This is a genomic window from Aeromonas rivuli, from assembly GCF_020149575.1.
Classification (GTDB): domain Bacteria; phylum Pseudomonadota; class Gammaproteobacteria; order Enterobacterales; family Aeromonadaceae; genus Aeromonas; species Aeromonas rivuli.
The window spans coordinates 2,920,772-3,151,457 of sequence record NZ_CP079742.1; the positions used below are offsets into that span (position 1 = coordinate 2,920,772).

A 230,686-nucleotide genomic window follows, 5' to 3' on the forward strand; every position below is an offset into this window, starting at 1 on the left:
AGCTCCGGCGCACATCGACTGCCACGTCGAAGATGGCCCCCCTGACCAATTTACCCTGCGGTTTATCCGCTTGGCAGTGGAGCCCACGCAGGGTGCCCTGCTTGGAGTGACTGTGATTATCCTGCACCAGGGAATAGCGGCCACAGTGGCGCTCAAACTCATCCTGGCGCAGGGTCTCCATAAAATAGCCCCGTTCGTCCCTGTGACGAGTGGGGATCAGCAGTTTGACCTCTGGAGTGGCAAGGGATTGGTATCTCATCTGAGCGCCTTCAGATACAGCAGAAAGGGAAGCGGTCCGGCACAGATAAAAGGTCCGGGCGCAGCAGCATAGGCTCCAAGTGTGATCTATCTGTAGGTTATTCACTCGGGGCATTCCCGCAGAATTGGAGGCGCCAACAAAACCAATCATCCGAAGTGCCCGAGTGAACAACCATAAAAATGCCCGATTCATCCTCTTTGGTCGACAGCTTCTTGTCCGGCGTACCCTCGAACAGGGCCTGCGTGTTGAAGAGGCCGCTCACGCTGCCGGGGTCAGTACCTTACTGACCTTATCATTTTTGAGACCCTATTGAATCTGGTGTACAGGTGTATAATCGATGCGACTCCAGGTAATAGGTGAATTTGTTCCATCTGCAGGCTGGTGTAGGCCTCTTTCATTTTGGGGAGCAATTGAAGTGCAAGCAGTCTTATTGATAATAATGCTAGGCTGCAATTTTAAGGCTAATTGGGAAAGCTGATCAGGATACATAAAATCTGCCTCGGCCCTCCCTAGGCTGTGTTCTCAAAATGCTGGTTTTCTGTCCGCCAATAGTTCCCGCAAGTAACGAAGGCAGAACGCCCGCTTGATAAAAGCTGCAAAACTTCCCGCCAGCTTTTCATACCTCGTTGAAAATCGGCGAAACTTCTTCAGCCATCCGAAGCACCGTTCGACCACATTTCGCCTGTGATAACGAGCTTTGTCCAATACCAGTGGACGTCCCTTATGGTGCCGCTGCTGGTCGCTGCGCTGCGGGATGACCGCTTTTATCCTTCTGCGCCGGAGTTCGGCCCGCAAAGCCCTGCTGCTATAGGCCTTATCTGCGGCAAGATGCGTTGGACATGAGGCGTGCGATAACGACCTGGTTGGTATCCTTGCCATGGCCAACGCACTTGTCGCATATCTGATTTCCGCTGATTGCCCCGGCGAAAGGCAGAACCCCAGCGGCAAACCATTACCATCAGTGACCAAGTGAATTTTGCTGCCAAAACCGCCACGTGAGCGGCCAAGAGCTTGATTCACCGGAGTGTTTTTTTACGCGCTCCGGCAGCATCTTTGGATGCCCTGACATTGGAGCCGTCAAGGCACCACAGGTCGAAGTCGATAAGCCCTTCTTCATTGAGATGCAGTTACAGCGCTTCAAGGATGGCATCGATGCGGCCTGTACTCTGCCAACGTCAAAAGGTGTTGTAGACCGAACTCCATGGGCCGAAACGTTCTGGCAGATCTCGCCAAGGTGCACCGGTGTGGAGTATCCAGAGAATGCCATCGAGCACCTGGCGTGGCTCGCGAGTAGGGCGTCCGCTTATGCGGTGATGTGGAAACAGGGGCTCGATGAGCCCCCATTGTGCATCGTCAACTGATAGCGACGGGACACTGCATAGGTCTTAAGCTGTTGAGAAGATGTGAGATTATATCTTCATCACTTTAAGAACACAGCCTAGTAGCAGCGTAAAACAGTTTCCCATTAGGCGATGGAATAACAAACCAAGTTGGCCACCTTCTCCCAATAATAGAATGGGCCTCATATGAACTCTAGCATATTAAAACTGCAAGAAATTTACTTTCCCGCCCCGTAATAATTCAATGAATGGGTGGGTGTGTTTCCGTATTAAGAAATTCAATCCCTGCCTTGATGGAGGTCGCAGTATACTGCTGCATGGCTGATTTTTCCTTCCAAACCAAGTCACAAATACCATCCGTCGGTGTGAATACCAGTGGTGCAGTCAACAACAAGCTGCGAAGCAGTTCATGATCGAATTGATGACAGGCTATATCAACTTCTGCCAGCAAAGAACGCAACTCTACCCATGGCAACATACTTTCATTCGCTTTCATGATTCGTGGATGTGATGTTCCCTCGACATTGTCACCAATCAAAAGCTCTTCAAATAATTTTTCACCAGGACGTAAACCCGTGATCTTGATTTCGATATCACCATTCGGATTCTTATCATTTTTCAGTAATAATCCGCTCAACCGGATCATCCGATGAGCCAATTCCATGATTTTTACGGGCTGCCCCATATCCAATACGAATACGTCACCACCACAACCCATGGCTCCTGCCTGTATTACTAACTGAGAAGCTTCAGGAATAGTCATGAAATAGCGTGTGATGTCGGTATGAGTCACTGTGATAGGACCACCATTACGAATCTGCGTACGAAAAAGAGGCACAACAGACCCTGAGGAACCCAGTACATTACCAAATCTCACCATACAGAAACGAGTTCTTGTCTGAGCCGAGGCCAGTGCTTGTAACACAAGCTCTGCCAAACGCTTGGTCGCTCCCATTGTATTCGTCGGCCGCACGGCCTTGTCAGTCGAGATCAAGACGAACGTTTCCACTCCGGCTTCGATAGCCGCTTGAGCACAATAGAGGGTACCGAATATATTGTTCCGAACCCCCTCCACCACATTGTATTCCACCAAGGGAACATGCTTGTAGGCTGCGGCGTGATAGACCGTTTGGATCCTGAAATTGCTCATGATAGTAAACAAACGATTCTGACGCTGTACCGAGCCCAACAGTGGTACTACTTCAACATCGATGCCTTCATGTTCACAAAGGTCACTGAGCTCTTTATCGATTGCATAAAGACCATATTCTGACAGTTCAAAGAGAACCAATTTTTCAGGCTTGCATCGGATAATCTGACGGCATAATTCAGAACCGATCGACCCCCCCGCCCCTGTCACCATGACTCTCTTGCCGGTGATATTGGCACTAATAAGTTCAGTGATAGGGGCAACAGGGTCCCTCCCCAACAGATCCTCGATAGACACTTCTTTTAATTCATTGATCTGAGCCTTTCCTCCGACTAAATCAGCCATGCCAGGAATTGAAAGAACCTCACAGGGGAAGGGCTCCAGCCGACGGATGACATTCTGACGCACAGCGCGCGATACACTCGGAATGGCCAGCAGGATTTTCTTCACACCAAATCGTATGATCAATTCGCCAATCATATCCGGGGAATGCACATTTATCCCCTGTATCAGGGCTTTTCTCAAATGAGTGGCATCGTCAACAAAAGCAACCGGGAAAAACTCTTGCCCCTGATTTAAAGCTAACTGAAGCTGGCGTCCAGAAGAGCCTGCACCATAAATTAGTACAGGGACTCTACCTCCTTTTCCTCGATTTACCAGCATTCTAAAGAAAAGACGCACGCCTCCAATCAGAAGGATTGCAAAAGCAAAATAAATAACTGAAACCGTCCTTGGTAAGAACACTTCAAGAAAGAAAGCAAATGTTACCAAGCATAATGTTGACACGAATATGCCTAAAGAAACGGTCCAGAGCACCTTAAAACCGACATAACGTAATACAGCACGATAAAGCCCAAGCCTAGCGAAAATAAACACTGTAACCGGAATCAGAAGAGCCAGAAGCTCCCAGTGCCGAACGCTCTGAATAGGCATAGCGATATCAAGTCTAACCCAATACCCCCCCCAGAAAGCCAATGAAAGCAATACTGAATCAGCAAACACGCTAATTATCCGCTTGTATAAGCGAGATATGCCAAGAAAAGACGTCAACATGATATCACCAACATTATTAAATATTATCACTATGATTTAATAGCATCACCACGACCCTTTCCTGTGACCGTCATAATAATATAGCGAAAGTAATTAGCCACATTTAACGTGTCGATCATGATTCGATCAGTTTTGGCTAATATTTGTGGCGTTGACATATCAATGTTTTGAACCTGTGCCAAGCCAGTAATCCCAGGCAACACCTCATAAACACCCAATGCATCACGCTCTTTGACCAGCTCTTCCTGATTAAAGAGATTAGGTCGCGGCCCAACCAGGCTCATCTCCCCCTTAAGCACATTGATCAGCTGTGGCAGTTCATCGATTTTAGTCTTACGTAAAAAGGCCCCTAACTTGGTGATCGAACTTGTGCTCGCCAAGTGGCTCGCCACCGACTGGGTATCGACCGACATGGTGCGAAATTTAATCAACTTAAACGGGTTCTTATGTCGTCCGACACGTTCTTGTATAAAAATTGGCGAGCCGGTATCAAACAGGCCGATCAAGGTGACGACCAACAAAATAGGCCAAAGCAATAACAAGCCAAAAAATGCTGCACAAAAATCAAGCGCTCGAATCAACATCCTTCTTTATCCTCAATAAAACAGCGTTTAATCCCCTCCTCGAGCGATATCGGTGGCTGCCAACCCAATGTTGTTTTGGTGTGGCTGATATCGACCTGCAGATTACCACACAACCGCTCAATCACCGCATGCTTACCCGTCAGCTTGCCTGCTAATCGTAACCAGCTCATTGGCACCGGCAATAATCGCGGAGATTTCCCCGCAGCACAACTCATCTTCTCAAGTAACTGAGTGGTTGATACATCCTGATCATCACTAACCAAAAAGACCTGATTGGTAGCATGAGGGTGGGTGACACAGGTAATGATCAGATCAACTAAATTATCCAACGCAACAAAACTTCGCTGATTATGAACTGCCCCAAGTGGTAACCATTGACCATACCTTACAGTTTGAGTCAACTTACCAAAATTTCCCGGGGCATTGGCACCATAGACCAATGGTGGACGAATGATGACCACTTCAAGACCAGTCTCTTTAGCTATCTGACGCAATCCCAACTCTGCAGCATATTTTGATTGGGTATATTCATCCCAAGGGGCAGCAACATCATCATACTTGAATGGCCCTTTTTGATTATGGCTACCGTTGACACCGATTGAGCTAATAAACACAAACCGCTTAATATCAGCCGCTATCGCTTGACGCGCCAGTTTCAACGTGCCATCACAATTTATATGGTTCAACTCTGCCTGGCGGTCGGTCGCATTTTTATTGATATGTGCCTGCGCAGCACAATGAATGACCACATCAACATCAACCAAGGCCGGGGCATAATCCGCCGAAGCACTAATCTCACCTACCACATGGCTCATTATTTGAGGACTGGCATCAGCAGCACGGTCATCGTTCACCCCAACCGGTGCGCGGCGACCATAAGTACGGATTGCCACTTCTGGTTGTTGCATTAGCTGCGTTAACACTGCATTACCCACAAACCCGGTGGCACCGGTTAGTAGAATCATAAATATCCCTTTAAATAAACCAACTGTTTAATTTTTTATGATAACAAGTTGATTAGCCATGTCGATAACCTGTATTTTTCAAGAATTTCCTTATCAACATGCTGATATTGGGAATGTATAAATGCAGGATCTACTTGTGGATTATTTCTATCCACGATGATAATGTTATTCCTATTATAGAAATCATATTCAGCCACATTTTTATTTGTAGTAATTAGCTTCTTTTGCATCCCTAGCATTTCTATCGTTCGCATAGTAAGTCCATTTTGACTAGGATGCTCGATATCAATTACTACATTTGTGCCTGCTAAAATAGAGGTAATTTCTTTAGATGTCATTGAATTAAAGGATATATCTTTAAAAGAAACCCCGTTTAATTCATTAGTGAATAATTTTTTTAAAATAAACAATAGCTTACTAGGAGAAAAATAGAATAAGTAATTTTCATTCTTTTTCATACCTAAATCATCAATAATTTTTTTTACTAAATTGTAACGCCCACTATGTGCCGTCCCGATAAATGCAAGCTGATAAATGTCACGAGATTGGTTATATTTTTGTGCGTATGCATCTATATAAAAAAGTGGCAAAAATCCAATTTTAGAGTTGATTAATGAGTCGGTTTTATCAAATGTCAAAACCTTATCAAAGTGCCCAATCAAATCAAAAGCATTTTTTTTGTTTTTAATTGAATCCCAAAGATATAACACTGTTTTTATTTTTTTATTATTTTCCTTAATATCTTTTATGAAATCTGTAGTCATTGTTTCTGGGGCTATAACGAAGAGATAATCATAATTCACAGAAGCCGACTTTTGAATAATATTAGAGTAATGGTATTCTATAGACTTTTTTATTGCCGCTTTAAAATTAAGTCTATTCAATATTTTCGCAATAGATGACTCAAAGGGCCTTTCATTAAAATAATCAACTTTAGCACCAAGGTTTATTAACTCGAGTTCAATCTCGCGCTCGTATCCAAAAAAACGAGGGCAAATGAAAAGTATTTTTTTTCCAGATAAATCGTTCATCTTATTTACCGATGCTAAAATAAGTGCCTTTGTTACTAATACTGCAAAGGCACTGAATGATTGTTATTTATAAAGACCTTTCTTTTTCATTTCTTCAATCGACTGTTCATAACGGTCAGCTTGAACACCTTGCAAGTTCACCCAGTCAGTAAATTTTTTCATGCCTTGCGCAAAAGTGATCTTAGGTTCAAAACCGAGATCGTTTTTTGCTCTAGTTAGATCTGCATAGTTATGGCGAATATCACCAACCCGATAATTACCGCTAATCTGGATGTTTGAATCACTACAGTAAATATTTTTAAGGGTTTGCGCTACTGTTAACACGTCTGTACAAACACCGGCACCTACATTATACACCTTACCGGCTGCTGATTTATCGCTGTTAATAGCTAAGCAGATAGAGTCAACAACATCGTCTATATATACAAAATCGCGGCTCTCTTCACCATCTTCAAAAATGTTAATGTCATTACCATTCTTGATGCGCGTTGAGAAGATAGAAAGAATTCCAGTATAAGGATTGGACAACGACTGACCTGCACCATAAACATTCTGAAAGCGCAATGCGACGGTATCAATTCCTAAGCTATTGCCAGTAATCAAGAACATCTGCTCCTGCACTTGCTTTGTCACACCATAGATGGATGAAGGGTGAATCTTGCTATCTTCATCTGTGGCCATCAGCTCAACATCAAGATCACACACAGGGCATTTTACATTGAAATCACCTTGCTGCATGGTTGCATCAAGTCGCGCAGTTGGGTACACCACACCATGTTGTTGACAGTGATATTTGCCTTCGCCATAAATTGAGCGTGATGATGCTATCACCATTTTTTTAATGCTATGTTTTTGGTTAGCTAATAAATCAAGAAAAATGGCACTGCCACCGACATTAACATCGCTATAACGCTTAATTTGATACATAGATTGCCCTGTCCCCGTCTCAGCAGCCAAGTGCACAACTGTATCTATGCCCACAAGAGCTTTTAGCCAATCATCTTGTGATTCAACTGTTCCTTTAATAAAGGTAACTTTATCTTTAATCGCAATATAGAGTGGGGACAAATCAGGATTACCACCATGAATTTGAGGCGATAAATTATCTAGCACAGTAACAGAATGACCGTCTACAATTAATTTAAGTGCTAAATTAGAACCAATAAAGCCTGCACCACCTGTAATCAATACATTTTTATTCATAGAAACCCCAAATTTACTATTAGCATTAAAATTATAAAAAGTTACCTTCGGTGTCAGTACGTTTCCAGCACTTTTCTTCAATGTGATACCGCTTAATTATTTTTGCTGGAGAACCAGCAAGCATGCAATAATCACCGAAAACACCTTTAACAACTGAATTTGCACCGACCACACAACTAGCACCTAGCTGTGTCCCAGGCAATATAACTGCACCATAGCCAATGAACGAATTTGACCCAATGTATGTTTTGGCTATTTTTAATGGCTGTTGCATTACATGAATATTGATATCATCAAAAGTATGATCTACATCTGAAATGAATACATTTGCAGATATAGTAGTGCCAGTGCAAATTTTTACTTCGTTTGCACAAATTAGATGTAAGTTTTGGCCGATAGAAACATCATCCTCAATAATAAATTTACTTTTTTTGAAAGCCTCAATTCTAGCATTAGGATATATTCTTACCTTCTTACCTAAATGGAAAAATTTTAATCCAGATAGAAAAATTGGCCTACCAATATAACTAAAAACCCCAAACTCAGACATAAATGGCTTTAAGAGCAATGCTCTAAGCAACCAGATTGCTTTCATTTTCCACCACTCAGAACCCGCTTAATTAACATTAAGCACGAAATAATCCTGACCATTATTTTATGGGAAAAGGTATTTTTACTTTTTCCCCCACCAGTAGATGTATTACTTGAATGGCGGCGATATAACATAAAAGGCTCATTTAACACACATACATTAAATTTCAATTCTGCAATAAGTGATAACCAATAATCGTGTGCAATGTATTTTGTGTGGCCAGGGAATGGTAATGCTATAGAAAGAACGTCTCTATTAAAAGCCATACACGCACCTATGTACCTAGGGAAAGCGAGATTATTAAAAAAACCTTTCTTAACATTGCTCGATTTAAAATGAGAGGCTGAAAGTTCACCTAGCTTATCATCAACCACACGGCAATCGCTTACAATAAAGTCATAAGTTTTAAGCAATTCAATACATCTATTAACTTTACCCGGCAACCATACATCATCTTGATCTGCTAAAAAAATAATACCACCAGTGCAATTTCTTAGGGAGTTTTCAAAATTATTTGTATAACCACGAGGTCCATCGTTAATGATGATTTTAATTCTTGAATCATTCAGTCTGCGAACTACGGCTATTGTTTCGTCATTAGAACCATCATCAGAAATGATTACTTCATCATCACCATTTAATTGACATAAAATTGATTCTAGCTGCTCTTTTATATACTTCTCACCGTTGTAAGTGGCCATGCAAACAGAGACTTTCATAATAAACTCACTACTAAGAAACGTTGGAATTGAGAATTAAGCTGAGCGCCTCACCATTTAATCAGAGCCATTATATGCAGCAAGCAAAACATATACTTTAGTCATTAGTTAAATCTTCCTAAAGTGCCATCACGTAAGCCACGATAAAAACTGGATATATATGCCAATCGCTCACCTTTTGCAACCGCAATTAATATCATTTGATGAATAATTGCGAAAGAAATCTCTCTATAAGCTAAGCGCTTGGGTATATGAGCTTGCCTTAACAGATAAAAAGCATTTCTAATCCGGTAGTAACGTCTAAATGGGCTATGTTTTGGTACATAAAACGCCCCTAACTTTAATGTTTTATCACCAATAGAATGTGTCATTCTTGCATTTGGTATAACTAAAATATCAAAGCCTTTGTTATAAGCCCGTAGACACCACTCAGTGTCTACATAGTCAATAAACAACTCATCTACCATATAACCAATTTCAGTTAATGCTTGTACATCAACCATAGTGCCAGAGGATATAACGTTACTAACTTTAAAAGGAGCATCATCAATAGCAGGGTAGTATTTAGTTCTTTTACCATGTTTATCAATATCGACTATCGAATAAATAAAACCACGCGCCAAATCAGTAAAAACGGGAGCGGTAATACTTGCTTTTTTATCTAAAATAGGCTGATAGAGCTTCTTTATAAACAGTTCATCTGCTATTGAAGAATCTTGGTCAAAAAAAATAATTGCCTCTGCATTCTGTCTTAGTGCATATTTAATACCTGTATTTTGTGCTTTTGCGATACCATAATTAGAATCTAACTTGATAAGTTGGCAAGGCGCAGAAACATCTTCCTTACTCGCATTATCAACAATAATCGGTGTAACTCCCGAAGAGATAAGTGCATTCACCAATAAAGTTAAATTAGATTCATTAGGATTATATGTAACTATTATGCTATAGATCATTTAGATATACCGAAATATAAACGACGTTAATTGCGTAACAGGATTAAAACTGATATGAAATGGCTCATCTTCTTATTTTAAATTGATATCGGAAGCTTATAGAATAAATGAAGCAAAGTAATATAAATAATTGATTAAAATAATTTGTAAATGGGCTCATGAAAATAGAATAAAAAACAACACTGAATACTAGCGTTGCAGATAACGACCTAGAATTTATAAATTGACTATAAGTAAAATTAACAATAAACCCGTATAGAAAAGCAAACAAAGCAACGCCGACAAAACTAAAGTCAAGGTATAAATCTGCGATTATTGTACCCAGCCTCTTATAAGAATCCAACTCATCACTGAATTTAAGATCTAATGCAGAGTCAACGTTCAATATTTTTAAGTACGCCTGCAAAAAATACTTTCCAAAATGTAGCTCACCATCATTGGCATTAATTATATTATTTAATGTACTAAGATTCTGTGTGGTGTATAAATTGAATGTTACATCAAACATATTAACATCGTAATCACTTTCAACACCAGAATATGCTTTCATATACTCAAGTTCACTAACTCCCTCTCTACCAAATCCTATATACCGTATTGAACCTACCACAATAAAAAGAACAGCAATAAAAACAAAAAGCTTAGCAATTGGCTTATCAATTTTTAAATTATTAATGTTTATATACGCAAAAAAGGTTGAAAAGATGCAGAGCAACATTAACTGCCGCGACAGCGCATTAAAAATCATAAAAAAACAGATTGAAACCACTAAGAAATAGCACCACTTGCTAATCCTCTGTTTTTTATATAAAAAATAATAGCACGCCGGCAATAACGCGATTAACATGTAGAAATAATGGAGAATAGGTATGTATTTTTTTTCAATATAAGCATTTGCACCTTTTAACGTCTGTATAATAGCAAATCCGTTGTTTAAAAATGATTCAGCAAAAAAAACTATCGTGCCAATAATAAAAAACACATGCACTCTAAGTGGTGAGTCCCCCTTATCTAGGGCATAGGATTTTTTATAATGAAAAATAACACAACCGAAAATGTAAAAGAAAAAAAACAAAACAATATTACTAATTGTTTCTGTGGAAAAAGTCTCTTGCCTACTTGACAAATAAAACTGATGGTAAAACAAGCCAAGCGCAAAGGGGGCAAGCATTGTTATTGGATTGAACCCACTGCGATACAAATAAAAACTTGCCACACTTATTACGTTAAATGCAATCAACGTAATAATAACGGTGATCAGATTGCTATTTACCTTATAGCTCAAACTGATGAAATAATTAAAAACGAATATATTGGTTAAAACAAAAAAAAGTAAATTTTTTATTTTCATTTTTTAGATCTTATTTAAAGATACTTCGCTTAATTTGTCTTAAATAACAAATTAATGATCTAATCCCACAATCACGGACAACCCTGCTAAACCTTAACTTCCCTGCAAGGCTCAAACCATGTGCTGACATATATGTAAACCACTCGTTTCCATATTTATCTTTATACATCTCCGCCATTTTAAGGTAACTTTTTGAGTCACTATCAGAAACACGAGAGCGGTTAGGATCTAAGTTAACCGCATAATCCATGCGCTTTATCTTGTAACATGTACCTTTTTCTAGTACCCGTAAGATAAAATCCCAATCTTCTAGCGATTTATAACTGGTATCAAAGCCACCAAAGCTAAGGAAAATATCACGCTCCATCATAAAACCAATATCAATATCATTTTGATATTGAATATCTTTTTGTCTTATCTCACCAAAGCACTGCTTTTTTGCTGGTTGTATGGTAGTAAAGTCACCTGTTTCATAGAAGCGACCCGATGACACCATAATGTATTTCCTCTGCTGAGTAACATTTAGCATATTATTCAATCTACCGGGCAGATACATATCATCATCATCAAGAAAAGTTATGTATTTTCCTTTCGCAAGGCTCACACCATAGTTACGAGCGCTTGCCGCGCCATGCTTACCTGGATTACAGGTAAAAGTCACCGGATTTGTTATGGCAATATTAAGAATTTCATCGCTGATTGAATTATCTGTATCATTAACCACAATAACTTCTAATTTAGCGACACGTTGATTTAATGCTGAATAAATGGCCCGTGGCAATGTATCATTTCGATTGCACGTTGGAATTATGACGCTGACTTGCATACTAAGCCCTAATTTTCCTATTATAAATAGAATTTATAGTTTTATAAATTTATTTACTAAGTTTTTTTTCACGTAACTCTTGGTTAATAAAACTGTTTTAAAAATCATTATGTAAATCTTTGCCAAAAAAATATTCCAACCTAACTTTTCAACTAAACTGAAATTCCAATGTTCAAAATATTTTGAAAGTCGCCATTTTAATTTTGCAAAATCCTCATCATTTTCACCTGATGCATCATGCTGAAAGTTGCACTTTATTATATTGAAGCTATTGAACTTTTTAGCATAGTCATTACAAAACTCAGTATCCACACCATAAAAGCTCAAAGATTCATTAAATCTAATACCAGTATCCCATAATGTTCGTGAAATTGTCATACCACTACCAACGGCAAAAAATTCATTCGATGCAAGTGAACCTTCCACTTTAGATATATCGACATACCTAATAACACAACTATTAGTCAGATAATTGTACTTTTGATAACGAGGCGAAATAATTAAACCACTACTACTAGAGTAAACTGTAGGAACGACTAGTTTAGGGTTTTCTATGGCATCTATTTTATCTTTAAAATCTAACGGTACAACACTGTCTTGATCTAAGATACTGATAAATTCACAATTATCGACCAAAGCCAACTCTATAACCCTGTTATATACAGTTGACAGCTTTTCATTTACCCCATAATAAAGATATTTTATTTCACATGTTCTTATTAAATCAAATTCACTGACTTGATGCTGTGGCGTTGGGCTATTATCCCACAAATATACAGCAGCGGCATGAGGCCGCTCTTGTAACAGTGTCAGTAGCGATTTAAATGTACTAGATTCAAATACGCTTTCATTATAAATTACGATTAAATAAGCATGTATATGCATAAGTAAATCTCACCAAAGTATTATAAACCGCTTATTTTTAATAACTTTTATATTTACAGTTAACATTCAACGATATTTAATAAAATTTGTTTTAAATATAAACAAATGCATATATATCATTACTAACACACCACAGAACTCACCAATAATCATTCCGATAAAAGGGCTTAGATATGTGAAAGTACTAAACAAAAAAATTGTTGTAAGTGGACTAATGGTTGCAACAATTAGATTGGATATTGTAGTGATTTTTTCCAACCCTAAAATAACACTTGACTGTGTATCGATATATACCGCAAGTGAAGTACAAAAAACTGATGTCGCGATTAATAAAATGTATGATTGTTCGAAGTTTATCTCCTCACCTAAAAATGTGGAAATTACTGGTAATCCACTACAACAAAACAGAGAAAGCCCAACCACTAAACATATCAACATTAATGTAAAGTATTTACTATGATGATAGAATAACATTCCAGTTTTAAATGACCTAAAGGCATCCGGCATAATAAATCTATTCACCATATTAGGGATTGACATTATCGTCGATGCTAATGTTTTTATTAGATTTAGGGTGGCTAACTCTTTGCTTGTAACTAACAACCCAATAACTACTTGGTCTAAATAAGAGTAAACTGAGCCAATAGCCCCGTTTGTATAGAAATATTTAGCACCAAACATGTCACTCTTAATATTACTTAAGTTAGGTTTAAAAACATATGATTGTCTTGCAATAAGAAAAGATATTATTGCAGGAGAAATTAAACTGAAAGCCATTATTAAGATATATTGGCTAAAGTCACTTTCACTTTTAACAAATAAAAACAATAATATTAATGCAAGCGAACGCAATAATAATGTTCTAAAAAATATAGTCTTATAGTCTTGTTTGGCTTGAAAAAGCCACTCTACATTCATAAATGAAAAAAAAGTTATGGATATATAAAGTGCATAGAGTGGCGTTAACAACCCCAACACTGTTATCACAAAAAATTGAATCGCAGTAGCGATCGAAGACATAATAAATTGAAATGATACAATGCGACTAAAAATTGTTTCTTCTTCAACTTTTTTGTCTACCCCCATCACGTTGCTAAAAAGGCGTAAAGCGTAGGGATTTACTGCCAATACAAATAAAAAAGAAAATAACTGATGAAAAAGTGCGGCATGTAAATTCTTTCCGTACAATTCAGGCCCGACAGTTTGCAGCACATAGGGCAAAGTAACTAGCGGAAAAATAGCATTTTGAATAGTATTTAAAATACCATAGGAAAGATTAATTTGTTTGTTCATCAATGATCTTGGCCAACTTGTTACAAATAGACTTCCAATCAAAATTAGATATGCCAAAATCCATTTGCTTTTTTCCTAGCAAGGGCTCACTTGCCGCGGCAGATTTTAGCGCTTCGGTAAACGAGTCAACAGTTTGCTCTTTGGCGATAAAGCCAAGTGTACCCATATTTGTTACATCTGCTACACCTCCAACATCAGTGGCTGCTATAATACAACCATGAGCAACCGCCTCAGGTAAAACTAGCGCAAACCCCTCCCAACGAGAACTTAACGCAAAAACTTTAGCTCTTCGCATATGAGAAAATAACTGTTCTCTATTTAGATGACCAACAAGAGATATTGCCCCATGGTGCACCTTTCTTGTTTTTTCTTTTATGTAATTTACTAACTCTTGATCATAACTACCAGCAAGAATTAGTTGCCAACCATCTTGCCATAGCTCTGATTTTAAAAACGAATCTATCATTAATTTTGTGTTTTTTGGGTATGACTCAAGACGCCCTGCTGAAAATATTAACTTTTCTTTATCATTAAAAAAATCAATATTATTGGAATCAATCTCCCCCTCACTTAATAAAACACCATTTGGTATTAGATACGTTTTGCCACTGATATTCCTTTTCTGTTTTAGATAGCTGAACGCCTGCGCTGTCTCAGCGCTAAAGATATCAACGAATCCTAGCAAGAAATCTCTTATGTGCTTTTTATAAAACTTAGAGCTATTAAATAGCTCTTTGGCACCCTCACTTCTAATATCAAGCTTTATATATGAAGAAACATTACTAAAAAAAACTTTAATTAAAAATGAAAGAACCACATGTTTAGGATGGAAATGGTAGAAATTGACTACTACTTTATCATTCTCAGTCGAGAGATTGTGCAATATTCTTAAAACATCAAATACATTGTAACTTGATGAGGTAATGCTGTTTATATTATTCTTTATCAATTTAAATTCAACAGAATTAAATAGCTTTTCATCTATGACAATACTTGCATTGCTTAATATATAGGATTTATATCCGTGGTCACTGGCCATATACCTTGGTATCATACCCACATCTTTATAAAGATGTGTTTTTTCAAACGGAGGAAATATAGTAACAAATGCTTTTTTCAACTTGTCAACCTTGATCATATTGATAGCACGTTAAAATATACAGAATGTATTAATTCAACGATATATATTAAGATGCAAAGAGCTATTTCTGAAGATTATAAGAATCATTCAAACATGATGGCACTTGAAAGCATCATGGCAACATGATCTTTTGTGGATAAACTTACCTCACCTTCAATCGGCCACTCAATCCCTACTTGCGGCTCATCCCAACGAATGGCCCCCTCAGATTGCGGCGCATAGTAGTCCGTGGTTTTATATAAAAACTCTGCCGTCTCGCTTAGTGTGACAAAACCGTGAGCAAATCCCTCCGGAATCCAGAATTGGCGCTTATTGTCAGCTGACAGGTGCACACCAACCCATTGCCCGAAGGTCGGTGAGTTTTTGCGAATATCTACCGCTACATCAAACACTTCACCCACTACACAACGCACTAGTTTGCCTTGTGCATGGGGAGGCAACTGATAGTGCAAGCCACGTAACACTCCTTTTGAAGACTTAGAGTGGTTATCTTGTACGAAAGTCACTGGATAACCGACTGCTTCTTCAAACTGTTTATGGTTGAAACTCTCAAAGAAAAAACCACGATCGTCACCAAATACTTTTGGCTCAAAGATAAGCACGTCAGGAATTGCTGTCTTGATTACATTCATCTGTATACCCACATTTAATTCAATCTTTATTGGGGGCGTACTCCCTCCCCCAAAATCACATCAGGCTTTGGCAACCATTCTTAACAAGTATTGGCCATAAGCATTCTTTGCCAACGGCGCAGCAAGCTCACGTATCTGGTCGGCACTGATAAACTTCTGGCGATAGGCGATCTCTTCCGGGCATGCCACTTTCAACCCCTGACGTGTCTCGATGGTCTGAATAAAGTTGCTCGCTTCAATCATGCTTTCATGGGTGCCGGTATCAAGCCAGGCATAACCACGGCCCATCATGGCCACCGACAGATTGCCTTGCTCAAGGTAGATGCGGTTGACGTCGGTGATCTCCAGCTCACCACGCGGTGATGGCTTCAGGCTCTTGGCAATCTCGACCACGCTGTTGTCGTAGAAATAGAGGCCGGTGACCGCATAGTTGCTCTTGGGCTCCAGTGGCTTCTCTTCCAGAGAGATAGCGGTGCCTTCTTTATCAAACTCAACAACCCCATAACGCTCTGGGTCATGCACGTGGTAGGCAAATACAGTGGCGCCACTCTCTTTGGCCTCAGCCGCCTCCAGCTGTTTCTGCAGGTCGTGGCCGTAGAAGATGTTGTCACCCAGCACCAGCGCACAGGGGTCTGAACCGATGAACTCTTCACCCAGAATAAAGGCTTGTGCCAACCCGTCCGGGCTTGGCTGTACCTTGTATTGCAAGTTCAGACCCCACTGGCTGCCATCACCCAGCAATTGCTCAAAGCGGGGGGTATCTTGCGGTGTGCTGATGATCAAAATATCGCGAATACCGGCCAGCATCAAGGTGCTCAGTGGGTAGTAGATCATCGGCTTGTCATAGATGGGAAGCAACTGCTTGCTCACTGCCATGGTCACCGGATAGAGACGGGTGCCAGAGCCCCCGGCCAGAATAATGCCTTTACGTTTAGTCATGATGCTTGTTTCTTATTTTTAAACTGCAAAAGAAAAGGGTGGCTTGAGGCCACACCTTTTACGTTTTATCCCTGCCAGCCAGGGATGCATTCAATACATCCCTAGCCAGTGATTTACTTGCCCAGGATCTCTGTCAACATCCGCTCCACACCGGCTGTCCAGTCCGGCAGCACCAGATCGAAGGTGCGTTGGAATTTGCTGGTGTCAAGGCGGGAGTTATGGGGGCGTTTAGCCGGGGTCGGGAAGGCGCTGGTCGGCACCGCATTGAGTTGCGTAACCGCCAGTTCAACCCCGGCCTCTCTGGCTTTGGCAAACACCAGCTGGGCGTAGTCAAACCAGGTTGTGGTACCGGAGGCTATCAGATGGTACAGCCCGGCAACGTCGGGTTTGCTCTGCGCCACGCGGATCGCATGGGCGGTGCAATCGGCCAGCAACTCGGCACCTGTCGGGGCACCAAACTGGTCATTGATGACTGACATCTCGCTACGCTCTTTGCCAAAACGCAGCATGGTCTTGGCAAAGTTGGCGCCACGGGCGGCGTAGACCCAGCTGGTGCGGAAGATCAGGTGACGAGCGCAGAGAGCAGCCCCCTGTTCCCCTACCAGCTTGGTTTCACCGTAGACATTGAGCGGGGCGGTCGCATCAGTTTCCACCCAGGGGCGCTCACCGCTGCCATCGAACACATAGTCGGTGGAGTAATGCACCAACCAGGCACCCAATGCTTCGGCTTCTCTGGCGATCGCGGCCACGCTGGTCGCGTTGAGCAGCTCGGCAAACTCACGCTCGCTCTCCGCCTTGTCGACTGCGGTATGGGCCGCGGCGTTGACAATCACGTCCGGCTTAACCAGACGTACCGTTTCGGCCACGCCCGCCGGGTTGCTGAAATCACCGCAATAGTCGGTGGAGTCAAAATCAACGGCAGTGATGCGCCCCAACGGTGCCAGCGCACGTTGCAGCTCCCAACCTACCTGACCGTTTTTGCCAAACAGCAGAATATGCATCAGCCGTGCTCCCCATCGTTCTGTTCAATCGAGGAATAGTGCTGTTCAATCCAGGATTGGTAGGCACCACTTTTGACGTTGTTCACCCACTGCTGGTTATCCAGATACCACTGCACGGTTTTGCGAATACCCGACTCGAAAGTCTCCTCTGGCTGCCAAGCAAGCTCGGCGCTCATCTTGCTGGCATCGATGGCATAGCGGCGATCGTGACCGGGGCGATCCGTGACATAGGTGATTTGATCGCGGTAAGAGCCGGCTTTGGGCACCATCTCATCCAGCAGATCGCAGATGGTGTGCACCACTTCCAGGTTCTGCTTCTCGTTGTGGCCACCGATGTTGTAGGTCTCCCCCACCACACCAGTTGTCAGCACCTTGTAAAGGGCACGGGCATGGTCTTCCACATAGAGCCAGTCACGGATCTGATCTCCCTTGCCATAGACAGGCAACGGTTTGCCATCCAGGGCATTGAGGATCACCAAGGGGATCAGCTTCTCGGGGAAGTGGAACGGGCCGTAGTTGTTGGAGCAGTTGGTCACCACAGTCGGCAGGCCGTAAGTTCGGCGCCAGGCACGAACCAAGTGGTCGCTCGAAGCCTTGGAAGCAGAATAGGGGCTGCTGGGGGCATAAGGGGTGGTTTCGGTAAAGAGCGGCAAGGCCTCGCCAGGGACAGCTTCATCGGGGTGAGGCAGATCGCCATATACCTCATCGGTAGAGATATGGTGAAAGCGGAAGGCTGACTTGCGCGGCTCAGGAAGACCATTCCAGTAAGCGCGAGCAGCCTCCAGCAGCATATAGGTGCCGACGATATTGGTCTCGATGAAGTCGGCAGGCCCAGTGATGGAGCGATCGACGTGGCTCTCGGCGGCCAGGTGCATCACGGCATCGGGTTGATGCGCGGTAAACACCCGGTCCAGCTCGGCGCGGTTGCAGATATCCACCTGCTCGAAGGCGTAGCGCTCACTGCCCGATACCTCTGCCAGGGACTCGAGATTGCCCGCATAGGTGAGTTTATCCAGATTGACGACGGAGTCGTTAGTATCCTTTATGATATGACGAACGACTGCCGAGCCGATAAAGCCCGCCCCGCCGGTAACGAGTATTTTCATAGATATGCTCTTGAATAAGAATGAATTCTGAAATGGGATTAGCCAGGGGTATCTGCTTAGTACAGCGGTGTAATTTAATAGCCGGGGATTACACAATCGAACTCAAAGACCATAGCTACCGCCCCTGGGTTACAGCCCCCAGTTTGCTGCTTTTGACCAAATTGTGTGTGCGCACGGATCATGATGTTGACCTCAGGTGACACGTTGAACTGCAAGGCGGAGCATCGGGGCTCTGAGACGAGCTGACACACTATTGATTGGCCATGGGCAAAGAATGTCAAAGGTGCCCACAGATGGCGCTTAAAATCAGCTTCGGATTCTAGCATCCTCCCTCTCCCAAGAGTACAGAAAAGGAAATTATCAGGGTCCGTTTGGTTGATTTACAGACAATTAATCAGGTGTCGTTGGAATCTGCCCCTCCGACTAACAACTTTATTGCCAACATCTGGCCCATGGTTCATCAACTGGCGGTATTGCCTCAATGAAAAAGGCCGCCATCATCTGATGGCGGCCTTTAATATCAAAACAATCAATAGATTACATCTGATCGATCATGTCCTGAGCGAACTCGGAGCAAGAGCGCAGCGTGGCCCCTTCCATCAGTCGCTCGAAGTCATAGGTGACCGTCTTGTTGGCGATGGCTTGTTCCATCCCCTTCACGACCAGATCTGCCGCTTCGACCCAGCCGAGGTGGCGCAACATCATCTCGGCGGAGAGGATGAGGGAGCCCGGGTTGACCTTGTCCTGACCTGCATACTTGGGCGCGGTGCCGTGAGTTGCTTCAAACAGGGCCACACCGTCGCCGATGTTGGCGCCAGGAGCGATGCCGATGCCGCCGACCTGAGCGGCCAGGGCGTCGGAGATGTAGTCGCCGTTGAGGTTCATACAGGCGATGACATCATACTCGGCCGGGCGCAGCAGGATCTGTTGCAGGAAGGCGTCGGCGATGACGTCTTTGACGGTGATGACCTTGCCGGTCTTCGGGTTCTTGAAGGAGCACCAGGGGCCGCCGTCGATCAACTGGGCATCGTACTCTTTCTGGGCCAGGGCATAGCCCCAATCCTTGAAGGCACCTTCGGTGAACTTCATGATGTTGCCCTTGTGGACCAGGGTCACGGAGTCGCGATCGTTGTCGATTGCGTACTCGATGGCGGCACGCACCAGGCGCTCGGTACCGGCTTTGGACATGGGCTTGATGCCGATGCCGCAAGACTCGGGGAAGCGAATTTTCTTCACGCCCATCTCGTTTTGCAGGAAGGCGATGACCTTTTTGGCCTCATCGCTATCCGCTTTCCACTCGATGCCAGCGTAGATGTCTTCGGCGTTTTCGCGGAAGATCACCATGTCGGTCAAGTCAGGACGTTTGACCGGGCTAGGAGTGCCCTGGTAGTAACGCACCGGGCGCAGGCAGACGTAGAGATCCAGCTCCTGACGCAGGGCCACGTTGAGAGAGCGAATACCGCCACCGACCGGGGTGGTCAGCGGGCCCTTGATGGCCACATGGTATTCACGAATGAAATCCAAGGTTTCGGCAGGCAGCCAGGCGCCTTCGCCATAGATGTGAGTCGACTTCTCACCGGTGTAGATTTCCATCCAGGCGATTTTGCGCTCGCCTTTGTAAGCCTTCTCGACCGCGGCATTGACCACGTTCAGCATGGCAGGGGTCACGTCCACACCGATACCATCCCCTTCGATAAAAGGAATGATGGGATTGTTCGGTACGGTCAGCTTGCCATCGGCTGCTACTGTGATTTTCTGGCCCTGGGTCGGGACTACTACTTTGCTTTCCATCGGCATCTCCTAACTTCCTTTTGTTATCAATCTGATCGTTTCCGCGGCCATCTTAGCCCATCCTTTTACATAATCAAATGGTGAGCACACTGCGCGGACCATAGTCGCGCACTGGATCACAATGCGACTGCGCCGACCCAAAGAAGAAGATGAGTCCGGGCTTTTTCACCCCCCTTTCCTCAGCAGTGCGCACTCGGGGCGCCATGGTTGCATCGCCCTCCCCCTGGGGTCAAAAATCAGCCCGTTCAGAGAAAGGCAGGCCCTCGCGGGGGGCGGGATTAGACCACGCAGACGCCCCTCCCGGGGAGAAAAAGAGAGGACTGACCATGTAGAACCTCATTGCTTTTTGAACATTAAATAGTAATAGTTCTCACTTTCTTTTTAAGCCGTGTCCCCCCCGAGGTTGTACAAGATGTTTCGTCACCCCCTGGCAAGAGTGTTGCTGTTAGGCCAGCTCGTCCTGATGAGCTGGATGGCACAGGCCGCCGCCCCCGTTGAAGTGGAAGATGTGATGGGCCGCAAGGTCTCCCTGAGCCTGCCCGCGAGCCGCATCGTGCTCGGTTTCTATCCCGAGGATTACCTGGCTGTGGCCGGTGAAGGGGGCGCCGATCGCCTGGTGGGCATGTCCCGTGCCTGGTTCGTCAAGTCCCGCCCCGCCATCTGGTCCCTCTATGTGGCCAGCCTGCCACAACTGGCCAAGGTGCCCGACCTTGGCAACGTGCAGGATCAGAGCTTCTCCATCGAGAAGACCCTGGCGGTCAAACCCGATCTGGTGATCCTGGCCCAGTGGCAGTACGAGGCCCTGGCCCCGGATCTGCCGCGCCTCGAGCAGGCAGGCATCCCTCTGGTGGTGGTGGACTACAACGCCCAGACCCTGGCCCGCCACATGGCGAGCACCCTGCTGCTTGGCAAGGTGACCGGTCAGGAGGCTCGTGCCCGCAAGATGGCCGACGAATACAAGGCCAAGATTGACACCATCACTTCCCGGGTTGCCCAGGCGAAGCGCCAGCCGCCCCGGGTCTACATCGAGCTGGGGGACAAGGGCCCGGCCGAGTACAGCTACACCTATGGCAAGGACATGTGGGGCGCCATGGCCCTGCTGGCCGGCGGTGACAACGTCGCGGCCCCCTTCGTCGAGCGCTGGGGCCCCATCCACCCTGAGCAACTGCTGGCGAGCAAACCCGAGGTGATCCTGATGGCGGGCTACGAGAGCGTGAGCAGCGCAGAGGCGATGCAGGTCGGTCAGGACGTCTCGGCCGAGACGGTGCGCCAGCGCCTGCAGGGCTTTGCTGCCCGTCCGGGCTGGAGCGAGTTGCCTGCGGTGCAGCAGGGTCGCCTCTATGCGGTCTATCACGGCGCCACCCGCAGCATCATGGATGCCGCCCTCATCGAGTTCATGGCCAAGGCGCTCTACCCCGACTTGTTCCAGGATCTCGATCCCCTGGCCACCTATCAGGGCTTCTACCGCAGCTATCTGCCCATTCGTCCCCAGGGCACCTTTATGCTGGGTATCAAGTAATGGCTGGTTGAACCTGACGGGCCGGACTGTCCCGACCCGAGTCGGGAAAGTCCCTCTTCGTCATCCCTCTTCAACCCTTGCGGGCGCCCCTTGAGAGCGCCCGTTTCAGGATGGTTATCATGAATGATTTGGCTGCCCTGCAGCAGACCCTCACCCGCCAGCGGCAACGGGAGCGCCGCCGCTGGCACTGGCTGGCACTGCTCACCCTGGTGCTGTGCATTACCCTGGTGCTCGACATCGCCACAGGCCCCTCCCTGCTGCCCCTTGGGGAAGTGATCGATGCCCTGCTCTCCCCCGCCCAGGCGGACTCCATGACCCGCACCATCGTCTTTGACATGCGCCTGCCCATCGCCCTGATGGCTCTGGTGGTCGGCGCCTCCCTCGGGCTTGGCGGCGTGCAGATGCAGACCCTGCTGGACAACCCCCTGGCCAGCCCCTACACCCTAGGGCTCGCGGCCGCGGCCGGGCTTGGCGCCGCACTGGCGCTCTATACCGGCGGTCTTGGGCTGCCTCCCCTGATTGCCATTCCGGCCGGTGCCTTCATTTTGTGCATGTTTGCCGCCAGCCTCTTGTTTGGTCTGGCCATGATGCGCAACATCAGCAGCCAGACCCTGATCCTGGCGGGCATAGCCCTGCTGTTCCTGTTCCAGTCCCTGCTCTCCCTGCTGCAGTTCCTCTCCTCCCCCGAGCTCAACCAGCAGATCATGTTCTGGCTGTTTGGCAGCCTGATGCGCACCAGCTGGGATGCCTTGCTGATCACGGCCGCCGTCACCCTGATCTGCAGCGTGCTCATCTATCGGGATGCCTGGGCCCTCACCAGCCTGCGGCTGGGGGAAGCCCGTGCCCGGAGTCTCGGGGTCAACGTGGACAGACTGCGCCTCAAGACCCTGATCCTGGTGGCCCTGCTCACCGCCACCGCCACCAGCTTCGTCGGCATCATCGGCTTCGTCGGCCTGGTGGCCCCCCACATAGCCCGCATGCTGGTGGGGGAAGATCAGCGCTTCCTGATCCCACTGTCGGCCCTGTGCGGCGCCTGCATGTTGTCGGCGGCCTCGGTGCTCTCCAAGTCCATCGTTCCCGGTTCCCTGTTTCCCATCGGCATCGTCACCGCCCTGATTGGCGTGCCCTTCTTTATCTGGCTGATCCTCGGCAAGGGGCGTAAACGTGCTTGAAATATCCCGACTCTCCCTCACCATCGGCCAGCAGACCCTGCTGCGGGAGCTCGACCTCACCCTGAACCCGGGTCAGGTCCATGTGATCATCGGCCCGAACGGGACCGGCAAGACCTCGCTGCTGCGCGCCCTCTTTGGGGAATTGACCCCGGCCGCTGGCGACATCCGTCTGGGGGGCCAGAGCGCCCACCAGATGACCCAGGCCAAGTGGCGTCAGCAATTTGGCTACATGCCCCAGAATATCCAGCTGGAGCTGGACTTGAGCGTCATCGAAGTGGTGGTGCTGGGGCGCCTCGACAGCCTCTCCATGCGCCTCGCGGACGAGGATATCCTGGCCGCCGCCCGCGCCTTGCAGGCCCTCGGCATCGCTCATCTGGCGGATCGTCCGCTCTATTCCTTAAGCGGCGGCCAGCGGCAGATGGTGCTGTTCGCCCAGGTGCTGCTGCGCGACCCCCGCATCATGATGCTGGACGAGCCGGTCAGCGCCCTCGACCTTCACCACCAGATGCAGCTGATGGAGCACCTCTGCCAGCAGACCCGGGAGCAGCAGTGGATCACCCTGGTGGTGCTGCACGATCTCAACCTGGCGGCCCAGTTTGCCGATCAGCTGATCGTGCTGGCAGATGGCGACTTGCAAGCGTTCGGCCCCCCCGCCCGGGTGCTCGATGCCGACCTCATCGAGCGCCTCTATCAAGTGCCGGTACAGATAAGTCACGATCAAAGCGGCATCCCCTTCCTTCGCACCCTGCGAAGACAATGATGACGAGACTTCCCATAACGCCGCCTTCGGCCTGGCCCGCAACAGGCCCCCGGGTGCGCGCAACATGAACGGCGCCTCCTACTGGCGGGACTGGCAGGCCATGAGCCCGGCCGCCCGCCTGCTCATCCTCAATGGCCTGGCATTCAATCTCGGCTTCTACATGATGCTGCCCTTCCTCGCCCAGCACATGGGCAGCGGCCTTGGCCTCGCAGGCTGGGCCTGTGGCCTGGTGATGGGGATGCGGGTCTTCAGCCAGCAGGGGCTGTTTTTGCTGGGGGGAACTCTGGGGGATCGCATCGGCTATCACCCCGCCATCGTCTGGGGTTGCCTGGTGCGATCGGTCGGTTTCGTGCTGCTGGGCTGGGCTGAGTCCCTGCCCATACTGCTGCTGGCGGCGGCCCTCACCGGCTTTGCAGGGGCCCTGTTCACCCCCTGCGCCCAGGCCTATCTGGCCAGCGAATGCGGCACCCCGAGCCAGCGCCAGCGTGCCTTCGCCCTGCACAACCTCGCCAGCCAGGCGGGCATGCTGCTCGGCCCCCTGGTCGGCCTCACCTTGACCCAGCAGAGCTATGCCCTGACCGGGCTCTTGGCGGCGAGCCTGTTCGCCCTGCTCGGGGTGTTGCAGTATCGGGTGCTGCCCAAACGCCCGGTGGCCAACCAGACCCCCCGCGGCGCCATCTTGCAGCAGTGGCGTGCCATAGTGCGCCAGCGCTCCTTCATGATGTTCACCCTGCTGGCGGGCAGCTACCAGATCCTGTTCCACCAGCTCTATCTGGCCCTGCCTGCCCATATCCAGAGCCTGCCGGATGCCACCGAGCTGCTCGGCGGCGTGTTCACCCTCTCGGCGGTGATCGGCGTCCTGCTCCAGCTGCCGGCGTCGCGCCTGGTGGAGCGCCGCCTGGGAGTGCCGCTCGCCATGGGGCTCGGCATCGGGCTGATGGGGCTGAGCTATCTGGCCCTGCCCCTGTTGGCCCCTTGGCCGACGGCGGGGGTATTGGCGCAAGTGGCCCTGCTCTCCTTGGGCTCCATCCTCTGCTTTCCGCTCTTTGCCGCCCAGCTGCCCCGCTACGCCCCCCCCGACCAGCTCGCCAGCTATTACGGCTTCTATGCCAGCGCCGGCGGCTGCATGGCGCTGTTTGGCAACCTGCTGATCGGTTTTATGCTGGGGGATGCGGGCACTCGCCCTAGCACGGCCATCTGGCTGCTGCTGGCCCTCGCCGGGATCTTGGCCGGAGCAGGCCTCTATGCGCACCTGAGATCGGGCATGGCAGCCCGAGCCACCTCTTCGCCAGATGACTCGCAGGTGATCTGACGAGGCAGGCAGCCTTCATTTGGCGCCCGATATCAGCCTCATCCGCCAACCGGGAATGCGGTCAACAACCCTGTTACGGGTGCCCCGGACAGTTCTCCCCCTCCTCTTTTCCATCATCGCAGTCTGGGCCACTCACGCTCCCGTCAGGGGCTGGCCCTCCCCCTGAGGCTGGCTCAGGGCGCGGTATTGGGAGGGGGTCAATCCGGTTTTTTGCTTGAACACCCGGCAGAAGTAATTCACATCACCGTAGCCGCAGCGATTGGCCACCTCTTCCAGGCGGAAGCGGTACTTCTTGAGCATGAACTTGGCTCTGTCGATCCGCACCCAGCTGATGTAATCCGCCAGCCGCATATGACCCTGCTCACGAAACAGGTGGGAGAGATGACTGGCCGACAGGTTGAAGCGGTGGGCGATGGAGTCACGACTGATGGGGCGGTGAAAATTTTCCTGGATATAGATGCAGATGCCATGAAACAAGTCCGCACCTCGGGGCCGCTCGGTCGCCGATGCGCCAAGCAGTTGCTGGGCACTGGTCAGTAGCGCCAGCAGCAGATGGTTGTCGGTGGGGGAGCGGCCGGGATCCTCGGTCAACACGTTGAGGGCCGCCAGAATATGCTCTGTCACATGACCGGCCCGGGCCATGATGCTGTGTTTTTGCACATCGAAGAAATCGGGATCTTCCCGGCGTTTGCTCACCAGGCTGAAGCCAAGCTGGCGCTTGCCAAACAGCAGGCTCAGCACCGAGCAATCCGTGCTCCACTGCGGCTTGTTCCAGCCGTTGGGCGGAATATAGAACGCCTGCCCCGGCAATATCCGGATCTCCTGGCTGCCCTGCCCCTTGTCCCAGACCTGATTGACATACTCGCCGCTGAACACCAGCTCGAGGCGGGGAAAGTTGACCTGGTAGCTGAAGCTGGGCGGCACCCCCTGCTCACTGGCAAACCAGACTCGCTCGAAGGGGGCCTGCTCAGTGATGGCGTCGTCGAGCAGTTGGCTGAAGATGAGTGACATGATGATCCCGGTCAAGAGAGAGGCAAGCGATTGCGGCCGCCGCAACCGCCCATGTTATAGTCCGGGCCGGACCGTCAATTCCACCCTTTTCTTCAAACAACTTTCTTCAAACTAAATGAGGCGTCCCTTATGAGTTGTCGTGATCTTCCCTCTTTTCTGTTGATGAAAAACCCGATCCAGGGCTACGAATGGGGCAGCCGTGACGCCCTCACCACCCTGTTTGGTATCCCGAATCCGGACGGCAGCCCTCAGGCCGAGCTGTGGATGGGCGCCCATCCCAATGGCTGCTCCGAGGTGAGCCTAGCGGGCAACGCACAGAAGCTTTCCGCCGTTATCGAGGCCGCCCCCAGCGCCGTGCTGGGTGAGGCCACCGTCGCCCGCTTCGGCAGCCTGCCGTTCCTGTTCAAGGTGCTCTGCGCCGAGAAGGCCCTCTCCATCCAGGTACACCCCAGCAAATCCCAGGCCGAAGCGGGCTTTGCCAAGGAAGAGGCCGCCGGCATCTCGCTCAAGGCGAGCAATCGCAACTATAAAGACCCGAACCACAAGCCGGAGCTGGTGTTTGCCCTCACCCCCTATCAGGCGATGAACGGCTTTCGCGCCATTCCCGCCATCCTGACGCTGTTCGAGCGAGTCAAGCTGGCGGCTATCGCCGATCTGGTAGCGGCCCTCGCCGCCGCTCACGCAGCGGATCAGGGTGAAGCCGGGTTGCAGCACTTCTTCCACCAGTTGCTGGTGCTGGAGGGCGCGCGCAAAGAAGCCGCCCTGGCGGGCCTGCTGAGCTATGCCGCCGCCCATCAGGATGAGGAGACCTTTGCCCTCATCACCAGCCTGGCCGCCCAGTATCCGGGAGACGTGGGCCTCTTCTCGCCGCTCTTGCTGAACGTGGTGACCCTCAAGCCGGGTCAGGCCATGTTCCTCGATGCCTGCACCCCCCATGCCTATGTGCGCGGCACCGGCCTCGAGATCATGGCCAACTCCGACAACGTGCTGCGCGCCGGGCTCACCCCGAAATACATAGATGTGGCAGAGCTGCTGGATTGCACCCGTTTTGTGGCCAAACCGGATGACCAGATCCTGCTGGACCCCAGCGTTGATAGCGCGGTGCAGCACTTCAGGGTGCCGGTACCTGACTTCACCTTCAGCGTCTACCCGGCCGGTGGGCACCAGCTCATCACCACCAGCGCCGAGATCCTGTTTGCCATCGATGGCACAGTGACCCTCCAGCAAGGTGAGCAGTCACTGCGCCTCGAAAAGGGCCAGTCCGCCTTTGTCCCCGCCGCCACCGGCAGCTACCAGCTGCTGGCCGAGGGGCGGGTTGCCCGCGCTGGCAATCGCAGCTAAGGGGTGCCATGACCCCCTGAATGCACAAGGGCCATCAGAAGATGGCCCTTGTTTTATCCGCCCCCTCCCTCTTCTGCTGCGTGGATGTGCAGATCGGGGCGCTCGCCATCCATCGGGGTCTCCATTTATTCGGGGGAAAGGTGTAAACCATATTCAGGACGGAACACTGACATAACAAAGGGGCCGTAAGGCCCCTTTGTTATTGACAACCTTGACTCATACAAGCATCAAACCAGCTCGGTGAGTGCGCCTATCAGGGCATCTAATCCCTTGTCCACCTTCTGCCGTGAACAACCCACATTGAGGCGGATAAAGCCTGTTCCCTCGGGGCCGTAGGTGTCGCCGCGCATGATGGCGACCCGGTATTTCTCCACCAGCAAGCTTTGCAGGGCATCCATCTTTTCCGCCCTGTCGATGCCGAGTCCGTTGAGATCAATCCAGGCAAGATAGGTGCCCTCGGGCACTTGGTAGTCGATGGCCGGGAAGGCGGCATTGAGCCGCTCGGCAACGTGCGCCAGATTGCCATGCAGGTGGCGCTTCAGGGCATCGAGCCAGCCATCGCCATCCCGGTAGGCGCTGATATGGGCCAGGATGCCGAGAATGGGGGGGGAGGAGAGGCCATGGGCGGCCTTGAGTTGCCGTAAATACCCTTCCCGGCTCGCCACCTCAGGGATAAAGGCATAGGCACCGCCAAGGGCCGGAATATTGAAGGATTTCGAGCCCGAGCTCACCAACGCCCAACTGTCATCTAGCGCCACCTCGCTCCAGGGCAGGTAGGGGGTAAAACTGATGTCCATGTGGATGTCGTCCGAGATCACCCTGACCCCATGACGTTGACAGATGTCGGCCATCCGGCCGAGTTCATCCCGGCTCCAGACCCGGCCTGTGGGGTTGTGGGGGCTGCACAGCAGCAGGATGCGGCAATCGGGGCGGGCCGCCTGTTGCTCAAAACAGACCCAGTCGATCTGATAACGCCCCTCCCTCTTTTGCAGCGGGCAGGAAAGCAATACCCGATCGCTGGCCGCCAGCATATTGCCGAAGGCGTCGTAGGCGGGAGTGTGCACCAGCACGCCCTCCCCCGGCGCCGACCAGAGGCTCACCAACTGAGCGACCACATAGATGACCGAGGGGCCATAGACCAGGGTCTCGGGGTCGAGGCTGGCGCCATGACGGCGGGCAAACCAGTCGCTCACCGCCCCCTTGAAGTCACTGTGGTTCCAACGGCTGTAGCCAAACACCCCGTGTTCCAGCCGCTTGGCCAGCGCCGCGCGTATGCAGGGGGCTGTCTCAAGATCCATGTCCGAGATGGTGAAGGGGAGCAAGTCGGCATGGCCGAAGCGGTCTGCCACATAGTCCCACTGGGTGCAGTAGGTGCCATGGCGGTCGACCTCTTGCTCGAAGTCATAAATCTCATGCATGCTATTTCTTTCTCCATCAATGCGGCGAATGGCCAGGAAGAATGGATAAGGGGGCATCAGCCCCCGACATTATCTTGCTGGCGCGGACGATCAGGCCCCCATCAGGCTCTGCAGCTGGTTTTTCACCAGGTGCACCTGAGGGCCTATCACCACCTGCAGGTTGTGCTCGTCGAGCTTGATCACCCCGATGGCGCCATTGGCTTTGAGCAGCTTGTCATCGACTCGGCTCATGTCCTGCACCGACATCCGCAGCCGGGTGATGCAGTTGTCCAGCGCCAGTATGTTGTCGGCGCCCCCCAGGGCATTGAGGATGATCTCGCCGTTGTAACCGCTGCTGCCTACGGGTTTGCCCGCCGGTTGCGGGGCGTCGTTGCTCTCAATCTCGCGGCCCGGGGTCTTGAGGTTGAAGCGGACGATGGCAAAGCGGAACACGCCGTAGTAAACGGCAAACCAGATCCCGGCGACCACGGGCACCAGATACCACTTGGTCGCGGTGCCCTGCAGCACCCCGAACACCAGAAAATCGATGAGGTTGCCATCGGTGTTGCCGATGGTGACCCCCAGGAGCCCCATGGTCATGAAACCCAGACCGGTCAGGATGGCGTGGATGAAGTAGAGCACCGGCGCCACGAACAGGAACAGGAACTCCAGCGGCTCTGTGATGCCACCGATGACGCAGGCCACCACCCCGGACACCAGCAGCGCCTTGATCTTGCCGCGATTCTCCGGTCGGGCGCAGTGATACATGGCCAGTGCCGCCCCCGGCAGGCCGCCGAGGAAGGCGGGCATCTTGCCCTGTGACAGGAAGGAGGTGGCGGAGACCGAGAAGCCGGTGGTGTCGGCGCAGGAGAGCTCGGAGTAGAAGATGTTGAGGGCGCCGCTCACCTCGTTGCCGCACACCAACTGGGTGCCGCCCGCTTCGGTGAAGCGAATGAGCGCCACCAGAATGTGGTGCAGGCCGAGCGGCAACAGCAGACGCTCACCGGTACCGAACAGGAAGGGACCGAAGGGGCCTGCGTGGGAGATGACGGCACCGATGCCGTTGATACCGGCGGCGAACCAGGGCCAGACCAGAGGCACCACCAGACCGACCACCCCCAGTACCAGCGCCGTGATGATGGGCACGAAACGGGCACCGCCGAAGAAGGCCAGCGCATCCGGCATCCGGTAGGTGTAGAAACGGGCATGCAGCTTGGCGACGATGACCCCGACGATGATGGCCCCCAGAATACCGGTATCGATGGAGCTGATACCGAGGATCGATTTCACCCCGTAGGCTTTCTCCGCCGCCCCGTCACCGATCACATTGGCCACCGTCAGGTAGAAGTTGATGGAGAGGTTGAGCGCCGCATAACCGACGAAACCGGCAAAGGCCGCCACCCCCTTCTCTTCCCGCGCCAATCCGAGCGGAATGGCGACCGCAAACATCACCGGCAGATAGATGAAGGCCACCAGCCCCACCTTGGTCATCCAGAGGAAGAGCAGCTGCAACACCATGTTGTCGAGGAAGGGCATGCTCTGCTTCACCGCATCGCTGGTGAGGGAGCTGCCGACCCCGAGCAGGATGCCGGAGAAGGCGAGCAGGGCCACCGGCAGCATAAAGGTCTTGCCGAGGCTCTGCAGGAACTCCCATATCGTGGATTTGGCGGGGGACTTGGCCATGTGACGGATCCTTGTGAGTTGAAGGTCAGGTCCCGATGTCGCTCTTCTTCACCCCCCTGGTTGATAAACGCAAGCAGGGGCGGAGTCCCATCAGGTTTTATGGATGATAAAACGTTTTATCAACTCACAAGTGCCGACAAGATCACAGAATCATGGGCAAAGATGGCAGCCTGTCGCAAATCTGTGAGGCAGATCCATGCCCGCGGGATGTAACGTTTCACTTGGGGATATGAGGGGTTATGCTGTGGCTATCTGATCTCTTGTCCCTGGCTGCAACGCGCGCTCTATGTCGTCACACTCCATGCCATCCAATCCTATGTCGCCCAGACCGCAAGCTGCGAAACTGGCCAAGATCACCGACGTGGCAGAGCTGGCGGGGGTCTCGGTCACCACAGTCTCCATGGTGCTCAACGGCAAGGGGCGTATCTCCCCCGCCACCGCAGAGCGGGTGCAGCAGGCCATCAGGCAACTCGATTATGTGCCCAACAGCGCCGCCGCCAACCTGCGCAGCCAGCACTCCAATCTGGTGGGCTTGCTCCTGCGCGACATCACCGACCCCTTCTATACCGAGGTGACCGCCGGGGTGAGCGAGGTGCTGGAGCAGCAGGGCTATCTGCTGTTTCTGACCCAGTGCGGCCACAGCCCGGAGCGGTTGCAGCAGAGCATCCAGTCCCTGTCGCGCCAGGGGGTGGCTGGCATCATCTTCAATCCGGTGCGCGGCGCGGCGGCCAAGACGCTGCAGACCCTGCTCGACTCGCAATTGCCGGTGGTGTGCGCCGCCCGCTCCTACTATCGCGATGACGTGGACTTTATCGGCCCGGACAACAGCCACGCCGCCCAGCAGGCCACCACCTATCTCATCGAGCAGGGTCATCGCCATATCGCCTACGTGGGGGGACGGGCCGACTCCCTGGCCCGCGCCGAGCGGATCGGCGGCTACTGCGCCAGCCTGCTGCAATACGGCCTGCCCTTCAAACCCGAGTGGATATTGGAGTGCGAGCGCACCCAGCGCAGCGCCGCCGACACCATAGCCCAGCTGCTGCATCAGCATCCCAAGGTGACCGCCATCCTCTGTCACTATCCCGAGGTGGCGCTGGGGGGCATCTACGGGGTGGAGGCGAGCGGGCGCAGCGTCGGCAAGGACAACTACATCGGCCAGCAAGTGGCGCTGCTCGGCTTTGACGACGTGGCGGAGGCGGAACTCACCTCCCCCGCCCTCACCTTCGTCAGCTCACCGGCCCGGGAGATTGGCCGCCAGGCCGCCCAGCGGCTGCTGGCCCGGATGCAGCAACCGGATCTCGCCCCCAACCGCCATATCATCACCCCCAACCTGCAAAAACGAGAATCGGCCTGAGGCTCAGGCAAGGCTTCCTGGCTGCCCATGCGCTGGCACCAGCGCGTTATCCCCTGGCCATGCAGACCGAGCTCAAGAGGCTCCCTCCCCCCATGGCTGACTCCCCCACATTGGGGGTTGAGGGGACAGTGAATAAACCTATGATGGGCGCGCCATCCAGAACGGGAGTCGATGTCATGGTAACAACACAGCAGGCACAGACCGAACCACAGAGCGAAGTCCATCGCTGCGACCAGTGCGGGGAGCGCACTCACCATATCGTGGTGCTGGTTGCCCGAGACCACAGCCAGGACATCATGCCCAAGGAGCCGCGCAAGGCCTTCTGGCAAGCCTTTCGCGCCAGCAGCATCACCAACTGGGCATTTGGCGAGACCCTCGCCTATCAGGCCACCCATGTGAAGCACCTGATTTGCGAGCGCTGCGGCGAGACCTTTCTCGAGTATTGAGTGGCTGTTACCCCGGCAAGGGGCGACGTGCTGCCTGGGGTCACCGTACCAAGCGGGCGGATAGCCAAGTCCGACGGCTCAACCCATTTCTCCAGCTTGCCCTCCCTCTTCTCCACCTGCCTCCCCCTGACGGCTGCCATTTATGTGCGTTGGCTCACATCTCGCCCCATCATCTACCCTCACAAATTTACAGAAGAAGCTTCTCTCTCCCGTCCTGACTGGTAGGGCCACAGCGATAACACCGCAATCATATGTAAACTAACATCATGATTTTATGTGTAAAAATACAAATTCCTTACTATCTTAGACCAATAGCTCGCTTTGGGATCCGGCTCACACTCAGGATTTTACCGCACAAAAATCCAGTAAACAGCATGTTTGTCCGATAGGGCAGTGGCCGCCATGCCACCATAATATGAATGTCAACTTTGTCTGCATGTCCCGGGCGGCAATCCGGGAAGAGATGCCAACAGGCTCCGGCCAGGAGCAGGGAGAACGCCATGATCACCACCCTTATCAACGAGCATCTGATCAATCTCGATTTAACAGCGACATGCAAGGAGGAGGTCTTCAGCGAGATGGCCCGCTTGCTGGTCGCCCAGGGAAAAGTCAGCGATGAGCAGCAGTTCATCAAGGACCTGTGGGCCCGGGAAGCGCTGGACAACACCGGCTTCGAGGAGGGGGTTGCCCTGCCCCACGCCAAGAGCGCTGCGGTGAGCACCCCGGCGGTGGCCATCGGCATCAGCCGAGCCGGCATCGACTACGGCGCCGAGGATGGGCAGCCCTCCAAGCTGTTCTTCATGATTGCCTCCCCGGCCGGTGGCGCCAACCACCATATCGAGGTGCTGGCCGAGCTCTCCGCCAAGCTGATCGAAGAGGGCTTTATTGCCAGGTTGCTGGCCGCCAGGAGCTCTGCCGAGGCACTGGCCCTGCTGCTCGAGAAGAAAGAAGAGCAAGCCGCCCCAGTCGCCGACAAAGGCTTCATCATAGGTGTCACCGGCTGCCCGGCCGGTATCGCCCACACCTATCTGGCCGCCGAGTCCCTGGAGCGCGCCGCCAAGGAGCTGGGCTATGAGATAAAGGTTGAGACCAACGGCTCCATCGGCGTCAAGAACAGTCCGACCGCGGCCGACATTGCCCGCGCCAGCGCCATCGTGGTGGCCTGTGACAAGCAGGTGGACATGACCCGCTTCAACGGCAAGCCGCTCATCAAGACCGGGGTCAAGGCCCCCATCAAGGATGGCAAGGGGCTGATCGAGCAGGCGCTCAAGGCGCCAGCCTATGTGGCAGACAAAGATGACAAGAAGGGCGAGGAGCAGAGCACCGGTGGCGGCAGCGGCGATCTCTACCGCTTCCTGATGAATGGCGTCTCCCACATGATCCCCTTCGTGGTCACCGGCGGCCTGCTGATTGCGTTGGCACTGGCCATAGGGGGTCACCCGACCCCGAGCGGCATGCAGATCCCGGAAGGGAGCATGTGGAACCAGATCCTCAACGTCGGCGTGGTGGCCTTCAAGCTGATGATCCCCGTGCTATCTGCCTATATCGCCTATGCCATTGCCGACCGCCCCGCCCTGGCGCCGGGCTTTATCGGCGGCTGGATAGCCAATGACGGCAGCTTCTACGGCGCCGACGCCGGCACCGGCTTTATTGGTGCCATCGTCGCGGGCCTGCTGGTCGGCTACCTGGTGCGCTGGATAGCGACCCGCAACTACAGCAAGATGGTGCAACCCCTGGTGCCGGTCATGATTGCACCCATCGTCGGTTCCCTGTTCATTGCCGCGGTGTTCATCTTCATCATTGGCGCCCCCATCGCCGACATGATGACCGGCCTCAACAACATGCTGCTCTCCATGAGCGGCGGCAGCATGGTGCTGCTGGGCATAGTGCTGGGTGGCATGGCGGGCTTTGACATGGGGGGCCCGGTCAACAAGGTCGCCTTCCTGTTCTCGGTGGGCATGATAGCCTCGGGCCAGACCCAGTTCATGGGCGCCATGGCCTGCGCCATTCCTGCCGCACCACTGGGCATGGCCTTCGCCACCCTCATTGGTCGCAAGCTGGATGTGTTCGATGCCTCCGAAATCGAAGCGGGCAAAGCCGCCGGTGCCATGGGCCTGGTGGGCATCTCCGAAGGGGCCATTCCGTTTGCCGCCCGTGACCCGCTCGCGGTCATTCCGGCCAACGTGCTGGGCAGCATGACCGCCGCCGTGATGGCCTTCCTGTTCGGCATCACCAACAGCGTGGCCCACGGTGGCCCCATCGTGGCCCTGCTGGGCGCGGTCAACAAGCCGCTGCTGGCGCTGCTGTGCATGATCTGCGGTGCCATCGTCACCGGCGTGGTCGCCGTTGCCCTGAAAAAATTGCGCAAGGGCAAGCTGGCTGCCGTACCCGCTTAAACAACAGAAGCCCCGAACCACAAAGAGGCCCTCCTGGGCCTCTTTGTGTTGTCAGCGGCACACCGCAAGCTAGCCGGGCCTATCTGTCCGTTGGACATTTCGAGGCCAGACGTTATCTTGTCCCGGCGCTACCCATTTTTGCGAGGTCCCATGAAAGTCGTTGCCGTTACCGCCTGTCCCACCGGCATTGCCCACACCTATATGGCCGCCGAAGCGCTGCAAAAGGCGGCCGCCCAGCTCGGGTTGAAGATCAAGGTCGAGACCCAGGGCGCCATGGGGCTGGAAAATATCCTCACCGCCCGGGATATCGCCAGCGCCGATCTGGTGCTGATCGCCTCCGACATCGAGATAGAGCAGAAAGAGCGCTTCCTCGGCTGCCCCCAGCGCCAGGTATCGCTGGAGTCCGTGCTGCTCAATGCGGTCGCCGTGCTCAGCGCCCCGCCCCCCGCGCCCTGATGCTGAGCCGCGAGATCACCCTCTATTGCCGCCATGGCCTGAGCATCAACCAGGCCCGGCAACTGAGCCGCATGGCGGGCCTGTTCAAGTCGCATATCCAATTGAGCAACCTCAGTCGCCGCCAGACCGCCGAGGCCAGCAGCCTGCTCGCCCTGCTCACCTTAGCCACCCAGCCCGGGGATCTCTGCCAGCTGTTGATTGAAGGACTGGATGCCGAACTGGCCCACATGGCGTTCAACTGCTGGTGCGTGGAGCTGGGCAAACCCCTTGGCCGCAGTACGACGGCGCACCTCGCCGAGCAGCGCCTGGCCACCCACCAGCCCGACTACCACTTTGCCTTGCCCCAGGTGGCGAGCCTGTCTGCCCCGCACGCCAAGGCCCAGGTGCTGGCGCAGCTGATAGACCTCCTGCCAGAGAGTCTGGTCAAAGAGAGCCCTGGCCTGCACAGTGAACTCATGGCCCGCGAGCAAGTCAGCGCCACCATCATCCGGGCGGGCATCGCCATGCCCCATGTGCTCAGTGCCGCCGTCCGCCAGCCCGCCCTCGCCATGCTGCACAGCACAGAGCCCGTCGATTGGGGTTCCAGCTTGGGGGCGGTGCACAACATCATCCTGCTCTGCGCCCCCCGGCAGTTGCCCCCCGCCCAGCTCAGACCCCTGACCCGGCTGGCCCGGGCCATGATGGACGAGATCCTGACCCATGCCCTGCTCCACGCCAGCACTCATCAGGCCCGTCACGCCATCGTCATCGAGGGACTGCTGAGCTAGCCCGCCGAAACCAGCCTGCCCGGTTCAGACCTCGCTTCGTGAGTCTCAACGCCTGGGGGACAGATCCCGCCGCCGGGGGCCTGTGATACACTGTGGCCCCGCCATTATTGATGCCAGATGCCATGAAACCGAGCCGCCCTCTCCTCTCGCCACGACCCTCATCCCGCCCGGCCGCCCCGGTGCGCACTCAAACCGGGGGCGCCAACCCGCCCGTGGCGGCGCAGGATCGCACCTTATTGCTGCTCAACAAGCCCTACATGGTGCTGTGCCAGTTCACCGACGAAGGGGGCCGAGAGACCCTCAAGGATTACGTCAAGGAGCCCGGCATCTATGCCGCTGGCCGACTGGACCGCGACAGCGAAGGGCTCTTGCTGCTCACCAATGACGGCAAGTTGCAGGCCCAGCTCACCCAGCCGGGAGAGAAGACTCCCAAGACCTATTGGGTGCAAGTTGAGGGGATGGTGAGTGACGATGCCCTGGCCGCCCTGCGCGCCGGGGTTGAACTCAATGACGGCATGACGCTGCCCGCCGAGGCACGCATCATGGCGGAACCTGAGGTGTGGCCGCGCAATCCGCCGATCCGCGAGCGCCAGGCCATTCCTACCTGCTGGCTGGAGATCAAGATAGTCGAGGGCCGCAACCGTCAGGTGCGGCGCATGACGGCCCACATCGGCCACCCGACCCTGCGCCTCATTCGCTACGCCATCGGTGCCTGGACCCTGGATGGGCTGGCCCCGGGCCAGAGCCGTGCCCTGACCCCCGGCGAGATGCCCTCCCCCGCCCCTCGTCCCCGCGCGCCCAGAGCGGCGCCAACCCGCATGGCCGCGTCGACGCCCGCCAGGGGCCAGCCCCCAGCACGCGCCACCGACAAGGCAAGCACGGGGGCGAGCAGCAAGGGGTCCGGCCGCGCCAGCGCGCGCCGTCCGGCTCGTAAAGCCTGACCTTGTGCTGACCAGGAGCCTGTTGCGGGGAGCGGGATCACCGAGCGTGGTGCTCGCCCCATCACAGGGTCATCCCAGGCAAGCCCAGGGATCGGCCGCCTACCCCTGCCAGCTGGGAGATTCAGTCAAGGCTGCCCCATCACCGCCACCCTGGCGGGCAAAGAGCGGGTGACAAGCCGGGCCGAACCCCCGATTATCTAAGCCAGCTCGAATTGCCCCCTTGCACCTTGCGGTGCCTATCTGCCCAGGAGCCTTGTTATGGATCACGAATATCTGCCCGCCCGCCTGACGGTCGCCGCCCTGGTGCACTGGCAGGGACGCTTCTTGCTGGTCGAGGAGGCGATCCACGGTGAGCGGCGCTTCAATCAGCCCGCCGGTCATCTGGAAGCGGGGGAGACCCTGATTGAGGCGGCCCGGCGCGAGCTCAAAGAGGAGACGGGGCTCGAGGCCGAGCCCAATGCCTGGCTCGGCAACTATCTGTTCAAACCCGCCGACAGCGAGGCCACCTTCCTGCGCACCGCCCTGGTGTTTGACCTTCACAGCGATCCGGGCCAGCATCAGCCCGCCGATCCCGATGGGGACGTGCTCGCCTGCCACTGGTTTACCCTGGCCGAGATAGCCGAGCGCAGAGCCGCCTTGCGCAGCCCCCTGGTCTGGCAATGCATACAGGATTACCTGGCTGGCACCCGGTTGCCCCTGTGCGCCCTGCAAGCTTTCATCCAGGGCAAGTCCCAGACGGGCGTCTGACGAACAACGCCTGCCACGGGAGAGCCAGGCCCGCCCCTGCCGCCAATCCGGGACAAACGATTTCGCCACCCCCCGCTCAACCCGGGATCATGATTTGTATATGTGACCGAGGGCGCGAAATGCTGTTAGAATACGCCCCGTTTAAACGAACTGGTAACGACACTCAATGACAGATAACAGCCAAATCAAGGTGATCGTCGGCATGTCCGGCGGTGTGGACTCTTCCGTCTCGGCCTACCTGCTGCAACAGCAGGGTTACCAGGTCGAAGGCTTGTTCATGAAGAACTGGGAAGAAGACGACACGGACGAGTATTGCTCTGCCTCCCAGGATTTGGCTGATGCCCAGGCAGTCTGCGACAAGCTGGGCATGCACCTGCACACCATCAACTTCGCCGCCGAGTACTGGGACAATGTGTTCGAACATTTCCTCGAGGAGTACAAGGCGGGGCGTACCCCGAACCCGGACATCCTCTGCAACAAGGAGATCAAGTTCAAGGCGTTCCTGGAGTTTGCCGCCGAAGAGCTGGGTGCCACCTACATCGCCACCGGCCACTATGTGCGCCGGGATGACAGCACAGGTCGCCCGCGCCTGCTGCGCGGTCTGGATGCCAACAAGGATCAGAGCTACTTCCTCTACACCCTGAGCGAAGCCCAGGTGGGTCAGAGCCTGTTCCCGGTCGGCAATCTGGAAAAACCCGAGGTGCGCCGCATCGCGGAACAGCTCGAGCTCATCACCGCCAAGAAGAAAGACTCCACCGGCATCTGCTTCATCGGCGAGCGCAAATTCAAGGACTTCCTGGCCAAGTTCCTGCCCGCCCAGCCAGGTCCTATCGAAACCGTGGATGGCAAGGTGATCGGCACCCACCAGGGCTTGATGTATCACACCCTGGGTCAGCGTAAAGGATTGGGCATTGGCGGCATGAAGGATGCCGGGGAAGATGCCTGGTATGTGGTCGACAAAGAGGTCGAGCGCAACACCCTGATCGTTGCCCAGGGGGATCACCCCCGCCTCTATTCGGATGGCCTCATAGCCAGCCAGCTGCACTGGGTGGATCGTACCCCCATTCGTGCGCCGCTGCGCTGCACCGTCAAGACCCGCTACCGCCAGCAGGATATCCCCTGCCTCATCCAGCCCATGGATGACGAGACCATTCGGGTCATCTTCGACGAGAAACAGGCTGCGGTGACCCCGGGCCAGTCGGCGGTCTTCTACGACGGAGAGAATTGCCTGGGCGGCGGCATCATCGAGCAGCGTTTCAACCATTCGGTGTGAATGAATCACGAGGGCCGCGCACATGCACGGCCCTCGTCAGTAACCTGGCACTGTGCTGCAGTCAGCCGGTGCGCACGAACAGATCAAGACCGTGACCATATGCACAATACATTTCAAGGCAGGATCATGGTCTGCGGCGGCATCAACCGGTGAATAAACAAAACAGGGCCGTGACCATATGAAGGGTACATGTCAAGACAGAACCAGGTCAGGGTCTGCGGCGGCATCAGCCGGTGAATGAACAAAACAGGGCCGTGAATGTATGAGCGATAAATTTCAAGACAGAACCATGGCCTTTGCCGGCATCTGCCAGGCGGCCTATCTGGTGCAGAAAGTGGCCCGTGACGGCAGCTGCGACGAGGCCGCCCTGCGCGAGAGCCTGCAAAGCGTGCTGGTCACCAATCCCAAGCAGCCCCTGGAAGTGTTTGGCAGCCACCTCGCCATTCGCGATGGCTACCGCGCCCTGGTCGAGCAACTCGGCGCCGATGGCAGCCAGAAGAATGCCGAGCTGACCCGCTATGTGGTCAGCCTGATCGCCCTGGAGCGCAAGCTGGCCAAGCGCAAAGATATCCTCAGCATGCTGGGGGAGCGCATCAGCCAGATTGGTCGCCAGCAACAGCATTTCGATCTGCTCGACGAGCAGATCCTGGCCAACATGGCGAGCATCTACAGCGATCTCATCAGCCCGATAGGGCCCCGTATCCAGGTCGCTGGTACGCCGCTGTTCCTGCAACAGCCGCTGGTACAACACAAGGTGCGCGCCCTGCTGCTCGCCGGCATCCGCGCCGCCGTACTCTGGCGCCAGCTTGGCGGCAGCCGTACCCAGATCATCTTCGCTCGCAAGAAGATGGTGGAACTGGCCAAACGATTTTAATCCCCCACACATCAGGAGTTCACCCCATGGAGTTGTCAGCGCTGACTGCTGTATCCCCGATCGATGGTCGCTACGGTGACAAGGCCGCCGCCTTGCGCCCTATCTTCTCCGAATTCGGTCTGCTGCGTTTTCGCGTCGAGGTAGAGGTGCGCTGGTTGCAGAAACTGGCCAGCCACGCCGGGATCCCGGAAGTCCCGACCCTGAGTGCCCAGGCCAATGCCGCGCTCGATGCCATCGTCCACGGCTTTAGCGAGGCGGATGCGGCTCGCATCAAAGCCATTGAGCGCACCACCAACCATGATGTGAAGGCCGTTGAGTACTTCCTCAAGGAGAAGGTGGAAGTGAACCCTGAGCTGGCGGCTGTCAGCGAATTCATTCACTTCGCCTGCACCTCGGAAGACATCAACAACAACTCCCACGGCCTGATGCTCAAGGCCGCCCGCGAAGAGGTGATCAAACCCTATTGCGAGCAGTTGATCAGTGAAATCAAGCGTCTGGCCCATGAGTATCGCGACATGCCGCTGCTGTCACGTACCCACGGTCAACCGGCAACCCCGAGCACCATGGGCAAGGAGATGGCCAACGTCGCCTATCGCCTGGAGCGTCAGTACCAGCAGATCATGGCGGTCGAACTGCTCGGCAAGATCAACGGTGCGGTCGGTAACTACAACGCCCACATATCTGCCTATCCGGAAGTGAACTGGCACCAGTTCGCCGAGGAGTTCGTCACCTCTCTCGGTCTGTCCTGGAACCCCTATACCACCCAGATCGAGCCCCACGACTACATCGCCGAGCTGTTCGATGCCATGGCCCGCTTCAACACCATCCTCATCGATTTCGACCGGGATGTGTGGGGTTACATCTCCCTGGGTCACTTCAAGCAGCGCACCATCGCCGGCGAGATTGGCTCCTCCACCATGCCCCACAAGGTCAACCCCATCGACTTCGAGAACTCCGAAGGCAACCTGGGTCTGGCCAATGCGGTATTCCAGCACCTGGCGAGCAAACTGCCCATCTCCCGCTGGCAGCGAGATCTCACCGATTCGACCGTGCTGCGCAACCTCGGCGTGGCGGTGGGTTACTCCCTGATTGCCTATCAGGCGACCCTGAAGGGCATCTCCAAGCTGGAAGCCAACGCCGCCGCCATGGCTGCCGATCTGGATGCCAACTGGGAAGTGCTGGCCGAGCCCATCCAGACCGTGATGCGCCGCTACGGCATCGAGAAGCCCTACGAGAAGCTCAAAGAGTTGACCCGTGGCCGCCGCGTCGATGCCGAGGGCATGCGCACCTTTATCGACACCCTGGCACTGCCCGAGCACGTCAAGGTGGAGCTCAAGAAGCTGACCCCGGCCAACTATATTGGCGCCGCCAAGCAGCTGGTTGATGAGCTGAAGTAAGTACCCGCTTGCCAACAGGGGCCCGCCGGGCCCCTGTTGTTTTGGCATGGCATTGCGCACTGGCAACACCGTCATGCAACGCCGGGCGGATGTCCCGATAAGCGCAGCCGCTGCCCTTATCAAGACCTCTGTCTGACCACTTTTATTAGGTATGAGAAGCCCATGTACGAACTCAATCTGGATATCGCTCACTTCCTCGAACATCATTGGCAAAAGCGCCCCCTGCTTATCAAGGGCGGCTTCACGCAGTTTCAGGATCCCATCAGCCCCGATGAACTGGCCGGGCTGGCCATGGAGAAAGAGATAGAGTCGCGCCTGGTCACCTGCAAAGATGACCAGTGGACCGCCGAGCACGGCCCCTTCGAAGATTACGATCAGCTGGGCGAACGTGACTGGACCCTGCTTATCCAGGCCTGCAACCATTGGGCTCCCGAGGTCCATGAACTGGCGGTGCCCTTCCAGTTCATCCCGGGCTGGCGTTTCGACGACGTCATGGTGAGTTTCTCCACCCCGGGGGGCGGCGTCGGTCCCCACATCGATCAGTACGATGTCTTCATCACCCAGGGGGTCGGCAAGCGCCACTGGCGGGTGGGAGATGCCCAGCAGATCACCGAGTACGCCGCGCACCGCGCCCTGCGTCACTGCGGGCCCTTCGAGGCGATCATCGATGTGGAGATGGAACCCGGCGATATCCTCTATATTCCGCCCGGATTCCCCCATGAGGGCTACGCCATCGAGCCCTCCATGAACTTCTCGGTGGGGTTCCGCGCCCCGGATGCCCGGGATCTGCTCACCTCTTTTGCCGATCACCTGATCGACAACGAGATCCGCACCGAGCGCTATGCCGACCCGGATCTCAAACCCTGCCGCCACCATGGCGAGATCCAGCAGCACGAGCTGCACCGCCTGCGCGAGCTTATGCAACAAGCGTTGGATGACGAGACCCTGTTCAAGGAGTGGTTCGGCGCCACCATCTCCGAGGCCAAGCACGATCTGGATGTCATGCCTCTGCCTCAGGACGACGCCCCGGATTACAGCAGCGATGAGGTGGCCGATCTGCTGACCCAGGGCCAGCCAGCGGTGCGAGTGCCTGGTCTGCGCTGCGTCTGGTTTAGCGACGACAACCAGACCTGCTACATCGATGGCGAGGCCTGGACCCTGGGCGAACCCGATGGCGCCGCCCTCAAGCTGCTGTGCGATCGCGATCTGGTGACCCAGTCCGACATGGTGGATCTCGCGGATCAGGCCGGCTTCCTGCACCTGTTCACCCGCCTGGTCAATCGCGGTTACTGGTTCTTCGACTGAGCCGCGAACCGAACAGACAAAAAAGGCGCCTGATGGCGCCTTTTTGATGGGGTACTGTGGCTGACTGCTCGCCGGGCATCACTCTTCGTCAGCACTCTCTTCGGGGATCTCGTCGAACAAGGGGTGGTAGAGCACCTCTCCTTGCAGATTGGTCAGGCCACCCGCCTGCAGCTCCATGGCCATGAAGTGCTCGCTTGGCACCTCATAGCAGCAGTGCAGACCGAATTCACTGGCGGGACGAAACCCGAAACGAGCGTAGTAGGCGGGATCGCCCAGCACCACCACTGCCTTCCAGTCCATCTCCAGCGCCGTATCCAGCCCCTCGCGGATCAGCTCCGAGCCGATGCCCTGTCCCTGCCAGTCCGGGTGCACGGCAACCGGTGCCAGGCCAAGCCAGGGCCCTTCCAGACCATTGATGGTCACCGGGCTGAGCAGCAGGTGGCCCATGAATTCATAGTCCTCCTCTTCCACCTGGGTCACCACGGCAGCGCCGCATTCACGCAGGCGGTTGACCAGTTCGGCCTCATCGGTGCGGCCAAAGGCGGCACTCACCAACTCATAGACGGGTAACATGTCGCCGGGGCGCTCGGTTCTCAGCATTAAGACAGACTCCTGATACAACTTGCCGCCATTATTCCACAGAAATCCCGCCGGGCCGGAACACCTTTGACCAGAAATGGGAGCTTTCCCCCAGGAAAACGTGACAGAGCCCGCCCCATCCCTGGGGCTCATCCCGCCTCTCCCCCTGCCCGAACACAGCCTCAAGGGGCACCAGGATTATCTCCCCCGGACACCGCGCCCCAAGCGCCAGTGCCGCACGACGCAATCGGGGCGCTCGACCAGAGGCGCCATCCCCAGATCGCTCATGCCCAGTTTGGCCATCACCCGGCCAGAGGCCAGGTTGCCCGCCATGTGGCAGCCGTTGATCTCGGGTAAGTGAGCGCTCGCAAAGGCAAAGTCTCGTACCAGTATCGCCGCCCTGGTCGCGATGCCGAGCCCTTGCCAGGGCACACCGACCCACCAGGCCAGGGAGCCCTGGCAACTCAGGGACACAGTGCCCACAGGCGCAGCCTCCGTTTCCCCCTCCAGCCAGATGGCCCAGCTCCATGCCTGCCCCAGCCCTTGCTTGCGCCCGCAAAGCTGGAGCCAATCGCTGGCAGCCCCCTCGGGATAGGGGTGGGGAATATTGAGGGTATAACGGGCAATGGCCGCATCCTGGCAGTAAGCCGCTATCCAGGATGCATCCCTCGCCACCAGAGGACGCAGGCAGATGGCGCCGGCTAGCCGCGCCCCTCGCCGGGACTGAGATGCCTCTTCTGGAGAGAGAGCCGGCTCTCGCAGCCAGGGCAGCGTCAGGCGCCTTGCCAGCAAGCGTGTCAAGGCGGGGCCCAGCCCCTGAGTAAGAGACAGGGAGTGATCTGCACCACTGGGCCCCAGGGTCAGCAAGCCCTGCTCCTTGGCCAGTACCAGCAAGGCCGAGGAGGCGCTCAGCAAGATCTGCCGGTCTTTGGCCCCACTCGCACGCGCTGGCCCCCCCGCAGGCGCCAGCCAGTCAGCCAGCAGCGCGGACGCATCGAGCCGCCCATCCGGGCGGAATGCACTCTCCTGCTCCCAGGCGCCACCGCAGCATGCATTGTTATCTCCTCGCCGCCCCAGCAACCACCAGCTGTGCCCGGCGCGCTGCCAGGCGCTCACGTCAGGGAGCCAGTGAGCCTGGAGCAGATCCCTGTCGATCAGCAGGCCCATGGCACCCGGTCTCTCCACCTGAGCAGACCAGGCCCCTGAGTCATCAAAGGGGTGAGTGATCACTGCTGTCAGGGGGCCAATCTGTCTATCTGCCAACGCTCACCTGCTCGCTGATAGAGGAAGCGATCGTGCAGCCGGTGCTCCCCCCCCTGCCAGAACTCGACGCTGTCGATCACCACCCGGTAGCCGCCCCAGAAGCTGGGCAGCGGCACCTCGCCATTGGCGAATTTCTGCTTCAACTCCATGAACTTGGACTCCAGCACGCCACGGGCACTGATACGGGAAGACTGCTGCGAGACCCAGGCCGCAATCTGGCTATCCTTGGGTCTGCTGTGGAAATAGCGCATCACCTCCAAGGTGCTCAGCTTCTCTACGCGCCCTGTGACATGCACCTGGCGGTCCAGCATATGCCAGGGGAAGAGCAGGCTGATGCAGGGGTTGCCCGCCAGTTGCAGCGCCTTGCGGCTGCCCATGTTGGTGTAGAACAGCATGCCTGCCGCATCATAGTGTTTGAGCAGCACGGTGCGCTGCCAGGGCTGGCCGCTGGCATCGACGGTGGCAACCACCATGGCGGTGGGATCCGACAGCTTGGCTTCGCAGGCCTGCCCCAGCCACTTCTCGAACAGCGCCAGGGGCTCGACAGGCAAATCGGCTCTGTGCAGGCCACCCTTGCTGTATTCACGGCGCAGATCAGCAACATCCATCATCTTGTTTTTCCTTCTTTATTTTCCCATGACTGCGCAAGACGCCAAGGCTCTGTACCTGCCTCGGGGCTGTCATGTCCTGGTTGGCATTGTGCGACTAGCCCGGCCTTGCGACAAGCCTCAACTGCGAAGGGAGGCCATAGCCCCCCTCCCTTTTTCCCATCTGCATCCTGCGAGGCCTGGCGCGCTATCTTGCTCCCTCATCCCGTGGGCAGTGCGCCACTATCTGGCGATTATATGCTGCGGCAAAGTCAGTCAACGCCTGCTGTTGTGCCTCCTCCCCAGGCCTCACCAGATCCCCCAGCCCCTCCAGATAACGCATGCCACAGCGCCCCTTGACCGCCCCCTGCTGCTCGGCCGCAATGCCCGGCGCCATCTGGCCACGACCAGCCCGGATGATCACCCGGTGATCGCCGCGAGCCAGATGCTCACTGAGGGCCTGCGCCACGCCAGGGATCTCAACGGCGGCCCTGGTGCCGGCCTGGGGGCTGGCATCGGCCTGGCAGCCAGCCAGCAGCAAGAGTCCCAGAGCCAACAAGGCCCTCATCTGTCACCCCGACGTCGCATGGCACCACCCAGCGCGAGCAACAACAAACTCCAGAGGCTCAGGCTGCCGCCACCGCCGCCTCCGCTGGAGTCATCAGTGGGCACTGTTGGTGTCGGACTGACCGTGCCTATGGTGCTGCCACTGCCGGTCAGGCTCAATCTGGGACTCAGGGCGAAGAAGATATTGCCATTGCAACTCAGCTTCAGTCGCCCCTGGCTGGTGACGGGCAGGGTCGGCAGCGTCAGGGAGGCGTTGCCACTGTTCGGGATGGCGCTGGCAAGCGGACTCCAGGCATGGCCATCATTGGCGCTCAAGGCCACATCGACCCTGGCACAAGAGATGGGAGCCGCCTGGCTGCCCGCCACCTGCCAGCGAATGGCCAGCGCTTGTCCCTCGCTCAGGGTGCCACTCAATGGGGAGGTCAGTGTGAAAGGGGATCCCGTATCGACCACCTGTACCTGCATCTCGTCACTGCCCACCCCGCCCTTGCCATCCCGGGCCGTCAGGCGAAAATTCAGGGTGCGGTTGGTGGTCGGCCACGCCTCTCCCTTGGCGAGGGTGCCACTTTGCAATGCACTCAGGCTGGGTAACAGTCGCTGACTCGAGGTGCCGGGCGCCACAAAGGGGAAGATGGGCCTGCTGCCATCATCGACCATGGTCGCCAGACTGATGGAGGCGGCGCCGCGATCGAGCTGCTCCCAGTTGTAACTCAGGCTGTCGCCATCGAGATCCGACCCCCCCCCATTGAGCAAGAAAGGGGTATTGGCCGGGATCACATAGTCATTGCCCGCCGCGACCTGAGGCGCATTGTTGCTGAGCGCCTCCCGGATGCCGCAACTCTGGTAGAACCCTATGTGCTCGCGCATCTGCTCGATGGACTTGCTGTGGAAATACGGCAGGCTGCCATCTTGCAGATCCTCCTCGCCGCACAAACCGGCGTAGCCCATGATGGAGCTGCCGCTGCCGGGCTCCCAGGCCTGCGCTGCGATACGACTGCCGCTGCCGCAGTCCCCGCTGGTGCCATTGAAGGTGTGATCGGCCCCCAGCTGATGGCCGAGTTCATGGGCCACGTAATCGATGAAGAAGGCATCCCCCACCGGAGCACTCGAGCCGGTCATCCCCTGGGATTTCAGATTGGCGACGCACAGGCTGCCCAGCATGGCCAGGCCCCCTCCCCCGGTGTTGAGCACGTGACCTATATCAAAGGGGGTCGCCCCAAGGGCCGTCGCCTGCACGCTCTGATTCTTGGCCATGTCACTGCTGTCGTTGCTGAACGGGTCAGTGGCGGGGTCGGTGTAGATGACGAGATCGTTGTTGGCGACCAATTGGAAGTTCACGCCGAGATCCCGCTGATAGACCTCGTTGACCCGGTTGAGCAGGGTGGCGATGGCTGCCAGTGCACCGGCCTTGGTCCCCGTGTGATACTGGGTGTACTCGCCCGACGCCGAGATGGCGATGACATAGCGCCGACGCTCGTTGCCACTCACCAGCACGGCCCGGGCGGCGGCGAGGGGCTGACCCAGCACCTCGTCAGCCTGCTGCTCGAGGGGACTCAGGGCATCGCGCTGGTCGTAGACCACATAACCCAGCCCATTCCTCAGGGGATCGACGAAGATGAGCCGACCCTGATAGTGAAACATGCCGTGAAAACCCAGGGGCCCCAGCTCGAAACGGCCGGTATCCCGCTCATCCTGCAGGCTCTGGCCGCTGAAAGTGAGGATCCCTGGATACTTGGCCGCCAAAGCGGCAGGCAACAGATCGTTGAGCGTCAATATGAAACCAACCTCTCCCCCCTCGGGCAGAGGCAGCACCAGGGTGCGCGCACCATCGGCCAGTGCCGTCAGCTGCGCACTGGCATCATCGACCTGGCGAAAGGCCCGCGCCCGCACCGCTAGCCCAGCCTCTTCCTGACCCCTGGCGGCCAGGGTGCGCCAGTGTGGTGCGGGTTCTGCCTGAACCTGACTGGCCATCAGCGGGATCAATAGCAGGAGTGTTCGCATCGACATCATCTGGATATCCTTATCGTCCGGGCCACTCAGGGCCATCATGGCTTGCTACGCGAATGAGTATGGTGACCTCTCGGTGTGTTGACCGCCCCTGTCCCCATCAATTACGGGATCATGGCCGTTTATGGCGTCACCAGCAAGGGAAAGCGCGAGCGCTGCGGTTGCGCCAATCTGGTCTAACCCCTATCATTGCGCGGATTTCATCGGCCAAGGTTAATCTCATGCTCAAATCCCCACTGTTACCCCGTTTCGGGGATCTGGTTGATGCCATTCTTGACGACGTACTGACGCAGGGTCTCACTCTGGACCGTGCCTACGCCCGTCATTTTTCCGGCATCGAACTCAAACCCCAAGAACAGGCAAGGATTGCCCTGGTCACCGGCGATCTGCTGCGTCGCCTCAGCCTCTACTGCAACCTGTCCGGCATTCAAGTGCGTCAAGCCGCCAAGAACGTCTGGCCGCTGCTGCACAGCTGGCATGCGTTCCACAAGATTGATATGCCCAACCACCCCAGCTTGGATCGCTTCAACGAAGAAGCGTTTCGTCGCCGTCTGACCGAAGCCAAGAAAAACCCTGTGCTGATGGATGGCTGCCCCAGCTGGCTGGAAAAACTCGGTGCCGAGCAACTTGGCGACGCCTGGCCTGCCGAACGGGCCGCCCTGGCCTGGATGCCCAAGCGCTACCTGCGCGTCAACAGCCTCAAGTGCACCAAGGCGCAGCTGCAAGCCCAACTCAACAAAGAGCATGTGAGCACCATCCCCGTTGAGGGTGTCGACAGCGCCCTGCAGGTCACCTCCGACTCAGCCCTGTTCCGCACCAAGGCCTTTGCCGATGGCTGGTTCGAACAGCAGGATGCCGGCTCCCAGCTGGTTGCGGCCGCCCTCGACGTCAAACCGGGCATGAAGGTGATCGATGCCTGCGCCGGTGCCGGTGGCAAGACGCTGCACATCTCCGCCCTGATGGAGGGCAAGGGCCGCCTGCTCGCCATGGACGTGGAAGAGTGGAAGCTGGAAAACCTCAAGCAGCGTGCCCGCCGCGCCGGTGCCCACAACGTGGAGACCCGCGTCATCACCAGCAGCAAGACAGTCAAACGCCTCAAAGAGAGCGCAGACCGTGTGCTGCTGGACGTACCCTGCTCGGGCCTGGGCGTACTCAAGCGCAATCCGGATGCCAAGTGGCGCGACACCGCCGAGCGTCTGCCGATCCTGATGGCACTGCAAGAAGAGATATTGCAGCGCTACAGCCAGATGACCAAGATAGGTGGCATCCTGGTCTATGCAACCTGCTCCATACTGCCCTCCGAGAACCGTCAGCAGATAGACAAGTTCCTGGCCGCCAACGAGCACTTCCGCCTGTTGGACGATCATAATGTCAGCCCGAGCCAGACCGGCTTCGATGGCTTCTATATGGCTCGTCTGGAGCGTATTTCCTAAAGGGAAATGCAGGGCATCATTGCCCATGAAAGAGGGGAGCCAATGGCTCCCCTCTTTGTATTTCGCAACCGGTAACAGCGCTTATTCTGCGGCGTCTTCCGACTTGTACTTGGCGGCGGTCTCTTTGACCAGGGTCTGCAGTTCCCCTGCCTGGAACATCTCAATCATGATGTCGCAGCCACCGACCAGCTCACCATCGACCCACAGCTGGGGGAAGGTCGGCCAGTTGGCAAACTTGGGCAGCTCGGCGCGGATGTCCGGGTTCTGCAAGATGTCCACATAAGCGAAGGGTTCGCCACAAGACATCATGGCCTGGGAGGCCTGGGCAGAGAAACCGCAGCTCGGAAGCTTGGGGGATCCCTTCATGTAGAGAATGATGGGGTTCTCGGCCAGCTGCTGTTTAATCTTTTCAATAGTTTCCATAGGTGCCTCACTAGAGCGATTTCGCCGATCATTCTACTGCAAAGTCAGCCGACCACAAACCGGCAAACCGAAAACGCGTCATTTACACCCGACTCAATACGCGGCAACTTGATCCCAGTCATGGCGAGAATCAAGAGTTGTGAGCCCATCTTTGATGCTGTTACAATCATTCGGCCCATTGGGCGCCCGTCCGGCAACCTCAGGACGTTCGCCCAGTCACGTAAAATAATGCTTTTCGCCCAAGAAAAGCCTATGCAATGTCTTGCAACCGTCGCTTTCGCACGGCCAGCCAATGGAGAGTAGAAAATGGCTTTCGAACTTCCCGCTCTGCCCTACGCAATCAATGCTCTGGAACCGCACATCTCCCAGGAAACCCTGGAATATCACCACGGCAAGCACCACAACACCTATGTGGTCAACTTGAACAACCTGGTGCCGGGTACCGAGTTTGAAGGCAAGTCCCTGGAAGAGATCATCAAGACCTCCACCGGCGGCATCTTCAACAACGCCGCCCAGATCTGGAACCACACCTTCTACTGGCACTGCCTCTCCCCGAATGGCGGCAATGAGCCGACTGGCGCCCTGGCCGATGCCATCACCAAGCAATTCGGCTCCTTCGCCGAGTTCAAGGATGCCTTCACCAAGTCTGCCATCGGCAACTTCGGTTCTAGCTGGACCTGGTTGGTGAAAAAAGCCGACGGCACCCTGGCCATCGTCAACACCTCCAACGCCGGTTGCCCGCTGACCGAAGCCGGTACCACGCCGCTGCTGACCGTCGACCTGTGGGAGCACGCCTACTACATCGATTTCCGCAACATGCGTCCCAAGTACATGGAAACCTTCTGGACCCTGGTCAACTGGGAATTCGTGGCCAAGAATCTGGCTGCCTAATCCGCCGCGTCTTGCCAAAACACCCCGCACTGCGGGGTGTTTTTTTATCCGCGCTGGCCAAGCGATCAAAATGAGAGAGGCGCCCATGGGCGCCTCTCTCATGTCATGCGGATGTGTATCTGTTACTGGTCTATCTCGTCCAGATACTCATCCAGATTACCCTCGTCCTGACGGCCGGTCTGGGGTCTGGCCCCATCGCCGAACGGCACATTGCGCCCCTCTATCTTGCTCTGATCGTACTGCAGGTAGAGACCCTTGGTGAAGGCATAGGGGTCGAGGGAGTTATCGACCACCCGCTCCTGATCGACAAGCTTGGATCGGGTACCGACCCCATCCAGCGCCCAGTGCACCACCTTCATCGGGAAGGTCAGCAGCGCATAGGGGAAGTAGAGGGTATCTATGGTGTCGCCAATCAGATCCCGGGTGGTGGTTGGCCCATACACGGGGAACATCAAGTAACCTCCTTCGCCAATGTCGGCACGGCCGATGAGGGTGCTCATCTCCAGCATGTTGCGCTCCAGCCCCATATGCTTGGCCACGTCGAAGATGCCGAACAGACCCAGGGTGGTATTGAGGGTGAATCGACCCAGATTGTTGCCGGCACCAGGCAGATCGCCGCTGATCAGGTGGTTGACCATGCTGCTCGGCTCGTCGAAGTTGTTGACGAAGTTGTCTACCCCCTCCTTGACGCTGTCCGGCACATAATCGGCATAGCTGTGAATGACGGGGCGGGCGACATAGGGTTCGAGCACATCGAAGTTGACCGCCCACATGGCGCGGTTCACCCCCTGGAAGGGATCCTGGGGATCGCTGGCGGTACTGACCGCCTCGGGGGCATTGTGATTACTGAGCCCGACATCCAGACTCGCGGGTCCCGGTTTGGGTGGGCCGCCAGCACAACCACCGAGTAGCAATGCCAGTCCCCATGCACCTAAACGCACTTGCATACTGATTTACCTTGAGAAAGTCACTTGAACTGTTTGATTATTATAAGCGGCTCGGCCCCAGAGGGGCCGAGTAAAGATGACTATTAGAGGGCGCGATCGATACGGATGTCAATCGGCACTGTCGGAATTGTCGCTGTTGATACCGTTGTCGATACCCCTTCGAAGGCCCCCTCCTTGTTCATGACGTTGCCACCGGCAGAGAGCCTCGCCTTGAATTGCAGCTCGGGGTTCACTTCAAGCTTGCTGCCCTCGATCATCGCGTCCCCATCACCGAGAGAGAGGGTGACGGGCAACTTGGGATCCCGGATCCGCTTGACCGCGATCGGCATTGGCGGGCCATTGGGGACCACGGCAAACACGAAGAGGTGAGGATCATCTGGCATCTGAATACCTGGCGCCAGGGTGATGTGAATGGGGAACTCACCCGCCTTCACCGCCAGGCTAACGTCCCCTTGCGGGTCGCCACTGGCCACACTCGGAGCAAACTGGCCACCACTCTTGGCCAGTTGCTGCTCCGCGTACTCGATGGAGCGCTCTATCATCTGGTAGCGGCTCGACCCCTTCTCCATCAATGGCAACATCGCCTGCCAACGGCTGAGGGCCGTCTTGAAGTCCTCTTTTTGCAGCGCCATGAAGGCATAGGTGGAGCGCGCCTCCAGATCCTGGGGATCCCTGGCGATGGCCTGCTGAAGCAGCGCGTCGGCTTTCACCTCATCACCGTTCATCATCAGCGCCTGGGCATAGGGTACCGTCACCAGGCGTTTTTCCGGCGCCATCTGGTAGGCCCGCTCGAGGGAGCCGAGCGCCGTGTCCGGATCGTTGCCATCCAGCGCCAGACGGCCGAGCAGCAGCCAGCCACGGTAATCACCCGGCTCCTCGGCCAAGCGGGTACGCAGTCCCAGCATGAACTCCTGCAGATCCTGCTCGGTCACATCGCTATCACGCTCAACCAAAATCTTGTTGCTGAGTTCAGGCAGGCGCGCATTGACCGACTGCCAATGCATCACCTCTTGCCAGGCGCCCAGCTTGGCATAGAGCGCCAGGCTCACCACCACCAAGACCAGCACCCCCGGGATCCAGACCAGGCTGCGACCAGCACTGGCGGTCTGTTCGACATCAGGAATATCATCCAGCAGGCTACGTTGTAGCTCCACCAGAGACTCCTGCTCCTCGGCCAGGATGCCCTGATCACGCTCCTCCCCTATCTCCACGACCCGTTGGCGATAGAGCTGCTTGTTGAGCGCCGAGCGACTGATGGTTTGACGGCTCTCACCACGCAGCAACGGCAGAGCCAGGGTCAGGCTCACCAGCGCCAGCAAGGCGACGATGACAATCCAGAATGCGATCATTGTTTCTCTTCCTCTTTGAGCAGGGCAGCAAGACGGCGACTCTCCTCATCGTTCAATCCCGGCTGGAGTGCAGGCTCACTCCTTGGCCGCTTGCGGGCACGGGCCACCACGACACAGAAACCTATCACTATCACCCCGAATGGCCCCAGCCAGAGGATCAGGGTGGAGGCCATCATCGGCGGGTCGTAGAGAATGAAGTTGCCATAGCGCGCCACCATGTAATCGATGATCTCCTGCTTCTCCTTGCCCTGATGCACCATCTGGTAGGTCTTGTCACGCAAGTCCTTGGCAAGGCCGGCATTGGAGTCGGCAATGTCCTGGTTCTGACACTTGGGACAGCGCAGTTCGCGGGTCAGCTCACGAAAGGTCTGCTCCTGGGCATCGGAGTCAAAGCTGTAGACGTCGATGGCAGCCAATGCCGACCAGGAAGCGCTCAATGCCAGGGTCAGCAAGAGGGCAGAGAGAGAGCGGCGCATCATTTCATCGCCTCATAGATGGGCTTGAGGGTGGATTCCCACACCTGGGCGTTGACGTCCCCCACGTGGCGATAACGGATGATGCCCTGGGAGTCGATGAAGAAGGTCTCGGGCGCGCCATAGACGCCGAGATCCAGACCCAGCATGCCGTCGGGATCGTAGAGGCTGACCTGATAGGGATCGCCCAGCTCATCCAGCCACTTGAGGGCCTTGTCACGCTCGTCCTTGTAGTTCATGCCGACTATGGTCACCCCCTGCCCCGCCAGCTCCTTGAGGTAGGTGTGCTCGGCGTAGCAGGTCGGGCACCAGGTCGCCCAGACGTTGAGCAGCATGGGCCGTCCCTTGAACAGGCTGCTGTCATGCTGTTTGTTGAGATCGTGCAAGTCTTGCAGGGTAAAGACGGGCACCTCCTTGCCGACCATCACGGATTCCAGCTTGCGCGGGTCGGAATAGAGCCCCTTGAACAGGAACACAGCCCCCAGCAGGAAGATGATGAAGGGCAGCAGAAACAACCAGGTCTTCTTGCTCATGGTTTGGCCTCCTCTTCACGACGGCCAAAGCGATAACGCTTGTCCAGCATGGCGAGCACGCCACCGATGGCCATGAAGACGCCACCGAACCAGATCCAGCGCACGAACGGCTTGTAATAGATGCGCACGGCCCAGGCGCCATTATCGAGCGGCTCGCCCAGCGCCGCATAGAGATCCCGGGTGAAGCCGGCATCGATGGCGGCTTCCGTCATCGGCATGCGGCTGACGATGTAGTTGCGCTTCTCCGGCTTGAGCAGGGCGACCTGCTTGCCGTCACGATGCACCTCAAGCACTCCCTTGAAGCCTTCGTAGTTGGGGCCGTTCTTCTCCTTGATGCCGGTGAAGACAAATTCGTAGTCGGCGAAATGCACCCTGTCGCCGGCCTGCATCCGCAAGTCCTTCTCGATGCTGTAGTTCTGGGTACAGGCGATGCCGATGATGCTGACCGCCAGCCCCACATGACCGAAGATCATGGCCCAGTGGCTGTTGCCAAGCCGGCGAACGCCGACACCGAAGCTGTGCTTGTGGGTGGCACGCACCCAGGTCTCCTGGATGCTGGTGATGATGATCCAGGCGCCAAGACCTATGCCAAGGGCCGCCCAGGGTTTGAACTCCTCGGCAAAGAACCAGGGCAGCAGCAGGGCGGCAGCCAGGCTCAATGCCAGGGCGAGGATCACCTTGCCCTTGAGCTCGCCCACCGCCTGGCGGCGCCAGCGGAACAGCGGGCCGACCCCCAGCAGGGCGGCGAAGGGGATGATGAGCCAGCTGTAGATATGGTTGAAGAAGGGAGTACCGATGGAGATGCTCCCCAGGCCCAGCTCCTTGTGCACCAGGGGCAGCAGGGTACCGAGCAGCACGGTCAGCAATCCTGCCATCAGCAGTATGTTGTTGCCAAGCAGCAGGGTCTCGCGACTCCAGAACTCATGCTTGCCATGGCTCTTCACCTGGGAGCCCTTGAAGGCAAACAGCAGCAGGGAGCTGCCGATCACCGCCAGCAGGAAGCCGAGAATGAAGAGGCCGCGGGTCGGATCCGAGGCGAACGCATGCACCGAGACCAGCACGCCGGAGCGCACCAGGAAGGTACCGAGCAGACTCAAAGAGAAGGCCGACAGCGCCAGCAGCACTGTCCAGGCCTTGAAGGTGGCGCGCTTCTCGCTGACCGCGAGCGAATGCAGCAGGGCAGTGCCCGCCAGCCAGGGCATGAAGGAGGCATTTTCCACCGGATCCCAGAACCACCAGCCACCCCAGCCGAGTTCGTAATAGGCCCACCAGGAGCCCAACACGATACCGAGCGTCAGGAAGACCCAGGCAGCCATGGTCCAGGGACGGGACCAGCGCGCCCAGGTGGCGTCCAGACGCCCGGTCATCAGGGAGGCGATGGCAAAGGCAAAGGCCACCGAGAAGCCCACATAGCCCATGTAGAGCATGGGAGGATGGAAGATGAGACCCGGATCTTGCAACAGGGGGTTGAGATCGCGGCCATCCACCGGGAAGAACGGCAGGGTGCGGGTGAAAGGATCCGAGGTGAACAGCACGAAGGCGGTGAAGCCGACGGCGATCAGGCCCAGCACCCCCAGCACCCGCGCCACCGCATCGAGCGGCAGGCTACGGCTGAACAGGGCCACGGCCGCCGTCCAGCCTCCCAGGGTCAGCACCCAGAGCAGCAAGGAGCCCTCATGGGCGCCCCACACCGCCGATATCCGGTACTGCAGCGGCAACAGGCTGTTGGAGTTGGTCGCCACATATTGCACCGTGAAGTCGTTGTCGATAAAGGCCCAGGTCAGGCAGAGGAACGACAGCAACAGCAGCAGGAACTGGGCATAGGCCAGCGGGCGGGCGGCTTGCATCATGCCAATCCGCCCCCACTTGGCGCCGAGCAGCGGGTAGCTGCCGAGCAGCAAGGAGGTGGCAAAAGCCAGGATCAGGGCGAACTGACCAAGTTCCGGGATCATAATGGGCATCCTTTCATCGCAGCGCAGTCAGTCATCAGGCCAGTGGTTAAGGTAAAACGACCAGGTTCCGGGATCATAGTTGGCATCCTTTCAGAATCGAAGAGCGGGCGGCAAGGGGCGAGAGATCACTCAGGCAGCCCATCATGGCTTGCCCCCCTGAAGCTGCGCCTCTGTGTAATCCGGTTTGTAGTGCTTCATCCCCTTGAGGGCGTCGGCCACTTCCGGCGGCATATAGTTCTCATCGTGCTTGGCGAGCACCTCGAAGGCGGTCACGGTGCGGGCATCCTTGAGGTTGCCCTGAGCCACTATGCCCTGCCCCTCTCGAAACAGATCCGGCAGTATGCCGTCATAGGTGACAGTGACCCGCTCGCCGCTGGCATCGATCAGATCGAAATTAACCAGCAGGCTATGACTGTCACGCTTGACCGAACCCGGCACCACCATGCCGCCGATGCGAAGGCGTTGGCCCTCCTCGGGCTTGATCTTGTCCGGGCCCTTGCCCAGCACCAGCTCACCCGGGGTGTAGAAGAGATCGATATTCTGACTGAGGGCATAGAGCACCAGGCCAATCACGGCGGCAACCCCTGTGCTGATGGCCAATATGATGGTCAGACGCTTCTTGCGGCGCGGGTTCATAACAGAGTCTCCATCGAGAGAGTGCCGGATGAGGGAACGAGAGGGATCACAGGGTGTTCTCCATCTGTTGGGCCGCCAGGCGGCGCGACTCGCGGGCCTGCTTGTTGCGCAGATCGCGAAGCAGGCTGCGGCGTTTGAGGCGGGTGCTCACTATGATACCGACCAGACAGAGCCAGGAGAGACCAAACGACAGCCACACATAAAAGCCGTACCCTCCCATGGCCAGAAAATCGCCCAAAGACGAGAAGTGCATGTTATCTCTCCTGCTCGGCCAGGGCCTTGACCCAGGGTCTGTGCCACTCGCGCATGATCAGCTCATTGCGAAAACGCATCAGGGTAAGGGCGCCGAGGAAGGTGGCGAAGGCCACTATCATCACCAGCAGCGGCCACAGCATGCTGGGGGCAATGGAGGGCTTGGCAAACTTGGTGATGCTGGCCCCCTGATGCAGGGTGTTCCACCACTCCACCGAGTAGTGAATGATGGGCAGATTGATGACGCCGACCAGGGCCAGGATACCGGCGGCGCGACCGGCCACCACCTTGTCGCTGAAGGCGTTGTAGAGGGCGATGACCCCGAGATAGAGGAACAAGAGAATAAGTTCCGAGGTGAGACGGGCATCCCATACCCACCAGGCCCCCCACATCGGCTTGCCCCAGGCGGCGCCGGTAAAGAGGGCGATAAAGGTGAACACGGCGCCTACCGGGGCGATGGCGGCCACCGTCATGTCGGCCATGCGCAGTTGCCACACCATGCCGATGAAGGCGGCGATGGCCATGGTGGAGTAAGCCCCCATGGAGAGGATGGCGGCGGGCACGTGGAGATAGATGATCCGGAAGGAGTCACCCTGCTGATAGTCGGCGGGGGCGAAGGCCAGCCCCCAGACGGTGCCTATGATGAAGGCGAGCAGACTGATCACCGCAAACCAGGGCAATAACCGACCGGCCAGCCGATAGGCTTGCTCCGGTTTGGCATAGGGATGCAACCATTTCCACATAGCTCACAAAACCTTTCTGTTATTAATATCGTTGGCGCCGCCTACCTTACTCACTGCCTCCGGCGTGCAAATACCCCGAAAGAAATAAGCGGCGCTCTCCTTGATCCATCGCAACCTATTTGCCAACAAATGACAACGGCGAACCAAGCGAGCGGGCGCAGTATGCCCAGCTAATGCTAACCCAGAGTGAACGAAGTCAGCAGCGGAGTAATTATTCAATGAAATCCGTCAGTTCACACTCACCCTCAGGGACGCCGAGACCGCGAACGGCGTCATGATCAGGGCACCTACCAGCATGGCCCCCAGCATGGCAAGCTGGCCGCTGTAGGGCAGACCCAAGCCAGCCGCCTCTATGGCCGAGGTGGCGAAGATCAGCACCGGGATATAGAGCGGCAGAATAAGCAGGCTGAGCAGCACGCCGCCCTTGCGCAGGGCCACGGTCAGTGCCACCCCGACGGCGCCTAGCAGGCTGAGAATGGGGGTGCCAAGGGCCAGGGTCGCCGCCATGGCGAGCCAGGTATGGATGTCCAGGGAGAGCAGCACCGCAATGAGCGGCGAGATGAGCAGCAGCGGCAAACCGGTCAGCAACCAATGCGCCGTCACCTTGGCCAGGGCCAACAACCCGAGGGGATGGGGCATCAACATCATCTGCTCCAGGGCGCCATCGGCAAAATCATCCCGAAACAGCCGCTCAAGGGAGAGCATGGCCGCCAGCAGCGCCGCCACCCAGATGATACCGGGGGCGATGCGGGCCAACAGCTGGGGCTCGGGGCCTATGCCCAGCGGGAACAGGGTGATGACGATGAGGAAGAACCAGAGCGGGTTGAGAATATCGGCCCGCTGGCGAAAGGCCATCAGCAGCTCACGATGGATCAGGGTCAGCACGGCGCTCAGCATGGAACCTCCAAGGGGCCTGGTGCGAGGGAAAGCGTCTTGAGTCGGCCCTGCATCAGGCTCATCTCCTGATGGGTGGTGAGGATCACCATGCCACCCCGCTCCCCATGGCGCAGCATCAGCTGTTCCAGCACCTTGACCCCCTGCTTGTCGATGGCCGTAAAGGGTTCGTCAAGCACCCACAATGCGGGCTTGTCGCAGAGCCAGAGCCGGGCCAGGGCGACACGCCGCTGCTGCCCCGCCGAGAGCTGGGCACTGGGATAATCCTCAAAACCGGCCAGGCCAACCTGGGCCAGGATCTGCCAGGGATCGACCTTTGCGGCACTGCCTTGATGCAGTTTTTGATAGAAGCTGAGATTCTCGAGGGGAGTCAGCCCCCCCTTGACGCCCGGCTGATGGCCGAGATACAGCAGGTTGGCATGATATTCATCGCGGCAGTGACAGATGTTTTCACCCTGCCAGCGCACCTCACCGGCAAAGGGCTGGGAGAGCCCGGTGATCAGGCGCAGCAAGCTGGTCTTGCCCACCCCGTTGGGGCCCTCGATCTGGAGCAGATCGCCGGGGGAGACGGAGAAGGAGAGATGCTCAAACAGGGTGCGATCTTCACGCACGCAGCTCAGATTGTGAACGTCAAGCAGCATGGGGACGGGTTCAGATGAAAAGTAGCGGCCTGCATCTTAACACAGTATTGGAATGGGTCTTTTCAAAGATAGAAACCGGGCACCGGTTTTGTGGGGGAGATCCCGCCGACGCCTGCGTCGCAGGCCGGGGTTACGCCAGGAGGGCAACTCGCTCACGGGGATCTGGAGTCGGAGTGGCGAGCCTCTGCCTCAGGGCAGGCAAGATAAGACAACGGGAAGGCCGCAGCCTTCCCGTGGGTCATGAGCGACCCTTGCGCAGCGAGATCAACAACTCGGCTTCGGCCTTGGGCAACTCACACTCGTTCATCACCTCGTCCAGGTCGGCACCCAGCTCCACCATCTTGGCGGCGCGGCTGTAGAGCCTGCGATCCGGATCCTGCAGGGTCAGCTCCTGCTGGCGATCGCCCAGCTGCTGGGCCTGGGCCTCAACCCCTTGCAGGCGCTGGCCCATGCCGATGGCACCGGTGTGCAGCTCCATCATCTGCTTGCGCAGGCTCTCGAGCTGGCCTTGCAGGGCCGTCGCCTTCGCCTCGGACTCCTGCCCGGCGCGCCGAGCCTGGCGCCATCCGGCCAGGGCAACAGCCAACGCCAGCAGGGACAACCCCAAGGCAATCGCTTCAAGTATCAATTCATCTTCCTCATCTGCTCACGCCGGGCCAACGCCCAAGGAGCGGCGACAACCGGCATCATCCATTGGCCGCAGCCTTAGAGGGAGCCGATATCGTCCCACTCTTCGTCTGACAGCAACTTGTTGAGATCGACCAGGATCAGCAGTTGGCCATCGCGATTGCTGACCCCCTGAATGAACTTGGCGCTCTCCTCGGTTCCCACGGCAGGTGCCGCGTCTATCTCGGAGGAACGAAGGTAAACCACCTCGGCCACGCTGTCGACCATGATGCCGATCACCTGCTTCTCCGCCTCTATGATGACGATGCGGGAATTCTCGCTCACTTCACCACCGGGCAGACCGAAACGGGAGCGGGTGTCGATGACGGTGACCACGTTGCCACGCAGGTTGATGATGCCGAGCACGTAGTCAGGGGCACCGGGCACAGGGGCAATCTCGGTGTAGCGCAACACCTCCTGCACCTGCATCACATTGATGCCATAAGTCTCGTTTTCGAGCTGGAAGGTGACCCATTGCAGCACTTCGTCTTCCGCCAGATTCTGGGCAATATTGCGCTTTTGTGTCATGTCTTGTTCCTTGTATGAAAACATCTCGTTCCGGCCAAAGCCGGGTAGCGATCAGTGCCCGGTAATATTGACGCCCCGCGCCAGCAGAACCAGCAACTCCCTGACGTGCAGCAGGGCGCACATTTTCTCTTTGACCATGCCGGCGAGCCAGGGGCGTTTGCCCTCCTGATGGCGCCACTTGACCTGATCCCGACGCAGCAGCTCGGTCCCCCTCAAGTGGTGGCAAGCAAGTCCCCAATTGGACTCACCCAGCATGATCAAATAGTGGTAATCAGCGACCTCGAGCTCCTTCTCCGGCATCACCCAGAGCGCGGTATCGACCACACTCATCTGTTGCTCACGCTGGGTCATGATGCCACGGTACCATTTCGGTTGGCCGAACAACGCGCTCACATCTCCCAGCTGATGAATGCCTCCCAGCTCCATCAGGGGCACGGCGAAGGTCACGCCGGCCACCTCGAAGAAGAGCGCCTGAAACTCGTTGCCCATCTCGATATTCTGCCAGGGCTCGGCCTCTGATGGCTGGATCTCGGCCAGCTCGGTGGCCGTCTCGATCTGCACAGCCTCTACCGGCAAGGCGACAGGGGCAGGCGCGTACTGAGGTTGCGCTTCGACCAGCAGCGCCTCGGTGGCGACCGGCAGCACCTCAGCCTCGGGCAAGGCCTCAACCTGGCTCGCCAGGGCGAAGGGTTCAACCGCAGTCTCCTGGCTGAGGGTCTCCATCTCGACCTGCACCTTGCTCACCTGGGCCAGCAGGGAGCTCAGCTGAGCCAGACGTTCATCCTCCACCTCCACATAGGGGGCGCGATAGGCCTGGGCTGCCACCCGGGACTGGGGGGCCAGCTCGGGCTCGGGCTCCTCCTCCAGCAGGAGGTCATCAATTAGCAGCGAATGGAAGTAGTCATCCATCGCCCGGGTCTGGGTGACCTCGCTCATACCACCACCTCCTGCACCCGTTTGCGCTCTAGGGCATCCAGGTGCGTCAATAACGTTTGATAGGCATAGCTGCCCCGGCTGGCGGGGGCAAAAATCGAGGGCGGCATGTGCTCCAGGCTGGCATCCCTGAACTTGGTGTCGATGGGGATCACCGCATTCCACACCGCCTCGCCATACTGCGCCTTGATCGACTGCAAGGTCAGCAGGGAGGCGCGGGTGCGCTTGTCGAACATGGTCGGGATCACGGTAAAGCGGAACTTGTCTCGCTTGGAACGCTGCATGATCTCGAAGGTCTTCATCATCCGCTCCAGCCCCTTCAAGGCCAGAAACTCGGTCTGCACCGGCACCAGAATGCGATCGCAGGCCGCCAGGGCGTTGACCATCATGACCCCGAGCACGGGAGGGCAGTCGATCAACACATAGTCATAACTGTCCTGAATGCGCAGCAGCGCCCGTTTGAGCACCAACCCCATCCCTTCCCGGTTGCCCATGACCCTGTCCAGGGTCGCCAGGGTGATGGAGGCCGGCAGCAGGCTGATGTTGTCAAACCGCGTCTTGAGGGTCACCTTGTTGACCAGCTCGCTGCTGGGTTTGACCGCCTGGAACAGCTCATAAAGCGTGCCATCGAGCCGGTCGGAGTCGTAGCCGAAATAGGAGGTCAGAGAGGCATGGGGATCGGTATCGATCAATAGCACCCGCTGCCCCTTCTGGGCGAGGATCCCGGCCAGTGAGACGACTGTGGTGGTTTTACCTACCCCACCCTTTTGATTGGCAACCGCCCAGACAATCACAGTGTTAATCCTGTCTCGTGGTAATTCGTATGCCGCCGCCCGGTAAGGCAATGACTCTAATGGCTTGTGCATCGGCCTTGGGAGCAGTTTGCTCGACCTGGGCCACCTGAACTGTCGGTGCTGTCGGCGCTGCCGGTGCTACCCAGCGCAGGTGAGAGATGGCGACCACGACCTGACGATTCTTCGCCCTGCCCCCTTCGGTCTCATTGCTGGCGAAGGGTGAGAACTCCCCGTAGGCCTCGAACGCGAGTCGCTGTGGCGCAATGCCCTGACCGATGAGGGTGGTGAGCACCGCCTCGGCCCTGGCCGCAGAGAGCGCCCAGTTGGAGCTAAAAATCTCATTGTGGATCTGCTGGTTATCGGTATAGCCCCGAATCCTCACATAGTTATCGACCGGTTTGAGAATACTTGAGAGGCTATTGAGCAGTGGCGATGCATTCGGGCCCATAAAGGCGCTGCCGCTCGAAAAAAGCAGGGCCGAATCGAGGGCAATGTTGAGCCACTCCTTGTCCTGCTGGATATCGACCAGACCGGCCTCGAGCAGGGGGGCCATCGCCTTGCGCAGCTCGGCATCCAGGGTGGGAAGCGGTTCCCCCTGCTGGGCCATGGGCACCCCGGAGATGGGGGCCAGAGCAATTGCCTGCACCTGCGAGGGGTCGGATATTATCTTGTCTGGCGCAGAGCCCGGGGGCACGATGGCGGGTCCCTCCCGCTCCAGCAACCCCTCTCCGTGCAGAGGGCGCGCCTCGAAGGCCTGGGTCACGCCTTCGATCACCGCCCGAAACTTCTCCTTGTCGACCATGGCCACCGAATAGAGCACCACGAACAGGGCGAAGATCAGGGTCATGTAATCGGCGTAGGAGACCAGCCAGCGATCCAGCTGCTCATGGCCCCGCAGGTGAAGACGATAGCGCTTGCGCATGTTCACTCCCCCTTGAGGTAGACCCTGAGCCGGCGCTCCAGCTGCAGGCCGTTCTCGCCATGGGCGATGGCCAGCAGCCCCTCCAGGGTCATCTCCTGATAGAGGCCGTAGTGGTAGTGGAAGGCACGCAGCCGGTTGGCCAGGGGCAAATAGACGAGGTTGGCAAAGCCGACCCCATAGATAGTCGCCACGAAGGCCACGGCAATACCGGCGCCAAGCGCCGCCGGGTCTTCCAGGTGAAACATGGCCTGGATAAGCCCCAGCACGGCACCAATGATGCCGATGGTCGGGCTATAGCCGCCCATGGATTCAAACACCCGGGCCGCATGCTCATTGCGCTCCTGGCTGATATCGATGTCGGCCTCGAGCAGCTGACGCATCTGTTCGACCGATACCCCGTCCACCAGCATGGTGAGCCCCTGATGGGTGAAAGGATCTTCTTCACCCTCGGCCGCCTCTTCCAGGGCCAGCAACCCCTGCTGGCGGGCAAACAGGGCCCAGCGCTTGAGTCGTTCACTCTGCTGGGCGAGGTTCCAGGCTGGCGGGTTCAGCACCCAGCCAAGCTGGGCAAAGGCTTGCAGCAAATACTGGCGCGGGGTCTGCAGTATGACGGCGCCCAGGGTGCCGCCCACCACGATCAGAAAAGCGGGGCCGTCGAGCAGGGTCAGCAGGCTACCACCGTGCCACCATTGGGCTATGGCAATGGCCGCCAGCGCCAGCACTAACCCAAGCAGCGCCATTTAGCGGCCCAGCTCGACCAGGATGCGCTGGGCGACCCTGTCCAGGGGCAGGGATTCGGAAGCGATCCCCGCCTTGGCGACCGCTTGCGGCATGCCGTAGACGACGCAAGATGCCTCGTCCTGAGCCCAGATGGTGGAACCCTGCTCCTTGAGCAGACGCGCGCCATCCCGGCCATCGGCACCCATGCCGGTCAGCACTATGGCCAGCACCTTGTCCCCATACGTCTTGGCAGCGGAGGCGAAGGTGATGTCGACGCATGGTTTGTAATTGACCTTGTCATTGCCCTCTATGATGCGCAGCCGGGCACCGGTGCCACGCCCCTCGAGCAGCATCTGTTTGCCCCCCGGCGCCAGATAGGCATGACCAGGCTTGAGCACATCGCCATCCTGCGCCTCTTTCACCCCTATCTGACACAGGCCATTGAGGCGAGCGGCAAAGGCGGCGGTGAAGGTGGCCGGCATGTGCTGGATAAGCAGGATCGGATGGGGAAAATCCAGCGGCAGTTTGGTCAGCACATTCTGCAAGGCGACCGGGCCGCCCGTCGAGGTGCCGATGGCCACCAGCTGATAACTCTTGCCGCTGCGCTTGAAGCTGGCGGCGGGCGCGGTGCGCTCAGTACCGAGCGCGCGCTCGGCCAACCCTGGGCGCTCCCGCAGGGGGGACGTGCCCAGCGCCGGTCTGGCCGCAGGTGCCGCCACCGGTTGCGGGCGGGCCGACATCATGAAGCGCTTGCGCGAGATCTCTTTGACCCTCTGTTGCAGCAGGCGTACCGCTTCATCCTTGTCGCGGGCGATGTCTTCAAACTTTTTGGGCAGAAAATCCAGGGCCCCGGCATCCAGGGCGTCCAGGGTGGAGCGAGCCCCCTCATGGGTCAGGGAGGAGAACATCAGTATGGGAGTGGGGCACTTGGCCATGATTTCACGCACCGCACTGATGCCATCAAGCACCGGCATCTCTATGTCCATGGTGATGACATCGGGGCGCAGGGCGATGGCCTTGTCCACTGCCTCACGGCCATTTTGGGCCGTGTCTATCACGGTCAGCTGAGGATCCTGATTGATGATCTCGCTGACCCTGCGGCGAAAGAAGCTCGAGTCGTCGACGACTAATACCTTGACTGCCATTGTTATTTTTCTAACTCCTTGGACCCGAAGGATTATTGTCTACGCGCATAGGCCTTGAGCAGACTGGGAACATCGAGAATAAGCGCAATGCCGCCATCGCTGGTGATGGTCGCACCCGCCATGCCCGGTGTGCCTTGCAGCAGAGTGTCCAGCGGCTTGATCACCACCTCTTCCTGCCCGATGAGATTGTCGACCACGAAGCCGACCTGCTGGGTACCAATCTGCACGATCACCACGTGCCCCGTCTCCTGGTTGCCATGACGATTGCCGCCACGGATCAACCACTTGCGCAGATAGAAGAGCGGGATTGCCTTGTCGCGCACTATGATGGTCAGTTGGCCATCCACCACATTGGCCTTCTTCAGATCCAGGTGGAAGATCTCGTTGACGCAGCCCAGTGGCAACGCAAACGTCTGCTCCCCCACCTCGACCATCAGGGTCGGCAATATTGCCAGGGTGAGCGGCACCTTGATCTCGAGACGGGTACCCTTGCCGAAGGTAGAGTCGATGTGCACCGAGCCGTTCAGGCTCACTATGCTGGTCTTGACCACGTCCATGCCGACCCCACGACCCGAGATGTCGGAGATCTCCGACTTGGTGGAGAAGCCGGGGGCGAAGATCAGGTTGTACGCATCGGTATCGCTCATGCGGGCCGCGCTGTCGGCGTCGAGCACCCCACGGCTGATGGCGATGGACTTGAGCTTTTCGGGATCCATACCAGCACCATCATCTTCGATGCAGAGCAAGATATGGTCCCCCTGCTGGGAGGCACTCAGGGTAATGGTACCCTGGCGGGGCTTACCCGCCTGCTCCCGCACGTCCGGCATCTCGACACCATGGTCACAGGAGTTGCGCACCAGGTGAACCAGCGGGTCGGCCAAGGCCTCCACCAGGTTTTTATCAAGGTCGGTCTCTTCCCCGACCATGATGAGTTCAATCTCTTTTTTCAGGCTGCGGGCCAAGTCGCGCACCACCCGCGGGAAGCGGCCAAACACCTTCTTGATTGGCTGCATGCGGGTCTTCATCACCGCCCCTTGCAGATCCGCGGTGACCACATCCAGGTTGGCAACCGCCTTGGACATCTCTTCGTCATTGCTGTTGATGCCAAGGCTCACCAGGCGGTTACGCACCAGCACCAGCTCGCCCACCATGTTCATGATGACATCCAGGGTCTTGGTATCGACCCGCACCGTGCTGTCGTTTTGTACCCCATTGCTCTCGGGAGCCGCAGGCTTGGCCGGGGCCTTGGGGGCTGCGGTGACGGGTGCAGGTGCGGCGCCGTTGCCCACTGCCGCGTTAGGGGCGAGCGGAGTCGCGGCCTTGGCCACGACGGGGGCTGGCGGAGTTGCTGGCACCACTGGCGTGCTGGGTGTGGCAGCCACTGGCGCGGCCGATTTCATGGTGACGGCGGGGCCCTGACCACGGCCATGGAGCTCATCGAGCAGACGTTCGAACTCGTCGTCATCGATCAGGGCATCCACTTCGCTCTGTACCGATTGCAACGGATTGGGGGTCGGGGCGCCCAGATGCTGGCCATGACCGTGGAGTTGATCGAGCAGGGCTTCGAATTCGTCGTCCGTGATATCACCGCTGGCGGAAGGGGCCGCGGAGGGTGCCACTGAGGGGGGAGTCTGAGCCGTCGGTGAGGCACCCGCCCCGTGCAACTCATCGAGCAGACGCTCAAACTCGTCGTCGGAGATCTCATCGATGGAACCGCCACCCTGTCCGGCCAGGACAGGGGCCGCGTCAGGGGCAGGCTCGGGCAGGGTAACGGGTGCCGGGGCCATGGCCGCATTCAGCAGTCGCTCTTCCCCTTGCGGCTTGCACAGCTCATGGAGATTGTGCAGCAGCTCGGGGGCGGCGGCGCTGGTCGGCTCACGGTTTTGCACCTGAGCGAACATGACATTGATGGCGTCGAGGGCCTGCAGGATCACGTCCATCAGCTCGGCACTGAGGGTCCGCTTGCCATTGCGCAGCATGTCGAACAGGTTCTCGGCCCCATGGCAGACATCGACCAATTCGGTCAGCGACAGGAAGCCGGCGCCCCCCTTGACGGTATGAAAACCGCGAAAGATGGCGTTGAGCAGGTTCTTGTCGTCTGGGCGCTTCTCGAGTTCGACCAGTTGTTCAGACAACTGCTCCAATATTTCGGATGCTTCGACCAGAAAGTCTTGCAGTATGTCTTCATCAACTTCGAAGGCCATTCGTCACTCCATTAGAATCCGGGGTTGAACAACAGATCGTCCACATCATCTGGCACCCGAGACAGGACAGGGGATAGCCCAAGTCTCATTCGGCATCCGAGGCAGGACAGCAGACCGTCCGGCAGATCATCTAGAATCCGAGGCTGGACAGCAGATCGTCCACATCATCCTGACCGTTCACCACGTCACTTCGGGTATGAGGGTTCATGATGGGCCCTTCCGCCTCTATCCCGCTCACGGGGGGGCTGGGAGGGACAGGCTCAGTCGGTGCGTCGCCAAACATGGTCAGCATGTCGATCAATTTGGTTTCAACTTCCTGCACCAGGGTGATCACCCGCCGGATCATTTGTCCGGTCAGGTCCTGGAAATCCTGAGCCATCAGGATATCTGTCAGCAATTGTCGTAATTTATCGGCATCGGATTCCGAAGCCTTAATAAAATCATCCAGTTGATGACACAACGCCTTGAATTGGCCCAGGCTGAGCTCCCGGGACATCAGCGCCTGCCAGTTCGGCAGCACCAACTGGATATTGTCATTGAGGCGATCGGCAATGGGCAGACTGGCCTCGACGGCATCCATGGTGCGGTTGGCGGCCTTGTCGGTCATGTCGATGACATAGCTGAGCCGCTCGCGCGCATCCGGGATCTCCTCATTGGCGAGGGAGGGCAGTCTGGGGTCGAGTTGGAAATCGCGCAGTGAATCGTGCAGTTGGCGAGTCAGCTGGCCAACCTTGTCAAACAGCATGGCCGCATTGGGGGCGCAGACATCGGCGAGCAGTGAGTCAGCCGACTCAAACTCCTGCTGCTCCAGATGGGTGACCAGCATTCTCGCCTGCTCGAGGGAGATCATGGCACTCGTTTTGGCCGTCATGGCGGGCCCCTTAGCCGATCCGCTCGAAGATCTTGTCGAGTTTCTCTTTGAGAGTGGCGGCGGTGAACGGCTTGACGATGTAACCGTTGACGCCGGCCTGGGCCGCTTCGATGATCTGTTCGCGCTTGGCTTCGGCGGTCACCATCAACACCGGCAGGTGCTTGAGTTTGTCGTCGAGGCGAATGGCCCTGAGCAGGTCGATGCCTTGCATGCCGGGCATGTTCCAGTCGGTGACCACAAACTGGTAGTCGCCATTCTTGAGCATGGGCAGTGCCGTATTGCCATCGTCCGCTTCATGGGTGTTATTGAAGCCGAGATCGCGCAGCAAGTTCTTGATAATCCGGCGCATCGTCGAGAAGTCGTCGACGATGAGGATTTTCATGTTCTTGTCCAAATTTTCCTCCTAGAGAGCCGTCGTGGCGGCTTACTTACATGATGCAATAGCGCAGGTTTCAGGGTGCGGATTATGCCTGAGAGTCGGGGGCCAGTGTAGCCATGACACGCTTATGCGTGCCAATCTCGCAGGCGGGCACGCAATCTGTGCATCGCCTGGCTGTGGATCTGGCTCACCCGAGACTCACTTACGTTCAATACTTCGCCAATCTCGCGCAAGTTCAACTCTTCGTCGTAATAGAGGGAAAGCACCAGGGCTTCACGCTCCGGCAAGCGGCCTATGTGCTCGGCCAGGGCGCTCTGGAAGCGCTCGGCCGCCAGTTCGTCAAAGCCCAGGTTATTGCCCGTATCGGGCCCGCCTATCACATCCTCGCTGATCCCCAGATCCTCGATGCCGATGATCTTGCCGCAGGAGACATCCTGCAACATGGTGTGATACTCCCCGAGGCCCACCCCCATATAGGCGGCCACCTCGGTATCGCGCGCATCACGGCCATGGGCCTGCTCCACATTCTCGATGGCATCGGCGATGGTGCGGCTGTTGCGGTGCACCGAACGGGGCACCCAGTCACCACGGCGGATCTCGTCGAGCATGGATCCGCGAATACGGATGCCGGCATAGGTCTCGAAACTGGCGCCCTTGCTACCGTCAAAGTTGCGGGAGGCTTCGAGCAACCCAATCATACCTGCCTGGATCAGGTCATCCAGCAAGACACTGCTCGGCAGACGAGCCAACAGATGCTGGGCGATCCGTTTCACCAACGGAGCGTGGCGCTCCACCAGCACATAGGAATCCTGATGACGCAAGTACGCTTGGGCTTTATTCACGAGTACCTTCCTCTGTGATTGCCGTTTTTTGCAGCAGATTTTCCAGGAAGAACTCCAGGTGACCACCGGGCTGATGCGGGATGGGCCAACTGGCGGCCTTGTTGCCCAGGGCACGGAACGCCAACGCGGCCGGCGACTTGGGGAAGGCTTCGATGATCAACTTCTGCTTGCGCACCGCGGCCCGCAAGTTGGTGTCATAAGGAATACAGGCGACCAATTCCAGGGATGTATCGAGGAAACGATCGGTCACCCGGGTCAATTTTGCATAGAGCTCCTGGCCTTCGCGCAGGGAGCGCACCATGTTCGCCACCACCTTGAAGCGGAACACCCCGTGATCCTTGGACAAGATCTTGATCAGGGCATAGGCATCCGTGATGGAGGTCGGCTCGTCGCACACCACCACCATGATGTCTTGCGCGGCGCGGGTGAAGCTCAGCACCATGTCGGAGATACCGGCGGCGGTGTCCACCAGCAGGATGTCGACCTGGGTCTTCATCTCGCTGAAGGCGCGGATCAGCCCCACGTGCTGGGCAGGTGAGAGCTCGACCATGGACTGGGTGCCCGAGGTGGCCGGCACTATCATCATGCCGTAGGGTCCCTCGACGATGATGTCGTCCAGGGTGCACTCCCCCGCCAACACATGGGAGAGATTGCGGTGTACCCGCAGGCCCAGCATGACGTCAACGTTGGCCAGCCCCAAGTCGGCATCCAGCACCATGACCCGCTTGCCTTGCGCCGCCATGGCCCCGGCCACGTTCAGGGTGACGTTGGTCTTGCCGACGCCCCCCTTACCACCGGAGACAGCGATCACTTTTACTCGATTATTTGTACGCATTTTGCGCAGACCACTCGCCTGATCCATAGGTATGTTACTCATAAGATTCTGAATCCTCGCCCTCACCAAACCCCGCACCCCAGAAATAGGGCTCTTCACTCCCTCGGTCCAGCGACCCCATGGCCGCGCCGACGAGCTGGGCTGCGTTGGCAATCTGAATATCTTCCGGAACCCGCTGACCATCGGTGATATAGCTGATGGGCAGCGCATTCTGGATGCACACGTTGATCACTTCCCCCAGATTGAGGCTCTCATCCAGCTTGGTAAGAATGCAGCCGGAGAGCGGTATGCGGCGAAAGTGATCCATGGCCTCTTGCATGACCCGGCGCTGGGAGGTCGCGGACATCACCAGATAACTGCGGATCTGCACCTTGGAACTCTTGACCAGGGTATCGAGTTGTTCGGTCAGCCTGATATCCCGTTGCCCCATACCGGCAGTGTCAATCAGCACCAACCGACGGTGGCGGAACTGATAGAGGGCGGCCGACAGCTCCTCGGCATCCCGCACCTGGCGTACCGGGCAGCCCATGATACGCCCATAGGTCTGCAACTGCTCGTGGGCACCTATCCGATAATTGTCTGTGGTGATCAAGGCCACCTGCTCGGCGCCATACTTCATGGCAAAACGGGCCGCCAGCTTGGCGATGGTGGTGGTCTTGCCCACCCCGGTCGGTCCGAGCAGCGCCACGGCGCCACCCTGACGCAGGATATCGTCCTCGCTCACCTTGAGCTGCGCCGTCAGCACCTCGGCCAACTGGGCCAACGCCTGATGCACAGAGACATCTTCCGGTATGAGGCCCGCCAACTGATCGGCGAACGCATCATCGAAACCAATCTTCTTGAGCTCCTTGATGAGCAGGGCTCGCATCGGCTCGCGGCGCTCCACCTCCTGCCACATCAGACCGGAGATCTGGTGCTCGAGCAGCTTGCGAATGGAGGCCATCTCATGGCGCATGCCCTCCATCTCCTGATCGCGCTGAGCCGGTTGCGGCGCACGCTGGGCGGCGGGGCGCGGCTTGGGGTTGGGCGCTTCCGGGGCTGCCCAGTTGCTCTGTTCGGCCAGGGTTCGGGGCGCCTGCGCTGGCTGAGAGGCCGCGCGTCCCCCGCCCAATCCGCTCTGGCTGGGAGTCAGCTGCTGTTGACGCGCCAGCAGGGCGGCCAGGGTATCGGCATACTGCTCGTTCCTGCTCTGCCCGCCCCTGGCCGGCTCCTGGGCCAGACCCGCGCCGGAAAGCTGGCTGGTCGGACGCACGGCCTGACGCGCCGCAGACGAAATATTGACGCTCTCTTCGTTTAACTGACGGCGAACCGGCACATCCCTGGGCACAACGACCTGGGACTGATAGTCGATCGCGGCGACGATCTCGACGCCGCCGGTGACCTTTTTGTTGGACATGATGACGGCGTCCGGCCCGAGAGTCTCTTTGACTTCGGCCAGGGCCGTGCGCATATCCTTGGCAAAAAACCGCTTAATCTTCACCCGTCATCTCCGTTAACTAGTTCTGTCCTACCGCGCTGACAATACGGATCTGCTTGTCATCCGGTACTTCCTGATAGGACAGGACGCGCAATCCTGGAATGGCATTCTTGACAAACTTGGCCAGGGTATTGCGTAAAATCCCCGATGTCAGAAGCACCGCCGGTTGACCTTCCAATTCTTGTCGCTGGGTGGCCTCGAGCAGGGAGCGTTGCATCCGCTCCGCCAGGCCCGGCTCGATACCGGCTCCTTCGCCCCCACCCGCCTGCAAAGACTGATGCAATATGCGTTCCAACTCTGGTGCCAAGGTGATGACAGGCAACTCGGGATCCGGGCCCGCTATCTCCTGCACGATCAAACGGCGCAGGGCGATACGGCAGGCCGCGGTCAGCACCTCGGGATCCGGGCTGCGGGGGCCATATTCCACCAGGGTCTGCAGTATGGTGCGCATGTCGCGAATAGGCACGCCTTCATTGAGGAGATTCTGCAACACCTTGACCAGGTTACCCATGCTGATCACCTCGGGAACCAGCCCTTCCACCAGCTTGCTCTGATGCCTTCCTATCATGTCGAGCAGCTGTTGCACTTCATCGTGACCGAGCAGCAGCGCCGCCTGATTGGAGAGGATCTGGCTCATGTGAGTTGCCACTACCGTCGCGGCATCCACCACCGTATAACCCAGGGTCTGCGCCTGGGAGACCTGATCCTTGGCGACCCAGACCGCCTCCAGCCCGAAGGCGGGATCCTGGGTCGGGATACCCTGGATCTGGCCAAACACCTGGCCCGGGTTGATGGCCATCTCCTTGTCGTGATAGACGTTCGCCTCCCCCGTGCTCACCCCCATCAGGGTGATGCGGTATTGGTTCGGCGCCAGATCCAGATTGTCGCGGATGTGTACCGCCGGCACCAGAAAACCGAGCTCCTGGGAGAGCTTCTTGCGCACCCCCTTGATGCGGTTGAGCAGCTCACCCCCCTGGCTCTTGTCCACCAGGGGGATCAGCTGGTAGCCGACCTCGAGGCCGATGATGTCCACCGGCATGACGTCATCCCAGCTCAGGTCTTTCTGCTCGACCGGTGCATCGCCATTGGCCGGCAAGAGTTCACCGCTCGCCACCCTGGCCTTGTTCTGTTTCTCGCGGCGCAGCAACCACCAGGCACCGAGTGCCGCAGCGGCCCCGAGGCTGAGGAAGGCCAGGTGCGGCATGCCCGGCACCAGCCCCATCATCAGCAAAATAGTGGCGGAGATGACCAGGGCCTTGGGGTTGTCGAACAACTGGCTCAGCATGGCGGTGCCCATGTCCTGATCCGTGTTCTGGCGCGTCACTATGATGGCGGCGGCGATGGAGAGCAGCAGCGAGGGGATCTGGGCAACCAGGCCGTCACCTATGGCAAGCAGGGTATAGATCTCGGCCGCCTCGCCGAAGCTGAGATCGTGCTGCATCATGCCGATGATGAAGCCGCCGATGATGTTGATGAAGAGGATCATGATGCCCGCGATGGCATCCCCCTTGACGAATTTGGAGGCACCGTCCATCGAGCCGTAGAAGTCAGCCTCCTGGGTCACCTCGGCGCGGCGCTTGCGCGCATCTTCCTGATTGATGAGACCCGCATTGAGATCGGCATCTATCGCCATCTGCTTGCCGGGCATGGCATCGAGGGTGAAGCGGGCGCTGACTTCCGAGATCCGCCCCGCACCCTTGGTGACCACCACGAAGTTGATGATGACCAGGATGAGGAAGACGATGATGCCCACCGCATAGTTGCCGCCGATCACCACGTTGCCGAAGGCTTCGATCACATGACCCGCGGCGGCGCCACCATTGTGGCCCTCGAGCAGTACCACCCGGGTCGAGGCGACGTTGAGCGCCAGACGCAGCAGGGTCGCTATCAAGAGCACGGTCGGGAAGGCGGCAAATTCGAGGGGACGGCGGGTGTAGACGGCCACCAGCAAGACCACGATGGAGAGGGCGATGTTGAAGGAGAACAGGGTGTCCAGCATCAGCGGCGGTATGGGCAGCACCACCATGCCGAGGGAGGCCAGCACCAGTAGCGGTGTACCCAACCCCTTGCCCAGCAGTCCACGGTACTCTTTCAACCGGCCCAATGATGCCCGCACTGTCATGACGACTCTCAGTTCTTAACCCCAGATGGGCAGATTAAAGCAAACATCGAGCCAACAAAGCAATTCGTTGATTTTAAATGATTTTAATTTTACTGCGTCAGAAGTTTGTCATCGTCGGCGGTATTTGCGGCATTACGCAGGGAATGGCCAGATCCTTGGCCTCCGGTGCCCAGCGTTATTTGCGGTATTGCGGAGAAATAGCCAGATCCTTGGCCTCGGGTGCCCAGCGTTATTTGCTTATTTGCGGTATTCCGGGGGAATGGGCAGATCCTTGCCAAGAGGCTGAGGGCGGCGACCCCGGCCACGGCGGAATTTCTTGAGCTGATAGACGTAGGCCAGCACCTGGGCCACGGCGGCGAACAGCCCTTCGGGGATCTCCTGGCCAATCTCGGCGCTGTGGTAGATGGCGCGGGTCAGCCCTGGGGATGGCAGTATGGGGATCTCGTACTCGCGGCCTATCTCGCGAATTTTTAGCGCTATCTCGTCCACCCCCTTGGCCAGCACCTTGGGCGCTGCCCCCGGCTTGCTCTGATCATATTGCAGCGCCACCGAGTAGTGGGTCGGGTTGGTGATGATGACGTCCGCCTTGGGCACATCTCCCATCATGCGCCGCGCAGCCATCTCCATCTGCAAACGGCGGATCCGCCCCTTGACCTCGGGCTTGCCCTCGGAATCCTTGTACTCGTCCTTGACCTCCTGCTTGGTCATCTTGAGCTGACGAGCATGGTTCCAGCTCTGGAAGGGAATGTCGATGGCAACGATGGGCAGCAAGGCGCAGCACAGGATGATCAACATCCACAGAAACAGCTCTAGGGCATCGATGATGCCCCCCGGAAAGGCCTCAAGGGAGAGATTGAGCAGGTGGTTGAACTGACTCGACAGGGTCCACCAGGCGAACAGGCTGATGAAGACCACCTTGGCGATGGACTTGACAAGCTCCACCCAGGATTGCACCCCGAACATGCGCTTGAGACCGGCGAGCGGGCTGAGCTTGCTCCACTTGGGCATCATGGCCTGGGTAGAAAAGTTGAGGCCACCGAGCAGGGTATTGCCGACAAAGGCCGCCAGCGCCACCAGGGCGAACAGCAACCCCAGCGGGGCCAGCACCTCGCCGAGCAGGGTCGGCACCATGGCCCCCATGGCATTGGGATCGAATGCCTGCTCCCGCTCCAGGGTGAATCCCATGGTCATCACCTTGATCATGGCGGTGGCCAGCTGCCCCTTGATCATCAGCAGCCCGAACACGGCGGCCAACAGCACGCTGGCGGTCCCCAACTCCTTGGACCGGGCGATCTGCCCCTTCTCACGGGCCTGTTGCAGTCGCTTGCCGGTCGCCTGTTCACTGCGTTCCTGATCGGAATCAGCCATGGGGGCCGGCTCCGCAGAAACCCGGGGGCAGACTGCCCCACCTCAACCAGATCCCATTAACTATGGGCACGTTGCGGTCGCAACCTGGCAAGCCCCCCTGGCTCAGCCAACCCTCATTAACCATGGGCACGTTGAGGTAGCGACCTGGCAAGCACCCCTGGTTCAGCCAACCCCCATTAACTATGGGCACATTGCGGTCGCGACCTGGCAAGCACCCCTGGCTCAGCCAACCCCCATCAACCATGGGCACCTCCCAGACACTGGGTATCGATCAGCTGGCAGCTCGTCTCCTGCACCCGCTCCCAGAGGGCATCGAAGTGCCCCATGAAGCCGCCGATAGTGAGCCAGAGAATGAAGAGTCCCGACATCATGCTGACCGCAAACCCGATGCTGAAGATGTTGAGTTGAGGGGCCGCCCGGGTCATGACCCCGAACGCGAAGTTGATGAGCAGCAGGGCGACGATGGCGGAGAGGGACATCACCAGAGCGGCCTGGAACATGACCCCGATAAAACCTGCCAGGGTGCGCAAAGACCCAACCGAGAGGCCCGCTGTGCCCACCGGCAAAGTATCGAAACTCAAGATAACCATGCGCAGCATGATGAGGTGGCCGTCGAGGGCGAGGAATACCAGGGTCGCCAGCATCAGGTAGAACTGGCCCACCACGGGGGCGGATTGACCGTTCATGGGATCCACCAGAGAGGCAAAACCCAGGCTGGTCTGCATCGAGATGACCTGTCCGGCCAGCACGAAGCTCTCCATCAGAAACTGGGTCATCAGGCCGAGGGCGGCACCTATCAGGATCTGCTGACCGAGAATAAGAAAGCTGCCGAGGGAGAAGAGCTCCACCGAGGGCATGGGCGGCAACAGGGGTACGATCAGGAAGGTGATGGCCAACGAGAGCCCCATGCGCACATTCATGGGGGCCAGCTTGCTGCCAAACACCGCCATCACCATCAGCAGGCTGCTGACCCGGGCCAGGGGCCAGAGCACGGCGGCGAGCCACTCCAGAATGAGCTGGCTGGAGAAGGTCACGCTGCTCGCCCCGAGGTTGTGCGACTCATCCCACCACCTCGGGGATCTGGCTCACCATCAGCTGGAAGAAGTCCATCAGGCTCTGCAGGCCCCAATGCGCACCGGCCCCCAGGGCCAGCAGGGTCACCACCAGCCGGGGCAGGAAGCTCAGGGTCTGTTCGTTGATGGAGGTGGCCGCCTGGAAGATGGCCACCAGCAGACCGACGAACAGGCTCGGCAGTATGACGGCACACACCATGATGGTGACCAGCCAGAGCGCCTCGCGAAATACGTCGACAAAGGTTTCCGGACTCATGTTACCGACTCCTTTCCATTGGCCCGCTTGGCCACCGGTCTGCTGGCTGAGGCTGCCAGCCAGAAAAATCGGCATCAAACCCCAGCCATCCAGCATGGCATGCCAGACAGGTTTCAACGACTGGGATAGCTGACATCATCCCCCGCTCCCCAAACCAAAGCTGGTCGCCAGGGAGCCCAGAATGAGGTTCCAGCCATCGACCATGACGAACAGCATCAGCTTGAAGGGCAGCGATACCAGCATGGGAGAGAGCATCATCATCCCCATGGCCATCAGAATGCTGGCGACCACCAGGTCGATGACCAGGAAGGGCAGAAACAGCATGAAACCTATCTGGAAGGCGGTCTTGAGCTCACTGGTGACGAAGGCCGGGATCAGCACCCGCAACGGCACATCGGCGGGCTTGTCCACCTGCACGTTGGCGATCTCCATGAAGGTATTGAGATCCTTGATCCGGGTCTGGGCCAGCATGAACTGGTGCAGGGGCAGTTGGGCCTTCTCCAGCGCCTCCTGGGTGGTGATGGTTTCGGCCAGATAGGGCTGCAAGGCCTCCTCGTTGATGCGATCCAGCACCGGGGACATGATGAAGAAGGACATGAACAGGGCGATGCCGACCAGCACCTGGTTTGAGGGGCTCTGCTGCAGACCAATGGCCTGACGCAGGATGCCGAGCACCACTATGATGCGGGTGAAGGAGGTCATCATGATGACCACGGCCGGCAGGAAGGAGAGGGCCGTCATCAGCGCCAGCACCTGCAGGGTCAGGCTGTACTCCTGACTGCCATCCGCCATGGTCTTGATGGTCACCGCCGACATGCCATCCTGGGCCAGTACCAGCGGCGAGCAGAGCAACAGCAACAGCCAGCCCCAGTGACGCTTCATCAATAGATTTCTCATCCCGTTATTCTTTGTCATTGCGTGCCATCAGCTTGCTGAGCTGCTGGGCGAAGGCCTGGGGTTGACGCTCATCCAGGGGCTGCTCAAGCCGATGGAGAAAGGTGACCTGCTGGGGGGTGACGCCGAGCAAGAACTGCTGCTCCCCCACCTTGACCACCAGCAGTTTTTCCTTGTAGCCGAGGGGCAGACTGGCGATCACCTTCATCTGGCCGCCCCCTATCGCCTGAGTGAGCTTGCTCTTCTTGAGCAGAAACCCCAGCACCAGGATGAGGCCGATGACCATCAGGCTCGACAGCAGCCAGGAGGTGAGGCTCGGCAGCGTGGCGGTTGTCTGTGCCAAGGCAGGCAGCGGCAACAGCAGCAACAGGAGGGCGGCCCGCATCATTTGAGTTTCTTGATCCGTTCAATCTGGCTGATCACATCGGTCAGGCGGATCCCGAATTTGTCATTGACCACCACCACCTCGCCGTGGGCGATCAGGGTGCCGTTGACCAATACATCCAGGGGCTCACCGGCCACCCTGTCCAGCTCCACCACAGATCCCTGGTTGAGCTGCAGCAGGTTGCGGATGCTGATCTGGCTGCGGCCCACTTCCATGGCGATGGTCACCGGGATGTCGAGTATGGTGTCAAGCTTGCGGCGCTCCTCTGCACTGATGGGCGCATCGTCCTTCAGCTCTTCGAGGGGAGCCGGTTTGACTTCCGTCGTGACCTGCTCTTCGAGGGCTGCAGCCCAGGCATCGGCCATCAGATCCTGCTCGTCTTCGGGTGTGCTCATCTTACTTCCTTACTGTTCATGATTAGGCGGGTTCCGGGCCTGTTATCGGTGGGGATTTTCGATGCTGCGCTCGAGCTCTTCCAGCTCGGCTTCGCCATCGATACGCACGCCGCCCCGGGTGACCAGGTGCATCTCGGTCTTGACCCCGTCCGGACGCTTGAGTTTGTCGACAATCTTGAGCGCCACGTTCTCTTTTGTGCGGCCCATCTTGGCGTGGAAGGTCGGCAAGTCCTCCACATAGACCAGCAGGTTCTCCGGCATCTCCACCGGGATGATGTCGCCGGGTTTCAGCTCCATGAGGTCGCGCAGGGTGAGCTCGGTCTCCAGCAATTTCGCCTTGAGCTCCACCTTGACGTCCATGATCTCGTCGCGCAGCGCCTTGCTCCAGCGCACGTCGGTGTCCCCCTTGTCGCTCTGTACCCCGGCATCGAGCAACTCGCGGATGGGTTCGAGCATGGAGTAAGGCATGGCTACGTGGAAGTCGCCGCCGCCGCCATCGAGTTCGATGTGGAAGGAGCTGACCACTATCACCTCGGTCGGGCTGACGATGTTGGCCATGGCCGGGTTCACCTCGGAGTCGAGGTACTCGAAGCCCACATCCATCACCGGCGCCCAGGCATCCTTGTAATCCTCGAACACCAGCTTGAGCAGCATCTGGATGATGCGCCGCTCGGTGGGGGTGAATTCCCGTCCCTCGATCTTGGCATGGTAGCGGCCGTCGCCACCAAAGAAGTTCTCCACCAGGATGAAGACCAGGCGCGCCTCCATGGTGATCAGCGCCGTCCCCTTGAGGGGACGGAAACGCACCATGTTCAGGCTGGTTGGCACGAACAGGGTATGCACATATTCGCCAAATTTGAGCATCTGCACACCGTTGATCGACACCTCGGCGGTGCGCCGCATCATGTTGAACAGGCTGATGCGCATGTGACGGGCAAAACGCTCGTTCACCAGCTCCAGGGTGGGCATGCGCCCACGGACGATGCGATCCTGGGAGGAAAAATCAAACTGGGCTATGCCGGGATCGCCGGCCGCCCCTAACTCCTCCTCTTCGACATCGTCGACCCCGTGCAAGAGGGCATCAATTTCGTCCTGACTTAACAGATCGCTCACGCTTCACCTACTGCATTACAAAGCCGGTAAACAGCACTTGTTCGATTACGGGGGAAGAGGTCAGGTCTTTCAGGACCCGACGGCACTCTTCCAGTGAGTCATTTCGCAACTTTTCCTTGCCCTCGAAGGTGACCAGCTGCTCGGCGCTGGCGGCGCTGAAGACCCGCAGCAGCGTCCCCTCGATGAGCGGTACATGCTGCTTGGCAAGGGCCTCGCTCGGGGCGCCGCGCACCATCAGCTGCACCTTGATCTGCACCAACCTGTCCCGGCTCTGGCCCGCCACGTTGAACACGAAGGGACGCGGCATGCCGACATAGAGCGCTGGCAGGGTCGCGGGGTCTTGAGCCTGACCATCCGCCTGGGCGCTGGCCTCGGCCTTGGCAGCCTCGTCACCCCCCGAGAGCAGCAACCAGGCGGCAACGCCGCCCCCCATCAACACAAGCAGCACTATGACGGCCATGATGATCAGCTTTTTTTTGCTGGCCGTCGCCGGGTCTTTGAGCGTCAGTTCGCTATCGTCTGCCATCCCTTGTCCACCCTGGTATCAAACTTGTTCGTTATCATAAACTTAACTTGGGGCGCATCAAGCATAGAAATCAATTCCGCTCTCGTTTGCCGCATCCATGGACAAACTGAGTCGAGTGACGCCGTTTTCGACCTCATGTTGAGCGCCATGACCGCCCTCCCGACCAGGCTGACCATGGCCCCCCTGTCCCGCGAAACCCTGGGCCTGCTGTTGCGACTGCTGCTGAGCCTGCTGTTGGGTCTGTTGTTGCACCGACGTCTGGCCAAGCTGGATCCCCTGCCCCGCCAGCATCTCCCTGAGCCTGGGCATGGCCTGCTCCAGCATCTCCCGGGTCTGGCCATGCTGCACCACGAAACTGACGCTGGCCTGGCTGTCCTGGCCCAGCTGGATCTGGATTTTCATCTTGCCAAGGCCCAGAGGGTCGAGCTGGATCTCCGCCTGTTGCAGCTTGTCTGCCAGCATGACATTGACCCGTTGCTGCAATTCGGCCGGGGCATCCTGACCGGCCAATTTCAAATGGGGTAAAGCGGGGGCATCGGCGCGGGGCTGGCTCAGGGCAGTCTGGCTGACCCTGGCCTCGGCCAGTGCTTGCGGGCCCTGATACGGGCTGGGAGGCGCAGGGTCGCTCTCCCCCTTCTGACCGCTGGTGACCAGAGATTCACTGCGCTCAAGAGCCGCCAGTTTACCCTTGGTGACAGGCTCATTTTTCACTGACGCGGCGGCCCCCTCGATGGTCGCGGCAGAGGCCCCTTGAGGCAAACTGGTGACCGGTGCCTGACTCCCCTGAGATTGCGCCTGAGCCAGCACTTGCTGAGGCACCACCAAGGTCGGCGCCACTGGCGTGCTGCTCGCAGCCTGTGGCGCGCTCTGGGTTAGGGGAGTCTGCGAGTCACCACCAGCCTTGGCCGCAGCGCCCTGACTGATGATCCCGTCTGCGTCCACTGCTGATGGCGTCCGGTCTTGCGGCTTGTCAGCCGGCTGGCCACGGCCTGATACATCTGGCGGCGCGCTGCCCGGCAGCGGCCCCCCTTGCTGGGCGAGCTGGCTGCCGACCGCAAAGGCCTGGGCCGGCGTGCTGGCATCGGGCTTGCGCGCAGAATCAGTGACCGGCGTGGTGCCCTCATCCCCTTGCAGGGCCTCATCCATACTGGGCAAGGCCCCGGCAGGCAATATCTTGCGGCCCTGCTCGGCACCTCTCTCCATCAGGGCCGCAACCAGCTTGCTGTCGCCCTCTCCCGCCTCTGCCTGTGCCTGTGCCTGTGCCTCATCGGCAGCATCATGCTGACCCCTGTGGGCCGCAAGTGGCGCGCCCGGCGTGTCGGATGCCGATGCTGCGCTCGTCTCTTCAAGGCCGGGAGCAGGCGGCAACATATTGCCCTCCCCAGGCGCGCTGCTGCCTGATGGCGAAACCAGGCGGGTATCTTGTTTGAGGGAATCTTGCAGATGGGCGAGGAAGGGGTGACCGGCAAGGGCGTTGAGCGCCAGGGCACCATCGTCAAGGGCCTCCCCCTTGACTGCCTCCTCGCCATCTTGCCCCTGAGCAACGGCTTTGCCTGGCTTGGCGTCACTCTCTTGACGCCCTGCAGATGACAAACCGGCGGCCATCTCTGCCCCGGCCTGTTCCATCTGCGGCTGCAAGCTCTTATCAGCGCCATCCGTCCTGGCCACGCCCTCAGCCCGGTCTCCCCTGGACGGCGCAACCTGCTCCCCTTGCTGGTACTGGGTCATCAGATCGGCAAACCCAGCCTTCTCCTCCCCAGGCACAGGGGCATCATCGCGCCGAGCCTGGCTTGTCAGGACGCTCGTCTCACCGCTAACGGGTGGCGTAATGGGGGTCAACAATGTCTGCATCATCCTGGATTCCGGGTCTGGGCGCCGATAAGGCCTGAATTGGAATAGGGGCACCCCTTGGTGCGTCATGAGCAATTAGAAAGCAAGTTACAGGCCAGAATGTTGAGTTCGGCTACGCAGGGAGAATTCATCCAACATCTTCTGCTCTTGCCGCTGGGCTTGCTGCTGGGCGCGAACGGCCTGCTTGTCGAGCAGCAGTGCCACCGCCTTGCGCCGTTGCTGGGCGCCCAGCCACTCTTCCCGGCGCTGGCTGAGCACCTCGCGGATCTGCAACACCCCCTCAAACTGCTGGGTCGCAGCCTGCTCCAACTTGCTGATGAAGGCGTGATACTGGGCGTTCTGCTGCGCGGGTATGCCCTGCAGGCCCCGGTCTGTCCACTGCTGGTGATAGACCTGACGATATTGGTTGAGGGCATCTTGCTGCTGCTGGTACAGCTTCAAGTCCTGCTGCGCCTTGGCCAGCGCCAGGGCAGCCTGCTGCTCAGCCACCAGCAACCTTTCCGCTAATAACACCAGTCCCTTGCTCATTGACTACCTCTCGCTGGCTGGATGAAGGGGGATGTTCGCCCCGCACGCGGGATCACTGCATCAGGGGCATGGCCACCAGTTGCAGTGCCTGCAGGCCATCATCATAGTGGACGACCTCACGCATTTTTTGCTGCAAGAAGCGATCCAGATACGGCTTTTGGCTGATGGCCCTGTCGATGCGCGGATCCGCCCCCTGGCTGTAGGCGCCTATGGTGATCAGATCCCGGTTCTGCTGATAGAGGGAGTAATACTGCTTGAGGGCCCGTGCCAGCCCCTGATGCTCGGCCGAGGTGACTTGAGGCATGACCCGGCTGATGGATTTTTCGATGTCGATGGCCGGGTAGTGGCCCGAATCCGCGAGTTCGCGGGACAACACTATGTGGCCATCGAGAATGGCCCGGGCCGCATCGGCGATGGGGTCTTGCAGGTCATCCCCTTCGGTCAGTACCGTGAAAAAGGCGGTGATCGACCCCTGACCATCGCTGCCATTGCCCGCTCGCTCCACCAGGGCTGGCAGCTTGGCGAACACCGACGGCGGGTAGCCCTTGGTCGCGGGCGGCTCTCCCACGGCCAGGGCAATTTCCCGCTGGGCCTGGGCATAGCGGGTGAGGGAATCCATCAGCAGCAGCACATTGAGGCCCTGATCGCGAAAATACTCGGCGATGGCCAGCGCCGTTTCGCAGCCCTTGAGCCGCATCAGCGGCGAGGCATCCGCCGGGGCGGCCACCACCACGGCCCGCTCGCGCCCCTCTGCCCCCAGAATATCTTCGATAAACTCTTTGACCTCCCGGCCCCGCTCGCCGATGAGGCCGACCACCACCACATCCGCCACCGAGCCCCGAGTCATCATGCCCAGCAACACGGACTTGCCGACCCCGGAGCCAGCAAAGAGCCCCATCCGCTGGCCCTGACCGACGGTGAGCACCGCATTGATGGCTCGCACCCCTACGTCCATCGGCTTGTGGATGGGACGACGGGCGAGCGGGTTGATGCGGGTCTGGGCAAATTGCACCGTCTGGGCCGCGATAATGGGGCCGAGTCCATCCAGGGGCTGGCCGATGCCATCGATGACACGGCCGAGCAGATTCATGCCGACCGGTATGCCATAGGCCTCGGTAATGGGCACCACGCGGGCGCCGGGGATCACCCCCTTGAGCTGTTCACTCGGCATCAGGAACAGGCGATCGCCGCTAAAGCCGACCACCTCTGCCTCCAGGGTGCCATCCTGGGTATCGATGCGGCACAGGGCGCCGATGGCGGCCCGGCACCCCACGGCCTCCAGGGTCAATCCCACCACCCGCGTCAACTTTCCGGCGACCGGGGTCTTGGGGGCTATCTCCCCGACCCGGTAACGTTGCAGTCGCTGGCAAAGGCTGTTGCTCATAATGGGATCCTGAGGCTGGGAATTGAGAAGGGAAACCCTGGCGTCAATCGCGCTGGTTGTCGCGCAAGAAGTTGCGCAACAGCTGGTCGATGCGCCCCGAGAGGGTCAAGTCCACACTGGAGAGTTCGGTGGCCAGCTGAATATCGCCGGGCAACAGGGTCGGATCGCTCTCTAGCCGCCAGTGGCGCCGCTCGCACTCCTCCTCCCCGAATGCCGCCACCACCCGGGCAATATCATCCGGATGCAGGGAGAGCGTCACCCCTTGATTGGACGCGGGCAGCAGGGCCAGCCCCTCCTTCAAGGCACCGAGCAGCAAGGCGGGTGAGGTCACGGCCTCCTGCTTGATCAGGGCCCGGGTCAGCTGCATCACCAGGGCGATGAGCTGTTGCTCCACTTCGGCATCCTGCTCGGCCAGGGGGTCGGCCAGGCGGGAGGCCAGCAGGCGCCAATGGCCCTGCTCCTGCTCGACCAACTCGCGCCCGAGGGCCAAGCCCTCCTCCTTGCCTTGGCTAAGACCGGCATCGTGCCCCTGCTTGAGACCCTCTAGCTTGCCCTCCTCCAGCCCCTTGGCAAAACCTGCGGCCTGCCCCTCGGCCATGCCCTCTTCCCAGGCAGCCTGGCGAATGGCTTCCAGCTCCTCGGCCGTGATGCTGGGGGCGGGTTCCTCGGCCGGCTCCGGCTCAGGTGGCAGTTCCGACTGACTATACCAATCCTGGGGCAGGCCCAGGGCATTGGTCTCTATCTCGGACTCGACTTCCATCTCCGGCCAGCCCCAGGTCTCTATCTGGGTACCGGTCGTGTCGGGTCTCACATATCCGCGCAGCTTGCTGTTGTTCATGGTTGAGAGGCACTCCTCGTCACTAGCGGCCCGGCGCCGCCGCGCCGCTTATGATGCATGGTTTAGAGGAACTCGTCGCCGCCACCGGCGCCCAGCATGATCTCTCCGGCATCGGCCAGGCGACGGGCGATGGAGAGGATCTCCTTCTGGGCCGCCTCCACCTCTGAGACCCGGATCGGCCCCATGGCCTCCAGATCGTCCGCCAGCATTTCGGCGGCGCGCTTGGACATGTTCTTGAAAATCTTCTCGCGCATCTGATCGTCCGACCCCTTGAGGGCCCGTTGCAGCAGATCCCCCGGCACTTCCCGCAACATGGTCTGGATGCCGCGATCGTCCACGTCGATCAGGTTCTCGAACACGAACATCAAGTCCTGGATCTGCTGGCTCATCTCCTCGTCGGAGTCGCGGATGGCGTCCATCAGCTGACCTTCGACGTTGGTGTCCAGGTAGTTCATGATGTTGGCCGCCGCCTTCATGCCGCCCATCTTGGCTGCCTGAGCACCTGCCGCACCGGCAAACTGCTTCTCCATGATGTCGTTGAGCTCTTGCAGCGCCGCCGGTTGCACCTCTTCGAGGTTGGCGATGCGCATCACCAGATCCAGCCGTACCTGCTCCGGGAACTGGCTCAGGATCTCGGCAGACTGCTCCGGCTCCAGGTAAGAGAGCACTATGGTCTGGATCTGCGGGTGTTCGTTCTGGATGATGCTGGCCACCTGGCGGGCATCCATCCACTTGAGGGAGTCGAGGCCACGGGCGCCTGAGCCCAGGATGATCTGATCCACCAGGTTGCTGGCCTTGTCTTCACCCAGGGCCGCCACCAGGGCTTTGCGCACGAAATCTTCGCTGCCGATGCCGATGTTGGTGTACTTCTGGATATCGTCGATAAATTGACGATGCACCGCCGCCACCCTGTCGTGACTGAAATCGGACATGGAGGCCATGGACATGCCGAGCCGCTGCACCTGCTTGGGCTCGAGGTGGCGGAAGATCTGGGCCGCATCCTCTTCGTTGAGGCTGAGCATCAGCACCGCGGCCATCTCTATCCCCGTCATCTGCTCGAGGATCTGGCGCTGACCATCGCTGATGTCGTTGCCGGTCACTTGATTCTTATTTTCTTCAGGCATCTTTGGTTACCCACTCTTTAATGACCTGCGCGGCCAAGTCCGGTTCATTCGCCACCAGGGCACGCACCGCCTTGAGCAAGTCTTCATCACGATGGAGATCCGGCAGCTTGAGGTGGCCATCGCGCACCCCGAAGATGGGTTCTGCCTCGGCCTGGGCCGCCAGCAGACTCAGTTCGTCGTCGCCGCCCAGCACTATGCTGTTGTCCAGATCCAGTTCGCCATCGGGTCTGACATCCGGGTAGAGCAGACGCTTGAGCATGGGCCGCACCACAGTCACGATCAGCACTATGATGACCAGCACAGAGGCGGCGATGCGCACCGCGCGCCAGAACCAGGGCTGCTCGTAGATGGGCAGGTCCGGCATCACATCCAGCTCGGGACGGTTGAAGGGGATGGCGACCACTTCCAGGCTGTCGCCCCGGGTCACATCGAACCCCAGGCCGCCGCTGATGAGGCGACGCAGGGTATCAATCTCGGTCTGGCTGCGCGGCTCACGGGTGACGGCGCCATCGGCCCCGGTGATCGACTTGTAATCCACCGCCACCGAGACCGTCATGCGGCGAATGCCGCCCATCTGGCGCCGGGTATGACTGACGGTGGTATCGAGTTCATAGTTGCGGGTGGCCTCCTTGCGCGAGCGACCGGCGCTGGTGCTGCTCTCGCCCCCTTCGACCTTCTCCGGGATCCCCGAGGCGGCGGGTGGCTGGTTGGAGAGGGCGCCAGGCACACCGCCATTGGCCCCGCTGGCGCTGTTCTCTTCCAGGGTCATCTCCGAGCGCACCGCAGGCAGGTCCGGGTTGTAGGTCTTGCGGGTCTGCTCCTGCTGGGAGAAGTCCAGGGCCAAGTCCACTTCGGCGGTGTAGTTGTCCATGCCGAGCACGGGGATCAGGATGGCGTCAATTTTCTGTTTGTACTCCAGCTCCTGCTTCTGCTGCATGGCAAATTCTTTGCGGGTCTGGGCGGAGACCGGATCCTGGGAGCCGGAGTTGAGCAGGCGACCACTCTGATCGGTGACAGTGACCCGGGTCGGTTCCAGGCCATGGACCGCGGAGGCAACCATGTCGACGATGGAGTCCACCTCCCCCTGACCCAGGGCCGAGCCCTTGAGGCTCAGTACCACGGTGGCGCTCGGTTTGCGCTCGTTGCGGGCGAACACGTTGTCTTTGGGAATGGCCAGCAGCACCTGGGCCTTGGCCACGTTCTGGAACTGTTCGATGGCGCTGGCGAGCTGGCGCTCGCGGCTGAGCTTGAGGCGCTCGGCTTCCATGCGCTGGCTCACCCCGAAGCTGGAGTCCTTGAGCAAGATGGCCTCGCCATCGTTGCTGCTGACGCTGTTGGTGCCGAGCCCTGCCCGGGTCAATCGCAGTCGGATATCCCCATAGTTCTCGGCGCTGACCAGCACGCTCTTGCCATCGACCTGATAGGGGATCTTCTGCTGATCCAGATAATCCAGGGTGGAGACCAGCTCCTCGGTGCTATAGGTGCCAAGGGGCCGCATCTCCGGCTCCTTGCCCCACAGCAAGATGAAGACGGCGATGGCCAGACAGATGGCCAGCCCCAGGATCAGGGTGATCTGGCGCAGCACATCGCTGTTGGAGAGAAACCCCAGCGCCGAGCTCTTCTGTTCATTCTCGTCGAGGGCACTCGCCCCTTCATGGTTGATCAGCAGATCGCCATTTTGATCGTTCGCCACGGGTCAGATCCTTATCTTCTGGTCTGGTTCATGAGGTTCATGAAAGAGGGGGATAGCGAGGAGGGAAAATGCGCTCTCCAGTACCTGGCCAAATAGCAAAATCAACCCCTTACACCGGCATGTTCATGATGGTCTTGTAGGCATCGACCATCTTGTTACGCACCTGCACCGTCGCCTCGAAGGCGATGGAGGCTTTCTGACCGGCGATCATCACATCGGAGAGATCCACCGACTTGTCACCCATGTCGAGCCGGGTACGCAGATCGTTGGCAGTGCCCTGCAAACCGTTCACATTGCCGAGGGCCTGCTGCAGCAGCTGGCCGAAATCCGAGCTGACGTGGCCGCTTGGCTGGCTGACGGCAGGAATACCCGCTTCCACCTTGAGGGCCTGCATCTCTTGCATCAGGCTGCTTGCACTTATTTCCATCACTCTTCCCCAGACAAATCATTGACGCTGGCAGAAGATAAGCAATTAGGGTGCCAATCCGGGATATCGAGGGAGAAATGGGCAAGCGGGCACCGACGGGTGAGCTCCGGCGCCCGAGCCCGGGCTGCCTTAGCCCAGCAACAATCGGAGATAACTCAGGTGCAGATCCCTGTGCTCATCGGCGGGCAATTTGACCAAGACCTCATCATGGAGATAGCGGCTCTTGGCAGTGGCCAGCTCGGGGGCCACCAGACCCACCTCGACCAGCTTGGCGACGATGGCAACCGCCAGCGCCATGCAGCCGTCACTCTCCTGGCCCCAACCGAAATCACCATCATAATCAAACAGTTCAGGACGAGGCGAGAGAGGATCAACCCGATCCCCCCAGACCCAGAAGGCCATGGGCCTCTCTTGGGGAAGGCGCAGATAGATACTCTGTCTGTCCCACTCCCGTTGTTGGCCCTGAGTCGCATCCCGTGCTGCCTGATCCGGTTCCTGCGCCATACTGCACTCCTTGTCTCGCGATGCTATTTTGGGATGCCCATAGAAAAAGAGGGCACAAGGCCCTCTTTTTACTGGAAAACTCGCTATTTAAACAGCCAGAATTTCAACACAAAACCAGAAAAACTCCTTGCTGAACAGCGGGTGATCATGACTTGTTCAGATCGTCATCCAGCCAGTACTTGGAACCCGCCACACTGGCGTCGAGCAAGAGCCCTTTCTCACCGATCTGGTAGATAGCCATGCCGCCATTGTATTTGGCGGTCAGTTCGGCGCTCTCTTTGCCAGCCACTGCCCCCACCTCGGAGGTTGCTTCCCAGCCCTGGTGGACAAATCCATCAAACTTGGCTTTGTTCTCGAACAGGATCACCTGCTGATAGAATTTTCCGCCCATACCGGCAGAGAGGCCACCGCCAAACATCTTCATGTAGGTGCGACTGTTATTCTGGCGGCTGACCGCCACCCCGGCGCCCTGATTGGTGCTGAGCATCAGGGAGAACTTGCGAGAATCAAAGACCGCATAGCCATAGGCCTGGTCAAACAGCAACTTGGCGGAGGGCTGCTCGTTGAATAGCCGCACCAGGGCGGTATCGGCCATGGTATCGAGGGCGGTACGTGCCTGCTCGGCCGTCTTGGGCTCGACCATCTCATCGAGCTTCTTGTCTGCAACCGTCAACCACTCCTTGCTGGTCGCCATGCTCTTGTCGGTCCACTCCCCCGCGGTGTTGAATGCCTCTTCTCCCCACTGGGAGGCTGAATCCCAAGTCTGTTTGGAGAAATCGCTGACATCACGCCACGCCTCTTTGCTGGTCTCACTCACCGCGTCGCCGAGGTCGGAGGCTGCACTCTTGAGCTTGTCCCAATCCGCATGACCGGGCATGGCCACCAGCGCTACCATGAGCAGGGGCAGAGTTCGCATCTTCATGACTATCTCCATATCAAATGCCCACCAGGGGCGAGAAACTGCGTTTCCTTTAGCATACACCGCCAGGGGCGTCGCCACAGCCCTGGAGAGTAGCAAGTGTCTGTTATCCGGACAGTTAGCAGGGCATCCTGTTGAGAAGAGGAGCTGGATCCGCAATGGCATCCCAACCTGGAGGGGCTCGTCAGCCGGGATGCAGACATGGTCATGGGGATAAGAAGAGGGAGCCAAGGCTCCCCCTGTGTGGACCAATATCCATCATGGCGATGAACTGAAACGTCGTCCCTGTGCATCCACCACCTGCTCCCCGTCTTCCTTGCTGAAGGCTCCTTGCTGGGGGCTCGGCAGGATATCCAGCACCACTTCTGACGGACGGCACAGCCTGGTGCCAAGCGGGGTGACCACTATGGGGCGGTTGATCAGGATGGGATGAGCCAGCATGGCGTCGATCAACTCATCATCGCTGAATCCCTCCTCGGCCAGCCCAAGCGCCTCATAGGGGGGCACGTTCTGGCGCAGCAGGTCGTGCACCGGTATCCCCATGGCAGCAATAAGCGCGACCAGGGTCTCGCGGCTCGGCGGCGTCTCCAGATAGTGGATGACGGTCGGCTCCACACCTGAGTTGCGGACAAGTGCCAACGTATTGCGCGAGGTGCCGCAGGCCGGATTGTGGTAGATGGTGATCAGGGTGTCATTCATGATAAAGCCTCTTCTTTCAAATAGTTGCGTTTCATGCGCAGGGCCACGTTGACCAGGGCGATCAGCACGGGCACTTCCACCAATGGGCCTATGACCCCGGCGAAGGCTTGATCCGAGCTCAGCCCGAACACGGCAATGGAGACAGCGATGGCCAGCTCGAAGTTGTTGCCGGTGGCGGTAAAGGCGATGGAGGCGTTCTTGTCATAGGGAATACCCAGCCTCTTGCCCACCAGGAAGCTGGTGAAGAACATCAGCACAAAGTAGATCACCAGCGGGATGGCGACCCGCAGCACATCCATGGGCAGCTCGACGATCATCTCCCCCTTGAGGCTGAACATCAGCACTATGGTGGCCAACAGGGCGATGAGGGTGATGGGGGAGATGGCCGGAATGAAGCGCTCGCTATACCACTTCTCCCCCTTGGCCTTGACCAGGTAATGGCGGCTCAGAAAGCCTGCCAGGAAGGGGATGCCGAGATAGATGAGCACGCTCTCGGCGATATCCAGCATGGTGATGTCCACCGCGAAGCCCTCTAAACCAAACATGGGCGGCAGCACGGTAATGAACAGCCAGGCCATGAAGCTATAGGTAAGGATCTGAAAACCGCTGTTGAGGGCCACCAGGCCCGCACCGTACTCCTTGTTGCCGCCGCCCAGATCGTTCCATACCAGCACCATGGCGATGCAGCGCGCCAGGCCTATCAGGATGAGGCCGACCATGTAGCCCGGCTGATCATGCAAAAACACCAGGGCGATGACGAACATCAGGATGGGGCCCACCAGCCAGTTCATCACCAGGGAGAGGGTGATGGCGCGGCGATCCCGGGTCATGGTGCCCATGGTGGCGTAGTTCACCTTGGCGAGCGGCGGGTACATCATCAGGATGAGGCCGATGGCCAGCGGGATATTGGTGGTGCCGACCGACATCGCCTCATTCCACTGGGCCACCTGGGGGAACAGATAGCCAATCCCGACCCCTATGCCCATGGCGACGAAGATCCAGAGGGTGAGATTGCGGTCGAGAAAACTCATTTTTTTGCTGACGGGCAGATCGCAGCAGGCATTGATACTCATCAAGAGACTCCCTGAGAGGATGAAACAGGCGGCTGATGGCAGGGCAAACCGACAGAGATCAGCGCCGCCAACAGGATAAGGTAATTGACGTGAGGGGCCAGGGTCAGCGCCTTGGGACGCAGCCGCAACTCTTGGTCGCGCCCCCCTGCGTATGACTGGCTGCCCATGAGTTCAGCAGCAGGACTCACCGGGCATGATGCCGCAGGCCTCCGGGTGACCGGCGCAGCACTCCTCGGTCAGGTAGCCAATCAGGCTCTGCATCAGCGCGATGTTGGCGCGATAACGCAAAAAGCGCCCTTCCTGTTCCACCGAGAGCAGACCCGCGTGCAGCATGGCCTTCAGATGAAACGACAGGGCGTTGGGGGCGATGTCCAGCTCGCTGGCGAGCTGACCCGCCACCCGTCCCTCCAGACCCGCCTTGACCAGTAGCCGCCACACATCGAGTCGCACCCCGGAGGCGAGGGACTCGAACAACTTGCTGGCGACTGTCTTGTTCATTTCGACCATGATCCACACCTTATTCACTCAGTTAGTTCAACTATACAAGAGTTATTGAAATGATCAATCCAGCCAAATGACTTTTCCTCCCGCCCCTGCTTTGCTACCCTGCGCGGCCAAATAATCAGCGGCCCGGACATCGTCGCTGCAGGATGCAGACCAGCTTCCAGCGAGACCGGCTATCACCGACCCCCATCACAATGACTCCCCCTCGATCCCGCCAAGGGACAAGGCAGTGAGCGACAACGAGCGAGATAATCGACATGCGTCAACGCCTACAACAAGAGTGGTTCGCCAATGTGCGTGGTGACCTGCTCGCCGGCACTGTGGTCGCCCTGGCCCTGATCCCGGAGGCGATCGCCTTCTCCATCATCGCTGGCGTCGATCCCAAGGTGGGCCTCTATGCCTCCTTCTGCATCGCCGTCATCATCGCCTTCGTCGGCGGCCGCCCCGGCATGATCTCCGCCGCCACCGGTGCCATGGCGCTGCTGATGGTCACCCTGGTCAAGGATCACGGCCTGCAATACCTGCTGGCGGCGACCCTGCTCACCGGGATCTTCCAGATAGGGGCTGGCTATCTCAAGCTCGGCAGCCTGATGCGCTTTGTCTCCCGCTCGGTGGTGACTGGCTTCGTCAACGCCCTGGCCATCTTGATCTTCATGGCCCAGTTGCCCGAGCTGACCAACGTCACCTGGCAGGTCTATGCCATGACGGCCGCCGGCCTTGCCATCATCTATCTGTTCCCGCTCATTCCCGTGGTGGGCAAGTTGGTGCCCTCCCCGCTGCTGTGCATCGTCATCCTGACGGCGATAGCCATCACCATGGGCATCGACATTCGCACCGTGGGCGACATGGGCGAGCTGCCCGATACCCTGCCCATCTTCCTCTGGCCAGACGTGCCGCTCAATCTGGAGACACTAGCCATCATCTTCCCCTACTCTGCGGCGCTGGCCGTGGTCGGTCTGCTTGAGTCGCTGATGACGGCGGCCATCGTCGACGATCTGACCGACACCAAGAGCGATCGCAACCGCGAGTGCAAGGGTCAGGGTCTGGCCAACATAGGGGCCGGCCTGATGGGCGGCATGGCGGGTTGCGCCATGATTGGCCAGTCGATCATCAACATCAAATCTGGCGGCCGTGGCCGTCTCTCCACCTTTGTGGCAGGCACCCTGTTGATCCTGATGGTGGTCTTCATGGATGAGTGGATCCGCCAGATCCCCATGGCCGCCCTGGTCGCCGTGATGATCATGGTCTCTATCGGTACCTTCTCCTGGGACTCCATCCGCAACCTGCGCAGCCACCCGCTCTCCACCAATATCGTGATGGTGGCCACGGTTGCCGTCGTGGTCGCTACCCATAACCTTGCCCTTGGGGTATTTGTCGGAGTACTGCTCGCCTCCCTCTTCTTCGCCGCCAAGGTGGCCCGCTTCATGCTGGTCAAGAGCGAGAGCAGCAAAGCGGGGGATGAGCGCCATTATCAGGTACGAGGCCAGGTGTTCTTCGCCTCTGCCGAACAGTTCATCGCCGCCTTCGACTTCAAAGAGGTGCTCAGCCGGGTGACCATAGATCTTAGCCAGGCCCACTTCTGGGACATCACGGCGGTGACCGCCCTGGACAAGGTGGTGCTCAAGTTCCGCCGCGAGGGGACCCAGGTCGACGTGATCGGTTTGAACGAGGCGAGCGCGACCCTGGTCGACCGATTTGGAGTACAGGACAAGCCCGAAGAGATAGAGAAGCTGCTGGCCAACCACTAAGGAGCGACCATGACCCATATCCTCGCCTGCCTCGATGGGGTAGCCAGCCAAGGGGCCATCTGCGATGCCTCCGCCTGGGCCGCTACCATCACCGGTGATGCTGTCACCCTGCTGCATGTGTTGGAGCGCCACCAAAACGTGCTGCCCGACTTGAGCGGCACCATTGGTCTGGGGAGCCGGGAGACCTTGCAGGCCGAGCTGGCCGAACTCGACCAGCAGCGCAGCCAGCTGGCTCGCCAGCAAGGCAAGGTGCAGCTGGACGCCGCCGTCCATCAGCTGGCGGAACACGGCATCCAGGCCAATCGCCTGCAGCGCCATGGCGACTTGCTCGAGACCCTGAGCGAGTTTACCGAGCAGACTCGCTTGCTGGTACTCGGCAAATGCGGCGCCCGGCACGAGGGGGAAGATGCCGTGGTCGGCAGCCAGCTCGAGAGCGTGCTGCGCACCCAGCGCACCCCAGCGCTGGTCGTGCAGCGCCACTTCACCGCCCCCACCAGCCTGCTGTTTGCCTTTGATGGCAGCGAGACGGCGCAGCGGGCCTTGCAGCAGCTGGCAGCCAATACCTTGCTCAAGGGCTTGCCCTGTCATCTGGTGATGGTGGCCGACCCCAGCGCCGAGCACAGCGCTCAGCTCGAGGATGCCGCCGCCATGCTGCGCCAGGGGGGTTGGCAGGTGATCCCCAGTCTGCGCCAGGGGGAACTCATCCCCACCCTGACTCAATATCTGGCGCAGCAGCAGATAGCCCTGCTGGTGATGGGGGCCTACGGCCACTCCCGCATGCGCCAGTTCGTGCTCGGCAGCCACACCAGCGCCATGCTGCGCGCCCTGCCCTGCACGCTGTTGCTGCTGCGCTGACCCTCGGGCCGTTCCGCGCGGCCCTCTCATCTTGCCCTGATAGACTCCCCCCTCGGCCCTGCCCTTGATATGCAGTTGCGCTGAGGCGCCATCTGCCCCCATCTGAGCGTTCTGCTCACCCCTGGCATCCGCCCCGTTACCGCTGTCCATCCTCCAAAAGCCAGTACTGGTGCGGCTCTCCCGGCTGGTAATGCCCGCCTCCTCGCGTATCTGGCACCCGCGGCCCAGGCATTTGACATAAATTGTTCCCGTCAACGCGTCCAGCTGTATAGTTTTTGGTTAGCCATTCCGGTAAAATCCGCGCCCTTATAAGAGAGCCACCTAAGAGCGATTGAGCGATGTCCAACACGAAACAGGCCCCCAAAGTAGGATTCGTCTCCTTGGGTTGCCCCAAAAATCTGGTCGATTCCGAGCGCATCCTGACCCAGCTGCGTACCGAAGGGTACGATGTGGTGCCCAGCTATGACGATGCCGAGCTGGTAGTAGTCAACACCTGCGGTTTCATCGACAGCGCGGTACAGGAATCCCTCGAAGCGATCGGTGAGGCCCTGGCCGAGAACGGCAAGGTCATCGTCACCGGTTGCCTCGGCGCCAAGGTGGATCAGATCCGCGAGATCCACCCCAAGGTGCTCGAGATCACCGGCCCTCATGCCTATGAAGAGGTGCTGGGTCATGTCCACAAATACGTGGCCAAGCCGACCCACAACCCCTTCACCAGCCTGGTGCCGGCCCACGGCGTCAAGCTGACCCCCCGTCACTACGCCTATCTCAAGATCTCCGAAGGCTGCAACCACCGCTGCACCTTCTGCATCATCCCCTCCATGCGCGGGGATCTGGTGAGCCGTCCCATCGGCGACGTGCTGGCCGAGGCCAAGCGCCTGAAAGAGGCTGGCGTCAAGGAGCTGCTGGTGATCTCCCAGGACACCTCCGCCTACGGCGTGGACGTCAAGCACCGCACCGGTTTCTTTGATGGCATGCCGGTCAAGACCAGCATGGTGGCGCTGTGTGAAGAGCTGGCCAAGCTCGACATCTGGGTACGCCTGCACTACGTCTACCCCTACCCCCACGTGGACGACGTCATCCCGCTGATGCGCGATGGCAAGGTACTGCCCTACCTGGACATCCCGCTGCAGCACGCCAGCCCGCGTATCCTGAAATTGATGAAGCGCCCGGGTACCGTCGAGCGCACCCTGGAGCGTATCCAGAAGTGGCGCGAGATCTGCCCCGAAATCACCCTGCGCTCCACCTTCATCGTCGGCTTCCCCGGCGAGACCGAAGAAGAGTTCCAGATGCTGCTGGACTTCATCGACAAGGCGGAGCTGGACCGGGTCGGCTGCTTCAAATACAGCCCGGTTGATGGCGCCAAGGCCAACGAGCTGCCGGATCCGGTGCCGGCAGATATCCAGGAAGAGCGCTTCGTGCGCTTCATGGAGCTGCAACAGCAGGTCTCCATCCGCAAGCTGGCCCGCAAGGTCGGCCAGGAGATGACGGTGCTCATCGACGAAGTGGACGAAGAGGGGGCCACCGGCCGCTCCTTCGCCGACGCCCCCGAGATCGACGGCCTGGTCTATCTCAATGGTGAAACCGGCCTCAAAGCGGGCGACATGGTCAAGGTCCGCATCGATGAAGCGGACGAATATGACCTCTGGGCCAGTCTGGTAGGCTGATCCCAGCCCAAAACACCTGTAAAACAGGCGTCAATCAAGAGCCAGTCAGTGAACACTGACTGGCTCTTTTGTCTCTCTGCATGGCCGCCTCGAACATGGGAAGGATCATCACCCGACGTTGTGCCCCGTTAATTGTCCAGATGGACGACACAGTGATTGAGTCGGCAGCAGGCCCAAGAGTGCGCCTTCTTACTTGAATGGATCCATCAGAATGAAACTTTCCGCCTGTCGCTGATGTTGATTGATCATCGGCACCAACCGCTTGAAGTGCTCGGTATTGCAATGAGCATCCAGGGCCGCTCTATCTGGCCACTCCTCAATGAAGATAAAATGTCCGGGATCCTTCTGGTTAATACACAGCTCGTAAGAGATACAGCGCGGTTCTTGTCGCGTTTTTTCTACCAACTCTCGATAGAGTGGCATGACATCATCGATGTGGTCCGGGTGTATAAAATCTTGTGCAATCACTTTCAACATGGTGTCAAATACCTCAGGGTTGACTCTATTCTCAGTGCGCCACATAGGAACCGTACAGCAAAGAATGACTTTACGATAACAGCAGCCAATGTAATTTAAACAGCTGGATCACTAAGCCAACGACAGACTCTTCAATGAGTGAGGCACAATAATTTTATGCATGGGCGTGACAAAGAACATATAAACTTTACCTAAGGTATTGTTTATATGAACGACCGTAGTCACATGTACTGTTGCCTTGTCGCCATTTGGAGTGACAAGAAACGACACCTTTACATCCAGGTGTTTGTCACGGTCTTCCAGAATGACTTCATGTTGAGTGTTTTGCAAGATACTAAAAATCCCGACAACATCACCATATTTGTATTCGCTGCTGACTTTACCGGCGTCGACACTCGTCATGCCCCCAAGATCTTTCAAACCAAAGAATGATACCGTCGCATTCCTCAATGACATTAACCAGTCAATCCAGGCTGGTGTGCCTTTTGCAACAGCATGGTAAATATCCAATGCCGATTGATTCTTATAATCTATTTCAGTCGTATGGGTGTCGCAAAAATATGCACCTTCCATATAACCATGAATTATTGATTGCTTTAGCACATCCATTGAGACCTCGATATTAAATGACATTGATATAATAGAGGCACAGTCAGATCAGGCCCCCAGAAGAGGAAGCCCTTTAAGGCTGTGATACTTGAGCGCCAATACAATGCAATGCCTTAATGGTATCTGCTCAATATTGGTAGTCAGCGGCACTATAATGGCTCTCTTTCCCTCAAAGCAGAAGATGCCTGGATAAATTTCTCTGAAGGTTTCAATCAGCCGGGTTTGGCAGTGAAAAAATACTTTGATGACATGCGGATCCTTTGGCTGCCAGTCGATTCGAATGGTCGTCCCCCCTCTAACGAGGTAACTCGCTTCCCCCCACTTGAGGCACTCTTCAACCCCCCCTAACTGGTTTTCAATCGCAGAGTCCAGAATAAGCTGGCGAACGCGCTCAAGCTGCTGCCTTGCCTCTGTCGGGTAGCCATCAAACTTCTCCTGGATATCTGAATTCATAAGCATCCTGCCACATCAAATAGCTAGCTGTCATAGTGTGCTTATAGCGTATAGTGCCTTTTGAGCATACGCTTAGTTTAAATATTCTTACTTGGGTCCCTGAGAGCAGGTCAGAGATATTGGCGCTATTTACTGGACAGAACCAGGTCTTTTATCTTCGTTGCCTTTTCAAAATGATCGAGCCGATGCGTCATTATCCACCAGGTGGCCGCCTCCATAAGTAATTCGGGATCATCATTCCTGTTTGCGAAGAAGGCATAGAATGACAGACCCACCCCTGGTCCCTTGCTGGCAATTGTCTTGTCGCATACCTCAACGAATTTTCTTTTCAAGCTTTCTCGCATGCAGTCTCCGGCTATTATATTGTATATTCCTGCACCACTGCTTATCCTTAACAAGGATGCAATCTTTCATCTGTATGATGCCGCCTTGACTTAACCACTATTAGGTTGCCGCCAGTGACCGTAAAATAAACTCCACACGCTCGGATACCGAGGCCTTTGGCACTTCAATTAACGAGTAACCAAAAGTCTGGTATGCAGCGACCATTTCCAGGTAAGTATCAACAGCTTCGGCATAACTCTGCTTACGCTCTGAATCATTAGAATAGATGGACTCCCACGGCGGGAAGATAAACACATCAATGTGATATCTAGCAAGATGGCATGTGTTCAACAATGCACTGGGTATCGGCAGCCCTTCGAGTTTTGAATAGGCATATGAGTCGATAATACCTCTATCAAAGAATACCAGGCCTTGGTTGCCTTGATGGTGGCTGAAACATTCCAGCTCTTCTCGTATCATCTCATCGCGAAAGGCGACCTTATCCATCCAGGGTAACGCACACCCATCTATCGCAAGTTGTTGCAAGATGACCTTGCGGCCCACTTCATCCACGCACTGGTAACCGAGAGCCTTCAAGCAATCAATAGTCGTTGTTTTTCCTGACCCTGGCCCTCCGGTAAAAACGATTAAATGATTCAATCATGCCTCCATGAAGCCAATCAGATTTCAGTTGCCCTGAGAAAATAAATATCACTCATCTACATACAAAACAGTGCATATATTTCAAGGATCTGTCTAGCAATACATTCCCCGGACATGTCATGAACCATGTCGTGGGCATTATTTATAACCACGTGTCGATTTTTTTATGGCCTGTCTCACGTTTTGCATGATTGGCGTCATGATGCGTATTGGCCATGCCAACGGACAACCTCATGCCCGAACATTGGTTACCAAATGGCTATCATAACGACCCGCCTGACGGAGGGAAGCGGGAAGAGGCGAAAATCCGAGCCGGATCAATAGCAGATTGACCGACCGAAGGCGCTGGCGTGCCAGATGGTGAGAGTCCGGGCAATCAGACCGTGCGCTCAGGGGTCTGAATACTGCCCCCTGTCCCTGTTATCCAGTTCACAATTAGTGCCGATTCAGTCTCAATACAGGCCCTATCCGCTACCATCTGAATTGACTCTCCCAGCTTAAACCCCTCTAATTGGCGTCTCGGATCTCATGCACGAACATCTTATGAAAATTCTGTTAGTCGAAGACGACAAGCTGCTCAATCATCATCTCACTACCCTGCTCGGCGAGGCGCAGAATCAGGTGCATGGCACCGACAGCGCCCAGGTGGCGTTACACTATGCCGAGGATTACCCCATCGATGTGGCCATCATCGATCTCGGCCTGCCGGACATGGATGGTCTGCAGTTGATCCGCACCCTCAGAGAGCGGCAGATCGCCTTCCCCATCATAGTGTTGACCGCCCGCGGCAACTGGCAAGACAAGGTCGAGGGGCTCGAGGCGGGGGCCGACGACTATCTGGTCAAACCCTTCCAGAAAGATGAACTGCTGGCCCGGCTCAATGCCCTGGTGCGGCGCAGCGCCGGTTTTATCTCGCCCAAGGTGCAAGGGGGGGATTACGAACTGGATCTGTCGCGCAAGGAGCTGACCATCGCCGGGGAGGTGGTGGTGCTGACCAGCTTTGAATATCTGATCCTGGAATACCTGATGCGCAATGCCCGCCAGGTGGTCTCCAAGCAGCAACTGCTCGACCAGCTCTATGGCGACGGAGAAGGTGACCCCAATACCATAGAGGTGATGGTGAGCCGGCTGCGCAAGAAGCTGGATCCTGATGGCGAGATACAACCCATCTCCACCATCCGTCGCCAGGGTTACATCTTCAATCTCTCCTGCAGCTAAGATGGCTCTCGCCTTGTCTCTCACTGTCCAACCAGGTGAGCCCCTGGCATCGCGAGCCCCTCCCCAGACTCTCACCGAGGCCAGCCCATGCCGTTGATCCGCCGCTCCCTGCTGGCCAAGCTGATGTTGAGCACCATGCTGGTCATCGCGCTCATTCTGGCCTTTGCCGTCTATGCCCTCTATCTGGCCAAACAGGAAGAGCTCGTCAAACAGACCAGCACCCAGATGCAGGAGAACCTCTCCAAGCTGTTCTCTTCCAAACTGCCCGATAATCAGGGCCAGGCCGGGTTCGATACCCTGGACAAGAATGCTGCCGATCCGAGACTAGACACCATGATCTGCCGCGCAGATGGTCAGATAAGCTGGGCCAGTCTGCACAATCCCGAGGTGCTCGAGGCCAAACCGACCCTGTGTCAGGATCTGATGAACTACCTCGGCAAGATGGATCATGACTACTTCTTCAAGCTGATCACCATCAAGAGCGGCAACAGCTACTTCATCTACAGCCTGCGTTTCATGCGCAACCATGGCCAGGGCCCCGTCACCTATTACGTGGTGATGATTGATTCGGCCACCTCGTATCAACAGCAGGTACAAGATTACCTCTACCAGTGCATGCGTCAGGCACTGCTCGCCTATGCCCTGCTCGGTGCCCTGCTGCTACTCACCAGTTTCTGGAGCCTCTCCTCACTGCGCGCCATGGCGCGCCAGCTCGATGAAATCCGCGCAGGCAAACGGGATGCCCTGTCACAAGATTACGAGCGCGAGCTGGCTCCCCTCACCGGCTCCGTCAATCAGCTGCTGGAGAACGAACGCCAGCAGACCCTGCGCTACCAACATGCCCTCAATGATCTCGCCCACAGTTTGAAGACCCGATTAGCGCTCATACAGATGACGACGCAAGATGTCGCAATGAGCAAGGAGTTACACGAAAACATCAATGAACAAATTTTAACCATGGATCAGATGGTCCAGTATCAGCTGCGCCGAGCCGTGACTGGCCGAAAACGCCTCGCCGGCAAGGGGACAGAACCCGTGCCGCTCATCGAAAAACTGCTGGCCAGCCTCGCCAAGGTGTACCGCCACAAGAAGCTGCAGACCCGTTTCCTGTTTGACGACGACGTCTTCTTCCATGGGGAACAGGGGGATCTGATGGAGCTGATGGGCAACCTGCTCGATAACGCCTGCAAGTTCGCCATCAGCGAGATCCGGGTCCAGGTGCGCCGTCAGGACAATGGCTTGCTGATCGAGGTCGAGGATGATGGCCCAGGCATAGAGCCGAGCAAGTCGCAGCAGATATTCCAACGAGGGGTGCGCGCCGACACCTCGCCGGGTCAGGGCATTGGCTTGGCCGTGGTCACCGAGATAGTACACAGCTATGGCGGCGAAATCCGGGTGGATGAATCCCCCCTCGGCGGGGCCAGATTTCAGCTGAAACTGCCTCAATGATTCACATGTGAAGATTTTATGACCTGAAAACAAGGCGTTAAGCCACAATCTTATGCAAAATTGCTCCATGTGGAGCGTGGAAAATGTACCTTATATGTGACATAACTAGAGCCATTCTCTGCCGCACGGAAGCGATAGCCATGGCCAAGCCCTTTTCATCTGCAATTCTCAGACCCCATCAACAGATGCTGGCCCTGGAGCCACGCATTCTGTTCGATGGCGCAGCCGCCGTCGCCGTTGACCATCAGAGCCAGGATAATCAGGACGCATCCCAGACAGCGCCTGATCACGCCGAGCCGAATCAAAGCGGCCAACCCCGCCAGTTGCTGGTCGTCGATGCCCGTATCGAGCAGGCCAGCGAGCTGACCAAGCACCTCGGCAGCAACGTCAGCCTGCTTGTCATCGACAGCAACACCGACGCCCTGAGTGCCATAGGCGCCAAACTGGCCGAGCTGGGCCAGGTCGATGCCATCCAGATCCTCTCCCACGGCGCCGCCGGACAGTTCACTCTGGGGGATCGCACCCTCACGGCCGATAGCCTGACCAGCGTCTCCCAACAGTTGCAAGGCTGGCAAAGCCATCTGAGCGATGATGCAGATATTCAGCTGTACGGTTGCAGAGTCGGTGCGGGCGATGCGGGTCAGGCCTTGGTCAGCGCCCTGGCCAAGTGGACCGGTGCCGATGTAGCGGCCTCCAGCGATGATACCGGCGCCAGGGAGAAGGGTGGCGATTGGGATCTGGAGGTGCGTAGCGGCCTCATCGAACAACCCCTGGCCCTCAGCCGGGAGGCCGTACAAGCTTTTGACAGCCTGCTTGCCAATGCCAGTCCCGAGACCAGCCTGAGCCAGGGCAGTTCGGATGTGCTGCTCGGTGACAGCTTCGAATTCACCGTTAACGTCAGCAACGGATCCAGCCAGGTAGGCTATGCCCCCTATGTGGATCTCTATCTGCCCAGCACCGGCAAGGATGGCGACGATGGCATCAGTTTCGTCAAGGCAACCTACCTGGATCAGACCCTGAAGTTCCATCAGGTCACCTTCGATGCCTCGGGCAACGCGACTCATCCCCTCGCGGTCGACAACAATGGTAATCCGCTCATCATCAGGGCCAGCGATGTCGGGCTCAGGGCCGGGGATACCATGATAGTGCTGGAGATCCCCTTTGGCAGCCTGAGCCAGGGGCAGCCGGACATCGCCATCGATGTCACGGCGCGTCTGAGCAATCTGGCCGATACCAGCTACTCCAATGGCTCGCCAGCCCTGACCATAGGGACGCGCAGTGGCTTCCAGTTCGGCAATGACTCCCTCAACAACCCCCAGGCTGACCCCAGCCTGGTCGAGAGCAGCATTCATACCTTTGTGGTCAACCCGACGGTTATCAGCTTCGAGCAGAGCCTTGATATGCGCGAAGGAGAGACCGCCACCGGGCCCAACTTCAACCATACCCTGACCCTGACCGCCATCCCGGCCGATGGCCAGCCCTTGAGCAATGTGGTTATCAGCCAGACCCTGCCGTCTAATATGCAGGTGACCGCCATCATCCCTGGTGCCAATGGCACCCTGACCTCCATCACCCTCTCCGATGGTCGCGTCATCACCAACCCGGCGCTGATGGATGCCGCCATCAATAGTGACAGCCTCTTTATCAGCGCCTTCACGGTCGAATACAGCACGCTGACAATGGCGACCGACACGCAGGTCAAGTTCTACGTGCCCGATGCCGATGCCAATGGCGAGCAGGTGATAGACCCCAACAGCGGCGATGCGGTGCAGATAGTGATCGACGCCCCCACTGGCAAGGGTGAGTGGGTGCCTCTCGATGGCCGGGATGTCACGGCGCCGGCCACCAGCATCGATTTTGCAGGCCAAGGTGACACAGTGACCTTCACTGCCCGCTCCATCACCCTGCAAAAAGATGTCACCTTGAGCGTCGATGGCGGCAAGGCGGGCATCAGTCCGGGAGATACCCTGGATTACAGGGTCAATATGGCGCTGTCTGATTACTTTGCCTTTGGCAAAACCACCTTCGGCGAAGGTCAGTTTGTGGTCACCGACACCCTGAGTGATGGTCAGACCCTGACCGGTGTCCCGACCCTGACCCTGTTTCGCAATGGCAGCGCCACAGGCGAGACCATCACCCTGGTCTACACTGCCACCCTCAATGCCGATGGCACCACCAGCATCACCTTCGACATCGGCCAGTCCCTGGCCAATGCCAATCAACTCATCAGCTGGCTGGCTGGCGATCTTGCCCTGAATGACAGTCAGCAGCAGGGTGCCACCCTGGCGCTGCTGAGCTACAGCGCCCTGATCAGCCAACGCTATACCCCCCCGGCCGGCAATCCCCAGAGCGAGATCAATGAGGGGGATGCCCTTGGCAACAGCGCCAGCGTCACCGCCACCATAGTCGAAAGCAGCATCAACCTGACCGGCGGTAGCGAGTCCGACAGCTCCCAGACCACCACCCGCATCCCCACCAGCCAGGTTGTCATCGATCTGGTCGATATCAATGGGGGCGCGAATCCCGGAGGCGCCGTCGAGCTGCACCCCGGCGACGAGGTCACCTTCCAGCTCAGTTACGATCTGGTGACCGGGGACTATGAACAGTTCAAACTCACCGCCTATCTGCCCCTGCCCCTGTTCGATCTCAGCGGCATCAACTGGTCCGCAGGCAACGGCGTCGGCCAATGGCACTTCGGCAGCGGTGACACCAACCTGGGCAATATCATCAGTGTCACCAATGGGCCGGGCAACTCACTCATCTTCGACTTCGGTAGCTATGACACCAGTGATCTGAACGGCACCCGCATCGAAATACAGTTCACCCTCACCGTTGGCGATCAACCCTTTGCCGACCAGCGCGAGCTCGATGTACTGGCCCAGTCGAGTCAGGTGACCACCCTCGACAAGACCCAGCTCAGCAGTTCGGACGTCACCGTCATTACCTCCATCGCCGAACCGGATCTCGCCATCGGCCACGGTGTCGTCTCATCGAACAACGGCACGGTGAGCGGTACCACGGGTAGCTGGCAGCAACCGGGCAGTGGCGGCATGCCCTTCACTGGCACAGTCACCGATATCAATGCGGTGAATGGCAATGTCAGTGGCATAGATGGCGGTGATGCCCTGCGCCTGGCGACCGCCATTGAAAACCGCGGTGGTGGCGGCGCCTTCGATGTCGTCACCAGCATCAATCTGCCCGCCGGCCTCTCCTTCCTGAATGGCACCCTGGCCGATGCCAATCTGAAGATCTACCGTGGTGACGGCACCCCGCTTGTACTGGGTACCGATTATCAGGTAAACGGCAACACCATCAGCTTCCTCGATGCGGGGGGGCAAGCCACCTTGCTGGCAGGACGCGATGGCACCGCTGCCGACCTGGCTGGCAGCAACCTGGTGATCATCACTTACGATGTGACGGTTGCCGACAACATCAATGCCAGCAGCACCCTGGAGACCAGCGCTGTGCTGAGCAACTATGCCAGCATTGATAACGGTGATGACTTCACCCCCACCGACTTGACGGAGACGGCAAGCGAGCAAGTCGCCGCCCCCACCATCAGCATCGATTTCACCGGCGGCAATGCAGGCAACGCCTCCAGCGCGGGCCATACCTCGGGCGCCAATCTGGTGATTGGCGAGAGCATGGGTTACGACATAGTGGTGACCCTGCCCGAGGGCAGCACCCAGCAGCTCAACATTGACAACCTCATTCCGCCCGGCTTCAAGCTCGATACCAGCTACAACGGCGGCAAGGGTTATGACCTGATCCTCACCGGATTTGGCGGCTCGGTCAGTGACCCTCTCCTCAGTGGAATAGGGGGGACTATCGGCAGCAACGGTGTCGATGCCCGTTTCAGCTTCAGTGTCAGCGGCGCCAATGCCGATGACAACGCAGGGAACAACAGCTTCACCATCAGGGTCAGGCTCATCGCCGATAACGTGCTCAGCAATCAGGACGGCACCACCCTCAGCAATGGCGCCGTCCTGCACTATCAGGATCCCGATGGCGACCTAGCCGGTGGTGCGGCACTGGTGCGAGACATCACTGCGACCCCGGCCCCCAATGCCATTATTCAGGAGCCCAAGCTCACCGTCAGCCAGGACCTGCTGATCACGCCGCCGCCCTATGGCTTCCAGCAAGGGGATGACGTCAGTGTCAAGATAGTGATCAGCAACAATGGGCCTCTGGATGCCTTCGACATCCGCTTGAGCGATCTGCTGCCCAGCCAGCTCAGCAACTACAGCCTGGACTCGGTCATCTATGATGGCGTCGATGTCAGCAGCCAGTTCGAGATAGTGGGCGGCCAATTGCAGACCAAGGCCAATGCCAATCTCGATATCGCCGTGGGCAAGCAACTGACCCTGGTGATCAGCGGGGTAGTCAATGCCAGCGCCACCAACTTGGCCCAGCTTCCCAACCAGGTCGAAGTCCAATGGACCAGCCTCGATGGCAGTGTCGGCACCAGCGCCGACCCCGCCGGTGAGCGCACCGGCGCCGATGGTGTACCGGGTAGTGACGTGCTCAATGACTATCGAGCCGTCAGCCAGGGGCTGATCCCCATCGCCAGCGGCATCTTTATCTCCCGGGTGGGTGGTGTCACCGAAACCGGCGGTGGTGCCACCAATGCCAGCCATGAACAGGTCACGGTCGGCGAGATCATCCGCTACAAGGTGGTGGCCCTGCTCCCGCAAGGGGAGAATGACAACTATGAATTGCGGATCAGCCTGCCCAAGGGGCTCAGCTTCATCGACAAGGATCAGGTGCGCCTCGCCCTCATCTCCAATGGCGGTCTGACCAGCAGCTTGAGCGGCACCGCCATCACGGGTGCCGATGTCACTGGCGACGAGACCAGCAGCGCCGCCCAGGCCATCTCCTCCACCCTGGCCAACGAGTTAACCGGGCTGCTGGCCGCTGGCCAGATAGAGATAGTGACCGATGCCGATGGCAACCAGACCATTATCTTCCGGTTGGGCGACATCAGTAACCTCGATGCCGATCTCGATCAGGAAGGGATCGCCATCGAGTTCAACGTGCGGGTCGATAACAGCCTGGGCAACCAGGCTGGTACCCAGCTTGAGGTCAGCGCCAAGGATTATATTGGTGTCGATCCCGACAACCTGGTGCAGCGCGGTATCAGCCAAGTGGTCTATCAGGACATCATTGAGCCTGGTTTTGCCAACCTCGACAAAGAGGTGATCGCCTTTAACCCCAACCCGGCAGGCAATACCGGCAGCGCCGTGGTGCAGATAAGCTTCGAGCAGAATGGGGGCATGACCGCCTTCGAGCCTCGCCTGACCGATGGTTTCCCCGGTGGTAGCAACTATGCCCTCAACAGCCTGATCATAGAGCTGGGCGGTACAACGTACACCTATGACAGCAGCGACAGCGGCAACAACTTTGGTCTGCCACCCGGCGTCATCATCAGTGTCACCCAAGGGGGCAGTTTTGCCGTCGACTTCTCTCAGTTGGATGCAGGGGCCAAGGTGACCCTGGTCTATCAGGTCGACTTGCCAAACGGCGCGACCATTGCCGGCACCGATGCCAGCCTGAGCTGGTCCAGCCTGCCGGACAGCTTCACAACCTGGGGTGGCGACAACGTTGGCGTTGACGGTACCGCCGGCGGCGAGCGTACCGGCCAGGATGGTCAGGGCAATACCCTCAACAACTACGTGCTCACCAGCGCAGCCGGGCTCGGGATCATCAGCGGCACCCTCTGGAATGACACTGCCAGCGCCACCGCCAGCACCAGCCCCGATGGCCCGGGGCTTGCCAATCAGACGGTGACCCTGGTCTGGGGCGGCTTGGATAACGACTTGACCACCACTGGTGATAACCAGAGCTTTGTCACCACTACGGATGGCAGCGGCCACTTCTCATTCGGCATACTGCCTTCGGGCGTCTATCGCCTCGACGGACCGGCTGGCACCACCATCACCGATGCCAGCGCGGGCACCTTGCAGGTCCGCATCGACAGCGATGGTGGCGACCTGGGTCAGGTTGGCATAGCGCTCACCGAATCAGGGATAAACACTGGCCAGTATGAAGATGGGGCCAATATCGGTTATGTGGAACTCAACGATGCCCCCACCCTGGGCAACACCACCCCAGCCCAGAGCGTGGATGAGGATCTCGACCTGGCGCTGGTTGGCCTCTCGGTCGCCGACATAGATGCGGGCAGCGGCGCCCTGACCCTCACCCTGACAGTGGGTCATGGGGTGCTTTCTCTGGGCAGTGCGACTGGCCTGAATGTCGTCACCAATAATGGCGGCGCCCAGCTGGTGCTGACCGGCAATTTGGCCGCCCTCAATGCCGCCCTGCTGACCCTCAACTACCGTGGCAATCAGGATTTCAACGGCACTGATACCCTCTCTGTCCTGGTCAATGACAATGGCCAGTTTGGTGACAAGCTCGATGGTGACGGCACTCCCGGCAACGCCGAGGATGCCCTGACTGCCACCACCAGCATCCTCATCACCATCAATCCGGTCAATGACACCCCCGTTGCCAACAACGACAGCGCCACCGCCATCGAGGCCGGTGGTACGGCCAACACAGTGCCTGGCAATGACCCTCAGGGAAACCTGATCAGCAATGACACCGATGTGGATATCGCCACCAATGGCGACATCTTGCACCTGGGACTGGTTGCCAGTGTGGCCACCGGCAACAGTGCCACCCCAAACTCGGTCGATAATCCCGTCACTGTTGAGGGCAAATACGGCACCCTCTATCTGTTGACCGGGGGCGGTTACCGTTATGTGGTCGACAACAGCAATCCAGAGGTGGAGGCCCTGCGGCTCAGTGGCGACACCCTGACCGAGCAGTTCGATTATCAACTGCTGGATATCGACGGTGCCAGCAGCCAGGCCAGTCTCATCATCACCATCCAGGGGGCCAACGATGCCCCTGTGGCCAGCGATGACATCGGCAGTGCCACCGAGCAGGGAGTCGGCCAGGCAGGCACCAATGCCACCGGCAATGTGCTGGGCAACGACAGCGACATCGATAGCGGGGACAGCAGCCACGTCAGCAAGGTGGCTCTGGGGCCGGACACCAATCTCAGCCAGATAACCGACGTGCCAGCAGGCAGCACCAGCGCCAATGGCGCCGTGATCATCGGTCTGTACGGCACCCTGACCCTGGGTGCCGATGGCAGCTATCGCTACGTGATTGACAACAGCAATGCCACCGTCCAGGCACTGCGGGCAGGAGACACCCTCACCGAGACCTTCAGCTACAGAGCCACGGATCGTGGCAACCTCAATGATATCGCCGCCCTGGTCATCACCATCAATGGCACCAACGATGCCCCCATGGCGGTGGATGATACGGGGTCGGCCGTCGAGGCGGGAGGGATCAACAACGCCACGCCGGGCAGCGATGCCAGCGGCAATGTGCTCGTCAATGACACAGACCCGGATGCAAGCAACCTCAACGAGACCCAAGCCGTCAGCGCGGTGCGCACCGGTACCACCAGCGGCACGGGCACCGCTGGCACCCTGGGCAACCCGCTCAAGGGCGCCTATGGCTGGCTCACCCTCAATGCCAACGGCAGTTATGACTATGAGATAGATAACAGCCTGGCGGCGGTGCAGGCTCTGCGCCTGTTGGGCAATACCCTGACAGACAGCTTTACCTATACCTTGATCGATGCCGCAGGCGCCACCAGCCAGGCCAACATCACCATCACCCTTCAGGGGGCCAACGATGCCCCCACCGCCATCGCCGATGCAGGCACCGCCATCGAGGCGGGCGGCCTCAACAACGGCATCGCTGGCAGCAATCCAGTCGGCAATGTGCTCGGCAACGACACGGATCCGGATCTCAATGGCGAGCAGCTCACCGTGACCGGCGCCAGCTTCGGTGCCAGCAATGTCGCCCCCGGCACAGCCCTCAACGGGCTCTATGGCACCCTCACCCTCAACGCGGATGGCAGTTATCGCTATGTGCTCGACAACAACAATGCCGACGTACAAAAGCTGCTGCCAGGGGAAACCCTCACCGAACTGTTCGACTACCAGATAACGGATCTGGGCGGCCAGATCAGCGCCTCGACCCTGACCATCACCATTGAAGGGCGTAATGACAGCCCGGTAGCCGTCAATGATACCGGCACAGCCGTCGAGGCGGGAGGTGTCAATAACGTCACCCTGGGCAGCAATGCCACCGGCAATGTGCTGGGCAACGACACCGACCCCGAGTCCGCCAACATCGATGAGCGTCAGAGTGTCACGACAGTGAGCACCGGCAGTGGCACCGCGGGCACCCTGGGCAGTCCGCTCAGGGGCACCTACGGCTGGCTCACCCTCAACAGTGATGGCAACTACACCTATGAGGTCGATAACAGCCTGGCGACGGTGCAGGCCCTGCGCCTGTCGGGCAATACCCTGAGTGACGGCTTTAGCTACACCATGGTTGATGCCAATGGCGCCAGCAGTTCGGCCAGCATCACCATCACCATTCAGGGGGCCAATGATGCCCCCACTGCCGTCGCCGATGCAGGCACCGCCATCGAGGCCGGTGGCCTCAACAATGGTACCGCAGGTAGCAACCCAACCGGCAATGTGCTCAGCAACGACACGGATCCGGATCGCTACGGTGAGCAACCCACCGTCACCGGCGTCAGTTTCACTGGCAACAACGCCGCCCCCGGCACGGCCCTCAACGGGCTCTATGGCACCCTTACCCTCAACGCGGATGGCAGTTACAGCTATGTACTCGACAACAGCAATGCCGATGTGCAAAAGCTGCGGCCAGGGGAGACGCTCAGCGAGGTATTCGACTATCAGATGAGGGATCTGGCTGGCTTGGTCAGCGCGTCGACTCTGACCATCACCATTCAGGGCCGAAACGACACACCGGTAGCAGTCAATGATACCGGCACAGCCGTCGAGGCGGGGGGCGTCAACAACACCACCCCAGGCAGCAATGCCACCGGCAATGTACTGAGCAACGACACTGACCCCGATTCGGCCAATGGCAGCGAGACGAAAACTGTCAATACAGTACGTACCGGTACCACCACGGGCGCGGGCACCACGGGAACGCTGGGCAACCAGCTCAGAGGCACCTATGGCTGGCTCACCCTCAACGCCAACGGCAGCTACACCTATGTGATCGACAACAGCCTGGCGGCGGTGCAAGCCCTGCGTACCAGCACCGATATCCTGATAGACCGTTTCAGCTACAGCATGGGCGATGCCAGTGGTGTCACCAGCGCGGCCAATCTGACCATCCGCATCGAAGGGGCCAACGATGCCCCCCTGGCCCAGAACAATACTGGTATCGCCGTGGCCGACAATGGCGCAGGCAATGTCAGCAACCCCAGTGGCAATCTGCTCACCAATGACAGAGATGTCGATCAGGGGGACAGCCTGACCCTGACGGCAGGCCGCACCGGTGAGGAGCAGGCCGGTGGCAGCCTGGCCCCCGTCACTCAAGGCTCCCCTCTGGTCTTGACCGGCCAGTACGGTACCCTGACGCTCTACCTCGACGGCCACTACCAATATGTGCTGGATATCAACAATGGCGATGTGCAAGGCCTGGCCCCCCTGCAGACCCTAAGAGACAACTTCACCTATCAGGCACAGGATCTCGCTGGCGGCGTCGACCTGGCCCAGCTCAGCATCATCATACGGGGACGCAACGATGCCCCCGTTGCCAACCCGGATCAGGCTCAGGTGATAGAGGCGGGTGGGCTCAATAACGGCCAGCCGGGTCTTGATCCCAGTGGCAACGTGCTTGGCAACGATACCGATCTGGAAGGGGATGCCCTGACGGTGACCGGGGTCCAGAACAGCAGTGGCCAGGGGGCAAGTCTCGGCACCGTATTGCATGGCCGTTATGGGGATCTGGTGATGAATGCCGATGGCAGCTGGCACTACAGCCTGGATAACAGCCTGGCCGAGGTGCAGGCTCTGCGCGGCCCCAATCAGACCCTGGTCGAGGTCTTCAGCTATCAGATTGAAGATATCTGGGGGGTAGGCAGCGCCAGCACTCTGACCCTGACCATTCGCGGCAGCAACGACACCCCCATCGCCGTCGATGACACCACCACCGCCATTGAAACCGGTGGCGTTCACAACACAGGCGCCGGTCTGGATCCCGCTGGCAATGTGCTGGATAACGATACCGATGTGGACAGCCAGGCCAATGGGGAAACCAAAGCGGTGCTCACCGTCACCAGCGCCGCCGGTGTCAGCGTCAATGCGGGCCAGACTCTGCAGGGGCGCTATGGTCAGCTGATCCTCAATAGCGACGGCAGCTATCAGTATCTGGTCGACAATGACAATCCCGAGGTAGAGGCGCTGCGCTCGGCCAACCAGACCCTCACCGAAGTGTTCAGCTACCGGATGCGTGACCAGGCAGGGGCCTTCTCGGAAGCGCGGCTGACCGTCGTCATCCAGGGTGCCAATGACAATCCCGTCGCCCAGGATGACAGCTCGCTCGCCAATGATCAGGTTCAACCCCCTCATACCTCCGGCAATGTGCTGCCCAACGACAGCGATGTCGATGCCAATGATCCCCTGCGGGTCACAGGGGTGCGCAGTGGCACCGAGAGCGGCAGTGGCCAGGCAGGTCAACTCGGCCAACCCCTGGCCGGTCGCTACGGCTGGCTCACCCTCAATGGGGATGGCAGTTACAGCTACACCATTGACCTGACCAACAGGGAAGTGCTGGCCGCCGCAGGTTTGGGACAGGTGCTGCAGGATGTGTTCACTTACACCCTGATTGATGGCAGCGATGCCACCGACCTGGCCCAGCTGGTGATCCATCTGGACATCTCCGCGCCCTACGTGCCGCCTCCCGAAAAAGGAGGGGTTGGCCCCCATCGGCTCGACAGGGAGATAGACAATGATCGGCAGACGGGGCTACCCGATATCACGCCAGCCATCTTCGTCACCCCAGTGGTGCAACGGGTCGGACTGGGACTCGATGCCAGCGGCGATCGCTCCGACGGCAGCCAGCTGTTCTTCGGCATGCCCCCCGAGATCCGCAGCCAGAGCATCGGCCAGGGCCTTGGCCAGATAGAGGGTACCTTCGTCGGTCAGAGCGTGCAGGAGAGCGCCATGGCGCAGGAGCTGGATCTTGCCAGCTTCCTCGGCCGCCATGGCCGGGTCGATCTCAATGCCGATGGCTTGCTCAGTGACGAATCGGTGTTTGCCCTGACGCCACAAGACATGAAGGCCCCCTCGTCCCAGGGCGAGCGGCCGACCAAAGCCAACAGCTTTACCAGACAACTACAAGAAGCCGCCGGGCGTTCTGCCCAGCCCAAAGGGGACAATCAGCCCTTTGTGACCAATTCAGGCGTTTGATTCTAAGGACAGATGATGCCAAGACACGCTCTTCGACCACTTACCCTCGCCTCCACCCTGCTGCTGGGCGCTTGTAGCGCCCTGCCGCCGGAGGTTTATACCCAGCAGGATAAACAAGACAGGATCCGCCTGGACCGAAAACTCATGTATGGCCAGCAGGAACCTGTCACTCATCCCATCACCTTCTACGAGGCGGCGGCCCGGGCGCTCAAATACAACCTGGACTATCGCCTCAAGCTGATGGAAGGCGCACTGGCCTCGGATCTCCATGACCTCTCCAGCTATGAGATGCTGCCCCGAGTGGTCGCCTCGGCCGGTTACGCCAGCCGCAGCAATGAGTCCGGCGGCACCTCGATCGGCATCGAGGACGGGGAAGAGAGTCTGCGGGCCTCAACCTCTCAGGAGCGCTACCGCGACCTGAGTGGTTTGGGGCTGAGCTGGAGCCTGCTCGATTTTGGCGTGGCCTACTACCGCAGTCAGCAGAAGGGGGATCAGGTGATGATGGCCGAAGAGCGTCGTCGCAAGGTCTCCCAGAACGTGCTGCAGGATGTGCGCAGTGCCTACTGGCGCGCCCTCGGCGCCCAGCGGTTGCTGCCTCAGGTCGACAAGCTGATGACCCGCACCCAGATGGCCCTCGATTCGGCCCGTCAGGCCGAAACCCAGGGGTTGATGCCACGGCAAGAGGCATTGGCTTACCAACGAGCACTGATCGACTCCGTCTCCCTGCTCAACCAGCGTCGTCAGGATCTGGAGTTCGCCCGCGCCGAGCTCTCCGCCCTCATGTCCCTGCCCCCCGGCAGCGAGATGGTGCTGGCCGATGACCCCGAGCCCAATCTGCCGGTCCTGACCCAACGGGTTGATAATCTGGAGCAGATGGCCCTGGAGAACCGCCCCGAAATCATGGAAGAGTGGTATCGCAAGCGCGCCAACCAGCAAGACATCAAGATCGCCAAGGCGGAGCTGTGGCCCAACGTGGGGCTGAACTGGGGTTACAACTACGACTCAAACAAATATCTCTACAACAACCACTGGTCCGAGGCGGGGCTGCAGGTCTCCCTCAACCTGCTCAAATTCCTGCAACTGCCCGCCATCTGGGGCATGGAAGAGTCGCAGGAGGCCACCGATGATGCACGCCGGGTCGCCCTCTCCATGGCGGTGCTGACCCAGGTCAGGGTCGGGGTGCTGCGCTATAACCTGGCCTCCCAGGAGGTCGCCTTCGCCGACGAGAGCCTGCGGGTCGATGAGAGCCTGCTCAGCTATGCCCAGGCCGCCAGTACCAGCCGTCAGGGTTCCGAACTCGAGGTGATCCGGGCCGAGGGGCGTTACCTGCTGTCGCGCTATCAGCGCGAGGCCGCCTACTCCCAAGCCCAGGCGGCCTGGGGCCGTCTCTACAACTCGGTCGGCCTGGATGTGCAACCGGACGAGATCGCCCAGAACGACATCAAGACCCTGTCTCATGCCATCGAAGTGACCATGAAGCGCCAGGCAAGCCAGGAACTGATTGGTACCAATAGAGGAGTTCCCTATGCCCTTGCACGCTAAGCCCGGGCGCCCATTCGGGCCCTGGCTGTGGTTGGCGCTCATGCTGCCCCTGACGGCCCAGGCCGAGAGTCCCACCCCGGCCACACCACCGCCCCTCAACCTGGGCGCGGCCCAGGATGATCCCAATGCGATCCGCATCCTGCTCGCCGCCGAGCTGGAGGCTACCCTCTCCAGCCAGATGAGCGGCACCCTGGGCGAACTCCAGGGACGGCTCGGCCAAACGGTGAAGAAGGGGGCCACCCTGGCCCGTTTCGACTGCCGGGAGGGAGAGGCGCAGGCCAGGGTCGCCCGCGCCGAATTGCAGATGGCTCGCCAGGATCTCAGTGCAAAAAAGAGCCTGCGCAAGCTTGATGCGGTCGGCGATCTCGAAGTCGCCATCGCCGCCACCGGGGTACAGCGGGCCGAGGGGGCCGATGCCCTGGCCCGCACCCGCAGCAGCTATTGCGACGTCAAGGCACCCTTTGCTGGCCGCATCGCCCAGGTACAGGCCAAGCCCTATCAGACCATGAGCGCCGGCACTCCGCTGTTCGACCTGGTCAGTGATGGCCCGCTCAAGGTAAGGCTCAACGTGCCCTCCCGCCTGCTACCCACCCTCAAGGAGGGCCAATCCCTCGAGGTCAGTGTGCTCGAGACGGGCAAAGCCTACCCGGCCAAGGTGAGCCGGATCAATGCCAGGGTCGATGCCGTGGCCCAGACCGTCGAGCTGGAGGCCAAATTGGAGGCATCCTATCCCGAGCTGGTCGCCGGCATGAGTGGCGTCGCCCGCCTGACCCAATGACGGAACGCCTCCCCTCTCCCCAGCTGCTGCTGGCCCTGACCGCACTGCGGGACAGGGCCATGGCGGCGACCAGTCTCAACGCCCTCGCCTTCTCCATGGCCAATGACCTCTATCAGTTGTTGCCCTTCCATCAGGCCCTGGTCTTCGCCCACCACGGCCAGGCCCAGGAGCTGCTCTGCGTCTCGGGTTTGGCTCGCCCGAGCGAGGACTCGCCCTACCTTATCTGGCTGGAGCAGGCGAGCCGCTGGATCAATGCGCAGCTGGTCGACAGCGCACCGCGCTGGCTGGCGAGGGAGGCGCTCGACCTGCCCGAATCGCTGGCCGATGGCTGGAGTGAATGGTGGCCGGACGGCGTCTTGTGCATCCCCATCCAGCAGACAGAGGGGACCAGGCTCGGCCTGGTCTGTCTGCTGCTCGAGGCTGAGCCGCCCGAAGCCCTGCTGACCCTGATGCAGGGGGTCTGGCAAACCTGGGCCTACTGCTGGCATAGCCTGACTCACAAGCCACGCCTGCTGGGTTGGCGCCCGAGTCGACGCCAACTGCTGCTGCTGGCCCTGGTGGCCGGGCTCATGCTGCTCATCCCGGTGAGACAGAGCGCCCTGGCACCGGCCGAGATAGTGTCGCGCCAGAGTCAGGTGATCAGCAGCCCGCTGGCGGGGGTCATCGCCGAGGTGGCGGTGCGTCCCAATCAGGCAGTCAGTGCCGGTACGCCGCTGTTTCGACTCGATGAGACCACCCTTCGCAACCGCGCCGAGGTGCTGACCCAGGAGGTCGCCGTCGCCGACGCCGAGCTGCTTGCTGCCAGCCAGCGCGCCTTCGACAATCCCCAGAGTCGGCGCGAGCTGACCCTGCTCAGCGGCCGCGCCCAGCAGAAGCGGGCCGAGCTCAACGGCGTCCAGTTGCAGCTCGGTCGCAGCCAGGTCGTGGCCCCCGCCGCCGGGGTCGCCGTGTTCAGCGATGCCAATGACTGGCTCGGCAAGCCGGTGGTGACCGGGGAGCGCATCATGCAGTTGGCAGATCCCGCCCGCCCCGCCATGCGCATCCAGCTGCCGGTGGCCGATGCCATCGCCCTTGAGCCCGGCGCCGAGGTGGCGCTCTTCCTCACGGCTTACCCCTTGCAACCCCTGCGCGGCAAGATACTGGAGACCAGCTATCAGGCGCAGACCAACGCCGAAGGGGTGGTTGCCTATCGCCTGCTGGCCAGCATAGAGGAGGCCCCCGCCCACGCCCGGCTTGGTCTGCACGGCACCGCCAAGCTCTATGGCGAGCGCGTGCTGCTCGGCTACTATCTGCTGCGCCGCCCCCTGGCCGCCCTGCGGGCCTGGAGCGGGCTCTGATGCTGGATCCCGCCGACTTCCCCCTGCCAGCCCTGCGTGACGATCTGCAGCTCTGTCCAACCGGCCGCAACCCGGATGGGGAACCGGCCTGGCTGATCCAGGACAAGGTCGTCAATCGCTTCTACCGTATCGGCTGGTTTGAGTTCGAATGCCTGGTTCGCTGGGCCGGACAGACCCCCCGCCGCTTGCAGCAGGCCATCGCCGCCGAGACGGCCCTGCACCCCGAGGTGGAACAGATATTGGGTTTTTGCCAGTTCCTAGAGCGCCACCAGCTGCTGCGCCCCAACCCCCAAGCCGTGGAGCGACTGCGCCTGGCGAGCGAGGGCAAAGCCTGGCTCACCGGCCGCTGGTGGCTGCACCATTACCTCTTCTTCCGGGTGCCGCTGCTGCGCCCCCAGGCCCGGCTGCAAGCGCTGGCTAGCCGGCTCGGCTGGCTGTTCCACCCCCTCACCGGCTGGCTGGTAGTGGGCGCCAGTCTGCTTGGCATACTGCTGGTATTGCAGCAGTGGGATCAGTTCAGCCATGCGGTGGTAGAGTCGTTCTCCCTCGATGGGCTGCTGAGCTTCGCCCTGGCGCTGGCCCTGGCCAAGACGCTCCATGAGATGGGCCACGCCCTGGTGGCGACGCGCCAGGGGGTCAGGGTTGCCCACATGGGAATAGCCTTCGTGGTGCTCTGGCCCATGCTCTATACCGACACCAGCGAGAGCTGGAAGCTGGCGCACTCCCGTCAGCGACTCGCCATCGCCAGTGCCGGCATACTGACCGAGCTGGCCCTTGCCGGGCTCGCCACCCTGGGCTGGGCCCTGTGCGCAGACGGGGCTTTGCGCAACGGCCTGCTCTATCTCGCCACCACCAGCTGGATACTGTCCCTCGCCCTCAACGCCAGCCCCTTCATGCGCTTCGATGGTTATTTCATCCTCTCGGATCTGCTCAACTTCCCGAACCTGCATGAACGGGCCTCGGCCCTGGCCCGGGTCGCCATGCGCCGCCGCCTGCTCGGCCTGATGGAGCCCTGGCCAGAGCCCTTCCCCGCATCCAAACGCCGCCTTCTGATCACCTTCGCCATGGTGACCTGGCTCTATCGACTGGTGCTCTTCCTCGGTATCGCCGTCGCCGTCTATTTACTCTTCTTCAAGCTGCTCGGGATCCTCTTGTTCTGCGTCGAGATCAGCTGGTTCATCCTCCTGCCCGTCTGGCGGGAGATCAAGCATTGGTGGCAGGAGCGGGCCAAGGTCGCCCGGCCTCGTCGGCTCTGGCTCGGCCTTATCCTGATCACCCTGTTCACCCTGCTGGCCCTGCCCTGGCACAGCGAGATCAAGGGCAGCGGCGTGGCCCGTGCCGAGCGGCAGCTGCCGGTATTTACCCCTTTCCCCGCCCAGCTGGACGCCCTGCGACCCACAGGCCCGGTCAAGGCGGGGGAGCCGCTGCTGCAACTGGTGGATCCTGATCTGGCCTGGAAGGTGCAAAGCAATGAGCAGAGCATACAGAGCTACGGCGCTCGCCTGGGCGGCATGGTGGATGATCCCCTGGGGCTCAATGAGCAGACGGCGACGAAAGAGCGGCTGCGGGTGCAATACCGGGAGGCGAGTGCCACTCGCGCCGAGATTGCCCGGCTCAAGTTGCAGGCGCCCTTCGATGGCCTCTGGCTGGATGTGGATCCCCAATGGCAGCCGGGCCAGTGGCTCAATAGCGAGCAGGCGGTCGGCATACTGATCGATCCCGACCACTGGCAGCTCGATGCGTATGTGGCCGCCGACGATGTGGCCCGCCTGCAACTGGGCAGCCCGGTGCGCTTCTACCCGGACGGTGTCCCCACCCCCCTCTTGGGCACCCTGGTCGACATAGCCCCCACCCGGGCTGGCAAGATCAAGTATCCCATGCTCAGCTCCCACTTCGGCGGCCCCATCGCCACCAACAATCAGGGGCAGGATCTGGTGCCCACTCAGACCCTGTTCCTGGTGCGCGTCCAGCTCAATCAGGCCCCCGCCAGCTTGCGCGAAACCCGGGGCAAGGTGGTGCTGAGCGGCAGCGAGCGCAGCCTGCTCGGCGAGGCGGCGACCCAGCTCGCCTCGGTGCTGCTACGGGAGAGCGGCTTCTAAGCCTCACCCCTTCCATTTGCAGACATAAATGGCAGACATAAAAAAAACCGGCCATAAGGCCGGTAAATACAGTTCAGGCTTTGTCAGGTGACAAACACACTCAGCGGATGACTCGCTACTCCGCGTCCTGCGGACCTCACGGGTCTTGAATGCGTGGGTTCACTATAAGCCGGCCAGGCTTAATTGGGGCTGAATCAGAGCGCGATCCCCATGGCCTGACGCAGATAGGCCCCCGCCCCGAGCAGACCCGGTCCCTGATGGGTGATGAGGAAGACCGGGATCTCCTTGAGATAGGGCTTGAACCGCCCCTTGTCTTCGAAGGCCACCCGAAAACCCGAGGCGAGGAAGAACGCCTGGAAGCGCGGCACTATGCCGCCGGCAATATAGATGCCGCCGAATGTGCCCATATTGAGCGCCAGATTGCCCGCGAAACGCCCCATCAAGACGCAGAACAGGCTCAGGGTGCGGCGACAGTCGAGACAGGATCCCGCCAGCGCCCGCTCTGTGATGTCTTTTGGCGCCAACTCGGCAGGCTCGCGACCATCGGACTTGACCAGACCACGGTAGAGATTCACCAGCCCGGGGCCTGAGAGGAAGCGCTCGGCCGAGACATGACCCAGCTCGGCGCGCATCACCTGCAACACCGCATCCTCTTCTTCCGTGTTGGCGGCAAAGTCCGTGTGTCCCCCCTCTCCCGGCAGGCTCAACCACTGTCCCGCCGCCTGCACAAGATGCGCGACCCCAAGGCCGGTGCCCGCACCATAGATGGCCACCGGCTTGCCAGCCTGAGCCTGGCCGCCACCGAGCTGGATCCTGTCATTTTCGCCAAGCACCGGCACGGCCATGGAGACGGCGGTGAAGTCATTGATCACCAGCAGACGAGCCAGTCCCAGGTCGGCCTGCATCTGGGCGATGGAGAACTCCCAACTGTGGTTGGTCATGGCCACCCAGTCGCCATTGACCGGGCAGGCGATGGCGATACACGCCTCGCTCACCGGCACCTGATGTTCGGCGAGATAGAGGCGGATCACCGCCTCGAGGGAGGGGTGCTCCAATCCGGAATAGGTCTTGGGCAAGGTGATGGTGCCCGAGCTCAATTCACACAAGGCAAGCCTGGCGTTGGTGCCGCCCACATCGCCAACCAGGGCATGGGTATGCTGCATAATCACTCCTTCGTTCCTTCGTTAAGGGCCCGGCAGTGCTGACACCCGAGCTTATTATTTGGCTGGGATTCTACCCGAGGCGCACCTTTACGAGGGGAGTTGGACACCACAAACGTGCGCGGGCTCACAGTGTTGTTGCTTTGCAACATTTGTAAGCGGTTTCAAAGGGGTTCTGGAAATTTGTAACCAAAATAACGAAATAATTAGACATGAGTCATACTTTACAGGGCCGAGATTAGTGCCGATAAGCGCTTGTCTTGTATAGTCCTCGGCGTAATTGGAAACCTTTTTAGCCCTCTATTTAGTGCAAAGACACTGAAGCTAAATTACAAGAAAGCCTGGTGGTAATGATGAATACCCTCGATAAGATTACGAACAATCTGGAAAGTTTCAGTAAGTCGGAGCGCAAAGTCGCCGAGGTGATCCTCGCCTCTCCCCAGACGGCCATTCACTCCAGCATCGCCGCCCTCGCCAAGCTGGCCGATGTCAGCGAGCCCACGGTCAACCGCTTCTGTCGTCGTCTCGATACCAAGGGTTTCCCGGACTTCAAGCTGCACCTGGCCCAGAGCCTGGCCAATGGCACCCCCTATGTGAATCGCCACGTGGAGGCCGAAGATGGCCCCGAGATTTACACCGCCAAGATCTTCGAGTCCACCATGGCCTGTCTGGATGCGGCCAAGAACAGCCTGGATATCTCCGCCATCAATCGCTGCGTCGATATCCTGACCCAATCCAAGAAGATCAGTTTCTTCGGCCTGGGGGCCTCCTCCGCCGTGGCCCGGGATGCCCAGAACAAGTTTTTCCGCTTCAATATCCCGGTGGTGAGCTTCGATGACATCGTCATGATGCGCATGAGCTGCATCAACAGCAGCGAAGGGGATGTGGTGGTGCTCATCTCCCACACCGGCCGCACCAAGGCCCTGGTCGAGATCGCCGCCCTGGCCCGCGAGAATGACGCCACCGTCATCGGCATGACCGCCAAGGACTCTCCACTGGCCCGGGAGTGCAACCTGGTGCTCTCCATGGATGTGCCGGAAGACACCGACGTCTACATGCCCATGGCATCGCGCATTGCCCAGCTCGCCCTGGTCGATGTGCTGGCTACCGGTTTTACCCTGCGCCGTGGCATGAAATTTCGCGAAAACCTGAAGAAGGTCAAAGAAGGTCTTCGCGAATCCCGCTTTGATACACCGCACTCTGCCTGAGTCGATGGGGCCCTGCGCCCCCACTAGGTGTACCCGCCGCCATTCTGTAGTATTGTCATTTAGCAACAATATCCCCTCAGATGGCGTTTGGGCCTCTGCCCGCCGGGACAGTATTTCAAGTCATATCAACTTCAAACTGGAGTCTTTCATGCCAAGACGTACAAAGATTGTGACCACACTCGGTCCTGCTACCGACCGCGAAGGCATCCTCGAGGGGATCATCCGCGCCGGTGCCGACATGGTGCGAATGAATTTCTCTCACGGCAGTGCAGAAGACCATATCCAGCGGGCCGAACAGGTACGCGCCATCGCCGCCAAGCTGGGCCGCCATGTCGCCATCATGGGGGATCTGCAGGGACCCAAGATCCGTGTCTCCACCTTTAAAGATGGCAAGATCTACCTGGCCATCGGCGACAGCTTCATCCTGGATGCCGCCCTCGGCAAGGGTGATGGTTGCCAGGAGCAGGTTGGTATCGACTACAAGAGCCTGCCCGATGACGTGGTGGCAGGCGATGTATTGCTGCTCGACGATGGTCGGGTGCAGCTCAAGGTTGAGCGCGTGGCAGGCAGCCGCATCCACACCACGGTCACCGTGGCCGGCCCGCTCTCCAACAACAAGGGCATCAACAAGCAGGGGGGAGGCCTCTCGGCCCCGGCCCTGACCGACAAAGACAAGGAAGACATCAAGACCGCCGCCCGCATGAACGTGGACTACCTGGCCGTCTCCTTCCCCCGCTGCGGCGATGATCTGCGCTATGCCCGCGAACTGGCCCGTGAAGCCGGCTCCAACGCCAAGATAGTCGCCAAGGTCGAGCGCGCCGAAACCGTCGCCACCGATGAGGCGATGGAAGACATCATCCTCGGCTCCGACGCCGTCATGGTGGCGCGGGGCGATCTCGGGGTCGAGATTGGCGATCCCGAGCTGGTCGGGGTACAGAAGAAACTGATCCGTCACTCCCGTCGCCTCAATCGCATCGTCATCACCGCCACCCAGATGATGGAGTCCATGATCAACGCCCCGCTGCCGACCCGCGCCGAGGTGATGGACGTGGCCAACGCCGTGCTCGATGGCACAGATGCCGTCATGCTCTCCGCCGAGACCGCCGCCGGCCAGTTCCCCATCGAGACGGTCACCTCCATGGCCAGCGTCTGCGTGGGCGCCGAGAAGCATCCCAGCATCAATGTCTCCAACCATCGCATGAACTACACCTTCACCTCGGTGGAAGAGGCGGTGGCCATGTCGACCATGTATGCCGCCAACCACCTGGAAGGGGTGCAGGCCATCGTCGCGCTGACCGAATCGGGCACCACGCCGCTGTTGATGTCGCGCATCAGCTCCGGCCTGCCGATCTTCGCCATGTCTCCCCACGCCAAGACCCTCTCCTGGACCAATCTCTACCGCGGCGTCACCCCGGTACTGTTCGATGCCGATGAGAGCCGCCCCGTCTACGAGGTGTGCCGCGAGGCCCTGGAAGTGCTCAAGGCCAAGGGACTGCTCAAGAGCGGCGACATGGTGTTGCTGACCCATGGCGACAAGATGGAAACCGTGGGCAGTACCAACACCTGCAAGGTGATGATGGTCGAATAATTGCCGCCATCATGATGAAAAACGGCTCCCGCGGGAGCCGTTTTTGTTGCTGCCAGCCAGCAAACCGAGACCTCAAAAGAGAGCACCTCAACTGCCGCGATAGAGTTCGACCTTGTCGCCATCGCTCAGGGTCCCGGCACCGCGCACCACGACCCTGTCCCCCTGTTTAAGATCGCCACTGATGGCGACCTGGTGCTCGTCGCCAAACAAAATGGTGACCGGCACCCGACTCACCGTCAGGGCATCCCCCTCCCCCAAGACCCGATAGACCACGCTGCCCTGGGTATTGAGCACCAGGGCATCCCGGGGCAGCAACATGGTCTGCTGCTCCCCCATGGGCAGCGCGACCCGTACCGGCGCCCCTATGATGTAGTGGCCCTGACTCGGCTTGAGCCGCAGCTCGATGAGCCGGGAGCTGGGATCGGCGCTCGCCGCCCGCTGGTAATAGGTCGCCTCGCCCCGCAGCGACCCTCCCTCGACCTTGAGCGTCGTCTGGGGGGCCAGACGCAGGGCCCAGTCGATGGGGGCCTGCAACCGGATATCCGGGGCATCCGGGTTGACCAGCTCCAGCGCCCTCTCCCCCGCATCCACGTGCTCACCTGGCTGAATGAAGTGACTGTTGACCACCCCGGCAAAGGGGGCATAGATATGGCTGCGGCGGATCTGCTCCTCTATCTGGCGCGCCGCTATGCTCGCCAGCTGCAACGCCAAATTGGCCTGTTCCACCTCGAGTCGCGCCTTGTCGAACTGGCTGAGGGAGGCATTGTTCTGCTTGCGCAGCTTGTCTTGGCGCTCGAACTCCGCCTTGGCAAAACGCAGGCTGCTGGCCCACTTGGCCTGCTCGGCGCGGGCCTGCTCGAGGGAGAGACGCAGCGCCGCGGCGTCGAGGCGCAGCAACTCCTGCCCCGCCTCGACCCGGCTGCCAAAGTCGGCTATCCACTCGACCCGACCACTGAACTCGGCGCTGAGTTCCGCCTGCTGACGACTCGCGACAGTGCCGCTGACCCAGAGACTGGCTCCGGCCTCCCCTTGTGTCACCTCGGCCAGGGTGACCGACTTTGCCCAGAGTGGCAGGCTGGCCATCAGGGCCAGCCCGGCAATGATCTTGTTCACATTCCTCTCCTTATCCATGGATCCGAGTCTCATCATGTCCAACCTCGCATCAGGCCCGCTGACGCAGCGCAACCCTGACCGGCGTCTGCTCTCCCAGTCGCAGGAAGGCAGGCAGCAATATCAACGTAAACAAGGTACTGCAGCTCATGCCGCCGACGATGACGGTGGCCAGCCCCCGATAAATTTCACTGCCTGCACTCGGGCTCAGCATCAGGGGCAACATGCCGAAGATGCTGGTCAGACTGGTCATGGCGATAGGGCGCATCCGGCTCTGCAGCGCATCCGCCACCGCCGCACCGCGATCCAATCCCTCGCGCTCGGCCGTGCGGGTCTGATGCACCAGCAAGATGGCATTGTTGACCACCAGCCCCAGCAGGATGACGAAGCCGATGAGGGTGAGCAGATCCATCGGCAACGGTACTACCAACCCGCTCAGCTTGAGGGCCACCACGCCACCGACGGTGGCGAGCGGCAGGGTCAGCAGCACCAGCAAAGCATCCCTGACCGAGGCAAACAGCCCCCAGAGCAGCACCAGCAGTATCACCAGCGCAAACAGAAAGATGCTGCCCAGGTTGCCGAGGGCCTGTTGCAGGCTGTCGGCATTGCCCACTACCCGCAGCTCGCCCCCGGCCGGCAGCTCGGGCCGGATACGGGCGAAGCTCTTGCCCTTGAGGGTATCGAGCACCTGCTCCATGCTCATCCCCTCCGGTGGGGTGATATGCAGGCTCAGGCTACGACGACCGTCGGCACGAAAGATGCCGGAGGGACCCATGTCATGGTCGACCTTCAGCAGCTCCCCCAGGGGGACTATGCCCCCCCTGGGGGTGGCCAGGGGCACCGCTTTCAGATCGTCCGGATTGCCCGAGGTCTGCCCCATCAGCAGGATGTCGAAACGCTCATCCCCATCAAAATACTCGCCGACCCGCAGGCCATCTCCGAAGGTCTGGATGATGGTCGGCATGGGGCCGCGATCCCAACCCACCTCGGCGAGGCGCCGGTCTTGCGGCACCAGCCGCAGCTCGGGGGCCGTGAAATCCAGGGAGGGCTCGGGTCGCACCTGGGCGCCTGGCAAGTCTTGTTTGACTATCTCCATGGCCGTGCGCGCCGCCCGATAGAGTGCAGGCAGGGATCCGCCCTGGAGCAACAGCTCGACCCCGTTCTCGCTGTCGAAGCCGCCAAACAGCGAGCCCTGGCCACCGAAGGCCCGGGTATCGGGGATGCCCTGCAGCAGATCCTTCATCAGCAGGGTTTCCAGCTCCTTGATGCGATCATCGTCCCTGGCCCGCACCCCAATCTGGGCCCCACCCGGGTAGCGCATGATGTAGTAGTTCTTGAGCGCCGGTTCCTTGACTCCTCTCATGTAAGGGTCGAGACGGGCGATCAGGGTATCGATCACCTCCTCGCGCTGGGCCTTGAGATTGACGCCGGGGGTAAAACTCATCCAGACATCGATGGCGTCACGCTTCACATCCGGCAGGTAGTTCATCTTGGGCAGCAGGGCCCAGGTCGCCAGCACAGGCAGGCTCATCATGGTAAGGATGATGGCCCAGCGCCGCGCCGGGGTGCGCGTCCAGTGGATGATACGCATCGTGGCCCTGTGCCAATGGCTTGCATAGGGATCTGTCAATCGGTCTTGCCCCATCCAGCGCGAGGCCACGGCCGGCAGCACGGAGACCGCCACCAGCATGGAGACGGTCACGGCGCAGGCAATGGTCAGCGCCAGATCCGCAAACAGCTGGCCTTCGACATCATTGAGCAGCAAGACCGGCAGGAAGATGGCGACTGTGGTTAGGGTCGAGGCCACCAGTGCCGCCCACACCTGGCGGGTGCCCGCCAACGCCGCTCCCGCCTTGTCGATGTCCCCCCGCTCATGGCGCCGGTAGATACTCTCCAGCACCACAATGGCGGCATCGAGCACCATGCCCACCGCGAAGGCTATCCCGGCCAGAGAGATGACGTTGAGGGTCCTGTCCATCAGCTTGAGCAGGCAGAGGGTCAACATGATGCTGATGGGAATGGCGAGGGCTATCATCAGGGTCGCCTTGAGCTGGCGCAGAAAGACCCAGAGGATGGCGCAGGAGAGCAGTACCCCCAGCCCCAGGTTGGCGGTGACCATGTGGATGGCGCGATTGATATAGAGGGAGGCATCGAATGATTGCTCCATGTGCAGCCCGGCGGGTTCGAGCACCTCGCGGTTGAGATCCGCCACCCTGGCCTTGATCGCCTCAAGGGCCGCCAGGGCATTGGCACCATTCTCCTTGAAGATCTGGGCTGAAATAGCCTGGTTGCCATTCTGGATCCGCAGCACGGGGGACGTCTCCCGGGTCAGCCGCACCTCGGCCACATCGCGCAGATAAATGGGCAGGCCATCGCGCCAGTCCACCACCTTGTCCCCCAGGGTCTCGACATCGTAGCGACCCGCGAAGCGCAGCTTGTATTCCCAACGTCCTATGTCCAGGGTACCGGCGGAGACGTCCCAGCCGGTCGCTGCCCGGCTCGCCAGCACGGGGATCTCCACCCCCAGCTCGGCGGCGCGATAGGGGTCGAAGCGGATCTGGAGCTGGCGGGCATTGATGCCGTCTATCTCCACGGTAGAGACCCCGGGGATACGCTCCAGCTCGGGCTTGACCCTGGACTCGATCAGCGGCTGCTGATCATCGATGGTTCCCTTGGCCCCCGGCAGTTGCTGAATGAAGAAGAAGGTGAGGGTGTCGTTGCTGCTGTAGTTGTTGAGATAGGGGCCATCTATGTTGTCCGGTAGACTGGAGACCCGGTTCAGGCGGGAGATGATCTCCAGCTGAACCCGCTGCATGTCGGTGCCGATGGCAAACTCCAGATCCATCTCGACGAAACCGGGGTAACTGTTGCTGGTCAGGCTCTTGAGGCCCTGCACCCCTTGCAGCTCCTGCTCGATGGGATCGGTTATCTCGGACTCCATCTCCTGGGGCGAGGCCGAGCGCCAGGAGACAGAGATGTTGAGATGGGGCCTGTCTATGTCGGGAAATAGCTGTACCGGCAGGCTGCGAATACTGAGCAGTCCTGCCAAAAAGATGAGCACGACCGAGACCGCCACCCAAATGGGGCGTTCGATCGCCGTCTTGGCGAGATTCATTTCATCTTCCCTGATTTTGTTGTTATCGACCCGCTCCGCGGGCCTGCTTCCTGCCCCAAGGGTTAGGGGGCAAATCATTAAACTGGAAATCCAATTAATTGTAAATGCTCGAAATACCAACAAAAAAACCGGCCATCAAGGCCGGTTGAAACAGTAGGAAAAGATCTTATGCCGCGTCGTCGACCCGGGCTGCCTGCCCCATGGACTCGAGTTCACCGGGGGCAAAGTTGTCAACCTGGATGGCCTCGTAACGCAGGGCATCGGCGGCCAGCAACTGGTCGGCCTCAGCCTGGGTCAGAATGGACTGGGCCAAGGCCGAACTCACCAGATCGGCGATCGCCAGCTTGCGGGGCAGACGCTTCTCTTTCTGAGCCTGGGCGATCTTCTTCTCCAGGGGTTGTACCGCTACCATGGCCAGGAAGGCACGCTCCATCTGACCGACGGCATCCTGCTCATCCTTGCCTACGTAGCACAAGGCGGTGAGGCGATCCCGGAACTCGCCCGGCTTCATCATGGCCTGGCAGATTGAGTGACAACGGTCATCGGCGGGCATCTGATAATGAATGCCGAACGGGAAGACCACCCGCTTGAGCAGGGCGCCGACGACCTTGTTCGGGAAGTTCTGGAAGAAGCCATCAAACGCCTTGCCGATAAGGTGCAAGTTACGCTCCAGGGCATACTGGACGAAGGGCAGATCCGATACCATGCGCCCCTGATCCTCATAATGCTTGAGGGTCGAGGAGGCCAGGTAGAGGTGGCTCAACACATCCCCCAGGCGGGCCGAGATCATCTCCTTGCGCTTGAGATCGCCACCCAGCATCAACATGGAGATGTCGGCACAGAGGGCCAGCCCCTTGCTCATGCGCGACAGCTGCTGATAATAGCGCGCCGTCTCGCCACCCACGGGAGCACTGTTGAAGCGACCCAGGGTCAACCCCTGACCGAGGGCACCGAAGAAGTTGCCCGCCCCGAAGGCCAGATGCTTCATCAGCAGGCCATCGAATTTCTCGAGACCACGTTCGCTATCTGGATCCGCCGCCGCTTCCATCTCGCCGAAGACATAGGGGTGGCAGCGCGTGGCGCCCTGACCGAAGATCATCAGGTTGCGGGTCAGTATGTTGGCCCCCTCCACCGTGATGGCGACCGGTATGCCCATGTAGGCGTAACCCGTGTAGTTCTTCGGACCGAGCTGGATGGCACGGCCGGCATGGATGTCCATGGAGTCATCCATGATCTGGCGCGCCATCTCCGTCATGTGGTACTTGGAAATGGCGGTGACGATGGCCGGAGCCTGCCCCAGATCCAGTGAACCGGCGGTCATGCGACGGGCCCCTTCCAGTTGATAGGTCAGGCCGCCGATGCGCGCCATGGCCTCTTGTACCCCTTCGAACTTGCCGATGGACATGCCGAACTGCTTGCGCACATAGGCGTAGGCACTGACGGTGCGGCTCGCCATGTGACCGCAGGCGGTGCCCAGGGCTGGCAAGGAGATGCCACGCCCGGCGGAGAGACACTCGACCAGCATGCGCCAGCCGCGGCCCGCGTAATCCTGCCCGCCGATGATCCAGTCAATGGGGATGAACACATCCTTGCCGAAGGTGGGGCCATTGAGGAACGCCAGCCCCATGGGGTAGTGGCGATCGCCGACTCGCACCCCGGGATGACTGGTCGGGATCAGGGCGCAGGTGATGCCCAGCTCTTCTTTGTCACCCAGCAGTTTTTCCGGATCGTAGAGCTTGAACGCCAGCCCCAGCACGGTGGCGCGCGGCGCCAGTGTGATGTAACGCTTGTTCCAGTTGAGGCGAATACCGAGCACTTCCTCACCCTTGTAGAGCCCCTTGCAGATGATCCCCTTGTCCGGGATGGCACCGGCATCGGAGCCGGCTTCCGGTCCGGTCAGGGCGAAGCAGGGCACGTCTTTGCCATTGGCCAGACTCGGCAGCCAGAAGTCCTTCTGGGCCTGGGTGCCGTAGTGCATCAACAGCTCGCCCGGCCCCAGGGAGTTGGGCACCATGACGGTGACCGCCACGCTCAGGCTCTTGGTGGCGATACGGGTGACTATGGTGGAGTTGGCAATGGCCGAAAACTCGCGACCACCGTAGGATCTTGGGATGATGAGCGCGAAGAACCCCTCCTTCTTCAGATAATCCCAGACCGCTTCGGGCAGATCCTTGGTTTCGTTGACTATCTTGAAGTCGTCAATCATGGCGAGCAGGGTCTCGACCTGATTGTCGATGAAGCTCTGCTCATCGGCATTCAGGGTCGGCTTGCCGTAGCCATGCAGTTTCTTCCAGTCCGGGTTGCCACGAAACAACTCGCCATCCCACCAGACGGAGCCCGCTTCCATGGCCTCGCGTTCGGTGGCCGACAGCGGCGGTAATATCTTCTTGAAGATGCCAAAGACCGGACGGGTCACCAGCTTCTTACGGATAGCCGGGACGCCGAGCACTACCGCAACGGCCACCAGCAGCAGGACAAGCAATGTGATCATGGTTCAGTTCCCTCTCTTTCACAGTTCCGTTAACTTATTGTTTTGATTAGACAGCCAGGGATAACCTGGTCGACTCCACGGGCGCACCGACACCGGCAGCCAGGTAAGGAATAACGTTGCGCACCAGCGCTTCCACATCGAGGCGCTGACCAAAATCGGCCTGAGCTATGTCGCGCAGGGCATCGGCAGAGGCCATGGTGAAGACCACTGTGCCCAGGGTGAAGTGCAGTCGCCAGAACAAGTCTGCCGGGGTCAGCTCGGGATTGGCCTTTGAAATCGCCAGGGTGATCCTTTGCAGCACGTCACCATAGTGAGTGGTGATGAAGCGGCGAAGGTGACCCTGGCTATCGATATAGCCACGGCCCAGCAACTGCATGAAAATCGCCGGCCCCTGAGGACGTACCGCAACCAGCTTCATCAAGGGACTGACGAAACTCTCAAACACCGGCAGCAGGGTGAGCTCATCCTGTTCAATGAGGGCTCTCAGCTTGGCATCCAGCTCTGGCATAAACAGGGAGAGATAGCGGTCCAGCACCGCCTGGATCAGCTCCTTCTTGGAGCCGAAGTGATAGTTCACCGAGGCCAGATTGACGTCGGCCTCACTGGTGATCAGACGCAAAGAGGTATCAGCGAATCCCCGCTCGGCAAACAACACCTCGGCAGCATCGAGAATACGGTTCTTGGTATCAATCTTGCTCACAGCACACCTCACTTAAACGAATGTTTAAAAAGTACGTTTCACGGCCTGAGGTGTCAAGAGAATGTGAATGGAGGTTAGGGAAATGTTTTATTAAAAAACTTTGAACTTTGACCAAAGAACGCACTCTATATCTATGCCACTGCAATTAAACATTAAGTCTCGCCCAACCAGCCCCGTGCTGATTGGGCATTTTTTTATGGTGCAGCCCATGGGTCAGTGGTAACGACTGGCTTGAAAGGGAAAAGAAGGATAAAAAAAACCGCCGCAGAGCGACGGTGGGGAAAGGGAGGTTGCGTCGTCCTGACCCAACCCATCGATGGAAGTTCAGGCTGCACATCGATGGCCACATGCTACCCAATAGTCTTGGGCAAACTTTGTCAGAGTGACGAGCATTTGTGACAAAGTATGACAGGCCCCCATCGTGGCCCCATACCGCTCTTTTTGCTATGCTGGCGCTCCACCACCCGGCTCTGAACATCGAGGGGAACGCCATGAAGTACACAGTCGACACCCATACCCACACGGTCGCCAGCACCCACGCCTACAGCACCATTCACGATTACCTGCCCATTGCCAAGGCCAAGGGGATCAAGCTGTTCGCCACTACGGATCATGGCCCGGATATGGCCGATGCCCCTCACTTCTGGCACTTCGTGAACCTGCATGTGTTACCACGGGTCGTAGACGGGGTCGGCATACTGAGAGGCATAGAAGCCAACATCAAGAATCTGGACGGAGAGATAGATTTCCCCGAGCGCTACGAATCCCGACTCGACATGATCATGGCCGGCTTCCATGAGCCCGTGTTTCCCCCGTGCGATCGGGCGACCCATACCCAGGCGATGATCAATGCCATCAAGAGCGGTCGGGTCGACATGATAAGCCACCCGGGCAACCCCGCTTTCCCCATCGACATCCAGGCCGTGGTAAAGGCCGCCGCCGAATACAGGGTCGCGCTGGAGGTCAACAACTCCTCCTTTAGCCACTCCCGGGCTGGCAGTGAAGATAACTGTCGCGCCATCGTAGAGGCCGCGCGGGATCTGGGAGCCTATCTCACCTTCGGCTCCGACTCCCATGTCGCCTTCAGCGTCGGCGACTTTGAGCATTGCCAGCGCCTGGTGACCGAAACGGGCTTCCCCGAGGAGCGGATCCTGGCGCGCTCCCCTCGTGCCCTGCTCAGTTTCCTCGAGAGCCGTGGCCGGGCCCACATACCGGAATTTGCCGATCTCTGAACAAGCAGTCAGTCACCATCGGCTAACACCATGAGCAGGCTTGAAAAACGGACATTCCTCGATTGACTTGCCAATCCGTTTTTCGGAATCTAGGGTCAAGCCGGTATAGCTCAGCTGGTAGAGCAGCGCATTCGTAATGCGAAGGTCGCGGGTTCGACCCCTGTTACCGGCACCATTAAAAACAGTGACTTATGATTTCATTATGCCTGACAAATTGTAGTTATTCGTCCTGGGTACCACATGGGGTACCACATTTGGCACACTGTAGGAACTAACCTTACTCCCGAAGGGTCCTCCTAACAGCAAGTAGACATGGTCTTCAGCGGTTCACTAATCATCGCCAGTGCGGTGGCTGTGTAAGAGAAGTTCGGTGAATTGGAAGCAAAAAAACTGTCACTTCTGGAAGAACTGGAAACGGTCAGAGCGCCGCTGGTTGATAAATTGGATGCCTTTCTAAATATCACAAACAAGGATAGCGATTTGCGCGGGCTACTTGATACGTTTTACGAGGGAAGGTGCGAATAAGTCCCTGATGTGAGATCATTGCCGTATTATCTTGGCATCAAGGACGGCCCATGCATATCCGGCATCTAGAGATATCAAATTTCCGAAAATTGCTTTCTGTGCGAATTGACTTCGCTAATGAGACCACGCTGCTTGTCGGTGCAAACAACAGCGGCAAATCCTCCGCCATGCTGGCACTTCGGAAGTTTTTGGTTTCGAAGGCTTCTGCTTTTCGGCTTCAGGATCTGACTCTTTGTCATCTATCCAAACTGGATGAGATTGGTAAGGAGTGGGAGAACCCACCCGCAAACTATGAAATTCCTACCGCTAAGGACTGGGCCAACTGGCTCCCAAGCCTGGATGTCTGGGTGTCAGCAGATCAAGGCGAGTTTCATTTCATCCGCGACCTAATACCCAGCTTTGCGTGGCGCGGGGGGCTTGTAGGAATGCGTTTCCTACTTGAGCCAGATGATATGAATACGCTATACACCGACTATCGCAAGGAACGCGCGAGGGTTGCAGAGCTTGAAGATGCTCTAGGAAAGGAAGACCCACCAAGTAGGCCGCTGAAGCTATGGCCACAGAGCCTACATGATTACCTGAACCGTCGCCTTGGAGATAAATTCAAGGTGCGTTGGTACCGCCTAGACCCACAACAACTTAATAAGCCTGACAAGACGACACGAATGGCTCAAATGCAGCATTTGAGTCCCGCCGCTCTACCCTTAGAAAACAATCCCCTCAGTGGATTAATTCGAGTACATGAGATCAATGCACAGCGAGGGTTCGGCGACCACTCGGATGAAAATCAAGGCGATAACACTAGACCCAGCGGCTCTCGAAAACTCTCGGAACAACTGAGATCCTATTACTCCCGACACCTTGACCCTGGTGACAGCCCAGATATCTCAGATCTCGAGGCTTTGCGGGCGATAGAAGCAGCCCAGTCAGCATTTGATACCAAGCTGAGTAACAGCTTCGAACCAGCTATCAGAGAGGTCGAAGGGCTGGGCTACCCCGGGCGCAATGACCCGCGTATAAAAGTCGCAAGTCGCCTAGCTGCAACTGACGGCATGAATCATGAAGCCGCAGTTCTTTTTGAATTAGATTCAACTCAGGGTGACCCCGGAGCACCTCCTCTTTATTTACCAGAGACCGCTAACGGGTTGGGATATCAAAACCTGATATCTATGATTTTCCGGTTGATGGGTTTTAGAGATGAGTGGCTAAGAAAAACTAGGTCAGTCAGCGTGGAAGTCATAGACCGCATTGAACCCATCCACCTTGTGCTCATTGAGGAGCCTGAAGCCCACCTTCATGTTCAAGTACAACAAGTGTTCGTGCGCCACGCCTACCAAGTTCTATGCCGAGATGCTTTGCTTGAACGCTACCCCAATCTGAAGACTCAACTTCTGGTGAGCACGCATTCCAGCCATGTAACTCATGAAGTGGAGTACCAGAACCTTAGGTATTTCAGACGACTTCCAGCAGGGATGTATGGCATTGGTGTACCGGTGTCGACGGTCTCTAATCTCTCTAACGTGTTCGGCGAGGGAACCAAGACGAGGGAGTTCGTAACCAGGTATCTACGGGCACAGCACGCAGACATATTCTTCGCCGACGCCGTCATCTTGGTAGAGGGCTCCGCAGAGAGAATGATGCTGCCGCATTTTTTGCGGAATAAGTTTCCATTCCTTGACCGCTGCTACATCACAACCCTCGATATCGGTGGCAGTCACGCACACCGACTAAGGCCTTTAATTGATGCCCTTGGCATCCTTACCCTGGTTATTACGGACCTCGATGCAGGGCTTAATAAAGCTGCAAAACCGGTGCAAAGAAACGCAGGTCAAATTACGAACAACCCGACATTGCGGAACTGGATGAAACTGATGCATCTAGGCAGCACAGTGGATGAGCTGCTTGAGCTGCCAGCGAATCAAAAAGAGCACCAGTTCGATGACCTGTACTCGGTACGCATCGCCTATCAAACCCCTATTTCCACCCACCTGCCCGCTACTGGTGAAGCAATACAAGCTCTACCAAATACTTTTGAAGACAGCTTTGTGCTGAGCAACGCTGGTCACTTTGCGGAAAAAACAAACGGCACTGGTCTGATGAAAGCTTTCGTGAAAGTTTTGAATGAGGCGCCAACATCGGAAGCCGTTGGAAAAGGTTTTTTCGACGCATTACGTGAAGGAAAGAAAGCAGAGTTTGTGTTGCTCGTTTTGGGAGACAAAAACTTCTCCAGTCTCAAAATCCCTGAATACATCAGTGAAAGCCTCAACTGGCTTGAATCCAAATTGCGAAGTAAGCAGAAGGAGCTACTGGTAATTCCGCCCGAGGGCCCGGAGGTGATGCAATGAGCGAGACTGCTGTCGCAGACGCCGACACCATCATTGGAACCTGTCTGAGCCTCTCCACCCCGAAGAGTTTTTTTCTTTACGCAGGAGCTGGCTCAGGAAAAACTCATTCACTCGTCGAGGCTATCCGAGAACTCAAAAGTCGCGAACGAGAACGCTTGATATTCGAGGGCCGGCGCATTGCAGTGATCACCTATACAAACGCAGCCTGCGATGAGATTCTCCAAAGGCTAGAGTTCGATCCACTCGTAGAAGTCTCGACCATTCATGCGTTTGCCTGGCGTCTAATCAAAGGATTCGATAACGAGATCAGGGAGTGGCTAAGGATCAAACTTGCCCAGGACATTGAGAAGATCGAGGGCGGGCTGGCACGCGCGCGAGGCGACAATAAGACATCTCGAGCAAACCAACGGAAGCTACAAAACAAAATACGCAGACTTGAGACTCTCGATGAGATTACGAAGTTCATCTACAGCCCCACCGGTGACAACCGAGAGCGGCAGGCACTCAACCACGATGAGGTCATCAAGTTAACTGCGACATTCGCTACTGAACGCCCTTTGTTGGATGTTCTAGTAGACCGCTACCCAGTTGTACTGATCGACGAAAGCCAGGATACCCACGCTCCAGTAATGGAGGCTTTTCTGAAAGTCCAGCGATTAGCACAGACACGCTTCTGCCTGGGACTACTGGGCGACACAATGCAACAAATTTACGGCCATGGTGTAACGCGCCTTGATAAAGAGATACCGGGTGACTGGCTGAAACCTGAAAAGGTCGTTAATCACCGCTGCCCTCGTAGGGTGGTAGACCTTATCAACGTGATTCGACGCACCGCAGACACTCATCAGCAGACCCCAAAGCCTGATGCCATTGAAGGTGTTGTGCGCATGTACTGCATTAGTCAAAGCCAAGAACAAGCACCAAATTTTGAGGAAAGCATCGCTCATTCGATGGCAGCAATCACCGGCGACAGCGAATGGGCTATCGGCCCTGAAGGTCGAAAGACATTGATCCTAGAACACAAGATGGCAGGACGGCGGATGGGGTTCGAAAAGCTGTTCACGCCCCTATACTCGGTTGAGCACCTTCAAACAGGCTTGTTGGATGGAACCCTGCCCGCACTTCGCGTTTTCAGCGAAGGTGTTCTTCCCATCCTTACCGCAAAGGACGATCACTTCCTTATACTTGAAGCCATACGCACTAGCTCTCCCTTGCTCAGCAAGGACACTATGCAGTCAACAGGGGATCAATCGGCCCACATGCAACGTGTAGAGGATGCGACGCATGCCCTGCTTGCCCTTTTCGAAGAAAACGATCCAACTTTGAACGAGGTTGCAACGCTTCTGTTGCAAACCCAACTACTTGATGTCCCCGAGGCTCTGATTGGGGCAATAGTGTTGGGTGCCCCTGGTGAGGCCCCAGACCCCGAAGATATGAACGCGATGACCAACTACGCCTACCAACTATTCCTTGAGCGGCCATTTTCGGAGTTAGCAGCCTTTGCGAGTTATGCGGATGGCCTTTCACCCTACGGCACACATCAAGGAGTAAAGGGACTAGAGTTTCCACGAGTCATGGTTGTCATCAACGATGAGGAGGCAGGTGGCTTCTTATTCAGCTACGACAAATTGCTGGGTGTAAAAGAGCCAACAAAGACTGACCGGGACAACGAGCGGGACGGTAAGGACAACGCACTAGCACGCACTCGTAGGCTGCTTTATGTGACGTGTAGTAGAGCTGAAAAGAGCCTGGCGATTGTCGTATATACCCCCCAGCCGACACTTGCCAAGCGAAACGTTGTTGCTGCTGGCTGGCTTCAGGAGAGCGAGGTCGAAATCCTGTGAGATTACCCACATTCATCCAGCACGGCGCTGCTGTTGGAATTAAGCACACCTCAAATAGCAGAGGGCCTTGTGGCCCTCTGCTATTGTTTTGGTTTTAGTTAACATGAACAAACGGGCATTTTTGCGGTTAACTGACCACTTCATGCTCTTGCATTAAACCCGCAATGCTCCGACCCAACTCGATATCATCATGGGGGATCAGCAAATAACGCCATTGCTTGCCAGAATGCTGGCTTGCATACTCGTTAGCGTACTTGCACCAGCGAACCGCAGCCCTAGCTTTCGCTTGCACGTCTGGGGTTGATACCTCGGTTGCCTTTTTGGGCTCGATCAGAAAACAGGCGTCTTTAGTCTCCACCACGAAATCAGGCTCATAGTTCTGCCCATTGGCATACTCGATCCGGAACTGTCCGTGGGCAGGCTTCATCCACTTGAGCACGCTTGCATCCCCTTCGAGGATCTGTGCCAGGCGCCACTCACCATCGACAGAATCAAACTTTTGGTACGGATAACAGCATTTGCTAAAGCCAGTGAACAGCATCTGGCGAACCCTACTCTTCTCTCCTGCCTGGATGGGAGAGCGGAAGTCACGAGGCTGTTCGTTATGGGCATAGTTGAAGGTGGTTGGGCGTAATACATCAAACCCTTTAGTAACATGGCCAACGTAATCGGTTGGTGTCGTCCACATATGCTGCTTCATCTGCACCCAGATAAAGTCTGCCAGTTGCCGCCCCTGTGTTTTGAGCAGAACCTCTACCTCTTCATCATTCAGGTAGGTTTGCAAATGCGTAACCATTTGCCCTGCAAGGCGGTAAAGCAATCCCGCATGCTCGTCATAATCGATTTCGTCATGGTCGAAGAGATAATGAACCAGGTAGTTTTCCAGACGCTCCTCTGACATACCGCTTTGAGCCCAACTGATGGTGCTGGAGCTGTTGTCCTGCAGATTTTGCAGCAGCATCTCCTGACTACTTGGCCGCATCGCAATGCTGTTTAGCCTACCCAACTCAAACTCTGCAAAACCATAGTTCACATCACGGGTCGGCAGGATCACGATCTGGGGAATGTCGATAGTGTGTTCTGCTACTTTTTCAGAAATCTGGCCAACTAGCTTCGCAATACTCTTCTCATCCAGCTCACGCGGAGCAATTGGATCAGGGGAAGACATACCGGTCAGTTCTGGTTGAATGGCTGGGCTGGAGATAGGTGGTGATATCTCCTTCATGACCTGCTGAACCTTACGGGTAACACTTTGTAGCACTTCAGGTGTCATCAACTCTTTGCTGCTTCCAAGACGCTTGGCTTCATCGCTTATGATCCTGACAGTGATCTCGGCAACTTGCCGCTGAGCCTCAGTTGCGAGAACCGGTGGGGGATTATCCATCTGTATACTGTTGCCCTGGTATGGTGGAGCAAAGCCCTCCTTGACTTGATGCCCCTGACCATCAGTAGGAGTAAGTCCCAGTAGCGTATCGGCCTGCGATGGCACGATCACTTGATTGGGCTTATGCTCCGGGATCCCGTCATCGTCATCATCGGCACCGATGAAGAGCGTTTTCTTGATGATGGAGTCTTCCTGATTTGAACGGTCAATGATCTCTTGAAACCGGTCATGGGCAATGATCGTCAAACGATCCACAGCCTCGACCCCTGTCCGTTTCCCATAGGGCAGGCGCAAGCCCCGGCCAATGGTCTGCTCGGTCAGGATCTCGGAGGCAGACGCACGCAACGGCACTATGGTGTAGAGGTTGGTGACATCCCAGCCTTCTTTAAGCTTGTTAACGTGAATGACTATCTCGGTGCTCTTATCATGCTCAACCGCTAACAGGCGTTGAGTGTTTTCGTCAGACTCTTGGCCGGTCTGGTTAGAGTGGACGGTAATCACCTTACCCTTATAGGCACCATGGAAAAATTCACTGTCTTCTATACGGGCCTTGATGGCTTCGGCGTGGTTGGTATCTTGCGCTACCACCAGCATAAAGGGCTTAACTAGTGGCCGATCGGTATTGTTGGCGTAGCTGGCTAGCTCGGTCTTGACGTATTCATGATGATGGATGCCATCTTCCAGCTTGATGGTTTCAAGCTGTTGTTCGCTGTAACTACTCGCTTTGAAGTCTTTGCGGGTCGCCACTGCCGGGGTCTTGATATAACCATCATTGAGCGCTCGGGCAAGCGGATAGTGAAACACAATATTCTTGAAATCTCGTGGCTTGGCACCAGTGGTTTTCGGGGTCGCCGTCAGCTCGATACCCAACACCGGCTTGAGGTCGTTGATTGCCGTTGCACCAGAGTCGGCATAGTAACGGTGGGCCTCGTCCATCAAGACTACCAGATCAGGCAAGTCGGCCAGGTAGTTGAAGTAGGAGTCACCGATATACTCCTGCAGGCGGCGTACTTTCGCCTGCTTGGACTTCTCGGCCCCTTTCTTGTTATCCAGCGCATTGATCTTGGAAACATTAAAAATGTTGATATGCGGCGCTGTCTCGATCGCAAACATATCCCCCGTGGCACTCATCGTTTGAACCTGATCCAGACGAACGCCACGCCCCTCCTGATAGTCATCACCGGTGATCAATACCGGCGGTGTCTGAGCCAATTCGGGGATGCCTTGGAACACATACTTGGGCGAGCCGGGCAGAAAATCCTGCTTGAGCTTTTCATAGATTGTCAGGTTAGGAGCCAAGACAAAGAAATGCTGGCTACGCCCGGTCAGATAGAGCCATGCAATCATGGCTCCCATCAGGCGAGTCTTACCAACACCGGTTGCCAGAGCAAAGCAGAGCGAAGGGAAGTCTCGCTCAAAACTCTTGAATGGCAGCTTCTCGGCTTTGAGGAGATCAATCCAGTGCTGTAAATCAGGCTCTTTCTCCAGCTTCAGCTGTTCTAACAAGCGGCAGAGGATCGCGAGCGATTCACTCTGCGGCTTGCGCAGGGAAAGGCGCGCCCCGATCTGGTTGGCGATAGTGGTCCCGTTGCTCATCTGTTTTCCTTATTCTTCGCTGTCGTCATCTGCCCACTCTTCGTCCTGCTCTTCTGGCAGCACATTGAGGGTGAAGCTGTAGTCATCATGATCCCACTCGCATTTATTCAGAATGACTTTTGGGATCTTCTTCAGCGTCAAATTTGGGAAGTCGGCGCCATCCATCATAAACGCCTTACAACAGATCAACAGGGTACGCTCATTCCCCACTTCTTCGCTGATCCGCTTGAGCTGGTCATAAGCCAGTGAACCGGTGGTCACGTAGATATGATCCGTTTCGGTGCTATAGCCATGATTCCAGAACTGGGTTTGGCTCGGTGCGTAAGTAAAGCTCATATGCTTGCACACTGCCTCGGCCAGCATCTCGGCATTATATTCCTTATTGATAACCCAGTTGCCCCAATCATCTTTTTTCAGCAAAGAAGGGGCCAAGCGAAGATAACGGAAGCCACCACCACCTTGCCAGTTGACTGCCTTGGAAATGCCTCCTTGATCCTCCCCATCAATCACTTTCTTCAGACGTGGAACGATATGGGTGTGGCAATGTTCACCCAGCTCAACCATGATCCAGCGACGGCCCATTTTGTGCGCAACTGCGCCAGTAGTGCCCGAACCAGCAAAAGAATCTAAAACTAAATCCCCAGGGTTGGAAGATATATGAATAATTCTTGACAAAAGTTCTTCTGGCTTAGGTGTATCAAACGAAATTTCATGCAATAGTTGGTTTATATGTTTTTTAGCTGAATCTGTTGTTCCTACATCATCAGCCTTCCATATTGTTTCAGGTGTAACACCTTTATCTTCTGACTCAGAAAGATATTTTTTTATTCTGGGTGCATTACCTCCACCTTTCCCAAACCATATCCTTCCAGCCTCAATTTCTTGCTTCATTCTAGACTGAGAATATCTCCAGCAGTTTCCTTTAGGAGGACTTACGACATCTCCTGATGGAAGTGTAAGGTCATAAAACTGACTTGATGTCCCATGCCCAGCTTGAGCTAATGCAGATATAGATTGCCATGGACCTCTTGGATCATTGTCGGGATTTTTATACCTAGCTAAAATATCGCTAGTAATAGGGAGTGGGTTTCTTTGTTTATCGAAAACAAGCTTTGATTTAGCATACACTAAAATAAAGTCATGATTAAATGAGAATACGCGGCGATTTTCTCTTGTTTTTCTTTTTTCCCAAATCATTGTCCCAACAAAATTCTCTCTCCCAAAAATTTCATCACATAAAACCTTTAAGTAGGCATACTCATTGTCATCTATGCTAATCCATATACTTCCATCTTCACGTAATAGTTTTGACAGAAGCGACAATCTATCTCTAATTAAGCTCAGCCAGAGAGAATGCTCAAGGCCATCATCATATTCAGAGAATGCAGCCCCAGTGTTATATGGAGGGTCTATATAAATAGCTTTTACATTTCCTACATATTTTTGCTCTAAAGCTTTAAGGACCAACAGGTTATCACCATGGATTAACATGTTGTCATTAATTATGTCATTAGCATTACCATCATTATTACTCCCCAACAATGGAGCCTGATAAGAGAGACTCTTATCTTCCAGAAAAATACGCGGTTCAAGGCGTGGCCGTTTATCCTTGCCAATCCAGGTAAGTTCGAGTTTTTGTTTGTTCATCGTGATTCTAATTCCAATGGAAATTAACGAGGCAACGCCAGCAGGCGCTCAATCCAGTGATTAAAGTGGGGGCACTGGGCGCGGATCGCGTCCAGGCCAATATCTTCAGCAATCAAGGGGCCATGCAGTGTCTTTTTATAGTTCGGCACTAGTGCAAGGATCCGCTTGGAAGGCGCAGTTTGCGGGCTGTTATTGATATGCTCGGGTGAGTCAAATGCCGCCCTAATAGCTTCCAGCTCTGCAATTGGATCACCATCATCCACCCAGTCGGCAAACTTGGCGGGAGCAGAAAAAAGCAGTGCTTCAAACTCATGCAGTAGCAGATTCGGGATAAAGTTGGGCTCATTGAGATCCTGTTGTAGCGCCTGCTCTATCTGCAACACACGTTGATGGGCATCCTGCACTTGGTTGTCTAACGCAGGAAAGTCATTGGGCAAACCGTAGTAGTCGATCAAGGTGGTAACATAAGCACTGTGATCTTGTCGACACAAGCGGGTGACTTGATGTTTTACCTTGCCATAGCTGACAATCCCGCCCTTATGTCCCGGACTGGTCTGTGCCAGGATGGGGGTGAGATAAATGCCAAGTGTAGCAAAATAGGGCTCCAGCAGATCGCGCACAAATGTTTCTTCAGTCTGCCCTTCAACGAAGACCAATACTCGACTCATGATTGTGGTCTCCCGCCCAACAGGTTTTTCTTCCACAAATCACCGAGACTGTAATCTTCTAACCATTCGCTTAATGACGCGGTCTCCAGGCGTTTGAAGGTTGAGGAGCCGCCTTGTTTATCTACCACGATCAAATCCTCGGCATCGAACTGGTTAACGAGCTCGACAGACTGTGTCGAAATAATCAGCTGATGCTCATGACTGGCACTTTTTATCAATTCAGCCAATACGTTGATCGCATAAGGATGTAATCCCAGCTCGGGTTCATCTACGATAATTGCGCCAGGCATAAACTCTTCTGGTTGCAACAACACCGTCGCCAGCAAAATAAAGCGCAGAGTGCCATCCGACAGCTCACTGGCTTTGAACGGAACATCGTGATCTTTCTCAGTCCACTCAAGCTGAATGCTATCCAGGTTATCTGGTGTAGCCCGCAGATAAAAGTCACCAAAATATGGAGCTACCATACGGATGGTACGTATTATCCGCTTGTAGTGACTGGGGTGATTTTTTTTTACCCGGAACAAGAAGGCCGCCAGATTAGCACCATCTTCTCGTAGATAATCGTTATCATTGATACGGTGGATCTGCTTAACTTTTGCTTTTCGACCTGTATCATGAAAATGATAAATACGCCAAGACCGAATGCTATTAACAACTGTGTCTAACTTGTTTTTCCCTGCACCATGGGAATGAAAATTATTTATAGCAGTTTCATAATGCCCCTGAGTCAATACTGAAGAGTTTGGTCCACTAGAAAAGACTGTCTCGGCTTCAAAGAATAGTCTGTTGTCATTTGACGCTCCAAGCTTTGCGCTATAGCACAGGTCATTGATGTGTATTTCACTATGGATCATCTCAGTTGTAGTTCTTCCATAATGCAATAGCACATCTGGCCCTCCCGATTGGGCAACGTGCACAGCCAAGCGGGAAGAAAGTAACTCAGACAAAAATGACAAAAAACTAATAAAATTTGATTTCCCTGCACCATTCGAACCGATTAGTACATTCAGACTGCCCATTTTAAGGTCACAATGAGCAATCGATTTATAGCCATCAATCACAATGCGACTCAATTGGTTTCTGCCAGTAACACCCTTCATGCTACACCTTCACATTCATTAGCTACGATCTGCCATGTTACTGCAAAGAGCTCCATCACACAGGTGTCTGTGGTCAGGCGTGCCTCAACTTTTTCTAACAGGCGGTCCTCCTCCTGTTCAATCAGTTTCTTCTCTTCGTAATAATGCAACATGGCGTTATCTCGTTCTCTCTCTAACTGCTTAAGGGCTCTCTTGGCCTCCATCTTCTCCTGTAAGGAGGTCAGCTGCCGGGATGCCTTGCGTGCTTCCTTGATCTCCTGGTCCAGCTGTTTGATACGCAGGTCCAGAGCAATGCGTTTGTCTTCTGACCAGCGTTCTAGCTTCTCTACTTCTTCGCCATAGTAGGTTTCGTTATCCCGCTCCACCTCACGCTGAAAATCCCCCAGCCGTGTTTGTTGCAGGTCTAACAAGGCTGATACATCGGGCTCTGGAATGACGAGTGGAGCCTGTGCTAACGGGAGTTGTAGCAGTCGTTCGACCGTCTCGGTATGCAACTGATCGCCATGATGGTTAGTGCCTAGCAGCAGCAATTGTTCACGTCGCAGCGCCTCTGACTCAATGCTCACCTTGATGACTTTGAGCAAACCGCTATTACCTATCTGCCCCTTCACATCAACCCATTGACCTTGCTCCGACGAGCGTTTATAAACAAACTGGAGTGCAACAGATGGCAATGAAGCGGTCTTGGCTTGCTCGATCAATGCAGCACCCAGTCCATCGTGGGGGCGGAAAAACTCACCTTTCTCAATTTCTGCATTCTGCCAGTTCAGATTGTACTTGTTCCCCAGCCAGACAAAACCATCCATGGACTCACTAAAGTCACCATTCCCCTGTAAGGTCATACGCGCCAGCAACAACATCTTTTTCTGATAAGCCGTCAGTTCCTCTGTTGTCTTGCCACGACGAAGGTTAAGGCGGCGGACGACATCTGCATCGAAGTGTTCGAAGAGTGAACGCCGAGTGTCGCTGTTTTTGGCTTCCAGATGCTCCCTGAGTTCTTCTTGCAAAGCATTAAATTCAGACTCAATTTGTGCATCACTGCGACAACGCTGGTAGATATCATGGATCCGGCGCTCAATATCGACACCTGATTCTATAGAGCCCAGCACTTCATCCGAGGCACCAAAGACGCCCTCGAAGAGTTGGAATTTCTGGCTAAGCAGTTCAAATACGCGCTCATCGGCGCGGTTGCCCTTGTTGATGAAATTGACCACGACCACGTCATTTTTCTGGCCATAGCGGTGAACGCGGCCAATGCGCTGCTCTACCCGCTGGGGATTCCATGGCAAGTCGTAATTGATCAGCAAGGAGCAGAACTGCAGGTTGATACCTTCCGCACCTGCTTCGGTACAGATCATCAAGGTGGCATCATCGCGGAATTTCTCAACCAGAGCGGCTTTCATGTCTGCTGTTTTGGAGCCAGAGACACGGCTTGAACCTCGATGACGTTCAAGCCAGTCTTGATAGATCTGTTTCGACATAGAATCACTGTTACTACCGTTCAGCATCACGATTTGGCCGTCATAGCCCTGGGTGGCTAACATCTCTGCCAACCATGTTTGCGTTCGAACCGATTCGGTAAAAATCACCGCCTTGCGTGATCCACCTAGCTCAGCCGTTTTCTCAAATGCACGTTCGAGAACGCGAACAAGCGCATCAGCTTTGGCATTGTTCGAAATACTACTGGCAAGGCCTTGAAAATCCTTAAGTAGATCAATTTCGGCCTGCAGGGCTTGCGGGTCGATCAGCTCCTCGTCACCAATCCCTTCTTCATCCTGAAGGTCAGAGAAATTCTCATAATCCTCCAAGGCATCAAGAAGGGGCAGCTTTTGTTCCAGCCGTGCAATCATGGTCTGTAAAGTACCTTGAATTGCATGCGAAGAGGACGCCAAAATTTTACGAATAACCAGCGTCACCAGATGCCTGGCACCGCTTTTGATTGCCAGCAGATCTTCACGCTGCAGGTACTCGGATACCTGCCTGTACAATTGATCTTCTTGCGCTGACGGTCGATAGTCTTCAGTCATGGAATAACGGCGAGTAAAGCTGATCCCGCCCTCTTCTTGGACCTGACGTCTGAGAGTGCGATTACAAACCTTGCTCAATCGAGTTCGCAGCATAGCCAGTTCAACCTGCTCCAATTGCTGCCGGCCATATCGAGCCTTAAACGATGGTAAATCACCAAAGAAGTGCGGATCTATGACTGATACAAGCCCATATAACTCCAGCATACTGTTCTGCAATGGGGTGGCAGAAAGCAGGACCTTTTTGATGCCCATTAAAGCGTTATCAAGCACCTTGGCTGTTTTGGCCCCATCATTTTTATAGATATTGCGCAACTTATGCGCTTCATCCATGACCACCAAATCCCAGGGAACTCGCTGTAGCTCCAACGCTTTCCGAGCGGCAAACTCGTAGGAACATATACAGATTGCAGACTGGCCAAAGGCAATTTCCATATCAAACGGATTGGCTATCCCTGCCTTTTTTGCCTCATTGAAAGACTTGGCCTCCATGATGAAAGAGGGGAGCGAAAACTTCTCTTCAAGCTCCTGGCTCCATTGTTTGCGCAAAGTGGCAGGAGCGATCAAAAGCAACTTTCGCCGACGCTCAGCCCATTTCTGCGCCAAAACCAAGCTGGCCTCAATCGTTTTCCCCAATCCAACTTCATCGGCCAGAATAACGCCATTCGACAACGGGGATGCTAAGGCAAACATCGCAGCCTCAATCTGATGCGGGTTCATGTCCACCTTGGCCCCGGCCATCGTTTTGGTTAACGATTCTTCCGCCTTTCCCTCAAGGGTCAGGTAATGGGCAAGCCAAGCCTGTTGATGTGGTGAATAGAATGTCATTCCTGATTGCCTTCTTGCTGTGCAGTTTTACGCTTGAGGGGGTGGAAAAGCTCCTCGTTATGAACTGCCAGAAAATCCCCTACAGCTTGGCGAATAAGCCATGAGATGGACACCTCATTGCTTTCAGCTATCCGTTGCAAGGACTCGAGCTGTGAATGAGATAAAGAGACGGTCGTTCTAACGGATTTCATAGCGCCTAAGTCACAGAGTGATGCGAGATGCATCACATTACATCACGGTGTCGCTCTGAATGACACTCCAGATGACAACTCCATGATCTTTATCGATAAAATTGGCTGAAGTGTAGCCAATCATCATTCCACTAAAATCCAATTGAGACACAGCCATGAGCTATGAGGTGTTGCTCCCAGACGTTACGGAAAGGCCAACTCGTGACCTTCCCAACGATTTACAATCGTGCAGATATCAGAGTTAGCTCTGGCTATTCCTGACATCAGGCGTCGCCCCCATGCTCGCCGCAGAGTAAATACAGATATAGACATAGCCGTGGTTACCCAGGGTATCGGCTTCACAGGTGAAACCCGCGTGGTGTGGCGGTGTGGGGCAAGCCCCACTGCGCAAAAATCCGGGTGGGCAGGTCTGGTTCGGCAGGTTGTTGGCTATTGGTGTAGGTGGTTGTTGTGGTCATGATTCGCGATACCTCAGTTGGGTGTGGATGATAGTGCCGGGCACGTTGTGGCGCTGGCGTAGTCTGGTCAGGTGCTCAGGGAGGTCGGTCAGGTTTGCCAGCCGCCCCCGATAGAGTCGGGAAAGATTGATGTAGTCGGGATGGCTCACGGTGATGCTCACCTGATGCCCTGGCTGCTAGCGGCCAAACAGGCGTGCTTTGGCTTGCCTGATGGTGGTGGCCGGGCGCTGGTAACGTCTGGCGGTTGCGCAGATGCAGCTTGTTAAGCTCGGGGGCATAGCGATGCACCTCGAGCCCGGTGATAAGACGGGTCATGTTAGGTGACTCCAATGATGCCAAGGGCCAGCCTGTGAGGGCTGGCCCTTTATGTTGCTTGTCGATAAGTGAGGCAGAGTTGGTTCAACGAGCTGTATCAGCTATCTGATTGATCACAGGTTTGGCATTGAGCCGGTCCAATAGATGCAGCGAGCCGTACTGGGCCACCAGCCGGTTTATGGCCATCTGGGCGCAGACCGTTCTGCTGGGCTTATTCTCAGGTATTGCATAACGTGCAGTGAGCCAGCCACCGAGCAGGGCTATGCGATAGCCACTCGGAATGTGGGTGAGCGACGTTCCTATCCCCCTCCCGTGAATGAGAAAGGGCACGGCCTGGCCGCCGATGTCGATATCGATGCGCTGCCCCTTGAGCTCAAAGGTGGTGAGCTCGCCGGTTTGCGGATGTTTGCCGGGCACCTTGATGGTGATGTGTTTCGTCATCTCACACCTCCGGCTTGGCTTCAAAGTAGCGGGTCACAACACCAGCCTCCGGGTCGATACTGATAAAGGCCGGGGCTTGCGGATGGTGCTGATATAGCCTGACCAGCTCGGCGCGAAACGCTTCGATACTCGGAGCCATCACATGGCGGGTATCGCCCTCGGCGTAGGTGAAGGTCTCGAGCGTTCTGGGGTTAATCCAGATACCGAAGTACCAGGCATCCTGGTCGGTGTCGTACTGCTGCCAACCTTCGTCTGCGGTCAGCCGGTCGTCGTAGTGGTAGCGACTGGTGTTGTGGCTGCCCCGGTCAATACGACACCCCGTCACAGTGAGCTCGAACGGAATACGCCCTGCCTTGTGAGCCTTCTTGATCCGGCGCAGCAGTTGACGAGCCTTGGCTCGAGACCTGTTGTTTCTGAGCGGTGACAGTGGGGCCGCACGGCCTGCCAGGTGGGCCATTATCTTAGGTGCGCTGTTGTGGTTGAGTTGACCGATGGCGGTGGTGATTTGCTTAGGCGTCAGAGTCTTGTAGTTACGCAAGTCATACATAGTGGAATACCTCAAATAACAACAGCCCCTCGCAGTGAGGGGCTGTTGTGCACGGGTTGGGGAATAGACTGACTTACTGCATGCTGCCCCAGGAAATGGGGTCCCACAGAGACAGGCTGCAGAGCACGTCCTGGGCCAGGGCGGCTTGCAGTTGCTGCATCAGCCTGACGAGCCTGGGGGCCTGCTCGGGGCCCCCGCTCCACTCGCTCGACTGGTAGAGGGCGCAGTTGATGAACTTGAACAGGGTGACCAGCTCGATATCGGTGAGCACCCGTAGGTGGTAGCGGTGGACGGGGTTGAGTGGGGCCAGTTTGACCGACCTATTCGGATTGCCTTGTTGGAGGCCCATTCCCGGCGGCCTCGCTGATAGCGATGCCAGACCGCGCGCTGATTGGCGAGCATCATCAGGCGCACCAGCCGATTTACCCGCCACTCCCAGGTGCCGGTCGCATCTGCTGGCGGGATCCACCAAAGAGACCTTAACAATTCGCAGGTGTAATGGGGTGGCATCGGGGCATTGCAAAAGCGGTGCAACTGCACGGCAAAGGCCAGGTAGTCCTGGCGATCGATCATGAAGGCAGACATTGGGATGATTCCTTGAAATGAAAAAGGCCACCTGCAGTGAGGTGGCCTTATTGACGATGGGAATTCAGATTGGAAGTTAGTCCGGTTAGTGGTACGCCGTCCTTGAATATACCGGGGTTACTTTTTTTTCGGTGCCTGTGTCAGGGAACCTTTTTGTTTCAAAACCTCAGTTAATCTCTGATTTGCCAAGTTCAGTTTGGCTCTTTCATGTCTTTGCGTACCATTGGGATCATACCTCCCATTTTCATCATAATTGGCAGGATTTTCTTCCGGGAAATCCTCAAAGTAATCAGACCACTCTCCCATTTTCACTCTCCATGTTGTAAGGCCAAGATTAAAATTTGGCACATTTTTTAACCATCGCCAATCTTCAATACAACCGGGCGGTGAGGTGTACTTTGCCCGACTGCTGATTCATAGCAGACCTTTCTCGGCCAGCGACACCACGCCCTCGGCGCCAACCACCAGATGGTCGAGCAACCGGACATCCACCAGGGCCAAGGCCTCTTTGAGTGCTTGGGTAAAGACCCGGTCAGATTGGCTGGGTTCGGGGTTGCCGCTCGGGTGGTTATGGACCGCGATAATAGCGCCGCAATTCAACTGTAAGGCCCGCTTGACCACTTCCCGTGGGTAGATACTGGCACTGTCGAGGGTGCCGCGAAACAGCTCTTCAAAGGCCAGCAGCCGATGCTGGTTATCAAGGAAGAGTGCGGCAAAGACTTCGTGTTCTCTATCCTGCAGCAAGGTTTGCAACCGCTCGGCAGCCTCGGCGGTCGAGGTGATGGCAGTGCCCTTGGCCAGCCGTTTACGAGCAATCTGGTTGGCGATGCGCAGCAAGTCTTGCTCGGTCACCGGTTCGGTGACGACATAGGTACCGGGGTGCTCCCCGGCCTTGAGTTTGTGGTAACGCATGTGAGGTCTCCATAAAAAGCGAGACCCCGGCAGCGCGAGGCTTGTCGGGGTCAGTGTTGGCATTGTTGGTTTATGTTGAGGGTGTGCGGTCGGCGATGGTCGTGGGATCGCTCCTCACCGCATCAGCCTTTCGGACACCTGCACAGTGAGCGGAATGGCCAGCGCCAGGCTCAGACGCTTGGCCAGCTGGTAGGCGAGCCCTATGGCATCGCTGTCCGCAATCCAGGTAGCCAGGACCAGCCCGTTAGCCTCTACCGCCCGCAGATAAACGCTGTAGCCCTGCACGGTCAGGCCGCTGTCACGCACCACCTGCGTTTCACCATCCCGATTGATGGCCTCAAGCTCAACGGCTATCGGTTGTTTAGACATCTTGAACCTCCTCTGAGGGTAAGCGGCCTCCCCCTTTTAATTCCCATTGACGATGACAGTGAAGTAATCCAACCGGCAGTGGGCGATAAAGTCGCTCTGCCACTGCTCGAACAGCATATGGGCTTCAGAACGTTGCATGGGGCCCCACCCTTGTCGATAGTGCTCATCGTCCAGGAAGTTGAAATCCGTCTCTGTATAGCGCTCGGCATCCGGGCCCAGGTTAAAGTCGGTGATGTAATCGAACAGCCAGCCATCGAGACCCCGGATCAGCCGTATCTCGACGGGGCAGATTTCGTCTGCTCCGTCACTATGACCCAGGTCCCGGAGCTTGCTCCGTGCCTGGGTGAGGAGTGAGGGATGCACGGGCACGCAGGGCCTCTCGCCTTGTCCGGCACCGCCTCCCACGCCTCCGGCACTATGACCCGAGTCACGGGTTTTGTGCGTGAAGTGGAAGGTCAGTTCGGTTAACCGCATCAGATCGAGGGCCCGCCTTGCCACCTCCTCGCTCAGCAATACCCGCAAAGCCTGAGCGACAGGCAGGGCAAACCCGCCCCGGTAAAAGGGAATAGACATAGTGTTCTCCTTCAAGAAATTGACTTAATCCAGGCCGAACAGGTCGCGTAGCGTATTGGCAACCTGGGTGCGGATGCCGTCATCGATATAAGCCGCGACGCTGGCGAGGGCTGCACTCAGCACGGCAATATCATCGCCAAGCCCCATAGGCAGCAGGTCAGGGATGGCATCGATGGGGGCGATGAGATAGAGCAAAGCGCTGCTTATCAGCACCCTGACCCACAGCGGTAAGTGCTCTTTCTGGCTGACGTAGTAGAGCAGCAGACTGGCTTCGATGAGCGGCCGACCGGCGCGTTTGGCACTGGCCCAGAGCGTGCGCCAAAAACCGGGGTGGTTGAAGGGGGCTCTGCCGGGCGGGATACAAGGTGGCATGGGGTTCTCCATCTGGTATAAAAAAGCCGGAGCACTGGGCTCCGGCTGGTTGGGGTTGGGTTGAGATTAAGATTGCGGGTCGAACTGATACGTCACGGTTCCTTGGTCAGTGAACAACTGCACTTCTAACAGGTTGCAGCGCTTAGAGAAGGGGAGCGTGTGTGCCTGACCAAAGCCCAGGGGCATCGGTAGCTCGTGCGCAGGTAGCAAGGGGCAATTACCACGATTAAGGATGGCATTGCGCAGAGTGATATTGTTGCTGTGAGAGACGATTTCCAATTTCTTAAAATATTGCCTGGGAGCCCATTCCTGGAAGTACCAGCGGACGCTGAACGTGGCGGGAGAAATGGCAGCAGATAACTGTGTGGGGGCAGGCTCTGGGGCGGGAACCGATGCTGGCGCCGGTGCCGGTGACTCAGTGGTGTCCTTGTCCCAGGCCAAACAGCCAAAGTCAGTACTCTGAGTGGCAGGCAGGACCGTGGCCGCCTCCTGGGTCGGCAGAGCGAGCTCCTGCCCATCTGCCGTCGCTATCGCAATGGTCTTGGCGCTGCGCATCTTGTCCCACAGAGAGAAGAAGTTATTCTCCCCGACCCGAGACTCGGTTTCATAAGGCTCATCAAAGCGCTGGCCATCAACGATGATGGCAAAGCCGGGCGAACCCGCATCGCCATATCCCTTGCCGCTAACCGTTGCGGTCATGCTCACTTTGCGGATGTCATTGCAGGCGATATAGAGCTGATTCTGCTCATCCACTACGGCGACATACTCGGTAGTGCCCTGACCCCAGCCTGAGCTCCAGCGCCCGGCTTCGCCATAAGCCATGACAGGGGCTATTGGCATCGCGGCTCCGCATATCAGTCCACCCAACAGGCAATAAACGCGTCCCTTTTGCATCTCTCTTCCCCTCGCTTAGACCAGATAACCCAGCACATTTTTCATAAACCCCTGGAAGGCAATGAAACCACCCAGCGCGCCAATGGCTTGCGGTCCGACCAACCAGAACAGCTTCTGGCCAAACAGGCTCTGTGAACCGTCAACGACGATGATGTCGGGCTTGGCAAAGCGACGAAACAGCTCGCCCAACATCATGCCGCCAGCGGTGAACAAGGTGCCAAACACCAAGGTGCAGACATAGCCCCAAAACCCCAGGTGCTGGGCCTTGCCGGTCCAGATGAGATTGAGGGTGATGAGAAAGAACAGCGCGGCGGCAATAACAAGATAACGTTTCATTAGATGCTCCATGTCGGTTGAAAAAGTAATCGGCTCCGCAACGGGCTTGCACTATCAGCTCAGTTGGCGAATCGGTATTAAAGGGGAATTCTGGCCAGATGAGGGTTATCGCTGCTGTCCATCACACTGGGTGACATCGGCGGGTAACATCTTGGCGAGATTTGAGGTTGGCAGTTCAAATGATTTTTGCGGGGTGGTGTCTGCGATGACCGTAATGCGCTTGGCGCTGCGCAATGTCTCCCACAGCGGCTGAAACTTGTCGATGTCTCCTTTATCTCTAAGCTGAATGCTGAAGAAGTCATAGTCCTCGAAACGCTGGCCATCCATCACGATGGCAGTCAGGCGAACAGCACCATACTTATCAGAAAATGACATGCTAATGCGCTGATTGGAGCAGACAATGCGAAAATCGGCCCGTTCGTTGACATCCACGTAATATCGCGTTTGATCCAAACTTCCATCAGTCTGTTGCCAGTGCGGTTGCACGGCGGCACAACTACTGCACAAGAATGTGGCAGCTAACAGTGTGATTGATGTTTTCATGGTATCTCCCTTCAAAAATTGATTTTTATTAACACGTTGGTCTTTATGTGGCTTTGATGATGCGTTGCACGCTGGAGAGGCTAATGCCTGTCTGCCTGGCAATTTCGGCTTTGGCCAATCCTTTATCTAGTAGGATAAATACGTCATCCCGCTTTGCCATCGCCGTGGGTTTGCGGCCCTTATAGACCCCACGTTGCTTGGCTAACTCAATGCCCTCCGCTTGTCGCTCCAACATTAACTCCCGCTCAAAGGTGGCAATGGCACCTATCATGGTCAGCATCAACTTGCCGGTTGGCGTTTGCGTATCGATACCCAGATTGACTATTTTCAGCGCGACCTGTTTGTGTTGCAGATATTCCGAGATTTCCAATAAGTGGCGCGTATTACGTGCCAAGCGATCTAACTTGGTGACCATCACTACATCACCTTCACGCACAAAATCCAGCAACAAGGCAAGTTGGGGCCGATCATCCTTGGCGCCACTAATTTTCTCCTGATATATCTTGCTGCACTCGGCCAGCGCGTGAAGTTGGGTATCCAGGCTCTGTCCTACGGTGCTCACTCGTGCATAACCCACCAGTGCCATGGTCTCCTCCTGGTCAATAGGGCAGGGTACAATGACGACACCAGCCAAAAGCCTCAAACCAACCCTATTGGCTTGAAAATGGTGCTTATTGCATGCGTGTCAAAAGGGCCTGAGCTATTGACTCAATACCAGTGCTCGATATGAATTCTGGGAGGGGGCATAGTGCATTTAAAATACGAAGTCATCCTGCCATGTGGAAATGGGCGAGACCTTAACAAGGGGTGTGGCGGGTGATACTCGAGTCTGTACAGGTGTGTCATCTATCCTCCAGGTGAAATGAAAGCAAGCAATGACCTGCTAACTCATGGAAGTGATATAGGTTTGAAATATTTTTTAATAGAATCAATTGGTGTTGCAAAAATAAACGGTTCTCTTTTGAGAACTATTTTGGGGCGCTACAAATTGCTACAGTAGCAAGAGTGCAGGCGATCACACCTTAGTGAAACGCTGACCAATCACTTGGTACAACTCATCCATTAAGTGTCTGATAGATGGGGTTTCACGTGCATTTCTTATTGCATGATCCATTCTCGTTTTGACATAGTAATAGTCATGCTCAATGTCGACTGGGGCCTCAACCCTCACAAGTGGACTTCTTTCAGAGTCATGATTTATCTCCAAAGCAACAAGCACTTTTGAATTATTATAAATATTCCTTTCGCTTTCAGTGTAGTCTATTGATAGTAATACTTTACGTTTTATGGCAATTGGTTCACGACAAAACTTATCAATATATTTTGTATCACATATAAACCAAGCTGGCCAATATGATCGGAGTGTGTTTATTTCTGCGAGACAGTAATAGAGTGTGGAGTTAGGGATGTAAGAAATACAGTTCTTATACATGAATGGTGATAGTAGTTTTTTTATCAGTTCTGGTGGCATGCTGGCTAAATCATTTTGATGTTCATAAATACACGCTAGTGCTTCATTAATAAGACGTGGTATCGCCGGAATTAAAATCAACTTTTCTTCTAATGTTAATGCTTTAGAAATTGAACCCTCTAGTTCATCAACAATCTCACCATAAAACTGAATTGATGACAGAATGTATCGTGAAGATGGGAGTGAAAAAATGCTATTAGCTACTATTGAATAGGCATCCAACTCATTTCTTTCAAATGTAAACCCATTGCTTCCCAACCCAAATGCGACTCTCATCAATGCGTTTTCACTGTCTTTTGATTTGATAATTCCTAGCTTTATTTTCAATGCAATATTTACTTTTATGATTGTATCGTAAATCTGACCAACGAATTGGTGATTGCATTTAATTAATAATTCTGATGATGTGTTGTAAGCAAGTGCCAATTCATTGTTAGCGATTTGATGAATCATGACTGTGAAAGCATGGTTAAAATCAGTTAGTGAGATTAAATTCAAACTTTTTGATGTATTGCCGCTGATGATTTTGTTGCATTGGGATAAACCTGATTCGAGAATTTCAAATGGAGTTGTAAATTCCTCTTCACATACTTGAGAAAAGTCACCAATTGACAAATGACGCTTGAATATAACAAGGCAGCTCTCTTCTAGTTGAGAAAACAATACATTCGTTGGCGTAGATAGAACAAGCCACTTACTAAAGTACTGGGCTGCTCTGGCACTGTACCAAAAGGCTTTTAATTCGAGAGTGGATGGAAAATATTTAAATCGTTCATCTTGTGCCGACGTCTTATCGCCATCTAGCTGCTGGCAACATGTATCGATAGTCTTTTTACTGATGATTGATGATTTTCCCTTGTGACATCGTAGTGTTTTTTTGAAATCAATGCCCACACCATGGCGGAGATGTTGTTTTTGTTCAGAGAACCAAGCATCTACATTGCAGTCTACCTGTTTGAGGTAAGCGGGGGTTAGCATGTACAAGAGATGTGTCATTAAGCATGTAGAACGGCAGGCTCTGTTTTGCTCAATGTCTTGGAAGTGTGGTGCCGGTTGATGCGTGATTTCAGCTATTGCTTTTCTCATAAAAGGGAGCAGTGCATCTCTGAGAAAGAGATTGTAGACCGGCTCTTTATTTACCTCATGGAACAATTCGATCTTATTAAAATACATGAGCATGAAGTACATGAACTCAAACATAGCTTGAAGGTGAGCCTGTACAGGCTCGCTGTTGTCGTTGTTCTTCGTCAAATGTTTGACGAGCGCATTGGTCATCGATGCCATCCTGGTTGAGAGATGATCAACACTTCGTAACTCTTGGAGTTTATGTTGGCGGCCCTCTCGGAGGCCAAAGGCATCAAACAAAAATGTAACAAACTCATCAATGCTGTAGCTGCGTATTGGTAGCGCTATGCTCGGCTTTTTATCTTTTGTCATGTCTCTGCACTTTTTCTGCGTTTTGGTTTTTCTCTGCTCGGTATTGTTCGCTTATCCGATGTGCAGGGAAGGCGGGGATGGTATCCAGATGGGATCTTACCACGCCTACACCCTACTGTCGGGGAGCTTTAAACACATACACAGAGGGAATAACTATGAACATGAATAGCACGGCAGCAGGCGCCGCCCGAGTTGTACGCATCAAAGAACTGGTGACCATTTTGGGACTGTCTCGCTCGACGATCTACAACAAGCTGAATGCCAGCTCCAAGGCATATGACGATGGCTTTCCAAAACCGATCCGCCTTGGTGCAGCTTCGGTTGGATGGATGCTAACGGAGGTGTATGCATGGCTTCAATCACGCAGCCAGCTTTCCATCTCCGCAGCAATGAAAGAGGATTAGATATGAATAATGCACCAATGATTAATATCACTGGCGATTTTCCAATCTACACCCTGGATGAGCGCTTGCAGCAGGTCATATGGCAAGCTCAACAGCAGACCCAAGCCCCTCTCGGACTCATCGCATCGTCTGTGCTGGGTGCGATGAGTCTAGCTTGCCAAGACATGGCAGATGTCAGCCCCAAAGAGGGCTTGGTACACACAACCTCTTTGTTCTTGATCACGCTAGGCGATTCAGGGGAAAGAAAGACGGCGGTGGACGAGCTAATCATGAAGCCATTTCGCTCGATGGAGCAAGCGTGTGAGGAACGTTACCGTTTGCAGCGCTTTGAATATGATATCGAGTTGAGCGTTTGGCAGACCGAGCAGAAAGCATACAAAGGAGCGTTGATCCAAGCGATTAAGAACGGGGAGGATATTTCAGCATGCAAGCAAGCGCTCAAACAGGTGGAAGCAAATAAACCTTCGCCCCCTTCTTGCCGGAAATGGATCCTCAATGATGTCACAAGTGCGGCTATCAAGCATGCTATCGGCACATATGGTCACTCTGTAGGGGTCTTTTCAGATGAGTCTGCCCATCTTTTCTCCAGTGATTTTATGCGAGATACGTCGGTGTTGAATTCACTCTGGGGTGGGAAGCCAATCTCTGCGGCACGAGCTTCTAACCAGAAGCTTACCTCGATAGATGATTATCGCTTTAGCCTTTCAATGATGGTTCAAAGCAAACTGTTTGAACGGTTCCTTGAGCGACAAGGAGAAAAGGCTAGGGAATCAGGTTTCTTCGCTCGTTGCTTGGTCTGTCAGCCAGATTCGACGCAAGGAACACGGTTCTTGGTCAACGACTCCGGTGTGAAGATCTCCAAAAGGAATGATGAGTTCCCCGACTTGGCGCATTTTCATCAGATGATTGAAGACATGCTCAATGACGCCCAACAACGCCACGATGCCGGGAAGCCTAGGGTATGTTTGACGCTCTCCCCGGCCGCACGTGAAAAGTGGTTTGAAATGGCCAATCGGGTTGAACGCCAATTAGGGAACTTTGGAGAATGGCGTGAATTCCGAGATTTCGCCTCAAAATTCATGGAGCATGCTTCTCGGATTGCAGCGGTATTGGAGTGTTTTACTACCCGCAACACGGAGATATCAGCTCTTAACATGCATGCTGGTATTAGCATCGTTGAATGGTACTTCCAGCACTTCGTTCAATTGTTCAGTCATCGTTCGATCCCAGACGATCTCCGAGAGATGAATGAACTAGAACGTTGGTTGGAAGTCAATCCTCATCGAGCGATTAACGGGTTGTTTAAGAAAAATGATATTCGTCGTTTTGGGCCAAACTGTGTACGAAATGCGATGAAATTGGACCGCGCATTGCAACGACTTTGTTTTAAAGGGGGGGCAACACTTTTATTCAATGGTCGAATGGCCGTAGTTAAATATCACCCACCCCAAATTAAATTTTCATTTTTATAAGTGCAGAGTACTTTATATTTAATTTCAACCAACTCTTTAACTTATATCACCATTCATGTTGTTAAAATATTGACTTTACACCTGGTTTTACACCACTTACAGTCTCGGTATTAGTTATATATACACCATTAATAAATCTGCATTACGTTAACAACATAAGCAATGAGACAACAACATAGATAATCAACAGTGTTAATAAATAACAGCATCTAAATTAATTAGCATGGACATCCCTATTCACGGACCAGAGGTTTATGAAAAATATACATACAACACAAGGTTATCAATTAAATGATAACGAAATTATTAGCCTTCAGGAAAAAGTTGGAAAATGGTATGACAATATATCACGGCCTTACCTAACGCGGATCTTAGATGTCGTTTACGCCGCTCTGGCTAGGTTCCCCAGAGTCTGGGCCATCCGCGTTGACCTACGCTTTGCACAAGATATATCGGATGAGAGTCCCGACTTGCTAATGTGTCTCCAACGGACAGATCACAAGGTCATTACGCGCTTTTTTGCATCACTCAAAAGCCAGCTGAGGGAGGTACATCGCCGTAAGGGGAAGACGGGAACACCAGACTTGTTTGAGTACATATGGGTACGGGAGCAGGACGGAGGGGGCTACCCTCACTACCACCTCGCCCTGTTGTTCAATAAAGACGAATATGCCTTCTTGGGCGACTACCGTGACTCAGGCGCTGATAACATGGCGACACGGATCCAGAAGGCCTGGTGTAGCGCGCTGGGCCTTGAGTATCCACATTATGCAAGCTTGGTTCACTTTCCAAAAAATGGGGTATATGTAATTGACAAGCGTTCGGCCACAGTACATTCAGAGAGCTATCTCAATTTCTTAATACGGATTGCCTACTTGGCAAAAGTCTACACGAAAGACATCAATGATGGTTATCGAAACATCGGTTGTAGCCAGTGATGTTGCGGGACGTTGGGGAGATTCAGAGGGAAGAAAGATACAATACTGAATGATACAAGAAGGATGATGAGGTCGAACGGTAACCAATCCCAATGATTATGTTGCTGACGCCCAAGACAACCCGTTCTTCCGCATCACCAACACCGCCTTTCTCTGCCCCCTCTTACCCGATATTAACAGCCAGAACCACGGGCTCTATTTTTTCAGTGCGAACATGCCAGCACCGCCCCATGCGGACGAAGCATTGAAGCGTGAGCAAGAGAAGCTCAGACCCATCGTTGACGCCTTTGATTACCTGTTCATCTCGCAATGTTTCATGAAACTCCAAGCTGAACCCGAGACTACCGAAGATACCAAGAGTCCCAGGCGCCCCAAAAACAGGATGATGAGGTCGTATCGTTTATAGGGAAGCACAGGGGCTATGGCTGAAGTGAATATGGTGGCCCCGACGCCCAGGGAGGAAGCCACGCAGATGGCCATCAGAAGGAGAAAAAATCAATATTTCAGCAGATCTCCTCAGTCAATTATGCTACTCAGTGCAATATATCGCTTCATTTACAGTGTCATTCCCTAACCACGCAACCAATTGCAATGGCATGACCTGTTTGGCGCAATATTTTGCGCGACGGCGTGCCCTTGTGGTTGAATTGGACCATAATCAACTGATAATAAAGCAATTTTAATTATGGCATGCACTGTGCCTGTGGTCGGTGGAGAGTTATCTCATTAAACCAATCCAATCAGGAGCATTACCATGCCAACACCGTGTTATATCAGCATTGAAGGTAAAACCCAGGGCAACATCACTGCCGGTGCCTTCACCTCAGATTCCGTCGGCAATATCTTCGTACAAGGCCATGAAGACGAGATGCTGGTACAAGAGTTCCAGCACGTCGTTACCGTGCCGACCGACCCGCAATCCGGTCAGCCTGCTGGTCAGCGTGTCCACAAGCCGTTCAAGTTCACCGTCGCCCTGAACAAAGCCGTGCCGCTGATGTACAACTCCCTGGCCTCCGGCGAGATGCTGCCGAAAGTGACTCTGAAGTGGTACCGCACTTCCGTGGAAGGCAAGCAGGAGCACTTCTTCTCTACCGTGCTGACCGACGCCACCATCGTCGACATCGACTGCCAGATGCCGCACTGCCAAGACCCGGCAAAATCCGACTTCACCCAGCTTATCCAGGTCTCCCTGGCCTATCGCAAAATCGACTGGGAGCACACCGTTGCCGGTACCTCTGGTGCTGACGACTGGCGTGCCCCCATCGAGGCCTAAACCTCGCTTGGGTTAGAGTATGTTTTCCTTGCTCCATACCCTGGGGCACAACTGGATTTCTGCTTGAAATCTGTGCGTTTTCCCGACCTTCGGGTCGGGCTTTTGTGTTTTGTCATGGTGCTATGATGGCGCGGATGCCATGTGGCTAGGCACCATGACAAAGCATAAAGGGATAATTTAAATGGCTCATCACACCGGATTACAATTCACCGTCAAGGTGGGGGCACCGCCCGAGACCACCTTCGTCGTCGCCTCTTTCAAGCTCAATGAATCGCTAAGTGCCCCCTTTGAGCTGCTGATTGAGGTTGCCAGCCCACTATCTGATGTCGCCTTCGCTGATGTGCTGGAGCAGCCTTGCGAATTGTTGGTGTGGTACCACGGCGAGTTGCAGCGCCGGGTGTGCGGCGTGGTGGGGGAATTCATGCAAGGGGACAGCGGGTTTCGCCGCACCCGCTACCAGTTGGTGGTGCGTCCTGCCTTGTGGCGCCTTGGCCTTCGCCGCAACGCCCGCATCTTCCAGGCTCAAAAGCCTGATGAAATCCTCAGCATCCTGCTGCAAGAGCACGGCATCACCGATTACGCCTTTGCGCTGAAAAATGAACACGCCCAGCGCGAGTACTGCGTGCAGTACCGGGAGAGCGACCTCGATTTCGTCAACCGCCTCGCTGCCGAAGAGGGCATTTTCTACTTCTTTGAGTTCGAGCAGGGCAAGCATCGAATCGTCTTTGCCGACGATGCCGCCGTGCTGCTGCAAGGCCCCGCGCTGTTCTTCAATCTCGGCAATCGCTCCTTGGAACAAGGCGCCTATATTCGCCAGTTCAGCTACCGTGAATCGGTGCGCCCTGCCGCCGTTGAGCTCAAGGATTACCACTTCCAGACCCCGGCCTACAGCCTCTCTCACCAAGCGATAGGCAGCGCCCTCGCTCATCAACGAGATACTTACCAACATTTCGATTATCCGGGTCGCTTCAAGCAGGACGGCAGCGGCAAGGCCTTCACTGGGTACCGGCTCGATGCGTTGCGCAATGACGCCGCCATCAGCACGGGCCAGTCCAACTGCGCCGCCCTCTTGCCCGGTCAGCGTTTCTCCTTGAGTGAGCATCCCAATGTGGCGCTGAATATTGACTGGCAAGTGGTCAGCGTCAGCCACGAAGGCACCCAGCCGCAAGCCCTGGAAGAGGAAGGGGGCGATGGCGCTACCACCATCACCAATGCATTTTCGGTCGTGAAGGCCCAGCAGACCTGGCGCCCGGCGATACCGCACAAGCCGATGGTGGATGGCCCGCAAATCGCCTTCGTGGTGGGCCCAGACGGGGAGGAGATTTACTGCGACGAACATGGCCGGGTGAAGCTGCAATTCCCCTGGGACCGTTACGGCAGCTCCAACGACATGAGCTCCTGCTGGGTACGGGTCAGCCAGGGCTGGGCCGGTGGCCAGTACGGCATGATGGCCATCCCGCGCATCGGCCACGAAGTCATCGTGAGCTTTTTGGAAGGTGACCCTGACCAGCCTATCGTCACTGGCCGCACCTTTCACGCCACCAACAGGCCACCCTACGAGTTGCCCGCCAACAAGACCCGCACCGTGCTGCGCACCGAAACCCACCAGGGGGAAGGTTTCAACGAACTGCGCTTCGAAGACCAGGCAAGCCAGGAAGAGATCTATATCCACGGCCAGAAAGACCTGAATGTGCTCACTCAGAATGATGCGGTCTGGCACATCAAGCGCGACCAGCATAGCGACATCGACAATGAGCGGGTGACCCGCATCAAGGCCAATGACCACCTGAGCGTTGATGGCGAGAAGCGCGACCATATCAAAGCTGATTACTCGCTGACCGTCGATGCCTCCCTGCATCAGAAAATTGCGCAGGCGCTACTGGTGGAAGCGGGCCAGGAAATTCACTTCAAATCAGGCCAAAAGGTGGTACTGGAAGCGGGTGCAGAGATCACGCTCAAAGTAGGCGGCAGCTTCGTCAAGGTGGATCCCAGCGGCGTCACTCTGATTGGCCCCACCATCAAGATGAACTCGGGCGGCAGTCCAGGTAATGGCACGGGCTGGGGCGGACAGGCCCCCTCGTTGCCGAAAGCTGTCGCGACTGAACCTTCTCCTGAGCACGTCACTATCGTCCCTATGACTCCAACGCAGGCGAGTGCAGAAGCCTTGCTAAAGACGTTGCCGCCAATGGAGAAACCCGTTTGTATCCCTTGCATGCTGCGAGCAATGAGGCAGGGTGATGCTGTCGTACAGGGGGAATAATGATGCTACCTGAGAAATTGTGGTCCGAAGATGCCTGTTATGTGCTGTTTGAAGGCGCAGAGCTTAAAGGTGAATTGCGAGAAACATTGATAGCCAACCAGAGCGGTCTCTTACGCCCGTTGCTGCTCCACCCGGATGTATTTGAACTGATTAATCTAGGCCCCTGGCTTTGGCACTGCCAACAAGCATCCGCCCCTTTGCTTGAGCAGATGATTGAGCAAGGAGTGGTACAAGGATTGATCCATAGTCAGCGTTCACTGGAAGAACTCCAGCAGCAGCTTGCCATGGGGTGCATGGTTGTAGAGCCCAAAGAGCGTCATAGTCAACTACTGCGTTTTTATACCTTATTAGCCTTACCCGTTATGCTGGCTCAGCGAGACTCGCCTTGGCATGCGTCTCTGTTTGGCGGCCTGAGTAACTGGTGGTGTTACCAGTGTGATGGTCAGTGGGAGCATTACTCTATTGAAGCCAAGCCAGCTGAGTTACGAGTGATTACCCTCACTGAGGAGTTGCAGGTAGCCTTGATGGGGGATCCCGAGGTACCAAGGTTGCTCACCATGTGGCAAGGCAGTGTACGCTTCCCACAATTCCCCGCCTGTATCCGTACCGATATGGCCGTGAAAGCCTTAAAGAAAGCAGATGATGCTGGAGCCCCTTCCTCCGATCGCTTGATATGGGGACTTACCTGGCTGGAAGGAGGTAGTCCAGCATTGGAAGAATTAAGAACCGCTGTTTTAGAGGATGTTTGAATGCGTAATTCGTTTTCTATCCGGATGTTTAATGCTGCCTGGGACTTGTTGCCCCGCTGGGGGCGCTGGCTGGCTGGTGTGTTGTTTGTTGCTTATCTGGTATGGGCCTTTGCCATTAAAGAAAACTTTGGCGGGGCCTTTCTGGTTCTCAATAATTTAATGGATCGCCCCATTACCTACCACTACGTCAATGGCAATATGGGAGGAAATGCTTTTGCCTTCGATGGTTTAAATGCAGGAGGTAAAATAGCAGGGCCCTATGATATATCGGGCAAGACAGTCACGATCGAATGGATGTTGAGTATGACCAAAACTCAGTATGACGAGCTGGGCTATCGTCCTGAAAAACACAAAGTAACGCTGCCGATGCCAGAGCGCAAACAGGGTGACGAATATTTTTACACCCTGATCATGCCCAATAATGAAGTCAAGGTGCGTTGGTCACCTAAGCCTGGGGCGTTTAAGGATGTGATCGCTACTTACCAGACGAGGAAGCAATGATGGTCGATTTGCATGATATGAAATGCCGGGCGGCGCGGGAGAGAAGTCTTCACCAAGCCGGTATTGGCACCTGTTCCCTGGCATGGCAAGTCGGTTTCTTCTTTGATGGTATGCGCCGCAATATCAATCAGGACAGCGATACGCACCGTTTGACCAATGTCTCTCGCCTGTTTCGGGCTCATCCGATACAAGAGTCGATGGACTTGGACTCCTCCTATCTTTATTCAGCTATTTATATCTCTGGGCTAGGCACTCCCTATGAAGATCAAACGGCCGACCGTCTGCATAGTGTGATGGACAGCCAGCAAAAGGCCTTGCTCGATGACACCCTGGATAGCACCAGCGGTCAAGCCAAAGAGGCAGCAGTCGATGCGCTATATGACGCCAATAAAAAGGATTGGTTTGATACCCTGTCACACAATCTGAAAGACCTCTTCAGCATCAAGGCGGCCAAGGCCGTTATCACAGATACCGCCCAGGGTATTGCCAAGAAGGTGACCCTGGAAGCACTACCGGCGCTCCGTGACCACCCCATGGTGATGGAGCAGTTTATGACCGGGGTTGACGCTCGGGTTGATGGCGCCAAAAGCAGCTTTAAAAAGCAATTTTCCTCTCTGAAGGCTGAAAGCCAACTGCCTATCAAGCTGATCCAGGTCTCGGTATTTGGCGCCGATCTGGGTGGCATTCTGGCCCGACGCTTTATCGATGAGCTGCTGGAAGAGGTCTGCACCAAGGAGGGGGATGAGTATCGCTATGAGGGGGCCAAGGTGGAAATCACCTTTGTGGGCCTGTTTGACTGCACCCGACGCAGCTCACTCGACTCTGGCGATACCATGGCCGATGCATTCAGCCTGGCCGGGCTGTTGGCCCGCCCCATTGCGGGGCCCCTAGAGTGGATAGGTGGGGGTAAGGTGATCGACTTTGACAAGGCGCTGCACCCTGCCGTGAAAAAGGCGCTCCATTTGGTGGCGGCCCACGAGCGGCGTGTCTACCGCCCTCTGGTACCGCTCGGGCCGTTGAAATCCACTTGGCGGGAGGAGTTGCTGCCGGGGGTAAGCGAAGATATTACAGGCGGCTTGCTGCCCAATGAACAGCGCCCCAGTGCCGAGTTGTGCCGGGTTGCCCTGCATCAGATGTATAACGCCGCTCGTAGTGGGGAAGTACCCTTTCCAAATTTCAATACCCTTCAGGAAATAGACCCATTAGTCGCAGAATATTTTGTAATGAATGACAATCTTGCTGGGAAATCGGTGCGTTTTTATAGCCGAAAATATATGCAAAAGGTGGGAAGTAACAAGCCATCACGCCAAGCGTTCGAACGTCACCAGCAAATTTACGCCTGGTGGCTTGGCAGGCAATATGCTGACTATAAGGCAAGGATGGAAACCCCCAGTTCGGAAGACCGGTCATGGCTTAAAGATCGCTGGGGATGGCTTGAATTCGTGCGTGATGAAGCGAAATATGTCGAACGAGCGGTAACCAACCCCAATGGTTATGTCGCCTATGCACAAGGCAGCAATGCACTCAAAATGGCGAAGACGTTTCTTTATCCGTCTCAACATACCTTCCCTGAAGAGGTGGGCATCTTTTTTGCCTACTTTATGCATGACTTTGTCAGCTCGACCGCTTTTACCGCTTCCCCCACCGAACAGGTAAAAATTAAAGACCAGTCTGAAACCATGATTAGCTCCCATCATTTTTTTCTACCCAGAGGGATCGAAGCGATTGAAGCGAGCGAAAAGGATCAAGCGGCATGAAGCAGTATCAAAGCTGGTTGGCTGAGTACTTGGTGAGTCGCCGCGATGGCGACCACGCCATGTCTGCAGCCCTGGCCGAGAGCATCAGTGAGTTTTGGCAGGCAAGAGGTGATCAGGCTGAGCATGCAAAGTGGCAGAAGGTCTATCGGGAACACTGCCAGCAAGCTGTTTGATCTGGAAAAGGCTAAAAATAAACAGCATGGAAACGGCCCAATTGGGCCGTTTCTTTTTGTAGTGCCTGGACGATATCAATTTGTCTATGGATTGAACACGCTGCTCAGCGTTTACCGAATCGGCCTTGGATGACGTTATCGCCAAGAGCTGGTGATTTTTCCACTTCATGTTGGACTATCCGTTGCTTCACAAACTCCCCCCATCGTAGAAACAGGCTCCTAAGTTTTTCTGGGTTACGCAGAGCGCCTGCCTGATAAGTTCGCAGCAGCTTGTCGCTGATCTGGTGGTTCAGCATATGCTCAATTTCCAAAGGTCCGGCACCAAGCTCAATACCGCAGCAGTTTGCGACGCTACGCCGTAGATCGTGCACGCTGAAGGGGTCAAGTTCGGCTAGCTTACGCTTCTGCAACCGCTCAATGGCCCGCATAAGAGCATCACCCGTGATCGCATGCCCACGTCTTGTCATCGATTCGAACACATAGGGGCTGGTGGGCGAGGCTATCATTCGCTGCTCTGCAATGATCTCCTGAGCCAGTGGTGACAAGGTCACCACGTGTGGTCGCCCACTTTTGGTCTCAGGTATGGTCCAGCGGTCGCCATCCAGGTGTGCCCACTGCATCGAGATCACCTCCCCTCGACGAACAGCGCTCAGGATAATCATTTTGATTGCGTTGGAGACACTGCCGGACAGGACTGAGGTCGCTGCAATGCCACGACCACCAGCAGCCAAAGCACCACCTCCTGTGATCCCCTCCTCTAACGCTTGCCATAGCGCTCGCAGTTCACTGACAGGCAACCATCGCTCCCGAGGCGGATTGGGTGTTGCACTATACACCCTGGGTTTAAGCGCCAATGTGGGGCTCATCTCGATGAGTTGTCGTCGCATCGCCTCTTCCATCATCTGGTGCATGATCCCCATCGCTTTGCGCAGCCCTTCCAGAGAGACCTTCTGCAACTTCTGATAGTGCTGGTGCAACACTGCCATGGTGATATCGCAGATACGATAGTTGCCAAGCGCTTTTTGTAAGTGGGTTTGATAGATACGACGGTAATCAGAGACGGTTCGAGGGCTGATTTCAGAACGAACCCCATCACGGCGTTTGACGCTGGCTTTGTGGGCAAGCCACTGTTCAAACAACTCATCAAGCACGAGCATCTGCTCGTTCTTTTGCTTCGTCTCTGCAATAGCCTGGCGGGGATCTATGCCCTGCTTGACTTGCCCCACAGCGATACAATGCCGCTCGCGAGCTTGAGCAAGGCCCATCGCCGGGTACAGCCCCAGAACCATGGTCTGCTGTTTACCCAGCAGCCTAAATCGATACACGAAACGCTTTTGCTTACCGGCCCTGACTTCGAGTGACAACCCGTTACCGTGTTTAGAGCTGATAGCAAATCGGGTTGCAGTTGCATCTTCTTTAAGCTCTGCCGCCGCGACCTGTCGATCTTGAGATATCATCCTAAAACCTCATATTGGGGTACCACATGGGGTACCACATTTGGCATCGTATAGGGTTGTTCCGCGTTGGACAACAATGAACAAGACAAAAACCTAACCAACTGAATTTAATCTATTTAGTGGATTTATATTGGATTGTACAATACCGGGTTAGACAGTAATCACATGACTTCGTAATGCGAAGGTCGCAGGTTCGACTCCTGTTACCGGCACCAGCCAAGTCAAAGGACTAGCCTCATCAGAGGTTAGTCCTTTGTTTTATTGGGTAAGTTTGCTCTTGTTTACTCTCTGCCATCATGGATGCGTGCTTGTTAAATTCCAAAATAAGACTGCCAGCCACTGGAAAACACCTTCATTAAAATAACAAGCTGATGGCCACCTCAGTTATTAAACGCTCTGAATTAAAAAAACATTTAAATAAAGTTGATATGATTTCTTTTAATTTAAAAGCTTTTAAAAAATCCATAAATATATAGATTATTGCTTTCATCCAAAAATCATATATGTTGAAACATGCTTTTTAATACTACATCGATGGCATCGTTAATAACCATTAAGTCAATCCGCATTCTAAAAGTACTCATATCCGGGCAGGTTCCAATTTACAAGCCGTGGTATCGTTGCCATCATGGCTCTTTCTGGCACTACTGATAGCGACCCGGCGGCTCCCATCATGTTCGATCACCTCTCCCTCTCCACCTTCAACGAACTAGAGCTGATGGTGTATCACTATGTCATCAAGCACAGGGAGCAGATCCCCTACATGCGGATCCGTGAGCTGGCACAGGCGGCCGGGGTGTCGACCACCACGGTACTGCGTTTTTGCAAGAAGCTGGGCTGCACGGGTTTTTCCGAGTTTCGGATCCGCTTCAGGCTCTCTTTGGAGCAAGACACGGCATCGGTTACCCGCTTCGGGGTCAATGAGCTGATGAGTTTTTTCAAGAGCATCAACAACCCCGAGTTCGAGACCCTGATCGATCAAGCCGCCGCCCTGATCTCGGATGCCGAGCGTGTCCTGTTCGTCGGAGTCGGCACCTCGGGCTCCCTCGGCAAATATGGAGCCAGATTCTTCTCCAACGTCGGCAAGTTCAGCAACCATATCGACGACCCCTATTACCCTATTAGCACCGACACCTTTCATAATGCCGTCGCCATTATTCTCTCGGTCTCTGGTGAAACGCAGGACATGTTAAAGTTGGCGCAAAAATTCAGTTTCCATAAATGTAAAATAATCAGCATTACTAATAGCGAGACCTGTTCGCTGGCTAAACTGGCAGACTTCAATCTCTCCTACCACATGCCGCAGTTCATGGTTGGCCACAACCATAATATCACGACCCAAGTGCCCGTTGTTTATATCATCGAGACCATAGGCCGCCGTCTGACGGCAAATCCACCTGCCTGAAAACAACTTGTTTTTTGATTGTGACAAGTCACGAATAACCTATTTCGTTATATCGTGACTTTGTTATTTGCTTTGCTAACATCAGCCCATCACACCTCGCCCTGAACCGCGCCCAATCATGGGGCTCTTACCGATTGCTCGGCGAGGATCACCCATTCCATGCCCTTATTCGGGCCTTGATGAGAGAGAAGCCAATGAAACAGCAAGGATTACCAAAAGACTTTCTGTGGGGCGGCGCAGTCGCGGCCCATCAGGTAGAAGGGGCCTGGGATCAGGGCGGTAAAGGGCCCAGCATAGTGGACGTGCTATCGAGTGGCGCCCATGGGGTCGACAGGGTCATCACCGACGGCGTACTGCCCGGCTATCACTATGGCAACCATGAGGCGGTGGATTTTTATCACCACTACCAGCAGGACATAGCCCTGCTGGCCGAAATGGGCTTCAAGTGCTTTCGCACCTCCATCGCCTGGTCGCGCATCTTCCCCAAGGGGGACGAACTGGTTCCCAACGAGCAGGGCCTGCAATTTTATGACGACCTGTTCGATGAACTGCTCAAACATGGCATAGAGCCCGTCATTACCCTCTCCCATTTCGAGATGCCCTGGCACCTGGTCAAGGAGTACGGCGGCTGGAAGCACCGCAAGCTGGTCGAGTTCTTCGTGCGCTTTAGCGAGACAGTGCTGCGCCGCTATCAGCACAAGGTCAAATACTGGATGACCTTCAACGAGATCAACAACCAGCGTAACTGGCGTTCTCCCCTGTTTGGCTACTGCTGCTCAGGCGTTATCTACAACCAGGAACCGAACCCGGAAGAGTGCATGTATCAGGTACTGCACCACCAGTTTGTGGCCAGCGCCCAGGTGGTCAAACTTGGCCACGAGATCAACCCTGAGTTCCAGATCGGCTGCATGATAGCCATGGTGCCCCTCTATCCCTACTCCTGCCATCCGGACGATGTGATGTATGCCCAGGAGGCGATGCGCGAGCGTTTCTTGTTCAGCGACGTCCATGTCCGTGGCGCCTATCCGAGCTATATCCGCAAGGAGTGGCAGCGCAAGGGCTACCAGATAGTCATGGAGCCCGGTGACGAACAGATACTGCGCGAGGGTTGCGTCGACTACATCGGCCTGAGCTACTACATGAGCAATGTGGTACGTGCCCACCATCAGGGCAGCGGCACCGCCCTGTCAGGCTTCGAAGGCGGGGTGCCCAACCCGCACCTCAAGGCTTCGGACTGGGGTTGGCAGATAGACCCGGTCGGCCTGCGCTACAGCCTCAATATTCTCTACGAGCGTTACAACAAGCCACTGTTCATCGTCGAGAACGGCTTCGGCGCCCTGGACAAGCCGGGTGAAAACGGTGAGGTACAAGATGACTACCGCATCGAATACCTCAGCGCCCACATCGCACAGATGAAGAAAGCGGTGATTGAGGATGGGGTCGAGCTGATGGGCTACACCCCCTGGGGCTGCATCGATTGCGTCTCCTTCACCACCGGGGAGTACCGCAAACGCTATGGCTTCATCTATGTGGACAAACACGACGATGGTAGCGGCAGCCAGGCGCGCAGCAAGAAGCAGAGCTTCCATTGGTACCAAGAGGTAATAAAGAGCAACGGTGAAACCCTCTGAGCTCCCCCTGGGGCCAGCTCATTGGCGCCATCAAGATAAGAGAAGGGCTGCCTCAGGGCAGCCCTTCTTCCTTGTTGAAGCCTTGACTGATCATGAATGATCGATGAGCTCACCGACCCGTATGGCTTAATAGAGGCAGAGTCGGCGCCAGGGCCCGGTGACCTCGCATAATCCCGTCTCCTCGGTCGGCTCCCAACCGAGACGCCGATAGAAGGCAAGGGCGGCGGTATTATTGATGGCCACCTTGAGGGACGCCGGTCTGGGCAGTTCGGACAGGGCTTTATCGAGCAAGGCGCGCCCCACCCCCTGACCATGCCAATCGGCAGAAACATAGAGATGATGAACGAAACTGTCTGGCGCCCAGATGGCGATAAAGCCGCAGGGAGTGCCGCCCTGCTCTGCGACCCAGATCTGTTCACCACTGATCTGTTCGGAAAAATCGTCAAGGGCAAACAGCGAAGGCTCTACCCAATGAAACGTCTGGCGACGCCCTTTTTGAAACAGACGGGATAATGGTGCCACATCCGCCTCTGTCATGGCTCTGATCATCAGCCTCTCTCCCTTGCATGGCCCGGTTCGAGCACTCTATTGGCTATCAGCTTACCCCAGATGGGTGGCAGGATCCGGTTCACAAGCAGGCGGGCTGCTGTTAATTTGAACAGGTGAGGGGCTATACTGCCCGGGTCCCGCCTACGGATGTGTGAGGTTTGCCGACCATGGATAACAAGCAACTTGAAGGTAACATTTTTATTCCTGCCCACCTAGATGATGTCTGGCACGCCTGGACGACGGAGAGCGGGCTACGCAGCTTTCTCGCTCCGGAGTGCCTGATGGTGGCCGAACCCAATGGCCCGTTCGAGATCTACTTCCGCCCCGATGCCCCCCATGGCGAGCGGGGCAGCGAGGGGTGCCGGGTCATGGCCGTCATGCCCCATGACTTGCTCAGTTTCAGCTGGAATTTTCCCCCCCACCTGCCCCATGTGCGCCAGCAGAAGACCCAGGTCAGCCTGCGTTTCGTGCCCGAAGACCAGGGCACCCGCCTCCATCTGCTGCAGACCGGTTGGGCCAATGATCCGGACTGGGATGAGGGCTACGACTACTTTCGCCATGAATGGTTGGACGTCGTGCTGCCCCGCCTGCAATACCGTTTCACCCACGGCCCCATCGACTGGCACAACCCTCCCAGCGGCCAGCAACTCAAATGCCTGGCGCAATGACCAGGCCTGCATGAAAGAGACCGCCCTCAGGCGGTCTCTTGTCATTGGCCGAGCGCCATCGCTCACACTCCCAACCGATCCCGCAGGCTGTACCAGGCGGCGCCGGCGGCGGTGAAGGGGATGCGGAACAGACGGCCGCCCGGGAAGGGGTAATGGGGGAGCTTGGCGAAGGCGTCGAAACGCTCCGCCTGGCCGCTCAACACCTCGGAGAGCAACTTGCCCGCCAGATGGGTGCAAGTGACGCCGTGGCCACTGTAGCCCTGCATGTAATAGATGTTGGGGCCGATGCGGCCAAACTGCGGCAGGCGCGACATGGTCAGCAGAAAGTTGCCGGTCCAGGTGTATTCCACTTTGACGTCGGCCAGCTGAGGGAAGGTCTTGAGCATCTTGGGGATGATGAGCCGCTCGATGTCAGCGGGATCCCGGGCGCCATAGACGACACCGCCGCCGTAGATCAGGCGGTGATCCCCTGTGGTGCGGTAGTAGTCGAGCAGGTAGTTGCAATCTTCCATGCAGTAGTTCTGCGGCAGCAGTTGCCGGGCACGCTCCTCGCCTATCACCTCGGTGGTCACTACCTGGGTGCCACAGGGCATGCTCTTGCCCGCCAATTCCGGCACCAGATCCCCCAGATAGGCATTACCCGCCACCACCACGAAGCGTGCCTTGACCGCCCCCTTGGCGGTGCGCACCAGCGCCGGTTGACCCGGCTCTATGCTGGTGACCGCTGACTGCTCGAAGATGCGCCCACCCAGACTGCGAATGGCCTCGGCCTCCCCCAGCGCCAGATTGAGGGGATGGATATGACCACCGCGCTTGTCGAGCAGGCCGCCGACGTAGCGATCGCTCCCCACCACCTGGCGTATCCCCTCTTTATCCAGCAGCTCCAGCTGATCGTTGCCCCATTTGCGCCAGCGCAGTTGCTGGGCCTTGAGCTCGTGCAGCTGACGCTCGGTATCGGCGGCAAAGACGCCCCCCTGCTGCAAGTCACATTGAATGTCGTAGCGTTTGATGCGCTCGCGAATGATGTCGCCCCCCTCAAACAACATGCTGCCGAGCAGCCTGGCCTGATCCGGCGGGCAGCTCGCCTCTATATTGTCGATGTCGCGGCTGTAGGAGTTGACTATCTGGCCGCCGTTGCGACCGCTGGCACCGAAACCGACCCTGACCGCCTCCAGCACCACCACCGAATAGCCCTTCTCCACCAGATGCAGGGCACTGGACAGGCCGGTATAGCCGGCCCCTATGATGCAGACATCGCACTCAAGCTGCTCATCCAGACTGGGGAAAGGCGCATGGGTATTGGCACTGGCGGCGTAGTAGCTCTTCACATGTTCGGTCATGATCCCTCGTTCCTCACAAGATTGCGCTCAATAATGGCTGAAATGGGGCCTTGCCTGGTCCCTTTTCGGGGGCGGGACTGGGTGGCTTGTGCATCGAACGGATTGCGCCGTCCGTTCATTATTTTGCACACCCATGACCGCAAATCTGTCAATGACACCACTTCTAGCACGCCAACACCGCCCTGAGCAACCGCATTTAACACTTGAAAAACAAAACGGCGGCCATTATGGTCATCCAGTGCTTATTATTCTATACAGCAAGCGTGCCGGATAATCCCATGCCATCCCATCCAGAACGCCCTGAATCTACCGCCGAGGCCCCCATGTCACAGACAGCGCAGCTCGAACCCCTGACTCACTCCCTTGCCTTTATAGATGGTCGCTGGTGCCAGGCCCACAGCGGTCGCCAGTTCGAGGTGACCAACCCGGCCACGGGTGAACTCATCACCCGGGTGCCAGACATGGATGGTGCCGATACCCAGGCCGCCATCGAAGCCGCCCATGCTGCTCAGCCTGCCTGGGCGGCACTCACCGCCAAGGAGCGCAGTGCCAGATTGATGCGCTGGTATGAGCTCATCATGGCGAACCAGGATGCCCTGGCGCGGCTGATGACCCGGGAGCAGGGCAAGCCCCTGGCCGAGGCCAAGGGGGAAGTCGCCTATGGTGCCAGCTTTATCCAGTGGTTCGCGGAAGAGGGCAAGCGCGCCTACGGCCGCACCATACCGGGATTCAGTGGCGACAGGCGCCTGGCCACCATCAAGCAGCCGGTCGGGGTCGTGGCCGCCATCACCCCCTGGAACTTCCCCATCGCCATGATCACCCGCAAGGCAGGCCCGGCCCTGGCCGCCGGTTGTACCATCGTCATCAAGCCCGCCGCCGAAACGCCCCTGTGCGCCCTGGCCCTGGCTGCACTGGCCGAGCAGGCCGCTATTCCGGCCGGGGTGCTCAACATAGTCACCTCCCATCAGGCCGCCATCGTCGGGGATGAGCTCTGTGCCAACCCCCTGGTACGCAAGCTCTCCTTCACCGGCTCGACCCGCATCGGCAAGCTGTTGATGCGCCAATGCGCCGACACCATGAAGCGCGTCTCCCTGGAGCTGGGCGGCAACGCCCCCTTCATCGTGTTCGACGATGCGGACTTGGACGCCGCCGTGACCGGGGCCCTCGCCTCCAAATACCGCAATGCGGGCCAGACCTGCGTCTGCGCCAACCGCATATTGGTGCAGGCCAGCGTCTATGACGCCTTCGCCGAGAAGCTGGCCGCCGCGGTGCGCGCCTTCAAGGTGGGAAATGGCCTTGGTGAAGGCAGCCAGATTGGCCCCCTCATCAACCAGACCGCCGCCGACAAGGTCGCCACCCTGGTGGAGCAGGCTCAGGCTGCCGGTGCCCAGGTACTGGTAGGTGGCAAGATCCACAGCGCTGGCCCCCTCTTCTACAGCCCGACCATATTGACCCACGTCCAGGCCGATAACCCCATTCTGCAGGAGGAGATCTTCGGCCCCGTCGCGCCCTTGGTGCGCTTTGAGACCGAAGCCGAGGCCATCGCCATCGCCAACGACACCCCTTACGGCCTGGCCGCTTACTTCTATGGCCGTGACATCGCCCGGGTGTGGCGGGTCGCCGAACGTCTTGAGTACGGCATGGTGGGCATCAACGAAGGGATCATCTCTACCGAGCTGGCGCCCTTTGGCGGCATCAAGGAGTCTGGCCTGGGCCGGGAAGGGGCCGCCGAGGGACTCGATGAGTATCTGGAAACCAAATATCTCTGCTTCGGCTCCATTGCATAATAAAACAAATTAATAGATATTTTATTCACAATGATGGGGCATAGGACAACCAGGCCCCCTGTGATGGGCAACCTAAGGATGGGGAGCGACAGCCAGGCTGCCGACTCATCAACATACAGTGAGGGGCTTGCCCCTGATGGGAGAATCAAGATGAGTAATCAATCCTGGCAAGCGCGCCGCGAAGCCGCCGTGGTCAACGGCGTGGGCACCCTGATGCCGGTCTTTATCGACAGGGCCCAGAATGCCGAGCTGTGGGATGTGGAGGGCAACCGCTACATCGACTTTGCCTCGGGCATCGCCGTGCTCAACACCGGCCACAACCACCCCAAGGTGGTGGCCGCCGTGCGCGAGCAACTGGAAAAATTCAGCCACACCTGCTTCCAGGTTACCCCCTACCCCGGCTACATCGAGCTTGCCGAGAAACTCAATGCCCTGGTACCGGGATCGACCCCCAAGCGTACCCTGTTTCTCTCCACCGGCGCCGAGGCGGTGGAGAACGCCATCAAGATAGCCCGCGCCCATACCGGTCGCAGCGGCACCATCGCCTTCAAGGGGGGCTTCCATGGCCGCACCATGATGGGCATGGCGCTCACCGGCAAAGTGGTGCCCTACAAGACAGGGTTCGGCCCCCTGCCGGGAGAGGTCTATCACCTGCCCTTCCCCGCCGATTATCTGGGGGTGAGTGAGGCCGATGCCTTGGCCGCACTGGATCTCTGCTTCAGTGCCGACATAGAACCGACCCGGGTCGCGGCCATCATCATCGAGCCGGTACAGGGCGAAGGGGGCTTCTACCCAGCCTCCTCCGGCTTCATGCAGAGTTTGCGCAACGTCTGCGATCAGCACGGTATCGTGCTCATCTGCGACGAGATCCAGAGCGGTTTCTGCCGCACCGGCAAGACCTTTGCCACCGAATACAGCGGCATAGAGCCGGACATCATGACCCTGGCCAAGAGCCTGGCGGGTGGCTTCCCGCTCTCGGCCGTGGTCGGCAAGGCGGCTATCATGAACGCCGCCAAACCCGGTGGCCTGGGGGGCACCTATGCGGGCTCCCCCATCGCCTGCGCCGCCGCCCTGGCGGTGCTCGACGTCATTGAGGAGGAGCAACTCAATCGGCGCGCCCAGGCCCAGGGCGAGCAGCTCAAGGCCCGCTTGCACCAGCTTGCCGAGCGTTTCGACTGCATCGGCGATATCCGTGGCCCGGGCGCCATGGTGGCCATGGAGCTGGTCAAGGGCCGCGATGCCCGCCAACCGGACGCCGATCTCACCAAGCGTCTGGTGGCCGAGGCGGGCAAACAGGGGCTGGTATTGCTCTCCTGTGGCGTGCGGGCCAACGTCATCCGCTTCCTGGCGCCGCTCACCGCCGCACCGACGCTGGTAGACGAGGGGCTGGACAAACTGGAGCGGGCCCTGACCGCCGCCCTCGCCTAGGGCGGATACCGGCAACCTCAGCCCGGGCCCTGTGCCCGGGCTGAGTCTTTACCCCAGAACAAGCCCCTGAACTTGCACCAAATATTTGCACTCCACCGGGCTGCCATGGGTTGTCATCCCCGTCCATCTGGGGCAAAATTCGCGCCGCTAAAATAACCGACTTGGTTGCCAAGTCGGTTATTTTCATTTTGTTGTTTACCACCAAACCGAGGCCGGGCCTTTTCCCGGAAATGATATCCGGGGTCGCACTCATAGATGGCGCGAACCCACCCATGATTTATGCCGCTATGAGGAACAAGATGGGGCTCTCTTATACTTCGTCTCCGCTCGCCGGAGTCAGCCTTGGCAACGCGATTGCCAACGACCTCTGCACCACTCTGTCGAGTGTGCGTCTGTTCAGTCCCCTGGCGTCTCGCCATGACCATGCCCTGGCGGCAATGCAGGAGGTTCGCTGATGTCTGATGCACCGGTTCGCCTCAAAAAAACCCTCAAATTATGGCAAGTCGTGGTCATCGGCCTCGCCTACCTGACCCCCATGGCGGTGTTCGACACCTTCGCCATGGTCTCCGACATCACCAGCGGCCACGTCGCCACCTCCTACCTGCTGGCCCTGGCCGGGATACTGTTCACCGCCATCAGCTACGGTCATCTGGTGCGCAAGTATCCCTCCGCCGGCTCGGCCTACACCTACACCCAGAAGACCTTCCATCCCTATGTGGGCTTCATGGTGGGCTGGTCGTCCCTGCTCGACTACCTCTTCATGCCGATGATCAACATGCTGTTGGCCAAGATTTACCTGACCGCCATGTTCCCCGGGGTCGAACCCTGGATCTTTATCTTCGGACTGGTGAGCGTGATGACCCTGCTCAACCTTCGCGGCATCAATCTGGTGGCCAACTTCAATGGCCTGATCGTGCTGGTGCAGGTCGCCATCATACTGGTATTCCTCGCCCTGATGGCCCATGCGGTCTACTTCGGCGAGGGAGAAGGGAGTGTGCTGAGCAGCCGTCCCTTCTATTCGGAGCACACCGCCTTGCTGCCGCTCTTTACCGGCGCCACCATCCTCTGCTTCTCATTCCTGGGCTTCGATGGCCTGAGTTCGCTCAGTGAAGAGACCCCCAACGCCGGCAAGGTGATCCCCCGCGCCATCCTGCTGACCGCCCTCATCGGCGGCATCATATTCGTGCTGGTCTCCTACTTCCTGCAGCTCTATTTCCCGGACATCAGCCGCTTCAAGGAGCCCGATGCCGTGCTGCCGGAGATCGCCCTCTACGTCGGTGGCAAGCTGTTCCAGAGCATAGTGCTGGTCAGCACCACGGTCGCCGTACTGGCCTCGGGCATGGCGGCCCACGCTGGCGTGTCACGGATCCTCTACGTGATGGGGCGCGATGGCGTCCTGCCCGAGAAGGTGTTCAGCTATGTGCACCCCACCTGGCGTACCCCGGCCATCAACGTGCTGCTGGTCGGTGCCCTGGCGCTCTCCGCCGTCTCCTTCGATCTGGACATCGCCCTGGCGCTGGTCAACTTCGGCGCCCTGGTCGCCTTCACCTTCGTCAACCTGTCGGTGATCGCCCAGTTCTATGTGCGCGAGCAGCGTAACAAGACCCTCAAGGATACGGTCTGCTTCCTGCTGCTGCCCCTGTGTGGCGCCGCGACCATAGGCCTGCTCTGGCTCAACCTGGAGCTGAGCTCCCTCTATCTGGGCCTCATATGGGCCGGCCTGGGTCTGGTCTACCTGGTGCTGCGCATCAAGCTCTCCCAGGCGCCCCTGCGGGAGTACGAAGAGGCCGAGCTGCAATAAGCCACGCCGTTCACAGCAAGCAAAAAGGGGAGCCATTAGCTCCCCTTTTATCATTCACAATCCGGCATCCTGCGGCTATGGAGATACGTCCGCAAACGCCAGATACACAAAAAGGGAGTCATGGACTCCCCTTTGTTAGCAGCTCTGGCTGTGACCCCCTGGGCGCGTCGAGCCTTATTTGATCAATGCCTTGGTGGCCGCTTTTGCAGGATCATCGACGGCATTTTCGACCTTGCCCTTGGCATCGCCCACCGAACCCTTGGCGTCGTTCAATGCGTCCTGCTTGTCATCCAGGCCGACCGAGTCTTTGGCCGTTTCGGCAGCGGAGCAACGCCCGCCCACCCCGACGGTGGCCTTCATGGCCGCGCCCTTGACCGCTTTCTCAGGGGTACAATCCGGGTTGATGACACCCGCCTGGGCACCCAGGGTGATCAGGCAGAGGGAGAGACAGAGCAGCAGCTTTTTCATGACAGACTCACTTTTGATGACGAATGAATATCTCCCAGTGTAGGGAGATGTGTGCAGGGAGCAAGACGCATCCATTCAACCCCCTTGAGCGGGTGACTGGCGTCATAGGGTGAGACAGGCCCGGCTCAGAGAGCCTGTGGCCCGAGCAGACCCGGTTCAATGGCCATCACGCCCCTTCCCTGGGAGCCAGCCCCACTCTCATCGAGACGTCTTGGGTTGTCGCAACCTGGCGCAGAGTGCTTGCCCCAGCGCGCGGTGCTTAGCGTATCAATCTTCTGGCTGCCGCCCGGCCGGGGTCATCCACGACATTCTCGACTCGCTGCTTGGTATTGCGCGCCTTGTAATAGGCATCATCCACCCCGGTCGCCTGGGCCGCCTTGCGCTTGGCATAGTCAGCCGGGTCATCCACCGCATTCTCGACTCGCTGCTTGGTGTTGCGCGCCTTGTAATAGGCATCATCCACCCCGCTCGCCTGGGCCGCCTTGCGCTTGGCATAGTCAGCCGGGTCATCCACCGCATTCTCGACTCGCTGCTTGGTATTGCGCGCCTTGTAATAGGCATCATCCACCCCGGTCGCCTGGGCCGCCTTGCGCTTGGCGTAGTCAGCCGGGTCATCCACGACATTGTCGACCCGCTGCTTGGCGCTGGCCGCAGAACAGCGGCTATTGATACCCGTAGTGCCATTGACGGCCGACCCCACCGCCACCTGTCCGGCACTGCAACCAGAAGGAAGGACGTCAGCCTGAGCAGAGAGGGAGACCAGGATCAGGGGAAATAGAGAGAGAGACCAATGCTTCATGACAGACTCGCGATAGCTGAAAAACGACCGCCTAGTCTAACGGCCTGAGCAGGGAGGACAAGTATTAATGACACATCAATCACTTGTGTCGGTCAACGTCTAACGCCAGGCTGCGGCCAAACGCGCCCGTTGGCCAAGGCGTCGGCAAGGGGATAGGCAGACCGTTTTTCCTTCCTCTGAAGGTGACAGCACCACGGTGCGCACACTGTCATCAAATCATCATCAAAACGTCACTTTGTCATAAAAGTGTCATCAAGCCTTGCTGTAATGCGCCGGTCAAATTCATCAGCAGACGGCCAGCGCCGTCCCAAGAGGCTTTATGCACAACCCTGACTCCTTGCCACAGCAGCACGTCTCCTCCCATCGTGCGCTGTTCCACTGGATAACTGTCATAGCGCTGGTCTACCTGATACTGGTAGCGGTGGGCGCCGTCTCCCACGGCTTCAAATTGTTCTCCGGCGGCGCCGAGGGCGCGGCCGAAATCTTTGCCTTCGCCAACAACCCCTTCGTCGCCCTGCTGCTCGGCATCCTGGCCACGGCCCTGGTGCAATCATCCAGCACCGTGACCTCGGTCATCGTCGGTCTGGTCGCCGGTGGCCTGCCGCTGGCCATGGCCATTCCCATGGTGATGGGTGCCAACCTCGGCACCACCATCACCAACACCATCGTCTCCATGGGTCATATCCGCGACAGAACCGAGTTTCGCCGCGCCTTTGCCGCCGCCACTGTCCATGACTTCTTCAACCTGATGGCCGTGTTCATCTTCCTGCCCCTGGAGCTCGCCTTCGGCGTCTTGCAGCACAGTGCCGAGTTCCTGGCCCATCTGCTGGTCGGCTCGAGCGACATGTCGATGAAAGGCATGGACTTCATGAAGCCGCTCACCGCCCCCGCCATGCAGCTCATCGATGCCGCCGTCGCCTTCTTGCCCGGTAAAGGCCCCGCCCTGGCCACCATCGCCATCGGTATCCTGCTGATCCTGGGCTCGGTCACCTATCTGGGCAAGGTGTTGCAAAAGGTGCTGGTCGGTCGCGCCAAGGGGCTGCTGCACAAGGCCCTGGGCCGTGGCCCCCTCACCGGTATCGCCTCGGGCACCCTGGTGACCATCATGGTGCAATCCTCCTCCACCACCACCAGCCTGATGATCCCCCTGGCCGGCGGCGGCGTGTTCACCACCCGCCAGCTCTACCCCTTCACCCTGGGCGCCAACATAGGTACCACCATCACGGCCCTGCTGGCGGCCACCGCCATCGGCGGCAGCGGTGCCGAACTGGCGCTGACCATCGCCCTGGTGCATGTGCTGTTCAACGTCTTCGCCGTGGTGCTTATCTATGGGCTGCCCTTCCTGCGCGAACTGCCCATCCTGGCCGCCGAGTGGCTGGCAAGGGTCGGCAGCGAGAACAAGTTGCTGGCACTGGGCTATGTGGGCGGCCTCTTCTTCGCCCTGCCTGCGCTCATGATGGCCCTGGCAAAATAACCGGCCCCCGGGCTTAACTGAGTCGATTCACTCGGTAAGGAAGGGCGCGATTAGCGCCCTTTTGCTACCCCAGTTCGACCCACTGGGATAAGATATTCATCTCATTGTCTTACAAGGATTTAGTGATGAAATTTGTGCTGATCGCCATCCTGATCGCTCTGGCGGTCTTCTATTTCTACTCAAGCAATAACAACAAGAAGCTGGCCGAGGAGAATATCCGCGCCGGCGATCTCTTCCTCGCCGAGAACAAGGCCAAACCGGGCATAGTGACCACTGAGTCCGGCCTGCAGTATCAGGTACTGGCCGAAGGCGAAGGCGGCATGCACCCCAGCGCCAGCAGCAAGGTCAAGGTGCACTACGAGGGCAAGTTGCTCGATGGCACCGTCTTCGACAGCTCCATCGCCCGCGGCGAGCCCATCGAATTTGGTCTCAATCAGGTGATACCGGGCTGGACCGAAGGGGTACAGCTGATGACGGTCGGCGAGAAGGCCCGCTTCTTTATCCCGTCCAGGTTGGGCTACGGCAACCGCGCCACCGGCAAGATCCTGCCCGGCTCCCTGCTTATCTTCGAAGTGGAACTGCTCGCCATCGACTGACGCAATTCGGTCAGCCCATGATGAGCGCCGTCATGAGCGCACTGTCAAAGAGGGAGGCATTGCCTCCCTCTTTGTTTGATCACCCCCCACCAGTCAACCTGCCTGCCCGCCTGCCTGCCCAAACAATTATCAACCCAGAGTGAAGAGTGATTACACATATAGCCTAATTGTTCACCACAAAAAGGGGGCGGATAATGACCTCATCGCCTGCCAAGGCCCCTCTGATGGAGCACTAAGATGTCCCCTGTCTGGTTTATCTCCCACGGCGCACCGGATCTGGTGCTGCGCGACGAGCCCGCCACCCGGTTCATGAAGGATCTCAGCCTGGGGCCGCTCAAGGGGCTGGTCGTCATCTCGGCCCACTGGTTCAGCCGCGAGCTGGAGATCAACTCGGCGCACAACCCGGCGCTCATGTATGACTTCCATGGCTTCCCCGATGCCCTCTACCGCGTGCGCTGGCCCGCCAGCAGCCCGGCGTGGTTGCAACAGGCCGTGCAGGAGACCTTGCTGCAAGGAGGACTGGTCGCCAACCCCGTCCTGCGCGAACTGGATCACGGGGTCTGGTCACCGCTCTCCCTGCTCGATGCCAACAGCGAGATCCCCCTGGTGCAGATCTCCATCCCGGCGGGCATGAGTCCGGCCGAGTTGTGGCGGCTGGGCGAAGCCCTGGCCCCGCTGCGCCAACAGGGCATTGGCATTCTGGCCTCCGGCGCCATCACCCACAATCTGAGGGCGCTCGGCCCCGATGGCTCCCCGCCCCCCGCCTGGGCCCAGGCGTTCGCCCACTGGCTGGAGGAGAAGATGGGCAATCAGGACAAGGCGGCCCTGCTCGATTATCGTGACCAGGCTCCGGGGGCGGTGCAATCCCACCCCCATGACGATCACCTGAGGCCGCTGTTCGTGGCCCTCGGCGCGGCAGGGGCAGACAAACCGGCCCGGCTGCATGATAGCTGGGACTATGGCAGCCTCTATATGGGCAGCTACCGCTTCGGTTAAGCCCACCTCATCCCACGCTAAAATCCCCCATAAAAAAGCAGAGGAGCCATGGCTCCTCTGCTTTTTTGCGCTGGTTGTGGCCATCAGCGCCTGATATTGACCGGCAGGCGGGGATCCCGTTAGCGAGACGGCTCGCCCGCCAGCAGTTGCTCCGCCTCGGTCACCAGCTGCTCGGTCAACTGATGACTGCGCAGATAGCTGTCGATCAGGGCCTGGTCGGCCCTGCCCCCTGCTATTTGTTCATACCAGTGATCCAGCATGGCGGCAAAGCCACGGCGCACCAGCACGGGTTGCCAGTCATCGATGGCCAGGGTCTGCACCACCTTGTCTCGCGCCAGCGTGCCCTGGGTGCAGTTCTCGATCTGGAGCGACAGATTGTCGCCATAGAGGCTGATGCGCTCCTCCGCAACCCCGGCGCTGCGGTTCATGCTGCCACTGACCGCCGCCTGCCCGCTCTGCCAGCTGACGCTCACCCCGGCCAGCATGGCCGGGTCCTGCGCGCTGGCTCTAAATACCCGGTGCAGGGCGCCATCCGGCAGGCCGCCATAGTGGCAGAGGCTGTCGAGCACATGAATGAAATCATCGAACAGGAACTGGCGGGGCAGTCCGGGCAAGCCATGGCGGTGCTTTTGCCAATGCAGCTCGGTCACCGGCTGCGCCCGCCCAGCCGACAGCGCGGGCAGGTAGCGGCGATTGAAACCCACAAACAGCGGGCAATCTTGCTGCAACGCAAGCTGGCACAAGGCCTCTACCGCAACGGCACTGTCGCACAGCGGCTTGTCGACGAAGGTGGGAATGCCCGCCAGCAGACTCTTGCGGGCCAGCTCCTGATGCACCGCCGTGGCGGCATGGATCATCACCCCATCGGGGCGGCTCCCCAGCAGCGCATCCACCTCGGTGAAACACTCGGCCACCCGATACTGGCGGGCCAGCTTGTCGAGCACAGCTGGATTGCGGGTGCAAAGCACCGGCGTCACCCGCTCATCGCTGGCCAGCAGTGGCAAATAGGCCTTCTGGGCGATATCACCCAACCCAATCATGGCAATACGCATGGTGTTCTCTCTCCCTCAAGACTGCGCCCAGCTTACCCCATCCCCTTGTGAGTTATGAAGGGATGGGCTAGCGTGGACTCCCTTTTTCCAAGCTCCGACCAAGATGACACCGACTCTCTATCTGCTGCGCCACGGCCAGACCCGCTTCAATGCCCAGCAACGACTGCAGGGCCACTGCAACTCCCCCCTCACCCCCTTGGGTGAACAACAAGCCCGCGCCATGGGGGCCACCCTTCGCCAGCAGCTGGACAACCCCGCATCCTGGACCCTCTATGCCAGCCCGCTGGGACGGGCCATGCAGACCGCCCGCCTCATCTGCGACGAGCTTGGTATGAGCCATGACAGGATCCGGGTCGATGAGCGGCTCAAGGAGCTGGGCCTGGGGGAGTGGGAGGAGCGTCGCCTGGACGAGATACGCCCCCTCTGTTTTGCCCTGGAAAGCGGTGAGCCGGACTGGTACCTGCAAGCGCCAAAGGGCGAGGGGTTGGCCAGCCTGCAGGGGCGCTGCCACGACTGGCTCCATGACCAGAGCCTGGGTTCCCGGCGCATCGCCGTCGCCCATGGCTTGTCCGGCATCATGTTACGCGGCCTCTATGCGGGATTGAGCCACGAGGCGCTCTGGCAGCAGGAGCTGCCGCAGGATGCCTTGTTCCGCCTGCAAGGGGGAGAGATCACCCGCATCCCCTGCCAGGCGGCGCTACTGCCCCAGATTTAACGACACAAAGCGGCACGACTTTAACGAAACTAAGCGGCGCTGCGTTAACGAAACAGCGGGCCAAGAGGCCCGCTGTCAGGATGTCAGTTTTTGGACTTGCCCCGCTCATCGACCAGTCTGCCCATACGGGCACCCAATTCCGAGCAGATCACGGCGCTGGCGATGGCAAACACCATCTGGACAGGATCAAACCCCTCCCTCTTCTCAAACAGCAGCGGGGCCAACAGATTGAAGGCGATGATCCCCAGCAGCAGCCCGGTGCCACTGCCTATCTTCTCAAGCTTGGATTTGACTCTGACCGTCATCTGACTACTCCTGTGCAGGGGGCAAACGCCCGCCCTGATGCTTTATCGGGGGTGGCCATCATGCCCTCCCCCTATCAATAGAACCTGGCCGCACAAGATAGCAAAGCCGCCCCCGCCTGACTGCTTTTATCGCCTCTGCCGCCACGCTTTGATGACAGTAAAAAGATGGATGTCCCAGATTTCAGGAGAAGAATCATTCACCAGGGGGGCAGATCCCCTGCCAGCGCTTGAACAGCACGCTGGCATTTACCCCACCAAAGCCAAACCCATTGGAGATGGCGTGCTCGATCCCCATGTCACGGGCCGCGCCCCGCACTATGTCCACGCCGTCGGCGAGCGGGTCGGGTTGCTGCAGGTTGCGGGTGGCGGGCACTCTCTGGTCGCGAATGGCCAGGGCGGTGAAGATGGCCTCTATGCCCCCGGCGGCCCCCAGCAGATGGCCGGTGGCTGACTTGGTGGAGGTCACCACAATCTGGTTGTCATCGCCAAATACGCGTTTGATGGCGGCCAGCTCCCCCCTGTCACCCACCGGAGTCGAGGTGGCATGGGCATTGAGGTGCTGGACATCCGCCGCCTGAATACCGGCCTGAGCCAGGGCCGCCATCATGGCGCGGCGTGCGCCGTCGCCATCTTCGGGACCTGCGGTGAGGTGATAGGCGTCGGCACTGGTGCCATAGCCCACCAGCTCCACTATGGGGGTGGCGCCCCGGCCCAGGGCGTGTTCCAGGGATTCAATCACCAGGATCCCGGCCCCTTCGCCCATGACAAACCCATCGCGGTCGACATCGAACGGACGGGAGGCCGCTTCGGGATCATCGGCATAGGCGGACGACAGCGCGCGAGCCGCGGCAAAACCGCCCAGACTGACGCGGTCTATGGTGGCCTCGGCCCCGCCACAGATGGCGATATCGGCCTCACCGCAGCGAATGAGCCGGGCGGCGTCGCCAATGGCCTGCACCCCTGCGGCGCAGGCCGTGACCGGCGCCCCGAGCGGCCCTTTGAAGCCGAAGTTGATGGAGACATGGCCCGCCGCCATGTTGACCAGGAAGGAGGGAATTGTGAAGGGGGATAGGCGGCGCGGTCCCCGTTCATCCGTGGTACGCACGGCCTCGACGATGGCGGGGAAGCCGCCGATGCCCGAGGCGATGATGGTGGCGGTGCGCTCCTGCTCCGCCGCCGTCTTGGGGGCCCAATTGGCTTGCAACAGGGCCTCCTTGGCCGCGGCAATGGCAAACAGGATGAAGCGATCCATCTTCTTCTGCTCCTTGGTCGATACCACGGCATCGGGGTCAAATCCGGCCAGGGGATCTTCGGCCAGGGAGGGCACCATGGCGCCCACCTTGGCGGCCAGCCCCTCGGTGAAGGCCTCCGGCAGGCGGCGCAAGCCGGACTGGCCCGCCAGCAGCCGCTGCCACACGGTTTCCACCCCATATCCAAGCGGGGTCACCGCTCCCATTCCTGTCACCACGATGCGAGTTGAGCTCATGATTCTGATTCCTGTTTCGAAGGGTTATCGCCGCTCATCACGCCATTGGCATGGCGCAGACGCTGCTTCATGCCATCACTGGCGGCCGGTCCCGGCACCAGGGTGTGGCGTGAGGGTGAAATGGCCTGACCTGTGCGCCTGTCCACCAGCATGGGCTCGACCAGCTCGCCCGTCAGAATATCCTTCAGCTGGATACTCGCTCCCTCTGGCGCGAAATGGGTATTACCCCAAGCAAGTAGTGCCATCAGTACCGATCTGAGATCCTGACCGCGAGGGGTGAGCAGATATTGATAGCGAGGGGGACGCTCTGAGTAACACCGCTTCTCCATCAGGCCACCCTCAACCAGGGCGGTCAGGCGACGAGTAAGTATGTTGGGGGCGACGCCAAGACTTTTCTGAAACTCATCGAAGCGAGAGAGACCATGCATGGCATCACGGATAATCAACAGGCTCCACCACTCCCCGACATGTTCCAAGCTGCGAGCTATGGGACACTGTTGTTCACTCAAATTCTTCCTACGCATCCAAGACCACCTGGTTACTTTCAATATAAAAGTAACCTTATGGCACCTACTTTTATTATGCAAGTTACTTCTGTTATCACTGAGCACTCTTCGCCACCTCATTAGGCGATGGCTTTACCAAGCGCTTTTGCTTTGGCAAGCCGGTCCAATTAGGTGGCCCTGCAAGCGCCCCTCTCCTCTCACTTCGCCCTTCCACAGCTTGTCGGCGCCAACAAGCCAATGAAAAAAGGCGACCATCTGGTCGCCTTTCTGTTTTCTATCACTTTCCCAATCAGGAAGACTCAGCGAGCCGGTCGCTTGGCTGCGCCGCCTTTGGCAGCAGGCTTGCCACCCTGGGCCGTCGGTTTGGCGGTGCCGGCGCGGCTCGGTGCCTTGCCATTATGAGCAGGTTTACCCTGCCCGGCTGGTTTGCCCTGACCTGCGCCTTGGGAAGCTGGCTTGCCGTTGCCAGCCCCTTTTTGCAACTGGCCACCCACCGGTTTACCATTGCCCGCCTTGCCGCCATTTCTGCTGGCCGCCGGGGCATTACCTGCACCAGCCTCGCTGCGGGCGGCCTTGTTGCCCGCCCCATTACCCCGCTGGTGAACAATGTTGCTGTGGCGGGTCAGGGCTGGCTTGAGGCCCTTGTTGATGCTGCGCTCGGCCTTGACCTCGCCGCGACCTTCCGGCGGCACCAGGCAGCTCGGGCCGTTGCCGATCAGGTGGCCCTTGCCCATCTCCAGCAGGGCTTCGCGGATCATGGGCCAGCCGGCCGGATCGTGATAGCGCAGCAGCGCCTTGTGCAGGCGACGACGACGCTCGCCCTTGACCACGAACACGTCCTCACTCTGGCGGCTGATCTTGCCGAGGGGGTTTTTCTCGGTGTAATACATGGTGGTCGCGTTGGCGAGCGGCGACGGGTAGAAGTTCTGCACCTGATCGAGCTTGAAGCGGTTCTCCTTGATCCAGAGCGCCATGTTCACCATGTCTTCATCCGTGGTGCCCGGGTGGGCCGAGATGAAGTAGGGGATCAGGTACTGCTCCTTGCCCGCCTCTTTCGAGTACTTGTCGAACAGCTCCTTGAACTGGTAGTAGCTGCCCATGCCCGGCTTCATCATCTTGGAGAGCGGCCCCTCCTCGGTGTGTTCGGGGGCAATCTTCAGGTAGCCACCGACGTGGTGTTTGGCCAGCTCGCGGATGTAGCGCGGATCTTCCACGGCGATGTCGTAACGCACCCCGGAGGCGATCAGTATCTTCTTGATCCCCTTGATGTCGCGCGCCTTGCGGTAGAGATCGATGGTCGGGGTATGGTCGGTGTCCATGTGCGGGCAGATGGTCGGCCAGACGCAGGAGGCGCGCCGGCAGGTCTGCTCGGCCTTAGGGCTCTTGCAACGCAACTTGTACATGTTGGCGGTGGGGCCGCCAAGATCCGAGATGACGCCGGTGAAGCCCGGCACCTTGTCGCGGATCTCTTCAATTTCTTTCAAGATCGACTCTTCCGAGCGGCTCTGGATGATGCGCCCCTCGTGCTCGGTGATGGAGCAGAAGGAGCAGCCTCCGAAGCAGCCGCGCATGATGTTGACCGAGGTCTTGATCATCTCGTAGGCCGGGATCTTCTCTTTGCCATAGGCCGGGTGCGGCACCCGCTGGTACGGCAGGCCGAACACCCCGTCCATCTCGTCGGTTTCCAGCGGGAAGGCGGGCGGGTTGACCCAGACGATGCGATCGCCGTGGGCCTGGGAGAGCGCGCGGGCACAGCCCGGGTTGGTCTCGTGGTGCAGGATGCGCGACGCATGGGCGTAGAGTACCTTGTCTTCCTTCACTCGCTCGAAGGCCGGCAGCTTGACGTAGGTCTTCTCCCAGGGCTTCTGCTTGGGAGGCTGCACCAGCACGGGCTTGGCCTCCTGCTCCATGGGTGCCGTGCCCTCGTCATCGCTGCAGGGCGCCCCTTCCATATAGGGGTTCATGATGGGATCGATGCGACCGATGCGGTCCAGCTTGCTGGAATCCACCCCGCGCCACTCGGGCAGCGGCTCCTTGCGGATCACGGCGGTGCCGCGAATGTCCTGCATGGTGGCGATGGTCTCCCCCGCCGCCAGACGGTGGGCCACTTCGATCAGCGGCCGCTCGGCGTTGCCGTAGATGAGGATGTCAGCCTTGGCGTCGAGCAAAATGGAGCGGCGTATGGTCTCGGACCAGTAGTCATAGTGGGCGATACGGCGTAAGGACGCCTCGATGCCGCCGATGACCACGGGGACCTCCTTGAAGGCCTCCTTGCAGCGCTGGGTATAGACCAGGGTCGCCCGATCCGGCCGCTTGCCACCCACATCCCCCGGGGTGTAGGCATCATCGTGACGCAGCTTCTTGTCGGAGGTGTAGCGGTTGATCATCGAGTCCATGTTGCCCGCCGTCACCCCGAAGAAGATGTTCGGCTTGCCCAGGCGCATGAAGTCTTCTTTCGATGACCAGTCTGGCTGGGCGATGATGCCAACCCGAAAACCCTGGGATTCGAGCATGCGGCCGATGACTGCCATGCCGAAGCTGGGGTGATCCACATAGGCATCCCCCGTGACCAGGATGATGTCGCAACTGTCCCAGCCGAGTTTATCCATCTCCGCCCGGGACATGGGCAGGAAGGGGGCGGTGCCGTAGCACTCTGCCCAGTAACGGGGATAGGAAAACAAGTTGGTAACCGGCTGCATTTTGAACACCTGGAACAATTCGGGTCGCGCATTATACCGGCAGAGCCCAGCGGGGGCGATGGCTTTTTATCCCTGTTAAGGCAAGGGATAAGGCCATCACGGAGGATGGCCTTAGAGGGGACGCAAGGCAGGGGCGCGGCGGCGCCAGAATCTGTGCTGATGGCGCAGCCAGAGCTGATAACCGCCGAGCAGCAACCAGAACAGCGCAGGCAGCAGGAACAGGGGGTGGGTCGCCTCGCGCAGCATCAGCAACCCCAGCAGGATCATGACGAAGGGGCGGCTCTCGTAGAGCCAGAGCGGCCACGCTTGCTTGCGCCTGCCATGGCTGCGTGGCTGGCTGAGTTGATACCAGACCAGACCGCCAATGAGATAGACGGACAGGCCGGCAAGCAGCAGCCTCCCCGGTTCGCTCACCCCTACTAGCAGGAGTCCGCAACACAGGCAGAGCAGAGGCGCTGCTTCACGACGTGACAAGATCAAGATGGACATCTCCGGTAGACCATGAACTCAATATAGTCAACGGCTAGCGGTGTTGCGTCATCGGGTTCCCGGCTCGCACCATATGGTGGGCCTCGTCATACTCGGGGCGCGGTGCCGATGGCCTCATCCACTTGCAGACTGCGCTGACCCGTCATGCCGGCCCGCTTGGCGAGCAGGTGATAACAGGCGGGGATCAGCAGCAGGGTCACCAGGGTCGCCAAGGAGAGTCCAAAGAAGACCACAGTCCCCACCGTCATCCGGCTCTCATAGCCGGCCCCCATGGAGAGCATCAGCGGCACGGCCCCCATCACGGCGGTGAGCGAGGTCATCAGAATAGGCCGCAACCGACGCACGGCCCCGGCAATGATGGCCGCCTCGAAGGATTCACCACGCTGGCGCAGCTGGTTGATGAACTCCACGATCAGGATGCCGTTCTTGGTCACCATGCCGATCAGCATGATCAGGCCGATCTGGCTGTAGATGTTCATCTCCTGTCCCGTCAGCCAGAGGCCGAGCAGGCCGCCGAAGATGCCGAGCGGCACCGTCATCATCACCACGGCCGGGGTGATCAGGCTCTCGAACTGGGCCACCAGCACCAGATAGACCACCAGCAGCGCCAGACCGAACACCAGTGCCATCTCTCCCTGGTTATCGCGATAATCTTTCGAGTCTCCGGCGTAATCTACCGTCATGCCCGCTGGCAGATTGTCGTTGGCCCAGCCATCGAGCATATCCAGGGCCTCGCCCAGGGTGTGGCCCGGCGCCAGGTCAGCGGTCAGGGTCACCGCCTTCTGGCGCTGATAGTGGTTGAGCCGGTTTGGACTGGCCACCTGCTTGAAACTGGCCAGGGTCGAGAGGCTCACCATCTCGCCGGTTGCGGCCTTGAGATAGATGCGACTGAGATCCGAGGCGCCATTGAGCTTGGTCTGATCGGCGCGCAGATAGACGTCATACTCCTCGCCCCTGTCCACATAGGTGGTCTTGGTACTGCCGCCGAGCAGGGTCTGCAGGCTGTTGGCCACCGTCGACACCGGGATCCCCAGCTCGCTGGCCCTGTCGCGGTCTATGGTCACCCGCAGCTCGGGGGTCTTCTCGGCGTAATCGAGATCCGGGTTGGTCATCAGGCCGCTCTGCTGAGCCAGCGCCTTGAGCTGATTGCCCACCTGGTTGAGCTCGCCAAAATCCCCCCCCTGCAACACGAACTGCACCGGGGCGGTCGAGCCGCGCCTGAAACCGGGCTGGAAGGGTCTGATGGTCACATCCGGGATATCGGAGAGCAGGGTCGCCAGCTCCTTGGTGAAGGCGGTGGCATTCTGGTCACGCTTGGCCCAATCGGTGAGCTGAATGATGGTCATGCCGGTCTGATCCCCTCCCCGCCCGAAGGCCGGGGTGCTGAAACTCATGGCCTGCACCACCCCCTGGCCAAGCAGGGGCATGATGGCGGCTTCGACCTGTTGCATATTGCGTTTCATCCGCTCGATGCTGGTGCCCTCTGCCCCCTTGACGAACACATAGACCACCCCTCTGTCTTCGGTCGGGGTCAGGTTGGCGGGCAGCAGCTTGATGAGACCGACACTGCCGACCAGACAGAGCAGCAACATCAGCAGCGCCCAGCCGGAGCGGGGCAACAGCCAGCCGAGCAGGCGGCGATAGTGCTCTTCAACCTTGCCCAAACCGCGATCCAGGGCCGCGGTCAGCGGGTTGGAGGTCTCCTTGGCCCGCATCAGCCAGGAGCCCATGGCGGGGGTCAGGGTCAGGGCGACCAGGGAGGAGCAGATCACCGCCAGGGAGAGCAAAATGGCAAACTCGGTAAAGAGCCTGCCCACCATGCCATCCATGAAGGCGATGGGCACAAACACCATCACCAGCACGGCGGTGGTGGCTACCACGGCAAAGCCCACCTCGCGGGTACCGTGCCAGGCCGCCAATAGCGGCGGCTCGCCCCGTTGCAGATGGTGGTGAATGTTCTCCACCACCACGATGGCGTCATCCACCACCAGGCCGATGGCGAGGATGAGCGCCAACAACGTGATGAGATTGATGGAGAAACCGAGATACCAGGCGCCGATAAAGGCGGAGACGAGCGACACGGGCACAGTGATGGCCGGGATCAGCGTCGTGCGCCCCTGCCCCAGGAATAGATAGAGCACGGCCACCACCAGCACGGCGCTGATGGCGAGGGTGTGGTAGACCTCGTCGATGGACTGCTTGATGAAGATGGTGGAGTCATAATCGACCTCCAGGCTGGCCCCTTCCGGCAAGAAGCGCTGCATCTGGGTCATCTTCTGGGAGATACCCTCGGCCACCGCCAGCGGGTTGGCCGTGGACTGGGGGATGATGCCTATCCCCAGGCTCTCCTTGCCATTGCGCTGGTAGGCGCTGTCTTCGTTCTTGGCCCCCACGTCCACGTCGGCAATATCGGCAAGATAGACCGGCTGACCATTGGCGGCCGTGGTGATCTGCAGACGACGAAAATCGGCGGCCGTGTTGTAGAGCCGCTCTATCTGCACCGCCACCGTCATGCTGTTGTTGCGGATCTCGCCGCCGGGCAGCTCTATGTTCTCCCGGGTCAGGGCGTCCTCAACGTCAGTGACGCTGATACCGCGCGCGGCCATGTCCACCGGGCGCAGTCGCACATACATGACCCGCTCCAGATCTCCCGACAGCATCACCTCGCTCACCCCGTCCACCAGACTCAGAGGATCCACCAACACCCGGTTGGCATAATCCGTCATGGCGGTTCTGTCCATCTGGCTGCTGCTGAAGTTGAGCCAGATGGCGACATCGCCATTGCCGCTGTCCTTGGTGATCAGGGGTTCATCCACATCATCGGGCAGCTTGGTGCGCGCGCGGGAGATGGCATCGCGCACATCCGATACCCCCTCGACCATGTTCCAGCCGAGCTTGAACTCCACCGTGATGCTGGAGCGCCCCTTGCGGGTCGAGGAGTTGATGTTCTCTATGCCGCTGATCCCCGAGAGCTGGTCCTCGATGGGCTTGGTGACCTGACTCTCCATCACCTCGGGGGCCGCCCCCTCATAGGTCGTGGTGATGGAGACCGACGGCGTCTGCACATCGGGCATCTCTCGCACCGTCAATTTGCTGAACGCGACCAGGCCAAATACGGTGAGCAGGGCACTGATCACCACCGCCACCAAGGGACGGCGTACTGATATATCGGAGAGCCACATCAGCCGTTCACCTTCGCCAAGTCCTTGACCAGCAAGCCATCCCGCAGGTTGACCAGCCCCTCCACCACGATGCGATCCCCCGCCTTGAGCCCCTCAGTCACCCAGACTTGCTCCCCTTGGGTTTCACCCAGGATCACCGGCAGGCGCTTGACCCGGCCATCGGCCTCGAGGCGATAGACGAAGCGCTGCTCACCGAGGTACTCCACCGACTGGGCCGGGATCAGCGTCATCTGCTGGGCGGGCAGCGCCAGGGAGACGCTGAGCAGCATGCCGGGGCGCAGCTGACCGGAGTCGTTGGGGAAAATGACCCTGGCCTTGATGTTCTGGCTACTGTCGGAAACCCGGCTATCGACCGTCTCCAGGGTGCCGCGGAACCCCTGATCCGGCCAGGCGGAGCTGGTCGCGGTGACCGTCATGCCGGGGCGCAGCAAGGAGAGATAACGCTCGGGCACGGCCAAATCCAGACGCAGCTTGGCAAGCTCGTCCAGGTGCAGCAGGCTGTCGCCATTGCTGACCAGGGCCCCTTCGCTGAGATCAATCAGGCTGACGGTGCCATTGAAGGGCGCGCGCAGCTCACGCAGGCTCAGCTCATAGCGAGCCGCCGCCAACCTGGCCTGGGCCATGGCGACGGTGGCCTCCTGGCCCTCGAGTTCGGAGCTGGTCACGGCGCCACGGGCCACCAGACGCTTCATGTCGCGCAGCTTGCGCTCCTCGTCGCGAACACTCGCCCCCTGCTCGGCCAGTTCGGCCTGCTGTTTGCCGATATCGAGCTGGATCAACAGATCCCCGGCCTTCACCTGCTGGCCAGAATGGACCGCGATGCGGACGATGCGCCCCGTCACTTCCGGGCTCACCACCACGGCGCGGTTGGCGACCAGCTTGCCGACCAGCTTGAGCATGGGTTCGGTCCGGGTCTGACTGACAATCTGGGTACGAATGTTGACAGGGTGAGGCGCGCCCTTGGCAACAGGCGCGCCAGAGCGGTAATACCAGGCCCCGATAACCAGCAGGGTGAGCACCGTGAGAAACAGCCAGCTACGCATTTTCATTGATGGATCCAGCAAACAAGGGTATGAATTTCACAATAGAGGGCCATTCTAGCCCCAGTTCTTGCCGTGACTATGTATAAGTGTGACAAAAGGTAACAGGCGCAGCACAAGCATTAACCGCCCCGCCTCCCGAATGCACCTCTTGCCCGGTCCCTCATGCGGCAATTCACCATCATCAAGGAGTAACACAGTGGCACGAAGACCCAGACTGGGACTCGCCCTTGGCAGCGGCGCCGCCAAAGGCTGGTCGCACATAGGTATAATACGGGGCCTGGAGCGGCTTGGGGTCAAACCCGATCTGGTGGCCGGTTGTTCCATTGGCAGCTTCGTCGGTGCCGCCTACGCGGCAGGTGCCCTCGACAACCTGGAGGAGTGGGTGCGTGGCTTTACCCGGTTGCAGGTGGTCAGCATGCTGGATCCCGCCCTCTCTGGCGGCCTGTTTCGCGGCGAGAAAGTATTTGGCATCGCCGGTGGCCACCTGGGGGAGCCCAACATAGAAGACCTGCCCATGCCATTTTCCTGCATCGCCACCGAACTCGATACCGGCCGCGAGATCTGGCTCAAAGAGGGGCCCTTGCGCCAGTGTGTACGCGCCTCCTGTGGCATGCCAGGCCTGCTGACGCCCACCTTGCTCAATGACCAGTGGCTGGTCGATGGCGCCGTGGTCAATCCCGTGCCCATCTCGCTGGCCCGCGCCATGGGGGCCGAGGTGGTGATCGCCGTCAACCTCAACACCGATCTGCACCAGCCCTGGAGTCATGAGCCGGATGAGGTGGTCGAGCCCCAGAGCGGACTGTTCGGTCAGTGGTTCAACCGGGGTGGCAACGGCAACCCGACGCCGCCCGGTATGTGGAATGTGATGAGCAGCACCCTCAATATCATGCAGGAGCGGATCACCCGGGCGCGCATGGCGGGGGATCCGCCGGAGATCCAGCTCTGCCCCCGCCTTGGCAATCTCTCCATCATGGATTTTCACCGGGCAGGAGAAGCCATTGAGGAAGGCGAGGCCTGCGTCGAGCGTAACGCCCATCAGCTCAAAGAGGAGCTGACCCGGCTCGGCCTGCTCGCTACCGCCCCCGAGCCCTCGCTCTAAGCCTCCATCTCCGATAAATAGAAAGAGCGCCCCGAGGCGCTCTTTTCACGGCGGCCTCCCGGCCTAGAAGAGCCCCAATCCTTTGAGCATGACGATCAGGATCAAGAGGGGCGACACATAACGCACCACGAAAAACAGGGGTTTGAGGATCCTTAAGTGCAGGGTCCCGCCATTGGTCAACGCCTCCTTCATCCGCTCGAATCCCCATACCCAGCCCACGAACAGGCAGAGCAGAATGCCACCGAGCGGCATCAACACATTGGAGGAGATAAAGTCGAACAGATCGAAGAAGTTCTTGCCCGCCACAGTCACCCCGGCCAGGGTGCTGTTGGAGAGCGCACAGCTCGACCCAATCAAGGCCAGGAGCAGCAGATTGATGAGGGTGGCTCTGGGGCGGCTCAGGCCAAATCGCTCCGACAACACGGAGACCGGCACCTCCAGGATGGAGAGCATGGCCCCGGTGGCCGCGATGGCACTGAGTACGAAGAAGAGCACCATGAATACCTGACCAAAGGGGATGCTGGCAAACACCGCAGGGATGGTAATGAACAGCAGAGCGGGGCCTGCACTTGGCTCAAATCCAAAGGCAAATACCGCCGGGAAGATGGCTATCCCCGCCAGCATGGAGACGAAGAGATCGGCGCACATCACTCGACATGCCGTCGCAGGTATGTGCTGATCGTCCCGAAAATAGCTGCCGTAAGTCATCATGCAGCCCATGCCAATGGATAGCTTGAAAAACGCCAAGCCCATGGCGGTGAGCACCACCCCGGCACTTAATTTGGAAAAATCCGGTGAAAACAAGAAAATCAATCCCTCCCTCGCCCCGGGCAGCGTCAGGCTGCGAGCCCCTATCACCAGCAACAGGATGAATAACAGCGGCATCAACTTCTTGGTCACCGCCTCTATGCCCCTTGAGACCCCCATCAGCAATATGCCCCCCATCAGCGCCAATACCAGCCACTGCCAGAGCAGGCTCTGCAACGGATCCCTGATGAGTGCATTGAAGGCGGCCCCCGTCACGGCAGGATCCGTAGAGAGGATGGTGCCGCCAATCCCCTTGAAGATATAGGCAAACACCCAGGCCGCGACCTCGGAGTAAAAAGACATGATAAGGAAGGCGGCCCCCACCCCCATCAGGGCAACCAGCCACCAGGCCTGTCCCTTGGGTGCCAGCTTGATCAGGGTGCTGACCGCATCGGCTTTTCCCCTGCGACCCAGCATCATCTCGGTGATCATCACCGGCAAACCGACCAGCAAGGTGGCAATCAGGTAGACCAGCAGGAAACTGGCCCCACCATTTTCCCCCGTTAGGTAGGGAAATTTCCAGATATTGCCAAGGCCGACCGCCGAACCCAGCGTCGCGGCCAGCACGCCAAACTTGCTGGTAAAGCCATCTCGAACCTGAGTGCTTGTCATGCTCATCTCTCACCCTGATGTTGCGTTACTGGAATTCTAGGGGGAAATCAGGGGATGGCGATCCTGCGACAAACTGCGCGAATGGGGCGACAGGGAGAGAGAAGTTGCAGCGTGCTGGCGGGGAAAAAAGATAAAAAAATGCCGCCCTTGGGCGGCATTTTCATGGGCGCAATCTCAGGCTCAGCCTTTGGCTAGATCGTCCGGACCTATCTGACCAATCTCGGCGACTTTCTTGTCGGCGAGCAGCCAGAGAGTGAACTTGTGCAGTTCCGGGTGATGGGCCAGGGCAACCAGGAAGGCGCCACCGACTTCACGGTAGCCGAGTTCGTAGTTTTTCAGGGTGGTGGGGGGAACACCCAGCAGATCGGCAAACTTGGGACGGCTCAGGCCGACGGCTTCGCGGATCTGGCGGATCTTCTTGCCAACAGTGTCAATGTTTGAATTCATAATGGTTCCATACTCCGTATGGCGGATTGACTCCGCCTTATTTTTCGCGACGACTCGTAGTCAAGTGTATCAGTTTTGAACGGACTCGTTATGGTCGAGCCTCTATCTTGTAAACGCCTTTTGGCGACAACCCTTAAAAACCTCGGGGATGGTAATCGCTCAATCGCTCAAGGTAAACAGTCTCGAAGAGAAACCTTTATGGAGGCCCGTTGAATCCTCCGTATAATCGATTGACCATCTATAACGAGTAACAAAAATGGCGTTTCCTGGAATAATATCCCGTCTGCATCCGAGCCCCGTCCCGCAGGATCTCGCCCTGCAACTGCAACAAGGCCAGCATTATCGAGCGGAAGCCTTCTTGTTACCTGAAGCCATGATGGCGCTGGCCACCGAGATACTCCCGGCCCTGCCTGAGCGCATCAGCCTCTATCTGGCCCAGGAACAAGCCGGGTTGGCACTGCGTGGCCATGACGGCGTCTTGCAAGATGACGGCACTCTCACCCTCCATAATGGACAGCATATTCAACTGGCCCAGGAGCCCGGGCAAGGCCAGCTGGTCCCCGAATCGGGTCTGCGGGAGATGGGCCTCTGGCTCGAAGCCGGTCATCGCCACTTCATCTGCCCCGCCGCCGTGCAACCTGTCGCGCGCGCCATCCTCAATATCTGGCCTCTCGATCCCTATCTGGCCAAACATTTTTTACTCAGTTTCACTCCCCTGCTCGATTCGGCTACCGAACAAGATTTGCTCGCCGTGCTGGCGGCACGCCAGGACATCGCCACCCCGCAACCAGACTGGGTTGAGGTCTATATGAAGCTTGAAAAGCGGTTGCATAGGACCTACTTAGACCACTGAACTACAATGCTGAACCCCAGCTTGCGGCAGCGACACAAATTGGCTCAGGTCTCTTTTGTGAACTTGATCATGGTTTGAAATGGGAATACAGTGCGCATCGTCATCGGATTGACACCCTTTTTTGGTGGGTGAAAAGTGTGCAAACACAGACCCCCTCTTCATGGATGAGAGAGATCCCGGTTAACACGGGATCCCTGTCAGACTCCTTGCCATCGTTGGCAGAGCCTGCAGCTTACATAAATCAAAAAGTGCGAAGCACGTGATCAACGTGCCATCTCAACGAGGATATATTTATGATGAAAATGGCCCCTTCCCTGATTGCCATCGCCATGGCTACTCTGGGTGCTACTGCTGCTAACGCCGCTGACGATATCTACTTCGGTGCCGGTGTTGGTGCTGCTCACTTCAACGGTCTGAACAACGTCAACGGTGTTGACGATGGCACCGAAGATGCAGCCGCTGCTAACGCTTTCGTTGGTTACAACTTCACCGAGAACTTCGGTACCGAACTGGGCTACCAGTACGCTGGCCGTGGTAACACCGAAGGCTCCCGTTACGAGAACCAGGGTGCCACCCTGTCTGGTATCGCTCGTCTGCCGGTTGCCAAGGACCTGTCCATCTTCGCTGAAGGCGGCGCCTACTGGGCTCACACCGACGGTCTGGAAACTGGCGATACTCGCGTTTCCCCGCTGGCTGGCCTGGGTCTGACCTACAAGCTGAACGACGCCCTGGATCTGCAGGCTCGTTATCGCTACATGTGGAACGTCTCTGACCTGTCCACTGCTGCCTACAACACCTCTGATGACAACTACAAGTCCAACCAGAGCGTTGCGACTATGGAAGTGGTTTACCACCCGTTCCGTACTTCCTACGTTGAGCCGGTTGCCGCTCCTGTTGTTGAAGAAGCGCCTGCTCCGGTCGTCGTTGAGAAGAACTTCACCATGAGCTCCGACGTGCTGTTTGCCTTCGGCAAATCCACTCTGAAGCCTGAAGGTGTTGATGCACTGAACGGTCTGTACCAGCAAATCATCGACGCTCAGCCGAAAGACGGTAGCGCCGTAGTTGTTGGTTACTCCGACCGCATCGGTTCCGACGCTTTCAACCAGAAGCTGTCCGAAGCTCGTGCTCGTACCGTAGCTGACTTCCTGGTCGGTAAAGGCATGGCCGCTGGTAAAGTGTCCATCGAAGGTCAAGGCGAAGCCAACCCGGTCACTGGCAACCAGTGTGACGGTATCAAAGCTAAAGCTGACCTGATCACTTGCCTGGCCCCGGACCGTCGTGTTGAAGTCCGCGTTGCTGGCGTGCAAGAAGTTCAGCAGTAATCTCTCCGAGATTCTGACTGCAAGAAGGGGATGCATCGCATCCCCTTTCGTTTATCTGACACCCTGACGACAACCCCTGTCCGACCCCTCCCCCGCATTTATCTCCTCAGCCAGCCTGCTCCCCTCAAAATGCTGCATATTCGTTCAGTAACTTGATCAACGTGAGCCAAAAGAATACAGTTATCACGCTTGTAAGGTATTGGATGAATTATTAAAAGCGCCTCTACCGGTTAGTTGTCCACGGAAGCCGTTACGGCCGTGAGTAGCCAAGAGTCCTTCATATTCATTCATACTGCCCGTGCTACAGCACGGAGATATGCCATCCGGGTTCCCGGATGCGTTGCATATGACTAAGAGTGCTCGCCAATGACGCGGCAAACTCAACGAGGATATAACGATGAAAATGAAAGTGGCACCGACCCTGATTGCCCTGGCCCTTGCGGCCGCAGGCAGCACCGCAGCCCAGGCTGCTGATAACGACTGGTACACCGGTATCGCCGCCGGCTGGGCCTATACCCATGACCTGGAAGACTTTGGCAAGAATGCCGATGTAGACAAGGATGCCACCGCACTGAGTCTGTTCGGTGGTTATAACTTCACCGAAAACTTCGGTGCCGAAGCTGGCTACCTCTATGCCGGTAAAGCGGGCATCAATGGCGTGGATTTCTCCACTCAGGGCGCAACCCTGTCCGGGATCGGCCGCCTGCCTTTGGGCGACATCTTCTCCGTATTCGCTGAAGGTGGTGCCTACGTGTTCCACGCTAAAGGCAACAACGACGGCGACAACGGCATAGCCCCGCTGGCGGGTGTTGGCCTGACGGCCAAGCTGTCTGATCTGATCGACGTGCAAGCTCGCTACCGCTACATGTGGGACGTGGGTGACGAGAACAAGACTGGCAACAACATGATCTGGGAGACCGACATGAGTGTGGCCACGCTGGAACTGGTTCTGCACCCGAATCGCACCTCCTATGTGGCCCCGGTCGCCGCGCCAGTGGTGGCCGAGCCCGAGCCGGTCATCGTCGAGAAGAACTTCGCCATGAGCTCTGACGTGCTGTTTGCCTTTGGCAAATCCAGCCTCAAGCCGGAAGGGGTCGATGCCCTGAACGGTCTGTATCAGCAGATCGTTGACGTTCAGCCGAAAGATGGCAGCGCCGTGGTCGTCGGTTACACCGACCGTATCGGTTCCGACGCCTATAACCAGAAGCTGTCAGAAGCCCGTGCCCGCACCGTGGCCGACTTCCTGGTTGGCAAGGGTCTCCCCGCTGGCAAGGTTGCCATCGAAGGGCAAGGCGAAGCCAACCCAGTGACTGGCAATCAGTGCGACGGCATCCACGCCAAGGCTCAGCTGATTGCCTGCCTGGCACCGGATCGCCGCGTCGAAGTGCGTGTGACCGGCGTACAGGAAGTGCAGCAGCAGTAATGATGACAGTGTGAAGCCCTGCTAGCAGGCTAAATACCGTTGATGAAAAGAGGAGGCCATGGCCTCCTCTTTTCGTTTATATTTAGCATTCAATTGAAACCACTCATGCCGTATATGACCCAACCGCACTTTAGGGTTTGCCACCGCCGCTTTCTTGGGATCCCGCTCACAGCCCAGACACTCTAAGTCTGTGTTCAGCCAAGCAAAATCATGGACGATGGCTATAACTAGATGGTGCGTAACAACTCTTGCACAACAAAAAAGAGGATAAGCGATGAAACCAAGCCTGTTATCTGCACTGATTGCTGTGGCATTCGCATCAGCTGCAAGCCTTCCAGCTCAGGCCAATGACTGGTATCTCGGTGGCGGTGGCGGTGTCGCCATTGGTCATGATCTGGACGATCTTGGCGATGACGTCGACAAAAATGACACCGCCTGGAGCCTGTTCGCCGGCTACAACTTTACCGAAAACTTTGGCGCCGAGCTGGGTTACCTCAACACGGGTGACTGGAGCGTCGATAATGAACAGTTCAGCAGCCAGGGCGCGACCCTGTCAGCCATAGGTCGCCTGCCCCTTGGGGATATCTTCTCTCTCTTTGCCGAGGGAGGGGCCTATATCTATCAGGTTGATACCATCAATGGCTCGGACAATGACTATGCCCCTCTGCTGGGACTGGGCATGGGGGCTCAGTTGACCGACTGGCTCGACCTTCAGGCCCGCTACCGCTATATGTTCCGGGTCGGCGATGACCCCGACAATGGCAAGCTGGGCAGCGGCACGGATCGCTGGGTCACCGACGTGAGCGTCGCGACCCTGGAGCTGGTATTTCATCCGAATCGCCATACCTATGTGGCGCCGGTAGCCGCCCCCATGGTCGCCGCCGTCGCCCCCGTCATGGTCGACAAGAGCTTCTCCCTGAGCTCCGATGTCTTGTTCGAGTTCAACAAATCAGCCCTCAGGGCCGAAGGCAGCAGTGCACTGGAAGATCTTTACCAGCAGATAGTGGCGGTCAATCCCAAGGATGGTCAGGTAACCGTCATGGGCTACACGGATAGGCTCGGTTCCGATGGCTACAACCAATCCCTGTCCGAAGCCCGTGCCCAGACGGTGGCCGATACCCTGATAGGGCTGGGTCTACCCGCGGACAAGGTCTCCATCCAGGGTCTGGGTGAGAGCAATCCGGTGACCGGCAGCCAGTGTGATGGCATCAGTCCCAAGTCTGAACTGATCAACTGCCTGGCACCGGATCGCCGGGTAGAGGTCAAGGTCACTGGCACTCAGACCGAGCAAACGCCACAGCCCGTGGATGCTCAGCCCGCCACTGAGCCCATGGATAGCGAGCCCGCCAAGGCCTGACAACCCTCACCTCCGTTGTGCAAATAAAGAAGGGATGCCGCGGCATCCCTTCTTTATTTCAGCCTCTTTCGTTAGAAGGAGGTACGGCGATAACGTCGATACAGAGGGCGCCAGAAGTTAGCCTCGATGGCCTTGTCGATCACCTCGTCCGGGGTCTGTACCGCCTTGCCTTGCAGCATGGCGGTCTTGGCGACCATCTTGGCGATGTAACGGGACACCTCGTGGATATCTGCCAGATCCGGCAACAGTGAGCCATCCTCGCCTTTTACCATGGGAGAGCACTCCGCCAGGGCACGGCTGGCCGACATCAGCATGGCATCCGTCACCCGCTTGGCTCCCGACGCAATCACCCCAAGGCCTATCCCCGGGAAGATGAAGGAGTTGTTGCACTGGGCGATGACATAACGCTTGCCCTTGTACTCGACCGGAGCAAAGGGGCTGCCGGTGGCCACCAGCGCCTGGCCGTCGGTCCAGCGAATGAGATCCGCCGGAGTCGCTTCCACCCGGGAGGTGGGGTTGGAGAGCGGGAAGATGATGGGGCGAGCACAGTGCTTGTGCATGGTCTTGACCACCTCTTCGGTGAAGAGGCCGGGCTGGCCAGAGACCCCGATCAGGATATCCGGGCGACCGTGCTCCATCACCTCCAGCAAGGAGATATTGTCTCCCACCGGCCACTCTTTGATCTGCTCTACCGGCTGGGAGAGGCGACGCTGGAAGTCGAGCTGGTTGGGGATCTTGTCGGTGATGAGGCCGAATCTGTCCACCATGAATACCCGGCCACGGGCCTGCGCATCGCTCAGGCCTTCGGCCTTCATCTGTGCCACTATCTGCTCGGCGATGCCGCACCCGGCACTGCCGGCACCGAGGAAGGCGACTCGCTTCTCGGAGAGCTTGGCCCCCGAGGCCTTGCAGGCGGCGATCAGGCTGCCCAGGGTCACGGCGGCCGTGCCTTGGATATCATCGTTGAAGCAGCACAGCTCATCCTTGTAACGGTTGAGCAGCGGCATGGCATTGCTCTGGGCAAAGTCTTCGAACTGGAGCAGGATGTCGGGCCAGCGGCGTTTGACCGCCTGAATGAAGGCGTCGACGAAGTCGTAATACTCCTCCCCCGAGATGCGCGGATGACGCCAGCCCATGTAGAAGGGATCGTTGAGCAGTTGCTGGTTGTTGGTACCCACATCCAGCACCACCGGCAGGGTATAGGCCGGGGAGATGCCGCCACAGGCGGTATAGAGAGAGAGCTTGCCGATGGGGATCCCCATACCGCCTATGCCCTGATCCCCCAGACCCAGGATGCGCTCGCCATCGGTCACGACGATGACCTTGACGTTCTGCTTGGTGGCGTTTTGCAGCATGTCATCGATCCTGTCCTTGTCGGAGTAGGAGATGAAGAGGCCACGGGCGCGGCGATAGATGTTGGAGAACTCTTCACATGCCTTGCCCACGGTCGGGGTATAGATGATCGGCATGATCTCGGTCAGGTGATCCCGAATGAGACGGTAGAACAAGGTCTCGTTGGTATCCTGGATATTGCGCAGGTAGATATGCTTGTCCATGTCGTTGCCAAAGGCCATGAACTGGCGATAGGCACGTTCCACCTGCTCCTCGATGGTTTCGATGTTCTGGGGCAGCAGACCTTCCAGGTTGAAGTTGCTGCGCTCTTCACTGGTGAAGGCGCTGCCCTTGTTAAGCAGTGGCGTCTCTAATAGAGCGGGGCCGGCGTAGGGAATGTAGAGAGGACGTTTCTGATTATTATCTTCAAACATGGTTGGGTACCTTGACGATGTGGCCCCTGGATCCTATGGGCTTAGGCCAACAATTTCAAAGGATTTAGCCATCGGTGTGCGTCTGGGCAACCCCGGTCGCCACGGGTCTGCGACCGAGCCGGCGAAACTCACCGGGGGTCTGACCAGTCGCACGGCGAAAACGGTTCGCAAAGTTGGCGCCATCGCTGTAACCGACCCGACCGGCCAGCTCGCCGAGCGGCCAATCGGTATAGAGCAGCAACTGGCGCGCCTTCTCCATGCGCAGCCCCGTCAACCAGGTCATGGGGCCCATACCAAACGCCTGCTGGCAGAGCCGGTGCAAGTGCGGCGCCGAGCAGGCCATCAGACTGGCCAGCCGGGGGACTGTCCAGGGCTCATCGAGCCGCCCCTCCACCAGACGCTGCAAACCTTGCAACCGGTCAAGGGGCGTGCCCCTCGCCTCGCCGCGCAGCACCCGGGCCAACAGCGTCAGCAGCAAAGAGAGCAGTTGGGGCTGCAGGGCAGAACGGCTGCCCTCTGTGTGCATCAGCTGCAATAGATGATGCAGCGACTCCTCCTCGCGACTGACCCAGCAACGATGGCCAAGCCGGTGCAGATGCTGCCAGCGCGGCACGTCATCGAGCAGGATCCAGCTGGTGTGCCAGTTTTCCCCCGCCAGCCGCAGACCACCTGGCAGAGCGGCCGGTAGAAAGACCAAGGCCCCGGCCGGGATGGGCGTCTCCCCCTGCCCGGTCAGCAACATGCCACCCTCGCTGTGGCTGAGCAGCAAGATATGAAAAGCGGGCCTGTTGCGCTGGATAAGGTAATGGTCGCGCAGCACCGACAGACCGGTCAGAAAGACCCCCGCCTCGCCGAGCAAGGGCAGTCCCTCCCGCCCCAGCATCCGCTCCTCGCAACTCTGCGCTATCTCCAGACACTCCCTCTCGAACACCTGGCCTCCTGTTAATCGGTAATAGATAGTTTTGAACAAGAAAGACGATAGCCATTCACAGCGGGCACATCTGGCCCCGCGCTTATGATATCGGCTATCAACCTTAAGTTTCCATGACCCGGTTAACAGCAATGAACTATTGGCAAGCGATTTTCAAACAAACCACCGACAAGGAGTTCATGGGCAAACTGTGGCGACTGGCCCTGCCAGTCTCCCTGCAATCCATGATGTTCTCCCTGCTGGGTCTCATCGACATCATGATGGTGAGCCAGCTGGGGGCGACTGAGGTTGCCGCCGTCGGCTTGGGAAACCGGGTCTTCTTCTTCAATCTGCTGGTGGTCGCCGGTCTTTCTGGCGGCGTCTCTGTGCTGGCGGCGCAATACTATGGCCGCAACGACCTGAGCGGAGTGCGCCGCGCCTTGGCCCTGGCTCTGCTCAGCGCCCTGCTGGTGAGCCTGCCCTTCGCCCTGCTCTATACCTTTGCCCCGGGCAGCGTGCTTGGCTTTGCCAGTCAGGATCCCGTGCTGCGCCCCCTGGCGGATCAATACCTGATGATCACCGGCGCCACCATTCTCTGCACCGCACTGGTGGTGCCGCTGGAGGCGGCGCTGCGCTCGGTGGGCAATGCCGCTGCCGCCACCCATATCGGCATCATCGCCATCCTTGCCAACGTGCTGCTCAACTACGCCCTCATCTTCGGCCACTTCGGCTTCGACGCCATGGGGGTCGAAGGCTCGGCCTGGGGCACCACGCTGTCGCGCCTGCTGCAAACGGCCCTGCTCCTCGGCTATGTGATGCACAAGGAGGCTCGCCTGCTGCCGCGCAGCCCCGACTGGTTGCTGGCCCTCTCGGGCAAAGAGGTGCGCCGTTTCGTGCTGATCGCCCTGCCACTGCTGCTGCACGATGGCCTCTGGGCCTTCGGCATGCTGCTCTATGGCTTCCTCTATGCCCACCTCGGTGTCGATTCCCTGGCCATCATGACCACCCTGGGTGCGCTGGAGGGGATCCTCATCTCCCTCTTCTTCGGACTGGCGGTGGCCTGTGCCACCCTGCTCGGCCACCGGCTCGGTGCCGAGGAGTATGAGGTCGCCTGGCAGCAATCCCAGCTGCTGCTGGTATTGGCGCCATTGGGGGCCTTGCTGGTCGGTCTCTTCGTCTGGTTCATGCAAGCCCCCCTGCTGCTCTGGATTGGCAATCTGCCCGCCGAGCTGCTGCCCCAGGCCGGTCAGGTGCTGGGCATTCTCTGCCTCGGCATGCTGCTCAAGGTGTTCAACATGGTGGGCATTGTCGGGGTGTTGCGATCCGGGGGCGACGTGAAGTACAGCATCGTCATCGACATCGTCGGCATGTGGTGCATCGGGCTGCCACTGGCCTGGCTGGCGGTCAGCTGGCTCGGCTGGCCTCTCTCCTGGGTCGCTGCCGTGGTGCTGCTCGAGGAGTTGAGCAAGGTGCTGATGGTCCATCGCCGGGTACAGCGCCGCCGCTGGCTGCGCAACCTGGTGGCGGCTTGAATCAGCGCCGGTGAGTGCACCTCTGTTTGCAGCAAATCAAAGTTCGAGCAAGGCCCGGGGTGTATGCTGTGCTCATCTTGTTTGTGGGGGGTCTTGATGCCACCCCGGGTTAGGAGAGAAACAATGCACACACAAAAAGAGACCCTGAGTCAGGAGGCCCTGCTCACCCTGGCCAACGAGCTTATCCGCAACCATGACGAGTTTATCCACGGCATGCACGCCGACGCCGTGGCGCAGCGAGGGGATGTGCTGGTGTTCAAGGGGGAGTATTTCCTGAGCGACGACGGCACCCCGACCCCCAAGACGATGGCGGTGTTCAACATGTTCAAATACCTGGCCCACCAGCTATCGGGCAAATACCAGCTGGGTTGAGACGAACAACGGGATGCCAGGGGCATCCCGTTTTGCTGATGGCAAAGAGGCAGCCAGCCGCGCTCAAGCGACGCTGCGATCTGGCGAGCCCCGCTCCCCCACCACACAGTTGCGACCCGCCACCTTGGCCTGATAGAGCCGCTCGTCGGCCCGACTGAGCAGACTCTCTGCCGATTCGGCGGACTGCATCAGGGCCACTCCGATGCTGACGGTCACCTCGAGCAGCTCATCGCTGGTCGGGCTCTTGATGAGGCGCGCCTCGACCGCCAGGCGCAGCCGCTCGGCAACCCCCGATGCCTGCTCCCCACTGCCGCAATCGGGCAGCAGGACGGCAAACTCTTCCCCCCCATAACGCCCCAGCACCATGCCCGTCTCGAGCTGCTCGGCCAGGCAGGCCGCCACCTCCTTGAGCACGGCATCCCCCGCCAGATGGCCGTAGTGGTCATTGATGCGCTTGAAGCGATCGAGATCGAGCAGCAGCAGGGCAAAGGGTTTTTGCTGGTAAAGGAAGCGGGCTCGGGATTGCGCCAGCTGCTTCATCAACAGCCGCCGGTTCATCATGCCAGTCAGCTCATCCCTGGTGGATTCGCGATAGAGCTGCAGCAGCATGTTGAGCTGGCCGCACTGCACCCAGGCACTCGCCAGGGCGAACAGGGTAAGCAGCCAGAGCTGATCCAGGGTGGCTGCGCTCCACAGGGGTTGGCCAAGCAGCAACCAGTTGCCCCCCAGCATGGCGACCATGATGCAGGCCGCCAGCTGCAGACTGAGCGAGAGAGGGACCGGAAAGATGGCGAACAGGCTGATCAACAGATAGGGGAAGGCCCAGTAGCCCGCCTGCAGCTCTTGCCCGGCGTCGAAGCTGGCCAGGCAGAACAGCGAGAAGATCATCATCACCGTCATCAGGTAGCCGAGCGCCAGCTTCATGCGCTCCCGGCGAAAGTGAATGAGATAGGAGAGCGGGATCAGGGGCGAGAGTGCCAGCAGGCAGAAAGCACGCGCCTTGAGCAGCTGGCTGAATTGCTCCTGACTCAGGGTCAACCAGTCGACCAGCCCCCAGGCGGGAATGCCGATCATCAACAGGCAGGTAAGCAGCCGCAGCCTGACCGTCATAAATCCCATGCGGGTCAGGGTGAAATCTTCCGAATGCGCGCGGGCACTCCAGAACTCCGACAGCTTCAACATCCAGCGTCTCCAGGTCGTGAAAGAGGGCTCATTCTACGCCTACATATGGCAAAAACCCATGACATCGACGGGTTTTACCGCTCACACCCCAGATGCAAACCGGCGGATCATAATGGTCACGCGCAAACGTTTCAACCTCGCGACAAATAAACCCGTTTATGACCAATTGCCGCTGGATCTCGCTTTTTCAATCACTACAATAGCCGCCAAATTTCCTCCCCCTTCTCCCATCAAATTTCGAGGTATCTATGGAACAGGCTGCTCTCAAGAGCGCTCCCGACCAGCCACAGCGGCGCCCCCACCCGGATCTGGTCTACGGCATCAATGAGGTTCCTCCCCTGCCCCAGACCCTGTTCGCCGCCCTGCAGCATATGCTCGCCATGTTTGTCGCCATCATTACCCCGCCCCTCATCATCGCCAACGCCCTTGGCCTGCCCGCCGATGAGACCCGCTACATAGTGTCGATGTCCCTGGTCATGTCCGGCATCGCCTCCTTCATCCAGACTCGCCGCGTTGGCCCCATCGGCTCTGGTCTTCTGTCGGTGCAGGGCACCAGCTTCAACTTCCTCGGCCCCATCATCGCCTCCGGGCTGGCCCTCAAGCAGGCTGCCATGCCCACGGACGACCTGCTCGGCACCCTGTTTGGCACCATGCTGGTCGCCGCGCTGACCATGGTGGTGCTCAGCCGCTGCCTGCATCTGGTGAGCCGGGTCATCACCCCGCTGGTGACCGGCATAGTGGTGCTGCTCATCGGCCTGACCCTGATCAAGGTCGGCCTCATCAGCATGGGGGGTGGCTATGGCGCCCTGGCCGATGGCAGTTTTGCCAGCCACGGCAACCTCTTCCTCTCCCTGCTGGTGCTGGGATTGATTGTGCTGCTGCAACGCAGCCACAACCCCTGGCTGCGCCTCTCCGCCATCATGATTGCCATGCTGGTCGGCTATGGGGTCGCCCTGCTGATGGACAAGGTGCAGCCCCCCGTCTTCGAGGGACCTCTGCTGATGATCCCGGCGCCACTGCGTTATGGGCTCGGCTTTGACTGGCAACTGTTCGTGCCGCTCGCCATCATCTTCGTGGTGACGGCGCTCGAAGCCATCGGCGACATGACGGCCACCTCGGATGTCTCGGGCGAGCCGGTCAGCGGCCCGCTCTACATGAGCCGCATCAAGGGCGGTGTGCTGGCCGATGGTTGCAACTCCATGCTGGCGGCGCTCTTCTCCACCTTCCCCATGTCCACCTTTAGCCAGAACAATGGCGTCATCCAGTTGACCGGAGTGGCCAGCCGTCATGTGGGTCTCTTCATCGCCGCCATGCTGGCCCTGCTCGGACTGTTCCCGGCGGTGGCCAGCCTGGTACAGCAGATCCCCGAACCCGTGCTTGGCGGCGCCACCATCGTCATGTTCGGCACCATAGCCGCGGCCGGGGTGCGCATTATCTCCCGCGAGGAGCTGGACAGACGCGCCCTGATGATACTGGCTGTCTCCCTGGCCATGGGCTTGGGGGTCGCCCAGGTGCCCGAGGTGCTGCAACACCTGCCCGAGCTGGCCAAGAGCGTGCTCTCCTACGGCGTCGCCACCGGCGGCCTGACCGCCATCATCCTGAATCTGCTGCTGCCCAAGCGCGCCGCCGCGCAGGCCTGACTCTCTCGCCAACAAACAGGTAAAGCCCCGCCGTGCGGGGCTTTACCTCCTCCCCCGTCGCGGGTACTGTGCTGGGCAGCCTCAGCGCCAGGACGCCTTCATGCTCTATACCCTGCTTCCCCCTCTGCCCACCCGCCACACTCCGGATCAGATCTTGACCGAGGAGCAGGGTTGGCTGCGGGACTGTGCCCGTGACGGCCAACCCCGCGCCCATTTATGGCAGGCCCCCCAGTGCCTCATCGTCACCCGCAAAGATACCCGTCTGCCCCGCTATCAAGCCGCCTGCGAGCAACTTGCGAGGGAAGGCTGGCCTGTCCATGTGCGCGACAGCGGCGGCACCGCCGTGCCCCACGGTCCCGGCATCCTCAACCTCTCCTTGCTGCTGCCCCGCACCGCTGCGGATCTGGCCCACTACTACCGGCTGCTGGGGGCACCGCTGCTGGCCCTGCTGGGGGAGCATGGCCTGGAGGGGAGCTACGACTTCGTGCCCGGTTCGTTTTGCGACGGCCAGTACAATCTGGTGATCGAGGGTCGCAAGGTAACAGGCACTGCCCAGCGCTGGCTGGCACCGGGTCAGGATCACGGCGGCGCCGTGCTGGCTCAGGCCATGCTATTGGTGGCGGGGGATGTGAATGAGGGCACCCGGATGGCGAGCCGCTTCTATGAACTGGCAGGCGGGGAGCTGCGTTTTCTGCCCGATACCTCCACCACCCTGGCGCACTGCATCGGTTGGCGAGGTAGCGAGGAGCAACTGGTGGCGCAGGTGCAACGGCGTTTGCAGGCGCGGCTGACCGGCAACTGATGTGCCGGCGCCCAAAGCCTGCCTGATACGAAAAAGCCACGACCCGGGTCGTGGCTTTTCTGTTTTCAGCGCCGCGGGTATCAGGCGGTCTGCGGCTCTGGCTCGGCTTCGCTATCGCTGCCCCGCTTGAAATAAGCGCGGGTCTCGGCGATCACCACATGGCGCAGGCCGATGAGACCGATGAGGTTGGGTACCGCCATCAGGCCATTGACGATGTCGGCCAACAGCCAAATCATGTCGAGATGAAGGAAGGCACCGCCCGCCACCAGCCCCAGATAGATGAAGCGGTAGGGCTTGATAGCCCGAGTCCCGAACAGGTAGTGAGTGCAGCGCTCACCGTAGTAGTTCCAGCCGAGGATGGTGGTGAAGGCGAAGAACAGCAGGCCTATGCTCACCAGATATTGGCCCAGGTGCGCATCCAGCCCCTGGGCGAAGGCGGCGCTGGTCATGGCTGCGCCGCTAAGATCGCCGCTCCAGACCCCGGTGACCACCAACGTCAGGCCCGTCATGGTGCAGATGATGAGGGTGTCGATAAAGGTGCCGGTCATGGAGACCAGCCCCTGCTCCACGCATGAATCCGTCTTGGCCGCCGCCGCCGCGATGGGGGCTGAGCCTAAACCCGATTCGTTGGAGAAGACCCCCCGCGCCACCCCTGACTGGATAGCCAGCATGATGCTGGCACCGACGAAGCCACCGGTCGCGGCATGGCCGCTGAAGGCGCTCCCGACCACCAGCGCGATCGCATCGGGCAAGGCGCCAGCACTGTTCACCAGCACCCCGAGACAGGCGGCAATATAGAAGAGCGCCATGAAGGGCACCACCTTGCTGGCCACGCTGGAGATGGACTTGATCCCCCCCAGGGTCACCAGGGCGACCAGCAGCGTCAGCACCACGGCGGTCGCTTCGCGGGGCACCGAGAAGGAGAGGCTCATGGCGTCGGAGATGGCATTGACCTGCGGGAAGGTACCGATGCCAAAGAAGGCGACCCCGATGCCAAACAGGGCGAACAGTTTGGCCAGCCAGCGACTGCCGAGCCCCTTCTCCAGATAGTACATGGGGCCGCCCGCCATCTGGCCGTTGCTGTCCAGCTGTCGATATTTGACCGCCAGCAGACACTCGGCGTACTTGGTCGCCATGCCAAACAGGGCCGCCATCCACATCCAGAACAGGGCACCCGGGCCCCCTAGCTTGATGGCGGTCGCGACGCCGACGATGTTGCCCGTGCCTATGGTGGCCGAGAGCGCGGTGCACAGCGCCCCGAAACTGGAGACATCCCCCTGCTTGCCCTGGCCCTGATCGCGACCAAACACCAATTTGAGGGCGAAGGGCAACCGCACCAGCTGCAGCAGACCCAGGCGAAGAGTGAGGTAAACACCGGTCCCGACCAGCAGGATCAGCAGGGGCGGACCCCAGACAAAGCTATCGATGGCGGCGAGCGCCGATTGAATTGATGACATGCATCCTCCTTAAAAAACAACAATTAAGGAGGAGAAGGATGATCTTCCCATAGGTGTCGCGATCGCCAGAGGTGATCGGATGCGGGCCAAGAACGTGTTCACACTCTTACTGCGAGGCCGTGATCAAGGCTCATGCGCTGCTCGGAATCCTCACGTATGTCTATACGCTCCGGTTCCTGCGCTGCTCTTTACCTTGCTGACGACCTCTCGTTACAGATCGTGAACAGTTCCAAGCTCAGGTACAACCATCCCATCCCCTCTGTCCTTTTGCCTGAGAGTTTCCGGCCTGTTTATCATGGATAAACAAGACCTTGCTCCTTCGGCGCCCGATTAAACGGGTCTCTCCAGAGTATCGTCCAGTAGCAGTCCACACCGGTTGCCCGGTACCTGAAAGATTTACTTCTTCGGTGGATGGTCCCCCATCGCTCTCCTGCTACCTTCATCCGAACTAGTTTTGGATTAGGACGGGCATATTAGTCCAAAATAATGTGATCTGTCTCCCAACAATCCCCGTTTTTCTTCCTGAGCCTCCGGCGCCGCCTGAAAGTAAATAGATTGTTAACTATCAATTGGTTAGCCCGCCACTGGCCAGGAGGCCCTTCTTGCATCCGGATACGCCTTTTTGCACTGGATATCAATTTCCCCTTTCGTCTCGACCAGAAAATCTTGCCAACATAGCCAATCAAAAAGCTTGCATGACAAATCAATAAACAGATAATTGCGCGCATATCCAAGCAGTAACCATGAAAGTTATGCAGCTTGCTGGATAGGTCCCTTCCGGACCGCTCGCCTGAGCCGGCCGTTGCCGTCTCAACAAACCAAGGCTAGGGCAACTCCGCCCCCTAAGGATGATCAAAAGACAATGAAAGAGACCCTTGTGGCACAAGATTACCGTCAGCTGGTTGAACAATTTGGCTCTCCCCTGTTGCTGCTCGACAAGGCTGCCGTGCGCCGCCAATACCGGGCTCTGTCTGCCGCCCTGCCCGAGGTGCGCCTGCACTATGCGCTCAAGCCCCTGCCCCATGAGGCGGTGGTCGCTGTGCTCAAGGAAGAGGGAGCCTGCTTCGATCTGGCCACCAATGGCGAAGTGGATCTGGTGCGCTCGCAAGGGGTGCGGCCGGGTCGCTGCATCCATACCCATCCCATCAAGCGCGACAGCGACATTCGCTATGCGCTGGAATATGGCTGCACCGTCTTTGTCTATGACAACCCCCTGGAGCTGGACAAGTTCCTGCCCTACAAGGATGAAGTGACACTGCTGCTGCGCGTCAGCTTCCCCAATCCCAACACCAAGGTCGATCTCTCCAAGAAATTTGGCTGTACCCCGGAGCAGGCGCTGCCCCTGCTGCAACTGGCCCAGGCAAAAGGGCTCAAGGTGAGGGGGCTCTCCTTCCATGTCGGCTCCCAGGTGCCCAACAGCGAGCGCCATGTCCAGGCTATCGACGCCTGCCGCGAGATCATGGAACAGGCCTGGGATCTGGGGCTCAAGCCCTGGGTACTCGACATCGGTGGCGGCTTCCCGGTCGACTATGAAGGGGGCGAGTTCGATATCGATGGCTTCTGTGCCCCGATCCGCGCCGCGCTCGCCAAGCTGCCCGCCACGGTGCAGAAAATTGCCGAACCGGGCCGTTTCATCAGCGCCCCTGCCATGACCTCGGTATCCAGCGTGATGGGCAAGGCCCACCGTGGTGACAAGATCTGGTACTACCTGGATGACGGCCTCTATGGCAGCTACAACGGTCAGCTCTATGACCACGTCACCTACCCGGTCAGTACCCCCTATGCCGGTGGCGAGTTGCACAATGCCGTACTCTCCGGCCCGACCTGCGACAGCGTGGATGTGATCCGTGACGGCATCATGCTGCCGGATCTGGAGATTGGTGAGCTGGTGATAGGGAAAGTGATGGGGGCCTATACCTGGGCCTCGGCCTCGACCTTCAACTTCTTCCCCAAGGCCAATATCCTGATCCTCGATAGCAGCCAGCAGAGCCAGAAGCTGGTCGCCGTCGCCTGAAGGGCATGACCATGACGCCGACATAGAGAGGGGGAGCCATTGGCTCCCCCTCTTGTTTGCATTGTCACGCCAGCGTCATCAGAACTGGCTGGTCAGCAGCCAACCGGTATAACCGAAGAAGATGCAGAGCAAGATCCCCCCTTCCACCCGGTTGATGCGGCCCTGGCCCTTGCGGCCCAGACACATCACCAGCAGCAGCAGGGTCAGCCCCATCATCAGGCTCCAGTCACGGGTCAACACGGCCGGATCCACGTCCAGGGGCGCTATGCCAGCGGCGATACCCACCACGGCCAAGGTGTTGAACAGGTTGGAACCCAGCACGTTGCCGAGGGCCAAGTCATGCTCCTTCTTCTTGATGGCCATCAAGGAGGAAGCCAGCTCGGGCAGAGAAGTACCCACTGCCACTATGGTCAGGCCGATGACGAGATCGCTGATGCCAAAGGCCTGAGCGATGGTGACGGCGCCCCACACCAGCAGGCGGGAAGCGCCGACCAGCAGAACCAGACCCACGATCAGCCAGAAGATGGCTTTCTTGAGGGGCATGGCCTCGCTGTCTATCTCCACATTGACATCGGCGTCCAGGGCATCGCCCTTGCTCTTGACCCCGGTCCAGATGGACCAGCCCAACAGCACGACAAAGACCACGCCAAGAATGAGCGCATCGCCACGGCCGAGATGGCCGTCAAACAGCAGGGCGCCAGTCAGCAGGGTGATGCCAAGCAGGATGGGTATCTCCTTGCGCACCACCTGGGAGGAGACGGCGATGGGGCTGATAAGCGCGGTCAGACCCAGGATCAAAGCGATGTTGGTAATGTTGGAGCCATAGGCATTACCCAGCGCCAGCGCTGGGTTGCCCTGCATGGATGCCAAGGCCGAGACCACCATCTCGGGAGCCGAGGTACCAAAACCGATGATAACCATACCGATGAGCAGGGGTGGCATGCCCGCATAACGGGCGGTGGCGGCGGCACCATCGACAAATTTATCCGCACTCCAGACCAGCAGGGCCAGTCCGGCAATCAGGGCAACAAAAGCCAGGGTCATACGTATTCTTTCCAATCGGGTTGAGCTTCAGGGCGCCATGACGGTCACGGCATAAACAGGGACACGGGCCCAAGAGGCCCGTCGGCGCCAGTGTAACCGAGGGATATCGCTTTTCAAGGGCTAACTCAGCCCTGATTAACTATCCCAGCAGTGCGAGCAAGGAGTCGGCATCGGAGACTTCGAACTTGCCGGGTGCCTCTATGTTCAGCGCAGTGACCAGGCCATCTTCGGCTATCAGGGCAAAACGCTGAGCACGCACACCACCGAAGGCTCCCGTCTCTTTCTCCAGCCCCAGCGCCCGGGTCCAACTGGCATCGCCATCGGCCAACATGGTGATGGCCTGCGCGTTCTGTGCCTCGCCCCAGGCCTTCATCACGAAGGCATCGTTGACCGAGAGGCAATAGATGGCATCGACACCCTTGGCGCTGAACTCATCCGCCTTGACCACATAACCGGGCAGATGGGCATTGGAACAGGTCGGTGTGAAGGCGCCGGGCACGGCGAACAGCACCACCTTCTTGCCGGCGAACAGCGCCTGGGTATTCAGCGTCTGTTTGCCTTCGGTGGTAAGGAGGGTGAACTCACCCGCGGGCAGGGATTGGCCAACTGAGATCATGAAGAGTCTTCCTGACGGTAAATGATGAGGAGCAGTTTACCCCAGATGAAGGCCCCGTGCAGGGGTCCGTTATGCGCCGCCTCTGGCCTGCCAATGGGCGAGGGCTATCAGGGAATCCGGGGTAAATTCGGCGGCCCGGTTGGCGATCTCCGCCAGACTCATCCAGTGGACGGCGCTCACCTCCTCGACCTGCAACTGCAATGGCCCCTGATAGCGGCAACTGTAGAGATAACCCCACACCTTGTAGTTGCTGCCCTCGGCCAGGAAGCTGCCATGTTCACTCAGCGGTATATCCATGATGCCCAGCTCTTCTCCCAGCTCGCGCAGGGCACTGGCAAGGGGCACCTCGCCCACCGTCATCACGCCACCGGCGCAGGCGTCCAGCATGCCGGGGCAAAAATCCTTGCCCAGGGTACGACGCTGCACCAGCACCTGACCCTCCTCCCCCAGCACCAGTATGTAGCTGGCGCGATGACGCAGGTTTTCACGGCGCACCCGTGCCCGATCGGCCACCTCAATGACATTGTCCTGGTCATCGACCACCTCGACCCATTCCATGCTGCTCTCCTGAGCCGTTCTGTTGCTGACGCCGCAGTATACATGGAGAAAAACCTTGCCGGATCAGCCACTAGGGGATTTTCTCGGCCAGCCTTCCCCGTCGCTTGTCGGGTAAAAGAGAGGGCACCCACAGGTGCCCTCTCGATGAGCGGTCCGCGCTCGCTCAGTTATGCAGGATCTGGGAGAGAAACAGCTTGGTGCGTTCGGACTGGGGGTTGTCGAAGAACTGCCCAGGCTCGTTCTCCTCGATGATCTGGCCTCTGTCCATGAAGATGACCCTGTCCGCCACCTGCTTGGCAAAGCCCATCTCGTGGGTCACGCAGAGCATGGTCATGCCTTCATTCGCCAGCTCCACCATGACATCGAGCACCTCCCGTACCATCTCGGGGTCCAGTGCCGAGGTCGGTTCATCGAACAGCATCACCTGAGGATTCATGCAAAGACTTCTGGCGATGGCGACACGCTGCTGCTGACCACCGGAGAGCTGACCCGGGTACTTGAGCGCCTGCTCGGGGATCCGCACCCGTTCGAGAAAGCCCATGGCGATCTGCTCCGCCTCCCGCCTCGGCAACTGCTTGACCCAGATGGGTGCCAGGCTGCAATTTTCCAGCACCGTCAAATGCGGGAACAGGTTGAAGTGCTGGAATACCATGCCCACTTCACGGCGCACCGTCTCTATGTTCTTGAGATCCGAGGTGAGCGCCATCCCCTTGACCAGGATGTCGCCGCGTTGATGCTCCTCCAGCCGATTGATGCAGCGGATCATGGTGGACTTGCCGGAGCCCGATGGCCCGCAGATGACGATCTTCTCTCCCTTGCCGACACTCAGATTGATGTTGCGCAGCACATGGAAGTCGCCATACCACTTGTTGACGTCCTTGAGTTCGACCACATAGTTACTTTCCATAATCAACAGCTCCTAACGCTTGTGGCCCGTGTGCAGCTTGCGCTCCAGATAGATGGAATAACGGGACATGCCAAAACAGAACATCCAGAAGATCAGTGCGATAAACACATAGGCTTCGGTGGAATACCCGAGCCAGTCGGGATCCGCCAAGGCCACCTTGGAGATGGCCAGCAGATCGAACAGCCCGATGATCAACACCAGACTGGTGTCCTTGAACAGGGAGATAAAGGTGTTCACCAGTGAGGGGATGGTTATCTTGAGCGCCTGGGGCATGATGATGAGCCCCATCACCTTCCAGTAGGAGAGCCCCAGCGCATCCCCCGCCTCATACTGCCCCTTGGGGATCGCCTGCAAACCACCGCGCACCACTTCGGCCACATAGGCCGACTGGAACATGATGATGCCGATGAGCGCCCGCAGCAGCTTGTCGAACTCCACCTCCCCCGCCACGAACAGGGGCAGCATGACCGAGGCCATGAACAGCACTGTGATAAGCGGAACAGCGCGCCAGAACTCGATATAGACGGTGGAAAGGCTGCTGATGATCGGCATGTGGGAGCGACGCCCGAGGGCCAGCAAGATGCCAAACGGCAGGGCCACTGCGATGCCCACCACCGCCAGTACCAGGGTCAACATCAGGCCGCCCCAGAGATTGGTATCCACAGTCCTCAGCCCAAAGCCGCCGTGCAGCAACCCATAGGCGATACAGGGAAACACCAGCAGGGTGAAGAGTGCCAGCCACCCCTTATAGGGCGTCTTGGGCCAGATCAGCAGCGCCAGCAACGCCGCCAGCCCGGCGAAGACGATATTGACCCGCCAGCGCTGATCCCCTGGGTAAAAGCCATAGATGTATTGACCAAAACGGCTCTCGATAAACAACCAGCAGGCCCCCTCCTGACTACAATCAGCTCGGCTACTGCCCGTCCAGGTCGCGGAGATAAAAGCCCAGTCAATCAAGTGCCAGAGCGCCGGCAGCAGAAAATAGGCCAGCGCCAGAGTCACCAAGCTGTTCCACCAATTGGGAAACAGATTGGCCCTGAGCCAGGCGGGTACGCCACGCCTGTTGTCAGGCGCAGGCTGCGCCTCTTGCATGTCAGTGACGAACATAGCTCCCCCTTATCATGATGCTTTCACCGCAGAGGCTGCACCGAAGACCCGTTGGGCATTGACTGTCATCTGATCTCCTCATCGCTCCACCAGCGCCATCTTGCGGTTATAGATATTCATCAGGACAGAGGTACTGATACTGATGACGAGATAGACCCCCATGGTCATGGCAATCACCTCGATGGCCTGGCCCGTCTGATTGAGGGTGGTCCCCATGAACACGGAGACCAGATCCGGGTAACCGATGGCCGTCGCCAGGGAGGAGTTCTTGGTCAAGTTGAGATACTGACTGGTCAGCGGCGGTATGATGACCCGCATCGCCTGGGGAATGATGACCAGTTGCAGGGTGCGGGGCGTGGAGAGCCCCAGGGCAGAGGCGGCTTCCGTCTGACCATGGCTGACCGCCAATATGCCGGAGCGCACTATCTCGGCGATGAAGGCTGCCGTGTAGATGGTCAGCGCCAGCAGCAGGGCCACCAGCTCGGGCAAGACGGTCAGGCCACCGCGGAAGTTGAAGCCTTGCAACGTCGGCAGGCTCCAGGCAAGCGGACTGCCCACCAGCCAGAAGGTCGCCAGTGGCAGCAAGATGATGAGGCCAAGGGTGCTGAGCCACACCGGGAATATCTTGCCGGTCAACTCCTGGCGACGCTTGGCCCAGCGCCGCACTCCCCAGCTCAGGACAAGGGCCAGCAGCAGGGCACCGATCACATAGCCGAACCCCTCCTCAAACAGAGGTTTGGGCAGATAGAAGCCCCGCACATTCAGAAAGGCCAGCTCCCCTAGGTTCACACTCTCGCGGGGTGATGGCAGGGTGCGCAGCACCGAGAAATACCAGAAGAAAATCTGCAGCAGCAGGGGGATGTTGCGAAAGGTCTCGATATAGACAGTGGCAATGCGCGATACCAGCCAGTTCTTTGACAGCCGCGCCACGCCGATCACAAAGCCGAGCAGGGTCGCCAAGATGATACCCAGTACAGAGACCAGCAAGGTATTGAGCAGACCCACCACGAAGGTTCGGCCGAAACTATAGGTCTCATCGTAGGGGATCAGGCTCTGGAGTATGCCAAAGCCGGCGGTATTGCCGAGAAACCCGAAGCCGGTGGTGATGCCACGGGCCTCCAGGTTGGTCAGGGCATTGTTGATGATGTAGAACAGAAAACCGAGGACTGCCGCGATGGCCAGGCACTGGAAGATCAGCGCCCTCACCTTCGCGTCATACCACCAGCGGCCCTGTTCTTTCCTCTGGTCGTGCGGTTGTGACGCCATAGGGATTTACTCCGACAAAGCCAAGGCAAGAGGGAAAGCGGGGGCCTGAGCCCCCTAACCAACATATCTAGCGAATGGGGGGGGCGTACATCAGGCCACCCTGGTTCCACAAGGCATTGATGCCGCGATCGATCTTGAGGGGAGAACCGGCGCCGACGTTGCGATCGAACATCTCGCCGTAGTTGCCGACCTGCTTGATGATGTTGTAGGCCCACTTGTCATCGAGGCCAAGAATGCCTCCCTTGGGATCTTCGAGGCCAAGCAGGCGACGCACATCCGGGTTGGTCGACTTGAGCATCTCGTCCACGTTGCTACTGGTGACCCCGGCCTCTTCGGCATTGAGCAGGGCAAACATGCTCCAGCGCACCACCTTGAACCAGGGTTCATCACCCTGACGCACCACTGGCCCCAGCGGCTCTTTCGAGATGACTTCCGGCAACACTATGGCATTTTCCGGCTTGGAGAGTTTGATCTTGAGGGAGTAGAGCTGGGATTGATCCGAGGTCAACACATCGCAGCGACCGGCCTCGAAGCCCTTCACGGTCTGATCCGAGGTGTCAAACACCACAGGGGTATATTTCATGCCGCCGTTGGCACGGAAGTAATCGGCCAGGTTGAGTTCCGTGGTCGTACCGGACTGGATACAGACGGCGGCGCCATCAAGCTCCTTGGCACTTTTTACCCCCAGGGCTTTGGAGACCATGAAGCCCTGGCCATCGTAATAGTTGACCCCGGCGAAGGTGAGACCAAGGGAGGCATCCCGCGTCATGGTCCAGGTGGTATTGCGCGACAAGATATCAACCTCCCCCGATTGCAGTGCGGTGAAGCGCTCCTTGGCGGTCAGGGAGACATATTTGACCTTGGTTGCATCCCCCAGCACGGCAGCGGCGACGGCGCGGCAGACATCGACATCCAATCCGGTCCAGGTGCCCTTGGCATCCGGGTTGGAGAAACCGGGCAGGCCATCGCCGACCCCACATTGCACAAAACCCTTCTTCTTGACGGCATCCAGGGTGCCTTCGGCCCAGACATTGGCGGCTGTCAACGACAACGCAACCAGCACACCCATCTTATGTAGCTGTTTCATATCACTCTTCCCTGTGGTTCAACTCGAATGTACATCACCGCAGCCTGCCGATGACGCTCTCCCTGCCTTCACTTTTTTGCAGCTTATCCAGCGCCAAAAAAGCCTGTCAATCGGTGCAAACCGGCGCGATATTGGTGCAGCAGCACAAAGCACCTATATGTCCCGATATACACCTTATGAATAAAAAATAGACCCATATCGACCAAATAGCATACTGACAATGCCAGCACCGACCGTGCAGATCTTTTTTGCAGCTATTTTGTCATGCCCCAGAAGAGGGCAGCCTTTCATATTACAACTGACTCATATGGTTCATATTTTTGTCATGACGCCCCCTCATAGTGAGCCCTGTCCAAACAAGAAGGTATGCTCTGATGAAGGTGTTCAAAGGCTTGTCTCCCCGCCAGATGGCGCGTTACGTGAAGAGTTTTCACCGTGGCAGTTTCATGGTCGAGGAGATGGGGAAATTTGAATTTACTCGGGGCGAGATCATTCTGGAGAACCTGAATTGCAACAAGACCCTGGGTCTGGCAACCAGGGTTAACCGTGTGCTTCGTGGTCTGCGTCAGGGCAACCCGCTGTTGGGATAACTTCCGCGAGTCTTATTGGTCCTTTGCTTCCATATTCTTTTTTCGGCCCGCCGGTCATTGACCGCGCGGGCCGTCTTCTATTTCCGTGATGACACCGTTCTCGACGGTGACAAACTGCATGAACTGATTGCTACCGAAGTTATAAGTCCAACGCTCTGCGTACTTGACCGTCATGCGAGCACCGAAGCCATTCTCCTCATAGCGGGTCAAATCCTCCCTGAGCATGGGTTGGCCACAACGCACCAGCAGAATGGCCGTGCTGTCCCCCTCGGTCAGCAGGTCACGTTTGCAGCGCAAGGTCCCGGCCGTCACGGGAAGCGCCAGGACACAGAGCAAGAGCAGCGAAAGCGGATATCTCATTTAGCGTTCCATCTGAACAGAGCGGCCCCCAGGGCGACGCAACACAGGGTAAACAGGCTGATCTGGGACAGTGGGCCCGCCACCTCTTGCCAGCCAGCGCCCTCCAGCATCACAGCCCGCGCCGCCGTCACTATCTGGGTCAGTGGCAACAGTGCCGCGACCTCTTGCAGCCAGGCGGGTGAACCTTCCAGCGAAAACCAGACGCCGGATAAGAACATCATGGGCAGGCTGATGAGATTGAGCAAACCACTGGCCAGCTCTTCATTCTGGATACGGGCCGCCACCAGAAGACCAAGGGAGGCCATGGCGGCCCCGCCCAGCAGCGTGATGAGCAGCAGCAACCAGCCGGAGCCGAGCAGAGGTGTGCCGAGCAGCCAGTGGGCGACCAGGAATACCAACAGGCTCACCACTAGCGTGATGGCTACCCGCGACAACAGTTGGGCACAGAGAAACTCGGTCGCGGTGAGCGGGGTCGCCCTCAGCCGCTTGAGCACGCCATTTTTGCGATACCGCACAATGACATAGCCGACCCCGAACAGGCCGGAGAACATCAAATTCATGCCGATCACCCCCGGCAGCAACCAGTCGCCATAGCGAATGGCCTTGCCCGGCAGAGTATCTCGTACCAAAGGGGTCAGGCTGGCCTGCTTGAGCAGGTATTCCGCCAGCCCCCCACTCTGCGAGTCCGGATTGACCCAGTAATTGCCCCCTGCCGGATTGAGCAGCAAATCCAGTTGGTGGTGACGCACCTTGAGCTGGGCGGAGGCCAGGTCGTCATATTCGATCAGCTTGAGCTGGGGGATGGTGTCGAGGGTCTGGTAGGCAGGAGGCAGCGTCCCCACGACGCCGAGCTGGAGCAGGGGCTTCTGGTTGCCGGAGAAGATGATTGAGAAACCCAGCACCAGCAACAGGGGCACCACCATGTTCCAGACCAGGGCGGCGCGATCGCGGACAAACTCCAGGTTGCGGGCATAGAAGAGGGCGGCGATGCGCCTCAGGCTGTCTCTCATCGCGGACTCCTTGTCATTTCCCTTACCAGGGCCACGTTGCTGCGGCTCATGCCCCGCTCCTCAGGCTATGGCCGGTCAACTTGAGAAAGAGATCCTCCAGATTGGGGGAGCGGATCTGCATGCCGGTCAGGGGGATCTGCAGCTCGAGCAGGCGCGGCATCAGGGTCGCGATATCGGGACAAGTCAGCTCCATCAACTCTCCCTGTTGAGTGAGCGGTAGCGCCAGCTGCATCAGGGCCGGGTGAGCCGACAGGCGCACCAGTACCCCGTCGAAATGCTGATCGAGCAGCGCTTGTGGCGTATCAAGACTCAATAAGTGCCCCTTGTCGACGATGGCAATGTGATCGCACAGTTGCTGTGCCTCATCCATGTAGTGGGTGGTTAGCACTATGCTCTTGCCCTGGGCCTTGATGGCCTTGACCCTGTCCCAAAAGTGGTGGCGCGCCTGGGGATCCAGACCCGTCGTGGGCTCATCGAGAAACAGCAGTTCCGGGTCGCCAAGCAGGGCCAGGGCCAGCAGCAGTCGCTGGCGTTGCCCCCCGGAGAGACGGCGGCTGTCTCGGTCGACGAAGTCTTCCAGGGCACAGAGGTTGATTAACAGCGCCAGAGGCAGAGGCTTGGGATAGAGGCGGGAGAAGAGGCGCAAGGTATCGCGCACCGTCAAAAAGTCCTGCAGCGCCGTGTGCTGGAACTGGATGCCGATGCGCGAACGATAGTCGGGGCCTGGCGGTTTGCCATGAAACAGGATCTGGCCGCTATCGGGGGTCAATATGCCCTCAAGCAGCTCTATGGTGGTGGTCTTGCCCGCCCCATTGGGGCCGAGCAGACCGAAACAGCTGCCATTCGGGATGGCAAAGCTCAGCCCATCCACCGCCTTGACGCCAGCGAAATGTTTGACGAGATCGACTACTTCAATGATGGCCGACATGGGTTCCCTCCCCCTTGACTCATCCGACTATAACGAAATCCGCGGTTCCCTCCCATCTTCGTCGCCATCGGGCCAAAAACAAACGGCGGCCCGAGGGCCGCCGTTTGCATCGAGCAGACTGGATCACAGGATGTCCAGCAGCTCCACTTCGAATACCAGCGCGGAATAGGGCGCGATGGAACCGGCACCACGGGCGCCGTAAGCCAGATCGTGGGGGATGAACAGCTTCCACTTGGAGCCAACCGGCATCATCTGCAGGGCTTCAACCCAACCGGCGATCACGCCAGTGACCGGGAACTCTGCCGGCTCACCGCGAGCCACTGAGCTGTCAAACACGCCACCATGGGTGAAGGTACCGTGGTAGTGCACGCGCACGGACTGACCGGCAACTGGCACAGCACCATTACCTTCCACCATGACTTCGTACTGCAGACCGGAATCGGTCACCTGAACACCACCACGCTTGGCGTTGTCGGCCAGGAAGAGTTCACCGTCAGCGGCAGCAGCCTTGGCGGCCACTTCCTGTTCGGCTTGCATGCGGCTGGTGATCGCCTGGAAGGCATCATTGATATCATCACGGCTGACCGCGAACTCCAGACCATTGAGGGCATCTGCCAGACCCTGCTGCAGGGCAGGAATATCCAGACCGGCGAAGGATTGCTGAGCCAGTTGATCGCCCATATTGCGGCCTATGCCATAGCTGGCTTTCTGTTCGATAGAGTCGTATTGAGACATTGAGATTCTGCTCCGGGTCCATGTGTCAAAAGAGCGGGAATGATAACAGAATTTTTACCCGGATGCTGCCGCCAAGGCAGAGTGCCAATCTGCTCTGATGACCTTGAGTGGCATCAGGCGGCAAACAGGGCCAGTCCCCGTCGGCCTTGACTTGATGTGGTGCGGCGCCACAGGTCCTGATGACACAGAGGATCCGCAACAACGAAAACGGCCAGCAAGGCTGACCGTTCTACTCTGGCAAAGCGACTGGCTTATTGATCAAGCAGAGCCCGCACTGCGGCCACCTTGGCGCCATCGGTGATATTGACCCGGCCGTCGTCCGCGGTGCCCATGTTCACATCCCATGGAGAGGCACCATGCCGCCCGGTCCCCCCCTGACTCAGGCGCGATCCAGCAGGGCCCGCACTGCGGCAACCTTGGCGCCGTCGGTGATATTGACCCGGCCGTCGTCCGCGGTGCCCATGTTCACCCCATGGGGCACCATGCCACCGCGCCAGCCCATGCCGGACATATGCACCTCAGTCACCCCGGTAAATTCAAGTATGGTACGCACGTTGTCGGCATTGACCCCGGCCCCCGGCATCAAGCTGGCGCGTCCCGCCAGGGTCTGCGCCATGGCTTGCAGGGTTTCCAGACCGGCCAGGGCGCTCGCTGCATGGCCTGAGCTCAAGACCCGCTCACAACCCGCCGCGACTATGGTCTCCAGATCGGCGCGCCAGTTGGAGCTGAGATCGATGGCGCGGTGGAAGGTTACCCCCAACGGCCCTGCGGCCGCCACCAACTGCTTGAGCTGGGCTGCGGGCACCCGCCCCTGCTCGTCGAGCAGGCCAACCACCACCCCTTGCAGACCCGCGGCACGGGCCGCGGCTATGTCTTGCAGCATCAACTCGAACTCGAGTTCGCTAAAACAGAAATCCCCGGCACGGGGGCGGATCATGGCGTAGACGGGAATGCGCCCATGGCGCGCCACCTGCTGCATGAAGCCATAGGAGGGGGTAAGTCCCCCAAGCCCGAGGGCCGAGCAGAGCTCGATACGATCGGCCCCCGCATCCTGAGCGGTAAACAGGGACTCAAGGTTATCGATGCAGACTTCGAGACGGGTCATCATGACTCCTCGTGATGGATGAGGTGAGACCCGTCATCGGGTCTCACAGATGGAGCAGTGCTGCGCCACGCACGCCGCCTGCACCGCCGAAGCGGGCCTGGCGTATCTCGGGCAAAGCCACACCGGGCAGCAGATGTCCCGGCAGGCGCAGCGGCAATTGTTCATAGATAGCGGGCAAGCCACAGAGGCCACCGCCGAGTACCACCACGTCCGGATCCAGCACCGAGAGCGCCGTGGCCAACCCCGCCGCCATGATCTCGAGCCAGCAATCCAGGGTCGCGACCGCATGGGGCTCTCTGGCCTCGAAACGCGATACGATCTGCTGGCCGGAGGCACGCTCGCCGCTCAGGTGCAGGTAGAGACGCTCCAACCCCGTGCCCGATGCATAGGTTTCGAAGCACGCGAGTCGGCCACAACCACAGCGTGGACGAGGCAGGTCGGGGTACTTCATCAAGATGGTGCCGGGCAGCGGATAGTGACCTATCTCCCCCGCCAGCCAGTTGCGGCCCTGAACCAGGCCGCCATTGACATAGACGGCGCCGCCGATGCCGGTACCAATCGTGACTGCCAATGCCGCCTCGGCACCGTCGGCTGCCCCTTGATGCACTTCGGACCAGAGGAAGCAGTTGGCATCGTTATCGACCCGCACCTCGCGATCGAGCCGAGCCCCCAGATCAGCCCCCAGATGGCGGCCGTTGATACAGGGCAGATTGGCGGCCACTATGCTCTTGTCGGCGCGGTTGAGGATGCCAGGAAAGCCGATACCGACGGTGCCGCGCACCCCATAACGTGTATCCGCCGCCAGCACCCGATCGAGGATGATCTGCTGCAGCGCCTCGTAATCGTCTCCCGGGGTCGCCAGACGCTCCTCATGACACAGGGTCAAGGCACCGTCATAGACGGCAAACGCCACCTTGGTACCACCTATATCGAAACCGTAATACATGCCCACACTCCCTTGCAGCTGAGAAAACGACTCTGTTCCTGAGCTCGCCATTGTATTAATTCGCAAGAAAAATAAAGTGACCCACCCCGAAAAAACGGCGCCTCGTCACAAATCGCGGGACATTTTTTGCTGCAGGCAGGGTCGGCCCTGTTGGCTCAGGGTGCGCTCGGTGCCATCGAACCGAAAACCGCGGCGCAGGTAGAAGCCTTGCCCCACCCGGTTGCCCGCCAGCAGCCAGAGGCTGACCCGCTCATACCCGGCGCGCCGCATCTGCATGGCGACCGCCTGCCAGAGCCGTTTACCATGACCACGGCGCCAATGAGCCGGATGTAAATAGAGGGCGCGGATATGCGCCTCGGGACCGATGTCGCCCTCCTGATGCTGCCAATAGAGCAGACCCACCACCACGTCCTGGACACAGACCAGCATGGGCCTTGGGTCATGGCCCCCGAGCCGCTTGCGCCACAGCTGCAAATGCACGCTCGGGGACAGGCTGTCGAGCAAGTCGGCGCCCAGCACCTCACCATAGGCGGCCAGCCAACTGGCTCGCTGCAACACCGTCATGGCGGCGGCATCCTGCTGGCGGGCCATGCGCAGGGTCACCTCCGGCATTACCTCTTGCACTGGGGAGTCAGACCGGCGGCGCGGGCCTGCTGGTAGAGGGGAGTTGCCGTCGCAAGCTCGGCGCTCAGCTCACTGATGCGGCTCTCATTGCTCGGGTGGGTAGAGAGCAGCGCGGGAGGCGCCTTGCCCCCGGCGGCCTGCGCCATGTTCTGCCAGAGCGGGATAGCCTCGGCCGGGTTAAAACCGGCGCGAGCCATCAGATCCAGCCCGAGTCGATCCGCCTCACTCTCCTGCTCCCGGCCATAAGGCAGGCTCACGCCGACCTGAACGCCCAGCCCAAGCGCCGCCATGGCAGCGCCACTGCCCTGGCTGCTACCCAGGGCCGCATCGGCGACCGCCATGCCAAGACCCGTTAGCTGATCGCGGGAGAGACGCTCGTTGGAGTGCTGAGCCAGCACATGGGTCAACTCGTGACCGATGACGGTGGCGAGCTGATCCTGGTTCTTGGCCACATTGAGCAGGCCGCTATAGACGCCAATCTTGCCACCAGGCAGGGCGAAGGCGTTGACCTGCTTGGAGTCAAACACCACCACTTCCCAACTGGTGATGCCATAGCTGCTCGGCACCTGGGCAGTCACTGCCTTGGCGACGCAGGAGACATAGGCATTGAGCTTGGCATCCTTGCTCACCTTCTCCTGCTGCTTCATCTGGTTAAAGGAGTCGGCCCCGAGTTGGTTCATCTGCTGGGGGGAAAACAGCAACATCTGGCTACGGCCCGTGGGGGATTGTGCGCAGGCGCCGAGCAGCAGGGTGCTGGCGGCCAGCAGTGTCACTTTGGAGAGGGCAGAGATCATCAACAGGATCCTTGTGGCTGGGAATGTCCTATTTTCGGGAAAGGCGGCGCCGCGCGCAAGTGACTATGCTTGGCCGCCCTGTTTTGCCCCCCATAAAAAAACGAGCCCGATTGGGCTCGTTTTTGACATTTTTTATCGGGAAGTGGGATTACATCAGGCCCAGCTTCTTCATGTCCGCTTCGACCACCTTGGCCGGGACAGGCACATAGCCGTCTTTGGCGACGATGGTCTGACCGGCTTTGGAGAGGATGAGTTTGACAAACTCCTGCTCCATCGGGGCCAGCGGCTTGTTCGGGTGCTTGTTCACGTACAGATACAGGAAACGTGACAGCGGATACTTGCCGGTGATGGCGTTGTCGGCGTTGGCTTCGACGAAGGTCTTGCCATCCTTGGACAGCGGCACGGCACGCACACCAGAGGTGACATAACCGATACCGGAATAACCTATCCCGTTGAGGGACGCTGACACAGACTGCACCACAGAGGCAGAACCGGGCTGCTCGTTCACGCCGCTCTTGAAGTCGCCATCACAGAGGGCGTGCTCCTTGAAGTAACCGTAGGTACCGGATACCGAGTTGCGACCAAACAGTTGCAAATCCTTGCCTGACCAGTTGCCATCCAGACCCAGATCAGCCCATTGGGTAGCGGCCTTGCTCTCGCCACACTTGAGGGTGCTGGAGAAGACGGCATCGACCTGCTGCATGGTCAGCCCCTTGATGGGGTTGTCCTTGTTGACGAACACGGCCAGGGCATCGACAGCGACGCGAATGGCGGTCGGCTTGTAGCCATAACGCTTCTCGAATGCTTCCTCTTCACCCGACTTCATGGCGCGGCTCATAGGGCCGAACTGGGAAGTGCCTTCGGTCAGGGCGGGAGGCGCTGTGGAGGAACCCGCGGCCTGGATCTGAACGTTGACGTTCGGATAGACGCGTTTAAATTCTTCGGCCCACAGGGTCATCATGTTGGCCAGGGTATCGGAACCCACGGACGACAAGTTGCCGGAGATGCCGCTAACCGGCGCGTATTCAGGCAGATTTTTGTCGACGCCGTAAGCCATTGTGCTGGCAGAGAACACCACTGCAGCAGTCACACCGATAACAGCAGCCAATTTGTTGAGTTTCATCCAATCTCTCCAAAATTACAGAAGGTCCGTTCTTTAAGACGGCGCCAGTATCTGACCTGGCAGTGACAAATTTATGTCTTGTTCATGACGCTTTGATGACAAACCACCAGATAAGCAGAAAACATGAAGGGCCGCGGCTGCGACCCTTCATGAACCTCAAAAAGACAATCAATGGGTTCTATTTTGCCGTTGCGATCGCAGGCTTTGCCACCACCAGGCGCGCCGGGATCAGGAAACTGAATCGGCTGCCCATGCCGACCCGGCTGTCGATATCCAGGTGAGCATCGTGATGGCTCAGGGCATGCTTGACGATGGCAAGGCCAAGCCCGGAACCGCCGGTGTGCCGCGAGCGCGCCTTGTCGACCCGATAGAAACGCTCGGTCAACCGCGTCAGATGATCCGGAGTGATCCCCTCCCCCTCATCGCTCACCGCAAACAGCGCCTGGGAGCCCTGCCTGCGCCACTCCACCACTATCTTGCGACCGGGCGGCGTGTAGTGGATCGCGTTGTAAACCAGGTTGGAGACGGCGCTACGCAACTGATGTTCATCACCAAGCAGCCAGAGATCCGGCTGAACCAGAAACTCGATGACATGGGATCGCTCGCCGGAGAGCGCCCGCGCCTCTTGTTCAAGCAGGAACAGCATGGCCGGCATGTCGACCCTGTGGGAGAGATCGATGTCCGGCGCCGCCTCGATGCGCGACAGGGTGAGCAGCTGATTCACCAGATTATCCATGCGCACCGTCTGCTCCATCATGACCTTGTGCGCCTTGGCCCACATGGCCGGAGGGGGCGGCTCTTCCGTCATCTCCAGATAGCCCTTGAGCACGGTCAGCGGGGTGCGCAACTCATGGGAAACGTTGGCCACGAAGTGTTTGCGGGTCTTCTCCAGGCTACGCAGTCGGGTCACGTCCCGCACCACCAACATGGCCTGATCCTCGGCATAGGGCATGATGCGAAATTCGAGAAACTTCTCCTCGTTGATGGGGGAGTGCATCTCGAAGGGCTCATCATAGTCACCCTTGTTGAGGTAGCTGACGAAGCTGGGCTGGCGAATGAGGTTGCCGATATGCTGGCCCGCATCCTCCGGCCAGCGAAAGCCGAGCAACTGCTCGGCCAGCCGGTTGCACCAGAGGATGCTGCCATCGGTACGAAACACCACGGCGGCATCGGGCAGCGCTTCGGCCCCTTCCCGGAAACGGCGGATCAACCCCGCCAGCTCCCGGCGTCGCGCCCTGTGACGCTGCTGCAGCTTGTAGATACCGTTAAAAATGTACTCCCAGCTACCGCTACCGCTGGGCGGCACCAGGCTGCGTTCGTGCCACAGCCAGTCAGAGAGCCGCTTCTGAAAACGGTAATGCCACGCCAGATGCAGGCAGGTGGCTGCCAGCAGACTCAGGGCCAGGCACTCCATCAACCATCCAAACAAGACGAAGGGCAGGTAAAAAAATGCCATTCGCCACAACTGTCGCCGCCAGGCGTAGGGTTGCAACATAGCTGCCTCTAGAGACGGGTGGAGAAGCGATACCCTGCTCCGCGAACCGTCTGGATCAATCTGTCATGGCCAGAGCCTTCGACTGCCTTGCGCAGCCGGCGAATATGCACATCCACCGTCCTGTCTTCCACATAGACGTTGGTGCCCCAGACGTTGTTGAGCAGTTGCTCGCGGCTGTAGACCCGCTCAGGGTGGGTCATGAAGAAGTGGAGCAGCTTGAATTCGGTCGGTCCCATGTCCAGCGCCCTGTCTTCGGCACTGACCCTGTGGGAGACCGGATCCAGCTTCAAGCCCTGTACCTCGATGACCTCGTCCACCGAGGTGGGCGACACACGACGCATCACGGCATGGAGGCGAGCGGTCAGCTCCTTGGGAGAGAAGGGTTTGGTGATGTAGTCATCGGCACCGGCCTCCAGGCCGCGCACCTTGTCCTCTTCCTCACCCCGGGCAGTGAGCATGACCACCGGGATCTGGCGAGTCATCTCATCTTGTTTGAGTTGCTTGAGGAACTGGATACCGCTGCCCCCCGGCATCATCCAATCCAGCAGGATCAGTTCAGGGTAAGGTTCGCACACCTTGGCCAGCCCCTCGGCGAAGTCCGCCGCCTCTATCGCTTCGTATCCTTTCTGTTCCAGTACAAAACAGAGCATTTCGCGGATCGGTGCCTCATCCTCGACCACCAGTATTCGCTTTGCCATATCCCTTCTCTCTCCTCATGAAGATTGGTGCGCCAATTATTAGAATTTTGTATGACACTTTTATGACTTTATGACAGCGAAGAGAATAAACGTTTTCAGTCGCGACTGTCAGCACCACGCGCCAGAAGGTCCCAACGGTTGCCACTGATGTCCTCAAACACCACCACAGTGCCGTAACTCTCCTGCCGCGGCTGTTCACAAAAGTGGACACCGGCGGCGCGCATCCGCTCATAGTCACCCCAGAAATCCTGAGTCTCCAGGAACAAAAAGACCCGCCCGCCCCCTTGTTTGCCGATATGGGACGCCTGCTCGGCATTGGCGGCCCGTGCCAGCAGCAGGGCGCAGCCAGGCTGGGTGGACGGGGCGACCATGACCCAGCGCTTGCCCGGTTTGCCAGGCTCGTCGAGCAGCGTGTCTTCGAGCAGGGTGAAGCCGAGGCTCTGGGTGAAAAAAGCGATGGCGGCATCATAGTCCGCGACCAGCAGGGTGAGAGCGCCAAGGTGAGAGGCCATGGGGAATTCCTTGTGAGCATGAGGCTCAATGAGTGTGGGAGGCCAGATAGCAAAACAGGGCCGGGCGGCCCTGTCATTATGCCTGTCGCTACCCAGGCATTAATAGTGCGTTATCAATCCTTGGCCCTGACAGCGGAGGTCAGAAATAGAGGCGGGCGACAGATTCGATGACGCAGCCGGGGCGACGCACGCCCTCTATCTCCACCTTGATCTCCTTGAGCAGTTCCAGTCCGCCCTTGATGGGAGTCACTCGAATGAGCTTGGTGCGGGCGCGCACATTGCTGCCCACCTTGATGGGATAGGGAAAACGCACCTGATCCAGACCAAAGTTGACCACCATGCGCGCCGTGGGGAACTCGGGGTTCTCCTCATCCACCGACCCTGTCAGTCGAGGCAAGAGCGCCAGGGTCAGAAAACCGTGGGCTATGGTGCTCTTGAACGGCGATTCGGCGGCGGCGCGATCCGGGTCCGTGTGTATCCACTGGTGATCGCCAGTGACGGCGGCAAACTGATTCACCATATCTTGGCTGATGTGGAGCCAGTCACCGACATGGGTCTCCTCGCCGAGCTGGGCCTGCAAGCGGTCGAAGACCAAGGCCGCTTCCCCTTCGAGGGCAATCGCCGGCGCGGGCTGTGCCATGCCCTGACCGTTCACGACCTGACGTTGCTGGGACTGTTGTTCCACCTCGACAACGGGTTGGCCATGGGCGTCGAGCACCCGCCCCAGCAAGGGGTGAAGGTGCGCCTTCTGCTGAAACTCACGCCAGTAGTCACGGATAGCCGGCGAGAGCCAATCCTTGAGCTCAAAGGGGTGTTGCGCCAAGATTTCGCGCTTTCGCTTCAGAAAATCGACCACTTTCATTAACCAATCCCTATCTCTAATTAACCAACGAACAGGTCTAACCAGTCCTATTTTATGAAAGTTTCAGCTGCAAGTGCAAAAAAATCTCGGCGTACAACTGTACCGGCGGCGAGAGTGACCACTCACATGGACTCTCCAGGCCGCGCCAGTTCTGTGGAAAAACGATTATCTGCTTTCGGGTCCCTTGCCCAGATAGCGCAGCCTGAAATGGCCAAAGTGCCTCATCAAGGCAATAGCTTCGCCTCATCTGACGAAAAACATGACGACCAAACCCCCTGCCGGGGAGCGTCAGGGGTTTGTCATTGCGCGGGGATCGGCCCGATCACGCCCTGGGCATCAGGTCAAGGTCATTACTCGACAAGGGGGCAAGGGGCGAGGAGGAAAGTGGTCAATCCGCCTCTGCCCCAGAGCCGGGACGCTGGGGCTCTGGGAGCGGGCCTGTGAAGAGTATCAGCCTCCCGGCCAGAGGTTGTCGGCTTCAGAGTCGCCATGCAGCACGACGCGCCACAGGGGCTCTCCTGCGCACTCAGCTCAGTCGGACCAGCGATTGTCGCTCTGGAAGCTCCAGGCCAGGATCCGGCTCTGTTTGTTACCCAGGCTCATCTCGATCACTTGCTGCCGCTTGGCGCCTGCCTGGGTGATTGCCTGCTTGGCCGCCGCCAGGTTCTCTTTTTTCGAGACCAGCGAGCTGAACCAGAGACATTGACCGGCAAAGTCCCGGCTCTCCCGGATCAGGGACGCGAGGAAGGCCGCTTCGCCCCCATCACACCAAAGCTCGGCCTTCTGACCGCCGAAATTGAGCACAGGAGCCTCGCTGCTAACCTCGGCCTTGCCCAGGTTACGCAGTTTGCGGCGGGTCCCCTCGCTGGCCTCAGCCAGGGAGCCGTGAAACGGCGGGTTGCACAAGGTCAGGGTGAAGCGCTCCCCGGGCCCTATGATGCCGTGAAACATTCGGCGAGCGTCCGTCTGCAATCGGCACTCGATCTGCTTGCCCAGACCATTGCTGAGCGCCAGCAAGTTGGCCGCCTTGACCGACACGGGATCGATGTCGGCCCCAACGAAGCGCCAGCCATACTCGCGACAGCCCAGCAACGGATAAATGCAGTTGGCGCCAACACCGATATCGAGCACCCTCACCCCCTTGCCGGTCCGCGGCGCCGCTTCCCCCTCGCTGATGAGGTCGGCCACATGGTGCAGGTAGTCGACCCGTCCTGGGATCGGCGGGCAGAGGTAACCCGCGGGCAGATCCCAGTGGCGTATGCCGTAATGCAACGCCAGCAGCCCCTTGTTGAGCGCCTTGACGGCGGCGGGGTCGGCAAAATCCAGGGTGCGAGTACCATGGTCGTTGGTGAACACGAAGGGGGTCAGTTCGGGAGTGCGCAGGCAGAGAGCCGCCAGATCATAGGGAGCATGATGGCGATTGCGGGGATGCAATCCGGCTTTGGTGGTTGTCTCTCTGGTCATTGGGGGCCTAGTCATCTGGTGCCTGGTCAATCCTGGCGAAAAGCGGGCCCACACTATAGAGAGTCGACCCGCAAAAGTCTAAACGATGGCCATAAAAAACCGGGCCGCCAGGGCCCGGTTTGAGTGAGGTTGGAGAAACTGTCCGTACTGCGAACGGTTTGTCCAGCCTGGCTCTTAG

206 protein-coding genes, 1 tRNA gene, 4 pseudogenes and 2 riboswitches (2 of these 213 cut by a window edge) are annotated in these 230,686 nt (G+C 57.8%); of the genes and pseudogenes, 66 read left to right on the plus strand and 145 right to left on the minus strand.

Annotated elements, in window-relative coordinates; genetic code table 11:
- Window positions 1-259, minus strand: partial view of a dTDP-4-dehydrorhamnose 3,5-epimerase gene (rfbC, locus tag KYK33_RS13420; protein ID WP_224430850.1) — the 5' portion only. It extends 269 nt beyond the left edge of the window; only the first 259 of its 528 coding nucleotides appear in the window; the start codon lies at window positions 257-259; the stop codon falls past the left edge of the window.
- Window positions 260-422: 163 nt separating this feature from the next.
- Between rfbC (KYK33_RS13420) and KYK33_RS13425 the strand changes: the two are divergent.
- A pseudogene (locus tag KYK33_RS13425) lies at window positions 423-569 on the plus strand (leucine zipper domain-containing protein); the annotation flags it as partial.
- Between the two features lie 212 nt (window positions 570-781).
- Here the strand turns inward: KYK33_RS13425 and KYK33_RS13430 are convergent.
- From KYK33_RS13430 to icd, 19 genes and pseudogenes are all read right to left on the minus strand, one after another.
- Window positions 782-1,634: pseudogene (locus KYK33_RS13430) on the minus strand (IS5 family transposase).
- A 206-nt stretch (window positions 1,635-1,840) separates the two neighbouring features.
- Window positions 1,841-3,802 carry a polysaccharide biosynthesis protein gene (locus KYK33_RS13435; RefSeq protein ID WP_224430851.1) on the minus strand — a complete coding sequence of 654 codons (1,962 nt, stop codon included), beginning with the start codon at window positions 3,800-3,802 and terminating at the stop codon, window positions 1,841-1,843.
- Window positions 3,803-3,831: 29 nt separating this feature from the next.
- On the minus strand, window positions 3,832-4,386 hold the full coding sequence (locus KYK33_RS13440) for a sugar transferase (protein ID WP_224430852.1): 555 nt from the start codon (window positions 4,384-4,386) through the stop codon (window positions 3,832-3,834).
- A complete protein-coding gene (locus KYK33_RS13445; protein ID WP_224430853.1) occupies window positions 4,380-5,351 on the minus strand; it encodes an NAD-dependent epimerase/dehydratase family protein in 972 nt (323 codons plus the stop codon). The genes KYK33_RS13440 and KYK33_RS13445 overlap by 7 nt, the downstream gene beginning before the upstream one ends.
- A 35-nt stretch (window positions 5,352-5,386) precedes the next feature.
- Window positions 5,387-6,382, minus strand: coding sequence for a hypothetical protein (locus KYK33_RS13450; protein ID WP_224430854.1), 996 nt, complete (start codon window positions 6,380-6,382; stop codon window positions 5,387-5,389).
- A 63-nt stretch (window positions 6,383-6,445) separates the two neighbouring features.
- Window positions 6,446-7,585, minus strand: coding sequence for an NAD-dependent epimerase/dehydratase family protein (locus tag KYK33_RS13455; RefSeq protein ID WP_224430855.1), 1,140 nt, complete (start codon window positions 7,583-7,585; stop codon window positions 6,446-6,448).
- 31 nt (window positions 7,586-7,616) lie between these two features.
- The gene (locus KYK33_RS13460; RefSeq protein WP_224430856.1) at window positions 7,617-8,180 is read right to left on the minus strand and encodes an acyltransferase; all 564 of its coding nucleotides are present in this window, start codon (window positions 8,178-8,180) and stop codon (window positions 7,617-7,619) included.
- Window positions 8,177-8,896, minus strand: coding sequence for a glycosyltransferase family 2 protein (locus KYK33_RS13465; protein WP_224430857.1), 720 nt, complete (start codon window positions 8,894-8,896; stop codon window positions 8,177-8,179). Before KYK33_RS13465 ends, KYK33_RS13460 begins: the two co-directional genes overlap by 4 nt.
- 104 nt (window positions 8,897-9,000) lie before the next feature.
- Window positions 9,001-9,852, minus strand: a complete 852-nt coding sequence (locus KYK33_RS13470) for a glycosyltransferase family 2 protein (protein ID WP_224430858.1) — start codon at window positions 9,850-9,852, stop codon at window positions 9,001-9,003.
- Window positions 9,853-9,916: 64 nt separating this feature from the next.
- Window positions 9,917-11,203, minus strand: a complete 1,287-nt coding sequence (locus tag KYK33_RS13475; protein ID WP_224430859.1) for an O-antigen polymerase — start codon at window positions 11,201-11,203, stop codon at window positions 9,917-9,919.
- Window positions 11,204-11,213: 10 nt separating this feature from the next.
- Complete coding sequence (locus KYK33_RS13480; protein WP_224430860.1) at window positions 11,214-12,029, minus strand: glycosyltransferase family 2 protein; 816 nt, start codon at window positions 12,027-12,029, stop codon at window positions 11,214-11,216.
- 33 nt (window positions 12,030-12,062) lie between these two features.
- Window positions 12,063-12,914, minus strand: coding sequence for a glycosyltransferase family protein (locus KYK33_RS13485; RefSeq protein ID WP_224430861.1), 852 nt, complete (start codon window positions 12,912-12,914; stop codon window positions 12,063-12,065).
- A 66-nt stretch (window positions 12,915-12,980) separates the two neighbouring features.
- Entirely contained in the window at window positions 12,981-14,207 is a 1,227-nt protein-coding gene (locus KYK33_RS13490) for an oligosaccharide flippase family protein (RefSeq protein ID WP_224430862.1), read from the minus strand.
- Entirely contained in the window at window positions 14,191-15,327 is a 1,137-nt protein-coding gene (locus KYK33_RS13495; protein ID WP_224430863.1) for a glycosyltransferase family 4 protein, read from the minus strand. Before KYK33_RS13495 ends, KYK33_RS13490 begins: the two co-directional genes overlap by 17 nt.
- Window positions 15,328-15,431: 104 nt before the next feature.
- The gene (gene rfbC, locus KYK33_RS13500; RefSeq protein WP_224430864.1) at window positions 15,432-15,980 is read right to left on the minus strand and encodes a dTDP-4-dehydrorhamnose 3,5-epimerase; all 549 of its coding nucleotides are present in this window, start codon (window positions 15,978-15,980) and stop codon (window positions 15,432-15,434) included.
- 60 nt (window positions 15,981-16,040) lie between these two features.
- Window positions 16,041-16,919, minus strand: coding sequence for a glucose-1-phosphate thymidylyltransferase RfbA (gene rfbA, locus KYK33_RS13505; RefSeq protein ID WP_224430865.1), 879 nt, complete (start codon window positions 16,917-16,919; stop codon window positions 16,041-16,043).
- A gap of 113 nt (window positions 16,920-17,032) precedes the next feature.
- Window positions 17,033-17,920, minus strand: a complete 888-nt coding sequence (rfbD, locus tag KYK33_RS13510; RefSeq protein ID WP_224430866.1) for a dTDP-4-dehydrorhamnose reductase — start codon at window positions 17,918-17,920, stop codon at window positions 17,033-17,035.
- Window positions 17,920-19,026, minus strand: a complete 1,107-nt coding sequence (gene rfbB, locus KYK33_RS13515; RefSeq protein WP_224430867.1) for a dTDP-glucose 4,6-dehydratase — start codon at window positions 19,024-19,026, stop codon at window positions 17,920-17,922. Before rfbB ends, rfbD begins: the two co-directional genes overlap by 1 nt.
- 537 nt (window positions 19,027-19,563) lie before the next feature.
- The gene (gene icd / locus KYK33_RS13520; RefSeq protein ID WP_042039561.1) at window positions 19,564-20,817 is read right to left on the minus strand and encodes an NADP-dependent isocitrate dehydrogenase; all 1,254 of its coding nucleotides are present in this window, start codon (window positions 20,815-20,817) and stop codon (window positions 19,564-19,566) included.
- A 412-nt stretch (window positions 20,818-21,229) separates the two neighbouring features.
- Between icd and KYK33_RS13525 the strand changes: the two genes are divergently transcribed.
- The 4 genes from KYK33_RS13525 (at window position 21,230) to KYK33_RS13540 (ending at window position 25,580) form a co-directional block, all read left to right on the plus strand.
- Window positions 21,230-22,336 carry an ABC transporter substrate-binding protein gene (locus tag KYK33_RS13525; protein ID WP_224430868.1) on the plus strand — a complete coding sequence of 369 codons (1,107 nt, stop codon included), beginning with the start codon at window positions 21,230-21,232 and terminating at the stop codon, window positions 22,334-22,336.
- 119 nt (window positions 22,337-22,455) lie between these two features.
- Complete coding sequence (locus KYK33_RS13530; protein ID WP_224430869.1) at window positions 22,456-23,508, plus strand: FecCD family ABC transporter permease; 1,053 nt, start codon at window positions 22,456-22,458, stop codon at window positions 23,506-23,508.
- The gene (locus KYK33_RS13535) at window positions 23,501-24,268 is read left to right on the plus strand and encodes an ABC transporter ATP-binding protein (protein ID WP_224430870.1); all 768 of its coding nucleotides are present in this window, start codon (window positions 23,501-23,503) and stop codon (window positions 24,266-24,268) included. Before KYK33_RS13530 ends, KYK33_RS13535 begins: the two co-directional genes overlap by 8 nt.
- A 64-nt stretch (window positions 24,269-24,332) precedes the next feature.
- On the plus strand, window positions 24,333-25,580 hold the full coding sequence (locus tag KYK33_RS13540; protein WP_224430871.1) for an MFS transporter: 1,248 nt from the start codon (window positions 24,333-24,335) through the stop codon (window positions 25,578-25,580).
- A gap of 132 nt (window positions 25,581-25,712) precedes the next feature.
- Here the strand turns inward: KYK33_RS13540 and KYK33_RS13545 are convergent, their stop codons facing one another.
- Window positions 25,713-26,591, minus strand: coding sequence for a helix-turn-helix transcriptional regulator (locus tag KYK33_RS13545; protein WP_224430872.1), 879 nt, complete (start codon window positions 26,589-26,591; stop codon window positions 25,713-25,715).
- A 129-nt stretch (window positions 26,592-26,720) separates the two neighbouring features.
- Between KYK33_RS13545 and manA the strand changes: the two genes are divergently transcribed.
- Window positions 26,721-27,932 carry a mannose-6-phosphate isomerase, class I gene (manA, locus tag KYK33_RS13550; RefSeq protein ID WP_224430873.1) on the plus strand — a complete coding sequence of 404 codons (1,212 nt, stop codon included), beginning with the start codon at window positions 26,721-26,723 and terminating at the stop codon, window positions 27,930-27,932.
- Between the two features lie 227 nt (window positions 27,933-28,159).
- Here manA and KYK33_RS13555 read toward each other — a convergent pair whose 3' ends face one another.
- Together KYK33_RS13555 and malX are read right to left on the minus strand one after the other, a co-directional pair.
- On the minus strand, window positions 28,160-29,350 hold the full coding sequence (locus tag KYK33_RS13555) for a MalY/PatB family protein (RefSeq protein ID WP_224430874.1): 1,191 nt from the start codon (window positions 29,348-29,350) through the stop codon (window positions 28,160-28,162).
- 90 nt (window positions 29,351-29,440) lie between these two features.
- On the minus strand, window positions 29,441-31,012 hold the full coding sequence (gene malX / locus KYK33_RS13560; protein ID WP_224430875.1) for a maltose/glucose-specific PTS transporter subunit IIBC: 1,572 nt from the start codon (window positions 31,010-31,012) through the stop codon (window positions 29,441-29,443).
- Window positions 31,013-31,328: 316 nt separating this feature from the next.
- On the opposite strand from malX, the gene malI reads away from it, so the two are divergent.
- From malI to KYK33_RS13615, 11 genes are all read left to right on the plus strand, one after another.
- The gene (malI, locus tag KYK33_RS13565; protein ID WP_224433017.1) at window positions 31,329-32,366 is read left to right on the plus strand and encodes a Mal regulon transcriptional regulator MalI; all 1,038 of its coding nucleotides are present in this window, start codon (window positions 31,329-31,331) and stop codon (window positions 32,364-32,366) included.
- A gap of 176 nt (window positions 32,367-32,542) precedes the next feature.
- Window positions 32,543-32,812 (plus strand): hypothetical protein, encoded by a 270-nt coding sequence (locus tag KYK33_RS13570; RefSeq protein ID WP_224430876.1) that lies wholly within the window; start codon window positions 32,543-32,545, stop codon window positions 32,810-32,812.
- A gap of 500 nt (window positions 32,813-33,312) precedes the next feature.
- Window positions 33,313-35,208: a PTS fructose transporter subunit IIABC gene (locus KYK33_RS13575; protein WP_224430877.1), complete on the plus strand. Its 1,896-nt coding sequence runs from the start codon at window positions 33,313-33,315 to the stop codon at window positions 35,206-35,208.
- Between the two features lie 150 nt (window positions 35,209-35,358).
- Window positions 35,359-35,664, plus strand: coding sequence for a PTS fructose transporter subunit IIB (locus tag KYK33_RS13580; RefSeq protein ID WP_224430878.1), 306 nt, complete (start codon window positions 35,359-35,361; stop codon window positions 35,662-35,664).
- Window positions 35,664-36,431, plus strand: coding sequence for a PTS sugar transporter subunit IIA (locus KYK33_RS13585; protein WP_224430879.1), 768 nt, complete (start codon window positions 35,664-35,666; stop codon window positions 36,429-36,431). The genes KYK33_RS13580 and KYK33_RS13585 overlap by 1 nt, the downstream gene beginning before the upstream one ends.
- Before the next feature lie 122 nt (window positions 36,432-36,553).
- A complete protein-coding gene (locus tag KYK33_RS13590; protein WP_224430880.1) occupies window positions 36,554-37,372 on the plus strand; it encodes a pseudouridine synthase in 819 nt (272 codons plus the stop codon).
- A gap of 258 nt (window positions 37,373-37,630) precedes the next feature.
- Complete coding sequence (locus KYK33_RS13595; protein ID WP_224430881.1) at window positions 37,631-38,119, plus strand: NUDIX hydrolase; 489 nt, start codon at window positions 37,631-37,633, stop codon at window positions 38,117-38,119.
- A 166-nt stretch (window positions 38,120-38,285) separates the two neighbouring features.
- On the plus strand, window positions 38,286-39,392 hold the full coding sequence (gene mnmA, locus KYK33_RS13600; RefSeq protein WP_224430882.1) for a tRNA 2-thiouridine(34) synthase MnmA: 1,107 nt from the start codon (window positions 38,286-38,288) through the stop codon (window positions 39,390-39,392).
- Window positions 39,393-39,654: 262 nt separating this feature from the next.
- A complete protein-coding gene (gene hflD, locus KYK33_RS13605) occupies window positions 39,655-40,266 on the plus strand; it encodes a high frequency lysogenization protein HflD (RefSeq protein WP_042039499.1) in 612 nt (203 codons plus the stop codon).
- Window positions 40,267-40,292: 26 nt separating this feature from the next.
- Entirely contained in the window at window positions 40,293-41,663 is a 1,371-nt protein-coding gene (purB, locus tag KYK33_RS13610; RefSeq protein ID WP_224430883.1) for an adenylosuccinate lyase, read from the plus strand.
- A gap of 162 nt (window positions 41,664-41,825) precedes the next feature.
- Entirely contained in the window at window positions 41,826-42,968 is a 1,143-nt protein-coding gene (locus KYK33_RS13615) for a ribosomal protein uL16 3-hydroxylase (RefSeq protein WP_042039497.1), read from the plus strand.
- A gap of 78 nt (window positions 42,969-43,046) precedes the next feature.
- Here KYK33_RS13615 and KYK33_RS13620 read toward each other — a convergent pair whose 3' ends face one another.
- The 5 genes from KYK33_RS13620 to KYK33_RS13640 form a co-directional block, all read right to left on the minus strand.
- Window positions 43,047-43,568, minus strand: a complete 522-nt coding sequence (locus KYK33_RS13620) for a GNAT family N-acetyltransferase (RefSeq protein WP_224430884.1) — start codon at window positions 43,566-43,568, stop codon at window positions 43,047-43,049.
- Between the two features lie 177 nt (window positions 43,569-43,745).
- Window positions 43,746-44,714, minus strand: a complete 969-nt coding sequence (locus KYK33_RS13625; RefSeq protein WP_224430885.1) for a GNAT family N-acetyltransferase — start codon at window positions 44,712-44,714, stop codon at window positions 43,746-43,748.
- A gap of 68 nt (window positions 44,715-44,782) precedes the next feature.
- A complete protein-coding gene (gene pdxH, locus KYK33_RS13630; protein WP_157013822.1) occupies window positions 44,783-45,421 on the minus strand; it encodes a pyridoxamine 5'-phosphate oxidase in 639 nt (212 codons plus the stop codon).
- A gap of 184 nt (window positions 45,422-45,605) precedes the next feature.
- Window positions 45,606-45,965, minus strand: coding sequence for a hypothetical protein (locus tag KYK33_RS13635; protein ID WP_224430886.1), 360 nt, complete (start codon window positions 45,963-45,965; stop codon window positions 45,606-45,608).
- On the minus strand, window positions 45,962-47,965 hold the full coding sequence (locus KYK33_RS13640) for a reprolysin-like metallopeptidase (protein WP_396021400.1): 2,004 nt from the start codon (window positions 47,963-47,965) through the stop codon (window positions 45,962-45,964). Before KYK33_RS13640 ends, KYK33_RS13635 begins: the two co-directional genes overlap by 4 nt.
- Before the next feature lie 227 nt (window positions 47,966-48,192).
- Between KYK33_RS13640 and KYK33_RS13645 the strand changes: the two genes are divergently transcribed.
- Window positions 48,193-49,404, plus strand: a complete 1,212-nt coding sequence (locus tag KYK33_RS13645) for an RsmB/NOP family class I SAM-dependent RNA methyltransferase (RefSeq protein ID WP_042039493.1) — start codon at window positions 48,193-48,195, stop codon at window positions 49,402-49,404.
- A gap of 81 nt (window positions 49,405-49,485) precedes the next feature.
- Here the strand turns inward: KYK33_RS13645 and KYK33_RS13650 are convergent, their stop codons facing one another.
- Window positions 49,486-49,827, minus strand: coding sequence for a Grx4 family monothiol glutaredoxin (locus KYK33_RS13650; RefSeq protein WP_042039492.1), 342 nt, complete (start codon window positions 49,825-49,827; stop codon window positions 49,486-49,488).
- A 306-nt stretch (window positions 49,828-50,133) separates the two neighbouring features.
- On the opposite strand from KYK33_RS13650, the gene sodB reads away from it, so the two are divergent.
- Entirely contained in the window at window positions 50,134-50,718 is a 585-nt protein-coding gene (sodB, locus tag KYK33_RS13655) for a superoxide dismutase [Fe] (protein ID WP_042039491.1), read from the plus strand.
- Window positions 50,719-50,840: 122 nt separating this feature from the next.
- Here sodB and KYK33_RS13660 read toward each other — a convergent pair whose 3' ends face one another.
- The 44 genes from KYK33_RS13660 to KYK33_RS13875 all read right to left on the minus strand — a co-directional run bounded on the left by KYK33_RS13660 (window position 50,841) and on the right by KYK33_RS13875 (window position 91,124).
- On the minus strand, window positions 50,841-51,665 hold the full coding sequence (locus tag KYK33_RS13660; RefSeq protein ID WP_224430887.1) for an MlaA family lipoprotein: 825 nt from the start codon (window positions 51,663-51,665) through the stop codon (window positions 50,841-50,843).
- A gap of 83 nt (window positions 51,666-51,748) precedes the next feature.
- On the minus strand, window positions 51,749-53,014 hold the full coding sequence (gene ccmI / locus KYK33_RS13665; protein ID WP_224430888.1) for a c-type cytochrome biogenesis protein CcmI: 1,266 nt from the start codon (window positions 53,012-53,014) through the stop codon (window positions 51,749-51,751).
- Entirely contained in the window at window positions 53,011-53,490 is a 480-nt protein-coding gene (locus tag KYK33_RS13670) for a cytochrome c-type biogenesis protein (protein ID WP_224433019.1), read from the minus strand. The genes ccmI and KYK33_RS13670 overlap by 4 nt, the downstream gene beginning before the upstream one ends.
- Window positions 53,490-54,020 (minus strand): DsbE family thiol:disulfide interchange protein, encoded by a 531-nt coding sequence (locus tag KYK33_RS13675; protein WP_042039487.1) that lies wholly within the window; start codon window positions 54,018-54,020, stop codon window positions 53,490-53,492. Before KYK33_RS13675 ends, KYK33_RS13670 begins: the two co-directional genes overlap by 1 nt.
- Window positions 54,017-55,972, minus strand: coding sequence for a heme lyase CcmF/NrfE family subunit (locus KYK33_RS13680; protein ID WP_224430889.1), 1,956 nt, complete (start codon window positions 55,970-55,972; stop codon window positions 54,017-54,019). The genes KYK33_RS13675 and KYK33_RS13680 overlap by 4 nt, the downstream gene beginning before the upstream one ends.
- 141 nt (window positions 55,973-56,113) lie before the next feature.
- The gene (ccmE, locus tag KYK33_RS13685; protein WP_042041241.1) at window positions 56,114-56,608 is read right to left on the minus strand and encodes a cytochrome c maturation protein CcmE; all 495 of its coding nucleotides are present in this window, start codon (window positions 56,606-56,608) and stop codon (window positions 56,114-56,116) included.
- Between the two features lie 46 nt (window positions 56,609-56,654).
- Complete coding sequence (gene ccmD, locus KYK33_RS13690) at window positions 56,655-56,861, minus strand: heme exporter protein CcmD (RefSeq protein ID WP_042041240.1); 207 nt, start codon at window positions 56,859-56,861, stop codon at window positions 56,655-56,657.
- A gap of 1 nt (window position 56,862) precedes the next feature.
- Window positions 56,863-57,603, minus strand: a complete 741-nt coding sequence (locus KYK33_RS13695) for a heme ABC transporter permease (RefSeq protein ID WP_042041238.1) — start codon at window positions 57,601-57,603, stop codon at window positions 56,863-56,865.
- Window positions 57,604-57,831: 228 nt separating this feature from the next.
- The gene (gene ccmB / locus KYK33_RS13700) at window positions 57,832-58,500 is read right to left on the minus strand and encodes a heme exporter protein CcmB (RefSeq protein ID WP_042041237.1); all 669 of its coding nucleotides are present in this window, start codon (window positions 58,498-58,500) and stop codon (window positions 57,832-57,834) included.
- Window positions 58,494-59,138 carry a cytochrome c biogenesis heme-transporting ATPase CcmA gene (gene ccmA, locus KYK33_RS13705; protein ID WP_224430890.1) on the minus strand — a complete coding sequence of 215 codons (645 nt, stop codon included), beginning with the start codon at window positions 59,136-59,138 and terminating at the stop codon, window positions 58,494-58,496. The genes ccmB and ccmA overlap by 7 nt, the downstream gene beginning before the upstream one ends.
- 238 nt (window positions 59,139-59,376) lie before the next feature.
- Window positions 59,377-59,763, minus strand: a complete 387-nt coding sequence (locus KYK33_RS13710) for a DUF2802 domain-containing protein (protein ID WP_224433020.1) — start codon at window positions 59,761-59,763, stop codon at window positions 59,377-59,379.
- An 80-nt stretch (window positions 59,764-59,843) separates the two neighbouring features.
- The gene (locus tag KYK33_RS13715; RefSeq protein ID WP_005907442.1) at window positions 59,844-60,332 is read right to left on the minus strand and encodes a chemotaxis protein CheW; all 489 of its coding nucleotides are present in this window, start codon (window positions 60,330-60,332) and stop codon (window positions 59,844-59,846) included.
- Window positions 60,333-60,383: 51 nt separating this feature from the next.
- Entirely contained in the window at window positions 60,384-61,268 is an 885-nt protein-coding gene (locus tag KYK33_RS13720) for a chemotaxis protein CheW (RefSeq protein WP_224430891.1), read from the minus strand.
- On the minus strand, window positions 61,265-62,059 hold the full coding sequence (locus KYK33_RS13725; RefSeq protein ID WP_042043829.1) for a ParA family protein: 795 nt from the start codon (window positions 62,057-62,059) through the stop codon (window positions 61,265-61,267). Before KYK33_RS13725 ends, KYK33_RS13720 begins: the two co-directional genes overlap by 4 nt.
- Before the next feature lie 4 nt (window positions 62,060-62,063).
- A complete protein-coding gene (locus tag KYK33_RS13730; protein WP_224430892.1) occupies window positions 62,064-62,981 on the minus strand; it encodes a flagellar motor protein MotB in 918 nt (305 codons plus the stop codon).
- Window positions 62,982-62,983: 2 nt separating this feature from the next.
- Complete coding sequence (locus tag KYK33_RS13735; RefSeq protein ID WP_224430893.1) at window positions 62,984-63,721, minus strand: flagellar motor protein; 738 nt, start codon at window positions 63,719-63,721, stop codon at window positions 62,984-62,986.
- Window positions 63,722-64,846 carry a protein-glutamate methylesterase/protein-glutamine glutaminase gene (locus tag KYK33_RS13740; RefSeq protein WP_224430894.1) on the minus strand — a complete coding sequence of 375 codons (1,125 nt, stop codon included), beginning with the start codon at window positions 64,844-64,846 and terminating at the stop codon, window positions 63,722-63,724.
- Between the two features lie 32 nt (window positions 64,847-64,878).
- The gene (locus KYK33_RS13745; RefSeq protein WP_224430895.1) at window positions 64,879-67,050 is read right to left on the minus strand and encodes a chemotaxis protein CheA; all 2,172 of its coding nucleotides are present in this window, start codon (window positions 67,048-67,050) and stop codon (window positions 64,879-64,881) included.
- A 130-nt stretch (window positions 67,051-67,180) separates the two neighbouring features.
- Window positions 67,181-67,921: a protein phosphatase CheZ gene (locus KYK33_RS13750; RefSeq protein ID WP_224430896.1), complete on the minus strand. Its 741-nt coding sequence runs from the start codon at window positions 67,919-67,921 to the stop codon at window positions 67,181-67,183.
- Between the two features lie 10 nt (window positions 67,922-67,931).
- Complete coding sequence (gene cheY, locus KYK33_RS13755) at window positions 67,932-68,303, minus strand: chemotaxis response regulator CheY (protein ID WP_436469337.1); 372 nt, start codon at window positions 68,301-68,303, stop codon at window positions 67,932-67,934.
- 122 nt (window positions 68,304-68,425) lie between these two features.
- Complete coding sequence (locus KYK33_RS13760; protein ID WP_042040542.1) at window positions 68,426-69,142, minus strand: RNA polymerase sigma factor FliA; 717 nt, start codon at window positions 69,140-69,142, stop codon at window positions 68,426-68,428.
- On the minus strand, window positions 69,135-70,019 hold the full coding sequence (locus KYK33_RS13765) for a MinD/ParA family protein (protein WP_042040543.1): 885 nt from the start codon (window positions 70,017-70,019) through the stop codon (window positions 69,135-69,137). Before KYK33_RS13765 ends, KYK33_RS13760 begins: the two co-directional genes overlap by 8 nt.
- Entirely contained in the window at window positions 70,012-71,457 is a 1,446-nt protein-coding gene (flhF, locus tag KYK33_RS13770; RefSeq protein ID WP_224430897.1) for a flagellar biosynthesis protein FlhF, read from the minus strand. Before flhF ends, KYK33_RS13765 begins: the two co-directional genes overlap by 8 nt.
- 16 nt (window positions 71,458-71,473) lie before the next feature.
- On the minus strand, window positions 71,474-73,576 hold the full coding sequence (gene flhA / locus KYK33_RS13775; RefSeq protein WP_224430898.1) for a flagellar biosynthesis protein FlhA: 2,103 nt from the start codon (window positions 73,574-73,576) through the stop codon (window positions 71,474-71,476).
- A gap of 237 nt (window positions 73,577-73,813) precedes the next feature.
- Entirely contained in the window at window positions 73,814-74,944 is a 1,131-nt protein-coding gene (flhB, locus tag KYK33_RS13780) for a flagellar biosynthesis protein FlhB (RefSeq protein WP_042040547.1), read from the minus strand.
- A gap of 236 nt (window positions 74,945-75,180) precedes the next feature.
- Complete coding sequence (fliR, locus tag KYK33_RS13785; RefSeq protein ID WP_224430899.1) at window positions 75,181-75,978, minus strand: flagellar biosynthetic protein FliR; 798 nt, start codon at window positions 75,976-75,978, stop codon at window positions 75,181-75,183.
- A gap of 25 nt (window positions 75,979-76,003) precedes the next feature.
- On the minus strand, window positions 76,004-76,273 hold the full coding sequence (gene fliQ / locus KYK33_RS13790; RefSeq protein ID WP_005899639.1) for a flagellar biosynthesis protein FliQ: 270 nt from the start codon (window positions 76,271-76,273) through the stop codon (window positions 76,004-76,006).
- Window positions 76,274-76,408: 135 nt separating this feature from the next.
- Window positions 76,409-77,188 carry a flagellar type III secretion system pore protein FliP gene (fliP, locus tag KYK33_RS13795; protein WP_042040551.1) on the minus strand — a complete coding sequence of 260 codons (780 nt, stop codon included), beginning with the start codon at window positions 77,186-77,188 and terminating at the stop codon, window positions 76,409-76,411.
- Entirely contained in the window at window positions 77,175-77,555 is a 381-nt protein-coding gene (gene fliO, locus KYK33_RS13800; RefSeq protein WP_370736599.1) for a flagellar biosynthetic protein FliO, read from the minus strand. The genes fliP and fliO overlap by 14 nt, the downstream gene beginning before the upstream one ends.
- Complete coding sequence (gene fliN / locus KYK33_RS13805; protein WP_042040553.1) at window positions 77,552-77,947, minus strand: flagellar motor switch protein FliN; 396 nt, start codon at window positions 77,945-77,947, stop codon at window positions 77,552-77,554. Before fliN ends, fliO begins: the two co-directional genes overlap by 4 nt.
- A gap of 42 nt (window positions 77,948-77,989) precedes the next feature.
- On the minus strand, window positions 77,990-79,060 hold the full coding sequence (gene fliM, locus KYK33_RS13810) for a flagellar motor switch protein FliM (RefSeq protein ID WP_042040555.1): 1,071 nt from the start codon (window positions 79,058-79,060) through the stop codon (window positions 77,990-77,992).
- A 7-nt stretch (window positions 79,061-79,067) separates the two neighbouring features.
- Window positions 79,068-79,586 carry a flagellar basal body-associated protein FliL gene (gene fliL / locus KYK33_RS13815; protein ID WP_224430900.1) on the minus strand — a complete coding sequence of 173 codons (519 nt, stop codon included), beginning with the start codon at window positions 79,584-79,586 and terminating at the stop codon, window positions 79,068-79,070.
- A gap of 57 nt (window positions 79,587-79,643) precedes the next feature.
- Window positions 79,644-81,440: a flagellar hook-length control protein FliK gene (locus tag KYK33_RS13820; RefSeq protein ID WP_224430901.1), complete on the minus strand. Its 1,797-nt coding sequence runs from the start codon at window positions 81,438-81,440 to the stop codon at window positions 79,644-79,646.
- Between the two features lie 84 nt (window positions 81,441-81,524).
- Window positions 81,525-81,965 carry a flagellar export protein FliJ gene (gene fliJ, locus KYK33_RS13825; protein ID WP_042040558.1) on the minus strand — a complete coding sequence of 147 codons (441 nt, stop codon included), beginning with the start codon at window positions 81,963-81,965 and terminating at the stop codon, window positions 81,525-81,527.
- A 52-nt stretch (window positions 81,966-82,017) separates the two neighbouring features.
- On the minus strand, window positions 82,018-83,349 hold the full coding sequence (gene fliI / locus KYK33_RS13830) for a flagellar protein export ATPase FliI (protein ID WP_042040559.1): 1,332 nt from the start codon (window positions 83,347-83,349) through the stop codon (window positions 82,018-82,020).
- Window positions 83,350-83,392: 43 nt separating this feature from the next.
- Window positions 83,393-84,187: a flagellar assembly protein FliH gene (fliH, locus tag KYK33_RS13835; protein WP_224430902.1), complete on the minus strand. Its 795-nt coding sequence runs from the start codon at window positions 84,185-84,187 to the stop codon at window positions 83,393-83,395.
- A gap of 62 nt (window positions 84,188-84,249) precedes the next feature.
- Window positions 84,250-85,311, minus strand: coding sequence for a flagellar motor switch protein FliG (fliG, locus tag KYK33_RS13840; protein WP_005899616.1), 1,062 nt, complete (start codon window positions 85,309-85,311; stop codon window positions 84,250-84,252).
- Window positions 85,304-87,004: a flagellar basal-body MS-ring/collar protein FliF gene (fliF, locus tag KYK33_RS13845; RefSeq protein ID WP_042040561.1), complete on the minus strand. Its 1,701-nt coding sequence runs from the start codon at window positions 87,002-87,004 to the stop codon at window positions 85,304-85,306. The genes fliG and fliF overlap by 8 nt, the downstream gene beginning before the upstream one ends.
- 109 nt (window positions 87,005-87,113) lie before the next feature.
- Window positions 87,114-87,431 (minus strand): flagellar hook-basal body complex protein FliE, encoded by a 318-nt coding sequence (gene fliE, locus KYK33_RS13850; protein ID WP_042040562.1) that lies wholly within the window; start codon window positions 87,429-87,431, stop codon window positions 87,114-87,116.
- Window positions 87,432-87,560: 129 nt separating this feature from the next.
- Complete coding sequence (locus KYK33_RS13855) at window positions 87,561-87,935, minus strand: hypothetical protein (protein ID WP_224430903.1); 375 nt, start codon at window positions 87,933-87,935, stop codon at window positions 87,561-87,563.
- 145 nt (window positions 87,936-88,080) lie between these two features.
- Complete coding sequence (befA, locus tag KYK33_RS13860) at window positions 88,081-88,857, minus strand: beta cell expansion factor BefA (RefSeq protein ID WP_224430904.1); 777 nt, start codon at window positions 88,855-88,857, stop codon at window positions 88,081-88,083.
- Window positions 88,858-89,112: 255 nt separating this feature from the next.
- Window positions 89,113-89,553, minus strand: a complete 441-nt coding sequence (arsC, locus tag KYK33_RS13865) for a glutaredoxin-dependent arsenate reductase (RefSeq protein WP_224430905.1) — start codon at window positions 89,551-89,553, stop codon at window positions 89,113-89,115.
- Complete coding sequence (gene arsB, locus KYK33_RS13870; protein WP_224430906.1) at window positions 89,550-90,626, minus strand: ACR3 family arsenite efflux transporter; 1,077 nt, start codon at window positions 90,624-90,626, stop codon at window positions 89,550-89,552. Before arsB ends, arsC begins: the two co-directional genes overlap by 4 nt.
- A gap of 171 nt (window positions 90,627-90,797) precedes the next feature.
- The gene (locus tag KYK33_RS13875; protein ID WP_224433022.1) at window positions 90,798-91,124 is read right to left on the minus strand and encodes an ArsR/SmtB family transcription factor; all 327 of its coding nucleotides are present in this window, start codon (window positions 91,122-91,124) and stop codon (window positions 90,798-90,800) included.
- A 263-nt stretch (window positions 91,125-91,387) separates the two neighbouring features.
- Here KYK33_RS13875 and KYK33_RS13880 point away from each other — a divergent pair, with 263 nt between their 5' ends.
- The 3 genes from KYK33_RS13880 (at window position 91,388) to rimO (ending at window position 95,400) form a co-directional block, all read left to right on the plus strand.
- Window positions 91,388-92,878 (plus strand): SulP family inorganic anion transporter, encoded by a 1,491-nt coding sequence (locus KYK33_RS13880; protein WP_224430907.1) that lies wholly within the window; start codon window positions 91,388-91,390, stop codon window positions 92,876-92,878.
- A 9-nt stretch (window positions 92,879-92,887) separates the two neighbouring features.
- Window positions 92,888-93,733 (plus strand): universal stress protein, encoded by an 846-nt coding sequence (locus KYK33_RS13885; RefSeq protein ID WP_224430908.1) that lies wholly within the window; start codon window positions 92,888-92,890, stop codon window positions 93,731-93,733.
- 338 nt (window positions 93,734-94,071) lie between these two features.
- Window positions 94,072-95,400, plus strand: coding sequence for a 30S ribosomal protein S12 methylthiotransferase RimO (rimO, locus tag KYK33_RS13890; RefSeq protein WP_224430909.1), 1,329 nt, complete (start codon window positions 94,072-94,074; stop codon window positions 95,398-95,400).
- A 189-nt stretch (window positions 95,401-95,589) separates the two neighbouring features.
- Here the strand turns inward: rimO and KYK33_RS13895 are convergent, their stop codons facing one another.
- The 5 genes from KYK33_RS13895 to KYK33_RS13915 all read right to left on the minus strand — a co-directional run bounded on the left by KYK33_RS13895 (window position 95,590) and on the right by KYK33_RS13915 (window position 97,923).
- Entirely contained in the window at window positions 95,590-95,877 is a 288-nt protein-coding gene (locus tag KYK33_RS13895; RefSeq protein WP_084218132.1) for a putative quinol monooxygenase, read from the minus strand.
- Between the two features lie 111 nt (window positions 95,878-95,988).
- Entirely contained in the window at window positions 95,989-96,486 is a 498-nt protein-coding gene (locus KYK33_RS13900) for a DUF2867 domain-containing protein (RefSeq protein WP_224430910.1), read from the minus strand.
- Window positions 96,487-96,534: 48 nt separating this feature from the next.
- Window positions 96,535-96,939 (minus strand): DUF1801 domain-containing protein, encoded by a 405-nt coding sequence (locus KYK33_RS13905; protein ID WP_224430911.1) that lies wholly within the window; start codon window positions 96,937-96,939, stop codon window positions 96,535-96,537.
- Between the two features lie 125 nt (window positions 96,940-97,064).
- The gene (locus KYK33_RS13910) at window positions 97,065-97,283 is read right to left on the minus strand and encodes a DUF6500 family protein (protein WP_224430912.1); all 219 of its coding nucleotides are present in this window, start codon (window positions 97,281-97,283) and stop codon (window positions 97,065-97,067) included.
- 100 nt (window positions 97,284-97,383) lie between these two features.
- Window positions 97,384-97,923, minus strand: coding sequence for an AAA family ATPase (locus KYK33_RS13915; RefSeq protein ID WP_224430913.1), 540 nt, complete (start codon window positions 97,921-97,923; stop codon window positions 97,384-97,386).
- Window positions 97,924-98,469: 546 nt separating this feature from the next.
- Between KYK33_RS13915 and KYK33_RS13920 the strand changes: the two genes are divergently transcribed.
- From KYK33_RS13920 to KYK33_RS13950, 7 genes are all read left to right on the plus strand, one after another.
- Window positions 98,470-99,144 (plus strand): response regulator transcription factor, encoded by a 675-nt coding sequence (locus KYK33_RS13920; protein ID WP_042040583.1) that lies wholly within the window; start codon window positions 98,470-98,472, stop codon window positions 99,142-99,144.
- 87 nt (window positions 99,145-99,231) lie between these two features.
- Entirely contained in the window at window positions 99,232-100,593 is a 1,362-nt protein-coding gene (locus KYK33_RS13925) for an ATP-binding protein (protein WP_224430914.1), read from the plus strand.
- 140 nt (window positions 100,594-100,733) lie between these two features.
- Entirely contained in the window at window positions 100,734-111,911 is an 11,178-nt protein-coding gene (locus KYK33_RS13930) for a VCBS domain-containing protein (RefSeq protein ID WP_224430915.1), read from the plus strand.
- A gap of 15 nt (window positions 111,912-111,926) precedes the next feature.
- Window positions 111,927-113,453 carry a TolC family protein gene (locus KYK33_RS13935; protein WP_224430916.1) on the plus strand — a complete coding sequence of 509 codons (1,527 nt, stop codon included), beginning with the start codon at window positions 111,927-111,929 and terminating at the stop codon, window positions 113,451-113,453.
- A complete protein-coding gene (locus KYK33_RS13940; RefSeq protein WP_084218134.1) occupies window positions 113,437-114,231 on the plus strand; it encodes an efflux RND transporter periplasmic adaptor subunit in 795 nt (264 codons plus the stop codon). Before KYK33_RS13935 ends, KYK33_RS13940 begins: the two co-directional genes overlap by 17 nt.
- Window positions 114,228-115,568 carry an efflux RND transporter periplasmic adaptor subunit gene (locus KYK33_RS13945; protein WP_224430917.1) on the plus strand — a complete coding sequence of 447 codons (1,341 nt, stop codon included), beginning with the start codon at window positions 114,228-114,230 and terminating at the stop codon, window positions 115,566-115,568. The genes KYK33_RS13940 and KYK33_RS13945 overlap by 4 nt, the downstream gene beginning before the upstream one ends.
- Window positions 115,568-117,667 (plus strand): HlyD family efflux transporter periplasmic adaptor subunit, encoded by a 2,100-nt coding sequence (locus KYK33_RS13950; RefSeq protein WP_224430918.1) that lies wholly within the window; start codon window positions 115,568-115,570, stop codon window positions 117,665-117,667. The genes KYK33_RS13945 and KYK33_RS13950 overlap by 1 nt, the downstream gene beginning before the upstream one ends.
- 194 nt (window positions 117,668-117,861) lie before the next feature.
- Here the strand turns inward: KYK33_RS13950 and glk are convergent, their stop codons facing one another.
- Window positions 117,862-118,830 carry a glucokinase gene (gene glk, locus KYK33_RS13955; RefSeq protein ID WP_224430919.1) on the minus strand — a complete coding sequence of 323 codons (969 nt, stop codon included), beginning with the start codon at window positions 118,828-118,830 and terminating at the stop codon, window positions 117,862-117,864.
- A 350-nt stretch (window positions 118,831-119,180) separates the two neighbouring features.
- Between glk and KYK33_RS13960 the strand changes: the two genes are divergently transcribed.
- Both KYK33_RS13960 and pyk read left to right on the plus strand, forming a co-directional pair.
- On the plus strand, window positions 119,181-120,035 hold the full coding sequence (locus KYK33_RS13960; RefSeq protein ID WP_198135231.1) for a MurR/RpiR family transcriptional regulator: 855 nt from the start codon (window positions 119,181-119,183) through the stop codon (window positions 120,033-120,035).
- Between the two features lie 148 nt (window positions 120,036-120,183).
- Window positions 120,184-121,623, plus strand: coding sequence for a pyruvate kinase (gene pyk / locus KYK33_RS13965; RefSeq protein ID WP_042040591.1), 1,440 nt, complete (start codon window positions 120,184-120,186; stop codon window positions 121,621-121,623).
- Window positions 121,624-121,710: 87 nt separating this feature from the next.
- Here the strand turns inward: pyk and KYK33_RS13970 are convergent, their stop codons facing one another.
- From KYK33_RS13970 to KYK33_RS13985, 4 genes are all read right to left on the minus strand, one after another.
- Complete coding sequence (locus KYK33_RS13970; protein WP_259269269.1) at window positions 121,711-122,754, minus strand: efflux RND transporter periplasmic adaptor subunit; 1,044 nt, start codon at window positions 122,752-122,754, stop codon at window positions 121,711-121,713.
- A gap of 31 nt (window positions 122,755-122,785) precedes the next feature.
- Entirely contained in the window at window positions 122,786-125,848 is a 3,063-nt protein-coding gene (locus tag KYK33_RS13975; protein ID WP_224430920.1) for an efflux RND transporter permease subunit, read from the minus strand.
- 166 nt (window positions 125,849-126,014) lie between these two features.
- Entirely contained in the window at window positions 126,015-128,339 is a 2,325-nt protein-coding gene (locus KYK33_RS13980; protein ID WP_042040595.1) for an acyl-CoA dehydrogenase, read from the minus strand.
- A gap of 46 nt (window positions 128,340-128,385) precedes the next feature.
- Window positions 128,386-129,039, minus strand: coding sequence for a TetR/AcrR family transcriptional regulator (locus KYK33_RS13985; RefSeq protein ID WP_224430921.1), 654 nt, complete (start codon window positions 129,037-129,039; stop codon window positions 128,386-128,388).
- Between the two features lie 491 nt (window positions 129,040-129,530).
- Here KYK33_RS13985 and KYK33_RS13990 point away from each other — a divergent pair, with 491 nt between their 5' ends.
- The 4 genes from KYK33_RS13990 (at window position 129,531) to KYK33_RS14005 (ending at window position 134,985) form a co-directional block, all read left to right on the plus strand.
- Window positions 129,531-130,271, plus strand: a complete 741-nt coding sequence (locus KYK33_RS13990; RefSeq protein WP_042040597.1) for a phosphatase — start codon at window positions 129,531-129,533, stop codon at window positions 130,269-130,271.
- Window positions 130,272-130,370: 99 nt separating this feature from the next.
- Window positions 130,371-130,446, plus strand: a tRNA-Thr gene (locus KYK33_RS13995).
- Between the two features lie 400 nt (window positions 130,447-130,846).
- Window positions 130,847-133,141, plus strand: coding sequence for an AAA family ATPase (locus KYK33_RS14000; protein WP_224430922.1), 2,295 nt, complete (start codon window positions 130,847-130,849; stop codon window positions 133,139-133,141).
- Complete coding sequence (locus KYK33_RS14005) at window positions 133,138-134,985, plus strand: UvrD-helicase domain-containing protein (protein ID WP_224430923.1); 1,848 nt, start codon at window positions 133,138-133,140, stop codon at window positions 134,983-134,985. Before KYK33_RS14000 ends, KYK33_RS14005 begins: the two co-directional genes overlap by 4 nt.
- Before the next feature lie 127 nt (window positions 134,986-135,112).
- On the opposite strand, the gene KYK33_RS14010 is transcribed toward KYK33_RS14005, so the two are convergent.
- From KYK33_RS14010 to KYK33_RS14105, 20 genes are all read right to left on the minus strand, one after another.
- Window positions 135,113-137,965 (minus strand): DEAD/DEAH box helicase, encoded by a 2,853-nt coding sequence (locus tag KYK33_RS14010; protein ID WP_224430924.1) that lies wholly within the window; start codon window positions 137,963-137,965, stop codon window positions 135,113-135,115.
- A gap of 9 nt (window positions 137,966-137,974) precedes the next feature.
- On the minus strand, window positions 137,975-139,612 hold the full coding sequence (locus KYK33_RS14015; RefSeq protein WP_224430925.1) for a site-specific DNA-methyltransferase: 1,638 nt from the start codon (window positions 139,610-139,612) through the stop codon (window positions 137,975-137,977).
- A 23-nt stretch (window positions 139,613-139,635) separates the two neighbouring features.
- A complete protein-coding gene (locus KYK33_RS14020) occupies window positions 139,636-140,280 on the minus strand; it encodes a DUF4276 family protein (RefSeq protein WP_224430926.1) in 645 nt (214 codons plus the stop codon).
- Window positions 140,277-141,383, minus strand: coding sequence for an AAA family ATPase (locus KYK33_RS14025; RefSeq protein ID WP_224430927.1), 1,107 nt, complete (start codon window positions 141,381-141,383; stop codon window positions 140,277-140,279). Before KYK33_RS14025 ends, KYK33_RS14020 begins: the two co-directional genes overlap by 4 nt.
- On the minus strand, window positions 141,380-144,235 hold the full coding sequence (locus tag KYK33_RS14030; protein ID WP_224430928.1) for an SNF2-related protein: 2,856 nt from the start codon (window positions 144,233-144,235) through the stop codon (window positions 141,380-141,382). Before KYK33_RS14030 ends, KYK33_RS14025 begins: the two co-directional genes overlap by 4 nt.
- The gene (locus KYK33_RS20255) at window positions 144,232-144,459 is read right to left on the minus strand and encodes a ribbon-helix-helix domain-containing protein (protein WP_104015705.1); all 228 of its coding nucleotides are present in this window, start codon (window positions 144,457-144,459) and stop codon (window positions 144,232-144,234) included. The genes KYK33_RS14030 and KYK33_RS20255 overlap by 4 nt, the downstream gene beginning before the upstream one ends.
- Before the next feature lie 208 nt (window positions 144,460-144,667).
- On the minus strand, window positions 144,668-144,817 hold the full coding sequence (locus tag KYK33_RS14040) for a type IV toxin-antitoxin system YeeU family antitoxin (protein WP_224430929.1): 150 nt from the start codon (window positions 144,815-144,817) through the stop codon (window positions 144,668-144,670).
- Window positions 144,818-145,283: 466 nt separating this feature from the next.
- Complete coding sequence (locus KYK33_RS14045) at window positions 145,284-145,640, minus strand: hypothetical protein (protein WP_224430930.1); 357 nt, start codon at window positions 145,638-145,640, stop codon at window positions 145,284-145,286.
- A 1-nt stretch (window position 145,641) separates the two neighbouring features.
- Window positions 145,642-146,187 (minus strand): hypothetical protein, encoded by a 546-nt coding sequence (locus KYK33_RS14050; protein WP_224430931.1) that lies wholly within the window; start codon window positions 146,185-146,187, stop codon window positions 145,642-145,644.
- Between the two features lie 73 nt (window positions 146,188-146,260).
- Window positions 146,261-146,536: a hypothetical protein gene (locus KYK33_RS14055; RefSeq protein WP_224430932.1), complete on the minus strand. Its 276-nt coding sequence runs from the start codon at window positions 146,534-146,536 to the stop codon at window positions 146,261-146,263.
- A gap of 353 nt (window positions 146,537-146,889) precedes the next feature.
- Complete coding sequence (locus tag KYK33_RS14060) at window positions 146,890-147,078, minus strand: hypothetical protein (RefSeq protein WP_224430933.1); 189 nt, start codon at window positions 147,076-147,078, stop codon at window positions 146,890-146,892.
- Between the two features lie 108 nt (window positions 147,079-147,186).
- On the minus strand, window positions 147,187-147,684 hold the full coding sequence (radC, locus tag KYK33_RS14065) for a RadC family protein (protein ID WP_224430934.1): 498 nt from the start codon (window positions 147,682-147,684) through the stop codon (window positions 147,187-147,189).
- Between the two features lie 114 nt (window positions 147,685-147,798).
- Complete coding sequence (locus KYK33_RS14070; RefSeq protein WP_224430935.1) at window positions 147,799-148,053, minus strand: hypothetical protein; 255 nt, start codon at window positions 148,051-148,053, stop codon at window positions 147,799-147,801.
- Window positions 148,054-148,089: 36 nt separating this feature from the next.
- Window positions 148,090-148,626, minus strand: a complete 537-nt coding sequence (locus KYK33_RS14075; protein WP_318010399.1) for a DUF2787 family protein — start codon at window positions 148,624-148,626, stop codon at window positions 148,090-148,092.
- 24 nt (window positions 148,627-148,650) lie between these two features.
- Window positions 148,651-148,998, minus strand: a complete 348-nt coding sequence (locus tag KYK33_RS14080) for a YkvA family protein (RefSeq protein ID WP_042040612.1) — start codon at window positions 148,996-148,998, stop codon at window positions 148,651-148,653.
- A 66-nt stretch (window positions 148,999-149,064) separates the two neighbouring features.
- A complete protein-coding gene (locus KYK33_RS14085) occupies window positions 149,065-149,892 on the minus strand; it encodes a hypothetical protein (protein ID WP_224430936.1) in 828 nt (275 codons plus the stop codon).
- Window positions 149,893-149,907: 15 nt separating this feature from the next.
- Window positions 149,908-150,228: a hypothetical protein gene (locus KYK33_RS14090; protein ID WP_224430937.1), complete on the minus strand. Its 321-nt coding sequence runs from the start codon at window positions 150,226-150,228 to the stop codon at window positions 149,908-149,910.
- Window positions 150,229-150,333: 105 nt separating this feature from the next.
- Window positions 150,334-150,771: a hypothetical protein gene (locus KYK33_RS14095; protein WP_157013902.1), complete on the minus strand. Its 438-nt coding sequence runs from the start codon at window positions 150,769-150,771 to the stop codon at window positions 150,334-150,336.
- Window positions 150,772-150,814: 43 nt separating this feature from the next.
- A complete protein-coding gene (locus tag KYK33_RS14100; protein WP_224430938.1) occupies window positions 150,815-151,357 on the minus strand; it encodes a recombinase family protein in 543 nt (180 codons plus the stop codon).
- A 429-nt stretch (window positions 151,358-151,786) separates the two neighbouring features.
- A complete protein-coding gene (locus KYK33_RS14105) occupies window positions 151,787-153,679 on the minus strand; it encodes a hypothetical protein (protein WP_224430939.1) in 1,893 nt (630 codons plus the stop codon).
- A 155-nt stretch (window positions 153,680-153,834) separates the two neighbouring features.
- On the opposite strand from KYK33_RS14105, the gene KYK33_RS14110 reads away from it, so the two are divergent.
- The 9 genes from KYK33_RS14110 to KYK33_RS14150 all read left to right on the plus strand — a co-directional run bounded on the left by KYK33_RS14110 (window position 153,835) and on the right by KYK33_RS14150 (window position 163,206).
- The gene (locus KYK33_RS14110) at window positions 153,835-154,083 is read left to right on the plus strand and encodes a helix-turn-helix transcriptional regulator (RefSeq protein ID WP_224430940.1); all 249 of its coding nucleotides are present in this window, start codon (window positions 153,835-153,837) and stop codon (window positions 154,081-154,083) included.
- Window positions 154,084-154,085: 2 nt separating this feature from the next.
- Complete coding sequence (locus KYK33_RS14115) at window positions 154,086-155,555, plus strand: YfjI family protein (RefSeq protein ID WP_224430941.1); 1,470 nt, start codon at window positions 154,086-154,088, stop codon at window positions 155,553-155,555.
- 254 nt (window positions 155,556-155,809) lie between these two features.
- The gene (locus KYK33_RS14120; RefSeq protein WP_224430942.1) at window positions 155,810-156,493 is read left to right on the plus strand and encodes an inovirus Gp2 family protein; all 684 of its coding nucleotides are present in this window, start codon (window positions 155,810-155,812) and stop codon (window positions 156,491-156,493) included.
- Between the two features lie 754 nt (window positions 156,494-157,247).
- Window positions 157,248-157,766, plus strand: a complete 519-nt coding sequence (gene hcp1 / locus KYK33_RS14125; RefSeq protein ID WP_010634822.1) for a type VI secretion system effector Hcp1 — start codon at window positions 157,248-157,250, stop codon at window positions 157,764-157,766.
- A gap of 181 nt (window positions 157,767-157,947) precedes the next feature.
- Complete coding sequence (locus KYK33_RS14130) at window positions 157,948-160,026, plus strand: type VI secretion system Vgr family protein (protein ID WP_224430943.1); 2,079 nt, start codon at window positions 157,948-157,950, stop codon at window positions 160,024-160,026.
- Window positions 160,026-160,775, plus strand: a complete 750-nt coding sequence (locus KYK33_RS14135) for a DUF4123 domain-containing protein (RefSeq protein ID WP_224430944.1) — start codon at window positions 160,026-160,028, stop codon at window positions 160,773-160,775. Before KYK33_RS14130 ends, KYK33_RS14135 begins: the two co-directional genes overlap by 1 nt.
- Entirely contained in the window at window positions 160,776-161,276 is a 501-nt protein-coding gene (locus KYK33_RS14140; RefSeq protein WP_042040622.1) for a membrane protein, read from the plus strand. It begins immediately after the preceding gene.
- Window positions 161,273-163,033 carry a phospholipase effector Tle1 domain-containing protein gene (locus KYK33_RS14145; RefSeq protein ID WP_224430945.1) on the plus strand — a complete coding sequence of 587 codons (1,761 nt, stop codon included), beginning with the start codon at window positions 161,273-161,275 and terminating at the stop codon, window positions 163,031-163,033. The genes KYK33_RS14140 and KYK33_RS14145 overlap by 4 nt, the downstream gene beginning before the upstream one ends.
- Window positions 163,030-163,206, plus strand: coding sequence for a hypothetical protein (locus tag KYK33_RS14150; protein WP_224430946.1), 177 nt, complete (start codon window positions 163,030-163,032; stop codon window positions 163,204-163,206). Before KYK33_RS14145 ends, KYK33_RS14150 begins: the two co-directional genes overlap by 4 nt.
- Before the next feature lie 104 nt (window positions 163,207-163,310).
- On the opposite strand, the gene KYK33_RS14155 is transcribed toward KYK33_RS14150, so the two are convergent.
- On the minus strand, window positions 163,311-164,663 hold the full coding sequence (locus KYK33_RS14155; protein ID WP_224430947.1) for a tyrosine-type recombinase/integrase: 1,353 nt from the start codon (window positions 164,661-164,663) through the stop codon (window positions 163,311-163,313).
- Window positions 164,664-165,291: 628 nt separating this feature from the next.
- Between KYK33_RS14155 and KYK33_RS14160 the strand changes: the two genes are divergently transcribed.
- Together KYK33_RS14160 and KYK33_RS14165 are read left to right on the plus strand one after the other, a co-directional pair.
- A complete protein-coding gene (locus KYK33_RS14160) occupies window positions 165,292-166,068 on the plus strand; it encodes a MurR/RpiR family transcriptional regulator (protein WP_224430948.1) in 777 nt (258 codons plus the stop codon).
- Window positions 166,069-166,262: 194 nt separating this feature from the next.
- Window positions 166,263-167,699, plus strand: a complete 1,437-nt coding sequence (locus KYK33_RS14165; RefSeq protein WP_224430949.1) for a 6-phospho-beta-glucosidase — start codon at window positions 166,263-166,265, stop codon at window positions 167,697-167,699.
- 126 nt (window positions 167,700-167,825) lie between these two features.
- Here the strand turns inward: KYK33_RS14165 and KYK33_RS14170 are convergent, their stop codons facing one another.
- On the minus strand, window positions 167,826-168,248 hold the full coding sequence (locus tag KYK33_RS14170) for a GNAT family N-acetyltransferase (protein WP_224430950.1): 423 nt from the start codon (window positions 168,246-168,248) through the stop codon (window positions 167,826-167,828).
- 167 nt (window positions 168,249-168,415) lie between these two features.
- Between KYK33_RS14170 and KYK33_RS14175 the strand changes: the two genes are divergently transcribed.
- Window positions 168,416-168,916: an SRPBCC family protein gene (locus tag KYK33_RS14175; protein WP_042040626.1), complete on the plus strand. Its 501-nt coding sequence runs from the start codon at window positions 168,416-168,418 to the stop codon at window positions 168,914-168,916.
- A 62-nt stretch (window positions 168,917-168,978) separates the two neighbouring features.
- Here the strand turns inward: KYK33_RS14175 and KYK33_RS14180 are convergent, their stop codons facing one another.
- Window positions 168,979-170,256 (minus strand): NAD(P)/FAD-dependent oxidoreductase, encoded by a 1,278-nt coding sequence (locus KYK33_RS14180; RefSeq protein ID WP_224430951.1) that lies wholly within the window; start codon window positions 170,254-170,256, stop codon window positions 168,979-168,981.
- 323 nt (window positions 170,257-170,579) lie between these two features.
- Here KYK33_RS14180 and KYK33_RS14185 point away from each other — a divergent pair, with 323 nt between their 5' ends.
- From KYK33_RS14185 to KYK33_RS14200, 4 genes are all read left to right on the plus strand, one after another.
- Entirely contained in the window at window positions 170,580-172,043 is a 1,464-nt protein-coding gene (locus KYK33_RS14185) for an NAD-dependent succinate-semialdehyde dehydrogenase (RefSeq protein ID WP_224430952.1), read from the plus strand.
- Between the two features lie 150 nt (window positions 172,044-172,193).
- Window positions 172,194-173,471, plus strand: a complete 1,278-nt coding sequence (gene gabT, locus KYK33_RS14190; RefSeq protein ID WP_224430953.1) for a 4-aminobutyrate--2-oxoglutarate transaminase — start codon at window positions 172,194-172,196, stop codon at window positions 173,469-173,471.
- A gap of 299 nt (window positions 173,472-173,770) precedes the next feature.
- Complete coding sequence (locus KYK33_RS14195; RefSeq protein ID WP_157013903.1) at window positions 173,771-173,926, plus strand: hypothetical protein; 156 nt, start codon at window positions 173,771-173,773, stop codon at window positions 173,924-173,926.
- Window positions 173,926-175,272, plus strand: a complete 1,347-nt coding sequence (locus KYK33_RS14200; RefSeq protein ID WP_042040632.1) for an APC family permease — start codon at window positions 173,926-173,928, stop codon at window positions 175,270-175,272. The genes KYK33_RS14195 and KYK33_RS14200 overlap by 1 nt, the downstream gene beginning before the upstream one ends.
- Before the next feature lie 174 nt (window positions 175,273-175,446).
- On the opposite strand, the gene KYK33_RS14205 is transcribed toward KYK33_RS14200, so the two are convergent.
- Window positions 175,447-175,740, minus strand: a complete 294-nt coding sequence (locus tag KYK33_RS14205; RefSeq protein ID WP_224430954.1) for a hypothetical protein — start codon at window positions 175,738-175,740, stop codon at window positions 175,447-175,449.
- A gap of 259 nt (window positions 175,741-175,999) precedes the next feature.
- Entirely contained in the window at window positions 176,000-176,539 is a 540-nt protein-coding gene (locus tag KYK33_RS14210; protein WP_224430955.1) for a hypothetical protein, read from the minus strand.
- 319 nt (window positions 176,540-176,858) lie between these two features.
- Between KYK33_RS14210 and KYK33_RS14215 the strand changes: the two genes are divergently transcribed.
- From KYK33_RS14215 to KYK33_RS14225, 3 genes are all read left to right on the plus strand, one after another.
- Complete coding sequence (locus tag KYK33_RS14215) at window positions 176,859-178,013, plus strand: Na/Pi symporter (protein ID WP_042040636.1); 1,155 nt, start codon at window positions 176,859-176,861, stop codon at window positions 178,011-178,013.
- A 125-nt stretch (window positions 178,014-178,138) separates the two neighbouring features.
- Window positions 178,139-178,609: an FKBP-type peptidyl-prolyl cis-trans isomerase gene (locus tag KYK33_RS14220; protein ID WP_042040639.1), complete on the plus strand. Its 471-nt coding sequence runs from the start codon at window positions 178,139-178,141 to the stop codon at window positions 178,607-178,609.
- Between the two features lie 237 nt (window positions 178,610-178,846).
- Window positions 178,847-179,605, plus strand: a complete 759-nt coding sequence (locus KYK33_RS14225; protein WP_224430956.1) for a DODA-type extradiol aromatic ring-opening family dioxygenase — start codon at window positions 178,847-178,849, stop codon at window positions 179,603-179,605.
- 119 nt (window positions 179,606-179,724) lie between these two features.
- Here KYK33_RS14225 and KYK33_RS14230 read toward each other — a convergent pair whose 3' ends face one another.
- Entirely contained in the window at window positions 179,725-180,657 is a 933-nt protein-coding gene (locus KYK33_RS14230; RefSeq protein WP_224430957.1) for a Gfo/Idh/MocA family protein, read from the minus strand.
- 103 nt (window positions 180,658-180,760) lie between these two features.
- Here KYK33_RS14230 and KYK33_RS14235 point away from each other — a divergent pair, with 103 nt between their 5' ends.
- Complete coding sequence (locus tag KYK33_RS14235; protein WP_224430958.1) at window positions 180,761-181,372, plus strand: histidine phosphatase family protein; 612 nt, start codon at window positions 180,761-180,763, stop codon at window positions 181,370-181,372.
- Between the two features lie 83 nt (window positions 181,373-181,455).
- On the opposite strand, the gene KYK33_RS14240 is transcribed toward KYK33_RS14235, so the two are convergent.
- The 7 genes from KYK33_RS14240 to KYK33_RS14270 all read right to left on the minus strand — a co-directional run bounded on the left by KYK33_RS14240 (window position 181,456) and on the right by KYK33_RS14270 (window position 191,088).
- Window positions 181,456-181,677 carry a hypothetical protein gene (locus KYK33_RS14240; RefSeq protein ID WP_224430959.1) on the minus strand — a complete coding sequence of 74 codons (222 nt, stop codon included), beginning with the start codon at window positions 181,675-181,677 and terminating at the stop codon, window positions 181,456-181,458.
- A 193-nt stretch (window positions 181,678-181,870) separates the two neighbouring features.
- On the minus strand, window positions 181,871-183,163 hold the full coding sequence (gene fabF, locus KYK33_RS14245; RefSeq protein ID WP_224430960.1) for a beta-ketoacyl-ACP synthase II: 1,293 nt from the start codon (window positions 183,161-183,163) through the stop codon (window positions 181,871-181,873).
- Window positions 183,160-183,687, minus strand: a complete 528-nt coding sequence (locus KYK33_RS14250; RefSeq protein ID WP_224430961.1) for a winged helix-turn-helix transcriptional regulator — start codon at window positions 183,685-183,687, stop codon at window positions 183,160-183,162. The genes fabF and KYK33_RS14250 overlap by 4 nt, the downstream gene beginning before the upstream one ends.
- 281 nt (window positions 183,688-183,968) lie before the next feature.
- Window positions 183,969-186,368, minus strand: a complete 2,400-nt coding sequence (locus KYK33_RS14255) for a YgiQ family radical SAM protein (protein ID WP_224430962.1) — start codon at window positions 186,366-186,368, stop codon at window positions 183,969-183,971.
- 111 nt (window positions 186,369-186,479) lie between these two features.
- Window positions 186,480-186,857: a hypothetical protein gene (locus KYK33_RS14260; RefSeq protein ID WP_224430963.1), complete on the minus strand. Its 378-nt coding sequence runs from the start codon at window positions 186,855-186,857 to the stop codon at window positions 186,480-186,482.
- 86 nt (window positions 186,858-186,943) lie between these two features.
- Window positions 186,944-190,039 carry an efflux RND transporter permease subunit gene (locus KYK33_RS14265; RefSeq protein WP_224430964.1) on the minus strand — a complete coding sequence of 1,032 codons (3,096 nt, stop codon included), beginning with the start codon at window positions 190,037-190,039 and terminating at the stop codon, window positions 186,944-186,946.
- Window positions 190,039-191,088: an efflux RND transporter periplasmic adaptor subunit gene (locus KYK33_RS14270; protein ID WP_224430965.1), complete on the minus strand. Its 1,050-nt coding sequence runs from the start codon at window positions 191,086-191,088 to the stop codon at window positions 190,039-190,041. The genes KYK33_RS14265 and KYK33_RS14270 overlap by 1 nt, the downstream gene beginning before the upstream one ends.
- Window positions 191,089-191,278: 190 nt before the next feature.
- On the opposite strand from KYK33_RS14270, the gene rssA reads away from it, so the two are divergent.
- Complete coding sequence (gene rssA, locus KYK33_RS14275) at window positions 191,279-192,181, plus strand: patatin-like phospholipase RssA (RefSeq protein WP_224430966.1); 903 nt, start codon at window positions 191,279-191,281, stop codon at window positions 192,179-192,181.
- Window positions 192,182-192,244: 63 nt separating this feature from the next.
- On the opposite strand, the gene KYK33_RS14280 is transcribed toward rssA, so the two are convergent.
- Together KYK33_RS14280 and KYK33_RS14285 are read right to left on the minus strand one after the other, a co-directional pair.
- Complete coding sequence (locus tag KYK33_RS14280; protein WP_042040656.1) at window positions 192,245-193,606, minus strand: sodium-dependent transporter; 1,362 nt, start codon at window positions 193,604-193,606, stop codon at window positions 192,245-192,247.
- Between the two features lie 174 nt (window positions 193,607-193,780).
- Window positions 193,781-194,047 carry a helix-turn-helix domain-containing protein gene (locus tag KYK33_RS14285; protein WP_042040657.1) on the minus strand — a complete coding sequence of 89 codons (267 nt, stop codon included), beginning with the start codon at window positions 194,045-194,047 and terminating at the stop codon, window positions 193,781-193,783.
- Between the two features lie 256 nt (window positions 194,048-194,303).
- Between KYK33_RS14285 and KYK33_RS14290 the strand changes: the two genes are divergently transcribed.
- From KYK33_RS14290 to KYK33_RS14305, 4 genes are all read left to right on the plus strand, one after another.
- The gene (locus KYK33_RS14290) at window positions 194,304-194,900 is read left to right on the plus strand and encodes a hypothetical protein (protein WP_224430967.1); all 597 of its coding nucleotides are present in this window, start codon (window positions 194,304-194,306) and stop codon (window positions 194,898-194,900) included.
- 293 nt (window positions 194,901-195,193) lie between these two features.
- Complete coding sequence (ompA, locus tag KYK33_RS14295) at window positions 195,194-196,222, plus strand: porin OmpA (RefSeq protein ID WP_042040659.1); 1,029 nt, start codon at window positions 195,194-195,196, stop codon at window positions 196,220-196,222.
- Window positions 196,223-196,619: 397 nt separating this feature from the next.
- The gene (gene ompA, locus KYK33_RS14300) at window positions 196,620-197,645 is read left to right on the plus strand and encodes a porin OmpA (RefSeq protein WP_042040660.1); all 1,026 of its coding nucleotides are present in this window, start codon (window positions 196,620-196,622) and stop codon (window positions 197,643-197,645) included.
- A gap of 274 nt (window positions 197,646-197,919) precedes the next feature.
- Window positions 197,920-199,002, plus strand: coding sequence for an OmpA family protein (locus tag KYK33_RS14305; protein WP_224430968.1), 1,083 nt, complete (start codon window positions 197,920-197,922; stop codon window positions 199,000-199,002).
- A gap of 71 nt (window positions 199,003-199,073) precedes the next feature.
- On the opposite strand, the gene KYK33_RS14310 is transcribed toward KYK33_RS14305, so the two are convergent.
- On the minus strand, window positions 199,074-200,768 hold the full coding sequence (locus KYK33_RS14310) for an NAD-dependent malic enzyme (protein WP_042040664.1): 1,695 nt from the start codon (window positions 200,766-200,768) through the stop codon (window positions 199,074-199,076).
- Window positions 200,769-200,832: 64 nt separating this feature from the next.
- Entirely contained in the window at window positions 200,833-201,651 is an 819-nt protein-coding gene (locus tag KYK33_RS14315; protein ID WP_042040993.1) for an AraC family transcriptional regulator, read from the minus strand.
- A 179-nt stretch (window positions 201,652-201,830) separates the two neighbouring features.
- On the opposite strand from KYK33_RS14315, the gene KYK33_RS14320 reads away from it, so the two are divergent.
- Together KYK33_RS14320 and KYK33_RS14325 are read left to right on the plus strand one after the other, a co-directional pair.
- Entirely contained in the window at window positions 201,831-203,210 is a 1,380-nt protein-coding gene (locus KYK33_RS14320) for an MATE family efflux transporter (protein ID WP_224430969.1), read from the plus strand.
- Between the two features lie 123 nt (window positions 203,211-203,333).
- The gene (locus tag KYK33_RS14325; protein WP_224430970.1) at window positions 203,334-203,582 is read left to right on the plus strand and encodes a DUF2498 family protein; all 249 of its coding nucleotides are present in this window, start codon (window positions 203,334-203,336) and stop codon (window positions 203,580-203,582) included.
- 63 nt (window positions 203,583-203,645) lie between these two features.
- Here KYK33_RS14325 and KYK33_RS14330 read toward each other — a convergent pair whose 3' ends face one another.
- Window positions 203,646-204,764 carry a GGDEF domain-containing protein gene (locus KYK33_RS14330; RefSeq protein WP_224430971.1) on the minus strand — a complete coding sequence of 373 codons (1,119 nt, stop codon included), beginning with the start codon at window positions 204,762-204,764 and terminating at the stop codon, window positions 203,646-203,648.
- 248 nt (window positions 204,765-205,012) lie between these two features.
- Between KYK33_RS14330 and KYK33_RS14335 the strand changes: the two genes are divergently transcribed.
- Window positions 205,013-206,404 (plus strand): nucleobase:cation symporter-2 family protein, encoded by a 1,392-nt coding sequence (locus tag KYK33_RS14335; protein ID WP_224430972.1) that lies wholly within the window; start codon window positions 205,013-205,015, stop codon window positions 206,402-206,404.
- A 100-nt stretch (window positions 206,405-206,504) separates the two neighbouring features.
- The gene (locus tag KYK33_RS14340) at window positions 206,505-207,206 is read left to right on the plus strand and encodes a lipoyl protein ligase domain-containing protein (protein WP_224430973.1); all 702 of its coding nucleotides are present in this window, start codon (window positions 206,505-206,507) and stop codon (window positions 207,204-207,206) included.
- A gap of 80 nt (window positions 207,207-207,286) precedes the next feature.
- On the opposite strand, the gene KYK33_RS14345 is transcribed toward KYK33_RS14340, so the two are convergent.
- On the minus strand, window positions 207,287-208,663 hold the full coding sequence (locus KYK33_RS14345; protein WP_224430974.1) for an alanine/glycine:cation symporter family protein: 1,377 nt from the start codon (window positions 208,661-208,663) through the stop codon (window positions 207,287-207,289).
- A 249-nt stretch (window positions 208,664-208,912) separates the two neighbouring features.
- A riboswitch (glycine riboswitch) is annotated at window positions 208,913-209,021 on the minus strand.
- A 5-nt stretch (window positions 209,022-209,026) separates the two neighbouring features.
- Window positions 209,027-209,106, minus strand: a riboswitch (glycine riboswitch).
- A 419-nt stretch (window positions 209,107-209,525) separates the two neighbouring features.
- On the opposite strand from KYK33_RS14345, the gene KYK33_RS14350 reads away from it, so the two are divergent.
- Window positions 209,526-210,677 carry a type III PLP-dependent enzyme gene (locus tag KYK33_RS14350; RefSeq protein WP_224430975.1) on the plus strand — a complete coding sequence of 384 codons (1,152 nt, stop codon included), beginning with the start codon at window positions 209,526-209,528 and terminating at the stop codon, window positions 210,675-210,677.
- Window positions 210,678-210,755: 78 nt separating this feature from the next.
- On the opposite strand, the gene KYK33_RS14355 is transcribed toward KYK33_RS14350, so the two are convergent.
- The 7 genes and pseudogenes from KYK33_RS14355 to KYK33_RS14385 all read right to left on the minus strand — a co-directional run bounded on the left by KYK33_RS14355 (window position 210,756) and on the right by KYK33_RS14385 (window position 217,262).
- Window positions 210,756-211,721: a calcium/sodium antiporter gene (locus tag KYK33_RS14355; protein WP_224430976.1), complete on the minus strand. Its 966-nt coding sequence runs from the start codon at window positions 211,719-211,721 to the stop codon at window positions 210,756-210,758.
- Between the two features lie 139 nt (window positions 211,722-211,860).
- Complete coding sequence (locus KYK33_RS14360; protein ID WP_042040674.1) at window positions 211,861-212,337, minus strand: peroxiredoxin; 477 nt, start codon at window positions 212,335-212,337, stop codon at window positions 211,861-211,863.
- Between the two features lie 69 nt (window positions 212,338-212,406).
- Window positions 212,407-212,898, minus strand: a pseudogene (gene yfcD, locus KYK33_RS14365) (NUDIX hydrolase YfcD); the annotation flags it as partial.
- A 160-nt stretch (window positions 212,899-213,058) separates the two neighbouring features.
- Window positions 213,059-213,802 carry an amino acid ABC transporter ATP-binding protein gene (locus KYK33_RS14370; protein WP_042040678.1) on the minus strand — a complete coding sequence of 248 codons (744 nt, stop codon included), beginning with the start codon at window positions 213,800-213,802 and terminating at the stop codon, window positions 213,059-213,061.
- A 12-nt stretch (window positions 213,803-213,814) separates the two neighbouring features.
- Window positions 213,815-214,909 (minus strand): amino acid ABC transporter permease, encoded by a 1,095-nt coding sequence (locus KYK33_RS14375; RefSeq protein WP_042040680.1) that lies wholly within the window; start codon window positions 214,907-214,909, stop codon window positions 213,815-213,817.
- A gap of 78 nt (window positions 214,910-214,987) precedes the next feature.
- Entirely contained in the window at window positions 214,988-216,175 is a 1,188-nt protein-coding gene (locus tag KYK33_RS14380; protein ID WP_224430978.1) for an amino acid ABC transporter permease, read from the minus strand.
- Between the two features lie 67 nt (window positions 216,176-216,242).
- A complete protein-coding gene (locus KYK33_RS14385; RefSeq protein WP_224430979.1) occupies window positions 216,243-217,262 on the minus strand; it encodes an amino acid ABC transporter substrate-binding protein in 1,020 nt (339 codons plus the stop codon).
- Window positions 217,263-217,636: 374 nt separating this feature from the next.
- Between KYK33_RS14385 and KYK33_RS14390 the strand changes: the two genes are divergently transcribed.
- Window positions 217,637-217,852: a DUF1107 family protein gene (locus KYK33_RS14390; protein WP_042040684.1), complete on the plus strand. Its 216-nt coding sequence runs from the start codon at window positions 217,637-217,639 to the stop codon at window positions 217,850-217,852.
- 54 nt (window positions 217,853-217,906) lie between these two features.
- On the opposite strand, the gene KYK33_RS14395 is transcribed toward KYK33_RS14390, so the two are convergent.
- From KYK33_RS14395 to KYK33_RS14465, 16 genes and pseudogenes are all read right to left on the minus strand, one after another.
- Window positions 217,907-218,212, minus strand: a complete 306-nt coding sequence (locus tag KYK33_RS14395; protein WP_157013906.1) for a DUF2845 domain-containing protein — start codon at window positions 218,210-218,212, stop codon at window positions 217,907-217,909.
- Window positions 218,209-219,222 (minus strand): ABC transporter permease, encoded by a 1,014-nt coding sequence (locus KYK33_RS14400; protein WP_224430980.1) that lies wholly within the window; start codon window positions 219,220-219,222, stop codon window positions 218,209-218,211. Before KYK33_RS14400 ends, KYK33_RS14395 begins: the two co-directional genes overlap by 4 nt.
- Window positions 219,223-219,268: 46 nt before the next feature.
- Window positions 219,269-220,150: an ABC transporter ATP-binding protein gene (locus KYK33_RS14405; RefSeq protein ID WP_224430981.1), complete on the minus strand. Its 882-nt coding sequence runs from the start codon at window positions 220,148-220,150 to the stop codon at window positions 219,269-219,271.
- Window positions 220,151-220,273: 123 nt separating this feature from the next.
- Window positions 220,274-220,885, minus strand: coding sequence for an FKBP-type peptidyl-prolyl cis-trans isomerase (locus tag KYK33_RS14410; protein ID WP_396021351.1), 612 nt, complete (start codon window positions 220,883-220,885; stop codon window positions 220,274-220,276).
- 251 nt (window positions 220,886-221,136) lie between these two features.
- Window positions 221,137-221,232: pseudogene (locus KYK33_RS20260) on the minus strand (copper homeostasis protein CutC); the annotation flags it as partial.
- Between the two features lie 32 nt (window positions 221,233-221,264).
- Window positions 221,265-221,990, minus strand: coding sequence for a copper homeostasis protein CutC (locus KYK33_RS14415; protein ID WP_224430982.1), 726 nt, complete (start codon window positions 221,988-221,990; stop codon window positions 221,265-221,267).
- 43 nt (window positions 221,991-222,033) lie between these two features.
- On the minus strand, window positions 222,034-222,936 hold the full coding sequence (locus KYK33_RS14420) for an ROK family protein (protein WP_224430983.1): 903 nt from the start codon (window positions 222,934-222,936) through the stop codon (window positions 222,034-222,036).
- Between the two features lie 105 nt (window positions 222,937-223,041).
- A complete protein-coding gene (locus tag KYK33_RS14425; protein WP_224430984.1) occupies window positions 223,042-223,548 on the minus strand; it encodes a GNAT family N-acetyltransferase in 507 nt (168 codons plus the stop codon).
- Window positions 223,548-224,354, minus strand: a complete 807-nt coding sequence (locus tag KYK33_RS14430; RefSeq protein WP_042040692.1) for a M48 family metallopeptidase — start codon at window positions 224,352-224,354, stop codon at window positions 223,548-223,550. Before KYK33_RS14430 ends, KYK33_RS14425 begins: the two co-directional genes overlap by 1 nt.
- 148 nt (window positions 224,355-224,502) lie before the next feature.
- Window positions 224,503-225,477, minus strand: a complete 975-nt coding sequence (locus KYK33_RS14435; RefSeq protein WP_224430985.1) for a PstS family phosphate ABC transporter substrate-binding protein — start codon at window positions 225,475-225,477, stop codon at window positions 224,503-224,505.
- A 178-nt stretch (window positions 225,478-225,655) separates the two neighbouring features.
- Window positions 225,656-226,972: a phosphate regulon sensor histidine kinase PhoR gene (gene phoR / locus KYK33_RS14440; RefSeq protein WP_224430986.1), complete on the minus strand. Its 1,317-nt coding sequence runs from the start codon at window positions 226,970-226,972 to the stop codon at window positions 225,656-225,658.
- Window positions 226,973-226,980: 8 nt separating this feature from the next.
- The gene (gene phoB / locus KYK33_RS14445) at window positions 226,981-227,670 is read right to left on the minus strand and encodes a phosphate regulon transcriptional regulator PhoB (RefSeq protein ID WP_042040695.1); all 690 of its coding nucleotides are present in this window, start codon (window positions 227,668-227,670) and stop codon (window positions 226,981-226,983) included.
- A gap of 95 nt (window positions 227,671-227,765) precedes the next feature.
- A complete protein-coding gene (locus KYK33_RS14450; protein WP_224430987.1) occupies window positions 227,766-228,182 on the minus strand; it encodes a VOC family protein in 417 nt (138 codons plus the stop codon).
- Between the two features lie 139 nt (window positions 228,183-228,321).
- The gene (locus tag KYK33_RS14455) at window positions 228,322-229,044 is read right to left on the minus strand and encodes a MaoC family dehydratase (RefSeq protein ID WP_042040697.1); all 723 of its coding nucleotides are present in this window, start codon (window positions 229,042-229,044) and stop codon (window positions 228,322-228,324) included.
- A gap of 531 nt (window positions 229,045-229,575) precedes the next feature.
- Window positions 229,576-230,508 carry a 23S rRNA (adenine(1618)-N(6))-methyltransferase RlmF gene (gene rlmF, locus KYK33_RS14460; RefSeq protein WP_224430988.1) on the minus strand — a complete coding sequence of 311 codons (933 nt, stop codon included), beginning with the start codon at window positions 230,506-230,508 and terminating at the stop codon, window positions 229,576-229,578.
- 174 nt (window positions 230,509-230,682) lie between these two features.
- Window positions 230,683-230,686 carry the final stretch of a C40 family peptidase gene (locus tag KYK33_RS14465; protein ID WP_005897199.1) on the minus strand. The gene runs 485 nt beyond the window's last position, so the window shows 4 of its 489 coding nt (coding positions 486-489); its start codon lies beyond the right edge, outside the window — the gene reads right to left on this strand; the stop codon is at window positions 230,683-230,685.

What these genes read in the sequence shown, in the direction of transcription:
- KYK33_RS13435 (WP_224430851.1), bottom strand. Translation starts at nt 3,802, where the DNA reads ATGTTGACGTCTTTTCTTGGCATATCTCGCTTATACAAGCGGATAATT.
- KYK33_RS13440 (WP_224430852.1), bottom strand. Translation starts at nt 4,386, where the DNA reads ATGTTGATTCGAGCGCTTGATTTTTGTGCAGCATTTTTTGGCTTGTTA.
- KYK33_RS13445 (WP_224430853.1), bottom strand. Translation starts at nt 5,351, where the DNA reads ATGATTCTACTAACCGGTGCCACCGGGTTTGTGGGTAATGCAGTGTTA.
- KYK33_RS13450 (WP_224430854.1), bottom strand. Translation starts at nt 6,382, where the DNA reads ATGAACGATTTATCTGGAAAAAAAATACTTTTCATTTGCCCTCGTTTT.
- KYK33_RS13455 (WP_224430855.1), bottom strand. Translation starts at nt 7,585, where the DNA reads ATGAATAAAAATGTATTGATTACAGGTGGTGCAGGCTTTATTGGTTCT.
- KYK33_RS13460 (WP_224430856.1), bottom strand. Translation starts at nt 8,180, where the DNA reads ATGAAAGCAATCTGGTTGCTTAGAGCATTGCTCTTAAAGCCATTTATG.
- KYK33_RS13465 (WP_224430857.1), bottom strand. Translation starts at nt 8,896, where the DNA reads ATGAAAGTCTCTGTTTGCATGGCCACTTACAACGGTGAGAAGTATATA.
- KYK33_RS13470 (WP_224430858.1), bottom strand. Translation starts at nt 9,852, where the DNA reads ATGATCTATAGCATAATAGTTACATATAATCCTAATGAATCTAATTTA.
- KYK33_RS13475 (WP_224430859.1), bottom strand. Translation starts at nt 11,203, where the DNA reads ATGAAAATAAAAAATTTACTTTTTTTTGTTTTAACCAATATATTCGTT.
- KYK33_RS13480 (WP_224430860.1), bottom strand. Translation starts at nt 12,029, where the DNA reads ATGCAAGTCAGCGTCATAATTCCAACGTGCAATCGAAATGATACATTG.
- KYK33_RS13485 (WP_224430861.1), bottom strand. Translation starts at nt 12,914, where the DNA reads ATGCATATACATGCTTATTTAATCGTAATTTATAATGAAAGCGTATTT.
- KYK33_RS13490 (WP_224430862.1), bottom strand. Translation starts at nt 14,207, where the DNA reads ATGAACAAACAAATTAATCTTTCCTATGGTATTTTAAATACTATTCAA.
- rfbC (WP_224430864.1), bottom strand. Translation starts at nt 15,980, where the DNA reads ATGAATGTAATCAAGACAGCAATTCCTGACGTGCTTATCTTTGAGCCA.
- rfbA (WP_224430865.1), bottom strand. Translation starts at nt 16,919, where the DNA reads ATGACTAAACGTAAAGGCATTATTCTGGCCGGGGGCTCTGGCACCCGT.
- rfbD (WP_224430866.1), bottom strand. Translation starts at nt 17,920, where the DNA reads ATGCATATTCTGCTGTTTGGCAAAAACGGTCAGGTAGGTTGGGAGCTG.
- rfbB (WP_224430867.1), bottom strand. Translation starts at nt 19,026, where the DNA reads ATGAAAATACTCGTTACCGGCGGGGCGGGCTTTATCGGCTCGGCAGTC.
- icd (WP_042039561.1), bottom strand. Translation starts at nt 20,817, where the DNA reads ATGGAAAGCAAAGTAGTAGTCCCGACCCAGGGCCAGAAAATCACAGTA.
- KYK33_RS13525 (WP_224430868.1), top strand. Translation starts at nt 21,230, where the DNA reads ATGTTTCGTCACCCCCTGGCAAGAGTGTTGCTGTTAGGCCAGCTCGTC.
- KYK33_RS13530 (WP_224430869.1), top strand. Translation starts at nt 22,456, where the DNA reads ATGAATGATTTGGCTGCCCTGCAGCAGACCCTCACCCGCCAGCGGCAA.
- KYK33_RS13540 (WP_224430871.1), top strand. Translation starts at nt 24,333, where the DNA reads ATGAACGGCGCCTCCTACTGGCGGGACTGGCAGGCCATGAGCCCGGCC.
- KYK33_RS13545 (WP_224430872.1), bottom strand. Translation starts at nt 26,591, where the DNA reads ATGTCACTCATCTTCAGCCAACTGCTCGACGACGCCATCACTGAGCAG.
- manA (WP_224430873.1), top strand. Translation starts at nt 26,721, where the DNA reads ATGAGTTGTCGTGATCTTCCCTCTTTTCTGTTGATGAAAAACCCGATC.
- KYK33_RS13555 (WP_224430874.1), bottom strand. Translation starts at nt 29,350, where the DNA reads ATGCATGAGATTTATGACTTCGAGCAAGAGGTCGACCGCCATGGCACC.
- malX (WP_224430875.1), bottom strand. Translation starts at nt 31,012, where the DNA reads ATGGCCAAGTCCCCCGCCAAATCCACGATATGGGAGTTCCTGCAGAGC.
- malI (WP_224433017.1), top strand. Translation starts at nt 31,329, where the DNA reads ATGTCGCCCAGACCGCAAGCTGCGAAACTGGCCAAGATCACCGACGTG.
- KYK33_RS13570 (WP_224430876.1), top strand. Translation starts at nt 32,543, where the DNA reads ATGGTAACAACACAGCAGGCACAGACCGAACCACAGAGCGAAGTCCAT.
- KYK33_RS13575 (WP_224430877.1), top strand. Translation starts at nt 33,313, where the DNA reads ATGATCACCACCCTTATCAACGAGCATCTGATCAATCTCGATTTAACA.
- KYK33_RS13580 (WP_224430878.1), top strand. Translation starts at nt 35,359, where the DNA reads ATGAAAGTCGTTGCCGTTACCGCCTGTCCCACCGGCATTGCCCACACC.
- KYK33_RS13585 (WP_224430879.1), top strand. Translation starts at nt 35,664, where the DNA reads ATGCTGAGCCGCGAGATCACCCTCTATTGCCGCCATGGCCTGAGCATC.
- KYK33_RS13590 (WP_224430880.1), top strand. Translation starts at nt 36,554, where the DNA reads ATGAAACCGAGCCGCCCTCTCCTCTCGCCACGACCCTCATCCCGCCCG.
- KYK33_RS13595 (WP_224430881.1), top strand. Translation starts at nt 37,631, where the DNA reads ATGGATCACGAATATCTGCCCGCCCGCCTGACGGTCGCCGCCCTGGTG.
- mnmA (WP_224430882.1), top strand. Translation starts at nt 38,286, where the DNA reads ATGACAGATAACAGCCAAATCAAGGTGATCGTCGGCATGTCCGGCGGT.
- hflD (WP_042039499.1), top strand. Translation starts at nt 39,655, where the DNA reads ATGAGCGATAAATTTCAAGACAGAACCATGGCCTTTGCCGGCATCTGC.
- purB (WP_224430883.1), top strand. Translation starts at nt 40,293, where the DNA reads ATGGAGTTGTCAGCGCTGACTGCTGTATCCCCGATCGATGGTCGCTAC.
- KYK33_RS13615 (WP_042039497.1), top strand. Translation starts at nt 41,826, where the DNA reads ATGTACGAACTCAATCTGGATATCGCTCACTTCCTCGAACATCATTGG.
- KYK33_RS13620 (WP_224430884.1), bottom strand. Translation starts at nt 43,568, where the DNA reads ATGCTGAGAACCGAGCGCCCCGGCGACATGTTACCCGTCTATGAGTTG.
- KYK33_RS13625 (WP_224430885.1), bottom strand. Translation starts at nt 44,714, where the DNA reads ATGGGCCTGCTGATCGACAGGGATCTGCTCCAGGCTCACTGGCTCCCT.
- pdxH (WP_157013822.1), bottom strand. Translation starts at nt 45,421, where the DNA reads ATGATGGATGTTGCTGATCTGCGCCGTGAATACAGCAAGGGTGGCCTG.
- KYK33_RS13635 (WP_224430886.1), bottom strand. Translation starts at nt 45,965, where the DNA reads ATGAGGGCCTTGTTGGCTCTGGGACTCTTGCTGCTGGCTGGCTGCCAG.
- KYK33_RS13640 (WP_396021400.1), bottom strand. Translation starts at nt 47,965, where the DNA reads ATGCGAACACTCCTGCTATTGATCCCGCTGATGGCCAGTCAGGTTCAG.
- KYK33_RS13645 (WP_042039493.1), top strand. Translation starts at nt 48,193, where the DNA reads ATGCTCAAATCCCCACTGTTACCCCGTTTCGGGGATCTGGTTGATGCC.
- KYK33_RS13650 (WP_042039492.1), bottom strand. Translation starts at nt 49,827, where the DNA reads ATGGAAACTATTGAAAAGATTAAACAGCAGCTGGCCGAGAACCCCATC.
- sodB (WP_042039491.1), top strand. Translation starts at nt 50,134, where the DNA reads ATGGCTTTCGAACTTCCCGCTCTGCCCTACGCAATCAATGCTCTGGAA.
- KYK33_RS13660 (WP_224430887.1), bottom strand. Translation starts at nt 51,665, where the DNA reads ATGCAAGTGCGTTTAGGTGCATGGGGACTGGCATTGCTACTCGGTGGT.
- ccmI (WP_224430888.1), bottom strand. Translation starts at nt 53,014, where the DNA reads ATGATCGCATTCTGGATTGTCATCGTCGCCTTGCTGGCGCTGGTGAGC.
- KYK33_RS13670 (WP_224433019.1), bottom strand. Translation starts at nt 53,490, where the DNA reads ATGCGCCGCTCTCTCTCTGCCCTCTTGCTGACCCTGGCATTGAGCGCT.
- KYK33_RS13675 (WP_042039487.1), bottom strand. Translation starts at nt 54,020, where the DNA reads ATGAGCAAGAAGACCTGGTTGTTTCTGCTGCCCTTCATCATCTTCCTG.
- KYK33_RS13680 (WP_224430889.1), bottom strand. Translation starts at nt 55,972, where the DNA reads ATGATCCCGGAACTTGGTCAGTTCGCCCTGATCCTGGCTTTTGCCACC.
- ccmE (WP_042041241.1), bottom strand. Translation starts at nt 56,608, where the DNA reads ATGAACCCGCGCCGCAAGAAGCGTCTGACCATCATATTGGCCATCAGC.
- ccmD (WP_042041240.1), bottom strand. Translation starts at nt 56,861, where the DNA reads ATGCACTTCTCGTCTTTGGGCGATTTTCTGGCCATGGGAGGGTACGGC.
- KYK33_RS13695 (WP_042041238.1), bottom strand. Translation starts at nt 57,603, where the DNA reads ATGTGGAAATGGTTGCATCCCTATGCCAAACCGGAGCAAGCCTATCGG.
- ccmB (WP_042041237.1), bottom strand. Translation starts at nt 58,500, where the DNA reads ATGCTGAGCGCCGTGCTGACCCTGATCCATCGTGAGCTGCTGATGGCC.
- ccmA (WP_224430890.1), bottom strand. Translation starts at nt 59,138, where the DNA reads ATGCTGCTTGACGTTCACAATCTGAGCTGCGTGCGTGAAGATCGCACC.
- KYK33_RS13715 (WP_005907442.1), bottom strand. Translation starts at nt 60,332, where the DNA reads ATGACACAAAAGCGCAATATTGCCCAGAATCTGGCGGAAGACGAAGTG.
- KYK33_RS13720 (WP_224430891.1), bottom strand. Translation starts at nt 61,268, where the DNA reads ATGAGCGAGGTCACCCAGACCCGGGCGATGGATGACTACTTCCATTCG.
- KYK33_RS13730 (WP_224430892.1), bottom strand. Translation starts at nt 62,981, where the DNA reads ATGCGCAAGCGCTATCGTCTTCACCTGCGGGGCCATGAGCAGCTGGAT.
- KYK33_RS13735 (WP_224430893.1), bottom strand. Translation starts at nt 63,721, where the DNA reads ATGGCGCTGCTTGGGTTAGTGCTGGCGCTGGCGGCCATTGCCATAGCC.
- KYK33_RS13740 (WP_224430894.1), bottom strand. Translation starts at nt 64,846, where the DNA reads ATGGCAGTCAAGGTATTAGTCGTCGACGACTCGAGCTTCTTTCGCCGC.
- KYK33_RS13745 (WP_224430895.1), bottom strand. Translation starts at nt 67,050, where the DNA reads ATGGCCTTCGAAGTTGATGAAGACATACTGCAAGACTTTCTGGTCGAA.
- KYK33_RS13750 (WP_224430896.1), bottom strand. Translation starts at nt 67,921, where the DNA reads ATGACGGCCAAAACGAGTGCCATGATCTCCCTCGAGCAGGCGAGAATG.
- cheY (WP_436469337.1), bottom strand. Translation starts at nt 68,303, where the DNA reads ATGAAAATCCTCATCGTCGACGACTTCTCGACGATGCGCCGGATTATC.
- KYK33_RS13765 (WP_042040543.1), bottom strand. Translation starts at nt 70,019, where the DNA reads ATGAGTAACATACCTATGGATCAGGCGAGTGGTCTGCGCAAAATGCGT.
- flhA (WP_224430898.1), bottom strand. Translation starts at nt 73,576, where the DNA reads ATGACAGTGCGGGCATCATTGGGCCGGTTGAAAGAGTACCGTGGACTG.
- flhB (WP_042040547.1), bottom strand. Translation starts at nt 74,944, where the DNA reads ATGGCTGATTCCGATCAGGAACGCAGTGAACAGGCGACCGGCAAGCGA.
- fliQ (WP_005899639.1), bottom strand. Translation starts at nt 76,273, where the DNA reads ATGAGTCCGGAAACCTTTGTCGACGTATTTCGCGAGGCGCTCTGGCTG.
- fliP (WP_042040551.1), bottom strand. Translation starts at nt 77,188, where the DNA reads ATGACAAAGAATAACGGGATGAGAAATCTATTGATGAAGCGTCACTGG.
- fliO (WP_370736599.1), bottom strand. Translation starts at nt 77,555, where the DNA reads ATGATGCGGGCCGCCCTCCTGTTGCTGCTGTTGCCGCTGCCTGCCTTG.
- fliN (WP_042040553.1), bottom strand. Translation starts at nt 77,947, where the DNA reads ATGAGCACACCCGAAGACGAGCAGGATCTGATGGCCGATGCCTGGGCT.
- fliL (WP_224430900.1), bottom strand. Translation starts at nt 79,586, where the DNA reads ATGGCAGACGATAGCGAACTGACGCTCAAAGACCCGGCGACGGCCAGC.
- KYK33_RS13820 (WP_224430901.1), bottom strand. Translation starts at nt 81,440, where the DNA reads ATGATGCAGACATTGTTGACCCCCATTACGCCACCCGTTAGCGGTGAG.
- fliJ (WP_042040558.1), bottom strand. Translation starts at nt 81,965, where the DNA reads ATGAGCAAGGGACTGGTGTTATTAGCGGAAAGGTTGCTGGTGGCTGAG.
- fliI (WP_042040559.1), bottom strand. Translation starts at nt 83,349, where the DNA reads ATGAGCAACAGCCTTTGCCAGCGACTGCAACGTTACCGGGTCGGGGAG.
- fliH (WP_224430902.1), bottom strand. Translation starts at nt 84,187, where the DNA reads ATGAACAACAGCAAGCTGCGCGGATATGTGAGACCCGACACGACCGGT.
- fliG (WP_005899616.1), bottom strand. Translation starts at nt 85,311, where the DNA reads ATGCCTGAAGAAAATAAGAATCAAGTGACCGGCAACGACATCAGCGAT.
- fliE (WP_042040562.1), bottom strand. Translation starts at nt 87,431, where the DNA reads ATGGAAATAAGTGCAAGCAGCCTGATGCAAGAGATGCAGGCCCTCAAG.
- KYK33_RS13855 (WP_224430903.1), bottom strand. Translation starts at nt 87,935, where the DNA reads ATGGCGCAGGAACCGGATCAGGCAGCACGGGATGCGACTCAGGGCCAA.
- befA (WP_224430904.1), bottom strand. Translation starts at nt 88,857, where the DNA reads ATGAAGATGCGAACTCTGCCCCTGCTCATGGTAGCGCTGGTGGCCATG.
- arsC (WP_224430905.1), bottom strand. Translation starts at nt 89,553, where the DNA reads ATGAATGACACCCTGATCACCATCTACCACAATCCGGCCTGCGGCACC.
- arsB (WP_224430906.1), bottom strand. Translation starts at nt 90,626, where the DNA reads ATGAGTATCAATGCCTGCTGCGATCTGCCCGTCAGCAAAAAAATGAGT.
- KYK33_RS13875 (WP_224433022.1), bottom strand. Translation starts at nt 91,124, where the DNA reads ATGAACAAGACAGTCGCCAGCAAGTTGTTCGAGTCCCTCGCCTCCGGG.
- KYK33_RS13880 (WP_224430907.1), top strand. Translation starts at nt 91,388, where the DNA reads ATGCGTCAACGCCTACAACAAGAGTGGTTCGCCAATGTGCGTGGTGAC.
- KYK33_RS13885 (WP_224430908.1), top strand. Translation starts at nt 92,888, where the DNA reads ATGACCCATATCCTCGCCTGCCTCGATGGGGTAGCCAGCCAAGGGGCC.
- rimO (WP_224430909.1), top strand. Translation starts at nt 94,072, where the DNA reads ATGTCCAACACGAAACAGGCCCCCAAAGTAGGATTCGTCTCCTTGGGT.
- KYK33_RS13895 (WP_084218132.1), bottom strand. Translation starts at nt 95,877, where the DNA reads ATGTTGAAAGTGATTGCACAAGATTTTATACACCCGGACCACATCGAT.
- KYK33_RS13900 (WP_224430910.1), bottom strand. Translation starts at nt 96,486, where the DNA reads ATGGATGTGCTAAAGCAATCAATAATTCATGGTTATATGGAAGGTGCA.
- KYK33_RS13905 (WP_224430911.1), bottom strand. Translation starts at nt 96,939, where the DNA reads ATGAATTCAGATATCCAGGAGAAGTTTGATGGCTACCCGACAGAGGCA.
- KYK33_RS13910 (WP_224430912.1), bottom strand. Translation starts at nt 97,283, where the DNA reads ATGCGAGAAAGCTTGAAAAGAAAATTCGTTGAGGTATGCGACAAGACA.
- KYK33_RS13920 (WP_042040583.1), top strand. Translation starts at nt 98,470, where the DNA reads ATGAAAATTCTGTTAGTCGAAGACGACAAGCTGCTCAATCATCATCTC.
- KYK33_RS13925 (WP_224430914.1), top strand. Translation starts at nt 99,232, where the DNA reads ATGCCGTTGATCCGCCGCTCCCTGCTGGCCAAGCTGATGTTGAGCACC.
- KYK33_RS13930 (WP_224430915.1), top strand. Translation starts at nt 100,734, where the DNA reads ATGGCCAAGCCCTTTTCATCTGCAATTCTCAGACCCCATCAACAGATG.
- KYK33_RS13935 (WP_224430916.1), top strand. Translation starts at nt 111,927, where the DNA reads ATGCCAAGACACGCTCTTCGACCACTTACCCTCGCCTCCACCCTGCTG.
- KYK33_RS13940 (WP_084218134.1), top strand. Translation starts at nt 113,437, where the DNA reads ATGCCCTTGCACGCTAAGCCCGGGCGCCCATTCGGGCCCTGGCTGTGG.
- KYK33_RS13945 (WP_224430917.1), top strand. Translation starts at nt 114,228, where the DNA reads ATGACGGAACGCCTCCCCTCTCCCCAGCTGCTGCTGGCCCTGACCGCA.
- KYK33_RS13950 (WP_224430918.1), top strand. Translation starts at nt 115,568, where the DNA reads ATGCTGGATCCCGCCGACTTCCCCCTGCCAGCCCTGCGTGACGATCTG.
- glk (WP_224430919.1), bottom strand. Translation starts at nt 118,830, where the DNA reads ATGCAGCATACCCATGCCCTGGTTGGCGATGTGGGCGGCACCAACGCC.
- KYK33_RS13960 (WP_198135231.1), top strand. Translation starts at nt 119,181, where the DNA reads ATGAATACCCTCGATAAGATTACGAACAATCTGGAAAGTTTCAGTAAG.
- pyk (WP_042040591.1), top strand. Translation starts at nt 120,184, where the DNA reads ATGCCAAGACGTACAAAGATTGTGACCACACTCGGTCCTGCTACCGAC.
- KYK33_RS13970 (WP_259269269.1), bottom strand. Translation starts at nt 122,754, where the DNA reads ATGGATAAGGAGAGGAATGTGAACAAGATCATTGCCGGGCTGGCCCTG.
- KYK33_RS13975 (WP_224430920.1), bottom strand. Translation starts at nt 125,848, where the DNA reads ATGAATCTCGCCAAGACGGCGATCGAACGCCCCATTTGGGTGGCGGTC.
- KYK33_RS13980 (WP_042040595.1), bottom strand. Translation starts at nt 128,339, where the DNA reads ATGATCACATTGCTTGTCCTGCTGCTGGTGGCCGTTGCGGTAGTGCTC.
- KYK33_RS13990 (WP_042040597.1), top strand. Translation starts at nt 129,531, where the DNA reads ATGAAGTACACAGTCGACACCCATACCCACACGGTCGCCAGCACCCAC.
- KYK33_RS14000 (WP_224430922.1), top strand. Translation starts at nt 130,847, where the DNA reads ATGCATATCCGGCATCTAGAGATATCAAATTTCCGAAAATTGCTTTCT.
- KYK33_RS14005 (WP_224430923.1), top strand. Translation starts at nt 133,138, where the DNA reads ATGAGCGAGACTGCTGTCGCAGACGCCGACACCATCATTGGAACCTGT.
- KYK33_RS14010 (WP_224430924.1), bottom strand. Translation starts at nt 137,965, where the DNA reads ATGAGCAACGGGACCACTATCGCCAACCAGATCGGGGCGCGCCTTTCC.
- KYK33_RS14015 (WP_224430925.1), bottom strand. Translation starts at nt 139,612, where the DNA reads ATGAACAAACAAAAACTCGAACTTACCTGGATTGGCAAGGATAAACGG.
- KYK33_RS14020 (WP_224430926.1), bottom strand. Translation starts at nt 140,280, where the DNA reads ATGAGTCGAGTATTGGTCTTCGTTGAAGGGCAGACTGAAGAAACATTT.
- KYK33_RS14025 (WP_224430927.1), bottom strand. Translation starts at nt 141,383, where the DNA reads ATGAAGGGTGTTACTGGCAGAAACCAATTGAGTCGCATTGTGATTGAT.
- KYK33_RS14030 (WP_224430928.1), bottom strand. Translation starts at nt 144,235, where the DNA reads ATGACATTCTATTCACCACATCAACAGGCTTGGCTTGCCCATTACCTG.
- KYK33_RS20255 (WP_104015705.1), bottom strand. Translation starts at nt 144,459, where the DNA reads ATGCATCTCGCATCACTCTGTGACTTAGGCGCTATGAAATCCGTTAGA.
- KYK33_RS14045 (WP_224430930.1), bottom strand. Translation starts at nt 145,640, where the DNA reads ATGACGAAACACATCACCATCAAGGTGCCCGGCAAACATCCGCAAACC.
- KYK33_RS14050 (WP_224430931.1), bottom strand. Translation starts at nt 146,187, where the DNA reads ATGTATGACTTGCGTAACTACAAGACTCTGACGCCTAAGCAAATCACC.
- KYK33_RS14055 (WP_224430932.1), bottom strand. Translation starts at nt 146,536, where the DNA reads ATGGGCCTCCAACAAGGCAATCCGAATAGGTCGGTCAAACTGGCCCCA.
- KYK33_RS14060 (WP_224430933.1), bottom strand. Translation starts at nt 147,078, where the DNA reads ATGGGAGAGTGGTCTGATTACTTTGAGGATTTCCCGGAAGAAAATCCT.
- radC (WP_224430934.1), bottom strand. Translation starts at nt 147,684, where the DNA reads ATGCGTTACCACAAACTCAAGGCCGGGGAGCACCCCGGTACCTATGTC.
- KYK33_RS14070 (WP_224430935.1), bottom strand. Translation starts at nt 148,053, where the DNA reads ATGTCTAAACAACCGATAGCCGTTGAGCTTGAGGCCATCAATCGGGAT.
- KYK33_RS14075 (WP_318010399.1), bottom strand. Translation starts at nt 148,626, where the DNA reads ATGTCTATTCCCTTTTACCGGGGCGGGTTTGCCCTGCCTGTCGCTCAG.
- KYK33_RS14080 (WP_042040612.1), bottom strand. Translation starts at nt 148,998, where the DNA reads ATGCCACCTTGTATCCCGCCCGGCAGAGCCCCCTTCAACCACCCCGGT.
- KYK33_RS14085 (WP_224430936.1), bottom strand. Translation starts at nt 149,892, where the DNA reads ATGCAAAAGGGACGCGTTTATTGCCTGTTGGGTGGACTGATATGCGGA.
- KYK33_RS14090 (WP_224430937.1), bottom strand. Translation starts at nt 150,228, where the DNA reads ATGAAACGTTATCTTGTTATTGCCGCCGCGCTGTTCTTTCTCATCACC.
- KYK33_RS14095 (WP_157013902.1), bottom strand. Translation starts at nt 150,771, where the DNA reads ATGAAAACATCAATCACACTGTTAGCTGCCACATTCTTGTGCAGTAGT.
- KYK33_RS14100 (WP_224430938.1), bottom strand. Translation starts at nt 151,357, where the DNA reads ATGGCACTGGTGGGTTATGCACGAGTGAGCACCGTAGGACAGAGCCTG.
- KYK33_RS14105 (WP_224430939.1), bottom strand. Translation starts at nt 153,679, where the DNA reads ATGACAAAAGATAAAAAGCCGAGCATAGCGCTACCAATACGCAGCTAC.
- KYK33_RS14110 (WP_224430940.1), top strand. Translation starts at nt 153,835, where the DNA reads ATGAACATGAATAGCACGGCAGCAGGCGCCGCCCGAGTTGTACGCATC.
- KYK33_RS14115 (WP_224430941.1), top strand. Translation starts at nt 154,086, where the DNA reads ATGAATAATGCACCAATGATTAATATCACTGGCGATTTTCCAATCTAC.
- KYK33_RS14120 (WP_224430942.1), top strand. Translation starts at nt 155,810, where the DNA reads ATGAAAAATATACATACAACACAAGGTTATCAATTAAATGATAACGAA.
- hcp1 (WP_010634822.1), top strand. Translation starts at nt 157,248, where the DNA reads ATGCCAACACCGTGTTATATCAGCATTGAAGGTAAAACCCAGGGCAAC.
- KYK33_RS14130 (WP_224430943.1), top strand. Translation starts at nt 157,948, where the DNA reads ATGGCTCATCACACCGGATTACAATTCACCGTCAAGGTGGGGGCACCG.
- KYK33_RS14135 (WP_224430944.1), top strand. Translation starts at nt 160,026, where the DNA reads ATGATGCTACCTGAGAAATTGTGGTCCGAAGATGCCTGTTATGTGCTG.
- KYK33_RS14140 (WP_042040622.1), top strand. Translation starts at nt 160,776, where the DNA reads ATGCGTAATTCGTTTTCTATCCGGATGTTTAATGCTGCCTGGGACTTG.
- KYK33_RS14145 (WP_224430945.1), top strand. Translation starts at nt 161,273, where the DNA reads ATGATGGTCGATTTGCATGATATGAAATGCCGGGCGGCGCGGGAGAGA.
- KYK33_RS14150 (WP_224430946.1), top strand. Translation starts at nt 163,030, where the DNA reads ATGAAGCAGTATCAAAGCTGGTTGGCTGAGTACTTGGTGAGTCGCCGC.
- KYK33_RS14155 (WP_224430947.1), bottom strand. Translation starts at nt 164,663, where the DNA reads ATGATATCTCAAGATCGACAGGTCGCGGCGGCAGAGCTTAAAGAAGAT.
- KYK33_RS14160 (WP_224430948.1), top strand. Translation starts at nt 165,292, where the DNA reads ATGGCTCTTTCTGGCACTACTGATAGCGACCCGGCGGCTCCCATCATG.
- KYK33_RS14165 (WP_224430949.1), top strand. Translation starts at nt 166,263, where the DNA reads ATGAAACAGCAAGGATTACCAAAAGACTTTCTGTGGGGCGGCGCAGTC.
- KYK33_RS14170 (WP_224430950.1), bottom strand. Translation starts at nt 168,248, where the DNA reads ATGATCAGAGCCATGACAGAGGCGGATGTGGCACCATTATCCCGTCTG.
- KYK33_RS14175 (WP_042040626.1), top strand. Translation starts at nt 168,416, where the DNA reads ATGGATAACAAGCAACTTGAAGGTAACATTTTTATTCCTGCCCACCTA.
- KYK33_RS14180 (WP_224430951.1), bottom strand. Translation starts at nt 170,256, where the DNA reads ATGACCGAACATGTGAAGAGCTACTACGCCGCCAGTGCCAATACCCAT.
- KYK33_RS14185 (WP_224430952.1), top strand. Translation starts at nt 170,580, where the DNA reads ATGTCACAGACAGCGCAGCTCGAACCCCTGACTCACTCCCTTGCCTTT.
- gabT (WP_224430953.1), top strand. Translation starts at nt 172,194, where the DNA reads ATGAGTAATCAATCCTGGCAAGCGCGCCGCGAAGCCGCCGTGGTCAAC.
- KYK33_RS14195 (WP_157013903.1), top strand. Translation starts at nt 173,771, where the DNA reads ATGGGGCTCTCTTATACTTCGTCTCCGCTCGCCGGAGTCAGCCTTGGC.
- KYK33_RS14200 (WP_042040632.1), top strand. Translation starts at nt 173,926, where the DNA reads ATGTCTGATGCACCGGTTCGCCTCAAAAAAACCCTCAAATTATGGCAA.
- KYK33_RS14205 (WP_224430954.1), bottom strand. Translation starts at nt 175,740, where the DNA reads ATGAAAAAGCTGCTGCTCTGTCTCTCCCTCTGCCTGATCACCCTGGGT.
- KYK33_RS14210 (WP_224430955.1), bottom strand. Translation starts at nt 176,539, where the DNA reads ATGAAGCATTGGTCTCTCTCTCTATTTCCCCTGATCCTGGTCTCCCTC.
- KYK33_RS14215 (WP_042040636.1), top strand. Translation starts at nt 176,859, where the DNA reads ATGCACAACCCTGACTCCTTGCCACAGCAGCACGTCTCCTCCCATCGT.
- KYK33_RS14220 (WP_042040639.1), top strand. Translation starts at nt 178,139, where the DNA reads ATGAAATTTGTGCTGATCGCCATCCTGATCGCTCTGGCGGTCTTCTAT.
- KYK33_RS14225 (WP_224430956.1), top strand. Translation starts at nt 178,847, where the DNA reads ATGTCCCCTGTCTGGTTTATCTCCCACGGCGCACCGGATCTGGTGCTG.
- KYK33_RS14230 (WP_224430957.1), bottom strand. Translation starts at nt 180,657, where the DNA reads ATGCGTATTGCCATGATTGGGTTGGGTGATATCGCCCAGAAGGCCTAT.
- KYK33_RS14235 (WP_224430958.1), top strand. Translation starts at nt 180,761, where the DNA reads ATGACACCGACTCTCTATCTGCTGCGCCACGGCCAGACCCGCTTCAAT.
- KYK33_RS14240 (WP_224430959.1), bottom strand. Translation starts at nt 181,677, where the DNA reads ATGACGGTCAGAGTCAAATCCAAGCTTGAGAAGATAGGCAGTGGCACC.
- fabF (WP_224430960.1), bottom strand. Translation starts at nt 183,163, where the DNA reads ATGAGCTCAACTCGCATCGTGGTGACAGGAATGGGAGCGGTGACCCCG.
- KYK33_RS14250 (WP_224430961.1), bottom strand. Translation starts at nt 183,687, where the DNA reads ATGCGTAGGAAGAATTTGAGTGAACAACAGTGTCCCATAGCTCGCAGC.
- KYK33_RS14255 (WP_224430962.1), bottom strand. Translation starts at nt 186,368, where the DNA reads ATGCAGCCGGTTACCAACTTGTTTTCCTATCCCCGTTACTGGGCAGAG.
- KYK33_RS14260 (WP_224430963.1), bottom strand. Translation starts at nt 186,857, where the DNA reads ATGTCCATCTTGATCTTGTCACGTCGTGAAGCAGCGCCTCTGCTCTGC.
- KYK33_RS14265 (WP_224430964.1), bottom strand. Translation starts at nt 190,039, where the DNA reads ATGTGGCTCTCCGATATATCAGTACGCCGTCCCTTGGTGGCGGTGGTG.
- KYK33_RS14270 (WP_224430965.1), bottom strand. Translation starts at nt 191,088, where the DNA reads ATGAAAATGCGTAGCTGGCTGTTTCTCACGGTGCTCACCCTGCTGGTT.
- KYK33_RS14280 (WP_042040656.1), bottom strand. Translation starts at nt 193,606, where the DNA reads ATGAGCATGACAAGCACTCAGGTTCGAGATGGCTTTACCAGCAAGTTT.
- KYK33_RS14285 (WP_042040657.1), bottom strand. Translation starts at nt 194,047, where the DNA reads ATGAATTCAAACATTGACACTGTTGGCAAGAAGATCCGCCAGATCCGC.
- KYK33_RS14290 (WP_224430967.1), top strand. Translation starts at nt 194,304, where the DNA reads ATGGCGTTTCCTGGAATAATATCCCGTCTGCATCCGAGCCCCGTCCCG.
- ompA (WP_042040659.1), top strand. Translation starts at nt 195,194, where the DNA reads ATGATGAAAATGGCCCCTTCCCTGATTGCCATCGCCATGGCTACTCTG.
- ompA (WP_042040660.1), top strand. Translation starts at nt 196,620, where the DNA reads ATGAAAATGAAAGTGGCACCGACCCTGATTGCCCTGGCCCTTGCGGCC.
- KYK33_RS14305 (WP_224430968.1), top strand. Translation starts at nt 197,920, where the DNA reads ATGAAACCAAGCCTGTTATCTGCACTGATTGCTGTGGCATTCGCATCA.
- KYK33_RS14310 (WP_042040664.1), bottom strand. Translation starts at nt 200,768, where the DNA reads ATGTTTGAAGATAATAATCAGAAACGTCCTCTCTACATTCCCTACGCC.
- KYK33_RS14315 (WP_042040993.1), bottom strand. Translation starts at nt 201,651, where the DNA reads ATGCTGGGGCGGGAGGGACTGCCCTTGCTCGGCGAGGCGGGGGTCTTT.
- KYK33_RS14320 (WP_224430969.1), top strand. Translation starts at nt 201,831, where the DNA reads ATGAACTATTGGCAAGCGATTTTCAAACAAACCACCGACAAGGAGTTC.
- KYK33_RS14325 (WP_224430970.1), top strand. Translation starts at nt 203,334, where the DNA reads ATGCACACACAAAAAGAGACCCTGAGTCAGGAGGCCCTGCTCACCCTG.
- KYK33_RS14330 (WP_224430971.1), bottom strand. Translation starts at nt 204,764, where the DNA reads ATGTTGAAGCTGTCGGAGTTCTGGAGTGCCCGCGCGCATTCGGAAGAT.
- KYK33_RS14335 (WP_224430972.1), top strand. Translation starts at nt 205,013, where the DNA reads ATGGAACAGGCTGCTCTCAAGAGCGCTCCCGACCAGCCACAGCGGCGC.
- KYK33_RS14340 (WP_224430973.1), top strand. Translation starts at nt 206,505, where the DNA reads ATGCTCTATACCCTGCTTCCCCCTCTGCCCACCCGCCACACTCCGGAT.
- KYK33_RS14345 (WP_224430974.1), bottom strand. Translation starts at nt 208,663, where the DNA reads ATGTCATCAATTCAATCGGCGCTCGCCGCCATCGATAGCTTTGTCTGG.
- KYK33_RS14350 (WP_224430975.1), top strand. Translation starts at nt 209,526, where the DNA reads ATGAAAGAGACCCTTGTGGCACAAGATTACCGTCAGCTGGTTGAACAA.
- KYK33_RS14355 (WP_224430976.1), bottom strand. Translation starts at nt 211,721, where the DNA reads ATGACCCTGGCTTTTGTTGCCCTGATTGCCGGACTGGCCCTGCTGGTC.
- KYK33_RS14360 (WP_042040674.1), bottom strand. Translation starts at nt 212,337, where the DNA reads ATGATCTCAGTTGGCCAATCCCTGCCCGCGGGTGAGTTCACCCTCCTT.
- KYK33_RS14370 (WP_042040678.1), bottom strand. Translation starts at nt 213,802, where the DNA reads ATGGAAAGTAACTATGTGGTCGAACTCAAGGACGTCAACAAGTGGTAT.
- KYK33_RS14375 (WP_042040680.1), bottom strand. Translation starts at nt 214,909, where the DNA reads ATGTTCGTCACTGACATGCAAGAGGCGCAGCCTGCGCCTGACAACAGG.
- KYK33_RS14380 (WP_224430978.1), bottom strand. Translation starts at nt 216,175, where the DNA reads ATGGCGTCACAACCGCACGACCAGAGGAAAGAACAGGGCCGCTGGTGG.
- KYK33_RS14385 (WP_224430979.1), bottom strand. Translation starts at nt 217,262, where the DNA reads ATGAAACAGCTACATAAGATGGGTGTGCTGGTTGCGTTGTCGTTGACA.
- KYK33_RS14390 (WP_042040684.1), top strand. Translation starts at nt 217,637, where the DNA reads ATGAAGGTGTTCAAAGGCTTGTCTCCCCGCCAGATGGCGCGTTACGTG.
- KYK33_RS14395 (WP_157013906.1), bottom strand. Translation starts at nt 218,212, where the DNA reads ATGAGATATCCGCTTTCGCTGCTCTTGCTCTGTGTCCTGGCGCTTCCC.
- KYK33_RS14400 (WP_224430980.1), bottom strand. Translation starts at nt 219,222, where the DNA reads ATGAGAGACAGCCTGAGGCGCATCGCCGCCCTCTTCTATGCCCGCAAC.
- KYK33_RS14405 (WP_224430981.1), bottom strand. Translation starts at nt 220,150, where the DNA reads ATGTCGGCCATCATTGAAGTAGTCGATCTCGTCAAACATTTCGCTGGC.
- KYK33_RS14410 (WP_396021351.1), bottom strand. Translation starts at nt 220,885, where the DNA reads ATGTCTCAATACGACTCTATCGAACAGAAAGCCAGCTATGGCATAGGC.
- KYK33_RS14415 (WP_224430982.1), bottom strand. Translation starts at nt 221,990, where the DNA reads ATGACCCGTCTCGAAGTCTGCATCGATAACCTTGAGTCCCTGTTTACC.
- KYK33_RS14420 (WP_224430983.1), bottom strand. Translation starts at nt 222,936, where the DNA reads ATGTATTACGGTTTCGATATAGGTGGTACCAAGGTGGCGTTTGCCGTC.
- KYK33_RS14425 (WP_224430984.1), bottom strand. Translation starts at nt 223,548, where the DNA reads ATGCCGGAGGTGACCCTGCGCATGGCCCGCCAGCAGGATGCCGCCGCC.
- KYK33_RS14430 (WP_042040692.1), bottom strand. Translation starts at nt 224,354, where the DNA reads ATGATCTCTGCCCTCTCCAAAGTGACACTGCTGGCCGCCAGCACCCTG.
- KYK33_RS14435 (WP_224430985.1), bottom strand. Translation starts at nt 225,477, where the DNA reads ATGAAACTCAACAAATTGGCTGCTGTTATCGGTGTGACTGCTGCAGTG.
- phoR (WP_224430986.1), bottom strand. Translation starts at nt 226,972, where the DNA reads ATGTTGCAACCCTACGCCTGGCGGCGACAGTTGTGGCGAATGGCATTT.
- phoB (WP_042040695.1), bottom strand. Translation starts at nt 227,670, where the DNA reads ATGGCAAAGCGAATACTGGTGGTCGAGGATGAGGCACCGATCCGCGAA.
- KYK33_RS14450 (WP_224430987.1), bottom strand. Translation starts at nt 228,182, where the DNA reads ATGGCCTCTCACCTTGGCGCTCTCACCCTGCTGGTCGCGGACTATGAT.
- KYK33_RS14455 (WP_042040697.1), bottom strand. Translation starts at nt 229,044, where the DNA reads ATGAAAGTGGTCGATTTTCTGAAGCGAAAGCGCGAAATCTTGGCGCAA.
- rlmF (WP_224430988.1), bottom strand. Translation starts at nt 230,508, where the DNA reads ATGACCAGAGAGACAACCACCAAAGCCGGATTGCATCCCCGCAATCGC.